223 protein-coding genes and 2 tRNA genes (2 of these 225 only partly in view) are annotated in these 224914 nt (G+C 67.0%); 108 read left to right on the forward strand and 117 right to left on the reverse strand.

The annotated features are described in order from the left end of the window. The 6 genes in view from HD841_RS02500 to HD841_RS02525 are tightly spaced (at most 11 nt apart) and all read right to left on the reverse strand, a layout consistent with a single transcriptional unit that may run on beyond the window. Nucleotides 1-68, reverse strand: the 5' portion of a protein-coding gene (locus HD841_RS02500) for a hypothetical protein (protein WP_179507295.1). 175 nt of this gene lie to the left of the window's left edge; 68 of the gene's 243 nt are visible here — the first part of the coding sequence; its start codon is at nucleotides 66-68; the stop codon falls past the left edge of the window. Continuing rightward, the gene (locus HD841_RS02505; RefSeq protein ID WP_179507296.1) at nucleotides 65-427 is read right to left on the reverse strand and encodes a hypothetical protein; all 363 of its coding nucleotides are present in this window, start codon (nucleotides 425-427) and stop codon (nucleotides 65-67) included. The genes HD841_RS02500 and HD841_RS02505 overlap by 4 nt, the downstream gene beginning before the upstream one ends. Beyond that, nucleotides 424-711 carry a hypothetical protein gene (locus HD841_RS02510; RefSeq protein ID WP_179507297.1) on the reverse strand — a complete coding sequence of 96 codons (288 nt, stop codon included), beginning with the start codon at nucleotides 709-711 and terminating at the stop codon, nucleotides 424-426. Before HD841_RS02510 ends, HD841_RS02505 begins: the two co-directional genes overlap by 4 nt. Before the next feature lie 11 nt (nucleotides 712-722). Continuing rightward, on the reverse strand, nucleotides 723-1172 hold the full coding sequence (locus HD841_RS02515) for a lysozyme (RefSeq protein ID WP_179507298.1): 450 nt from the start codon (nucleotides 1170-1172) through the stop codon (nucleotides 723-725). Next, nucleotides 1169-1681 (reverse strand): hypothetical protein, encoded by a 513-nt coding sequence (locus HD841_RS02520; RefSeq protein WP_179507299.1) that lies wholly within the window; start codon nucleotides 1679-1681, stop codon nucleotides 1169-1171. The genes HD841_RS02515 and HD841_RS02520 overlap by 4 nt, the downstream gene beginning before the upstream one ends. Beyond that, the gene (locus HD841_RS02525) at nucleotides 1678-3714 is read right to left on the reverse strand and encodes a hypothetical protein (protein ID WP_179507300.1); all 2037 of its coding nucleotides are present in this window, start codon (nucleotides 3712-3714) and stop codon (nucleotides 1678-1680) included. Before HD841_RS02525 ends, HD841_RS02520 begins: the two co-directional genes overlap by 4 nt. Before the next feature lie 107 nt (nucleotides 3715-3821). Here HD841_RS02525 and HD841_RS02530 point away from each other — a divergent pair, with 107 nt between their 5' ends. Beyond that, nucleotides 3822-4025 (forward strand): hypothetical protein, encoded by a 204-nt coding sequence (locus HD841_RS02530; protein WP_179507301.1) that lies wholly within the window; start codon nucleotides 3822-3824, stop codon nucleotides 4023-4025. Nucleotides 4026-4030: 5 nt separating this feature from the next. On the opposite strand, the gene HD841_RS02535 is transcribed toward HD841_RS02530, so the two are convergent. The 35 genes from HD841_RS02535 to HD841_RS02705 form a co-directional block, all read right to left on the reverse strand. Next, nucleotides 4031-6646: a hypothetical protein gene (locus HD841_RS02535; RefSeq protein ID WP_179507302.1), complete on the reverse strand. Its 2616-nt coding sequence runs from the start codon at nucleotides 6644-6646 to the stop codon at nucleotides 4031-4033. After that, entirely contained in the window at nucleotides 6646-7968 is a 1323-nt protein-coding gene (locus HD841_RS02540) for a hypothetical protein (RefSeq protein ID WP_179507303.1), read from the reverse strand. Before HD841_RS02540 ends, HD841_RS02535 begins: the two co-directional genes overlap by 1 nt. Next, a complete protein-coding gene (locus tag HD841_RS02545; protein WP_179507304.1) occupies nucleotides 7952-8089 on the reverse strand; it encodes a hypothetical protein in 138 nt (45 codons plus the stop codon). Before HD841_RS02545 ends, HD841_RS02540 begins: the two co-directional genes overlap by 17 nt. Further along, nucleotides 8086-8823: a hypothetical protein gene (locus tag HD841_RS02550; RefSeq protein WP_179507305.1), complete on the reverse strand. Its 738-nt coding sequence runs from the start codon at nucleotides 8821-8823 to the stop codon at nucleotides 8086-8088. Before HD841_RS02550 ends, HD841_RS02545 begins: the two co-directional genes overlap by 4 nt. Continuing rightward, nucleotides 8780-9247 (reverse strand): hypothetical protein, encoded by a 468-nt coding sequence (locus HD841_RS02555; RefSeq protein ID WP_179507306.1) that lies wholly within the window; start codon nucleotides 9245-9247, stop codon nucleotides 8780-8782. The genes HD841_RS02550 and HD841_RS02555 overlap by 44 nt, the downstream gene beginning before the upstream one ends. Further along, nucleotides 9244-9852, reverse strand: coding sequence for a hypothetical protein (locus tag HD841_RS02560; RefSeq protein WP_179507307.1), 609 nt, complete (start codon nucleotides 9850-9852; stop codon nucleotides 9244-9246). Before HD841_RS02560 ends, HD841_RS02555 begins: the two co-directional genes overlap by 4 nt. Next, the gene (locus tag HD841_RS02565) at nucleotides 9852-11228 is read right to left on the reverse strand and encodes a packaged DNA stabilization protein (RefSeq protein WP_179507308.1); all 1377 of its coding nucleotides are present in this window, start codon (nucleotides 11226-11228) and stop codon (nucleotides 9852-9854) included. Before HD841_RS02565 ends, HD841_RS02560 begins: the two co-directional genes overlap by 1 nt. After that, nucleotides 11225-11899: a hypothetical protein gene (locus HD841_RS02570; RefSeq protein WP_179507309.1), complete on the reverse strand. Its 675-nt coding sequence runs from the start codon at nucleotides 11897-11899 to the stop codon at nucleotides 11225-11227. Before HD841_RS02570 ends, HD841_RS02565 begins: the two co-directional genes overlap by 4 nt. Next, on the reverse strand, nucleotides 11899-12123 hold the full coding sequence (locus HD841_RS02575; protein WP_179507310.1) for a hypothetical protein: 225 nt from the start codon (nucleotides 12121-12123) through the stop codon (nucleotides 11899-11901). The genes HD841_RS02570 and HD841_RS02575 overlap by 1 nt, the downstream gene beginning before the upstream one ends. Nucleotides 12124-12180: 57 nt before the next feature. Beyond that, the gene (locus tag HD841_RS02580) at nucleotides 12181-13080 is read right to left on the reverse strand and encodes a phage major capsid protein (RefSeq protein ID WP_179507311.1); all 900 of its coding nucleotides are present in this window, start codon (nucleotides 13078-13080) and stop codon (nucleotides 12181-12183) included. A 13-nt stretch (nucleotides 13081-13093) separates the two neighbouring features. Beyond that, nucleotides 13094-13663 carry a hypothetical protein gene (locus HD841_RS02585; protein WP_179507312.1) on the reverse strand — a complete coding sequence of 190 codons (570 nt, stop codon included), beginning with the start codon at nucleotides 13661-13663 and terminating at the stop codon, nucleotides 13094-13096. 12 nt (nucleotides 13664-13675) lie between these two features. After that, nucleotides 13676-14131: a hypothetical protein gene (locus HD841_RS02590; RefSeq protein WP_179507313.1), complete on the reverse strand. Its 456-nt coding sequence runs from the start codon at nucleotides 14129-14131 to the stop codon at nucleotides 13676-13678. Next, nucleotides 14128-14937 (reverse strand): hypothetical protein, encoded by an 810-nt coding sequence (locus HD841_RS02595; protein ID WP_179507314.1) that lies wholly within the window; start codon nucleotides 14935-14937, stop codon nucleotides 14128-14130. The genes HD841_RS02590 and HD841_RS02595 overlap by 4 nt, the downstream gene beginning before the upstream one ends. Before the next feature lie 242 nt (nucleotides 14938-15179). Then, nucleotides 15180-17219, reverse strand: a complete 2040-nt coding sequence (locus tag HD841_RS02600) for a sialate O-acetylesterase (RefSeq protein ID WP_179507315.1) — start codon at nucleotides 17217-17219, stop codon at nucleotides 15180-15182. A 9-nt stretch (nucleotides 17220-17228) separates the two neighbouring features. Beyond that, a complete protein-coding gene (locus HD841_RS02605) occupies nucleotides 17229-17801 on the reverse strand; it encodes a hypothetical protein (protein WP_179507316.1) in 573 nt (190 codons plus the stop codon). Nucleotides 17802-17806: 5 nt separating this feature from the next. Next, nucleotides 17807-18187, reverse strand: coding sequence for a hypothetical protein (locus HD841_RS02610; RefSeq protein WP_179507317.1), 381 nt, complete (start codon nucleotides 18185-18187; stop codon nucleotides 17807-17809). After that, nucleotides 18184-18528 (reverse strand): co-chaperone GroES, encoded by a 345-nt coding sequence (locus tag HD841_RS02615; RefSeq protein WP_179507318.1) that lies wholly within the window; start codon nucleotides 18526-18528, stop codon nucleotides 18184-18186. The genes HD841_RS02610 and HD841_RS02615 overlap by 4 nt, the downstream gene beginning before the upstream one ends. Beyond that, the gene (locus HD841_RS02620; RefSeq protein WP_179507319.1) at nucleotides 18503-18694 is read right to left on the reverse strand and encodes a hypothetical protein; all 192 of its coding nucleotides are present in this window, start codon (nucleotides 18692-18694) and stop codon (nucleotides 18503-18505) included. The genes HD841_RS02615 and HD841_RS02620 overlap by 26 nt, the downstream gene beginning before the upstream one ends. Beyond that, on the reverse strand, nucleotides 18657-20756 hold the full coding sequence (locus HD841_RS02625; RefSeq protein WP_179507320.1) for a hypothetical protein: 2100 nt from the start codon (nucleotides 20754-20756) through the stop codon (nucleotides 18657-18659). The genes HD841_RS02620 and HD841_RS02625 overlap by 38 nt, the downstream gene beginning before the upstream one ends. Continuing rightward, nucleotides 20757-20900, reverse strand: coding sequence for a hypothetical protein (locus tag HD841_RS02630; RefSeq protein WP_179507321.1), 144 nt, complete (start codon nucleotides 20898-20900; stop codon nucleotides 20757-20759). A 106-nt stretch (nucleotides 20901-21006) separates the two neighbouring features. Beyond that, nucleotides 21007-21741: a hypothetical protein gene (locus HD841_RS02635; protein ID WP_179507322.1), complete on the reverse strand. Its 735-nt coding sequence runs from the start codon at nucleotides 21739-21741 to the stop codon at nucleotides 21007-21009. After that, nucleotides 21738-22430, reverse strand: coding sequence for a terminase large subunit domain-containing protein (locus tag HD841_RS02640; RefSeq protein WP_179507323.1), 693 nt, complete (start codon nucleotides 22428-22430; stop codon nucleotides 21738-21740). Before HD841_RS02640 ends, HD841_RS02635 begins: the two co-directional genes overlap by 4 nt. Beyond that, nucleotides 22420-22824, reverse strand: a complete 405-nt coding sequence (locus HD841_RS02645; protein WP_179507324.1) for a terminase small subunit-like protein — start codon at nucleotides 22822-22824, stop codon at nucleotides 22420-22422. Before HD841_RS02645 ends, HD841_RS02640 begins: the two co-directional genes overlap by 11 nt. After that, complete coding sequence (locus HD841_RS02650; RefSeq protein ID WP_179507325.1) at nucleotides 22824-23135, reverse strand: hypothetical protein; 312 nt, start codon at nucleotides 23133-23135, stop codon at nucleotides 22824-22826. The genes HD841_RS02645 and HD841_RS02650 overlap by 1 nt, the downstream gene beginning before the upstream one ends. A 169-nt stretch (nucleotides 23136-23304) precedes the next feature. Continuing rightward, on the reverse strand, nucleotides 23305-23847 hold the full coding sequence (locus tag HD841_RS02655; protein ID WP_179507326.1) for a hypothetical protein: 543 nt from the start codon (nucleotides 23845-23847) through the stop codon (nucleotides 23305-23307). Nucleotides 23848-24352: 505 nt separating this feature from the next. Further along, the gene (locus HD841_RS02660; protein WP_179507327.1) at nucleotides 24353-24523 is read right to left on the reverse strand and encodes a hypothetical protein; all 171 of its coding nucleotides are present in this window, start codon (nucleotides 24521-24523) and stop codon (nucleotides 24353-24355) included. A gap of 1 nt (nucleotide 24524) precedes the next feature. Continuing rightward, nucleotides 24525-25013, reverse strand: a complete 489-nt coding sequence (locus HD841_RS02665) for an HNH endonuclease (protein WP_179507328.1) — start codon at nucleotides 25011-25013, stop codon at nucleotides 24525-24527. Next, on the reverse strand, nucleotides 25003-26280 hold the full coding sequence (locus tag HD841_RS02670) for a DNA cytosine methyltransferase (RefSeq protein ID WP_179507329.1): 1278 nt from the start codon (nucleotides 26278-26280) through the stop codon (nucleotides 25003-25005). Before HD841_RS02670 ends, HD841_RS02665 begins: the two co-directional genes overlap by 11 nt. Further along, nucleotides 26277-26546, reverse strand: a complete 270-nt coding sequence (locus tag HD841_RS02675; protein WP_179507330.1) for a hypothetical protein — start codon at nucleotides 26544-26546, stop codon at nucleotides 26277-26279. Before HD841_RS02675 ends, HD841_RS02670 begins: the two co-directional genes overlap by 4 nt. Next, nucleotides 26521-27252 (reverse strand): hypothetical protein, encoded by a 732-nt coding sequence (locus HD841_RS02680; protein ID WP_179507331.1) that lies wholly within the window; start codon nucleotides 27250-27252, stop codon nucleotides 26521-26523. Before HD841_RS02680 ends, HD841_RS02675 begins: the two co-directional genes overlap by 26 nt. Continuing rightward, nucleotides 27249-27587, reverse strand: a complete 339-nt coding sequence (locus tag HD841_RS02685; protein ID WP_179507332.1) for a hypothetical protein — start codon at nucleotides 27585-27587, stop codon at nucleotides 27249-27251. The genes HD841_RS02680 and HD841_RS02685 overlap by 4 nt, the downstream gene beginning before the upstream one ends. 3 nt (nucleotides 27588-27590) lie before the next feature. Then, on the reverse strand, nucleotides 27591-27845 hold the full coding sequence (locus HD841_RS02690) for a DUF2312 domain-containing protein (protein ID WP_179507333.1): 255 nt from the start codon (nucleotides 27843-27845) through the stop codon (nucleotides 27591-27593). Continuing rightward, nucleotides 27842-27985: a hypothetical protein gene (locus HD841_RS02695; RefSeq protein WP_179507334.1), complete on the reverse strand. Its 144-nt coding sequence runs from the start codon at nucleotides 27983-27985 to the stop codon at nucleotides 27842-27844. The genes HD841_RS02690 and HD841_RS02695 overlap by 4 nt, the downstream gene beginning before the upstream one ends. Beyond that, nucleotides 27982-28734, reverse strand: a complete 753-nt coding sequence (locus HD841_RS02700) for a hypothetical protein (protein ID WP_179507335.1) — start codon at nucleotides 28732-28734, stop codon at nucleotides 27982-27984. Before HD841_RS02700 ends, HD841_RS02695 begins: the two co-directional genes overlap by 4 nt. Before the next feature lie 178 nt (nucleotides 28735-28912). Next, nucleotides 28913-29326 (reverse strand): hypothetical protein, encoded by a 414-nt coding sequence (locus tag HD841_RS02705; RefSeq protein ID WP_179507336.1) that lies wholly within the window; start codon nucleotides 29324-29326, stop codon nucleotides 28913-28915. Between the two features lie 95 nt (nucleotides 29327-29421). Here HD841_RS02705 and HD841_RS02710 point away from each other — a divergent pair, with 95 nt between their 5' ends. After that, on the forward strand, nucleotides 29422-29673 hold the full coding sequence (locus HD841_RS02710) for a hypothetical protein (protein WP_179507337.1): 252 nt from the start codon (nucleotides 29422-29424) through the stop codon (nucleotides 29671-29673). A gap of 100 nt (nucleotides 29674-29773) precedes the next feature. Here HD841_RS02710 and HD841_RS02715 read toward each other — a convergent pair whose 3' ends face one another. Continuing rightward, nucleotides 29774-29998, reverse strand: coding sequence for a hypothetical protein (locus HD841_RS02715; protein ID WP_179507338.1), 225 nt, complete (start codon nucleotides 29996-29998; stop codon nucleotides 29774-29776). 72 nt (nucleotides 29999-30070) lie between these two features. On the opposite strand from HD841_RS02715, the gene HD841_RS02720 reads away from it, so the two are divergent. From HD841_RS02720 to HD841_RS02820, 21 genes are all read left to right on the forward strand, one after another. Next, nucleotides 30071-30526, forward strand: coding sequence for a helix-turn-helix domain-containing protein (locus HD841_RS02720; protein ID WP_179507339.1), 456 nt, complete (start codon nucleotides 30071-30073; stop codon nucleotides 30524-30526). Between the two features lie 272 nt (nucleotides 30527-30798). After that, the gene (locus HD841_RS02725; protein ID WP_179507340.1) at nucleotides 30799-31140 is read left to right on the forward strand and encodes a DUF7296 family protein; all 342 of its coding nucleotides are present in this window, start codon (nucleotides 30799-30801) and stop codon (nucleotides 31138-31140) included. After that, nucleotides 31137-31454, forward strand: a complete 318-nt coding sequence (locus tag HD841_RS02730) for a hypothetical protein (RefSeq protein WP_179507341.1) — start codon at nucleotides 31137-31139, stop codon at nucleotides 31452-31454. The genes HD841_RS02725 and HD841_RS02730 overlap by 4 nt, the downstream gene beginning before the upstream one ends. Before the next feature lies 1 nt (nucleotide 31455). Continuing rightward, nucleotides 31456-31692 (forward strand): hypothetical protein, encoded by a 237-nt coding sequence (locus tag HD841_RS02735; protein WP_179507342.1) that lies wholly within the window; start codon nucleotides 31456-31458, stop codon nucleotides 31690-31692. Then, on the forward strand, nucleotides 31689-31952 hold the full coding sequence (locus HD841_RS02740) for a hypothetical protein (RefSeq protein ID WP_179507343.1): 264 nt from the start codon (nucleotides 31689-31691) through the stop codon (nucleotides 31950-31952). The genes HD841_RS02735 and HD841_RS02740 overlap by 4 nt, the downstream gene beginning before the upstream one ends. Further along, on the forward strand, nucleotides 31949-32095 hold the full coding sequence (locus tag HD841_RS02745; protein ID WP_179507344.1) for a hypothetical protein: 147 nt from the start codon (nucleotides 31949-31951) through the stop codon (nucleotides 32093-32095). Before HD841_RS02740 ends, HD841_RS02745 begins: the two co-directional genes overlap by 4 nt. Beyond that, nucleotides 32095-32721, forward strand: a complete 627-nt coding sequence (locus tag HD841_RS02750) for a hypothetical protein (protein ID WP_179507345.1) — start codon at nucleotides 32095-32097, stop codon at nucleotides 32719-32721. The genes HD841_RS02745 and HD841_RS02750 overlap by 1 nt, the downstream gene beginning before the upstream one ends. Next, nucleotides 32721-33341, forward strand: coding sequence for a lambda exonuclease family protein (locus HD841_RS02755; RefSeq protein ID WP_179507346.1), 621 nt, complete (start codon nucleotides 32721-32723; stop codon nucleotides 33339-33341). Before HD841_RS02750 ends, HD841_RS02755 begins: the two co-directional genes overlap by 1 nt. Next, a complete protein-coding gene (locus HD841_RS02760) occupies nucleotides 33341-33760 on the forward strand; it encodes a single-stranded DNA-binding protein (RefSeq protein ID WP_179507347.1) in 420 nt (139 codons plus the stop codon). The genes HD841_RS02755 and HD841_RS02760 overlap by 1 nt, the downstream gene beginning before the upstream one ends. Beyond that, a complete protein-coding gene (locus HD841_RS20920) occupies nucleotides 33760-34242 on the forward strand; it encodes an HNH endonuclease signature motif containing protein (RefSeq protein WP_179507348.1) in 483 nt (160 codons plus the stop codon). The genes HD841_RS02760 and HD841_RS20920 overlap by 1 nt, the downstream gene beginning before the upstream one ends. Further along, nucleotides 34229-34576 (forward strand): DUF1364 domain-containing protein, encoded by a 348-nt coding sequence (locus HD841_RS20635; protein ID WP_257015178.1) that lies wholly within the window; start codon nucleotides 34229-34231, stop codon nucleotides 34574-34576. Before HD841_RS20920 ends, HD841_RS20635 begins: the two co-directional genes overlap by 14 nt. Next, entirely contained in the window at nucleotides 34563-34889 is a 327-nt protein-coding gene (locus HD841_RS02775; RefSeq protein WP_179507349.1) for a hypothetical protein, read from the forward strand. Before HD841_RS20635 ends, HD841_RS02775 begins: the two co-directional genes overlap by 14 nt. A 211-nt stretch (nucleotides 34890-35100) precedes the next feature. Continuing rightward, the gene (locus HD841_RS02780) at nucleotides 35101-35385 is read left to right on the forward strand and encodes a hypothetical protein (protein ID WP_179507350.1); all 285 of its coding nucleotides are present in this window, start codon (nucleotides 35101-35103) and stop codon (nucleotides 35383-35385) included. Between the two features lie 208 nt (nucleotides 35386-35593). Further along, on the forward strand, nucleotides 35594-35824 hold the full coding sequence (locus HD841_RS20925) for an HNH endonuclease (RefSeq protein ID WP_218845347.1): 231 nt from the start codon (nucleotides 35594-35596) through the stop codon (nucleotides 35822-35824). A 112-nt stretch (nucleotides 35825-35936) separates the two neighbouring features. Then, nucleotides 35937-36719: a hypothetical protein gene (locus HD841_RS02790; RefSeq protein WP_179507352.1), complete on the forward strand. Its 783-nt coding sequence runs from the start codon at nucleotides 35937-35939 to the stop codon at nucleotides 36717-36719. Then, nucleotides 36716-37009, forward strand: a complete 294-nt coding sequence (locus tag HD841_RS02795; RefSeq protein ID WP_179507353.1) for a hypothetical protein — start codon at nucleotides 36716-36718, stop codon at nucleotides 37007-37009. Before HD841_RS02790 ends, HD841_RS02795 begins: the two co-directional genes overlap by 4 nt. Next, nucleotides 37002-37622 carry a hypothetical protein gene (locus tag HD841_RS02800; protein ID WP_179507354.1) on the forward strand — a complete coding sequence of 207 codons (621 nt, stop codon included), beginning with the start codon at nucleotides 37002-37004 and terminating at the stop codon, nucleotides 37620-37622. The genes HD841_RS02795 and HD841_RS02800 overlap by 8 nt, the downstream gene beginning before the upstream one ends. Then, nucleotides 37619-37828: a hypothetical protein gene (locus HD841_RS02805; protein WP_179507355.1), complete on the forward strand. Its 210-nt coding sequence runs from the start codon at nucleotides 37619-37621 to the stop codon at nucleotides 37826-37828. Before HD841_RS02800 ends, HD841_RS02805 begins: the two co-directional genes overlap by 4 nt. Beyond that, the gene (locus tag HD841_RS02810) at nucleotides 37825-38211 is read left to right on the forward strand and encodes a hypothetical protein (RefSeq protein ID WP_179507356.1); all 387 of its coding nucleotides are present in this window, start codon (nucleotides 37825-37827) and stop codon (nucleotides 38209-38211) included. The genes HD841_RS02805 and HD841_RS02810 overlap by 4 nt, the downstream gene beginning before the upstream one ends. Before the next feature lie 145 nt (nucleotides 38212-38356). Further along, entirely contained in the window at nucleotides 38357-39580 is a 1224-nt protein-coding gene (locus HD841_RS02815; RefSeq protein WP_179507357.1) for a tyrosine-type recombinase/integrase, read from the forward strand. A 10-nt stretch (nucleotides 39581-39590) separates the two neighbouring features. After that, nucleotides 39591-39666 (forward strand) — tRNA-Val (locus HD841_RS02820). Here the strand turns inward: HD841_RS02820 and HD841_RS02825 are convergent. Then, nucleotides 39667-40398, reverse strand: coding sequence for a hypothetical protein (locus tag HD841_RS02825; RefSeq protein ID WP_179507358.1), 732 nt, complete (start codon nucleotides 40396-40398; stop codon nucleotides 39667-39669). A 4-nt stretch (nucleotides 40399-40402) separates the two neighbouring features. Next, nucleotides 40403-41611, reverse strand: a complete 1209-nt coding sequence (locus HD841_RS02830; protein WP_179507359.1) for a toxic anion resistance protein — start codon at nucleotides 41609-41611, stop codon at nucleotides 40403-40405. A gap of 95 nt (nucleotides 41612-41706) precedes the next feature. On the opposite strand from HD841_RS02830, the gene HD841_RS02835 reads away from it, so the two are divergent. Both HD841_RS02835 and typA read left to right on the forward strand, forming a co-directional pair. Next, complete coding sequence (locus HD841_RS02835) at nucleotides 41707-41952, forward strand: YfbK domain-containing protein (RefSeq protein WP_179507360.1); 246 nt, start codon at nucleotides 41707-41709, stop codon at nucleotides 41950-41952. 100 nt (nucleotides 41953-42052) lie between these two features. After that, nucleotides 42053-43897: a translational GTPase TypA gene (gene typA / locus HD841_RS02840; protein WP_179507361.1), complete on the forward strand. Its 1845-nt coding sequence runs from the start codon at nucleotides 42053-42055 to the stop codon at nucleotides 43895-43897. Nucleotides 43898-43956: 59 nt separating this feature from the next. On the opposite strand, the gene HD841_RS02845 is transcribed toward typA, so the two are convergent. Further along, nucleotides 43957-44763 (reverse strand): SDR family NAD(P)-dependent oxidoreductase, encoded by an 807-nt coding sequence (locus HD841_RS02845; protein ID WP_179507362.1) that lies wholly within the window; start codon nucleotides 44761-44763, stop codon nucleotides 43957-43959. Nucleotides 44764-44834: 71 nt separating this feature from the next. Between HD841_RS02845 and HD841_RS02850 the strand changes: the two genes are divergently transcribed. Next, the gene (locus HD841_RS02850; RefSeq protein WP_179507363.1) at nucleotides 44835-45272 is read left to right on the forward strand and encodes a winged helix-turn-helix transcriptional regulator; all 438 of its coding nucleotides are present in this window, start codon (nucleotides 44835-44837) and stop codon (nucleotides 45270-45272) included. Nucleotides 45273-45299: 27 nt separating this feature from the next. Here the strand turns inward: HD841_RS02850 and HD841_RS02855 are convergent, their stop codons facing one another. The 5 genes from HD841_RS02855 to HD841_RS02875 form a co-directional block, all read right to left on the reverse strand. Beyond that, nucleotides 45300-47618, reverse strand: coding sequence for a TonB-dependent receptor (locus HD841_RS02855; protein WP_179508068.1), 2319 nt, complete (start codon nucleotides 47616-47618; stop codon nucleotides 45300-45302). A gap of 259 nt (nucleotides 47619-47877) precedes the next feature. Further along, nucleotides 47878-50118, reverse strand: coding sequence for a glycoside hydrolase family 31 protein (locus tag HD841_RS02860; protein ID WP_373562946.1), 2241 nt, complete (start codon nucleotides 50116-50118; stop codon nucleotides 47878-47880). A gap of 254 nt (nucleotides 50119-50372) precedes the next feature. Beyond that, nucleotides 50373-51887: a tryptophan halogenase family protein gene (locus HD841_RS02865; protein WP_179507365.1), complete on the reverse strand. Its 1515-nt coding sequence runs from the start codon at nucleotides 51885-51887 to the stop codon at nucleotides 50373-50375. Continuing rightward, nucleotides 51884-52633: a DUF6445 family protein gene (locus tag HD841_RS02870; RefSeq protein WP_179507366.1), complete on the reverse strand. Its 750-nt coding sequence runs from the start codon at nucleotides 52631-52633 to the stop codon at nucleotides 51884-51886. Before HD841_RS02870 ends, HD841_RS02865 begins: the two co-directional genes overlap by 4 nt. 5 nt (nucleotides 52634-52638) lie before the next feature. Then, nucleotides 52639-53217, reverse strand: a complete 579-nt coding sequence (locus HD841_RS02875; RefSeq protein WP_179507367.1) for a hypothetical protein — start codon at nucleotides 53215-53217, stop codon at nucleotides 52639-52641. 190 nt (nucleotides 53218-53407) lie between these two features. Between HD841_RS02875 and HD841_RS02880 the strand changes: the two genes are divergently transcribed. Beyond that, a complete protein-coding gene (locus HD841_RS02880) occupies nucleotides 53408-54808 on the forward strand; it encodes a family 43 glycosylhydrolase (RefSeq protein ID WP_218845348.1) in 1401 nt (466 codons plus the stop codon). Between the two features lie 127 nt (nucleotides 54809-54935). Here HD841_RS02880 and HD841_RS02885 read toward each other — a convergent pair whose 3' ends face one another. Further along, on the reverse strand, nucleotides 54936-57737 hold the full coding sequence (locus HD841_RS02885; RefSeq protein WP_179507369.1) for a TonB-dependent receptor: 2802 nt from the start codon (nucleotides 57735-57737) through the stop codon (nucleotides 54936-54938). A 190-nt stretch (nucleotides 57738-57927) separates the two neighbouring features. On the opposite strand from HD841_RS02885, the gene HD841_RS02890 reads away from it, so the two are divergent. The 4 genes from HD841_RS02890 to HD841_RS02905 all read left to right on the forward strand — a co-directional run bounded on the left by HD841_RS02890 (nucleotide 57928) and on the right by HD841_RS02905 (nucleotide 62678). Further along, on the forward strand, nucleotides 57928-58605 hold the full coding sequence (locus HD841_RS02890) for a FadR/GntR family transcriptional regulator (protein WP_373562913.1): 678 nt from the start codon (nucleotides 57928-57930) through the stop codon (nucleotides 58603-58605). Between the two features lie 71 nt (nucleotides 58606-58676). Continuing rightward, nucleotides 58677-60290, forward strand: coding sequence for a DUF5597 domain-containing protein (locus HD841_RS02895; RefSeq protein WP_218845349.1), 1614 nt, complete (start codon nucleotides 58677-58679; stop codon nucleotides 60288-60290). Beyond that, complete coding sequence (locus HD841_RS02900) at nucleotides 60287-61309, forward strand: glycoside hydrolase family 43 protein (protein ID WP_218845350.1); 1023 nt, start codon at nucleotides 60287-60289, stop codon at nucleotides 61307-61309. The genes HD841_RS02895 and HD841_RS02900 overlap by 4 nt, the downstream gene beginning before the upstream one ends. Before the next feature lie 4 nt (nucleotides 61310-61313). Next, nucleotides 61314-62678 carry a family 43 glycosylhydrolase gene (locus HD841_RS02905; protein ID WP_179507371.1) on the forward strand — a complete coding sequence of 455 codons (1365 nt, stop codon included), beginning with the start codon at nucleotides 61314-61316 and terminating at the stop codon, nucleotides 62676-62678. Nucleotides 62679-62836: 158 nt separating this feature from the next. On the opposite strand, the gene HD841_RS02910 is transcribed toward HD841_RS02905, so the two are convergent. From HD841_RS02910 to HD841_RS02920, 4 genes are all read right to left on the reverse strand, one after another. Then, a complete protein-coding gene (locus HD841_RS02910) occupies nucleotides 62837-64072 on the reverse strand; it encodes an aspartyl protease family protein (RefSeq protein WP_257015290.1) in 1236 nt (411 codons plus the stop codon). A gap of 203 nt (nucleotides 64073-64275) precedes the next feature. Beyond that, nucleotides 64276-65376 (reverse strand): glycoside hydrolase, encoded by a 1101-nt coding sequence (locus HD841_RS02915; RefSeq protein ID WP_257015179.1) that lies wholly within the window; start codon nucleotides 65374-65376, stop codon nucleotides 64276-64278. Next, on the reverse strand, nucleotides 65265-65759 hold the full coding sequence (locus HD841_RS20645; RefSeq protein ID WP_257015180.1) for a hypothetical protein: 495 nt from the start codon (nucleotides 65757-65759) through the stop codon (nucleotides 65265-65267). Before HD841_RS20645 ends, HD841_RS02915 begins: the two co-directional genes overlap by 112 nt. A 6-nt stretch (nucleotides 65760-65765) precedes the next feature. Next, the gene (locus HD841_RS02920; protein ID WP_179507373.1) at nucleotides 65766-68174 is read right to left on the reverse strand and encodes a glycoside hydrolase family 127 protein; all 2409 of its coding nucleotides are present in this window, start codon (nucleotides 68172-68174) and stop codon (nucleotides 65766-65768) included. A gap of 182 nt (nucleotides 68175-68356) precedes the next feature. Between HD841_RS02920 and HD841_RS02925 the strand changes: the two genes are divergently transcribed. Next, nucleotides 68357-71593 carry a glycoside hydrolase family 2 TIM barrel-domain containing protein gene (locus tag HD841_RS02925; RefSeq protein WP_179507374.1) on the forward strand — a complete coding sequence of 1079 codons (3237 nt, stop codon included), beginning with the start codon at nucleotides 68357-68359 and terminating at the stop codon, nucleotides 71591-71593. A 394-nt stretch (nucleotides 71594-71987) separates the two neighbouring features. Here the strand turns inward: HD841_RS02925 and HD841_RS02930 are convergent, their stop codons facing one another. From HD841_RS02930 to HD841_RS02940, 3 genes are all read right to left on the reverse strand, one after another. After that, nucleotides 71988-74432: a TonB-dependent receptor gene (locus HD841_RS02930; RefSeq protein ID WP_257015181.1), complete on the reverse strand. Its 2445-nt coding sequence runs from the start codon at nucleotides 74430-74432 to the stop codon at nucleotides 71988-71990. A gap of 67 nt (nucleotides 74433-74499) precedes the next feature. After that, nucleotides 74500-76077: an alkaline phosphatase D family protein gene (locus HD841_RS02935; protein ID WP_179507375.1), complete on the reverse strand. Its 1578-nt coding sequence runs from the start codon at nucleotides 76075-76077 to the stop codon at nucleotides 74500-74502. 76 nt (nucleotides 76078-76153) lie between these two features. Beyond that, complete coding sequence (locus tag HD841_RS02940) at nucleotides 76154-76915, reverse strand: hypothetical protein (protein ID WP_179507376.1); 762 nt, start codon at nucleotides 76913-76915, stop codon at nucleotides 76154-76156. 164 nt (nucleotides 76916-77079) lie between these two features. Between HD841_RS02940 and HD841_RS02945 the strand changes: the two genes are divergently transcribed. From HD841_RS02945 to HD841_RS02975, 7 genes are all read left to right on the forward strand, one after another. Beyond that, the gene (locus tag HD841_RS02945; protein ID WP_179507377.1) at nucleotides 77080-77829 is read left to right on the forward strand and encodes an AcvB/VirJ family lysyl-phosphatidylglycerol hydrolase; all 750 of its coding nucleotides are present in this window, start codon (nucleotides 77080-77082) and stop codon (nucleotides 77827-77829) included. 69 nt (nucleotides 77830-77898) lie between these two features. Continuing rightward, entirely contained in the window at nucleotides 77899-78330 is a 432-nt protein-coding gene (locus HD841_RS02950) for a DUF2147 domain-containing protein (protein ID WP_179507378.1), read from the forward strand. Then, nucleotides 78327-80885: a bifunctional lysylphosphatidylglycerol flippase/synthetase MprF gene (mprF, locus tag HD841_RS02955; protein ID WP_373562914.1), complete on the forward strand. Its 2559-nt coding sequence runs from the start codon at nucleotides 78327-78329 to the stop codon at nucleotides 80883-80885. The genes HD841_RS02950 and mprF overlap by 4 nt, the downstream gene beginning before the upstream one ends. Nucleotides 80886-80907: 22 nt before the next feature. Next, nucleotides 80908-81753, forward strand: coding sequence for an HpcH/HpaI aldolase/citrate lyase family protein (locus tag HD841_RS02960; protein ID WP_179507379.1), 846 nt, complete (start codon nucleotides 80908-80910; stop codon nucleotides 81751-81753). Between the two features lie 39 nt (nucleotides 81754-81792). Continuing rightward, entirely contained in the window at nucleotides 81793-82107 is a 315-nt protein-coding gene (locus tag HD841_RS02965; RefSeq protein WP_218845351.1) for an ArsR/SmtB family transcription factor, read from the forward strand. Continuing rightward, nucleotides 82104-82415, forward strand: a complete 312-nt coding sequence (locus tag HD841_RS02970; RefSeq protein ID WP_179507381.1) for an SRPBCC family protein — start codon at nucleotides 82104-82106, stop codon at nucleotides 82413-82415. Before HD841_RS02965 ends, HD841_RS02970 begins: the two co-directional genes overlap by 4 nt. Nucleotides 82416-82437: 22 nt before the next feature. Further along, nucleotides 82438-83037, forward strand: coding sequence for an ATP-dependent Clp protease proteolytic subunit (locus HD841_RS02975; protein ID WP_179507382.1), 600 nt, complete (start codon nucleotides 82438-82440; stop codon nucleotides 83035-83037). Here the strand turns inward: HD841_RS02975 and HD841_RS02980 are convergent, their stop codons facing one another. The 16 genes from HD841_RS02980 to HD841_RS03055 form a co-directional block, all read right to left on the reverse strand. Then, entirely contained in the window at nucleotides 83038-85131 is a 2094-nt protein-coding gene (locus HD841_RS02980; RefSeq protein WP_179507383.1) for an ATP-binding protein, read from the reverse strand. Nucleotides 85132-85226: 95 nt separating this feature from the next. Continuing rightward, the gene (locus tag HD841_RS02985) at nucleotides 85227-86645 is read right to left on the reverse strand and encodes an efflux transporter outer membrane subunit (protein WP_373562915.1); all 1419 of its coding nucleotides are present in this window, start codon (nucleotides 86643-86645) and stop codon (nucleotides 85227-85229) included. A gap of 344 nt (nucleotides 86646-86989) precedes the next feature. Further along, on the reverse strand, nucleotides 86990-88153 hold the full coding sequence (locus HD841_RS02990; protein ID WP_179507384.1) for an HlyD family secretion protein: 1164 nt from the start codon (nucleotides 88151-88153) through the stop codon (nucleotides 86990-86992). Then, nucleotides 88150-89808 carry an MFS transporter gene (locus HD841_RS02995; protein WP_179507385.1) on the reverse strand — a complete coding sequence of 553 codons (1659 nt, stop codon included), beginning with the start codon at nucleotides 89806-89808 and terminating at the stop codon, nucleotides 88150-88152. The genes HD841_RS02990 and HD841_RS02995 overlap by 4 nt, the downstream gene beginning before the upstream one ends. 853 nt (nucleotides 89809-90661) lie before the next feature. After that, on the reverse strand, nucleotides 90662-91669 hold the full coding sequence (locus tag HD841_RS03000) for a glycosyltransferase family 4 protein (protein WP_179507386.1): 1008 nt from the start codon (nucleotides 91667-91669) through the stop codon (nucleotides 90662-90664). Between the two features lie 9 nt (nucleotides 91670-91678). Beyond that, a complete protein-coding gene (locus tag HD841_RS03005) occupies nucleotides 91679-93241 on the reverse strand; it encodes an alpha-amylase family glycosyl hydrolase (protein WP_179507387.1) in 1563 nt (520 codons plus the stop codon). Beyond that, a complete protein-coding gene (locus tag HD841_RS03010; protein WP_179507388.1) occupies nucleotides 93238-94350 on the reverse strand; it encodes a glycoside hydrolase family 130 protein in 1113 nt (370 codons plus the stop codon). The genes HD841_RS03005 and HD841_RS03010 overlap by 4 nt, the downstream gene beginning before the upstream one ends. 200 nt (nucleotides 94351-94550) lie before the next feature. Beyond that, nucleotides 94551-95396, reverse strand: a complete 846-nt coding sequence (locus tag HD841_RS03015; RefSeq protein ID WP_179507389.1) for a TorF family putative porin — start codon at nucleotides 95394-95396, stop codon at nucleotides 94551-94553. 163 nt (nucleotides 95397-95559) lie between these two features. Then, on the reverse strand, nucleotides 95560-97077 hold the full coding sequence (locus tag HD841_RS03020; protein WP_179507390.1) for a SulP family inorganic anion transporter: 1518 nt from the start codon (nucleotides 97075-97077) through the stop codon (nucleotides 95560-95562). Continuing rightward, nucleotides 97074-97769, reverse strand: coding sequence for a carbonic anhydrase (locus tag HD841_RS03025; RefSeq protein WP_179507391.1), 696 nt, complete (start codon nucleotides 97767-97769; stop codon nucleotides 97074-97076). The genes HD841_RS03020 and HD841_RS03025 overlap by 4 nt, the downstream gene beginning before the upstream one ends. Nucleotides 97770-97926: 157 nt before the next feature. Then, a complete protein-coding gene (locus HD841_RS03030) occupies nucleotides 97927-99237 on the reverse strand; it encodes an ATP-binding protein (protein WP_179507392.1) in 1311 nt (436 codons plus the stop codon). Between the two features lie 178 nt (nucleotides 99238-99415). Next, nucleotides 99416-100126: a response regulator gene (locus tag HD841_RS03035; RefSeq protein WP_179507393.1), complete on the reverse strand. Its 711-nt coding sequence runs from the start codon at nucleotides 100124-100126 to the stop codon at nucleotides 99416-99418. A gap of 60 nt (nucleotides 100127-100186) precedes the next feature. Then, entirely contained in the window at nucleotides 100187-101734 is a 1548-nt protein-coding gene (locus HD841_RS03040) for a DHA2 family efflux MFS transporter permease subunit (RefSeq protein WP_179507394.1), read from the reverse strand. A gap of 121 nt (nucleotides 101735-101855) precedes the next feature. Further along, nucleotides 101856-103028, reverse strand: coding sequence for an efflux RND transporter periplasmic adaptor subunit (locus tag HD841_RS03045; RefSeq protein ID WP_179507395.1), 1173 nt, complete (start codon nucleotides 103026-103028; stop codon nucleotides 101856-101858). Continuing rightward, nucleotides 103025-104425: an efflux transporter outer membrane subunit gene (locus HD841_RS03050; RefSeq protein WP_179508074.1), complete on the reverse strand. Its 1401-nt coding sequence runs from the start codon at nucleotides 104423-104425 to the stop codon at nucleotides 103025-103027. Before HD841_RS03050 ends, HD841_RS03045 begins: the two co-directional genes overlap by 4 nt. Nucleotides 104426-104427: 2 nt before the next feature. Continuing rightward, nucleotides 104428-104901: a MarR family winged helix-turn-helix transcriptional regulator gene (locus HD841_RS03055; protein WP_179507396.1), complete on the reverse strand. Its 474-nt coding sequence runs from the start codon at nucleotides 104899-104901 to the stop codon at nucleotides 104428-104430. 251 nt (nucleotides 104902-105152) lie between these two features. On the opposite strand from HD841_RS03055, the gene HD841_RS03060 reads away from it, so the two are divergent. Both HD841_RS03060 and HD841_RS03065 read left to right on the forward strand, forming a co-directional pair. Next, a complete protein-coding gene (locus tag HD841_RS03060) occupies nucleotides 105153-107645 on the forward strand; it encodes a DegT/DnrJ/EryC1/StrS family aminotransferase (RefSeq protein ID WP_179507397.1) in 2493 nt (830 codons plus the stop codon). Then, nucleotides 107642-108706: a glycosyltransferase family 2 protein gene (locus tag HD841_RS03065; RefSeq protein WP_179507398.1), complete on the forward strand. Its 1065-nt coding sequence runs from the start codon at nucleotides 107642-107644 to the stop codon at nucleotides 108704-108706. Before HD841_RS03060 ends, HD841_RS03065 begins: the two co-directional genes overlap by 4 nt. A 224-nt stretch (nucleotides 108707-108930) precedes the next feature. Here HD841_RS03065 and mmsB read toward each other — a convergent pair whose 3' ends face one another. The 10 genes from mmsB to plsY form a co-directional block, all read right to left on the reverse strand. Further along, nucleotides 108931-109803, reverse strand: coding sequence for a 3-hydroxyisobutyrate dehydrogenase (gene mmsB, locus HD841_RS03070; RefSeq protein ID WP_179507399.1), 873 nt, complete (start codon nucleotides 109801-109803; stop codon nucleotides 108931-108933). A gap of 119 nt (nucleotides 109804-109922) precedes the next feature. Next, nucleotides 109923-111068: an acyl-CoA dehydrogenase family protein gene (locus HD841_RS03075; RefSeq protein ID WP_179507400.1), complete on the reverse strand. Its 1146-nt coding sequence runs from the start codon at nucleotides 111066-111068 to the stop codon at nucleotides 109923-109925. A gap of 7 nt (nucleotides 111069-111075) precedes the next feature. Continuing rightward, nucleotides 111076-111567, reverse strand: a complete 492-nt coding sequence (locus tag HD841_RS03080) for a hypothetical protein (protein WP_179507401.1) — start codon at nucleotides 111565-111567, stop codon at nucleotides 111076-111078. 5 nt (nucleotides 111568-111572) lie between these two features. Continuing rightward, nucleotides 111573-113102, reverse strand: a complete 1530-nt coding sequence (locus tag HD841_RS03085; protein ID WP_179507402.1) for a CoA-acylating methylmalonate-semialdehyde dehydrogenase — start codon at nucleotides 113100-113102, stop codon at nucleotides 111573-111575. A 110-nt stretch (nucleotides 113103-113212) separates the two neighbouring features. Next, nucleotides 113213-113638: a type II toxin-antitoxin system VapC family toxin gene (locus HD841_RS03090; RefSeq protein ID WP_179507403.1), complete on the reverse strand. Its 426-nt coding sequence runs from the start codon at nucleotides 113636-113638 to the stop codon at nucleotides 113213-113215. Beyond that, the gene (locus tag HD841_RS03095) at nucleotides 113635-113889 is read right to left on the reverse strand and encodes a FitA-like ribbon-helix-helix domain-containing protein (RefSeq protein WP_179507404.1); all 255 of its coding nucleotides are present in this window, start codon (nucleotides 113887-113889) and stop codon (nucleotides 113635-113637) included. Before HD841_RS03095 ends, HD841_RS03090 begins: the two co-directional genes overlap by 4 nt. A gap of 210 nt (nucleotides 113890-114099) precedes the next feature. Continuing rightward, on the reverse strand, nucleotides 114100-115083 hold the full coding sequence (locus HD841_RS03100) for a hypothetical protein (protein ID WP_179507405.1): 984 nt from the start codon (nucleotides 115081-115083) through the stop codon (nucleotides 114100-114102). 550 nt (nucleotides 115084-115633) lie between these two features. Next, on the reverse strand, nucleotides 115634-118234 hold the full coding sequence (gene topA / locus HD841_RS03105; RefSeq protein WP_179507406.1) for a type I DNA topoisomerase: 2601 nt from the start codon (nucleotides 118232-118234) through the stop codon (nucleotides 115634-115636). Between the two features lie 129 nt (nucleotides 118235-118363). Further along, nucleotides 118364-119443 carry a DNA-processing protein DprA gene (gene dprA / locus HD841_RS03110; protein WP_179507407.1) on the reverse strand — a complete coding sequence of 360 codons (1080 nt, stop codon included), beginning with the start codon at nucleotides 119441-119443 and terminating at the stop codon, nucleotides 118364-118366. Beyond that, on the reverse strand, nucleotides 119436-120107 hold the full coding sequence (plsY, locus tag HD841_RS03115) for a glycerol-3-phosphate 1-O-acyltransferase PlsY (RefSeq protein WP_179507408.1): 672 nt from the start codon (nucleotides 120105-120107) through the stop codon (nucleotides 119436-119438). Before plsY ends, dprA begins: the two co-directional genes overlap by 8 nt. Nucleotides 120108-120185: 78 nt before the next feature. Here plsY and murI point away from each other — a divergent pair, with 78 nt between their 5' ends. Both murI and hemA read left to right on the forward strand, forming a co-directional pair. Then, complete coding sequence (gene murI, locus HD841_RS03120) at nucleotides 120186-120980, forward strand: glutamate racemase (RefSeq protein ID WP_179507409.1); 795 nt, start codon at nucleotides 120186-120188, stop codon at nucleotides 120978-120980. Nucleotides 120981-121584: 604 nt separating this feature from the next. Further along, on the forward strand, nucleotides 121585-122826 hold the full coding sequence (gene hemA, locus HD841_RS03125; protein WP_179507410.1) for a 5-aminolevulinate synthase: 1242 nt from the start codon (nucleotides 121585-121587) through the stop codon (nucleotides 122824-122826). Between the two features lie 286 nt (nucleotides 122827-123112). On the opposite strand, the gene HD841_RS03130 is transcribed toward hemA, so the two are convergent. Next, entirely contained in the window at nucleotides 123113-123634 is a 522-nt protein-coding gene (locus HD841_RS03130) for a DUF3429 domain-containing protein (protein ID WP_257015183.1), read from the reverse strand. A 130-nt stretch (nucleotides 123635-123764) separates the two neighbouring features. Here HD841_RS03130 and rpiB point away from each other — a divergent pair, with 130 nt between their 5' ends. From rpiB to HD841_RS03155, 5 genes are read left to right on the forward strand one after another with little or no spacing between them, the layout of a single operon-like run. Next, complete coding sequence (gene rpiB / locus HD841_RS03135) at nucleotides 123765-124199, forward strand: ribose 5-phosphate isomerase B (protein WP_179507411.1); 435 nt, start codon at nucleotides 123765-123767, stop codon at nucleotides 124197-124199. A 4-nt stretch (nucleotides 124200-124203) separates the two neighbouring features. Next, on the forward strand, nucleotides 124204-125514 hold the full coding sequence (gene glyA, locus HD841_RS03140; RefSeq protein ID WP_179507412.1) for a serine hydroxymethyltransferase: 1311 nt from the start codon (nucleotides 124204-124206) through the stop codon (nucleotides 125512-125514). A 4-nt stretch (nucleotides 125515-125518) separates the two neighbouring features. Next, nucleotides 125519-125692: a small multi-drug export protein gene (locus HD841_RS03145; RefSeq protein ID WP_166753199.1), complete on the forward strand. Its 174-nt coding sequence runs from the start codon at nucleotides 125519-125521 to the stop codon at nucleotides 125690-125692. Between the two features lie 8 nt (nucleotides 125693-125700). Then, on the forward strand, nucleotides 125701-126177 hold the full coding sequence (nrdR, locus tag HD841_RS03150) for a transcriptional regulator NrdR (protein ID WP_038663810.1): 477 nt from the start codon (nucleotides 125701-125703) through the stop codon (nucleotides 126175-126177). Further along, on the forward strand, nucleotides 126174-126923 hold the full coding sequence (locus HD841_RS03155; RefSeq protein ID WP_179507413.1) for an RNA methyltransferase: 750 nt from the start codon (nucleotides 126174-126176) through the stop codon (nucleotides 126921-126923). Before nrdR ends, HD841_RS03155 begins: the two co-directional genes overlap by 4 nt. On the opposite strand, the gene HD841_RS03160 is transcribed toward HD841_RS03155, so the two are convergent. After that, a complete protein-coding gene (locus HD841_RS03160) occupies nucleotides 126893-127207 on the reverse strand; it encodes a chorismate mutase (RefSeq protein WP_179507414.1) in 315 nt (104 codons plus the stop codon). The genes HD841_RS03155 and HD841_RS03160 overlap by 31 nt on opposite strands. Before the next feature lie 106 nt (nucleotides 127208-127313). Between HD841_RS03160 and HD841_RS03165 the strand changes: the two genes are divergently transcribed. The 5 genes from HD841_RS03165 to aguB all read left to right on the forward strand — a co-directional run bounded on the left by HD841_RS03165 (nucleotide 127314) and on the right by aguB (nucleotide 132549). Continuing rightward, a complete protein-coding gene (locus tag HD841_RS03165; RefSeq protein ID WP_179507415.1) occupies nucleotides 127314-127583 on the forward strand; it encodes a hypothetical protein in 270 nt (89 codons plus the stop codon). A 166-nt stretch (nucleotides 127584-127749) separates the two neighbouring features. Continuing rightward, on the forward strand, nucleotides 127750-128364 hold the full coding sequence (rpsD, locus tag HD841_RS03170) for a 30S ribosomal protein S4 (protein ID WP_179507416.1): 615 nt from the start codon (nucleotides 127750-127752) through the stop codon (nucleotides 128362-128364). A gap of 573 nt (nucleotides 128365-128937) precedes the next feature. After that, nucleotides 128938-130578 carry a M28 family metallopeptidase gene (locus HD841_RS03175; RefSeq protein WP_179507417.1) on the forward strand — a complete coding sequence of 547 codons (1641 nt, stop codon included), beginning with the start codon at nucleotides 128938-128940 and terminating at the stop codon, nucleotides 130576-130578. Then, nucleotides 130575-131549, forward strand: coding sequence for an agmatine deiminase family protein (locus HD841_RS03180; protein ID WP_179507418.1), 975 nt, complete (start codon nucleotides 130575-130577; stop codon nucleotides 131547-131549). The genes HD841_RS03175 and HD841_RS03180 overlap by 4 nt, the downstream gene beginning before the upstream one ends. Before the next feature lie 139 nt (nucleotides 131550-131688). Next, the gene (gene aguB / locus HD841_RS03185; protein ID WP_179507419.1) at nucleotides 131689-132549 is read left to right on the forward strand and encodes an N-carbamoylputrescine amidase; all 861 of its coding nucleotides are present in this window, start codon (nucleotides 131689-131691) and stop codon (nucleotides 132547-132549) included. Here the strand turns inward: aguB and HD841_RS03190 are convergent. Continuing rightward, entirely contained in the window at nucleotides 132537-133238 is a 702-nt protein-coding gene (locus HD841_RS03190; protein ID WP_179507420.1) for a uracil-DNA glycosylase, read from the reverse strand. The genes aguB and HD841_RS03190 overlap by 13 nt on opposite strands. A 22-nt stretch (nucleotides 133239-133260) precedes the next feature. Between HD841_RS03190 and folK the strand changes: the two genes are divergently transcribed. From folK to HD841_RS03215, 5 genes are all read left to right on the forward strand, one after another. Beyond that, nucleotides 133261-133737 (forward strand): 2-amino-4-hydroxy-6-hydroxymethyldihydropteridine diphosphokinase, encoded by a 477-nt coding sequence (gene folK, locus HD841_RS03195; RefSeq protein WP_179507421.1) that lies wholly within the window; start codon nucleotides 133261-133263, stop codon nucleotides 133735-133737. 20 nt (nucleotides 133738-133757) lie between these two features. After that, a tRNA-Lys gene (locus HD841_RS03200) sits at nucleotides 133758-133833 on the forward strand. A 156-nt stretch (nucleotides 133834-133989) separates the two neighbouring features. Further along, nucleotides 133990-135258 carry a tyrosine-type recombinase/integrase gene (locus HD841_RS03205; RefSeq protein WP_373562916.1) on the forward strand — a complete coding sequence of 423 codons (1269 nt, stop codon included), beginning with the start codon at nucleotides 133990-133992 and terminating at the stop codon, nucleotides 135256-135258. Nucleotides 135259-135642: 384 nt separating this feature from the next. After that, entirely contained in the window at nucleotides 135643-135864 is a 222-nt protein-coding gene (locus HD841_RS03210; protein WP_179507423.1) for a hypothetical protein, read from the forward strand. Between the two features lie 32 nt (nucleotides 135865-135896). Continuing rightward, nucleotides 135897-137189, forward strand: coding sequence for a deoxyguanosinetriphosphate triphosphohydrolase family protein (locus HD841_RS03215; RefSeq protein WP_179508076.1), 1293 nt, complete (start codon nucleotides 135897-135899; stop codon nucleotides 137187-137189). 99 nt (nucleotides 137190-137288) lie between these two features. Here the strand turns inward: HD841_RS03215 and HD841_RS03220 are convergent, their stop codons facing one another. The 5 genes from HD841_RS03220 to HD841_RS03240 form a co-directional block, all read right to left on the reverse strand. After that, nucleotides 137289-137492 (reverse strand): helix-turn-helix transcriptional regulator, encoded by a 204-nt coding sequence (locus HD841_RS03220; protein WP_179507424.1) that lies wholly within the window; start codon nucleotides 137490-137492, stop codon nucleotides 137289-137291. Beyond that, a complete protein-coding gene (locus HD841_RS03225; protein WP_179507425.1) occupies nucleotides 137489-137875 on the reverse strand; it encodes a thermonuclease family protein in 387 nt (128 codons plus the stop codon). The genes HD841_RS03220 and HD841_RS03225 overlap by 4 nt, the downstream gene beginning before the upstream one ends. Then, the gene (locus tag HD841_RS03230) at nucleotides 137872-138423 is read right to left on the reverse strand and encodes a hypothetical protein (RefSeq protein ID WP_179507426.1); all 552 of its coding nucleotides are present in this window, start codon (nucleotides 138421-138423) and stop codon (nucleotides 137872-137874) included. The genes HD841_RS03225 and HD841_RS03230 overlap by 4 nt, the downstream gene beginning before the upstream one ends. 271 nt (nucleotides 138424-138694) lie before the next feature. Continuing rightward, entirely contained in the window at nucleotides 138695-139708 is a 1014-nt protein-coding gene (locus HD841_RS03235) for a hypothetical protein (RefSeq protein ID WP_179507427.1), read from the reverse strand. A 68-nt stretch (nucleotides 139709-139776) separates the two neighbouring features. Further along, the gene (locus tag HD841_RS03240; RefSeq protein WP_179507428.1) at nucleotides 139777-140523 is read right to left on the reverse strand and encodes a helix-turn-helix domain-containing protein; all 747 of its coding nucleotides are present in this window, start codon (nucleotides 140521-140523) and stop codon (nucleotides 139777-139779) included. Between the two features lie 71 nt (nucleotides 140524-140594). Between HD841_RS03240 and HD841_RS03245 the strand changes: the two genes are divergently transcribed. From HD841_RS03245 to HD841_RS03270, 6 genes are read left to right on the forward strand one after another with little or no spacing between them, the layout of a single operon-like run. Continuing rightward, the gene (locus tag HD841_RS03245) at nucleotides 140595-140834 is read left to right on the forward strand and encodes a hypothetical protein (protein ID WP_179507429.1); all 240 of its coding nucleotides are present in this window, start codon (nucleotides 140595-140597) and stop codon (nucleotides 140832-140834) included. Beyond that, nucleotides 140831-141748 (forward strand): hypothetical protein, encoded by a 918-nt coding sequence (locus HD841_RS03250; protein ID WP_179507430.1) that lies wholly within the window; start codon nucleotides 140831-140833, stop codon nucleotides 141746-141748. The genes HD841_RS03245 and HD841_RS03250 overlap by 4 nt, the downstream gene beginning before the upstream one ends. After that, on the forward strand, nucleotides 141745-142215 hold the full coding sequence (locus tag HD841_RS03255; protein ID WP_179507431.1) for a hypothetical protein: 471 nt from the start codon (nucleotides 141745-141747) through the stop codon (nucleotides 142213-142215). The genes HD841_RS03250 and HD841_RS03255 overlap by 4 nt, the downstream gene beginning before the upstream one ends. After that, nucleotides 142212-143219, forward strand: a complete 1008-nt coding sequence (locus HD841_RS03260; protein ID WP_179507432.1) for a DUF7146 domain-containing protein — start codon at nucleotides 142212-142214, stop codon at nucleotides 143217-143219. The genes HD841_RS03255 and HD841_RS03260 overlap by 4 nt, the downstream gene beginning before the upstream one ends. Then, the gene (locus tag HD841_RS03265) at nucleotides 143216-144661 is read left to right on the forward strand and encodes a replicative DNA helicase (RefSeq protein WP_179507433.1); all 1446 of its coding nucleotides are present in this window, start codon (nucleotides 143216-143218) and stop codon (nucleotides 144659-144661) included. The genes HD841_RS03260 and HD841_RS03265 overlap by 4 nt, the downstream gene beginning before the upstream one ends. After that, a complete protein-coding gene (locus tag HD841_RS03270) occupies nucleotides 144658-145611 on the forward strand; it encodes a DUF1376 domain-containing protein (protein WP_179507434.1) in 954 nt (317 codons plus the stop codon). The genes HD841_RS03265 and HD841_RS03270 overlap by 4 nt, the downstream gene beginning before the upstream one ends. Nucleotides 145612-145669: 58 nt before the next feature. On the opposite strand, the gene HD841_RS03275 is transcribed toward HD841_RS03270, so the two are convergent. Both HD841_RS03275 and HD841_RS03280 read right to left on the reverse strand, forming a co-directional pair. Next, complete coding sequence (locus HD841_RS03275) at nucleotides 145670-145810, reverse strand: hypothetical protein (protein WP_179507435.1); 141 nt, start codon at nucleotides 145808-145810, stop codon at nucleotides 145670-145672. A 74-nt stretch (nucleotides 145811-145884) separates the two neighbouring features. Continuing rightward, entirely contained in the window at nucleotides 145885-146262 is a 378-nt protein-coding gene (locus HD841_RS03280) for a PilZ domain-containing protein (RefSeq protein ID WP_179507436.1), read from the reverse strand. 34 nt (nucleotides 146263-146296) lie between these two features. Between HD841_RS03280 and HD841_RS03285 the strand changes: the two genes are divergently transcribed. Together HD841_RS03285 and nusG are read left to right on the forward strand one after the other, a co-directional pair. After that, complete coding sequence (locus HD841_RS03285; protein ID WP_179507437.1) at nucleotides 146297-146875, forward strand: hypothetical protein; 579 nt, start codon at nucleotides 146297-146299, stop codon at nucleotides 146873-146875. A gap of 72 nt (nucleotides 146876-146947) precedes the next feature. Continuing rightward, nucleotides 146948-147517 (forward strand): transcription termination/antitermination protein NusG, encoded by a 570-nt coding sequence (gene nusG / locus HD841_RS03290; protein ID WP_179507438.1) that lies wholly within the window; start codon nucleotides 146948-146950, stop codon nucleotides 147515-147517. A gap of 93 nt (nucleotides 147518-147610) precedes the next feature. Here nusG and HD841_RS03295 read toward each other — a convergent pair whose 3' ends face one another. Then, nucleotides 147611-148147 (reverse strand): hypothetical protein, encoded by a 537-nt coding sequence (locus HD841_RS03295; protein WP_179507439.1) that lies wholly within the window; start codon nucleotides 148145-148147, stop codon nucleotides 147611-147613. A gap of 712 nt (nucleotides 148148-148859) precedes the next feature. On the opposite strand from HD841_RS03295, the gene HD841_RS03300 reads away from it, so the two are divergent. The 23 genes from HD841_RS03300 (at nucleotide 148860) to HD841_RS03410 (ending at nucleotide 170276) form a co-directional block, all read left to right on the forward strand. Further along, complete coding sequence (locus tag HD841_RS03300; protein ID WP_179507440.1) at nucleotides 148860-149357, forward strand: terminase; 498 nt, start codon at nucleotides 148860-148862, stop codon at nucleotides 149355-149357. Next, nucleotides 149326-151332 carry a phage terminase large subunit family protein gene (locus HD841_RS03305; protein ID WP_179507441.1) on the forward strand — a complete coding sequence of 669 codons (2007 nt, stop codon included), beginning with the start codon at nucleotides 149326-149328 and terminating at the stop codon, nucleotides 151330-151332. The genes HD841_RS03300 and HD841_RS03305 overlap by 32 nt, the downstream gene beginning before the upstream one ends. Beyond that, complete coding sequence (locus tag HD841_RS03310; protein ID WP_179507442.1) at nucleotides 151332-151538, forward strand: phage head-tail joining protein; 207 nt, start codon at nucleotides 151332-151334, stop codon at nucleotides 151536-151538. Before HD841_RS03305 ends, HD841_RS03310 begins: the two co-directional genes overlap by 1 nt. Nucleotides 151539-151543: 5 nt before the next feature. Further along, nucleotides 151544-152989, forward strand: a complete 1446-nt coding sequence (locus HD841_RS03315; RefSeq protein ID WP_179507443.1) for a phage portal protein — start codon at nucleotides 151544-151546, stop codon at nucleotides 152987-152989. A gap of 11 nt (nucleotides 152990-153000) precedes the next feature. Continuing rightward, nucleotides 153001-155202, forward strand: a complete 2202-nt coding sequence (locus HD841_RS03320; RefSeq protein ID WP_179507444.1) for a prohead protease/major capsid protein fusion protein — start codon at nucleotides 153001-153003, stop codon at nucleotides 155200-155202. Between the two features lie 56 nt (nucleotides 155203-155258). Next, entirely contained in the window at nucleotides 155259-155561 is a 303-nt protein-coding gene (locus HD841_RS03325; RefSeq protein ID WP_179507445.1) for a hypothetical protein, read from the forward strand. A 12-nt stretch (nucleotides 155562-155573) separates the two neighbouring features. Then, nucleotides 155574-155900, forward strand: a complete 327-nt coding sequence (locus tag HD841_RS03330; RefSeq protein WP_179507446.1) for a DUF2190 family protein — start codon at nucleotides 155574-155576, stop codon at nucleotides 155898-155900. Between the two features lies 1 nt (nucleotide 155901). Further along, on the forward strand, nucleotides 155902-156216 hold the full coding sequence (locus HD841_RS03335) for a head-tail joining protein (protein ID WP_179507447.1): 315 nt from the start codon (nucleotides 155902-155904) through the stop codon (nucleotides 156214-156216). Next, nucleotides 156206-156871, forward strand: coding sequence for a DUF6441 family protein (locus HD841_RS03340; protein WP_179507448.1), 666 nt, complete (start codon nucleotides 156206-156208; stop codon nucleotides 156869-156871). Before HD841_RS03335 ends, HD841_RS03340 begins: the two co-directional genes overlap by 11 nt. Next, nucleotides 156868-157308: a hypothetical protein gene (locus HD841_RS03345; protein ID WP_179507449.1), complete on the forward strand. Its 441-nt coding sequence runs from the start codon at nucleotides 156868-156870 to the stop codon at nucleotides 157306-157308. Before HD841_RS03340 ends, HD841_RS03345 begins: the two co-directional genes overlap by 4 nt. A 13-nt stretch (nucleotides 157309-157321) precedes the next feature. Next, the gene (locus HD841_RS03350; protein ID WP_179507450.1) at nucleotides 157322-158287 is read left to right on the forward strand and encodes a phage tail tube protein; all 966 of its coding nucleotides are present in this window, start codon (nucleotides 157322-157324) and stop codon (nucleotides 158285-158287) included. Beyond that, the gene (locus HD841_RS03355; RefSeq protein WP_179507451.1) at nucleotides 158287-158841 is read left to right on the forward strand and encodes a hypothetical protein; all 555 of its coding nucleotides are present in this window, start codon (nucleotides 158287-158289) and stop codon (nucleotides 158839-158841) included. The genes HD841_RS03350 and HD841_RS03355 overlap by 1 nt, the downstream gene beginning before the upstream one ends. A 32-nt stretch (nucleotides 158842-158873) precedes the next feature. Continuing rightward, a complete protein-coding gene (locus tag HD841_RS03360) occupies nucleotides 158874-159020 on the forward strand; it encodes a DUF7697 family protein (protein ID WP_179507452.1) in 147 nt (48 codons plus the stop codon). Nucleotides 159021-159030: 10 nt separating this feature from the next. Beyond that, entirely contained in the window at nucleotides 159031-161805 is a 2775-nt protein-coding gene (locus tag HD841_RS03365) for a hypothetical protein (protein WP_179507453.1), read from the forward strand. Beyond that, nucleotides 161802-162392 (forward strand): hypothetical protein, encoded by a 591-nt coding sequence (locus tag HD841_RS03370; protein ID WP_179507454.1) that lies wholly within the window; start codon nucleotides 161802-161804, stop codon nucleotides 162390-162392. The genes HD841_RS03365 and HD841_RS03370 overlap by 4 nt, the downstream gene beginning before the upstream one ends. Next, entirely contained in the window at nucleotides 162389-163033 is a 645-nt protein-coding gene (locus tag HD841_RS03375) for a hypothetical protein (RefSeq protein WP_179507455.1), read from the forward strand. Before HD841_RS03370 ends, HD841_RS03375 begins: the two co-directional genes overlap by 4 nt. After that, nucleotides 163030-163449 (forward strand): DUF6950 family protein, encoded by a 420-nt coding sequence (locus HD841_RS03380; RefSeq protein ID WP_179507456.1) that lies wholly within the window; start codon nucleotides 163030-163032, stop codon nucleotides 163447-163449. The genes HD841_RS03375 and HD841_RS03380 overlap by 4 nt, the downstream gene beginning before the upstream one ends. Before the next feature lie 166 nt (nucleotides 163450-163615). Further along, nucleotides 163616-165715 carry a Hint domain-containing protein gene (locus HD841_RS20930; protein ID WP_179507457.1) on the forward strand — a complete coding sequence of 700 codons (2100 nt, stop codon included), beginning with the start codon at nucleotides 163616-163618 and terminating at the stop codon, nucleotides 165713-165715. 60 nt (nucleotides 165716-165775) lie between these two features. Further along, on the forward strand, nucleotides 165776-167833 hold the full coding sequence (locus tag HD841_RS03390) for a hypothetical protein (RefSeq protein WP_179507458.1): 2058 nt from the start codon (nucleotides 165776-165778) through the stop codon (nucleotides 167831-167833). Between the two features lie 201 nt (nucleotides 167834-168034). Continuing rightward, nucleotides 168035-168568 (forward strand): hypothetical protein, encoded by a 534-nt coding sequence (locus HD841_RS03395; protein WP_179507459.1) that lies wholly within the window; start codon nucleotides 168035-168037, stop codon nucleotides 168566-168568. After that, on the forward strand, nucleotides 168565-168990 hold the full coding sequence (locus HD841_RS03400) for a hypothetical protein (RefSeq protein WP_179507460.1): 426 nt from the start codon (nucleotides 168565-168567) through the stop codon (nucleotides 168988-168990). Before HD841_RS03395 ends, HD841_RS03400 begins: the two co-directional genes overlap by 4 nt. A 152-nt stretch (nucleotides 168991-169142) precedes the next feature. Continuing rightward, complete coding sequence (locus HD841_RS03405; protein ID WP_179507461.1) at nucleotides 169143-169787, forward strand: hypothetical protein; 645 nt, start codon at nucleotides 169143-169145, stop codon at nucleotides 169785-169787. Between the two features lie 120 nt (nucleotides 169788-169907). Further along, nucleotides 169908-170276, forward strand: coding sequence for a hypothetical protein (locus HD841_RS03410; RefSeq protein WP_179507462.1), 369 nt, complete (start codon nucleotides 169908-169910; stop codon nucleotides 170274-170276). Nucleotides 170277-170741: 465 nt separating this feature from the next. On the opposite strand, the gene HD841_RS03415 is transcribed toward HD841_RS03410, so the two are convergent. Further along, nucleotides 170742-171077 (reverse strand): hypothetical protein, encoded by a 336-nt coding sequence (locus HD841_RS03415; RefSeq protein WP_179507463.1) that lies wholly within the window; start codon nucleotides 171075-171077, stop codon nucleotides 170742-170744. 567 nt (nucleotides 171078-171644) lie between these two features. Here HD841_RS03415 and HD841_RS03420 point away from each other — a divergent pair. Further along, nucleotides 171645-171920 carry a hypothetical protein gene (locus tag HD841_RS03420; protein WP_179507464.1) on the forward strand — a complete coding sequence of 92 codons (276 nt, stop codon included), beginning with the start codon at nucleotides 171645-171647 and terminating at the stop codon, nucleotides 171918-171920. Between the two features lie 520 nt (nucleotides 171921-172440). Here the strand turns inward: HD841_RS03420 and HD841_RS03425 are convergent. The 4 genes from HD841_RS03425 to HD841_RS03440 form a co-directional block, all read right to left on the reverse strand. Next, nucleotides 172441-172680, reverse strand: a complete 240-nt coding sequence (locus HD841_RS03425; protein ID WP_179507465.1) for a hypothetical protein — start codon at nucleotides 172678-172680, stop codon at nucleotides 172441-172443. Nucleotides 172681-172822: 142 nt separating this feature from the next. Then, entirely contained in the window at nucleotides 172823-173065 is a 243-nt protein-coding gene (locus HD841_RS03430; protein ID WP_179507466.1) for a hypothetical protein, read from the reverse strand. A gap of 13 nt (nucleotides 173066-173078) precedes the next feature. Then, a complete protein-coding gene (locus HD841_RS03435) occupies nucleotides 173079-173354 on the reverse strand; it encodes a hypothetical protein (protein WP_179507467.1) in 276 nt (91 codons plus the stop codon). A gap of 586 nt (nucleotides 173355-173940) precedes the next feature. Continuing rightward, entirely contained in the window at nucleotides 173941-174222 is a 282-nt protein-coding gene (locus HD841_RS03440) for an HU family DNA-binding protein (RefSeq protein WP_179507468.1), read from the reverse strand. Nucleotides 174223-174714: 492 nt separating this feature from the next. Here HD841_RS03440 and HD841_RS03445 point away from each other — a divergent pair, with 492 nt between their 5' ends. Next, entirely contained in the window at nucleotides 174715-175716 is a 1002-nt protein-coding gene (locus tag HD841_RS03445; RefSeq protein ID WP_179507469.1) for a M48 family metalloprotease, read from the forward strand. A gap of 785 nt (nucleotides 175717-176501) precedes the next feature. Further along, nucleotides 176502-177077: an opacity protein gene (locus HD841_RS03450; RefSeq protein ID WP_179507470.1), complete on the forward strand. Its 576-nt coding sequence runs from the start codon at nucleotides 176502-176504 to the stop codon at nucleotides 177075-177077. 64 nt (nucleotides 177078-177141) lie between these two features. Here HD841_RS03450 and HD841_RS03455 read toward each other — a convergent pair whose 3' ends face one another. From HD841_RS03455 to HD841_RS03485, 7 genes are all read right to left on the reverse strand, one after another. Then, nucleotides 177142-177513, reverse strand: coding sequence for a hypothetical protein (locus HD841_RS03455; protein WP_179507471.1), 372 nt, complete (start codon nucleotides 177511-177513; stop codon nucleotides 177142-177144). Nucleotides 177514-177613: 100 nt separating this feature from the next. Next, nucleotides 177614-178615 carry a glycosyltransferase family 2 protein gene (locus tag HD841_RS03460; protein WP_179507472.1) on the reverse strand — a complete coding sequence of 334 codons (1002 nt, stop codon included), beginning with the start codon at nucleotides 178613-178615 and terminating at the stop codon, nucleotides 177614-177616. 158 nt (nucleotides 178616-178773) lie between these two features. Beyond that, entirely contained in the window at nucleotides 178774-179727 is a 954-nt protein-coding gene (locus HD841_RS03465) for an alpha/beta hydrolase (protein WP_179507473.1), read from the reverse strand. A gap of 32 nt (nucleotides 179728-179759) precedes the next feature. Then, nucleotides 179760-180647: an alpha/beta hydrolase gene (locus HD841_RS03470; protein ID WP_179507474.1), complete on the reverse strand. Its 888-nt coding sequence runs from the start codon at nucleotides 180645-180647 to the stop codon at nucleotides 179760-179762. 236 nt (nucleotides 180648-180883) lie between these two features. Beyond that, nucleotides 180884-182194, reverse strand: a complete 1311-nt coding sequence (gene xylA, locus HD841_RS03475) for a xylose isomerase (RefSeq protein ID WP_179508077.1) — start codon at nucleotides 182192-182194, stop codon at nucleotides 180884-180886. After that, nucleotides 182191-183633 (reverse strand): xylulokinase, encoded by a 1443-nt coding sequence (gene xylB, locus HD841_RS03480; protein WP_179507475.1) that lies wholly within the window; start codon nucleotides 183631-183633, stop codon nucleotides 182191-182193. Before xylB ends, xylA begins: the two co-directional genes overlap by 4 nt. Before the next feature lie 8 nt (nucleotides 183634-183641). Then, nucleotides 183642-184751, reverse strand: coding sequence for a glycoside hydrolase family 43 protein (locus tag HD841_RS03485; RefSeq protein ID WP_179507476.1), 1110 nt, complete (start codon nucleotides 184749-184751; stop codon nucleotides 183642-183644). 259 nt (nucleotides 184752-185010) lie between these two features. On the opposite strand from HD841_RS03485, the gene HD841_RS03490 reads away from it, so the two are divergent. After that, entirely contained in the window at nucleotides 185011-186828 is a 1818-nt protein-coding gene (locus HD841_RS03490; RefSeq protein WP_218845354.1) for an IlvD/Edd family dehydratase, read from the forward strand. 44 nt (nucleotides 186829-186872) lie between these two features. Further along, nucleotides 186873-188297, forward strand: a complete 1425-nt coding sequence (locus HD841_RS03495; RefSeq protein WP_179507478.1) for a sugar porter family MFS transporter — start codon at nucleotides 186873-186875, stop codon at nucleotides 188295-188297. Between the two features lie 62 nt (nucleotides 188298-188359). On the opposite strand, the gene HD841_RS03500 is transcribed toward HD841_RS03495, so the two are convergent. Beyond that, a complete protein-coding gene (locus HD841_RS03500) occupies nucleotides 188360-190009 on the reverse strand; it encodes a glycoside hydrolase family 43 protein (protein ID WP_179507479.1) in 1650 nt (549 codons plus the stop codon). 251 nt (nucleotides 190010-190260) lie between these two features. Between HD841_RS03500 and HD841_RS03505 the strand changes: the two genes are divergently transcribed. From HD841_RS03505 to HD841_RS03525, 5 genes are read left to right on the forward strand one after another with little or no spacing between them, the layout of a single operon-like run. After that, on the forward strand, nucleotides 190261-190443 hold the full coding sequence (locus HD841_RS03505; RefSeq protein WP_179507480.1) for a hypothetical protein: 183 nt from the start codon (nucleotides 190261-190263) through the stop codon (nucleotides 190441-190443). 35 nt (nucleotides 190444-190478) lie between these two features. Continuing rightward, nucleotides 190479-192062 carry an alpha-N-arabinofuranosidase gene (locus HD841_RS03510; protein WP_179507481.1) on the forward strand — a complete coding sequence of 528 codons (1584 nt, stop codon included), beginning with the start codon at nucleotides 190479-190481 and terminating at the stop codon, nucleotides 192060-192062. 4 nt (nucleotides 192063-192066) lie between these two features. Further along, a complete protein-coding gene (locus HD841_RS03515; protein ID WP_373562917.1) occupies nucleotides 192067-193731 on the forward strand; it encodes a GH39 family glycosyl hydrolase in 1665 nt (554 codons plus the stop codon). Nucleotides 193732-193760: 29 nt separating this feature from the next. Continuing rightward, complete coding sequence (locus HD841_RS03520) at nucleotides 193761-194822, forward strand: alpha/beta hydrolase (RefSeq protein WP_218845355.1); 1062 nt, start codon at nucleotides 193761-193763, stop codon at nucleotides 194820-194822. Then, nucleotides 194819-196387: a glycoside hydrolase family 43 protein gene (locus HD841_RS03525; protein WP_179507483.1), complete on the forward strand. Its 1569-nt coding sequence runs from the start codon at nucleotides 194819-194821 to the stop codon at nucleotides 196385-196387. The genes HD841_RS03520 and HD841_RS03525 overlap by 4 nt, the downstream gene beginning before the upstream one ends. Before the next feature lie 445 nt (nucleotides 196388-196832). Here HD841_RS03525 and HD841_RS03530 read toward each other — a convergent pair whose 3' ends face one another. The 6 genes from HD841_RS03530 to HD841_RS03555 form a co-directional block, all read right to left on the reverse strand. Beyond that, complete coding sequence (locus HD841_RS03530; protein WP_179507484.1) at nucleotides 196833-197576, reverse strand: FadR/GntR family transcriptional regulator; 744 nt, start codon at nucleotides 197574-197576, stop codon at nucleotides 196833-196835. A gap of 90 nt (nucleotides 197577-197666) precedes the next feature. Beyond that, entirely contained in the window at nucleotides 197667-199562 is a 1896-nt protein-coding gene (locus HD841_RS03535) for an NPCBM/NEW2 domain-containing protein (protein WP_179507485.1), read from the reverse strand. Next, nucleotides 199559-202225, reverse strand: coding sequence for a glycoside hydrolase family 3 C-terminal domain-containing protein (locus HD841_RS03540; protein ID WP_179508079.1), 2667 nt, complete (start codon nucleotides 202223-202225; stop codon nucleotides 199559-199561). Before HD841_RS03540 ends, HD841_RS03535 begins: the two co-directional genes overlap by 4 nt. A gap of 30 nt (nucleotides 202226-202255) precedes the next feature. Further along, nucleotides 202256-204199: a sialate O-acetylesterase gene (locus HD841_RS03545; RefSeq protein WP_179507486.1), complete on the reverse strand. Its 1944-nt coding sequence runs from the start codon at nucleotides 204197-204199 to the stop codon at nucleotides 202256-202258. Nucleotides 204200-204216: 17 nt separating this feature from the next. Then, complete coding sequence (locus HD841_RS03550; protein ID WP_179507487.1) at nucleotides 204217-205758, reverse strand: tryptophan halogenase family protein; 1542 nt, start codon at nucleotides 205756-205758, stop codon at nucleotides 204217-204219. A gap of 61 nt (nucleotides 205759-205819) precedes the next feature. After that, nucleotides 205820-208888, reverse strand: coding sequence for a TonB-dependent receptor (locus tag HD841_RS03555; protein WP_257015188.1), 3069 nt, complete (start codon nucleotides 208886-208888; stop codon nucleotides 205820-205822). A 247-nt stretch (nucleotides 208889-209135) separates the two neighbouring features. Here HD841_RS03555 and HD841_RS03560 point away from each other — a divergent pair, with 247 nt between their 5' ends. Both HD841_RS03560 and HD841_RS03565 read left to right on the forward strand, forming a co-directional pair. Continuing rightward, complete coding sequence (locus HD841_RS03560) at nucleotides 209136-209807, forward strand: SapC family protein (RefSeq protein WP_257015189.1); 672 nt, start codon at nucleotides 209136-209138, stop codon at nucleotides 209805-209807. After that, entirely contained in the window at nucleotides 209804-210799 is a 996-nt protein-coding gene (locus HD841_RS03565; RefSeq protein ID WP_373562918.1) for a cupin-like domain-containing protein, read from the forward strand. Before HD841_RS03560 ends, HD841_RS03565 begins: the two co-directional genes overlap by 4 nt. 9 nt (nucleotides 210800-210808) lie before the next feature. On the opposite strand, the gene HD841_RS03570 is transcribed toward HD841_RS03565, so the two are convergent. Further along, the gene (locus HD841_RS03570; protein WP_179507489.1) at nucleotides 210809-213514 is read right to left on the reverse strand and encodes a DUF5695 domain-containing protein; all 2706 of its coding nucleotides are present in this window, start codon (nucleotides 213512-213514) and stop codon (nucleotides 210809-210811) included. 147 nt (nucleotides 213515-213661) lie between these two features. On the opposite strand from HD841_RS03570, the gene HD841_RS03575 reads away from it, so the two are divergent. The 3 genes from HD841_RS03575 to HD841_RS03585 are packed head-to-tail and all read left to right on the forward strand — an operon-like array spanning nucleotide 213662 to nucleotide 218810. Then, nucleotides 213662-216028 (forward strand): glycoside hydrolase family 127 protein, encoded by a 2367-nt coding sequence (locus HD841_RS03575; protein WP_179507490.1) that lies wholly within the window; start codon nucleotides 213662-213664, stop codon nucleotides 216026-216028. Next, entirely contained in the window at nucleotides 216025-217050 is a 1026-nt protein-coding gene (locus HD841_RS03580) for an Ldh family oxidoreductase (protein WP_179507491.1), read from the forward strand. The genes HD841_RS03575 and HD841_RS03580 overlap by 4 nt, the downstream gene beginning before the upstream one ends. Then, a complete protein-coding gene (locus HD841_RS03585; protein ID WP_373562919.1) occupies nucleotides 217047-218810 on the forward strand; it encodes a DUF885 domain-containing protein in 1764 nt (587 codons plus the stop codon). Before HD841_RS03580 ends, HD841_RS03585 begins: the two co-directional genes overlap by 4 nt. 254 nt (nucleotides 218811-219064) lie before the next feature. Here the strand turns inward: HD841_RS03585 and HD841_RS03590 are convergent, their stop codons facing one another. Together HD841_RS03590 and HD841_RS03595 are read right to left on the reverse strand one after the other, a co-directional pair. Next, the gene (locus HD841_RS03590) at nucleotides 219065-220261 is read right to left on the reverse strand and encodes a M24 family metallopeptidase (RefSeq protein WP_179507492.1); all 1197 of its coding nucleotides are present in this window, start codon (nucleotides 220259-220261) and stop codon (nucleotides 219065-219067) included. Beyond that, a complete protein-coding gene (locus tag HD841_RS03595) occupies nucleotides 220258-221490 on the reverse strand; it encodes an NAD(P)/FAD-dependent oxidoreductase (RefSeq protein ID WP_179507493.1) in 1233 nt (410 codons plus the stop codon). The genes HD841_RS03590 and HD841_RS03595 overlap by 4 nt, the downstream gene beginning before the upstream one ends. Nucleotides 221491-221560: 70 nt before the next feature. Here HD841_RS03595 and HD841_RS03600 point away from each other — a divergent pair, with 70 nt between their 5' ends. The 4 genes in view from HD841_RS03600 to HD841_RS03615 are tightly spaced (at most 34 nt apart) and all read left to right on the forward strand, a layout consistent with a single transcriptional unit that may run on beyond the window. Then, nucleotides 221561-222475 carry a dihydrodipicolinate synthase family protein gene (locus tag HD841_RS03600; RefSeq protein WP_179507494.1) on the forward strand — a complete coding sequence of 305 codons (915 nt, stop codon included), beginning with the start codon at nucleotides 221561-221563 and terminating at the stop codon, nucleotides 222473-222475. Nucleotides 222476-222482: 7 nt separating this feature from the next. Next, nucleotides 222483-223481, forward strand: coding sequence for a 4-hydroxyproline epimerase (locus HD841_RS03605; protein ID WP_179507495.1), 999 nt, complete (start codon nucleotides 222483-222485; stop codon nucleotides 223479-223481). Between the two features lie 28 nt (nucleotides 223482-223509). Continuing rightward, entirely contained in the window at nucleotides 223510-224157 is a 648-nt protein-coding gene (locus tag HD841_RS03610; protein ID WP_179507496.1) for a GntR family transcriptional regulator, read from the forward strand. 34 nt (nucleotides 224158-224191) lie between these two features. After that, nucleotides 224192-224914 carry the 5' portion of an amino acid permease gene (locus HD841_RS03615; RefSeq protein WP_179507497.1) on the forward strand. It continues 681 nt past the right edge of the window, so 723 of the gene's 1404 nt are visible here — the first part of the coding sequence; its start codon is at nucleotides 224192-224194; the stop codon falls past the right edge of the window.

The following is a 224914-nucleotide window of genomic DNA, read 5'->3' on the forward strand; positions in this document are numbered from 1 at the left end:
CGGGCGGGCCGGTTCGTGTTCGGGACCGACGCGAGGTCGACCGCGATGACCCGTCCGGTGCCGCTCACTTGAGGCCGAGCGACCTCAGGATGCTGAGCGCGATCGACAGCAGCGAGGTCTGCTTGAACTGCGCGACGACCTCCTCGACCACCATGCCGGCGAACTGCTCGACATCGTTGACGACCGCAGTGCCGCCCTTTCTCGCTTCAGCGATGATCACCGGCACGATTGCGGCAATGACGTGGGCCTTCTTCTCGCTGCCCGAAAGGGTCGTGTTCTCGATCGCCGCGACAGCCGAGTGCGCCGCATTGCCGATCGGATTACCGCGCTGAGCTGCGGCCGCGACGGCTTGGGTGAGGATGGTGGAGGCAACAGCGACCGCAGTCTTGCCGGTCACGGCCTTCCAGATGGTGTCGAGGATCTTCATGGCTTCTGCTCCGTGACGCTGAGTGGATCATTGGGGGTGCCGGCCGGGGTCTCAGCATGCCGCTCCACGATCGCGGCGTTGCGGTCAGCGATCTCGCCTCCGCCCTTGGTGGCGCTGTAGGCCCACGACACGACGCCATTGACGAAGCCGGTGCCGATGATCAGCGTGGCGATCGTCTTGAAGAATTCATCCTGTCGAAGGTCCGGAAACACGGCGAGCATCCACAGCACCATGACGGTCAGGACGAACACGCCGATGCCGATCCAGCCGCGGGCGTCGGGCATATGGAGGCGGCTCACGACGCCATCCCCCGGTACATCCGAGCCTCAGCCTCGCGACGACGGGTCAGGCCCGGCATGACGCGCCCCGCCGCCCGGTTCCAGGCGACGAACTGACGGGCAGCGCCATCATAGTCGCCGGCGTTGTGCTTCTTCACCAGCGTCGATCGCGCGAACGCAGACGCGCCGATGTTGAACGCGAGGCTGACCATGGCGTCGAACTGCGCCTGCGTGGTCACCGGCGCCGCGGCGTTCACGGCTGCCTCGAACTTGGCTAGATCCGCGATCAGGTAGGCAGCCGACTGCGCCTCGGTGATCGTCATGCCGCGCTTCACCTCGGGGCCAGTGTGGCCAACACCGATCGTCCACGGGTCGCCGCCTGTTGCCGGATCGGGGTACGCGGTGAGCCGGTCGCCCTCGAAACCGCGGATGGCCTTGCGCCCGGCCGGGCTGGTGGTGCGTTTCACTCTCCGGTCCCTCTAATGCTAGCGATCTTCCGCATCCCGCTGCCGATGCCGAGGTCATCCGAGGCAGCCTGAGCCAGCAGCCGCTTCACCAGGCCGATCTCCTTGGCCTCGGGCATCTCGCGCTCGACCAAGCCGAGCAGCACCTCACAGGCCGTCAGCGCGGTTTGCAGCTTGGCGTCTGACCGGGTGGCGTGCTCGCTGGCTGCGGTGGCATCCCTCCGCGCTGTCTCGACCAAGCCTTCCAGCTTCTCGATGCGGTTGTTTTGGGCGTCGCTAGCGGCCTTGTGGTCGACCTTGAGCACGGCGATCTCGTCGCGCAGCCGCTCGAAGTCGGCCGCCCGCCCGTCGCTTTCGTTCTTCTTCCATGGGCCCCATTGCTTGATGATGGCCAGTACGATGCCGCCGATCGTGGTAACGCATAGCGCCACCAGCGTCCAAATACCGGTGTTGATGCTTTCGCCGCTTGCCGTCTTCACAGCAGCTTGTGCGAGGGCGCCCGCAGCGGTCATACGTTCGTCACGCTGTTTACGCCCAGATACTGGATCGGAGACGCGTAGATCTTCGTCGCCCCGCCGCTGATCCAGATCAGCGTGCCGTTCACGACCGCGAGATTGGCGATCGGGGTCGTGCCCTTGCCGTCGTTTGATACGCAGGCGAACATCTCGACGCGCGCTGGACCAAATCCACCAGGCAGCGCCGCGATGACCTCGCCTTCCGTGGGCGTTGTCGTCTTGTTGATCAGGCCGGTGATCGCCACACGACCCATGCGATCGCGGTATGCCTTCAGCGGCAGGTTGTTCAGCGCCGTCCAGCCGTTCTGGAGCGTCAGGGCGAACAGGTCCCGCGGCTCGAACTCGGTCGGCGCGTCGAAATAGCCGGTCGCCCAGACCATCTTCGTGACGTTCCGACGGGTGCCGTCAGGTGCGATAGCCACGTCATAGGTAGCGCCAGCGCCGGCCATCTGACGATCGATGCCGGACACGAACGGCGTTGGGCCACCGCGGGCTGAGTAGATGTTATAGTTGCCGGGAGCCTCAACGTAATGCGCGGTGCTGCCGATAAGGTTGCCCTGAGCCAACAGCGTCGAGAGTTGCCCCTTCTGCGACTTGCCCTGAAGGAGGAACTTCGCTTCACCCGAGCCCGTCAGGTCGACGCCGTAGAAGTCCAGCGCCTGTTGGATCACGGCGCGATTGGCATCGGTGATGTTGACGAAGAAGCCGTGGCGCAGCGGCAAGCCGCCCTTGTCGACGGAGGTCGGGGTGGACCAGGGGCCTTCGAACGAGGGGGCGAACGTGTGGTACATCAACCCGCTGGCGTTCGCGTCCAAGAAGATGTGGCAGACGCCGTCCGCCGACTCGATTGGGTTCGGCCCCTCCACGTCATAGGGGATCGCGAGGAAGTCACCGTTGGTGATCTTCGTCCAGCCGGTCGGGTAGCTCGCCGACTTCCAGATCTCGACGTACTTGTACTGGCCAGACGGCTGCGTCTCTTCGTGCTTGGCAACGTGGTAGAAACTACCGCGGCTGTAGATGGTGGAGCCGTCGATGAAATTGATGCCCATGCCCATAGACACAGCCTGCTTCCACGTCGAGAAGTCAGGCGCGGTGAACTCGATCACGGCCATGTAGTGGGTGGCAGGGTTCGAACTCGGCCCAAGAGCCACCTCTGCATACCACTTGCCGGTGGTCGGATCCCGGAACGGTGACGGCGCCCAGGCAAGCTGAATGGTGCCGCCCGCAGAGCAGTCCACCGTTGCCCAATGCTGCCAGCCGCTGACGAGGTTCTTCTGCGTGGTGCGGCGGATTTCAAATGACGAGCTGTTGAACCCGATGGTTCGGAAGTAATAACCGTAGCCATCGTCGCCCATGATGATACCGGCCGGGTCGCGGACCTCGCCGGGGTTGTCGACAGCATCCGTGTTGAGGCGAAGAGCGGTCTGGCCGCCGGGCTTGATGTACCAATAGTCGAGGTACTGGAGATCATTATCGCCGCGGAAGGCAGTGCCGAAGAATCCGGTGACAGGGTCGGGTGTCTTTTCGGAGAAGACCCATGCGCCTTGCGTGACAGGGAAGAATACACTCGCGATGACGTCGTTGCGTCCCGAAAAGTCACCCTCCTGCCACGTGTATAGACCGGTGTCGTTTGGAGCTGCCAAGATGGCAGACTTGTTCGTTACGGGAGAAGCTGCCAGGTCTGCCCGACTCTCATACGTGTTAGCAGCAGCGCCAGGAATACCAGCCGCACCTCCAACATTGCCGGGAACGTACGGGTCGATCTCGTTTAATGAGCCACCCCGACCATCGCGCAATACGACGCGGTAGAGAAAATTGTTATCGATGTAGATCGATGGCCAAACACCAGCCGCGTTCGCGGTTACGGGATTGTCCAGAGGAATGGTCAGAGCCGCATCAGCATAGATGGTTTGGAGCGTGGAGGTGCCAGTCCGGTAAAACGTAAGGCTAGCCCCCGGCACCACGATCCCGTTGGCGTCCAACGCAGGACGAAAAGGGAGATAGAACAGGTCGAAGGGCTGATCAGCCATTTGGCGCATCCGGTTTCATGAGCGGAAGGCGCCATCCGGGCCGATCGTAGCGGGTGTGCCGCTAGGGGGCGGGTGGGAATAGTAGGCGGTTGAGGGTGGGGCGGCACGTGTGCTATACCATTGAGATGCTTGGCATTCCGTTCGTTATCGTCGCGGTCGCGATCTTGGCATTCCTTCTGCGCGAGCAGATGAAGGACGGCACCTTCCTAAATAAGGGATGGGGCGCCCCAATCGCAGGAGCCGTTGGCTTGTGCCTTCTCGTCGTGGCAGCAGGTGTGCTGATGAACTGGGGGATGCGGCTCGCGCTATGAGTCGCCTACCGCCCGAGGCCACTAGCGCCAGTGACCACCCCCCCGCTAAGACGCTGACCGACTTGCGTGGCCCCACCCATGGTTCGCTGGTCCTGAGCAACGCGGTTCGCAGCTTGAGCATTGGCCTCAGCCAAGATCCGCTGCAACTCCGACGGGTCCGTCTCCGTCAACAGCGTCGCGATGGACTGGCGCACGCTCTTTCCGGCCTCCCCGGCGCCGTAACGGCCGGTGTCGCGAACCTTCTGCAAGCCGGACATGATGAGGGACAGCCAGCCGTCCTTACCGGCGCGAATGCCCGTATCAAGAACGCCCTCGACTAGACCTGGGTCGGTCGTCTGAGCATCATAGGCTTGCCGAACGGCCGTATCGCTGCCCTGTGTCGCAGAGCGGAAAGTCTGATTGCCGGCCTGCTCGGCGGCCAGCGTCTCAGCGAAGCGATCAAGACCGTCGTTGGGGAAGACGCGCTCAAGCACGCTCCTGCGGTTGGGCGTGCCGATCAGAGCCCGAGCCTTGTCCGCGTCGTCAACCCGACGCCCGATCTGGTTGGCGAGTTGATTGCGCAAACCTTCGCCAAACAACGGGATTTGGTCATCAGCCAGCGTGGAGAGCGCGCGCCCGATCTCGTCAGGCGAACGACTAAGCGAGTTATAGCCCTGCTCAATGGCAGTAGAGCCTTCGCGCCCCGCAAGCTGCTCAGCGTTGGCTGCGGCAGTCAGCGTCGCTGCATGCCGGTTCACCGCTGCAAGGTCGTCAGCTAGGGCAGGAAACCGCTGCACGGCCTCAGCGTAACGTGTGTTCAGCGCGCGCGTGTTGGCCGGGGTAAGGTCGGCCATGGAGTCGAGATTGCGCCGCAGTTCCTGCCGCATGATAGCTTCCGCTTGGTCTGGCCCGACGGCCGCAATCAGGGAGTCTGCGGTATCGCCGCCTGGTGCACCTGGACGCACAAGCCGCTCGGGTACCGATGTATCCCCGACGATGGGGTTGCCGAAGCGGTCGTTAGCGAATGTGCGGGGTAGATCCCGCGTCTCGAACAGTCTGCCCTGCTCGGCGCGGACAGATTTCGCATTAGCGAGCGCAGCTCGATAGGGCTGGGGAGCAGCGCGATCTGCAAAATCACTGAGGATGCCCCGCAAACGCGTTGCGAAGGCCGCGTCCGACCGATTGCCCGACATCGTAGCCTCGCCACCAAAATCAGCGAGCCGCCGATCAATGTTGGTCAATGTACGCGTGGTGGCGTCAGGAGCCGCAGCGTCATCGATAATTGACCGTAAAGTGGCGGGCATCTCACCTCCGCCGTCACCATAGAAGTCGTCGGCAGCCGAGCGCATATCGCGCGAAAAAACTTCCGCCGGGATCTCGATCGGCTGGGGATTGACCAATTCCGGGGCATTGTAGGCCTCGCGACTACGCGAGCGAGCCGCATCATACGCCGTTCCGAAAGCCTCGCGAGCCTGTGAGCCGCTCGCAAGGCGATCTACGTTCGGACCGATGCCTTCCGCTGTCTGCGTGAGGTCAGTCAGCGCCCGTTCGCGCGCCTCTGCAGCCGTCGCGCGATCCTGAGCTCGGAACGCTGCAGCTCGATCCGGCTGGTTGCTGAGCGGGCCGAGATCGCGCTCAATCGCCCCGCGGATGCGGTCGGCCTGCCCGAGCTGCCGTTCCTGCACCGCGTTCAGTACAGTCGTCCGAGACGGACCAGGCTGACGGCCAACGCTCGCAACCAACGCACGGGCATTTTCGCCAGTATCTGCGAGCATGACCGGGACACCCAGTGAATGACCACGGTCCATGATCGCTCCAGCCTGCGCGCCGGTGTTTGCGTCGGCAGCAAGTGCATCACCAACAACGTCAAGGGCGACATTTGGGTCGCGGCCGAAAAAGCGTCGATAGCCGCGTGCAGTTCGAGCAACATTGGATGCGACAACGGGTGCCGCAGCGCCGAGCACGCCACCGAAGGCACCCCCGAGCACACCACCCGTTAAACTAGTCTCTGCGTCACGCCCACCGCCGAACCCAGCGACACCTCCTAAAATTGCGCCTCCCTTGGCGCCCGACCGGATTGCGGCGAGCGCGTTTGGTGCCGTGGCAATAGCGGCCGTGGGGTTAAGGCCGACAAATCCACCAGCGATCTCGGCTAATGTCCCAGAGATCGGCGACTTTTCGCGTGCCGCGTCCTGCTGAGCCCGCTCAGCGTCGCGACCGCCGTAATAGGCCTCTACAGGAGCAAAATGGCCAGTGAAAGGCGACGACAGGACGTTGTAGGCCGCATTACTGAGGCCGCTGATCTCATCGCCGAGCCCGAGCATGGCGCCGTTGTCCAGCAAATGCCGGATTCCGCCACCCCCAAGCACATCGTTGACCTTGCCGAGAATGCCGCTGGACAGAGCGTCTTGACCGCGCTGCAAGCGAGCGGTTTCCGGCGAAACGGGTGCCTGAGCTTCGGGTGCGATCGTCGGCTGGGCGACCGGGCGATCAACAACCGTCTGGCGTCCGGCGAACTTAGACCCCGACGTCTTGAGCTGCTCCTGGGCGAACGAGATCAGCTCGTCGTCGGTCGCATCCTCGGGCCCCTCGACCGTCATGGTCTGGCCGTCGGGGGTGAGGATCTTGTACTGCTTTGCCATCAGCGCATCACCTTGAAGCCGCGGGCTGCCGGGGCAGGGCTATCGCCAACCAAATCCGAGTACCCCGCCTTTGTCTGCGCAACGAGCGCACGGATATCGTCCAACGACTGCTTACGCCCCTCCACCGTCTGCGATCGGCTGGGGAGGCCGGCTTGAGCGAGACGGCTTTCGTAATCCGACATTGCGCCTTCGCCCGGGACACGGGTCAACTGGCGCACCAGCGGGGCAAGGTTAGCAATTGCAGCATCCGCAGCGCTGTCGGCACCGCTGATCCCGCCAGGCAGGCGCCCGGCGATCGGGCCGGTGTATTTGGCCTTGCGCAATGCCGCTTCTGCCCGGTTCAACTGCGTTTCAAGCGCCGTCAGCGAGGAAAGCTTGTTGCGAGCGAGCGCGACGGTGGCCTTTGGGGGCGCAGCACGGCCAGCGGCCGCCATATCCTGCCCGCGCATTGTGACGGCCTGACCTGCAGACGCTGTGGCTGCACTGATATCCTGTCCTCGGCGGGTCGTAGACGCTGAAATATCCTGCCCGCGACGTGCGGTAGCCGCGGACACGTCCTGCCCCCGAACGGTAACCTGCTGGCCCTTCTCCTGCCGAAGATCGGCGAGGTACTTGTCTGCGCCAACACCCACGGCAGCCATGCCATGCAGGTTGTCGTCAGTCGGATCGAAGTCCATCAGCTCTCGATCGGTCCACCCAGCCTGCTTCAGTAGGGGGGCGTGGTCGTCAAGAAACGCCTGACGTTGATCAGGTGCGACGTTGAGCGCCGCAAGCGATACAGCAGCCGCCACTCCGGTCTTCTGTCCGAAATTCTCCCGGTCCGCTTTCGACATGGCGGCCATATGATCGGTCAGGTTCTTGGCGAGTTCCGGATCTTTCTCGAACACGTCTGCAATGTCGATCCGAGGCGCCGCAGGGGCAGCCGGCTTGTTCCCCGTGACGATGATATCGCCGTTCGGATCGACCTGGGCCGCGTTTGACCCCGTCGCGGCTGGGGCACTATGCGCCACGCCGACAGGCTCGTTCTGCCGAAGATAGCCAGCGCCGAGCGTGCGAGCCTGCGTCTGCCGCAACGCGTCCGCAGTCTGCCGATCGGCAACCGCCTGCTGCCGGCTGTTCTGCGACAGCGCGGCATATGCCTGCGGATCGTAGATCGCGAGGGCGTTCGGCACCGGCCCCTTGGGGTTGGCGGCATAACCGGCGAGGATGTCCTGCGTCGCCTTTTTGCGCTGCTGAAGCTCACCAAGAGCTTGCCCCTGCGCGAACGACTCGGCGATGTTCGGCGCCTGGCGCAGCAGCCCCCAGTCAATCTGCGTCGCCATCGGCCGCCTCCAATTCTGCTATGCGCTGCTCGATCGCGCGGACGTTGTCGGCGAGGCCGACCCGACCGCGGCGCGCGTCCAACTTCTCGCGGAGCGCCTTCAGTTCCTCGTCTCGGGTCATACGCCGAACGGGCTCCCATACGTGAGACGACCGTTGATGATTTGGCCGCCGCCGTAACCTGGGATGGCGGTGCCGTTAATCAGGCCAGCCGGGAGGGCGTTTTGCGTTCGGCCGAAATACTGGCCTGCTGCGTTCGCGACGCCGGAAAGAGCGTTCTGCTGCGCCATTCCACTGAACAGCGCGGCGTTAGCAGCAGCGGAGGACGCAGAATTGCCGGCGCTGGTTGCCTGGTTGACGTAATTGGCTCCCGCCCCTGTCACAGCGCCAAGTGCATTCAAGCCAGCCCCCTGCTGGTTGCTGAGCTGACTCAGATAGTTGTTGAACTCGCCCGACGCTTGTTGCTGGCCGTAATTCAGCAAAGCCTTCTGTGCGGCACCGCTCTCAAGCGCGCCTTTTGCAGCGTAGCCGGTGTTGATGGCGCTGTAGCCCTCGTTGAGCCGCCCTTGGTAGCCGGTGGATGACTTGTAGGCGGCGAGGGCATCGTTGGCCGCCTGAGCGTTACCGCCAAGCCCCAGCAGCGCGTTGATCTGCGAGCCTGCCGCATTGCCGCGATCAACCGTCGGCTGGGCAAGGCCCATGTTCGTGTTGTAGATTTGCTGAGCGAGCGCGCGGTCCTTGTCCGCCTGCTGCGCAGCGATCTTGGCCGCTTTCTTCGCGCCTTTGCCGCCAGTGATGCCCGAGAAAAGGCTGCTAGATGCCGAAATGCCCGCTGCGGCAATCAATGGTGCGACCATCGGGGTTCCTCATGACGAAGCGCTCCACTTCGCCGCTCACATGATGGAAGCCGATCCCGGCGAGACTAAATCCAACTTGCCGGTTAAACCACCGGACGTGGCGATAAATAGTAGGCGTCTGACCCCAGATTATCTCCGCGCCATGTTCGAACATCCAAGCCATCATCGCCTTGCCTGTCTCGACAGCACGGCGCCCGCGGCATGACGGTAGGAACATCGTGTGCCCCTCCCACACGTTGGGCGCCGACCATTCAAACATCGCCGCGGCGTCTTTGCCGTTGCTGAGGACGATATAGTCGTCTGGCGCCATCAGGCAGGGGGTGAAGTCGAGCGCGCCCGTCCGACCGAGATCAAAGTGCGGCAAGATGGCCGAGTCATTGGCAATGCGGTTAATCAGCCCCGCGTCTGTTTCTCGACGGATCATTCGTCGGGCACCGTGTTGAACTTATTAGGCGAAACGTAGCCGGGGCGCCGAGGACCTTCGCCGCCATCCACTGTGCCAGTCGTGGGGATCGCAACCGCGCCAACGACATGGGTGTCTCCCGTTTGCGTTGGCGGTGTCGTGCTGACTTGGTAGGTCACGGTGCCGCCATCGCGTTCAGGATCGACATAGAAGACATAATCCGCATCGCCAGCCGCCGTTGCGTTTACTGTACCCCCGTTTACCGAGGCGCTGGTGCCATCCGCGTACATGCGGGAGTGTGCAGCGATAGTGATAGTAGTGGGACTAGCACTCAGGACTGTGTCAGGATCGATATAGCTATTTACCAGCGCTTGCTCGCGTTTCGTTGCGGCTGTCGCCGCTGCCGAAGCATCAGCGGCGTCTTTTGCCTCAGCAGCGGCTGCCTGCGCTCGCTTGATGGCCTTATCTAGATCGTCAGTGATGCCAAGGATCTCAGCAATAGCGTTGATGGCTCGCTCGATCTGCTCGGCGAAGGTCTGCCAATAGCGGACAAAGGTCAGGGTAGGCTTACCATCGCCATCGACGATCGGTGACGTTCCTACCAAGCGGGACAGTTTGAGCGCCATTACCTAGACCTGCCGCCTTGTGCTTCATTAGCTCTCACGGCTGAGACCCGAAAACGAACGGGGTCCGAGCATCTAATCTCAAAGATTCCGCCAGGAGCATCGAATGACCCAAAGCGGCGCCAGACCGCCCGTGCCCGATACTGACCTTGTCGCCCTAGCGACGACTGCCGCCAATCTGTCCATGTCCGTCCGCCATCACGCGACGTTCGCAACTCCGCGATTGGATCCGCACCTTGGCCCTGCAGGGTAGGTGTAGAACCGAAGTCGGCGTCGAGGTGAATGACATCGAGCGTATAGCTGCCGTCAGTCACCGGCTGGAACGCCGTAAACAGTTTCTGCATCGGCACGGCGTCATCGGCATAGGCGTTGACGTCGAAACGCCACAGCTGGCCGGCACTGTCGTCACCGAAGCGTACCACGCCATTGTACTGTACTGCGCAGCGCGCCCGCCAGTTAGGGCGCCCGAACGATGCGAACTCACACCACTCGCCAGTTGTGGCGTCGAACAATACCGTTTCGGTGTCGAGACGAACGGCAAGGAACTTGTGCCCCTCATATTCAAAGCTGAATACTGATACCGCCGACGCCGCGGCAATCCGCTCCTCAATGCCGGGGTCGGACAGTGGCTCGGGCATCGCGCCGCCCGATCTATAGACCCTGCGATCATCACCAACCCAATACAGCGCCCCGTCAAGCTCATCCGCGCAGCCAGTTGCCAACACTCCTCGTTGGAAAATGCGGCCTTCAACTCGCGAGAATGGAAGGATGCTGTCTCCAGTCAGCGTCCAAGGCTCAACGGTTTGGCCTCCTAGCAGCCACATGATATCGCCGGTTACCACCACGTCATACAGCGGGTCCGGTGAACTCTCCGCCGAGGCGTAATCAAGCCCGTCCCAGCTCGTCGCGTCACGCAGTTTCGACCAGTAGAATCGCTGGCTTTCATCTCGGACTGCAATGAAATAGCCGCCCAAATAGGCCACAGCGATTACGTCAGCACCATCCGGAAAAGATACATCTGCAACGGTCGCACCGTCGGTTCTGACGATTGCTGCTCCAGCGGCAATGATCGCCTCGGCGGCTGATGCGGCAAAACTCACCGCACCGGCGCCGCCAACCCTGCCCAGCAGCCCATCTCCATAGACTTCCGCACCAGATACGGACAATAGGACGTCATTAAGCGTACCCGCTTGATGAAACAGGCCGCGAATAGGTCCGTTGCCGCGTTGCTCAGCTTCTACCAACCCCGGCCGAGAAAACATTACGACGCCATCTTGCGATGTCGCTGCCGTCTCCACGAACATGTTGATGACGCGCAATTCAGGCAGGCCGGCCGCCAGCCGGCGGTAGGTGCCCTTGCCGTAAGCCAGCGCGGTCATGGGTAGCCGTCCAGATCGGTGCCGAGTTGATACGATGCCGGCCTATCGAAATCGAGCATATCGCGCTCAAGCTCTGCAGCCCGAGCTGCGACAAGCTGCACCGTCTGCGGATCAGTGCGGGCCTTGCCGAACGTCGGCGCCATGCGAACAGCCAGCATCAGCCAAACTGCTTCCTGGAACATCTGCGGCACGTCGACCGGGTCGCTGGGCTGGATCACGTCAGCGGTGATGCGGCCGAAGCTGTAGCGGATCGTCACGTCACGCGACGGCACCGGCCATAGCTGCATCGTTAGCCCGCCAACCTGGCTGATCATGGTGTAGGCGACCGGCACCCCGACGCTACCCTTGTTCGGCAGGACAGCGTACTGATCGGACTCCCACAGCGCCAATGGGCGTTCCGTGCCACCACTGAGCAACAGCCGCGCCTCACCGACCGTCAGCGCCTCCGGGATAGCTGCTGACGAGATGCCCGCAGCAAAATCGACCGTGCCCTGCGTGTTGCGCCATAGGTTCAGTCCCTTTGCCGCCCACGCCTTCAGCATGGAGTTCAGCCGCAAGATGCCGTCGGCCAGCTCGTCGGCGCTCGGGTTCTCGCCGGACGCAAGCACACCGATCTCGCGCATGGCCTGCGTCACCATGTCGCGCGCAGTCATCTTGAAGTTCGTGGCCATCAAAGGTCGTCCGCTGTGACAGGGGCATCAGGATCGACAAAGACCGGGTCCGGCTCGGGTCGCGCGTTCCGCAGCGGCAAGCCCTCGGCACGTAGCTTTGGAGGCGCCAGGTCGCGGGGCTTCGGATCGTAATCCGCATCACACACCATCAGGCCTGTCCACTCCTTGCGGAGGTCGCGCAGGTCGTATTCAAACCCGCAGCGGTCACAAATGGCCTTCGGCACCGGCGCCTCCTGAATGAGGTTGCCCCGCCTTTTGGGCGCGGGGCGCTCCCTCGGGCATTAGATGCCCTGCGAGCCGAAGATCGCGCGCGGGTCAGCCCAGCCGGCGCTATAGCGCTCGGTGGCCTTCGCCTTGACGTTCTCGGTGTCGAAGTCGTCCGCCTTCTGCAGCTCGATCGCACGACGCTTGAAGGTCATCAGACCATTCGGGGCGTTCGTGATCAGGAACCAGGCGTCGAGATCGCTCAGGTAGGGGTTGGCGACAACCTCCGGAGCCAGGCCCATCGCCCGGATCGCATTGGTGTCGTTGTTCGCCGTGCCGACGCGCATGGTCGACTTGAGAATGCGCGTCGCGTTGAACAACTCGCTGGGATGGATGACCAGCTTCGTCGCCCGCAGCACGATCGGAAGACCGCGTGCGTTCTTCGCGCCCCACATGAGCTTGAAGGCGTCTTCGATCGAGGACTCCGACAGATCGGCGTCCGCAACCTTGTTCGACTGCAAGCCGCCGCGGGTCGGGTGGCTGGTGTTGATGAGCGACACGCCGTCGGCGCCGGCATAGTTGTTGTCGAACGCCCGGTTGAGGATGTTGGCATGGACCGTCTCCTTCGTCGCCTGCATCGAGAAGGACAGGGCCTTCGCGCGGTTCTGGCTGACGTAGGTGTACTGGTCGTCCTCGATCTCTTCCCGGCTGACGATGTAGCCGAGGCCGTAGGTCACATTGGTGAAACGCGACTGCGGGCCTTCACCGTCCGTGTCGTATTCGATCGACTGACCTTCGGACTTCCGCTTAGCCATCCCGAAGCCAGTGGCCTCGCTGACGACCTCGTACGCCTTGTCCGACGTCTGTTCATCGAACATCTGCGTGTAAAGCGGCTCCCACTTCTCGTAGGTCAGGCCGAAGAACGACTTCACGCCGGGCCACAGGGTGGTCGGGTGAGCTGCGCGCGTGATGAGCATTGATCAGCCCTCCTTAAACGCCAGTGGAGCCGGCAGCCGGCGTCTCAGTGGTCTGGTTGATACGGACGAGGACGACGGCATTGGCGCCGAAGTCGTTGTCCGGGCGGCGAGCGAGGCCCATGATGCGGACCTGCAGGGTTGCGGTCGTGGTCATCGACGCCGTGTCGAGCTGCCAGCCCGAGCGGTTCATGACCGGGGGGCCGGCGATCAAGTTGGCGTTCGAGCCGATGTCAGTCGCCGCGACAGCACCGTTGGCCTGAACCTCGAACAGGAGGTCAGGGTCATGCTCCACAAAGGCGTGCATGGCCTGGCCCCCGACGCGGTAGCCATTGGCGACGAGCGAGGGCGACGGCTGGAAGCCGACGATTGCGCCGGTGATGCGGTTGCCCGCACCGGCAGTGGCGATCGTGGCGGACGGCGTACCATCGGTGTCGGCCGAGCCGGAAAGCACGATGGGGTCGCCGATATAGGCGGCAGTGTTGTCAGCGGCGAGCAGCGCGAAGGGGTCGGCCCCATCGTTGAACGGTGCGCTCGACGCCGACCGGACGGGCTTGAGCCCGAAAGGTGCATTGGCGTTAGGCATGTTGCCTGTTCCTTATGGCGAATAGGAGTGGCTGACCCGGTTGCCATCGACTGCGAAGCGCTTGTCAGCGTCCCGCGCATCGCGGCCCTCAGGGTCGGTCGGAGCGCCCGAAAGCGCCTGCTGCTCAACCTCGCGTCGCCGCACGTCCTTGCGCGCCTGGTCTTCGGCATCGAAGGCGAGTGGCTTCATCAGGAGGTGCGCCATGATCGGCTTGCCGTGCTCATCCGTGCCGACAGGCCGAGGATCGACATCGGGAACCCTGTCCCAGTCGTCGCGCTCGGTGGCGTTGTAGATGCGAGGGCCGACGTCGTTGAACCAGCGCAGACGATGCGACTGGCCGTGCTGCGCCTCGATTGCGGGCGGAACGGCAAGCTTCATGTCGAGCGACTGATCGAGCGTGCCGTCCATGCGACGACGACGCTGGGTCGTTTCCTCGGTAGCGCGATCTCGCGGGGCCGGAGCCATCATGCATTCTCCTCAAGATAGACCTTGGCGTAATCATCCAGGGTCTTGACCATGCCGCGCTTCAGGAAGTCCTGACCGGCTTTCTGCGCTTCGGCAGGAAGGTCGGAGAACCCCTTGGGGCGGGCGGTCGTCTGAGCAGCGCGGCTTGCGGGAGCGTTCACCGACGCAGGCGCCTTGGCCGGCTGACGGGCATTCCCGAATAGGTGAGGGAAGTCGGCTTTAACCGCCTCCTCGGCAGCCTTCAGCTGATCGGCCGGGCTGACATTCTGCGCGGCGAGTTGAGCGGTGATGCTCTGCGCCAAAGCAGTTGCGGCGCGATTGCTGCCGAACCAGGACGAATTGCGCGTCATGAAGTCACCGACCTCGGGAAGCGGGCCGGGATCCTGCGCCGGCATGTCGATCCGGGTCAGCTCTTCGCGAGCAGCGCGGGCGCCCTCGTGATCCTTGTTCTCGACGGCCGATGCAAAGCGCGCCTCGGCTTCACGGCGGGCCTCTTCGACAGCGCGACGCTGCAGCACCTCGGCAGTCTTGCCGATCTGCGAAACCGATTGCTTGAGGCCGCGAAGCTCATCGGCGCTCTCGCGGCTACGCTTCATGCCGTACTTGATGAACTCGCGGGGATCACGCCACTTGTCCGGGTCGCCTTTCCACTCTTCCTTCGGCGACCAGCCCGCATCGCGCGCCAATTCCTCGTACGGATCGGGCGCGGTCGCTTCGGTGGCCTGGTTGGTGTCGGCGTTCGGCTGGCCTTCAGCGCCCTCGATCGGGGCGGTCTGGCCTTCCTGCAATTCGGTGGTGGCTTCGGTCATCGGACCCCTCGCTATCAATGCGAGTGGTTATTCAGCGAGGCGATCACTCAGAATAGTAGGCGGTTGAGCCCATCGATACACCTTCCCGACCGCCCAGGCCGCGCTGACACCAGCGATGATCAGCAGCAAGACGGGCCAGGCGGCTGCGTCGTGCAGGCGGTCGCGGCGTGTGCCGGTAGGATCGCGGTCCATGCGGTAGGCTATCGGTGCTCCGGCAGCCCAGATGGCGAGGGCGGTCAAGATCACGGCGTGTACTCGATCAGGCGCCCGCCGCTGAAGTAGCCAAATCCGCTTAGGACGTTGTTGGCGCCACGCCCCGCCTTGAAGCTGAACGTAATCTCACCGCTTAAGTTGGGCGCCACCTTGGCGAAGGTCACGACCTGCGTTGTGTTGTTGCCCGCGTCGAGCTGCTTGGTCACACCATTGACGGTGAAGTCCGTGTAGCGATCGGTTGCCGTGCGCGAGCCGGTGAGTTCGAGGTCATAGACCTTCGTGGGATCAAGCCCGGCGATCTTGAGCGTGCTGCTCGCCTGGTTCTGGTTGAAATAATAGCTCTGGAGCACGGCGTCAGGATATACGCCGGTGTTGTTGCCGGTCGTGGCGCCCGTGTTCGTCGCACCGCCATCGCCGTTGACCGTCGTGGTTCCGGTCCATCCGGTTGCGCTGCCGTCGGGGTTGTTGAACGCGGTGCTGACAAGGCCGGTGCCCGCCGCATAGGTCCAGCGGTTCCAGCCACCTGGAGTCGCCGGAGAGCCGCTTTCGCCGGTGTCGAACTGCGCAACCTTTCCTGTCGCCGTCGGAGTGCCGGATGGAGTTGGAGTCGGCGTAGGGCTGGGGGTAGGGGTGGGCGCGGGAGTAGGCGTCGGGGTTGGGCTAGGTGTCGGAGTCGGTGCCGGGGTAGGCGTAACCACCGCGGCGAACGCCGGGATAGGCAAAGCAGCGGCCGTCACATCAAAGGGCAGACTCAACGCACTGTTATCGCGCAGCACCGTGGCATCGTCGGTGGCAAGCGCGTTTGGCATGTAGATGATGGACCCTGCGCCGCCAGCTTTGGCGGCATGCGTAACCCGGATCGTTCCAGCAGAAATGCGTTCTGCCGCTGTGACAGCGAGCGCTGCGCCAGAGGCATTGAATACGCGAAAGCCGGTGATGCCAGTAGCCGGTGTGAAGTCGGTCCCCGAGACATAGGCGATCGACACGTCAGTCTGGGTATCGGACACCGCAGCCGCGCTATAGAAAAACGGGGCACGCTTCTGCGGGGTGCTGTTGATATAGGCCAGCACCTGAGCAGCGAACCGTCCTGCGGTAATGACCTGAGAAGGCTCGGTTTGGTGCGTGTTGTCCCGCGTCGGCACGTCATAGGTGCTGAAGCCCAGGCGGACGTTGGCATCGTTGTTCGCGACCTGCATCTCAGCCTCACGCTGGAAGCGCAGCCCGTTGGGGTTGTCCGGTTCGTCCTGTGTCGTTCCGATGAAGAACATCAGATTAGGCAGGCCAGTGCCGACGCGGATCTTGGAGATCAGTGACCGGATCAACGCGGCCTGCGCTGCTGCCGAAGAGCTGTTGACGTTGCCGAAGTCGACGTCGTTGAAGCCGACCTGCAAGAGGACAGCCGTCATGGTCCGGCCGGTTGCGATGGCGTTCTTGATGCTGTTGATGGCGTTGGTCAGCAGGCTGCTGGCGTCGCTCTCCCAGCCCGCAAGCGTGGTGCCGCTGGCGCCGCTACGCAGATAGTGCACCGGCCGGCCCGTGGCGTTGTAGATCGCCGTGCCGGCTTCGATCCCCATCCGCCCCTGGTTGAGCTGACCGAAGTTGGTGCCGCCATCGGAGGCCAGAACGTTCGGGTTGGGCGTGCCACCGGTGTAGTTGTTGAGATATTCCGCCGGGCTGCTCGATCCGATGAAGGACATGACGATCGGCCCGGTCTGAATAGGCGAAGTCGATGGCGTCGGCGTGAAGGTAGGTGATGCTGCAGCGGGGCCCCCGGTGAAGCGGATGATCGGCCCCGATCGGTTGTTGCTCTCCGGTGTCGATGCCGTCCCGTACTTCACCACGTCGCCAAGGCTGATGCCGCTGAGCACATTGATGTTGTCGAAATTGGTGAACGCCATGCCTGGGGCGAACGTGCCCTGGATCACTGAGCCATTGAGGGCCAGCACGGCATCCGCATCCAACTGGTCGAACGTCGTAACAAGGCCCGACGGCGCGGCAGAGCCAGCGATAGGGACGCCGTTGATGCTGATCGTCTTGGCGTTGATCGCGAGGATATCAGTGCGGGCCATCGAACAATCCTACGACTGCGGGAGCGCCAGCACGTCAAAGGTGACGCCGGCCGCTGCGGTGGTGATCGGAGCGACGACAGCGCCGAGCAGTGAAACGGTGACCGACTGCGAGGTGAAGCATTTGATCGTCGCGCCAGTCGTCGTCACCGAGCCGGTGACCGGGAAGCACATGGGGGCCTGCGCAGCGCTCGACGCGACATAGGGGGTCACAGTCAGCTTCGGCACCGACGGCATGGCAGGCCACGACACCGTGCCCGTCCCGCCTGTTACGGTCGTACCGGTCACCGTGCGGCTGATCCTGGGCTGCACTGCATTGGCCAAGCGACATGCCATTCCCGATCCGGCGGCTCCGCCAACGGTCTCCATCGGCGGTACGGATGGGTCAGGCTGACAGGCATTAGCCGCCGCAAGAGCAGCAGCGTCGGCGGCAGCTTTGGCTTGGGCTGCAGTCTGCTGAGCCGCCGTCAGATCCGTCTTGGTTGCCAGCCCCGATGTGTCCACCGAAGAGCCGCCGATGTTTAACGGCGACACGACCTGAGCAGCGGCCGGCGTCGCGACGAACAGCGCGGCGAGGGCAGCCAACCGCGTCACTGGATGTCACCCGCGAGATAAGCGGTAGCGCTCGCCGTCTTGGAATAGCAGCCGGTGGTCGAGAAGACGACGACGGCGCCCACATCGAAGCGGAGCGGAGCAGCGCGAAAGTTCAGGTCGATCCCGGTGTTCGCAGCAACCGGCATGCAGCGCAGCGGCGTCACTGCCCCGTCAGCCGGCACGGTGGCGGCGTCGAACAGCATGACGTAACCAGCGCTGGCGCCGGTGACGACGTTGAGCCCCGCGAGGTTCGTCGTGCCGGTCTTCAGCACCACGCCACTCGACACGACGTTGCTGGCGCGGGTCTTGCTGACCGACTGCGCCGCAGCGGGGAGGGCGATGCATGCGGCGAGCGCCGCCAGCAGGAAGCGCTTCACGATGCGTTCTCCTCGTAGATTCCGGCCACGTCCTTGTCGCGGCAGAGGCGGTAGGTCTTGCCGTCGACCCCCTCGATCAACGATCCGGCATAGCGGCCGAACAGCACGACATCGCCAACCTTCCCCCGATGCGCGTCACCGTCGGCGAACCCCCAGGCCAGCGGGGACTGTGCGACGATCCGGCCACGCTGCGTTGCGATCTCGTCCGTCTCGCGCTTGGCCTGCGGAATGTAGATGCCGCCGGCCGTCCGCTCCTCGGTCGTCTCGGGAGCGATCAGCACGTAATATTCCACCGGCTTGATACCGGGGCGGCAGTCATTCAGGCTGGGGATCGTTCCCATGGGCTTTCATCCAATCGTCGTAGGTGCTGTCAGGGATCGCGCGATAAGCATCGGCGCGGGTGCGAAGCTCGATGAGCAGATCCGTGCTCGGATGCTTGCCCTCTTCCCAGGTGCGGCGGAGCCATTCGTCACGCTGCACCTTGGCGAAGGAGCCCATCGCTTCCATAAGCCATTGCGTCACCGGGTCCGCCCGCCACGCCAGGAAGTCCTCCCGCGTCGGGGTCATTGGCGCCTCCTGCCTTCATGCCTGTATCGAATGCCGTCGCGAGGGCGTCTGCCTGATGCTTGACCGCGCTGGCGTTGTTGCGCGCCGTCTCGGACGCCGTCTTCTCAATCGCACCCTGAGCGCCGGCCAGCGCCAGTGCCTGCTGCTGCGGATCAGGCTGCTGAGGGGCGGCGAACAGCTTGTCGAAGTCCTCGACGTCGGCAGCCTCGAACACACGCCGCAGCGCTTCCTTCTGGTCGATCAGCGGGTTTTGCGCGGCGATGCCCCACACGAACTGCGCCCGCGCCATCTTCTGCATGCGAGTGACCGACGCAGGATCAGAGACGGGCCGGATGTCCATGTCGGACTCATTGAAATCGGCGGTGAAGTCGGCGGCCTCGTCGTCCAGAACTTCTGCATAATCACGCGCCGCGCGCTCACCGCCGAACTTGGAAATGTTCTCGAACAGGAGGGCATATTCCTCCCGGAGCGCGCGATAGATGCGCTTGTAGATCGCCGTGAATACCTGCAATCCCTGCTCGATCAGCGCCAGCGTCGTCCCCACCTGGCCGTTATTCGACGCGTCACCGGTGATCACGTCCTTCACGCTGCTGATGTCGCGCGCCGCGGACAGCATCATATCGAGGATGGACACCATGACCTGCGAGGGGCCCGGGAAGGTGCGCTCGTAGATGCCGTTGCGAAGCTGGTCGCCGGTCACGCCGTTGACGGTCTTGTACTCGCCAGGCGCAAACCGCAGCGTCGAGGTGCGGCCATTACCCTGCAAGCGAATGCCGGACGCGATGAAGCCACCGCCCGCGACCTGAGCATGGCCCGCATCGATGAGCTGGTTGATCGCCGTGTTGACGACGTCGCCGATCTGCTCAAGCAGGTGGCCGAGCCCGATGTCGTAGAACTTGCCCTGCGGGTGCGGGAAGAAGCTGTACTTGATGTAGAATTTGCCGCGGGCGATCGACAGGGCGCGGCCGCTGTCGTCAACCGACACGTCAGCCGCAGAGAAGTTGGCTTCGACCCGCAGCACCTTCGATGTCGCATGGTCGACCGTCACGATGTACGGCTCAGGCAGGCCGTCGCCGTCAACGTCGATCAACCGGTGCTGTTCGAGCAGCAGCCGCGGCGCCTCGCTCGTCTCTCCTTCCGGGTTGAGCGTGATGTCCCGATAGAAGCCAGACCGCATCCGCTCGGCGATCTGGTACGGGTAGACATCTGGGATCTCTTCCGTCAGCCGCGGCGTCGTCTCGATCGAGCGAGCGCCCGACGGCACGACGATGCGCAGCGCCGAAACAAGCGCCGATCGCTGTTCCTGCTTCTCGGTGTCGTACCAGCGCTTGCGAAAGGCACAGCCGTCGATTGGAAGCTGCAGCAGGAGCGCGTCGGTGTCACTCTCCCAATCCTTTTCCCGGTAGAACAGGACGGTGTTGAGGTAATCGCGAACGCGGGCCGCTCGGGTCGCCTTGGCGCCAGGTGGAACGGCCCACTGGATTTGAGGCTGGCCATCAGGCCCCATGACCGGCTGACCATCGGGGCCGAGCGCCGGTATAGGCATGATACCCTGCGGCGTCTGCGCCATCTGCGGGCGGCCCTTGTCAGCGCCAACCACCTTGACCGCAACCGCTTCATCACCCTTGACGATCGCAGGATAGGCGCGGGCATTGAACTGCGTCGCCGCCACCGTCAGCAGCGGGTAGTGGACGTTGCTGGCCCGGTTCCAGGGATAGTCCTTCTGGCCGCGGGCTTCCTGCGCTGCCGACTTCTGCGCCTTCTCGACAATCCGCTTCCAGTCGGCGCGGTCCGCGTCGTCGGTGGTATAGTCCTGCACCACGTCAGCGCCGAGCTTGGTCAGAGCCTCAGGTAGCCAGTAGCCCGATATGTCGCCGGTGCTGCGAGCCAGCATCAGCAGCTTCATGATCTGGTCGGGCTCGTCCGCGATCACGGCTTCGGCCGGCTCGTCAGCTAAGACGTCCGGCTCATCGAGGTAGATATCAGTGGGGAGGGTGGCCACTTAGGCCAGCGCGGTTGCCGTCAGCGTCGGATCGCCGTGCGCCAGCGCCTTGACGATTTTCTTCAGGTCAGCCTTCAGCTTCTCGACTTCGCCTTCCAGCGCTTCGATCCGCTCACCCTGCGTCGGGGTCTTGTCCGTTGCCATGGCCGTCTCCTTTGACGGAACAGGGATTAGCCATGGCAGGGCAGGGGAATAGTAGGCGGTTCAGTCTCGCTGTGTCCGATAACGTTTCTCGGACAAACTTTCGGGGTCAATAGCCGGTGCTTTCGTAGCGATCGGCAGGGCGGGCGCGCTGCTCATCCCACTGCTCGACTGGCTGCGTGATGGCCCGAGCCATGCCCGACATCACAAGGTATCGCTCGGTGTCCATGAGGTGGTCCCGCTCTTTCACGATGCGGCCCTTTTCGTCGCGGCGGTACAGGCGGCGCTCCGATCGCAGGTTCTGCAGATTACTGAATGCCTTCAAGCGCGACGACTGAAGCCGGCGATAGACCGAGAACAAGCCCGCCTCCACCTCGTTGTTCGCCGGCAGCAGGTCGAGCCCCATGCTGCGATACTCATCGATCAGCGCGCGCCCGTCGACCTGCGAGCGTCCGCGAGATGCAGGATCGATCACGCCAGGTATCCATTGCCCCCGGCCGCGGATCGCGTCGCTGTGCACCTGCGGTGGCGCCTCAGAGACGTAATATTCGTCGTAGAGGTAGATCGTGTCGTTGTCCCGGTTCCAGGCTCCCCACAGCGCAGCGGTGCGGTTCCAGCCCACATCGAGTGCAAAGGCGCGAGGCCAGTGCCGTGGGATCTCGAACGGGTCTACGATCCAGTCATCTTCGCTCACCGGGTAAATGACCCCTGACCCGAGCGCCGGGACGCCCTTGGATCGTGCATCACGCTGGTGCGGCGGGATAGATGCGATCAACTCGGCCTTGTCGTTGTCCGACAGGTGAGGGACGTCGTCCCAGTCGATCTGGATAGCCCACTTGCTCATACGATTGGTGCCAGGTCAGGCAGGAACGATAGCGCCACATCCGTCAGGCCGGACAGCGGCGTGAACGTCGCCAACAGCATACCGCGCGTCGTCATGGTGCGGATCACCGCTTCCACGTAGATGTCCATCGGCGGCTCCTCATCAAGCCATATGCCGTCGCGCTCAGTGCCCTGCCATTTCGCCCGGCCCTGGTCGTAGCTGCGGAACTGCAGGATGCTCTGGCCTCCACTGACGTGAGCGATCGTCGCAACGTCGACCAGGCCGGGAATCCCCTGCGCCTGCGTCGTCTTCAGGATGGTATGCCGCGGGATCATCGCTGTGCCACGATCTTCCTGTGGGCCGAGCAGCTTTTTACACACGATGTCGCGGGTCGTCGTACCAGTGTCTCCGCCGCACAGCCAGTTGGTCGGACGGTCAAAGCGATAACCAGGCCACCAGTCCGGGTAGAGGCCGGTCAGATGCAACGTCACCTCGTAGGCGCCAATTCCCTCGCTCTTGCCGACACGGTTGGCGGCGATGGCAGCGCGCTCGCGATGCACCTTGCCAGCCGCGAAGAACTGCATGTGCTTGGCGTACAGGTCGCGCCGCAACGGGCCTTCCTCAGGGTAGTAGGTGAACAGCCGCCGGCCAGCCTGGCGGTATTCCTTCTCCTCAAGCAGGGCGAGCAGTTCGAGCTTGTCAGCGTGCATTGATCGCCTGCGCCTTGGCTGCAATCCGCTTGTCGAGATCCTCATCCGACAGCTGCCGTAGTGGTTCGTTGCCGCTCGTCAGGTCAAGCTTGTCGCCATACCGGCGCGGCGCGAGCTTCGACAGATACCAGCGCTCAGCATCGAATGCGAGGCGCCCTTTCTGCGGGTCACTAGCCGATTTGGCGGCATCAACAGCATTCTCAGCGCGCCGATCGTACCCTGCCTCGCGCGCGCGCGCGATAGCGGCGGCAAAGTCGGTGTCCTCATTCTGCCAACGCTCAACCGTCCTCCGGTCTGGCATGCGTGGATCATCGCAGATCGTGCGCATACTGTCGCCGCTTTCCAGCTTCTCGATGATCTCCTCGCGGACCTCGGGACCGAACCGGCTGTCCATCACAAATCCCTCCCCATCTTGATCTTGACCGTATCCGCTTCCTCAGGACGCCCGAGCCTGATCCGCTGGCCGCAGCGTGGACCGCGACCGCCGGTGTATTCGCCGAGCGTCAGCAGCCCCTTGGCTTCAGCCGCCCTCACAGCGCGCCGGATCGTGCCGTTGTCGTAGAACCCGAGCGCATCGCGGATCATGCTGTAGCTGGGCGTGTTGCCCGTCTCTGCAACCATGCGCCGGACATAGGCGACCAGCGCGTCGACACGGGGCGATGCCCGGAACATGTAACGGGTTGGCGCCTCTGCCCCCATCTTCACTGTCCTCCGCTGCGGTGGGTGGGGGTGGGAATGTACGTCCGCATCAAAGCGTAAAGCGCCACAGAGAACGTGAACGCAGGCTCCATCCGGACGGGGAAGCCGAGGTGCCGCATCAGCCACAACGTGGCGTACAGCACCGTAGTTGCCCCCATAGCTTTCAGCCACGCCATCACCGATCCCCCGCCTCGAGGGCCCGTCCGCGCTTGATGGCGGCGAGGGCAATCTGAACTGTTTTATCTTCGTCGCATTCCCCTTCCGCGATCCAAGGATTGCCCCCGTAGTGATCCGCCGCGATCCGCCGCGCCTCCACCAGATCCGCATCAACCGGCTCGGGCAGCAGGGCGGCGATGGCGCGGGCCTTGTCGATAAAGCTATCCCAAAACAGGCTGTCTCCCTTGATGCGGTCGGCGGCCTCCTTCACGAATGACAGGGCCATTGCCACCACCTCCGGCCCCACCTCACTCGGGATTGGCGCTGTGGGGTGGCTTAGCGTGGCGTAATGGGGGTGATCTGCGGGAAGGCGGATGGCCGTTATCGCCCCATGATTGGACGTCAGGTAATTACCCCAGTTCAGCTCCGACGAGTCTTGAAGCCAGACGCCGGGGTAGCGCTGATCGCAATTCATCCAACGGAGAGGCCCAATATAATCCCCCAACCACTTCGGCCGCTTGCCATCGACCGCGATCTCCGGTCCCCAGGTGATCCCGCTCACGACGCCGTCTCCGAGGTGGGGGCAACGGATAGATCAAGAGCAAATCGGACACGCTGAACGGCTTGGCTGACTTTGACGGACGCCTTTGCGTCACGCCCCCAAGCCAGCTCCACCGCCTCGGCCATCAGGCGCATAGCATCAGCTACGGCCTTTGCCTGTTCCTCACTCATCACAGCCCGCCCGATAAATTACCAAGGCTCGCCGTGCGGAGAGGACGTCGCCAACTGTAATCGAGCCTGCGCCATTACGGTACAGAACAAGGTCGGAATCTTCTGCCACCTCGTCCCCAATTGGGATTGATGCCAGAACCCGCGCGGCGTCAACCAACTCAGGCCCGACACGCACTAACGATGCTATAATCTCACTCATCTCTCACTCCTCGTGTGTGCCGGAGAAGACCGGCGGCAATACTGATGGGTGGGCGCGTCCTGCGGACCGGGCTGTCGCGGCTGCGCCGTCGAGCCGCTGCGCGTCTCGCCCGTCCCGGCTTCCATCCCTCGCGCGGTCACGGCTTGGCGATCTGCCAATCGGTGATGTCGTAGGCGTAGCCCGTGCCGAACCGCGGATCGTCCAGCGACCAGCGGTAGCCTTTCGGACTGACGCCACGGGCTGTCGTGCCGTTGCGGAAGCGCACGTCGACAAGCTCGAACCGCGGCGGGGTGCCATCGTTGCGCATGTCATGCCGCCACCCGCTGTTCGGCGGTCATGGCGTCAACCGCAGCAATCCGCTCGCCGATCCACCGCATCACCTCTCCACACAAGGCGGTGAATTCCGCATCAGTCATCGCACGCTTGGCGAGGTTAACCTCTTCGCACAGCCATTGAAGGTTGCCGGCCTGATCTCCGCCGCCCCGTGCGCGTGGAAGTTTGTGATCAAGCTGAGCAGACCGATCTAGCCGCCTACCAGTGAGCGCGCAGCGCCCTCGTTGAGCCTTCCAGATCATAGCTAGATCACGAGCGGTGGCGCGATCATCGCTCCGAAGCTTCATCGCCTTTGTCCAGAAGAAGCGCCGCCCAGAATAGGCGCGCATCTTGGCTGTCTGCTTTTCGCGGTTTGCGGCGTGATAGTTGCGACCGTAGGCTCGGGCAGCTTCAGGGTTGGCGGCCCGTTTGCGCGCCATGTGCTCGCGCTTCGCTTTGCGGATGGCTTCGATGTCACGCGGCAATGGTCTTCTCCGCTAAGAGGTCTTCGACCATCTGAATGCGCTGACCAATGAAGGCCATCACGGGAACCGCCATGCTGTTGCCGAGCGCCTTGTAGCGCGGGCCGTCAGCCATCGGCTTTCCACGGTGCGGGACCAGCGTATAGTCGTCGGGGAAGCCCTGGAGGCGTTCGCACTCGCGCGGGGTGAGACGGCGGACGGCGGTAGTAGCAACGTAGCATTGCTGCTTCATTCCGGGTTCGGCACCGAGCGCGCCCACCGTACCGCCGTCACCGCCGAACAGGCGAACCTCATCGCGACTGTTCTGAGCGAAGGCGACAGCAGCAACGTGCGAGGTGCTGACAGTCGGCGCCGGATCGCCCGGGTTGCCGATGCCAGTCCCGGGAGCGCCGCCCGAGCTACCTTCGGCCCGGTTGTTTGTCATGGTAGCGCCACGGGATGCTTGGCGCATGTCTATAGGAATGCAGACCGGCACCAGCGGGGTGCCGCGTCCAGTGCCATCTTCACTGGCGTCGAAGCCTTCACCGCGCAGCGCGTGTGCAACGTCGGCTACACCACCCGCTCGTTTGGCTCGCAGCGAATATGCGATCTCATGATCTACGCCGAGGCCACTGCGTTCAGCAGCGGTTCCCCCAGCGCCCTCTCCGCTTCTGTCGAAGCAGTCTGGGCTAATGCCGAATGCAGTGCGCTCGGCAAATCCTTCCCGCGCTTGGCGGCGCGGCGCAGGATGCCCCGACAGGCTGTGGCGCTCAGAAAGTACCGCTGCGGCACCTCGCCAGTCTCCAAGACATCCGACAACGAACACGCGTCTGCGGCGCTGTGGAACTCCGAAGAACTGAGCGTCCAGAACTCGGTAGGCGAACCCATACCCGAGTTCCCCCAGCCCCCCGAGGATGGCGCCAAATGCCCTTCCTCCGTCAATCGACAGGACGCCGGGGACGTTCTCCCAGACCACCCAGCGGGGCCGTGCGCGATCAGCAAGCCGGAGAAACTCAAGCGAGAGGTTGCCACGATCTCCATCCAGTCCCGCTCGGAGGCCGGCGACGGAGAAGTCCTGACAAGGGGTTCCGCCGACAAGAAGGTCAATTGCTCCATATTCGTCGCCTCGAATGGTGGTGAAGTCGCCATGCAGCGGCGTGTCGGGATAGTGGTGCGCGAGGACAGCGCGCGGCGCGGCCTCAATCTCGCTGTACGCCGCGGCCTCCCAGCCGAGCGGCTTCCACGCGACCGTGCTGGCGCTGATGCCGGCGCAGACGTCGAGATACCTCACGCCCGACGACCAATCGCCGGGATCAGACCCTGTTCGCGAAGCCAATCGTCCGTCGCGACCTCCTCCGACCAAACGACTGACTTGATGTCGTGCTCGTCCTTGACGACTTTCCAGATACCGCGGCGCCGCTCTTTCGAGTTCAACCAGCCGCAGTAATCATGGATTTCGGTCGGGACTTGCTCGCCGTTGACCTCCACGAAGGCGGGGCGGAACTTGGCAACGTTGCCGCGCATCAGCGGGTTAGTGGGCTTGTGCGGATCGGTCATAACTGCCCTCGATCAATTTGAGAAAGCTGCTCGGCTGGAGCAGGAAGTCGAAGTCGGCGCGCCATCCGCCGCGGCTGTCCCCGCGGAGGAACGGGGATCGCTCAATCGCGCCTATCGCCTCGGTCCAGTGCTCGACGGGATGCTCGCGAAGGCGGGCGTTCAGCCGCTTCCGCCGGTCGGCGGTCAGCTTTCGGACGGTCGGTAGCCCGATGCGGGAAGCCATCTCATTCCAGGCCTCGACCACGTGCTCAGGCCGCAAGGCCGGAGAGAGTTCGTTAGAACTCTCTTCTTCCTTCTTAATTTTTTCCCTTACTTGTTCTGTGTCTTGCGTCTGTCTCGCGTCTGTCTCACCGACTGTCTCGCGGGGTGTCTCGCGATTGTCGTTTCCGGCCTGAAATTTCTCGTAATTACAGATAGTTATGACCATCACGCCGGTCTCACTAACTGTCTCGACCATGGTCTCGGATTTGAGACGCTTCAGAAGCCGTTCGACCCATCCTTTATCGCGATCCATCGCCTCGGCGAGATCACGAACGGACATGGCGAGCTGCCCGCGGTTCAGGCTCAGCGCCTTGCCCTTGTACCGCACGCGTACGGGCTTCCACGATGCGCGCAGGACGAGGTAAGCGAAGGCCATAGCCTCCGCATCGTTGCGGAATGCCGGGTGCCCTACGAGGCTACGGTGGAAGCGGGCATAGCCGCTCATTGCCCGATCACCACGACGACTTTGCCGCCCTTCACCGGCTCTCCGAACACGAAGCTCGGCAGGAAACGGCTGTCATTGACGCCAAGGGCATCAGCTATGCCGTCGAAGTATGGCTTCATACGGTTCGGAAAGTTAACCCGATCACCGCGACGGTTCGGCGGATAGAAGGTGACGATCAGCCTGATGTCGCCCGTTGCAGGGATCGCGCACAGACGATCGGCCTTAACGGCGTTCTTCGCCCATTCGCGGTGCTTTGCCGTCACGGCAGCCTTCGTCCGCCAATGCCCCTTGGCATGGCCCGACAGGCTCGACGGTGGGAAGGGCAAGTCGATCACGGCTTAAAAGCCGAACTCAGTCTGCATGCCGAGAGCGACCATATAGGTCTGGAGGATGGCTTCCTCCTCGGCGTATTCCTCCTTCCGCTTCTTGCGGATGGAGAGGATCTTGCGGATCGCCTTGGGGTCGTAGCCGCGGCCCTTGGCCTCGGCCATCACGTCCTTGATGTCGTCGGCAATGCCCTTCTTCTCTTCCTCAAGGCGCTCGGCGCGTTCGATCAGGAGGCGCAGTTCATCGGCAGCTACAACAGCGGTCATGCAGATTTCCTCGGTTTGGAATAGCGGTAGACAGGCAGGCCACCGGTCACGGGCTCGCTGACGCGATGAAACGTGAAGCGAGTTCTGCCGTTATCGACGCGGGCGCAGGCGGGCTGCACAATGGCGGGCGACAGGATCATGCGACCATCGCCCACTGATCTGCTCGCCAGCCGTTAAACTCCGCACGCGCGATCACATCTGCGGCGGTCAGAACCGTCGAGCCGCGGCGCCAGTGCGTGCCATTCTCGTTGTACCGGCCACGCTCATCGCAGCGGACCACCGGTCCAAACCGGCGCAGATAATCAGCAGCTTGACCAGCCGGCGACATATCCCGGATAGCTCGCGTCATCGTGGCAGCCTGGTATGCATTCGGGCGCTGAGGTGGCGGACCGGAGCGCTCGCGGGCCGAACGGACAAAGTCGACGGTAACGCGCTTCTTGCGAGCCGGAACCGCGCGCGGCGCGGGCAAGCGCACCGGCCGGACCAACCCGAGCTCCTTCGACCAGCGAGCAATCGTATTCCAGCCGCGCCGGTAATGACCACACAAGGCGGCGTTGGTCTTTTCCGCCCACTTCTCCGCAAAATCGGAGGGCGGCGGGACGAGATTGAGGCCGCCCAATTCCTGACGCCAGCGGGTGAACGTACCGTCACCGACGCCGGGATACCGAACGTGAAGGAGACGGAGTGACTCGCGATAGTGCTGCGGAAAATCCGCAGGCATCGCCTTTGGGGCATTCCCGCCGCGGTGCGGTTGGCGGACGATCCCTTTGCTCTTCATCCAAATGCAGATCGTCTTCTTGGATGCACGATAGCGGCGCCGCATCTGATCCATCGTCTCGGTAGCGGCGTAGATCTCCAGATCGTCGGGAGCGGGGCGCATCGCGGTCATGCTTTCCACCCCAGCTTGGAGACACCGCCAGCAGCCACGAAGGCGCGCAGGGTGTCGGTGGCGGTGGACCGCTTCGCCCGTTGCTCAGCACCGTGAGCAGCAAGGACGCGAGCGGCGTCGGAAGGGGTGGCGACAGGGGCGCGGCGCGCCCTAATCTCGCGGAGGCGGAAGTTGATCATCACGCCACCTCACGCGGGCGGCGGATGGCGGCGCACTTCTCAAGCCACTGACCGCTGACGCTGTGCAAGTCGCGCATCAGCTTCTCGCCGGCGAGATATTCCTGCGGAACGACGGTGCGGCCGCCAGGGCCGTCGGGATGCTCAGCCTCGGCGATCATCACCAGCACGCGGCTGATGAGGAGCTGCATGTCATCAACGTCGCAGACGGCATTCTCGTCAACGACGCGCTTGCCGTGGCCGCGCATCCAGTCATCAAGGATCGTGTCCTCGACGGTCAGCATGCGGTCGAGGACTTCGACGCTCGGCATCGAGCCGGACAGCTGCTTGTCGAGCGCCTGCACCGACAGGTCGATAGCGTCGGCGAACCGGCCCTTGCCGCCCGCCTTATCGATCCCGCGGGCAATGCCCCGCATCAGTTTGGCGTGTAACCGCGCTTTCGTCAGCGGCGCGCGTGAACCAACGACAGTATGGTCGCTCATGCTGCATTGCACCCATTATGAGTTTGATGATGAGCCCGACCCCGACCGACGATGCGGAAGCGACGCGCGCGCTGCCGGAAGGCGAGGCGCGGGTTGAAGCGAGGGTGAAGGGCGGCGAGTGTGACGAGTGCGTCAATGATGCAGACGCAGACGACGATGAGGATGATGGAGCCGGTCATGCGGCCGTACTTTCGGCGCGCGCCCAAGCTGCATCGGTACAGCCGCAGATCGCCTCGCCGCACGTAGCGCAACGATCGGCGCAGATGGCGGCGATATGCTGAGGCGTCGTATCGAAGACACGGGCCAAAAGGCCAGCGGACGCGGCCTCCCAGCCGTGATGACGCTCCGCAATGACGCGGCGCTCTTTGTCGCTGAGCGGCCTCATGCGGCCACTCCGCTTGCCTGTTCGGCAGGGAAGCGATCGGCAGCTGCCGCACGAGCAAGCTCCTCATACGTAGCCCAACGACGTGACCGGAACCCGAGCCAGAACTCGGCCGGGATGCTGTTGCGACGCCCCCAGGAACGGGTCGTGCTCAGCGGCACACCAAAGACCGCCGCCAGTTTGTCCGGCCCGATCTGCTCCACGATCTGCTTGTGACTACGCATTCCACGTATGTGCATTATGCACAGCCTCTTGGCAAGTGCCTAATGCACATATTGCCGCGCTACGCGGCGGATATGGACACAGCAGCAGACAGGTTGAAACTTGCGCGCGAGCGGGCCGGCTTCTCATCGGCGCGCGAGGCGGCGCTGGCCATGGATCTATCCTACGACACGTATGCCCAGCATGAGAGCGGCATCAGAGGATACCCGGCGAGGAAGGCGGAAATTTACGCTAGACGCTTCCGCGTCTCCGCCGAATGGCTCCTTTTTGGGAAGGGTGATGAGCCGGCTGCGGAGGCTACTCCGTCGCTTGATGAGCTGGAGGCCATGGTGGCCAACATCGTCAATGACGAGGTGACGTTCCAGACGAAGCTCTCGGACTTGCCGCATATCGTCGCGTCAGGGCTTCATGAGCAGCTAAGGCACTTTCGATCTGGCCTCGCATCTCATGTGGGCGAGGGTGGAACGCCCTCTCCTGGTAAAGGCGCTCGATCTCCCTCTGCCAAAACATCAGCCGGGAAGGCAGGATAGCGCACGCCATATCGCAGGAGCTGCAGCCGACTTCGCAGGCGGGCTCCTGAAGCGTTAACGGTATGATTCGCCGGAACATTTAGGGAACATGTTCCTCGCGATCCAACAATGCAACGTAGGAAATAATCCTATGTGATAAATGCACCGCTTCGGCCCGTGCTGGCAGCGGTGATTGCAGATTTTTTTCTAGTCGTGTGCATTTTGCACTTGCACCATCGGTGTGCATAATGCACATAGGTCCTCACAGCGGCACCGAGCCGCAGGAGGATCACATGCCGACCATCAACCTGACCACGCGGTTTTGGACGCAGACCCAGAACAACAGCGGCGGTCGCTTTGACCACGATTCCGTGCGCGGGATCGGTTACGCCATCTGTGTTGAGGCTACCGACGCTAACGATGCTGCACGACGCCTTCAGGCAGTCGTTGACAGCTATCCGGCGACGGGATCGTGCCCGTGCTGTGGCGATCGCTGGTACATCTGGACCGACATGGAGGACGGCACGGAAGAGCCGACCTTGTACGGAGAACCGCTGGCCGGTGGCTGGGGCTTGCCTAGTTACGTCCACCACATCGACGGCCGCATTGAAGCGCGTCCCGAGGTGCAGGCATGAACGCCGTCACCACCATCGCAGCGAACGACCCGGCCACCACGCCGGTTGACGTTATCGCAGACCGCCTGCTCGCTGGCCTTGCGCTGGTCCCGTCGATCACCGACTACCCGACCGCGCTGTACGAGGCCAAGCGCCTCGCCAGCCGTGTCCGCGGCTACGCCAACCTGCCGAACACCGCGCCCGGCATGCTCGGCCGCAACGGCATCCAGCCTGCGATCGAGCGCTGCATCATCTCGGCAGGCCGTCACGGCTTCAACTGGCGCACCCCGGAAGCACTGACCGACGCGGTCTATGCCGCAGCCGGAGGTCGCTAACATGGCAACCGCAATCCGCAGCATCACCCGTGACGTGTCGGCTGTTGTGCTCGACCTCGCCACCACCCGCCAGCGCATCGCTTCGATCAGCGCCGACGTGAACGGCATGGACGATAGCAAGCTCGCCGCTTGGGACCAGCTTGATGACCGCAAGTTCGCGCTTGAGGGCGAACTGAAGGCCGCGATCTTCGCTCAGACCGGCGTGTCGTGGGACCTGCTGGAAGGGGTCATGGCATGACCGTCACTGTCGAACAGTTCGCCAGCGAATGGACGCTGGGCGCATGGAGCATCGGGCAATCGTCCGCGCAGTCGAAGCGGTGGTCCGCCTCGGTCCACGGCTATGGCACCTGCGCACTCGGCAACGGCAACACTGCCCGTGAGGCATTCGACGCCGCGGTTCTCAGCTTCCGCGTCAGCTATCCGGACAAGGAAACGGCAACCGCCAAGCGCAAAGAAGAGCTGCGCCGCGAGTTGGCCGAGCTGGAGAACGCAGCATGACCGCGGCGCTGATGCTGATTGCCCTCGGAATGCTGGCGCTGATCATCTGCCACGGCTGGTGGCGGAACCCTGACGACCTGATCCTGACCGGCCTTCGCAAGGCTGCGGCTGTCGTCTCCACTCTATTCGCGAAGGAAGCGTGATGAACGCCCAGACCGACACCATGCGCATCTGGAACGCAGTGGCGCAGACTGATCCGTCGCATACCAAGAAGGTCAACCAGCGCGGCGGCTTCACTGCCATCAGCGCCCACTACCAGATCATGCAGGCGACCAAGCAGTTCGGCCCCGTTGGGATCGGCTGGGGCTATACAAACGGCGAGCCGATGTTTGCCGATGGGCTGGTCATCGTTCCTGTCACGCTCTGGCATGGCGATCGGAGCAACACCTTTGGCCCGCTCTACGGCAGCGCCGAACTGCGCGACAGCAAGGGGCGCCTGGACAGTGATGCTCCCAAGAAAGCCAGCACCGACGGCCTGACCAAGGGCCTGTCGCAGCTCGGCTTCAATGCTGACGTGTTCCTCGGCAAGTTTGACGACAACAAGTACGTCGCCGCCATGGAAGCGCAGTTCGCCGAGAAGGTGGACACGATCAGCGACGACCAGCGGAACGTCCTGATCACGCTCGCCGAGCAGTCTGGCGCCGATATGCGGGGCTTCTGCAAGTTCTTCCGCATCGACGCCCTGCCGGCGCTCGCTGCCACCGAGTTCGAGCGGGCCAAGGTCATGCTCGAAAAGAAGCTGGCTGCGAAGACGGCGGAGGCCGCCTGATGGAGCAGCGCAGCACCGAGTGGTTCGCCGCCCGCGCCGGGCGCGTCACCGCTAGCCGGATCGCCGACGTGATGGCCAAGACTGCGAAGGGCTGGGGTGCCAGCCGAGCCGTCTATCACGATCAGCTCGTCACCGAGCGCCTGACCGGCATCTGCGAGCCCGGCTATTCGAACGCCGCCATGCAGTGGGGCACCGAGCAGGAGGCGAACGCGCGTGACTGCTACGCTTTCTCTGCCGGCGTCTCGGTGGTTGAAGAAGGTTTCGTGCCGCATCCGACGATCGCGATGGCCGGTGCGTCTCCGGACGGCTTGGTCGGCGACGAGGGCATGGTCGAGATAAAGTGCCCGAACAGCGGCACCCATGTCGCCACGCTCCGCGGCGGCCCGATCGCGGACAAGTACGTCAAGCAGATGCAGTTCCAGATGGCCTGCACCGGCCGGCGCTGGTGCGATTTCGCCAGCTACGATCCGCGGCTGCCCGTCGAGATGCAGCTGATCGTCCACCGCGTCGACCGTGACGACGAGATGATCGCTGAGATCGAGGCTGCCGTCACCGCTTTCCTCGCTGAGGTCGATGCGACCGTCGAGGATCTCAACAACCGTTTCCGAAAGGCCGCATAATGCAGTTCATCACCATCACCGGCAACGTCGGCAAGGAACCCGAGCAGCGGACCACGCAGGGCGGCGATGTTGTCACCTCGTTCTCTGTCGCCGTTCGTCAGGGCTTCAAGCAGGATGCCCCAACTGTGTGGTTCCGCTGCTCCGTCTGGGCCAAGCGTGGCGATACCATCAAGCAGCACCTTGCCAAGGGCGCGAAAGCCACCGTCATCGGCGAGCTGACGATCGGCGAGTATCAAGGCAAGCCGCAGTACGATCTCCGCGTTGCCGATGTCGACTGGAGCAAGGCCGCAGGGGGCGATCAGCGCCGGCAGGAGCCGCAGGGTGGCGGCGGAACACAGGGTGGCGGCTTCGGCGATGATCTTGAGGACGATGTTCCCTTTGTGACGGGGTCGTTCCTCGCGGGTCTGCGGGTTAGCTGATGCTGCCGCGTCGCACCTTTGAGGATCGGTTCTGGTCCAAAGTAACACCGCAAGACAGCGGGTGCTGGCTGTGGACGGCTGCGCGCGACAAAAACGGGTACGGGAGGGTGGGGGTAGGCTCCAAAACTGCCTTCGCCCATCGCATCTCCTGGGAGATAGCCAACGGTGAGATCCGGGGCGGACTTTCAGTCCTTCACTCGTGCGATGTCCCAGCCTGCGTAAATCCAGCCCACCTCTTCCTTGGTTCCCAAGCGGACAACATGCGGGACATGCACGCAAAGCGCAGAGGCGTTATTCCTGCATCTGTTCGGATGTTCGGGGAGCGTAACGGCGCCGCGAAACTTTCGGAATCGACCGTCTTGGAGATCAAAAGCCTCGCTGGGGTAATCTCGCAACGTGCGGTCGCAACTCGATACGGCATCAGCCCTGCGCACGTCTGCCGAATTCAGAGGGGCGAGAGGTGGCAACATGCTGCCTCGTAAAATTCCGAAGGCGACCAAGCGCGCCAGCCGCTGGCGGTCGCAGGCTCACGCCGCGTTCGTTCGCAGCCATGCGTGCAGCGTCTGCGGTTCGATTGCGGGTGTCGAGTTCGCTCACGTCCGCCTCGGGTCTGGCGCCGGCATGTCGCAGAAGCCTGACGACTGGAACGCCGTATCTCTCTGCCGCGACTGCCATGCTCGGCAGCACAAGGTGGGCGAGGCCACGTTCTGGCGGGGCAGGGACGTGGGCGCGCTGATCAGCGAGTTCATCGCCGCCAGCCCGCGCCGGGTTCAGATCCTTCAAGAGAAGCGGGAGCGTGATCATGCAGGATATTGATCGTGCCGTTGACGAAGCCGAGCGGCTGTTCGTCGAGGCCGGGCAGGCTCGGGTACGGGCAGAGGGCATGGACCTTCGCCGCAAGCGGACCCGCGCCGTGCTGTTCGTCAAATACAAGGGGCAGGGTCATGCCGCCGGCGCGAGCGAGCAGATGGCCGAGGCTGACCCGGTCTACGAACTGGCCTGCGCTGACTGGGAAACAGCGGCGATGGAAGCCGAAACCCTTCGTGCCCAGGCCGAGGCCAAGCGCCTGAAATTCGAAGCGTGGCGGACCCGCAAGGCGACCGAGCGCGCGCAGATGAACCTTCGATAGGAGTGATGACCATGAGGGCATTGATCCGTCACGAGACGCGACACGCTCACCTCAACTTGGTGCTGGCAGTCAAGAAGCGGTTGGGCCTGACCCCCGCGAGGGATGAGCGCCGGAACGGCCAAGACGCGCAGCGGCTTGGGGCGTCAGCCCGCCAGCCCGGTCCGTCAGGACGCGGCCAGAGCATGTTCGACTACAGCTATGAGGGAAAGCCATGACCCCCGATCCGAAAGGCCCAGCCATGACCGACCAGAGTGGGGGGCATACGCTGGGGCGCTGGGTTGTGAACCCGTTCACAGCGCGCATTGATGTTCCCGGACGGGATGCGCCGATCTGCGCGCTGTTGTGGCCTACCGATCTCCGGTCTGAGAACGAGACGTTCGCCAACGCCCGCCTGATCGCCGCTAGCCCAACGATGTTCTCGTACATCGAACGCAAGGCCGCCGCCGGAGACCACGAAGCTCGCAACATCATGGAGGAAATCCATGCCACGCGCTGAATTGGCCAGCACTGGCCTTACCGACACTTGGGGGCGCCGTAATAGGCAACTGGCCGACCGAGCATGTCGCGAGTGCGGCAGAAACTTTCGCCCATTGCGCTCGACTTCGTCTTACTGCTCGCGTCCGTGCGCTAGAAAAAAGAACGGCGGACAAAACGTTCAGCTCGAGTGCTGGTGGGTTAATGGTCGCGGTTACATCGAGGGTCGCGTGCTTACGGCGCAAGGACACCGCAACGTAAAGCAGCATCGCTTTGTGATGGAGTGCCATATCGGCCGGTTATTATCCGACGACGAGGACGTGCACCACATAGACGGGTGCAAGACAAACAACGTCATCGGAAATCTGCAACTGCTCACGCATTCCGAACATGCGCGCCTTCATAATCGCGTCAAGGCCGCCCGCGCCGCCATCACCCTCGCCACCGGAGCCGCATCATGACTTTCTCGGAGTTCATGCAGAACTACGGTGGCCCTGCTTCTGTGTTTTTAACTGTCATCCTGGTGCTGATCGGCATTGCAGGTGGTGATGAAACTGACGGGGACTTGCCGCTATGAGCCGCATCATGACGCAGGGTGTGGAGATGCTGCCGGTCGAGCAACCGGCGTGGCGCTGCTACCATTGCGGCGACGTGTTCACCGACGACCGGTGCGCCCGTCTGCATTTCGGTCGCGACGAAGACAGCCTGCCAGCGTGCCAGATCAAAGCCGGCGCAGAGCAGGGCTTGCTTGGTGCGCTTCGGGAGGCCGAATATGCGGCGGCCGACGCTCAACAGGCGATCGCGAACGAATGCACCGACGCGGCGAAGGCGTATTATGCGCAGGCCACTCGCCACGCGCAGGCACTCCGCAACGCCGAAGAGCTTGGCTATGAGCGCGGCCTTGCTGATGCTCGTGCAGAAGCGCTGAACACCCATCCCGCCGCCACTGGATCAGTGCGGGTCGTGCCGGTGAAGCCAACGCCGGAGATGGTCCGTGCCGGCGCTGCATCGCACCGGTTCAACGTCAACCATTCCGCTTGCGAGATTTGGTCCGCCATGCTCGCAGCGGCACCCACCCCCGACGCAGCGGCGAGCGAGGCGGGGGAGGTGGCTGCGCTCGCCGCCGAGTTGCGTCCGCTGATCGACGCGGCTGCGGGGCCGAACGGGTGGGACTGGATGTTTCCCCTGCGGGTCAAGCCGGTTGACGGCAAGCCGACGATTGTCTCGCACAAGGGCGGCAACCTGTTCCGGGGCTATATAGGCACATGGCAGGAAGCTGAGTTGCTGGTGGCGCTCGCAAACGCTGCGCCGCGCATCCTCGCCGCCCTCACCACGCAAGGAGGCGCGGAGGGATGAGCACCTGCAAACACTGTCGCAACGGCCACTTCTACCACAATGGGGGCGGTCATTATTTCGGGCAGGACGTGGAGTGCGTCAACGGCGTGCTGATTGATATCGACGAGTTCAATGAGGGGCACTCGCCGGACATAATCCGTCCGGTCGCCCCCTGCCATCCGATGTGGGAAGCGCAGCTGCGCGATCCTGACGGCGAGACGTGGGACAATGACAGCATTGACCGGCTCGACGCTATGCGCCTGCCCGACGAGCTCGCCACCCTCGCCCAAAAGGACACGCAAAATGGCTGATGAACAGGGGGCGATCCCCGAAGGTATGAAGGCGTGGGCGGGCGGTGAAAGCGCGCCGGCGGATTACGACGTAGGCGGCGACGTGCTGATGCGTGGCGGCGATCGATTCAACGAAGAAGACAACGGCTGCCCCTTTTATTGGACGCATGACGGCGGCCTCGGCGACATCATCGCCTACACCCCCGCCGCTGACAGGCTCACCGATACGGGGGAACCATGGCCTGGGTATACCACGGATCAGGACAGGCGGCGGGTCGTCACGCTGGCCAAGCTCGGGCTGATGCTGTCGGTTATGGCCGGTGGCGACGCTCCCGAGGTTATCGGGTTTGATGCGTCCGATCTGTACGCGGAAGTGCTGATGGCGCTGGCAATCGAGGACGCGGAAGACCCGGATATTGCCTTGGAGATCGCGCGCGATCATCCCGAGGGCAACCTTATCGCCACCCCCAAGCCCCCGGTGAATGCTGGGGCGATGCGGGAGGCTGCGGCAAGGATATGCGACGAGCAGCATAATCGGCTGCACCCTGAACATTCAAACGATGGACGCCGATCAATCTGTAAATCGCTAGCCGCCGCAATCCGCAACCTGCCCGACGCCGGAGAGCCGCTGTGAGCATTATCAGCGATGACATCGCACGTCGAAACCAAAGCCTTGCTGATATCGCTGCGGGGTTGAACGGGCCCGATGGCGATTACTGGCGGAACCGGGCGACCATTCGCCGTGACGCGCTCCTGGAAGATCAGCCGACCTTTGGCCTGATGCCTCATGAGGAGCAGGAATTGGCACGGCTCAACCGGCTATTGGAGAACCCCGCATGACCCATTCACCGGATCATGCCGAGCGGGCTTACCTGATGACGGGACCGTGGGAGCTCGACCCTGACGGCACCTCGCCTGGCATCTACGCCGACGATCCGTCCGGCGGTGACCCCGTGTGCCTCGCTACCATCAAGCGGTTGCATCATCCCGAGAAGCTTGCCGCCGCCCTGCGCGGTCGCGATCGGGTGGTGGAGGCGTTGGAGAAGATCGCGGCATTCAAGGCAAAGCCAATCCGCGGCACCGTTTCCGAGCAATCTGCGACGCTCGGTTGGAACCGAGCTGGAGAATGGGCTGCGCGTGTTGCCGCTTCCGGGCTGGCTGACCGCGCCGCGCTCCACGATGCCGCCCACCTTCAGCAGAACGGGGAAGGGGTGGCGGGATGAGCCTAGCCGACACCGCAAGGAAGTGCCGTAGAGCACTTCGCAACGAAACTGGCGTGCGCCTCGACCTTGAGGAATTGCGTGCGCTCATCGACATTGGTGCCTGGGACCTGATCGTCAGCGCCGAAACCGAGGAATTGAAACAAGCATGGGCCGGGACACCTCGCCTTACATCGTCGGCGACTACTGGCTCGACAAGCGCCGCGACGGCAAATCGCCCGACGTCTGGCAGATCGCCCGCTATGACGCCAAGGCTCGATCGGACGTCTATCGGAGCACTAAGCAGCGCGATCTAGCAGCAGCCAAGGCGGTCATCGACACGTTCTTTGAGGTGCAGCGCGCTAAGGGGCCGCAGACCGCGGAGGACGCTAAGGTCATTCCTCAGTTGCTGCTCTACTACCGGGAGCACGGGCAGGAGGCGCGCAAGCCGGCGCAGATCGCCAGTTCGTTGCGGGTGTGGATCGGGTTTCTGATGCAGGACATCGCGACCGCCGACGTGACATTCGCCCAAGTCGATAAGCCGCTGCTAGAGCGCTTCCGTCGCTGGCGGATGGGCGAGCACAGCTATTCGGTGCCATGGCGCGAGAAGGTCTATAACCATTCCTCCACCGGCGTGTCCGGTGAGACGGTGCAGCGCAACCTAGACGACTTCCGTGCGGCGCTGAACTATGCCGAGGACGCCAACCGGGTGCCGCATGCACCGAAGGTTGCAGGTGTGAAGCAAGAGTATCGCTCACCGCCCCGCGACGTGCATGTGACGCTGAAGCAGCTTGGCGCGATGGTGGCGTTCACCCGGTCGGACATCGGCACGCATCGCTGGATCCAACTTATGATCGCGTCGATGCATCGGCCCGATGCCTGTCTGGCGTTCGACCCTGCCAAGCAGGATCGTGGCGCACTGCTCGACATGCACCCGCCTGAGTGGCCGCGAACGAAGAAGCGCAACCAGGTCATCCCCTGCATCCCGCCGTTCCGACCGGTGCTCAACGAGTGGGCGAAGAAGCCGCATAAGGCAGCCCTTTCGAAGAAGCGCGCTTGGACGACGATGCGCCGGGCGCTCGGGCTTGTCGAAGAGGTGGTGCCAAAGACGATCCGTCACACGATCGCCAAGGAGCTACGCTCGCGCGGCGTACCGGGCGACGAGATCGAGATGATGCTTGGCCATCGCGTCATGAAGCGGGTGAGCGAGGTCTACGCGAAATACGACCCCGCCTATCTCGCAAACGCGCGTGACATGCTGACCACAATTTACCTAGAGGTGCAGGCTCATGCGGCGGCTTGGGATGCGGACCATCTGCGGACCACGCCGGTTCGAGGTAGGCCGATAACGGTTGACAATAGGAGCAGCGAAGCGCAGAGTTCCGAGGCTTAGAGTGATCTAAGGGCGATTAGCTCAGTTGGTAGAGCGTCTCGTTTACACCGAGAATGTCGGCGGTTCGAGCCCGTCATCGCCCACCATCACCGCGCGCTGCCGGACTCGTCGCGGTATTTGATCTCCAGAAAGCGCCCGCGGGTCGACAGGCTGTCGAGGTCGTTCTGCGCCAGCCGGGCGGTCATGTCGGCGATCTCCTGCTCGATCAGCCGCAGCCCGGCGACCAGCTCCGCGTCGGGGGTGCGGCCGTTGCGCTCGACCTGACGCAGCGGCTCGGGAACGCGGGCATAATCGGTGACGAAGGCGGGCAGTTGCTCGCCGATCAGCCGGCGCACCTCGAACGCCTCCTCCTCGCGCCCGTCGAGCCGGCCGAGCTGCGGCGACAGCGTGTCGAGCCGCACGCCGATCTGGTCGATCAGCCCGCGGGCCGGCGCCGGCAGGGCAGGGCGCTGCGCCTCCAGCCAGCGTTCGGTCTTGGCGGGCAGCGCCTTGATATCGACCTCGCGCAACACCTTCTCGCTCGGCGCGCGGGCGATCGGGGCGAGCGCGATACCGATCGTCACCGCCGCCATCAGCAACAGCACCGCGAGCGCGCCGAACAGGCCGAGCGGCATCATCATGCCGAGTACCGCAGCGGCGATCAGGATCAGCGCGTCGACCGCGCAGATGATCGCCAGCCGCGTGCCGACGCTCGTCGCCTTGCGCTTCAGCCGCTTGCCGTGCGCGCGATAGGTCGCGCCGACCTGGCCGCGATAGTCCTCGCTGATCCGCGCCATCGCGGCGCGGGCGCGTTCGATCTGCTGGTCGACCTCGGTCATGCGCTCACACCGATTCGAGGCGGTAGGAATCGCCCGCGCCCGGCCCCTTCAGCGCGGCCTGATTGGCGCCCTCGGCGCGGGCGATATAGCCCTTCGACTTCTCCACCTCGCTGCCCAGCGCGGTGACGGTGGTCTTCATTGAATCGAGCGCCTTGAGCTTGAACGTGTCGATCGCGTCCATCGTGTCGTAGATGTTCTGGAAGGCGCGCTGGAGCGTCTCCAGGGGAATCGTCGAGGCCGCGGCCTGTTCGTGGATCGACGCGGTGTTCGAGCGCAGCAGCTTGCCGGTCGAATCGATGATATTGGCCGTCGTCGTGTTGAGCTGGGTGATCGATTCGAGCACCAGCTTCTGGTTGGTCAGCGCCTGCGCCACGGTCACCGCAGTGCGCAGCGCCGAGACGGTGGTGGTCGAGGCGCGGTCGACGCCCTTCACCAGCTCGACATTGTTCTTCTTGACCAGATCGAGCGCCAGATAGCCCTGCACCGTCACCGCCATCTGGGTGAGCAGGTCCTGCGTGCGCTGGCGGGTGTAGAAGAGCGCGGTCTCGCGGATCGCCTTGGCCTTGGCGGGATCGGTATGGTCGAGCTCGTTGGCTTTGTCCTCCAGCTTGGCGTCCATCGCCTTGCTGAGGTGGATCATCTGTTCGAGCCTGCCCATCGCGCTCCACAGATTGGCGCGCTCGGTGTCGATCGCGGCATTGTCCATCAGCAGCTCGTCCTTGCCGGCGGCGAGGTTCTTGAGGATCGAGCTGATATGCGTCTGCGACGACTGGTAGCTGTCGAAATAGTCGCGCATCTTCGACCCGAACGGGATGATGCCGAAGATCTTCTTGGGGCCGGACAGCGCGCCCTTGCGGCCGGGATCGAGGTCCTCGATCACCCGGCGCAGCTGCGCGAGATCGGCGCCAACGCCGCTGTCCTTGTCCATCGCGCGGATCGGGCGGTCGAGGAAGCGGTTCGACTGGCCGGCGGCCTCGCGGATTTCCTTGGCGCCCATCGCGGTGATCGCGTCGACGCGCTTGCCGAATTCGGGGCTGTTGACGTCCTCGGCGACGAGATCGGCGACGAACGCGTCGACGCGCGCATCGAGCTGCGATTTCTTCGCCTCGTCGATCGGCACGAGGCCGGCGGCGCGCTCGGCCGTGACCGTCGGCACCGGGTCGGGCGGGGTGAGTACCAGATCGCGTTCGGGCGTATCCACGTTCGTCGCCATTCCATTCGTCTCCCAAGCCGTTGCCGACAAAATGGTCGTGTTCGTCCGCGACGGCAAGTGTGTTGGAGCTGTAATACGCAAGCGGTGGGGCTTCAATGCCCGGCGCCGGCTTGATCGCGCATGCGCAGCGTGAGAGCATGCAGGGCGACGTGGCCTTCGTCGCCGCGGTCGCGGCGTTCGGCCAGAAACTGCGCGGCGACCCGCTGCTCGGCGACTATCGCTACGACGCGATCCGGCAGCTTGCCGCCGGCCAGCGCGACTATTGGCGGCAGGGCTTTACCCGGCTGGTGACGCTGGCCGAGGCGGCGCAGCGGCCGGCAGGCAGCAGTCCGCCGCGCTGATCGGCCGGCGGGCGGCGGGGCGAAATGGCTCCCCTTCCCGCGGCGCAACATTTCGGCTATGGGAGTGCGCACTCCAAGCTCCATCTATTCAGGAATTCCCATGAGCCTCCGCAACGTGGCGATCATCGCGCACGTCGATCACGGCAAGACGACGCTGGTCGATCAGCTCTTCCGCCAGTCCGGCACCTTCCGCGACAACCAGCGCGTCGAAGAGCGTGCGATGGATTCGAACGACCTCGAAAAGGAGCGCGGGATCACGATTCTCGCCAAGCCGACCTCGGTCGACTGGGCCCCTCCGGGCGGCGGCGAGAGCATCCGCATCAACATCGTCGACACGCCCGGCCACGCCGACTTCGGCGGCGAGGTGGAGCGCATCCTGTCGATGGTCGACGGCGTCGTCCTGCTGGTCGATTCGTCGGAAGGCGCGATGCCGCAGACCAAGTTCGTCACCGGCAAGGCGCTGGCGCTCGGCCTGAAGCCGATCGTCGTCGTCAACAAGGTCGACCGTCCCGACGCGCGCATCCAGGAGGTGCTCGACGAGGTGTTCGACCTGTTCGTGTCGCTCGACGCCAATGACGAGCAGCTCGACTTCCCGGTGCTCTACGCCTCGGGCCGCAACGGCTATGCCTCGACCGACATGGACGCGCGCGAAGGCACGCTGATCCCGATGTTCGAGACGATCGTCAACCACGTCCCCGCGCCGAAGGTGGAAGTGGAGGACGTGCCGTTCACCTTCCTGGTCACGCTGCTCGATCGCGACAACTTCCTCGGCCGTATCCTCACCGGCCGCGTCAATTCGGGCACGGTGAAGCTTAACCAGCCGATCCACGCGCTCGATAACGACGGCAACATCATCGAGACCGGCCGCGCCTCGAAGATCCTCTCGTTCCGCGGCCTCGACCGCGTGCCGGTCGAGGAAGCCAAGGCGGGCGACATCATCAGCCTCGCCGGCCTTGCCGTCGCGACCGTCGCCAACACGATCGCCGACACCACCGTCACCGAGCCGCTGCACGCGCAGCCGATCGATCCGCCGACGCTGTCGATGCGCTTCGCGGTGAACGATTCGCCGATGGCCGGCCGCGAGGGCACCAAGGTGACGAGCCGCATGATCCGCGACCGTCTGTTCCGCGAAGCCGAATCGAACGTCGCGATCAAGGTGACCGAGGCCGCCGACCGCGACAGCTTCGAAGTCGCCGGCCGTGGCGAGCTCCAGCTCGGCGTGCTGATCGAGACGATGCGCCGCGAGGGCTTCGAACTCGGCATCAGCCGCCCGCGCGTGCTGTTCGGCGAGGATGAGAACGGCAAGAAGACCGAGCCGTACGAAACCGTCATCATCGACGTCGACGAGGAGCATTCGGGCACCGTCGTCGAGAAGATGAACCTGCGGAAGGCCGAGCTGACCGACATGCGTCCGTCGACCGGCGGCAAGACGCGCATCACCTTCTCGGCGCCGTCGCGCGGCATGATCGGCTATCACGGCGAGTTCCTCTCGGACACGCGCGGCACCGGCATCATGAACCGGCTGTTCGAGCGCTACGGCCCGCACAAGGGCCCGATCGAGGGCCGCAAGAACGGCGTGCTGATCTCGAACGGCGCCGGCGAGGCGCAGGGCTATGCGCTGGGGCCGCTCGAGGACCGCGGCGTGCTGTTCGTCGGCCATGGTGAGGCGCTGTATGAGGGCATGATCATCGGCGAGAACGCCAAGACGGATGACCTTGAGGTCAATCCGATGAAGGCGAAGCAGCTGACCAACTTCCGCGCGAGCGGCGGCAAGGACGATGCGATCCGCCTGACCCCGCCGAAGAAGATGACGCTGGAGCAGGCGATCGCGTACATCGACGACGACGAGATGGTCGAGGTGACGCCGAAGACGATCCGCCTGCGCAAGCGCTTCCTCGACCCGAACGAGCGCAAGCGCGCGAGCCGGGCGAAGCAGGCGGCGTAAGCCGGCCACGCCGAGAGCGACAAGGGGGGGCGTCCGAGCGATCGGGCGCCCCTTTTGCGTCAGGCGGCGACCGTGGCACGATAGCGGGCCGCGGGGCGGTCGCTGCCGAGCACCGGCACCATCGCCGCGCGGGCCTGATCCGCGGCGATCCACAGCGCCTCATCGGCGAGCGGCGGGATCGTCACTTCCTCACGCGCATCGAAGCCGACCAAGGCGGCATCGACGAGGTCCCCGACCTCCATGACGGATGCCGCCGGGAAAGCGTTGATGTCGATGCCGGACCGCTCCCAGATTTCGGTCCGCGTCGCGGCGGGCAGCACCGCCTGCACATAGACGCCGCGATCGGCAAGCTGGCGGTTGAGCCAGCGGCTGACGGTCAGCAGATGCGCCTTGGTGCCGTTATAGGCGCCGTCGAACGCCTCGACGACTTGCGACAGCGCGGACGACACGTTGATGATCGCGCCGCCGCCCCGCTCCGCGAAGGCGCGCCCTGCGGCTGCGGCAAGCCGCGTCGGAGCGGTGACGTTGAGCGCGATCAGCCGTGCGATCGCTTCGGGATCGGCGGTGAGGAGGTTGCCGGTAAGGGTCATCCCGGCATTGTTGACGAACAGGCCAATGCGGTCGTCGGACGCCAGCCGTGCCTCGATCCTGGCGACATCCGCGTTGTCGGTCAGGTCGGCGCGCAGCACGGTCACGCTGCGGCCGGTTTCCCCGCCGAGCCGTTCGGCAAGCGCAGTCATGCGCGCCCCGTCGCGCGCAACAAGGATCAGGTCATGCCCGCGACGGGCAAGCCGGTCGGCATAGGTCGCGCCGATACCGGCCGAGGCGCCGGTGATCAGGGCTGCGGGAAGGGTATTGTCGGTCATCTCTCATCTCCTCCACGCCGCACCCAGGCAGAGTGGCTTGCAGAAAAATAGTAAGTCACTATCTTTATGCAATGGACAATGATGCGTTATCGCGGGGGGTGTGCCCGGTCGGCCGCGGCCTTGCCCGGGTCGGAGATGGCTGGAGCATGCTGGTGCTGCGCGATGTCGCGCGGGGCGTGCAGCGGTTCGACGCTTTGCAGAAGGGCTTGGGCATTGCGCCCAACATCCTGACGCGGCGGCTGGCGGCGCTGGTCGAGGACGGCTTGCTGGAACGACGCCGATATTCCGAGCGGCCGCCGCGCCACGAATATGTGCTGACCGCAATGGGGCGGGATTATCTGCCCGTCTTGCATGCGCTCGGCGCATGGGGCGCCCGCCATTTTGGGGACGATTCCGTCGTGCGGCTGGTGGCGGCGGATGGCCATGTCGTCCAGCCTATGGTCATCGATGCGGTCACCGGAGCGCCGCTGGCCGATATGACGTTGACGGTAAAAACGGCGGCGCCCTGAAGCGCCGCCGCCGTACTGGCTAACAGATCAGCGGAACTTGCCGCTGACCGAGACGCCGATGATCCGCGGTTCGTTGAACACCGCGGCCATATAGTTCTCGATGACGCCCTTCAGGTTCTTCTCGTTGGTGATGTTGCGGGCAAAGGCGGCGATTTCGTAATTGTCGTCCGGCGTGGTGTAGCCGATCTTCAGGCCGCCTTCGAAATTGCCCTTCGCGTAGAATTCGCGCGTCTTGTAGAGCACGAAGTTGGTGTAGCCCTGGATGTTCCAGTCGGTCGCGATGAACAGCTTGCCGTCATTGGCGAGCGGCATGTCATAGCGCGCGGTGGCATCGAGGTTCCAGCGCGGGGCGTTGGGCAGCGGGTTGCCGTCGATCTGCGCGAAGACGTTGGTGCCCACGCTGACGGTGGGATCCTGCACGGTGCAGACCACGACGCCGTTGAGGATGCAGACCTGCGCATAGACGCGCTTGTCCTTGATCTTCGACGCCAACGCGCTCGCGCCGAGCGTGAAGGTGAGGTTCGGCACCGGGCGGAACTGCGTGTCGATCTCGACGCCATAGGCACGCGCCTTGTCGGCGTTGAACAGCACGCCGTTGCCGTTCACGTCGTTGCCGTTCAGCTGGATGTCGTTGACCGTATAGGTGAACAGCGACGAGTTGATGCGCAGCCGGCCGTCGAGGAAGACGCCCTTCGACCCGATCTCATAGGAGGTGATCGTCTCGCTGTTGGCGGTCGAGAAGGGCGAGTTGAACACCGCCGAACGCCCCTGGATCGTCGGGCCGCGGAAGCCGCGCGCGACGCGGGCGTAGACGCTGTTGCGCGGATCGAGCTGGTACAGTGCCGAGACGTCCCAGCTCGGCTCCTTGCCCTCGAGGCGCACCGACTTGGGTGCGGTCGCCGGGAACAGGCTGGCCGTGCCGGTGGCGTTGAGTACCGGCTTGACCAGCGTCGTGCGCTTGATGTCCTGCGTATAACGGCCACCGGCGGTGATCGTGAATTCCGGCGTGACCTTGAAGCTCGCCTGACCGAACGCCGCCCAGCTGGTGTTGATGTCGCGCAGGCGCACCCAGTTGTTCGGGTTGCGCGCCGCGGTGTTCAGGAAATAGCTGCGCTGGTAGAATTCAGTGGTGTCATTCTGGCGGAAGTAGAAACCGCCGACCTGCCAGGTGAACTGCTGGTCCGATTGCGAGGCGAGGCGCACCTCCTGCGTATACTGGCCGAGCGCACGGACGTTGCCCTGGCTCTCGCCAAAGCCGTTGGCGACACCGTTGACTGGGAAATTCGCCGCCGCGCCGCCGTCGGTATCGCCGCGGCTGTAGCCTGAGGTGGTCTCATAGGCGCTGATCGAGGTCAGCGTGACCGGCCCGAAGTCATAGGCCGCGTTCACCGAGCCGCCGTAGGTGTCGTAATCCTGCGGATTGTTGTTGCCCTCGTCGAGCGCGATGCTGTTGCGCGGCTCGGCCGACACCGCGTTCGAGCCCTTCTTGAGTGCGGCGCGGTGGAAGATCGTCGAGGTGCCGTGATAGCCGCGGGCATGGCCCGAGACATTGACCGAGAAGGCCTCGGTCGGGGTGAGCAGCACCTGCAGCCGCACGTCGCGCTCGTCGAAGCCGCCCATCGCATCCTTCTGCGGGGTGCGGGTGCCGTCGGCGCTGACGCCGGCGAAGCTGTTGTCGACCCAGTCGTTGCGATGCTGGATCAGGCCCGACAGGCGCACCGCGACCTTGTCCTGGATCAGCGGACCGCCGACGCCGGCGTCATAGGTGAAGGTGCCGAGGCTGCCCGCCGATGCCGACATCCGGCCCTGCCAGGTCTGGCTGGGGCGGATCGTGTCGAACTTGATGATGCCGGCGGTGGTGTTGCGGCCGAACAGCGAGCCCTGCGGGCCGCGCAGCACCTCGACCTGGTTGACGTCGTACACCGGGTTCGACTTCAGCACGACATGCTCGAGGACGACATCGTCCTGGATGATCGACACCGGCTGCGACGCGCCGAGGTAGAAATCGATGTTGCCGAGACCGCGGATGTAGAAGCGCGGGAAGATGCGGCCGGTGGTCGATTCAATGTACAGGCCGGGGACGCGGCCGGAGAGCGACAGGATGTCCTCGCCACCCGCCTGGAAGGCGCGCAGGTCGCTGCCGCCGACGACGGCGACCGACAGCGGCACGCGCTGGAGATTCTCCGAGCGGCGCTCGGCAGTGACGACGATGTCGCCGAGATCGCCCGACGCGTCCGGCGCGGCGTCCTGCGTGGCGGTCGTGTCGGTCGCGGCGGCGTCGGTCGCGGGCGTCGCGGTCTGCGCCATCACGGGCGCGGCGATGCCGGCGGCGCCGAGCAGCAACATGGTCTTGAGCAAGCGTGTGGTCACGATGGTCCCCTTGGTTGTTGCGGGGACGCGGTCGCTGGGCAGGAGGCGAGGGTATTCCCTTGCGCGACCCGCCGGCGATGATGACGACCGCCCCCCCGGCGGATCTTCCCGCTAGAGGTCGATTGTGTCGGCTTCGTGAAACTATGTGTCTCAGAAGCCACACCGGGCCGACTTTCGGCGGGCGGGCGGCGCCGGCCCGGCGGGACGCTACCCCGCGCGAGCCGGTCGCCGTCGCCTATTTGCCCTGGACCACGCGCACCAGGCCGCCGACCTCCTGTCCGGTCGGCAGTCGCCCCGACGCGGTCAGCCTGCCCGTCGTCTGGCTCCAGCGGAGCGTCGCGGTCTTACCCGCCTTGCGGCTGGCGTTGGTGACGCCATCGTCGTCGTACAGCGTGAAGCTCGCATCGCGGCCGGGGTAGACGCGGATGCTCTCCAGCGGCTGCGCGGTCGCGGTGCTCGGCACCTGCACGCCCATCGGCACGATCGATCCGGCGCGGACGAACAGCGGGATTTTGTCGATCGGCGCCGCCGCGTCGATCGTTTGGCCGCCGGTATAGCGCCGCTCGGTCCAATAATCGTACCAATCGGCGCCCGCGGGCAGATAGACCTTGCGGCTGGTCACGCCCTGATCGGTCACCGGCGCGACGAGGAAGGCGGGGCCGAACATATATTGGTCGCCGATCGTCGCCACCGCGGGATCGTTGGGGAAGTCCATGAACAGCGCGCGCATGAACGGCGCGCCGGTTTGCGCGGTCTGGTGACCCAGCGCGTAGAGATAGGGGATCAGCGCATAGCGCAGCCGCAGGAAGCCGGCGAGCACCGGCTCGGCGGCAGTGCCGTAATCCCATAAAGCCGTGCCGGCGCGCTGGCCGTGGATGCGCAGCGTCGGCGTGAAGCTGTTATAGGCGAACCAGCGCGTGAACAGCTCGGGATAATCGGCATAGCTCGGCGGCATCGCGGTCGCGCCGGCGGGATCGAGCAGCGGCGCGCGCTCGGCCTTGGGGCCGGCCGGATTCTGCCAGCCGCCGGTGTCGCTGCTCCAATAGGCCATGCCGGTGGCGGTGAAGCCGAGCCCGGCCGGCACCTGCCGGCGCAGCGCCTCCCAGGTCGATTGCACGTCCGACGACCAGAACAGCGCGCCGTTGCGCTGCGTGCCGAGATAGGCGGCGCGCGACAGGATCAGGTTGCGCATGTCGGGCCGGTCCCTGGCGGAGCCTTCGGCGACGCTGCTGGTGTGCACCAGCGGGTAGAGATTGTGGTAGCGGTCGCCCGAGCCGATCGAGAAGAAATGGCCGTCGGGGACGAGGTCGGGCTCGGTCTCGTCGAGCCAGAACCAGTCGAAGCCCTGGCTGGCGATATTGTCGCGGATCTTGGTCCAGAACCATTGCCGCGCATCGGGGTTGGTCGAATCGAGCAGCGCGCCAGCGCGGTCGGCGCGGATCGGCAGGCCGTCGACGACGCTGCCGTCCTTGTCGTGGAGCAGCCAGCCCTTGCTGCCGAGGAAGTCGTAATAGCGCGATTCCCGCTCGAACCGCGGCCAGACGCTGATGATCGAATGCATCCCCATATTGTGCAGCGTGTCGTTCATCCCCTTGGGATCGGGGAAGAAGGTCCGGTCGATGTCGAGCTGGCCCATCCGCGACCAGTAGAACCAGTCGAGCACCATCACGTCGAGCGGCAGGTTGCGCTGGCGATACCCCTGCGCGACGTCGAGCAATTCCTTCTGCGTCTCGTAGCGCGCCTTGGACTGGATCAGGCCGAACGCCGCCTTGGGCGGCAGCGGGGTGGCGCCGGTCAGCTTGGCATAGCCGGCATAGAGCTGGTCGGTGGTGTCGCCGGTGATGACGAAGAACGAGACGCGCTCGCCGACGTTCGACTGCCAGTGCGTCGCATTGTGCAGGCCGGGCGAGACGGTGGTCGCCGAGGCATTGTCCCAGACGATGCCATAGCCCTTGTTGGTGACCATGAACGGCACGCACACGCTCTCGCCGGTCGGCGCATCGTAATTGTGGCGGCAGTCGATCGTGCGGCCCTTGAGGTCGAGCACGCCCTCCTGGTTCTGGCCGAGCCCGTAATAATGTTCGCCCGGCTGCACCGCGAAGCTGGCGCCGACGCGGAACGTCTTCTCGTCGTTGACGGTGTGCGGCGCCATTTCCCAGCCGGTCATGTCGAGCAGGGTGCGGCCATCGGCGCCGCGCACCGAGATCGCCACCGGCGGCAGCGACGGCGCGAAATAGCGCTGCATCTGCGTCGGCGCCTTGGGCCAGGGCTGCGCCGCGACGGTCAGGGTCAGCGTCGGCGAGGCGAAGACGTCGCCGCTGGCGTCGGTGCGGTGGCTCCAGCCGGCGGCGTCGGGCTTGGCATTGGGGCCTTCGCCCGGCGGCGCGACCGCCAGCGCCTTGTCGAGCGCGATCGTCACGCGGACGATATTGGGCGCATAGGGTTCGATCGCGACGATGCCGCCGTTGCGATCCATGATCGCGAGCGGATCGGCCGTTGCGGGCAGCGCGGCGACGGCGGCGATCGCCGTTCCCGCGGTCAGCAGATGGCGTCGGAAAAACGGCTTGCGGATGGCACGCGTCGGCTCGGTCATCGAATCTCTCCCCCCGGACCAATCACTTGCCCGTTGCTGCTTTTACTTATGAGGGGATCATTCACCCGTGCAAGCGTGATCCGTGCCAAGTCCGACATTCGTCGATGATCGAGGGTCAGCGACGGGAGGGCGGGCGGCTAGCGCGCGGCGCGGCAGTGGCGGGTTATGAAATCCTGATGCAGCGGCATATGGGTCGCGGCGGCGGCGGTGACCTTGCCGATCCGGTCGAGTGCGGCCTGCGCCTCGGCAAGCGGCAGCGCCGCGCCGAGTGGATCGTAGCCCGATGCGACCAGTCCCTGGCCGTCCATCACCGCCAGCCAGCTCGTCTTGGTGAACAGCTCGTCGGTCTCGCGGAACACGCGGCCGGTGCGGCGATAGATCCCGATCCGTTCGGCCAGCGTCTCGGGGATCGGCATTTCGGCCAGCCGGCGCCAATAAGCGGTGTCGCGCCGCGCCGTGGCGTGGAAGTGGAGGATGATGAAGTCGCGGATGCTGTCGAACTCGGTCGCCATCAGCCGGTTGTAGCGGCGGATATCGGCAGGCTCGAAGGCGCGCGTCGGCAGCATCTCGAGCAGGCGCGCGATGCCCGACTGGATCAGATGGATGCTGGTCGATTCCAGCGGTTCGAGGAAGCCGCCGGACAGGCCGAGCGCGACGCAGTTGCGGACCCACAAGGTCGTGCGCCGCCCCGCGCGGAACCGCAGCGTGCGCGGCGCGGCGAGCGCCTCGCCCTCTAGGCTGGCGAGCAGCGTCGCGGTCGCCTCATCCTCCGAGAGATGATCCGCGGCAAAGACATAGCCGTTGCCGACGCGATGCTGCAGCGGGATGCGCCATTGCCAGCCGGCCGCGCGCGCGGTGGCACGGGTATAGGGCGGCGGCGGTCCGGTGACCGCGCTCGGCACCGCGACCGCGCGATCATTGGGCAGCCACGCCGACCAATCCTCGAACCCCGCGCCAAGCGCATCGCCGAGCAGCAGCGCGCGGAACCCCGAACAGTCGACGAACAGATCCGCCTCGATCCGCCCGCCATCGGCGAGCGTCACCGCCTCGATAAAGCCGTCCGTGCCGCGCAGCGCGACATCGACCACCCGGCCCTCGCGCCGCACCACGCCGGCGGCCTCCGCCCGGGTGCGCAGGAAGCGCGCATAGAGCGATGCGTCGAACTGGAAGGCATAGCCGATATGCGCGAGCGGCGTATTGCCGGGCTGCGGCCGCATGAACCGTCCCGCCGCCGCCGCCGCGGCGCAGATCGAATAGTCGGACAGTGGGCCGGCCGCGCCTTCGGCCTGGAGCCGCCGCCACATCGCCTCGAACGGCACCGCGCCCAGATCGATGCCGTAGACGCCAAACGGGTGGAAATAGCGGTGGCCGAGTGCGCGCCAGTCGACGAACTCGATACCCAGTTTGAACGTGCCGCGGGTCGCACGGACGAAGTCGTTCTCGTCGATGCCAAGCAGCGCATTGAACGCCTGGATCGGCGGGATCGTCGCCTCGCCGACGCCGACCGTGCCGATCTCCTCCGATTCGACCAGCGTGATCGCCGGGCCGTGCGGCCCGAGCACGCGGGCGAGCGCCGCCGCCGCCATCCAGCCCGCGGTGCCGCCGCCGATGATCGCGATGCGACGGATCGCGCCGTCGTCGGTCCGGGTCATGCGTGCGTCCGGCATTGGAGGAACAGATTGCCGGTCAGCCGCCCCTGCCGCGGATCGGCGGCGGCGGCAGGCAGGTGCGCGATCAGCCCCGAATGGAGCAGCGCCGCCCGATAGAGCACGAGCCGGTCGCATTGTGCATCGACGGCGCCGATCCGCTCGAACCGCGCATCCGAATCGATGCGATAGCCCGGCGGCGGCGGATCGGCGAGTTCGCGGTCGAGCGTGGCGCGATAGGCGGGAAGCCGCTGCGCATCGATCGTCTCGAAGCCGGTGGCGCGATGGCGGAAGAAACCGGTGCCGTCGCGATTGTTGGCGGACAGGAAGTGGACGGTGGCGAATTGCAGCCGGTCGGCGGTATCGACATGCGGCACGCGCTGGTCGGCGGTCAGCGCGGCGGGCGGCGTCGTGACCAGCGAGAAATTGCCGCGCGCGCGTGCCGGCACGACCGGGCCGGTGGCGAAATGCGCGGCGATCAGCGGCACGATGCAGCGCACCATCGCGTCGAGATAGGCGACCGGCGCCGGGGCGAGCAGGCCGGGATAGCCGCTGCCGGCGTGCGCCGCGTCGGTGAACGGCGCGCGCGCAGCGATCGCCACGAGCGCGGCGGGGTCGCCGCTCGCGCCGTCGATCACCACCACCGGCTCGCCTTCCTCGCCGACGCGCAGCACCTGCACGGCGCCGGGGGCGGCGAACCAGGCCGGGGTGGGCCCGTGCGGAACGGGGGCATGCGGTGCGGCGGGCGGCATCGGGCTCAGAACTCGTTGTTGATATAGAAGACGAAGCCGCGGCGGCCATCGCCCGCATCGGCGACGAGCACCGGTCCCGGCGTATAGCCGCGGGCGAGCAGCCCCTGTTCGAACTGCCTGTCGCGGAAGGCATTGACCATCGTCGCCTCCGTCTGCCCCGCCGGCAGCGGCCCGGCCACCTCGCAGGCGGTGCGGACGCAGGTGACATGCACCGGTTCGGCGGCACCGGCGAATACCGGCAGGCGCGCGACCGCCGCGGTCATCGCGGCTTCCACCGGTGCGGCCGTCGCGGCCGGCGCCGGTTGCGCGGTCATCACCGCCGCCATCATCCGCACGTCGCCGCCGCGGCGATCGTGTCTGGCGAGCGTGTCGACCAGCTGCCGCTCGGGCCGTTGCCGTACCGTCGCGGGATCGGGCGTCGCGCTCGGCGGGGCGGCGGGCCGCACCACCGCGACCGGCGCGCTCACCACCGCGACTGCCGCGGGATGCGCACGCGGCTGCCGCACGCCATGCTGCACGACATAGCCGCCGGCGAGCGTCAGCAATGCGGCTGCCGACAGGGCGGCCAGACGCGTCCTCTCCATATCTTCTCTCCGGGCCTCGATCGTGCCTGTGTTGTCCGACATGATAGAGCAAGGCTTGCCGCTGTAAAGCGGGCGAAAAGCACGCAATCGCGATGGTAGCGCTAGCGTCGGGGCCCGCCGCTATTCTCTTCCTGCAGGTCATATGTCATACATAAGTACCGACGGAGATCGGTTCATGAGGAGAGGAATGATGTTCAGGACACCCCTGGCGCTCGGCGCTGCGCTGGCGGCGCTGGCGCTGCCCGCCGCCGCCCTGGCAAGCGGACAAACCGTCAACAACGGCTCGCAATTCGTCACCACCACAGGCGGCCAAATCGACGCCCATGGCGGCGGCGTCATCAAGGTTGGCGGCTATTATTACTTCCTCGGCGAGAACCGGAACCCCGACTATTCTTTCCGCGCGGTCTCGATGTACCGCTCGACCGATCTCAAGACGTGGGAATTCCGCAACGACGTGCTGAAATCGTCGTCGGCCACCGAGCTCAACGGCGCCAATATCGAGCGGCCCAAGATCATCTACAATGCGACGACCGGCAAATACGTGCTGTGGGCGCATTGGGAAAACGGCAAGGATTATGGCGAGGCGCGGGTCGCGGTGGCGACGTCGGACACGGTCGACGGCAATTACACCTATCTCGGCAGCTTCCGCCCGCTCGGCTATGATTCGCGCGACATGACCGTGTATCAGGACAGCGACGGCACCGGCTATCTGATCTCGTCGTCGAACGTGAACTACGACCTCAACATCTACAAATTGAGCGCCGACTATACGAAGGTCGATTCGCTGCTCACCGTGATCAAGGGCTATCACCGCGAGGCGCCAGCGCTGGTCAAGCGCAACAACGTCTATTTCATGATCACATCGGGCGCGACCGGCTGGAACCCCAATCGCGCGGCCTATTTCACCGCGACCAACCTGGCCGGGCCATGGACGGGGCCGACCTATTTCGGCCACGACACCACCTACAATTCGCAATCGACCTTCATCCTGCCGGTGCAGGGATCGAGCGGCACGTCCTACCTGTACATGGGCGACCGCTGGGGGCCGGCGATCGGCCAGATCGTCAACGATTCCACCTATGTCTGGCTGCCGCTGACCTTCCCGTCCAACACCGCGCTCGATTTCGCCGGCACCGCGTCGCAGATCACCGTGGATGCGGCGGCGGGCACGATCGCGCTCGGCTCGCCCAATACGCAATTGGTCAAGATGCAGGTCGCGCACAGCGGCCTGTGCGCCAACATCAGCAACGATTCGCCTTACTATAACGGCACGGCGATCCAGTGGACCTGCACCAACACCAGCAACGAACTGGTCGAGCGCCGTCCGGTCGGCACGTACACGCAATATGTCGTGCAGCGCAGCGGCCTGTGTCTCGCCCAGGCGGACGACAACGCCAGCGGCGGCGGCGTCGTGCAGACCTCCTGCTCGATCGGCGCGAAGTCGCAATGGACCTATAACGGCACGACGATCGTCAATCGCGCCTCCGGCTCCTGCCTCGACGTCAACGAGGCCGCGACCGCGACCGGAACGAAGTTGATCGTCTGGCCTTGCCACGGCGGCGCCAACCAGCGCTGGACGATGGTCAACTAGAGCCGCCGTTCCAACATGAAGACCGGCCGCGGCAACCCTGCCGCGGCCGGTTTTTTCTGTCCCCCGCGCCGGGCGCAAAAAAGCCGGCGCGATCGTGCGATCGCGCCGGCAGTGGGGATGGGACGGCTTAGTAGGTGGCGCGCAGCGACAGGCCGAAACGACGGTCGTTGAGCTGATACTGCAGCGGCTGCCCTGCGGTGCCAATGTACGTGACGTTCATCCGATTGGTGAGGTTCACCGCATCGGCCGACACCGCGATATGGTCTGTAACGTTGACGCTGATCGACGCATCGAGCGACGCATAGGGCTTGGCATATTGTGGGATGCCGTTGGCGCCCGCGCCGGTCGTCTGGTCCAGGTAGCTCGAGCGCCAATTGTACGCGAGACGCGCGGTGAGCGGTCCCTTTTCGTACAGGCCGATCAGATTGTAATTGTGCTTCGACAGCTTTTCGAGCGGCACTTGCGTCGGGATGTTCGATCCCGCCGTAGCAAAGGGATTGCTGACGTTCGAGTCGACATAGGTATAGTTCGCCTGGATGCCGAAGCCGCTGAGCAGGCCGGGCAGGAAGTCGAAGAACTGCTGATAGCCGATCTCGGCACCCTTGACGGTGCCGTCGCCGGAATTGAGCACGGTGTTGACGTCATACGCGCGGCCCTGGAAGTTCTGGACCAGCACACCGTTGGCGAGGAACCCGTCGACCTTCTTGTAGAAAAGGCCGGCAGTGAGCGATCCGGTCGGGGCGAAATACCATTCCGCGGTCAGATCGTAATTGTCGGATTCGATCGGATTGAGCCGCGGATTGCCCGAATTGGCGCTCGGACGCCCGGTGATGACGCTCACCTGATTGGGGTTGTTGAGCGTGAGGTTCGTCGACAATTGGTCGAAATTAGGCCGCGCCAACCCCTTGGAATAGGCGAAGCGCATCTGAATTTCGTCGGTGAACCGCGCCCGCAGGTTGAAGCTTGGCAGCGCCCGCGTGTAGCTCTTGTCGACCGAGAGTGGGGCAGCATTGCCGTCGGAGTCGAAGAGCGTGCCCGACGAGACCAGCTTGGTCTTCACCAGCCGGATACCGACGCCGCCGTCGAAGCGAACGCCGCCAGCCTCGAAGGCGTAATCGGCAATGCCCCAGGCCGTATAGGTTTTCTCGTTTTGCGCGTTGAGGTCGCCTGGTGTGAACGCGTCCTTGGTCTTGGCGCCGAAGATCGCATACAGCGCCTTGGTCTGTGCCCATACGCCGCTGCCCTGCGGAAATGCCGGGTAGAGCAGCCCGCCGGTGACGCTGTTGCCATCAAAGAAGTTCTTTGACGGACCGGGCATCGCGAGCTGCGGATTCTGGCTGAGCGGGATGAACGGAGTGCCCGTGGGCGCATTACAAGCCGGGTTCGGGCCAGTCTGATACAGGCATACGCCGTTCCAAGTGCCGCGCAGGTCGATCGAGTTGTCCGAATAGCGCGCGCCGCCGCGCAGCTTCTTGAGGAAGCTGCCTTCGAGGTCATATTCTAGGTCATAGGACAAGGCGAGCTGATCGGCGTCGTTGCGCTGAAGCGAGTCAGCGATGTACGTCGTCGCATACTTTGTCGGGTCGGCCAGCAAGGCCTTGTTGCGGACGTCCCAACGTGGCCGTTTGCCGCGCAAGTCGAAATCGACGATCTCTTGATTAGGCGCGTTCGCTTCGGTCTGCCCCGCTGCGGTGAACAGCGACAGAACGTTGCCGTTCCGGTCCGCGTTATAATAGCTTTTGAGATACTGCGCGTCGAAGTGGACTTTTGCGCGGTCGGTTGGGCTCCAGTCCGCGCCGAAGGTGAAGTTCTGGCTCTGGCTCCACAGCTCTTGGTCGAAGCGCCCGGTTTCGAACAGCTGGTTCTGCAGCGATCCCGAGGTGGCGTAACCTTCGTCGTTGAAGGTGAAGGGGGCGTCGGGCAGCGGTCGTGACTGGGTACCACCGTTGACCGAGTAATAATATGCGCCCCGGCGGTTGAACCAGTATTTGGTGTATTGATACTGGCCGGTAAGGAGCAGGTTGTCGCTCGCCTGCCATTGCAGCGCAGTCGCAACGCCGAGGCGGCGACGGTCGCCGAGATCGTCATACACCTGGAAGCCAAGCGGCGCCTTGGCATTGGCTGGCGCGCCCGCGACCGAGCCGGCGGGAATCGGTTGCTGCTGGTTGGCGAGGATGCCGTCCTGCCGATACTGGCTCTTCGAATAAACCGCGTTCACCAGAAAGCCGATCTCGCCAATGCCGGTGTCGAAGCGGTTGCTGTAGAGGCCGGACACGGAATAGCCGGGCTTGTCGACGCGGTCGTAATAATTGCCCCGCGCCGTGAAGCTGACAACCTGCTTGTCCGAATCGAAGGGCCGGCGGGTGCGCAGATTGACTGCCCCGCCAACGCCGCCCTCGATGATGTTGGCGGGCGCGTTCTTGTAGACGTCGACGCCCGACAGCAGTTCGGGCGGAATGGCTTCGAGATCGAAGGCACGGCCGCCGGACGCCGAATAGACCGCACGGCCATCGAGGAAGTTCTGCACCTGCGTAAGGCCGCGCACCGTGATCGCGGGGGAGGTACGATGATCGAAGTCGGTCGCGCCTTCGCCGTAGCGGCGTTGGATCTGCACGCCGGTGACGCGCTGCAGCGCCTCGGTCGTGTTCACGTCGGGCAGCTTGCCGATGTCCTGCGCGCTGATCGAATCGACGATCTGGTTGGCGTTGCGCTTGATCGCCTGCGCGGATCGGAGGCTCTCGCGCACGCCGGTGACGATGATGTCCTGATCGCTGGCCGGATCGGTCGCTGCCTGATCGCTGGTCTGTGCGACGGTGCCGGTTTCGGCCTGCGTCGGCGCCGGTGCCGGTACGGCCGTCTGAGCCTGCGCTGCGCCGCCCAGTGCGACGAGCGATGCGCCCGCGAGCAGCCGCACGTAAGTGCCCTTCATGGTCCCTCTCCCCAAATTTACCGACATGAGTGCCGTGTAATGTCCTACATATAACGTGTTGGAATATGCCGGACAAATGAAATTTGCAGGCCGATCGGTTGCGGCCTATCGATGGCGCGGCGATCCCTCGTCATCCCATTGGTAAGGCTAAGAAAAATTGGCGAAACGCGAGCGGATCAGACCAGCGCACGTGACCATCGCACGGACGCTCGGCGTCGCGATCGTCACCGGCGACTATGCGCCGGGCGAGACGATCCCCGGCGAATTCGACCTCGCCGATCGCTTCGGGGTGGCGCGCAACGTCATCCGCGAGGCGCTGCGCATGCTGACCGCCAAGGGCTTGATCGAGAGCCGGCGCAAGACGGGGACGCGGGTGCGCGAGCGGACCGACTGGAACCTGCTCGACACCGAGATGCTCGGCTGGATGTTCGAGGGCGAACCGCCGGTCAGCTTCGTCAAAAGCCTGTTCGAACTGCGGCTGATCGTCGAGCCGGCCGCCGCCAGCCTTGCCGCGACGCATCGCACCGCGCGGCAGTTGTCGCGGCTCGGCCATGCGCTGGAGCTGATGACGCACCACGGGCTGGAGAGCGTCGCGGGTCAGGCGGCCGACGAACAATTCCACGCCGTCCTGCTTGAGGCGACCGCCAACGAACTGCTCGGCAGCCTGTCGAGCAGCATCTCCTCGGCGGTACGCTGGACGACCTTCTTCAAATATCGCGTCGTCGCCGACTATATCGATTCGATCCCGCAGCATCAGGCGCTGTTCGACACGATCGCCCGCGCCGACCCCGCGGCGGCGCATGCCGCGGCCACTCTATTGATCGAACAGGCGCGCCGCGACACCGAACAGGCGATGCGGATCGCCTGATCCACGTTGCACCTTGACCGCTCTTATGGCTGCAGTCATGTCCTACATATAAAACAGGGCAGGAGCGGGTGATGGAGCGACGGTCGGTGACGCAGCGTGTCTGTCGGCCCTGCACGCGCATGATGGCCGCGGCGCTGCTGCTCGCGGGCGCGGCGACGCCGCTGGCGGCACAGGACAGTCGCTTCGTCGCCACCGCCGCCGGCAAACCGGCGCTGCACGTCGACGGCCAGCCGTTCCTGCTGCTCGGCATCCAGCTCAACAATTCGAGCGGCTTCCCCGCCGAACTGCGCCGCCTCGCCCCGGCAATCGCGCGCAGCCACGCCAACACGGTGATGGCGCCGGTCGGCTGGGAGTCGGTCGAGCCGGTCGAGGGGCGGTTCGACTGGTCGGTGGTCGACGGATTGATCGCGGAGGCGCGGAACCAGCAGTTGCGTCTCGTGCTGCTCTGGTTCGGCACCTGGAAGAACGCCAATATGAGTTACACGCCGGCCTGGGTGAAGCGCGACACCGCGCGCTTCCCGCGGGTGATCGGTGCCGACGGCCGGCCGATCGCGGTGCTCTCCCCGATCGCCGCGGCCAGTCGCGACGCCGACGCGCGGGCCTTTGCCGCGCTGATGGCGCATCTGAAGGCGGTCGACGGGCGGCAGAAGACCGTCGTCATGGTGCAGGTGGAGAATGAGGCGGGGACGCTCGGCGCCGACCGCGACCATGCACCCGCCGCCGATGCCTTGTTCCGCGCCGCGGTGCCCGCCGACATGCCGGGCGCCAAGCCGGGCGACTGGACCGCCAATTACGCCGAGCACGCGCCCGAGGCGTTCATGGCCTATCATACCGCGCGCTATATCGGCGCGGTCGCCGCGGCAGGGAAACGGGCCTACGACCTGCCGCTCTACGTCAACGTCTGGCCACGCGAGCAGCCCGGCCTGCTGCGGCCGGGGGACAGTTCGCCCTCGGGCGGCGCGGTGTCGTGGCTGCTGCCGCAATGGCGCGCGCTGGCGCCGGCGGTCGATGTCGTCGGCGTCGACAATTACGACACCAATGTCGCGCCTTATACCGAGATCGCCCGTGCCTATGACGTGCCGGGCAATCCGCTCTTCGTGCCCGAGACGGGCGGCAGCATGGCGCACGCGCGTCACGCCTTCTGGACGCTCGCGCAGCCGCACGCCGTCGGGATCGGCAAGTTCGGCATCGGCGAGGGCTTCGGCCTCAAGGGCGGGCAGCCGGCGGAGGAGCCGATCGCGCTCGACTATCGGCTGTTGCGCGACACGGCGCCGTTCCTGCTGCCGCTGCGCGACGCGGGACAGGTGCGCGTCGCGGTCGAGGAAGACGGCATGGCGAACGTGCCGCTCGTCTTCGGCGATATCGATCTCGTCGCGCGCTTCGGCGAGGTGCGTGACGGATATGGCGGGCCGCGCGGGCAGGGCAATGCCGATCTGTCTGGCCGGGTGATCGTCGCGCGTGCCGCACCCGATCGGTTCCTGCTAACCGGGGCGAGCGCGAACCTGACGTTCGCGCCAAGGCTTGGCACGCCGGGCAGCATCCAGCTCGTCACCGTCGAGGAAGGCCATTTCGAGCGCGGGCGCTGGGTGCGCGAGCGCCTGCTCAATGGCGACGAGACCGCGTTCGGGCTGATCCTGCCGGCGGAAGGAAAGTCGCTGATGGTCACGGTGCAGGAGAATCGATGATGTGGCGCGCCGCTTTCGCGCTGATGCTCGCGCTGCCCATCGCCGCCGCGCCGGCGCCGGCACCGACGTCCGCACCGCTGACGATGCCGGCGATGCCGCTGCACGATCCGTGGATCGTCGCCGATGCCGCGACGCGCACCTATTGGCTGTTCACCACCAATCAGGCCGGGATGACCGGCGACACGCGGCTCGGCATCATGGCCTATACCAGCCGCGACCTGAAGCACTGGACGCGCCCGACCGTCGTCTTCACCCTGCCCGAAGGGACCTGGGCGAACGACGGCGCCTGGGCGCCCGAGGTGCATCGCTGGCGCGGCCGCTGGTATCTGTTCACCACCTTCCACAACGAAAGCGCCAAGCTCGCCAAGCCCGGGACGCACCGCCGCGGCACCGTGCTGGCGGTGGCGGACCGGCTCGGCGGGCCGTTCACGCTGCTGCGCGACGGCGACCCGATCGTGCCGAAGGAGCTGATGACGCTCGACGGCACGCTGCATGTCGATCGCGCCGGCCGGCCGTGGCTGGTCTACGCGCACGAATGGGTGCAGGCGCGCGACGGCACGATCGAGGCGCTGCCGCTCGATGCGACGCTCAAGGCGGCGGGCGAGCCCCGGCTGCTCTTCCGCGCCTCCGACGCGCCCTGGGCATCGGGCCGGCCGCAGCAGGACGGCGCCACGATCTACGTCACCGACGGACCGGAACTGTTCCGCACCCGCACCGGGCGACTGCTGATGCTCTGGTCGAGCTATGACGATCGCGGCGCCTATGTGCAGGGCGTTGCCCGCTCGCGCAGCGGCGATCTCGCCGGCCCGTGGGAGCAATTGCCGCCGCTGGTGCGCGCCGACAGCGGGCACGGCATGCTGTTCCGCCGCTTCGACGGCGGGCTGATGATGGTGCTGCACCGCCCGTTCAATAACGCGCGCGGCAAATTGTACGAGATGCGCGACACCGGCGACAGCGTCGCGGTGGTGCGCGAGGCGAGCGAGCTCGATGGCGAGACGCACCCCACCCATGGAGGCTGACCCGATGACGATCCGATCCCTTGTCGCCAAGGCGATGCTGCCGGCCGCGGCGCTGCTGGTCATTGCGGCGGATGCGCCGGCGCGCTGGGACGCCTCCGGCGCGGGCAATCCGCTGCTGCCCGGCTATTTCGCCGACCCGTCGATCGTCCACGACGGCGGCCGCTGGTACGTGTTCGCGACGATCGACCCATGGGGCGGCGATACGCTCGGGCTATGGACCTCGGACAATGGCCGCGACTGGACCTTCTCGCAGCCGAACTGGCCGACCAAACAGGCGGCGACCAGCCCGACCTCGGGCGATTCAAAAGTCTGGGCGCCGTCGGTGGTCAAGGCGGCGAACGGCCGCTGGTATATGTACGTCTCGGTCGGCAGCGAGATCTGGGTCGGCAGCGCGCCTTCGCCGGCCGGGCCATGGGCCGACGCCAATGGCGGCAAGCCGCTGGTCGCCAAGGACTTCGCCCCCGCCTATCATATGATCGACGCCGAGGCATTCATCGACAGCGACGGCCAGGCCTATCTCTATTGGGGATCGGGGCTCAACTGGACCAACGGCCATTGCTTCGTCGTCAAGCTGAAGCCCGACATGGTGACCTTCGACGGCACCCCGCGCGACGTGACGCCCGCCAACTATTTCGAGGGGCCGTTCATGGTGAAGGCGGGCAAGCGCTATGCCCTCACCTATAGCGACGGCAACACCACCAAGGACACGTACAAGGTCCGCTACGCGATCGGCGACACGCCGTTCGGGCCGTTCAGGGAGGCGGCGGACAGCCCGATCCTCAGCACCGACGCCCGCCGCAACATCGTCAGCCCCGGCCATCACGCGGTGTTCCGCAGCGGCGGGCAGGCGTACATCCTCTACCACCGTCAGGCGCTGCCATGGCCGCGCGGCGGCGAAGAAGTGCTGCGGCAGGTGGCGGTCGACCCGCTGCGGATCGGCGCGGACGGCACGCTGGCGCGCGTCGCGCCGTCGCACGGCGGCGCGGTGACCGGCTTCGCCCCGGCGCGCACACGCGGCCTGCGCTGGCAGGCGTCGGGAAGCGGCGAGGGTGCCTATGGCCCCGCGCGTGCGGCGGACGACAATTACGCGACTTTGTGGCGCGGCGGCGGCGAGGGCGCGGCGACGCTGGTCGCCGATCTCGGCGCGGTGCGCGCGGTGACGGGCAGCCGCTTGCGCCCGGAATATCCGACGCGCACCTATACGGTGGGGATCGAGGCGTCGGACGACGGCCGGACCTGGCGCACGGTGGTGCCGGCGGCGGCACGGTCGGGCTCCCCGATCGCGCTGCCGCACGTGGTGCGCACGCGCTACCTGCGGCTGACGACCGGCAGCGGCAAGGACGGCTATTGGGAATGGACGATCGAGTGAGCCCGCGCGCCGGCGATCTCCAAGCGATCCGGCAAGCTGCCTAAGCCGTTCCTTCCATTCACGCGTTCATTTGCGGGAAAGCCAAGGTGCACGAGCGCAGAGCCGTCCATTGACGCATCCAGTTAGGATAGCCTCGTGCGCCGTTAGTTGTGCCAGCATCAATAGAAGGAACGAAGCGCAATGGTCCGGGAGGTACCATCACATAGTTTGAGTACGTGGCGCGTTCCGGATGCCGCCCGCTTCCAATAGCCGCTGACCAATTCCTCAGACACCGGCTTGTCGTCGATCGCACATACCACCATCCCTGGCTTGAGCCCCGCCGTCATCGCTGGCGAGTTTCGCATGACATGAGCGACATTCCATCGGTCGTTCACAACGAACCCCTGAATACCAGACAGGCTTCTATAAATCGGAGGGACGGACGGAACTCGGGGTTCCAGTGCCATCCGCCCCACCGTGAGGTCGACCGTCATGTTATAGGCACGTAGGACGCCCATCCCGATCAAGGCTTGGATCTCCTTTGCGCCCCACCAGTTGCCATCCTCAACCGTAGCATAAGCATTGGTCACTTCATGCTTGCCGATCATGAACTTCTTTAGTCGGCCAAAGGGCTGGATCACGGTGCCGCCTACGCCGATCGACGCAAAGTCCGTCTGTGACGCAAATCCCGTCAGGTCGGCCGCATGGGACGATAGGGAGACTTCGCTGTCGCTGCCGGTATCGATCATGACAAAGGATACGGATTTGCCGTTGACCGATCCGTTGGTGACCATTCGTGAATTTCCGGGCCCGACCCTGATCGGAATACCGTCGACCACAGGGAACGAACCGGACTTCATCAAGCGGAAGCGATGATGATCTTGATCGACCTGCCATTCGAACGGACCGAGTAACGGTAAGCCAATCACGACATCGACACCCTCCAGCCTCGAGACGGCGACTCGACCGAGATCAACGACAGTGACTGCGCCGGGCTTTGTTGTGCGAAAGGCGCCGATATCCAGCGCGACGGATGGCGTGGTGTAATATTGGGCTGCTCCACCAAAGCCAACCGCTTCACCCCACGGCGTTAAGGGGAGGCGATGGGCATCGGCATAGGATTTACTGAGAAGGAGCTGGTCAACTCCTGTATCTATCAATGCCTTGGAAGGCTGTCCGTTCAACATTATCGGTATCACGATATGGTCCCCGCCGGGATCGAAGCTGATCCACCCCGATCCGAGATCTGGCATCCAGAACAACGGTGGGTTCGTGAAAGTGGCCGGCAGAGAGGATGTGACCTCCTGTGCTTTGACAAGCGGAGTAGCGCCGAAAGTCGCTGCGCAGATGACGAAAAGCTTGCAATAAAAAGCTAATTTTTGCCCACGCATCCAGGTGGTGCGGCTAACAAGCATTGCCAAGCCTCCGCCATTATCTACCAGATTAGCATGGTGCCATTTCTCACACCTTGCCTGCAAGTGAGTGCCTCGAGTCTTACAGAAAGGCCTTTTTCCTCAACGCCATCTGATAAGGGAAGAGTGATCGCCTTCGCCACGATTGACTCGGTTCGCGTGGTGACGGCGAGTCGGATCATTCCAGACCCGCCGCCCCGCTCGCGTCACCCCGCCGGACACGCCGCCGTCGCCCGCCCGCGCGTCAGCATCAGCGTCACCACCGATTGTGCCGGCGCGGTCATCCCCGCCACGCAGCGCGCATCGTGCGTCGCGTCGGTCAGCACCGCCTGCGCGCGCCAGCCCTGTGGCGCCACCAGCCGCCGCGGCGTCACCCCGCCGTTGACATGGACCAGCACCAAGGTCGCGCCATCCGGCGACAGCGCCCCCGCCGTGTCGGGATCGTCGACCGGCACCAGCCGATAACCGGGGCGGATATAGCGGCTGAACTGCGCCATCGCCCAATATTTGCGGGTGACGTGGATCGCATGCGGCCCGGCCGCCGGTGCCGCCAGATCGGCCTTGATCAGCCCCCAGTTCGACGTCGGCTTGCCGTTGCCGCCTGACAGGTTTTCGACCGCCTGCCAGAACACCCACGCCGCCGGCTCGAGCTTTTTCAAATCGGCGACGACGTGATCGGCGAAGGCGAGCGCCGAGGCCATGCCGTCGAAATTCTCGGGATCGCCGTCGAGCGGCGTATCGTTCTCGCTCATCCACAGCCGGATGCCCGCGGCGCGGGCGGCGTCGCGCACCCCCGTCTGATAGAGCGTGCCATAGCTATGCACGTTGAGCTGCCCGACCCGCGCCAGCGTCGCCGGCGGATAGGCGGCGACATCGGCGAGGAACAGCCGCGCATTGGTCTCGTCCGGCGCGGACACGACCGTCGCCAGCCCGCGCGCCTTCAGCGCGGCGTCGCTCGCGTCGATCATCGCCGCCTGCCGGGCCGGGCTCCAATGCGCGCCCTCCTGCGTGTTGGCGGCATGCCAGTAATCGGTGTTGGGCTCGTTGACCGGCGACAGCGTGCGGAAGGTGATATGATGCCGCCGCTGCAATTCTTCGACGCTGCGCGCGAGATAGTCGGCGAAGGCGCGTTCCTGGCCCGGCCGCAGATTGTCGTCGGTCCCCTTCTCCGCGCCGGAGACCTTGCCCGAGACGGTCATGAACCACGGCGGCGAGTTGGAGAAAGCCTCGAAGATCGCGCCCGGCACGCGCGCGTGGATCGCGTCGAGCCACCAGCGCTGATTGGCGTCCTGCGACCAGTCCCACATGCTGGATCATCGGCGCGCCAGTCCTTCGCGGGCGTGCCGGGCGGCAGCCGCCAGAAACCCGGCACCGCTGCGCCGGTGCGCAGATAGGGCTTGGCGCCCGCCGCATTGCCGCCGCCGATATTATAGCGTGCGATCGTCCAGCCGAGCCCGCGGTCGGTGTAGAACAGGTCGGCGAGCCGGCTGCGCTCCGCCTCCGGCCAGCCGCCGGTGACGTTGGCGAACCAGGCGAGCGCGGTGCCCCAGCCCTCGAACGGCGTTGGCGGGCGATCGACCGCCGGTCGCAGCACCAATGTCACCGGTCGGCCGGCGAGCGGCGCGGGCGACGGCGTGGACGGCGGCGGCGGCGCGGCGGCGGTGCCGAGCAGCATCGCCGCGAGCAGCACGCCGCGTCACGCGACCGGGCTCTGCGGCGCGGCGGTCGGCGCCGACAGCATCCGCACCTCGTAGATGTCGACCTCACCGCGCTTGCCGGTGAAGACCACCTTCGCCGCGCCCTTGCCCTGTTCGCCGGCGGAGCGCAGCGGATAGTCGATCGCGACGAACGCCTCCTGCGGCTGGGCGTCGCGCGTATCGGTGGCGAGCGGCGTACCGTCGACGCTGATCGCCAGCTCGCGATTGCCGACGTCGCGGCCCCAATAGACGACGCGCAGCACCGCCGGCCCCGGCCGCCGTTGCAGCGTAAGCGCGATCGTCTCGCCGGCGCGCAGCTTGCGCGCGGCGCGGCCGTGCAGCTGCACCGTTTCGGGCTTGCTGGCGGCGAAGCCGTGATCGCGCTCGGGCTGCATCTCGCCGAGATAGGCGACGTCGGCGGTCCGCCGGGCGAGCGCCTGCCGTTCCTGTTGCGCGCGGAGATAGTCGGGCTTGGCGGTCGCCCACGATGACGAGGTGAAGGTCGGGAAATAGACCGCGGTGCGCCGGTCGTATTGCGCGTAGAACGGGCTGAGCTGGAGCGGTTCGCCTAGCGCCGAGCGGGCGGCGAAGCGGTGCGGGCCGTCCGCGGTGCGCAGCGCGGCGGTGGCCGGGCCGTCGACGGTGAGCGCGGGGCCGAGCCCGTCGAATGCCTCCGCCGCGGCGCCCATGTCGGCGGCGAGCACGAGCGGGCCGTGCGTGAAGGCAACCATCGTCGGATCGTCCGGCGTCGGCTCGGCGCGGAGCTGCATCGGCAGCACGACGTGGATACGGTCGCCCGCCCGCCAGCGCCGGTCGAGCACCGCATAGCCGTCGCGCATCGCGACGGGCGCGGGCGTGCCGTTGAGTTCGACGGTCGCGCCCTGCGCCCAGCCGGGGATGCGCAGCGCGATCGGCTGCGCCGAACGCCCGGCGCGGCGGATCGTCAGCGTCGCCTCGCCCTCGGTCGGCATGCGCGTGTCGAGATCGAGCGCCAGCCCCTGCCAGTCGAGGCTGCTCGGGATGTAGAGGTTGACGTAGAGCGTCCCCGCCTTGCCCGCGTCATGCCAGTAGATCGAGTCGGCATGCTTGGCGTGGCTCTCCATCCCCGACCCGACGCAGCACCAGAAGCTTTCCTCCGCGGTCGAATAGCTGCGCCGCGCGCCTGCCGACAGCGGCATGAAATAGACGAACTGGCCGGTGTCGGGCCGCTGGTGCGCGAGGATATGGTTGAGCTGGACGCGTTCGTAGAAGTCGAACCACTGTGCCTTCGGCTCCCAGGCATAGAGATGCCGGGTGAGCTTCAGCATGTTGTAGCTGTTGCACGCCTCGCACGTCGCCTCGGTGACGCGCTTCGACAATTGGTCGGGCTGGCCGAAATGCTCGCGCTCCGAATTGCCGCCGATGACATAGCTGTGATGATGCGTGACGCGGTCGTGGAAGAAGCGCGCGGCGTCGGCATGCGCGGGATCGCCGGTCAGTTCGTACAGGCGGGCGAGGCCGATCAGCTTGGGGATCTGCGTATTGGCATGCAGCCCGGCGAGCTGGTCGCGCCCGGCGGTGAGCGGGTCGAGCACCGCCTTGTGGCGGATCTTCTGCGCCATCCGCAGCCAGCGCGCGTCGCCGGTCAGCGCATAGGTCTCGGCATAGGTTTCGTTCAGCCCGCCATGTTCGGCGCGCAGCACCTGCTGCATCTGCGCATCGCTGAGCGGCTCGAACACCCCCGCCAGATAGCCGGCGAGGCCGATCGCGATCGGCAGCGCGCGCGGATTGCCGGCGAGCATATGCGCGTCGAGCAGCCCGGCATGGACCTTGTGCCACGTGTACAGCGGCACCCAGCCGCCGTTGAGATCGAAGCCGCCGGTGCGGATGTCGCCGCGGCGCACCTCCTCGAACACGACCTTGCCGTCGACCGTCTTGCCGTCGCGCTCGACGGTGGTGCCGCCGCAATAGCCGTCGCCATGCGCCGCCTGGATGCGCGCCATCTCGGCCAGCGCATGGTCGAGCGTCGCGGCGACATCGCGATCACCGGTATTGGCGACGACCAGCGCGCAGGCGGACAGCCAGTGGCCAAGCGAATGCCCCGCGATCCCCTGCGCCTCCCAGCCGGCATAGACCGGCTTGGGCGCGGGCAGCCTGGCGGAGACGTAGAAATTGTGGAGCAGCCGCTCGGGATCGAGCGACAGCAGGTAGCGGCGGTTGGCGGCAAAGGCGTCGGCGAAATGCGACGGCTTGAGGTGGACGTGGCGCATCGGCACCGGCTCGACCCGGGTCATCCGGTCGGTCGGCAGCGCCGCGGCGAACGCCGGCCCGGCAAAGACGAGTGCGCTGGCACCGGCGAGCAGGGTACGGCGGGTGACGCCGCAATGGCCGGTGCTGCCCAGCCGGCCCGTCACGTTGTTTCGACCCATAATCCCCTCGCTTATCAAGCTTGTGGCGCCGGAATCCGGTGCTGTTTATGTTGGAGTATATCGCCCGAGGGGGTGCGGTCAACGCGCTGGGGACGCGATAGGTCAGGATCGGGAAGCCCTTGCGCGATCCCGTACAACCGATATGTCTGACAAGAACGGGAACAACACCGGGGAGTGGAACTGTGCGGCATTCGTGGCTTTGGGCAGGGATCATCGGCAGCGTCGTGGCGAGCGCCGCGCTGGCGCAGGACGATTGGGCACCGCGGGTGCAGCCGGTCCAGATCGATCCGGCACGCCCCGACTGGGAGAATCCGGCGGTCTTCGCGCGCGGCAAGCTGCCGGCGAGCGCCACCGGCTTCCCCTTCGAAACCCGCGCCAAGGCGCTGGCCGGCGACGAGGCGGCCTCCGCCCGCCACGTCTCGCTCGACGGCACGTGGAGCTTCGCCTTCTCGCCCGACGCCGACCGCCTGCCGACCGGCTTCGAGCGGCCGGAGTACGACGTTTCGGCGTGGAAGCAGATCAAGGTGCCGGCCGACTGGCAGACGCAGGGCTTCGACCAGCCGCGCTACAACAACATCACCTATCCGTTCCCGGCGAACCGCCCGCTGATCCCGCATGCGACCAATCCGGTCGGCTCCTATCGCCGCGACGTGACGGTGCCGGCGGACTGGAGCGGGCAGGACGTCATCCTCCACATCGGCGCGGCGGGCTCGGCCTATTACGTCTGGGTCAATGGCGAGAAGGTCGGCTATTCCGAGGACAGCAAGCTGCCCAGCGAGTTCGACGTCACCCGCTGGATCAAGCCGGGCAAGAACGTCGTCGCCATCCAGATCTTCCGCTGGTCGGACGGCAGCTATCTGGAGGACCAGGATTTCTGGCGCGTGTCGGGGATCGAGCGCTCGGTCTATCTGATGGCCGCGCCCAAGGTGCGGGTGCGCGACGTGTTCGTCCACGCCGGGCTCGACGACACCTATCGCGACGGCAGGCTGTCGGTCGATGTCGCGGTGACGCCGGGCAATGCGGCGAGCGTGCGGATGGTGCTGCTCGACGGCGACCGCCAGGTGCTCGCCCGGACGCAGCCGGTCGCCGCCGCGAGCGCCGAGCGCCGGCTGACGCTGGCCGCAGACGTGCCGGCGGTGAAGCCGTGGACCGCGGAGACGCCCAACCTCTACACGCTCGTCACCGAGCTGGTCGATGCGCGCGGCACGCTGCTGCAATCGACCGCGCGCGCGATCGGCTTCCGCACCGTCGCGATCCGTAACGGCCAGGTCACCGTCAACGGCAAACCGATCACGATCCGCGGCGTCAACCGCCACGAACACGATCCCGAGACCTTCCACGTCGTCAGCCGCGCCTCGATGGAGCGCGACGTCCAGCTGATGAAGCAGAACAACATCAACGCGATCCGCACGTCGCATTACCCCAACGACCCGTATCTCTACGATCTCGCCGACCGTTATGGCCTGTACGTCATGGACGAGGCGAATATCGAGAGCCACGCGTACATGGACTATGCCAACCGCCGGCCGCGCGAGCGCGCCAAATATCAGGTCGGCTTCGATCCGGCGTGGAAGGACGCGCACGTCAGCCGCGTCGCCAACATGGTCGAGCGCGACAAGAACCACGCCTCGGTGATCTTCTGGTCGCTCGGCAACGAGGCGGGCATCGGCCCGAATTTCGAGGCCGCCGCGGCCGCGGCCAAGGCGCGCGATCCCGGCCGGCTGATCAGCTATCTCGGCTGGGGCACGTGGGACGGGATCAGCGATCATCGCCCCAATTATTATGCCGACATCTATGCGCCGATGTACGATCCGGCGGTCAAGATGGCCGACTTCGCCACCAACTGGAACTTCAAACAGCCGATGATCCAGTGCGAATATGCGCATATGATGGGCAATTCGGGTGGCAATCTGAAGGAATATTGGGACACGATCTACGCCCATCCCGACAAGCTGCAGGGCGGCTTCGCCTGGGACTGGGTCGACCAGTCGATGTACCGCTATACCAAGGACGGGCGGCGCTATTGGGGCGACGGCGGCGAATATGGCCCCAACCCGGGCGGCGATATCGAGTTCGGCGATGGCCTGCTACAGTCTGACCGCACCCCCAACCCGCAATTGTTCGAGCTGCGCAAGGTCTATGCGCCGGTGCAGTTCGACGGCTTCGACCCGGCGAGCGGGCGCGTCACGGTGCGCAACCGGCATGACTTCCGCGATCTGTCCGGCTTCGACTTCGACTGGGAGCTGGCGGAGAATGGCGTCGTCGTCGCACAGGGCGCGCTGCCGCCGCAGGATGTCGGCCCGCGCGCCGCGGGGACGCTCACGCTGCCGGTGGCGAGCTGGACGCGCAAGCCGGACGCCGAATATTTCGTGACGGTGCGGGTGCGCGCCAAGGCGGGCGCGATCCCCGCGGTGGCGGGCGGCGCGACGGTCGGCTTCGAACAGTTCGCGCTCGGCGGCGCGCCCGCCCTGGCGGTGGCGGCGGCACCGGCCGCGGGCAAGGTCGATGTCCGCCAGTCGGGCAGCACGATCACGCTGGCGGCGGGGCCGGCGACCCTCGAGATCGATCGCGGCACCGGCCTAGTGCGCCGCTATGTCGCGGACGGTCGCGCGCTCGCCTCGGGCGGCGCGCCGCACTTCTGGCGCGCGGTCACCGACAACGACCTCGGCATCGGCACCGCCGAACAGCTCAAGGTGTGGAAGACGATGAGTGACACGCGCCGCGTCACCGCGGTGCGTAGCGCGAAGAGCGATGCCGGTGCGAGCGTCACCGTCGACTATGCGCTCGGCGACGGCGCGGCGACCTTCACCACCGTCTATACGATGGCGGGCGACGGCTCGGTCGACGTGTCGGGCGCGCTGACCCCGGTGAAGACCGACCTGCCGCCGCCGTTCCGCGTCGGCCTCGCCTTCGCGATGCCGACCGACATCACCACGGTCGAATGGTATGGCCGCGGGCCGCACGAAAGCTATGTCGACCGCAAGACGTCGGCGCCGATCGGGCTGTGGCGGGGCGCGATCGCCGAGCAGAACCACGACTATATCCGGCCGCAGGAAACCGGCAACAAGGTCGACGTGCGGTGGATGGAGCTGTCCGGCGCCGGGCGCGGGCTGCGCGTGCAGGGCGCGACGCCGCTGATGATGAATGCGCTCGCCTTCCCCTATGCCGATCTCGACCGGCATGAACCGGGCACGTGGAAGTCGACCGATGTCGTGCCGCACGGCCACGTGACGCTGCTGATCGACTCGGCGCAATGGGGCGTCGGCGGCGACACGCAGTGGAGCGAATTCGGCAAGCCGCTGCCGCAATATCGCGTGCCGCTCGCCCCGGCGCGCGTCGCCTTCCGCTTCGCGCCGTTCACCGGCGAGGGCACCACGCCCGACAAGGCCCGCAAGGCGACCGCGACCGGCAACGACTAGGCCGGATCGACATTCAAGCTTCGGAGATAACGCGGGCCCCGACAGGGCAAGGCTATCGTGTGGACGTTCGCTTGAGTCCGTCGCCTCCCAATCCCACCCCGTCACCCCGGACTCGTTCCGGGGTCCACCGGGCCACGAGGGAATGGTAGCCCATCATGCCTTTCTCCTCGCCGCAGAGTGGACCCCGGAACGAGTCCGGGGTGACGGGTACCAGGAGGACGCCGACACGAGCCTCATCACCGGAGCCATAGGCGATAGCCCTCCCCCTAGAGGGGAGGAATTGGGCTGAATGTCGATCCGGCCTAAGACGGCCCGGTCGCCCGACGGGCGGCGGGGGCAGGGCGCTCCCGCCGCCTGCCGCCTGCCGCCCGCCGCTTGCCGCCTGCGGTGGGCGTCAGAAGCGCACGCGCACCGTGCCGCCATAGGTGCGCGGATTGCCGGGATAGCCCTGGATGATGCCGGTCGACTTCGTGTAGCCGAGCAGGTTGATGTAATAGGCCTTGTCGAACAGGTTCTCGACCCAGAGCTGCATCTCGAGCCGCTCGTTGTCGAGCAGTACGCCGGCCCGCGCGCTGGCGAGCGCATAGGCGGGGATCTCCGCCGAGGGATCGAGCGTGATCGTCGTATTCTGCTTCGAGCGCCAGTTGACGTCGATCAGGCCATAGGCCTTGGTCGTGGCGTCGAGCCGCTGCGTATAGTCGACGGTCAGGTCGCTGGTCCATGCCGGCGCCCATGCCACCTGCCGCCCGGTCAGGTCGCAGGTCACCCGGTCGGTCACCTGTCCCGGACAGACCGAATTGGGGAAGGAGGAATAGGTCGCCTTGTCATAGGCGATGAACCCCTTGGTGTGCAGGCCCGGCACCAGCCACGTCTCATTCTCCAGCTCGATGCCGCGCGAGGTCAGCGAGCCGACGTTGGCGAGGAACTTCAGCGCGGTATTGCCGACGCCGACCGACTGGTTCGCCTGATAATTGCGCACCTTGGTATGGAAGGCGGTGAGGTTGAGCAGGATGCGGTGGTCGAGGAAGGTCGACTTGATCCCCGCCTCGAAATTGTCGGCGGTCTCGCCCTTCACCGTCTGGCCGGTGCCGGGCGGCAGGTCGGGGCCGGCGTTGAACGGCAACAGATTGAACCCGGCCGATTTGTTGCCGCGCGCATATTTGCCGTAGACGAACACGTCCGGCGTCACGCGGTAATTGGCGCCGATCTCGCCCGACAGTGCGCTGTCCTTCAGGCTGGTGTCGACATGGCCGAGCTGCGCATTCGCACCGGCGCCGGACAGCGCGGTGATCTGTGCGGCAGTGAGCTTGCCGGGATTGGCCGCGACGACGCCGTCGTAGAGCTGGCTGCGGCGTTCCCACGTCTGGCGCAGCCCGATGTCGATGGCCAGCCGGCGCGCCTCGTCCGGATGCCAGGTCACGTTGCCGAACAGCGCGTCGGTGTCGGTGTGGAAGATCGCCTGGCTGCGGATGCCGAAGCCGGTGACCGCGGCGGCATAGCCGCCCTTGCCCCAGGCGCGCGTGCCGACGATCGGAAAGGCGGTCGTCGACGGATTGCCCGCCCACAGGTGATATTGCGTGCCGAAGCGGATGCGCGAATCCACCTGCAGGCGCTGGCGGCTGAGGAAGCCGCCGAAGGTCGCCTCGATCGGCTGCTCGCGCGGCGTCGCCCAGCGCAATTCCTGCGAGAACTGCTTTTCGACATTGCACGAGCCATAGTCGCTGATCGCGTCGAGCTGCGTGTAGTCATTGTCGTTGTTGGTGAAGCAGCTCCAGCGCTGCCAGCCGGTGATCGACGTGAACGTGCCGAGGTCGGCGGGCGACCAGTCGATCTGGCCGCTGGCGCTGTCGAGGCTGGTGCGCGCGTCGAGCCGGCCGTCGATGTTGATATAGCGGTCGCGCGCGTTGCTGGTCAGCAGGGTATAGCCGGCATCGGCCATCCGCTTCTGCAACGCCGCCGGATTGTAGACCGACAGGATCACCGGCGAGATGGTCGGGAAGAACTGGCGCGCATGCGTGCCGATCAGCCGGATCGCGAGATTCTCGGTCGGCGTCGCGAGCAACTGGCCGCGCACGCCGATGCCCTGCCGCGCATTCTGATACTGGTTGTTGTACAGGTTCTTATACGTGCCGTCGCGGTCGCTGTAGAAGCTCGACAGGCGGATCGCGAGCTTATCGGCGATCAGCGGGCCGGTGACGCTGCCCTTCACCTCGGTGAAGCCGAAATTGCCGGTGCTCGCCTCGGCCGAGCCGCCGAGCGTGAAGCTGGGCTTGAGCGTGTTGATCAGCACCGCGCCGGCGGTGGTGTTCTTGCCGAACAGCGTCCCCTGCGGGCCGCGCAGCACTTCCACATCGGCGAGGTCGTTGAAATCGTTCGACACCATGCCCTGGCGGCCGGTGTAGACGCCATCGACGAACACGCCGACCGAACCGTCGATGCCGTCGGTGTTGAAGCCGTTGTTGCCGATGCCGCGGATGCCGAGGTTGAGCTGCTTCGGATTGGTCAGATAGACCGAGAAGGCGGGCAGCTTGAACTGGAAATTGGTGAAATTGGTGAGGTTCTGACGGGTCAGGGTCGAGGCGCCGATGACGGTGATCGGGATCGGCACGCGCTGCGCATTTTCGCTGGTCTTGCGCGCGACGACGGTGATCTCGCGATCCTCGCCCTCCTCCGCCGGAGCAGGCGCGGCGGCTGTGGCGGCGGTGGCGTCGGGCGTGCCGGGGTTGTCTGGTGTCGCGGTCTGCGCCAGCGCCGGCGTCGCGGCGAGCAGGGCCGAGCTTGCCAGCCAGGCAAGCGTCATCCGGCGACGGAGCGTCGCCTCGCGGTCGATCGTCATCATTGTTCCCCCTGAACGTATCCGGCGGGGGCTAGCCACGCTTCGTTACGCGGCTGTTACATTTGCGACATCAACTGCGCTGTTCGCGGATGCCGGGGCGGCCGGGTTCGAGCGTGAAGCGGACGAGGTCGCGGATGCCCGATTGCGGATCGCGCGCGTCGTGCAGCCCGCGGAAGGTGACGCGGCCTTCCTTGGCGGTGAGCTCGACCAGTCCGTAGCCGCGCACCTCGTTCTCGGCGAAGACGAGGCCGTTCGCCGCCGCCTGCTGCTTGAAGCTGGCGTCGTGGAACAGGGAGGTGATCGATCCGCCGACGAATTCCGCCGCGATCGGCGCGGCATCGGGCTGCGCGGGGTCGTGCACGTCGGCGGCGGCGAAGGCGTGGATGTCGCCGCCGAGCGCCACCGGGTTGGACGTGCGCGCCTCGACCCAGCGGCGGTAGATGCGGTCGCGCGCGGCGGGGAAGCCCGACCAATTGTCGGCGGAGAATTGCACCCCGCGCTCGGGATGTTCGGCGTCGATCCGCCCCTGCTGGTGCATCAGCGTCTGCTGCGCGAGCAGATTCCATTGCGCGCGGCTGTCGCCCAGCGCCTGCATCAGCCAGGCCTCCTGCGCGTCGCCGAGCATCGTCCGGGCCGGGGAGTAGAGATCGGGGCAGGGCTCGATCAGCGTGCGATAGCGCGCGTGCGCCGCGACCAGTCCCGGCGGCTGGCAGGCGCGCGCGCCGCGATACTGGCGGTCGTCGACGATCTGGAATTGCGCGAGCCGGCCCCAGTCGAGCGTATGATAGATGCGCATCGCCGGCCCCAGCGGCGGCGCGGCGCGCACCGGCTGATGCTCATACCATGCCTGATAGGCGGCGGCGCGGCGCAGCAGGAAGACGGCGGGGTCGGTGTTGTTCTGGTCGAGCGCGTTGGCGTAATCGTTGGCGACCTCGTGATCGTCCCAGGTCAGCACCCAGGGCGCGGCATGGTGCGCCGCCTGCAACAGCGGATCGCTCTTGTAGGTGGCGTAGCGGACGCGATAGCCGCCGAGGTCCTTGGGCTCCGGATTCTGGTGCAGGCGCACGGCGTCCTTGGCGGTCGGCGCGCCCTCGTAGATATAGTCGCCCAGGAACAGGACGAAATCGGGGTCTTCGGCGACGAGATGCCGATAGGCGGCGTAGAAGCCCGATTCGTATTTCTGGCACGAGCCATAGGCCAGCCGCAGCCGGTCGACCGGCGCGCCGGTCGCCGGCGCGGTGCGGGTGCGGCCGACCGGGCTGGTCTCGCCGGCGACGAGGAAGCGGTAGATATAGCGCGCGGCGGGGCGCAGCCCGCGCACGTCGACATGGACGCTATGCCCCCAGCGCGGCTCGGCGCGTGCCTCGCCCTCGCGCACGACATGCGCGAAGCGTTCGTCGGTGGCGACCTGCCAGCGCACCGGCACCGCGACCGGCGGCATGCCGCCGGCGGCGTCGAGCGGCTGCGGCGCGAGCCGCGTCCACAGGATCACCGAGTCCGGCAGCGGATCGCCCGAGGCGACGCCGAGCGTGAACAGCCCGGCCGGCAGCCGCTCGACGCCGCGCGCCGCCACCGACAGCAGCGCGGCGGACCCGCCGATCAGCGCGCGCCGGGTCAGCACCGGCGCGGCAAGGGTCTTCTCAACCATGATAACGTCCCGCATGACCGCGATATCGGTCAGCGGTGCGCGGGTAAGATGACAGTGTGATGACCGCCGGGGCGGCTCAGCCCGCCGGCTTGAGCTGCGCGGAGTCGATATGCCAGCGCAACTGGCCGGCGCTGGCGCCGTCGACGGCGTTGACGCGGCGGACGACATAGCGACCGCGGAAACGCTGATGGCGGCCGTCGTCGAGCGTCGCGTCGACGGTGACCGGCACCGGCTGGTAGGACGATCCCGCACCGGCGTCGCCCGGCGGCAGCGCGCCGATCGTCACCCGCGTCGTGCGGGTATGCGCGAACCCCTGTTCGAAGGCGGCGCGGGTCTGGCCGGGGCGGCCGTCGTCGCCCCATTGCCGCCAGGCGGTGTCATAGTCGCGCGCGTCGAGCGCGGCATAATAGCGCTGCACCACCGCGGCGGCGGCCGCCGCGCTCTTGGGCGAGGGCGTGCAGCCGGCCATCGGGGCGCCCTTGCCGTCGAACAGCGCGCAGCTGCGCGCGATCTCGTCCTCGATCATCGCGCAACTGTTGGCGACGTTGCACGGCGGATGCGTCGCCGGCGAGACGTCGCGGCAGATCGCAACGCGGCGGGCCGCCGCCGCGGCGCCGATGTCGGCGGCGCACGACCGCGGCCCGGTGGCACGCGGCGTGTCGGTCGCGACCGGGCGGTCGGCGGCGGGCGTCGCCACCGGCGTGGCTGGCGCGGGCGCAGGCTCGGTGACGGTGCCGGCCGTATTGGCCGCGACGGGCTCGGCACGCCTATCCGCTCCGCCGCACGCCGCGAGCAGCAGCGGCGCGCACCAAAGTAGCCCGTTCCGTATCGTCGTCATGCGCCGTCTGCCTCCACAGCCATCGGTCGGTCCCGCGCCGCCGGCCTCTTACGTCACTGCCGCCGCGCGTTTTCGGCCCGTCTACAGCCTCTTGGCCCGACGCGTGACGAAAAGTTCATGGGCACGCCATCACCGGGACAGCGATCCGCGTGCATGAAGGCAGCATGGCATCGCAACGCTCCCGATCGCTGCGGTGGCGGCTCGCCTGGATCACCGGGATCGCCGGTGGCGTGCTGCTGGTGCTCGTCGGCATCGCCGCAAGTGCCGGCTTCTTCGACCGCGATGCCGCGCATCTGTTCGAACCGCAGGGCGCGCGGCGGACGCTCGGGGTGCTCTACGTCTCCGGCGACATGGGGATGCATTATGGCCCCAACCCGCATACCGTGCGCGCGCTCACCGGGCAGGGCTTCCCGGTCCTCGCGCTGAGTTCGCCGGTGCTGTTCGGCCTGCGCCGCACCCGCGCGGAGGTCGACCGGATCATCGCCGACGGCGTACGCCGCGCGCTCGCCGACACGGGCGCGGCGCGGCTGATGCTGATCGGCCAATCCTATGGCGCCGACGTGTTGCAGACCGGCCTCGCCGATTTGCCGATCGCGCTGCGTGGCCATGTCGCAGGGGTGGTGCTGGTCGTGCCGGGCGAGACGGTGTTCTTCCGCGCCGATCCCTCGGGCCTCGTCTATCGCGGCACGCCGGACAGCGAGAGCCGCGACACCGTCGGCCGGCTCGGCTGGACGCGGCTCACCTGCATCTATGGCGCGGCGGAGACGGACAGCGCCTGCCCGACCTTGCGCGGCGGGCGCGCGACGGTGGTGGCGATGCCGGGCGGCCATTATCTCAACGACGATCGCGCCGGCCTGTTCGGCCATATCCTGGCGGCGATTCGCCACGCCGCGCCAGAGGCTTTTACACGATGATTCGTCACCTTGCTGCGGCTCCGGGACGTGCGCGCCGTCTATGATCGTAAGATGGTGGGGATTACAATCATGACGATGACGCGATTCACGGCGGTACTGGCCGGGATGCTGGCGGTCGCGGCGGGGACGTCGGCGGCGCAGGCCACGGCGCGTCCCGGCGCGCCGGCGGTGATCGGCCGTTGGGCCAATCCGCGTGGCACGCTGGCGGTGCAGACCGGCCGCTGCGCCGATGGCGCCTTGTGTGGCCAGATCGTCTGGGCCAGCCCGCAGGCGCGTGCCGAGGCGCGCAGCGCCGGCCTGCCCGATCTGGTCGGCACGCAATTGCTGCGCGGCTATCGCCGCAACAAGGCCGGCGCGTGGGAGGGCAAGATGTTCGTCCCCGACATGGGCCGCACCTTCTCCTCGCGCATCCATCAGACCTCGCCGCATACGCTCACCATCACCGGCTGCGTCGTCGGCAGCTTCCTGTGCAAATCGCAGGTCTGGCACCGGGTGGCGTGACCACCGGTCGTCTGGATGCGGTGATGGCGCTCGCGCAGCAGCACCGCCGCAGCCTGACGGTCGCCGCGGTGCTGCTCGTCGCGGGGATCGGCTTCGCCGCGCTCCGGCTGGTGCTGCGCGAGGTGCATCTTAGCGACGTGCGCCGGGCGCTCGCCGCGATCCCCGACGCGCGGATCGCCGCCAGCCTCGCGCTGACCACCGTCAGCTACCTGCTGCTCACTGGGCTCGACTGGGTCGCCTTGCGCGCGATCGGTCGGCCGCTGCCATGGCGGATCGCGGCGGCGGGGTCGTTCACTTCCTATACGCTCAGTCACAATCTCGGCCTGTCGCTGATCACCGGCGGATCCGCCCGGCTGCGGCTCTATGGCGCGGCGGGGCTGGCATTCGGTGAGATCGCGCAGGTCGCCGGCATCTGCGCGATCGCCTTCTGGGCGGGCGTGGCGGGCGCGGCGGGGATCGGGCTGGTCGTCGGCCATGGCATCGCGCTGGGGCCGGTCACGCTGTCGCCCGGCCCGGCGCGCGCGCTCGGGCTGGCGCTGCTCGCGCTGCTCGCCGTGCTGCCGGTGCTGCGGGTGCGCGGCGCGACGACCCTGGGTCCGGCGCGGTTCGGGATCGCGCTGCCCAGCCTGCGCCAGATGGGCGCGCTCGCCGGCCTGTCGCTCGCCGACCTGACCATGGCGTCCGCCGCGCTGTTCGTGCTGGTGCCGGGCGCCGCGCCGGGGGCATTTCCCGGCTTCGTCGTCGCTTATGCGGTTGCGGTCGTCGTCGCGCTGCTGCTGCACGTGCCCGGCGGGCTCGGCGTGTTCGAGACGGTGGTGCTGGCGACCGTGCCGGGCGACCGGCCGACGCTGTTCGCCGCGCTGCTCCTCTATCGGTTGATCTATTATCTGCTGCCGCTGCTCGTCGCCGCGATCGGCATCGCGGCGAGCGAAGGCTGGCGGCTGCGCCATCCGATCCGCCGTGGCCTGTCCTATGTCGATCAGGTCGGCCAGCTGCTCGCGCCGAGTGCGGTGACGGCGCTGGTCTTCGTCGCCGGCTTCGTGCTGCTCGTCTCGGGCGCATTGCCGGGGGTGAAGGGGCGGCTGACCGAACTCACCGACCTCGTGCCGCTGCCGTTCATCGAGGGGTCGCACATGGCAGGCAGCCTGATCGGCACCGCGATGCTGCTCGTCGCGCCGGCGCTGACCGCGCGGCTGCGTTCGGGCTGGGCGGCGGCGCGCATCCTGCTCGTCGGCGGGGCGATCTTCTCGCTGCTCAAGGGCCTCGATTACGAGGAGGCGCTGCTCCAGCTCATCGTCGCGGGCGTGCTGCAATATTGCAAGGCGAGCTTCTATCGCGAGGGCGGTATCCTCACCGACCGGCCGCGCTGGCCGTGGCTGGTCGCCGCCGCCGCGGCGCTGGGCCTGAGCGTCTGGGCCGGCTTCTTCGCCTACAAGCGCACGCCGTACAGCGATACCTTGTGGTGGCGGTTCGCGCTCGACGGCAATGCGCCGCGCTTCCTGCGCGCCAGTTTCGCTGCCGGCGTGATGCTGACCGCAGTATCGGCCTGGCAATTGCTCACCGCCAGCCGCACGCGCACCGTCCCCGACGCGCTGCCGCCCGAGCCGGTGCTGAAGGCGGCGATCGCACATTGCCCGCGCACCGATGCCGCGCTCGCCTTTACCGGCGACAAGAGCTTCATCGTCTCCGCCGCGGGCGACGCCTTCCTGATGTACCGCGTACAGGGGCGCAGCTGGGTGGTGATGGGCGATCCGGTCGGCCCGGCGGCGGCCTGGAGCGAACTCGTCTGGAGCATCCGCCGCGCCTGCGATGCGCGCGCCGGACGGCTGTGCTTCTATCAGGCGAGCGAGCGGATGCTGCCCCTGTTCGTCGAACTCGGGTTGCAGGCGATCAAATATGGCGAGGAGGCGCATGTCATGCTCGCCGACTTCACCACCGCCGGTCCGCGCGGCAAGTCGCTGCGCCATGCGGTGCGGCGTACCGAGGCGGCGGGCGCGGTCTTCTCGGTCGAGCCGGCGAGCGCGGTGCCGGATCTGATGGCCGAGCTGGGCGAGGTGTCGGCGGCCTGGCTCGCCGCCAAGGCGGGACGCGAGAAGCGGTTCAGCCTCGGCGCGTTCGACGCGGCCTATCTTGCCCGCTTTCCGATCGCGCTGGTGCGCGTCGAGGGGCGGATCGTCGCCTTCGCCAATATCTGGGTGTCGGGCAACGGCGAGGAGGCCTCGGTCGACCTGATGCGCCACCATCCCGACGCGCCCTACGGCACGATGGAGATGATGCTGGTGCGGCTGATCGAATGGGCGCGCGCCGAGGGCTATGACCGGTTCAACCTCGGCATGGCGCCGCTGTCGGGCATGCCGAGCGGGCGGCTGGCGCCGGTCTGGGCGCGGCTCGGCCATGCGCTCTTCGCCAATGGCGAGCGGCTCTACGGGTTCGCCGGGCTGCGCGCGTTCAAGGCGAAGTTCGGCCCGGTCTGGGTCTCCCGCTATATCGCGACGCCGTCGGGGCCGGCGATGCCGCGCGCGCTGATCGACCTTGCGCGGCTGGTGAGCGCCTGACCGCTGGTTTAGGGTCGATCGCATGAGCGACGATCATCCCACCAGCCGCCGGCGCAGCGTGCTGTTCATGCCGGCCTCCAACCCCCGCGCGATCGCCAAGGCGCGCGGACTCGCCTGCGACGCGGTGATCCTCGACCTCGAAGATGCGGTCGCGCCGGAGGCCAAGGCGGAGGCGCGGTCGGCGGCGGTGGCCGCCGCGGTCGAGGGGTTCGGCCCACGCGCCTGCGCGGTGCGGATCAACGCGCTCGACACGCTGTGGGGGCAGGACGATGCCGCCGCGGTCCGGGGGCTGGCGGCGGCGGCGGTGGTGGTGCCGAAGGTCGCCAGCGCCGCCGATCTGGTTGCGGTGCGCAGCGCGCTCGGCACGGACGGGCCGCCGATCTGGGCGATGATCGAGACGTGCGGTGCGATCCTGCGCCTGCCCGAGATCGTCGACGCCGCGGCGGCGACGCGTACCGAGCTGCTGATCGCGGGCACCAACGATCTCGCCAAGGAGATGCGCTGCCGTCCCGGTGCGGATCGCGGGCCGTTGCTGCCGGCGCTGACGCAGCTGGTCATCGCGGCACGCGCCGCCGGATTGGTGGTGCTCGACGGCGTATGCAACGCGATCGGCGACGCCGGGCGGCTGGCGGCGGAATGCGGGCAGGGGGCGATGCTCGGCTTCGACGGCAAGACGCTGATCCATCCCGGCCAGATCGACGCTGCCAACACCGCCTTCGCCCCCAGTGCGGACCACGTGGCGTGGGCGCAGGCCGTCGTCGCCGCCTTCGCCGCGCCCGAGGCTGCGGGCCGCGGCGCGATCCAGCTCGACGGCACGATGGTCGAACGGCTCCACCTTGCCGAGGCGCAGCGGATCCTCGCCAGCTAGGCGCTTGCGAATCACATAAGCGTGCGCTTATGTGTCGGCATGACCGAGGCCCACGTCTTCAAGGCTCTTGCCGACCCGACCCGCTGCGCGATCTTTGCGAAGTTAGCGGCGGGCGGCGCGAACGCCAGCGCATTGCGCGCCGGCCTGTCGATCAGCCAGCCCGCCATGTCGCAGCACCTGGCGGTCCTGCGCGAGGCCCGGCTCGTGCGCGAGCAGCGGCAGGGCCGCTTCGTCCATTACGAAGTCGATCCCGACGGCCTTGCGGTCGTCGCCGGCTGGCTCGCCCGATACCGCGCCTATTGGCCCGAACGGATCGCCGCCCTCAACACGCTGCTGAAGGACATGGATCAATGAGCGACGCCGACGCCCTCGTCCTCGAATACGATCTCGACGCACCACCGCCCAAGGTATGGCGAGCGATCAGCATCCCGGCCTTCCGCGAGCAATGGCTCCCTGCCGCGGCGCTGATCGACCCGGAGGGCACGACGATCACGCCGGGGCAAGAGGTCCGCTACCGCATGCGCGACGCCGGGCCGCCGTTCCGCGAAAGCCACGTCACCTTCCGCATCGCTCCGAATGGCAGCGGCACCCGGCTGCGTATTGTCCACCAGCTTGCCGGCGTCGCGAACGACAACGACCACACCCTCATGCGGGCCGCCTGACGCGGCAGACCGGAGCGCTCCGATGCAACTCGTCCCCATGGTCATCGAACAGTCGAGCCGCGGCGAGCGCTCGTTCGATATCTATTCGCGGCTGCTGCGCGAACGCGTCATCTTCCTGAACGGCGAGGTCAACGACAGCGTCTCGGCGCTGGTCTGCGCGCAACTGCTGTTCCTGGAGGCGGAAAACCCGCGCAAGCCGATCAACCTCTACATCAATTCGCCCGGCGGCGTGGTGACCAGCGGCCTCGCGATGTACGACACGATGCGCTACATCCGCGCGCCGGTGCATACGCTGTGCATGGGGACGGCGCGGTCGATGGGGTCGTTGCTGCTGATGGCGGGCGAGCCGGGCGAGCGCGCCGCACTGCCCAACGCCAGCATCCTTATCCACCAGCCCTCCGGCGGCTATCAGGGCCAGGCATCCGACGTGCTGATCCACGCCGAGGAAACGCAGCGGGTCAAGCAGCGCATGCTTCGCCTCTACGCCGACCATTGCGGGCGCAGCTACGAGGCGTTCGAACGTGCGATGGACCGCGACCGCTTCCTCACCGCCGAGGAGGCGCTGGAATGGGGCCTGATCGACCGCATCCTGACGCCGCGCGACCTCGATATCGCGGCGTGACTAGCCCTCCAGCATGGCGCGGATGCGATCGGCGATGGCGTCCATCGCGAAGGGCTTGGTGAGGAGCGCCATATTGGGCGCGAGCGGGCCGTTGCCGATCACCGCATTCTCGGCATAGCCGGTGATGAACAGCACCTTCAGCGCCGGCAGCAGCGCGAGCGCGGCGTCCGCGACCTGGCGGCCGTTCATCTGGCCGGGCAGGCCGACGTCGGTGATCAGCAGGTCGACCTGCGCGCCGGTCACGAGCAGGCGCAGCGCCGCGGCGCCGTCGCCGGCTTCGAGCACCGTGTGCCCCATCTCGGTCAGGATCTCGACGACGAGCATGCGGATCGTCGGCTCGTCGTCGACCACCAGCACCGTGTGGCGCCCTTCGCTCGCCGCCGGGATCGCCGCCCGCGTCATCGGGTCGTCGTCGGCATCCGCGTCACCGTAGTGGCGCGGCAGGTAGATGCACATCGTCGTGCCCTGGCCGAGTTCCGAATAGATGCGCACCTGCCCGCCCGACTGGCGCGCGAAGCCATAGATCATCGAGAGGCCGAGGCCGGTGCCCTCGCCCATCGGCTTTGTCGTATAGAAGGGGTCGAAGGCGCGCGCCTGCACCTCGGGAGTCATGCCCGTGCCGGTGTCGGTGACGCAGAGCGACAGATATTGCCCCGGCGGCAGGTCGCGTTCCCGCGCGGCGCGTTCGTCGAGCCAGCGGTTGGCGGTCTCGATCGTGATGCGGCCGCCGTCGGGCATCGCGTCGCGCGCGTTGATGCACAGGTTGAGCAGCGCATTTTCAAGCTGGTTGGGATCGACCATCGCCGGCCACAGCCCGCCGGCACCGACTACCTCGATCGATACGCCCGGCCCGACGGTGCGCTGGATCAGGTCGCGCAGGCCATCGATCAGTCGGTTGATGTCGGTCGGCTTGGGATCGAGCGTCTGGCGTCGTGAGAAGGCGAGCAGACGATGGGTCAGCGCCGCCGCCCGCCGCGCCGCGCTCTGTGCCGCATTGGCATAACGATCGAGCTCGTCGACGCGGCCCTGGCGGATGCGGACCTGCATCATCTCGATCGCGCCGCTGATCCCGGTGAGCATGTTGTTGAAGTCATGCGCCAGCCCGCCGGTGAGCTGGCCGACCGCCTCCATCTTCTGCGCCTGGCGCAGATGCGCTTCGGCGGTCATCAGTTCGCGCGTGCGCTCCTCGACCTGTTGTTCGAGCGAGGCGGTGAGGGCGGCGAGTTCATGCTCGACGCGGCGGCGCTCGACCGCATCGCGGGTCCGCTCGGCGACATCGCGGACGAAGGCGACCTCTTCGGGCAGCCAATGCCGCGGCTGCGCATTGTTGAGGTAGAGCAAGGCGACGAATCCGCCCTGTTCGGTCACCGGCATGTTGATGAAGGACAGCGCGGCAAGGCTCCTCAGCCCCTCCGCGGTGCCGGCGGTGCGCGGGTCGTCATAGACGTTGCCGATCGCCACCGTCTCGCCGCGCTTGAGGTCCTCGATATAGGAGCCATAGTCGCGGAAATGGAGGATGCCGGGCAGCGGTTCGATGCCGGGGGCGCACCATGGGCGGCTCGACACGATCGTCTCTGCCTCGCGGTCGATCGTGCCATAGCCGCAGCGGCTGACGTCGAACAGTCGGCCCAGGATCTCGACCGCGGCATAAGCGAGGTCTTCGGGATCGCCGGGATCGCGCAGCCGGTCGTTGAGCCGGACCAGCGCCTTGAGCCGCAACTCGGCGGATTTGCGCGCGTCGATGTCGAAGCTGATGCCGGGGAAGCGGACCGGGCGGCCGTCGGCATCGAAGGTGACGCGCCCGCGTGCCGCGACCCAGCGGGCGCGGCCGTCGGGCTGTTGCAGGCGATAGTCGCTTTCGAAGGGCTCGCCGGTGGCGAGCGCCGCGCCGATCTCCGCCTCGACGCGCGGCAGATCTTCGGGATGGATCGCGGTGAAAAAACGGGTCAGCCGCGCGCCGACCCGCGCCTCGTCGGGATCGACACCGTACAGGCGCGCGAATTCCACGTCGGCGGTGACGCGGTCGGCGACCACGTCCCAGTCCCAGCTGCCGACGCTGATCGGCCCGGCGGTCTTCAGGTCGTCGTCGGCCATCGGCGGCGAAAGGCTCTCATCTGTGACATGGGCTGCCGAAACGCGCTGCGATCCGGAGCGATCCGGCGTATAATATATTGAGACGCAGTTACACTTCAGCGTTGCGTTGCGGCCACATCGTCGCGCGACCAGCCACCGCCCATCGCCTGATACAACGCGACATAGGCGGTGATCCGGTCCGCACGCGCCTGGACCAGCGCAAGCTCCGCGGTGAGCAGGCCGCGCTGCGCATCGAGCTGTTCGATATAGGAGGTGTAACCGGCGCGATAGCGGTTGCTGGCGTTGCGCAGCGCCGCGGCTAGCGCATCGACCTGAAGCCCCAGCGCGACCGCCTGTTCGCCCGAGCGCTGTACCCCGGCGAGCGCATTGTCGACCTCCTGGAAGGCGATCAGCGCGGTACGGCGATAGGCGAAGGCGGCCTGATCGCGGCGCGCGGCGGCGACGTCGCTCTGCGCGCGCAGGCGGCCGCCGTCGAAGATCGGTGACAGGATGCTGGCGCCGATGGAGAAGACGCCGATGGGATTGGCGAGCGCGGTCGACAGGACGACGCCCGCCGAGCCGGTGAGCGCGAGATTGGGCAGCATCGCCGCGCGCGCGCTGTCGAGCGTGCGGTCGGCGGCGACCAGCGTCTGCTCCGCCTGGAACAGATCGGGGCGGCGGCGCAACAGATCGGCGGGCAGGCCGTCGGGGATCGCGGGCGCGAGCAGCCGGTCGAGCGGCAAGCCGCGCGGGATCGCGCCGGGGCTGGTGCCGAGCAGCAGGCTGAGCGCATTCTCCTGTCGGCTGATCGCCAGTTGCGCGGCGGGGACGAGCTGTTGCGTCGCGCGATATTCGGCCTCGGCCTGGCGCAGTTCGAGGTTGGAGGTATAGCCCGCCTCGGCGCGGCGGCGGGCGATGCGCAGCGCCTCGGTGCGCGCGGCGAGCGTCTGCTGCGCGACGGCGAGGCGCAGATCGAGCGCGCGCAGCGTGACGTAATTGGTCGCTACGCCGCTGGCGATGGCGAGACGGACGGTGTCGCGTGCGCCCTCGCTGGCGAGCAATTGCGCCTGCGCGGCGCGGCTCGCCTGCCGGAGGCGGCCGAACAGGTCGAGATCGTAGCTGGCGGTGACCGCAGGCTGCGCGCCGATCGCGTCGCTGGGGGTGCCGAACGGGCTGACCGTCTGGCCGGTGGTGCTCGGCAGGTTGCCGCCGAGCGTCGGCGTCTGCTGCGCGCGGGCGAGACGGGCGGCGGCACGCGCCTCGTCGATCCGCGACGCGGCGGCGGCGAGGTCGACGTTGTTGGCGAGTGCCTGACCGACCAGTTGCGTAAGCACGGGGTCCCCGAACGTGTTCCACCAGTCGGCGCGGATCGGCTCGCCGTTGCCGAGCGCGGTGCGCCATGCGGGCGGCGGGACGATCACGCTGGCGGCGGGCGCTTGTGGGCGAGGGCCGATACAGGCGGCCAGGGTGAGGCAGAGCAGGGTGGTGCGCGCGAAGACGTCAAGACGCGAGCGGGGCGCGCTCGGGGCGGACACGGTCCTTTTACCACTATGGATGATGGAAGGTGCGGCGGGTGTCGGTAGCGCGACATCTTCGCGTCTTCGCGTCTTCGCGCGATCATCATCGGCGCTTGCGGGAAGAGGCTGGATATTAGTTCGGGCGGAGGCGCGGAGACGCGGAGGTGTTGCGCTTGAAGTGGACGCCCGACCCAAATCCTCCCCCGCCAGGGGGAGGTGGCACGGCAAAGCCGTGACGGAGGGGGAGGATACGGCGAACTGCGTCGTATGCGGAGACGCCCCCTCCGCCACGGCCTGCGGCCGCGGTCCCCCTCCCCCGCTAAAGCGAGGGAGGACTTCGTCGTTGCACCCGGCGACCCCCATCACTTCACCACCGGGCCGCTGGAGGTGTCGACGCGCGCCTGCACCGACATGCCCGGCCGCAGCCGTGCCGCGAGCGGCTGGCCGGGATCGATGCGGATGCGGACTGCGATACGCTGCGGCACCTTGGTGAAATTGCCCGTCGCATTGTCCGCCTTGAGCACCGCAAATTCCGATCCCGCGGCGGGGGAGATGCGCTCGATATGGCCGGTCAGCCGCGCATTGGCGAGGCCGTCGACGGTGAAGCTCGCCGGCTGACCGACCGTCATCCGCGCAGTCTGCGCCTCCTTGAAATTGGCGATCACCCAGGTCTCGGGCGGCACCAGGAACATCAGCTGCGAGCCGGCGGTGACATATTGGCCGACGCGGACGCCGACCTCGCTCAGCCGGCCGCGTTCGGGGGCGCGGATGACGGTGTTGGCGAGGTCGATCTGGGCGAGCCGCAGCGCCGCCTCGGCACCGGAAACGCCCGCCTGCTGGCCGCCGCGGCCGACCTGGACGGTGCGGATGTCCTGCCGCGCGATCTCGCGGGCGGCACGCGCCTGCTGCACCGCCGCCTGCGCCTGACGCAGCGCGGCGAGCGTCTGGTCGCGCTCGCGCAACGAGACCGAGCCGTCGGTGACGAGATCGTTGACGCGGTTCATATCGGCCTGCGCGCGCATCAATTGCGCCTCGGCATTGGCGACCGCGGCGGTCTGCGCGGCGAGGCTGGCAGTGCGGCTGCGCTCGGTCTGGCGCGCGTTGGCGAGCGTCGCCGCCTGCGCATCGACCTGCGCCTGCGCCTGATCGACGCGCTGGCGATAGATGCGGTCGTCGATCTGCACCAGCGGCTGGCCGGGCTGCACGTCCATGAAGTCGCGGACGAACACCTGTGTGACATAGCCCGACACCTGCGGCGCGATCACGGTGGTGCGGCCGCGCACATAGGCATTGTCGGTCGACTGGTTGGCATTGGCGAAGGGCGGCAGCCGCCAGGCCGCGAGCACCGCAAGGATGCCGCCGATCGCCAGCGCGGCGATGACGATCAGCGCCGTGCGGCTGGGCGGCTGCGGCCGCCAGCCCGAGCCGACCGGCGCGGCGGCGGGCGCGGGCGGCGCGGCCGCCGCCGCGGCCTGCGCCTCTTCGGTCGCAGGGGTGGGATCGACGGGGCTGCGGCTATCGGTCATGCGGAACTCTGCTTGAGCGCGGCACGGCGTTCGCGACGCGCCCGGCGGATCATGAGGAACAGGAGATAACAGAAGGTGAGCGCGGCGAGCACCGCGATCAGCCGGAAGACGTCGTCGAACGCCAGCACATTCGCCTCGCGCGTCGTGGTCTGCGACAGGATCGCGCCACCCTCGGCGCTGCGCAGCGCGGGATCGCCGACGACGCGCGACACCGCCGCGCCGCCCGCCTGCAGCCGCTGCGCGACGATCGGGTCGGTGGGATCGATCGCCTGCACCAGCGCGGCGCTGTTCGCCTTCTCGCGAATCTGCTGATAGCTGCCGAGCAGCGCGGTGCCGGCAAGGCCGCCGATCGAGTTGATCATCCCGAACAGCGCGATGAAGCTGATGATATGGCCGGTGCCCTGCTGCAGCGCGCGGGTCATGCCGAACAGCAAGGCGGGGCCGAGGAAATAGGTGGCGGCGAAGGCGATCAGCGCCTGGCTGGCATACATCTGCGGCGCGCGGGTGAGGCTGGTCGCGTGGCTGTCGGCAAAGGCGGCGATCGCGACGAGGCCGATGGCCAGCATGATCGGGTGCGCCGGGCGGCTGACATCGAGCGTCACCGCGCTCAGCACCACGCCGGCGACCGAGGCGAGGAAGATGATCGAGAAGAAGGGGACGAGCTGATCGTTGTTCTGGCCGAGCACGGTGAGCAGCCCGACCGAGGCATAGGTCTGTTCGGACAGGACGATGCGCGCCATGATGGTGACGACGGTGAAACGGAGAATGTCGGCGCTGCCCAGCCACCGGGTGTTGAGCAGCGGATTGGCGCGGTGATGCTCGATCGCGAGCGCCGCGGCCAGCATCGGGATCGCGGCGAGCAGCGCCCAGCCGATCCACGGCGCATTGGTCCACCAGACGATCCGCCCCAGGCCGAGCACCGCGGCGAACAGCGCCATCGCGCCGGCGAACAGCACGAAGGTGACGAAGTCGAGCCGCTCGAACGCCTTAGACCGGGTGGTCGGCGGCAGGCGGAGGCAGGCGACGGCGGCGAGGCTGAGCAGCGCCAGCCCGAGTTCGAAGAGGTAAAGCGTGCGCCATTGCGACATCGCCAGCAGGTCGGGCGAGAACAGGCGCGCCAGCGGCGTCGCGCATTGCGGGATGCCGATGCCGATCACCAGAGCCTTCAGCCGCCATTTGGTCGGCAGCGCCTGCATCATGTAATAGAGGCACAGGCTCGACACTGCGGCGCCGGCCATGCCGCTCGCCGCACGAACGAGGATCGCGGTGTCGAAGCCGCGCACGAACAGATGCGCGAAGGTGAGCGCGGCATAGATGCTGAGGAAGATCATCGCGAACGGGCGCAGCCCGAATTGCGCGCGGAATTTGATCAGCAGCAGGTTGATGCTGACGTTGGTCATCACATAGACCGTCGGCAGCCAGGCGATCTCCGCCGGATCGAGGCCCAGCGCGCCCTGCAGCGTATAGGTATTGGCCGAGATCAGCGCATTGCCGAAGCCGCCGGTCAGTCCGAGCAGCACCGAGATGACGCCATAGGCGATGCGATGGCGCGTGCGATGCTCGACCGTGCCCGGCGAGCCGGGGAGCACGGGCAGCTCGTGCGGCGCGAAGGTCCAGTCTTCCTCGGACAGGAAGCGGCGCAAGCGGGCGATCATGACGTGGCTATACGCGCGATCGGGGCGGGCGGTTCATTGCTACGCCAACGCTGTTCAGGCGGGGCGGTTTTCTCACCCCTTCCGTCGCCCCGGACGTGGCCCGGGGTCCGCCGGGCGGCGAGGGAATGGTCGCCCCTCAAGCCCCGCTCCTCGCCGCGGAGTGGACCCCGGACCAGGTCCGGGGTGACGGGTCTTTTGGGGCGATGTGTCGACAGGTGGCGACGTTCGGCCATCCCGAATGGCGCGGTAGAGCGCGATATGGGCGTCCGCCGTCCGCGCGACGGTGACGCGCTCCGCCACCGCGGCGCGGGAGGCGGGTGGCTCTATGCGCGATCTGGGCGGGTGGTTCATTGCTATCCACACGCTGTTTAGGCGGGACGGCTTCCCCACCCATTCCGTCACCCCGGACTTGTTCCGGGGTCCACCGGGCCGCAAGCGAATGGTTGCCCCTCAAACCCCGCTCCTCACCGCGGAGTGGACCCCGGAACAAGTCCGGGGTGACGGGTCTTTTGGGGCGATGTGTCGACAGGTGGGGACGTTCAGCCATCCGCATGGCGCAGTAGAGCGCGATATGGGCGTCCGCCGTCCGCTCCCACGGTGATGCGCTCCGCCACCGCGGCGCGGGAGGCGGGTGGCTATATGCGCGATTGGGGCGGGTGGTTCACTGCTATGCCCAGGCTGTTCAGGCGGGACGGCTTTCTCACCCATTCCGTCGCCCCGGACGTGGTCCGGGGTCCACCGGGCCGCGGGGGAGTGGTCGCCCCTCAAGCCCCGCTCCTCGCCGCGGAGTGGACCCCGGACCAAGTCCGGAGTGACGGGTCTTTCGGGGCGGTGTGTCGACCGGCAGCGACGTTCAGCCACCCAGTATGTCGCGGTAGAGCGCGATATAGGCGTCCGCCATCCGCTCGACGGTGAAGCGCTCCGCCACCGCGGCGCGGCAGGCGGCGCGGTCGATCTCGGGCAGGCGGGCGACCGCGGCGATCGCCTCGTCGACGCTGTTCACCAGGAAGCCGGTGACGCCATGGTCGATCAGCTCGGGCATCGAGCCGCGGTTGATCGCGATCACCGGCGTGCCGCAGGCCATCGCCTCGATCACCGACAGGCCGAACGGCTCGTCGAAGTTGATGAGGTGGAGCAAGGCCGCCGCCTTGCCGAGCGCGGCGGTGCGCTCGGAGCCGCCGACCGCGCCGGGGTGGCGGATGTGCTCGCCGAGGTGGGGCACGACAGCGCGCTCGTAATAGCCCTGATCCTGCACGATGCCGTACATGGCGAGGTCGCGACCGGTCGCCTGCGCGACCGCGATCGCCTCGGCGGCGCCCTTGTCGGGATGCATGCGGCCGAAGAACAGCAGGTCGTCGCTGCCCGCGGCATCGAAGGGGAAATCGTCGAGGACGATGCCGTGGTGGACCGTCGCAGCATAGCGGAGCTGCGGCGATCGGTCGGCGTCGCTGATCGCGACATAATGCACGCGGTCCTGATAGGGCTGGTACATCGGCAGGATACGGTCCGACGAAAAGCCGTGGATCGTCGTGACCATCGGCGTCGCCACCAGATGCGAGAAGGCGTGGGCGGGAAAATCGGCCTGGTTGTGGATCAGGTCGAACTCGCCGGCGCGTTCGAACAGATGCGCGAGGTGGCGGAATTCCCAGACCTTGGCATCGATGCTCGGGTCTTCCGAATAGGGTGCCGGCACCACCGCGGCGAGCGTGCCGGCGGTGAGGCTGTCCTGCGTCGCGAACAGGGTCACGTCGACGCCGCGCGCGACAAGCGCCTCGGTGAGCAGGCTGGTGACCAATTCCCACGGGCCATAGTGGCGCGGCGGAGTGCGCCACGAAATGGGGGCGAGCATCGCGATCTTCATGATGCGGACTTAGCGGGTTACGCGCAGGATGATAGCTTCGTCGGGGCGCAGCAGACCGGCGTCGCCGCGACCCGGCAAGGTGCTGAGCAGCACGTCGCCGGCAGGCAATGTCACCGGCTGCGGCGTCGCGCCGAGGTTGAGCGCGACGACGATCCGCTCGTCGCCATGACGGCGCTCGTAGGCGAGCACGTCGCCCGCCGCCTCGATCAGCGCGAAGTCGCCGATCGCGAGCGCGTCATGCTTGCGGCGCAGGTTGAGCAGGTCGCGGTGCAGCGTCAGCATCGATTGCGGGTCGCTGCTCTGCGCCGCGACGTTGCGCGTCGGCCAGTCGGAGTTAAGCGGCAGCCACGGTTCGGCGGTCGAGAAGCCGGCGTGGGCGCTGGCGTTCCACGGCATTGGCGTGCGCACCGGATCGCGGCCGAGGCCGAGGCCGGGTTCGCGCAGCTCGCGCGGGTCCTGCACGCGGTCCGCGGGAATGGCGACGTCGGAAAGGCCGATCTCGTCGCCGTAATAGAGCGTGGGCGTGCCGCGCAGCGTCAGCAGCAGCACCGCCGCGACGCGCGCCTGCGCGGCCCCGACGCGGGTGGCGATGCGCGGGCGATCGTGGTTGCCGAGCACCCAGTTCGGCCAGCCGCCCGCCGGCAACGCCGCTTCATAGTCGGCGATCAGTCCGGCGAGATGACGCGCATCCCATTTCGCGTCGATGAGCTGGAAGTTGAAGGGCAGATGTACTTCGGGTGCGTCGAGCCCGTAATACTGCATCAGCCGCTCGACCGGCAGATAGATCTCGCCGATCAGCACGCGGTCGCCGGGATAGGAGTCCGCGATCGCGCGCATCTCGGCGGCGATGGCATGGACCTCGGGCTGGTCGGTCGAGTGGAGCTGGAGCACGGCGTGCATCTCGCCCATCTCGACGCGATAGTCGGGGTTGGCGGGATTGTCGGGGAAGCCGGCGTGCTTGACCATGTGCCAGAGCACGTCGATGCGGAAGCCGTCGACGCCGCGGTCGAACCAGAAGCGCAGCGCGTCCATCATCGCACGGCGAAGATCGGGGTTGCGCCAGTTGAGGTCGGCCTGTTCCTTGAGGAAGGCGTGGTAATAATATTGGCCGGTGGCGGCGTCATATTCCCACGCGGAGCCGCCGAAATCGCTGATCCAATTGTTCGGCGGGCCGCCATCGGGGGCGGGATCGCGCCAGATATACCAGTCGCGCTTGGGATTGTCGCGCGACGACCGGCTCTCCTGGAACCAGGGATGATCGGTCGAACTGTGATTGGGGACGAAGTCGAGCAGCAGCTTCAGCCCGCGCGCATGCGCGGCGGCGAGCAGGCTGTCGAAATCGGCGAGCGTGCCGAAGCGCGGGTCGATCCCGCAATAATCGGCGACGTCATAGCCGAAGTCGCGCATCGGCGAGGGGAAGATCGGCGAGATCCAGATTGCATCGACGCCGAGTGCGACGAGATGGTCGAGCCGCGCCTCGATCCCCTTGAGGTCGCCGATGCCGTCGCCGTCGCTGTCCTGGAACGAGCGCGGGTAGATCTGGTAGATCGTCCCCGAGCGCCACCACGTCATGCGAACAGCTCCTTGGGCAGCCGGGTCATGCGGCAGGCGAGGTCGGCCTCGCCGCTGGCGACCAGATAATCGTCGCCGGTATCGACCAGGCCGGTCGAGAACACCACCGGGGTCGGCAGATACATCTGGTGGGCGATCGGCGCGGTGAGCGCGGGGTTCGCTTCGAGCAGCGGCGTCTCGTCCTCGATGCGCAGGATGTGCGCGGGATCGTCGCGGTCGAGCAGCGCCCAGAAGCTGCGGTAGATGCCGACGCTCTCGCGCGCCTCGACGCCGTGATAGATCATCAGCCAGCCGTCGCGGGTCAGCACCGGCTGGGTGCCGCCGCCGATCTTCATCGCCGATGGCGAGCCCTTGCGCGCGCGCAGCCCCGGCGCGTCGAGCGGCTTCCAGTGCAGCGCATCGGGGCTCTGGGCGAAGTTGATCGACGGGCCGCCGACATAAGGGCTGTCGGGCGGATAGGCGAAATAGACCTCGCCGAGCGGGCGGGTGAGCGCCATGAACTTGTCCGCGACCAGCCCTTCGAACAGGATCATGTCCTTGTTCTGGTGATCGAGGACGATCCCTTCGAGCGTGTAGTGCAGCCCGTCGCGCGAGGTGTGAAGCGTGGTGCAATGCCGCTCGGCGCCGACCGAACAGGTGGTCATGTACCAGATGTCGCCGATGCGGGTGATGCGGGCGTCCTCGACCCCATAGCATTGGTAGCCGGCGGCGGGTTCGATCGCCGCGTCGTAATGGACCGTGACGATCCGCTCGCCCGCCGCGTCCAGCTCGACCGGCAGCAGCCACGACAGCGAGGTGAGCGCGAGGATGCGGTGGCGGCTGCCCTTGAGCTCGAACTGGCGCGGGTCGGTCATGTCGACCTGGGTCATCGGCCAGGCGTCGAGGACATAGCCTTGCGGCGTCCAGCGGATCGCATGGGCGTGGCCGTCGCGCACCGGCTCTGACAGCGCCTCGGCGATGCGGACCATCAGCAGCAGATTGCCGTTGGGCAGGCGGGTGAAGCCCGGGTTGAACGCGCCGAGCACATAGGTCGGCACGGCTATCCCGCGACGCAGCGGCGAGCGGGTGAGATCGACATGGTCGGGGGTGAAGATCAGCGCGTCGTGCATGGGGGTTTTAGCGCGGGGAGCGGGGAGTGGTTCCATTACAAGAATCCTCCCCCGCCAGGGGGAGGGGGACCGCCACGCGTCAGCGTGGTGGTGGAGGGGGAGGACACGGGACGTCTTGAGAACGAGGCTCCCGCCGTATCCTCCCCCTCCGTCAGCGCTTCGCGCTGCCACCTCCCCCTGGCGGGGGAGGATTTGGCGGATCAGAACGCCGCGGTCACCGCGAATACGACCTGGCTCGCCGCGATGCTGCTGCCGTTCTTGGTCGAGGAGAAGTTCGGCTGGAGATACGCCGCCTGCCGCTTGGTGATGTCGGTATCGACATAGGCGACGCCGAGCGTCAGCGGCGTGCCCTTGATCGCGTAATCGGCACCGAGCAGCCAGTCCCAATATTCGCCGGTCGGCGCGGCCGAGGTGCCGTTGGGGCCAAGCCCCGAATTGCCCTTCGAATAGCCGATATGCGCCTTGGCGGTCAGCGGCGTGGTCGGGATCGCGCTGGCGAAATCGCCCCACAGGTAGAGGTTGTCGTTCTTCTTGCCGGGATTGTCGTAGATGCCGGTCTGCGCCGAGGCGCCGCTGTTGTACCATTTGCCGAGCGCCTGCTGCTTGGGCGCATAGGCCACGCCGGCGAGCAGGTTGACCGGGCCGATCGTGCCCGACAGCTTGGCATAGGGTTCGGCGAAGTCGGTCTTCGACGCGCCGCCTGGATACATGTACCAGGTCAGCCCGACGTCGAGCGCGCCGCCGCCGATCGCATGCTTGTAGCCGCCGATCAGGTCGAGCTCCATGTTGGAGCCGCCGAACGTGCCCCAGCCGGCAAGGTTCGACGCCCAGACGCCGCCGTAGACGCCGCTTTCATGCGCGACGGTGATGCCACCCTGCACCGCCATTTCCTTGTCGGTCTGGGAGACGCCGCGCAGGCGATAGTCGGACGCGAGCGCCACGCTGCCGGTGACGGTGACCGGCTTGGGCGGTGCGGTATCCTGCGCCATGGCAGGGAGCGCGGTAACGGCGGCGAGCGTCGCCGCTGCGAGCAGACAATATTTCATGGGACCCCTTTCGACTGGCTGGAGGTCCCTCCTGCGTCCGGGCCGCCGGCGCGCTCGCTCCGCGGCAGCGGACGGGCGCCAGTCTTTCCCTGACACCCATTCGCTACCGCAGCATTATGGCCAAAAAGTTGCCTTTCTGTAACGAAACATTGCTACGCGTGGATCAGTGGGCGAGTGCGGCGGTCTTGCCACGCGCGCCGAGCAGCTCGACGACATCGCCTGCGGCGCGGCGTCGCTGGAACCAATCCTTGATCAGCTCGGCGCAGGTGTGATCCACCGTCGACAGGTCGGTCACGTCGAGCCGCACCGGCGTGCCCGCAGGCGCACGTTCCAGTGTGTCCGACAGCTTCGGGAGCGACACGAAGGTCGCCGCGCCCGACAGGTTGATCGCATGCGCGCCGCCCTGCGGCCCCTCCGACACCTTGAGGCCGAGCCGCTTGAGGTGCGGCACCAGCTCCAGGATCGACAGACCGATGCCGACGAGCACGCCGGTCAGCAGATCCTCGACCACCACGGTGACGAGCGTCGCCAGCCAGATGAAGGCAGGCAGCGGGCCGTAATGCGAGAAGAGGTGGCGGGCATGGGCAAGGCTGACGAGGCGCCAGCCGGTGATGACGAGGATCGCACCGAGCGCCGCCATCGGAATCTCGCGCAGCACCCAGGGCAGCAGCGCGACGAAGCCGAGGATCCAGATGCCGTGGAAGATGGTCGACAGGCGCGTGGTCGCGCCGGCCTGGACGTTGGCCGAGGAGCGGACGATGACGCCGGTCATCGGCAGCGCGCCGGCGAGGCCGCAGAGCAGGTTGCCGACGCCCTGTGCGCGCAGTTCCTTGTTGTAGTTGGTGCGGGCGCCATCGTGCATGCGGTCGACCGCGGCGGCGGACAGCAAGGTCTCGGCGCTGGCGATGAAGGCGATGGCGAGCGATGCGGCGATGATCGAGGGGTCGGCCCATTTGGCGACCATGCCGACGCCGGGGAAGCTGACCGCACCGGCGATCGATTCGGGGACGTTGACGCGCGCGACGTCGAGGCCAAAGGCGAGCGCGACGAACGTGCCGGTGAGCACGCCGACGAGCGCGCCCGGCACCAGCCGCAGCGAGGCAGGGCGGAACTTCTCCCAGCCGAGCATCGCGGCGATGGTCAGCATGCCGATGCCGAACGCGATCTCGGTCGCGGCGATGTTGCTCGGCGACAGGCCGAACAGCCGACCCGGCGCGGCGGCGAGGTTCTGAAGGCCGCTCGGCAGCGGCTTGGCGTCGAACAGCACGTGGAACTGGCCGACGACGATCAGCACGCCGATGCCGGCGAGCATGCCGTGGACGACGGCGGGGGAGATCGCGCGGAACCAGCCGCCCAGCTTGGCGATGCCGGCGACGACCTGGATCAGCCCGGCAAGGACGAGGATCGGCCCCAACGCGGACAGGCCCTGGTCGCGGACCAGCTCGAAGACGACGACGGCGAGGCCCGCGGCGGGGCCGCTGACCTGCAACGGCGATCCCGCCAGCGCACCGACGACGATGCCGCCGATGATCCCGGTGATGAGTCCTTTTTCGGCGGGCACGCCGGAGGCGACCGCGATCCCCATGCACAGCGGCATGGCGACGAGGAAGACGACGATCGAGGCGGTGAGGTCACGCGTGATGACCGGGCCGCTCGGCAGCAGGGCGCGCAGGTTGCTCATTCCGCGGCCGCCATGAATTCGACGTCGGAGGCCTGGCGCGGCGCGGCCGGCTGGGCGACGGGGAAGTCGCCACCCTCGTCGAGCGGGCGGAAGCGTCCGGTCGTGCCGTCGAGCGCCAGCACGGTGCCGTCGTGGATGTCGACGAACCAGCCGTGCAGCGCGATCTTGCCCTGCGCGATGCCGGCAGCGACCGAGGGGTGGGTGCGCAGATGCGCAAGCTGGGCGACGACATTCTCGAGGCTGAGCGCGCGGATACGCTCGGCATCGGTGAGATCGGGATAGGTCTGGTCGACGATCTGCCGCGCGGCGGCGCCGTGCTTGAGCCAGTTGGCGACCGTCGGGATGGCGGCGAGCGCGGCGGGATCGCCGGCGAGGCCCTTCATCGCGCCGCAGTCGGAATGACCGCAGACGATGATGTCGTTCACGCCGAGGACCGCGACCGCATATTCGACCGTGGCGGAGACTCCGCCGGTCTGCAGCGCGAACGGGGGCACGATGTTGCCGGCGTTGCGGCAGACGAACAGGTCGCCCGGCTGCGCCTGCATGATATGCTCCGGCACGATCCGGGAATCGGCGCAGGAGATCATCAGCGCCTTGGGACTCTGCCCCTGCGACAGCGTCGAATAGAGCGCGTGCTGGCCGTGGAAGACCGTCTTACCGAAACTGACTACGCGTCCGAGCAACTCGTTCACGGGCTATCCTCCCGGTCTCGGCGGGAGCCGGACCATCGGAAACACTAGCGTAACGAACTTGCCCGAACGCGACGCGGGTGTTTTAAAGTGTTGCCGGGGAACGTTTTTCTGAACCTTCGTCACTCTGGCTTTCGCCGGGATAACGAAGGACGTGCGATCATCGCGGCAGGGAGATCGCCGCGCGCAGGCCGCCTTCGGGGCGGTTGGACAGAGTCAGCACGCCGCCCTCCTGCTCGACGATCCGGCCGACGATCGGCAGCCCCAGCCCGAACCCGACCGTATCGCGCGGCCGCGACGTGTCGAGCCGGACGAAGGGTTCGAGCACGCTGCGCAACTGGTCCTCGGGAATGCCGGCGCCATCGTCCTCGACGATCATCGTGACGCCCGCGGTGTCGCTTTCCAGCCGCAGGACGACGTTGCCGGCATAATGGAGCGCATTCTCGATCAGATTGCCGAGCGCGCGCTTGAGCGCAACCGGGCGCACGGTCACCTCGCAATGCGCCGGCCCGTCATAGATGCCGGACAGGCCGCGATCCTCGACATCGTCGATCAACGTCGCGCAGAGCACCGCGACATCGGTCAGCACCGGCGTTTCGGGGTCGCTGCCGCCGCCGAGGAAGGCGAGCAGCGAATTCACCATCGCCTCCATCTCGCCGATGTCGCGCTGGATCGCGGCGCGCGTCGTCTCGTCCTCCACCGCATCGGCGCGCAGCCGCAGCCGGTGCAACGGCGTGCGCAGATCGTGACCGACCGCGGCGAGCGCCTGCGTGCGGTCGACGATTAGCCGCTGGATGCGTGCGGCCATGCGGTTGAAGGCGGCGACGACGCGGCGCACCTCGCCGGGGCCGGCTTCCGGAATCGGGTCGTGCTCGGCGTCGCCCAGCGTTTCGGCGGCGATGGCGAGCTGCCGCATCGGGCGCAGCGCACGGCGGATCAGAAGCCCGCCGATCACCATCAACGCCAGCGCCGGGATCAGCGCGAGCAGGATGCGTTCGGTGGCGAGTTCGAGATTGTGCAGCGGTTCGAGGGTACGGAAATAGAGCCAGCTGTTGTCGGGCAGCCGCAGCCCGCCGGTGACCACCGAACTGCGCCCCGGCGAGGTGAGCTTGAGCCGCAGGTCGCTGGCGGCGAGCGACGGCTCCCATTCGATCACCTGATGGCGCATCCCGTCGAGCGCGGGGGCGATCGGCGGCGGCGGCGGCAGGTCGCGCTGCCAGTGGAGCGCATAGCGTTCGGTGGTGAGGTCCTCCGCCATCGCATCGCGCCGCTCGGGCGGCTGTTCGGCGATGAGCCGGCGGGCGATGACGAGATGCTCCGCCAGCCGCCGTGCCTCGTCGTCGCGGACCGCGAACTGGCTGGCGCGCTCGTAGAGGATCGTGCTGACGCCGAATTCGATGACCATCGTCAGCAGCAGGATGGCGACGATCTGGCCGATCAGGCCGATCGAGGGGCGGACGAAGCGTTTCATGGGCGGGTGCGCAAGGATCGGGCTGCCTGCCCCGATCGACCCGTCACCCCGGACTTGGTCCGGCGTCCACTGTTCCACACACTCAGCGGCTTGACGGTATGCGGAACGGTGGACCCCGGAACGAGTCCGGGGTGACGGCGTGGGTGGGGCAGGGGCGCGCGCGCCACCACGCCAGCCGTCACCGGCGCGTCACCTCGGTGTTGAGCATATAGCCGACGCCGCGGACGGTGATGATCGGTGCGTCCTTGCCGGCGCTCGACAATTTGCGGCGCAGGCGGCTGATCAGCACGTCGATGCTGCGGTCCGAACTGTCACCCAGTCGCGTGCGCGACAATTCGATCAGCCGTTCGCGCGCGATGACGCGGCCGGCATGTTCGGCGAGGCTGACGAGCAGGTCGAATTCCGCGCCGGTCAGGTCGACCACCGCACCGGTCGGCGAGGTCAGCTCGCGGCGCGGCAGCGTCACCTGCCAGCCGTCGAAGGTCAGCACCCCCTCCTCGCGCTCGCCGGGGCGGCGTTCGAGCTGGCCGCGGCGGAGCACGGCGCGGATGCGCGCGATCAGCTCGCGGCTGCCGAACGGCTTGGCGATATAGTCGTCGGCGCCGAGCTCGAGGCCGACGACGCGGTCGGTCTCGCTGCCCTTGGCGCTGATGAAGATGATCGGAACTTCGCTCTTCTGGCGCAGCGCACGGCACAGGTCGATGCCGCTGGTGCCGGGGAGCATGATGTCGAGCAGGATCAGGTCGACCGGCCCGGACTCCAGCGCGAGCCACATCTCGGGCGCGGCGGAGGCGGGACGGACGAGATAACCGTTTTCCTGCAAGGCTCTGGTGGTCAGGGTGCGGAGGGCGGGATCGTCCTCTACCAGGAGGATGGTGGGGGCGGTCATGGCGCGAGAGGTAGGCAAGCGGGCCGGAGCGGTCAACCGCGCGCCCGCCGCACCCGCCGATCAGTCCGCCGCGACCGGACCATGCCCGCCCTTCGGCCGCCGCGTGAACCAGACGATCACCACCATCGCCGCGCACAGCCACGCCGAGACGCGGAACAGGTCGGTCGAGGCGAGCAGATAGGCCTGGCCGACCATCTGGCGGGTGATCGCCGCGGCGGCCTGCGTCGAGGTGGCGCCCATCTTCTGCAAGGTCTCGGTCGCCATCTGCAACGGCATGCCCTGGCCGATCGCTTCGGCGAGGCGGCTCTGGTGGATCGCCTCGCGCCGGTCCCAGGCGGTGGTGATGATCGAGGCGGCGAACGATCCTGCGACGATCCGCGCGAAATTCGAGATGCCGGTCGCCGAGGGGATGCGCGGCGGCGCGATGCCGTCGAGCAGGATGGTGACCATCGCGAGGAAGAAGATGCTCATCGCGATCCCCTGCACCAGCAGCGGCAGCATGAAGTCGAACACCGTCGCGCCGGTGACGAGATTGGAGCGCATCCAATATGACACGGCGAAGGCCAGGAAGGAGATGGTCGCGAGGATGCGCGCGTCGACCTTGCCCGACAGGCGCGCGGCAAGCGGCGAGATGAGCACCGCGACCACGCCGCTCGGCGCGGCGATCAGGCCCGCCCAGGTCGCGGTATAGCCGAGCTGCGTCTGCAGCCAGAGCGGCAGGATCAGCGTGTTGGCGAAGAACACCGCATAGCCGAGGCAGAAGGCGAGCGTGCCGATCGCGAAATTGCGGTTGGCGAACAGCGACAGGTCGACCGCGGGATTGGCGTCGGTCAGTTCCCAGATGATCCACGCGACGAACCCGACCGCCGCGACGACGGCGAGCACGCAGATTGCCGGATCGTTGAACCAGTCGGCATTCTTGCCGAGGTCGAGCATGATCTGGAGCGAGCCGACCCAGAGGACGAGCAGCATCAGCCCGACGGTGTCGATCGGCAGCTTGCGCGTCGGCGTCTCGCGGCTCTTGAGGCCGTTCCAGCAGACCAGCGTCGTGAAGATGCCGAACGGGATGTTGATCAGGAAGATCCAGCTCCAATGGTAATTGTCGCTGATATAGCCGCCGAGGATCGGCCCCATCACCGGCCCGACCAAGGTCGTCATCGACCAGACGCCGAGCGCGGTCGAGCGTTTGTCGGGCGGGAAGATCGAGATGAGCAGCGCCTGGCTGCCCGGCATCATCGGCCCCGAACAGGCGCCTTGCAGGATGCGGAAGACGATCAGCGAGGGCAGGTCCCAGGCGATGCCGCACAGGAACGAGGCGACGGTGAACGCCGCCACCGCGGTGCAGAAGGTGCGCACGACGCCGAACCGGCCCATCAGCCAGCCGGTCAACGGCACCGCGACGCCGTTGGCGACCGCAAAGGCGGTGATCACCCAGGTCGAATTGTCGGACGAGACGCCGAGATTGCCCGCGATCGTCGGCAGCGACACGTTGGCGATCGTGCTGTCGAGCACCATCATGAACGTGCCGAGCGCGAGCGCGAAGGCGATCAGCGCACGCTTGCCGCCGACGAGCGGGGCGGGGCCTTGGGCTTGGGTGGGGACGGCCATCAGATGGTGTTCCGGGGTGGCGGTGCGCCCTCACCCTTCCGCGGCTGCGCCGCTCCCTCCCTCTCCCGGCGGGGGAGGGAAGAGACGCCGCAGGCGGCAAAGGGTGAGGACGACGCGGGCGTCAACGATTGGCGGCGATGATCTGGCGGATGCGCGCCTCGACCGCGGGGTCGCTGCCGTCGCCGGGGCGGCCGGCATAGGCCTGCGCCGCGGGCTTGCCGAGCAGCGCACCGGAGCGGTTGGCGGTATCGACCGTCGTGTTGACCGACAGGCCGACGCGCAGCGGATGCTGGTTCAGCTCGCGCGGGTCGAGGCCGATGCGCACCGGGACGCGCTGGACGATCTTGATCCAGTTGCCGCTGGCGTTCTGCGGCGGCAGCAGCGCGAAGGCATTGCCCGACCCGGCACCGACGCCGATGACATGGCCGTGGAAGACCACGTCGTCGCCGTACATGTCGGCGGTCACCGTTGCCGGCTGGCCGATGCGCAGGTCCTTGAGCTGCGTCTCGCGGAAATTGGCGTCGACCCACACCTTGGCCAGCGGCACCACCGCCATCAGCGGCGTGCCGGCGGCGACCTGCTGGCCGATCTGCACGGTGCGCTGCGCGACGACGCCGTCGATCGGGGCGACGATATGCATGTGGCTGCGCGTGATCGCGGCGCGGCGATAGGCGGCGACCGCGGCGAGCACCGCCGGGTTGGTGCTGGTATCGGTGCCCTGCACGGTCGAGCGCGACTGCGCCTGCTGGCTGCGGGCGAGGTTGAGGTTGGCGCGCGCGACCTTCACCGCGTCGGCGGCGTGCGCGAGTTCCTCACCCGAGATCGCACCTTGTGCGGCGGCGCCCTGGCGGCGCGCGTAATCGGCGGTGGCGGCGGAGAGCTGCGCCTGCGCCTGGACGACGGCGGCGCCGCTTTCGCTGACCTTGCTGATGTCGGCGCGGGTGGCGCGGACGGCGCGGGCGAGGTCGGCTTCGGCCGAGGCGAGCGCGACGTCGGCGGTGGCGGGATCGAGGTCGAGCAGCGGCGCGCCGGCCTTCACCGTCTGCGTATTGTCGGCGTAGATCGCGGTGATCTGGCCGGGATCGCGCGCGGTGATCGCGACGACGTCGCCGGCGACATAGGCGTCGTCGGTTTCCTGTTCGGGCTTCGCGAGCAGGAAGTGGAAGACCGCCCAGACGATCAGCGCGACCACGACGATCACGGCGAGGATCAGGAAGCCGCGGCGGCGGGCGCGCGGCTTGCCGCCCTCGGCAGCTGGCTGGGGCGTGGGGGCGGACGCTTGCGTGTCGGTCATCGGCGGGGTTCCTGGGAGGAGGAGAAGCCGCCGCCGAGCGCCAGCACCAGCGCGACGCGCTGGCGGGCCGCATCGGCGGCGAGATTGGCTTGCGTCAGTTCGGCGTCGAGCAGGCGGACGTCGTTGTCGACGAGGTCGAGCTTGCTATCGAGGCCGCTGGCGACGCGGATCGCATTGAGGCGGTTGGTTTCGCCAAAGCCGCGCACGACCTCGGCGGTGCGGGCGCGCTGCTCGGCGAGGTTGGCGACGAGCGCGATCCCATCGGCCGCGTCGCGCACCGCGCCGAGCACGCGGTCGTTATAGTCGGCGGTGGCGAGGTCGAGCGCGGCGGTGGCGCCGGCGAGGTCCGCCTTCAACCGGCCATTGTCGAACAGCGGCAGGTGGATGGCGGGACCGGCGCCGGCGGTGCCGGCGTCGAGGCTGACCAGATTGCCGAGGCCGATCGCCTGGAAACCGGCGAGCGCGGTCAGGTTGACGTTGGGATAGAAGGCGCGGCGCGCGACCTGGCGGCCGGCGGCGGCAGCCTCGATCCGCGCCTGCGCCGCGGCGATGTCGGGGCGGCGGGCGAGCAGGTCGGCGGGCACCTGCGCAGGCAGCGGCAGCGCCGCGTCGAGGCGCAGCGTCGCCGGCTGGATCGCCGCGGCATAGTCCGGACCGCGGCCGGCGAGCGCGGCGAGCGCGTTGGTCGCCACCGCGCGCGCGCCGTTGGCGCGGAGCAGGGCGGTCTGTGCCTGCGCCAGCAGCGTCTGCGCCGCGGTCGCCTGCAGATTGCTGGCGAGGCGGTTGCGGATGCGGATATTGACGAGGCGCAGCGAGTCCTGTCGCGTCGCGATCGTGCGGCGGGCGATCGTCGCCTCCGCCTCGGCGCGGGCAAGGTCGATATAGGTCTGCGCGACCGCACCGGCGATGGCGAGCCGCGCGGCGGCGAGATCGAGCGCGGCGGCGCGGGCCGAGGCGCGCGCGCCGGTGATCGCCGCCTTCTGCCGGCCGAACAGGTCGAGGTTCCAGGTGAGATTGGCCTGCGCCTGACCGACGAAGCGCACCGACCCGCCATAGGGCGGCGGGATGATGTAGCGGCCGGACAGGCGCTGGAGCTGCTCGTTGGCGTCGAGCGTCACGTCGGGGCCGGTGTCGGCGCGGCGGCTGGAGAGGACCGCCTGCGCCTGGGCGATGCGGGCGAGCGCGGCGTCGAGCGTCGGATTGCCGGCGGTGGCGTCGGCGACGATCCGGTCGAGCTGCGGGTCACCGAAGCCCGTCCACCAATCGTCGGCGATCGCCGGCGCGGCGCTGGCGGCGAGGCCGAGCGACGCCGGCGCCACCGGGGCGACCGCAGGGGGCGTGTTGGGGACGGCGCAGGCGCTCGCGAGGAGCAGCGCGAGAGGGGAGAAGTTCGCTATCTTCACGCAAAGACGCCTTCGTCGGGGGTCTGTTGGACGGTGTCGCGGAGCCGTTGGAGGAGGCGGATCAAGTCCGTAATATCCTTTTCATCCCAATCACTTAACCAATGATTCCAGACGCGGATCACGGCCGCGTTGACCTGTTCGGCGATGCGCGTGCCGGTCGCCGTCACGGCGAGGCGGACGACGCGGCGATCCTCGTCGCCGTCGCGGTCGCGCACCACCCAGCCGCGCTCTTCGAGCGTGTCGACCAGCCGGGTCGTCGCGCCCTTGTCGTGGCCGATGTCGCGCGCGATCTCGGCGCAGGTGCCGGCGCGCTGGAAGTGGAGCGCGAGCAGCGCGCTCCATTGCGTCTTGGTGATGCCGGCGGCGGCGAAGATCGGTTCCAGCGACGCAGAGCCGAGCTGCTCCGACCGGCGCAGCAGATAGCCGATCGACTGTTCGGGAACGAAATTCGACTCGGAGTAATATCCCATGTCGCTGCTTTGGCAATGGTTGCCGTGGCAGTCAATCGAATGTTGCGAAATGTTTCTTCGGGGGCGGTTTTGCACGGGGCAGGGCTTGCCGCGCGCGAACGGGCGGCGCGTGGAGGCGCCGGTGGGGCAGGCGGCACCGTAGCGGATGCAATTCCGTCGCCCGACAGGGGAGGCATTATGGTTTTCAGGTGCTAACCGGTTCTTAGGGGCGGGGGATTAGGGTTCCGGCTCGACAGGCAGGACGGCATTCCATGGACTATCCGTTGATCGCGCCGCGGCCGCCGCGGTTGAGCGAGCGTATCGAGGATCTGCGCCGGATCGAGGCGTCGGGCGTGTTCAGCAACAACGGGCCGGAGGTGCGCGCGTTCGAGGCGGAGGCGACCGAGCGTCTGTTCGGCGGCCGCGGCGCGTGCCTGGCGGTCGGCAATGCGACGCTCGGGCTGATGGTCGCGCTGCGTCAGGCGGCGGGCCAAGGGACGGGACTGCACGTGCAGCCGGGGACGCTGGCGCTGATGCCGGCGCTGACCTTCGCCGCGACCGCGCAGGCGGCATTGTGGAGCGGGCTGACGCCGCTGATCTGCGATATCGAACCCGACGGCTGGACCGCCGACCCGCAGCAGGAAGAGGCGCTGCTTGCGCAATATGGCGAGCGGATCGGCGTCATCGTGCCCTATGCGACGTTCGGCACCGCGATCGACCTCGACCGTTACGCCTGGCTCGCCGCGCGCCATGGCGTCGGGGTGGTGATCGACGCGGCGGCGTCGCTCGGCACGCTCGACCCCGCCGGGCGCGGCTTCGGCAGCGGCGCGCCGTTCAGCATCGTCTATTCGATGCACGCGACCAAGACCTTCTCGGTCGCGGAGGGCGGGCTGATCCACAGCGGCGACGTCGCCAGGATCGACCAGTTGCGCGGCATGATCAACTTCGGCTTCGAACAGGGGCGCAGCGCGACGCTGCCGGGCCTCAACGCCAAATTGCCCGAGGTGATCGCGCTGATGGCGCGCGCCAAGCTCGCCGAGATCGATGCGGTGTGCGATCATCGCGCCGCCATCGATGCCGCCTATCGCACGGCGTTGCCCGGCTTTACGCTGCAACGCTCGACCGGACGGCGGCAGGCGACGCAGTTCATGCCGGTGCTGCTGCCCCCCGACCTCGCGGCGCAGCGCAGCGCCGTCATCGCCGCGCTGGCCGACGAGGGCGTCGGGGCGGGGCAATATTTCAGCCCGCACCTCGGCGAGCAGCCGCTGTTCCGCGAGGTCGCGACGATCGCGCCGACGCCGGTCGCCGACGCGATCGGCGGCCGGATGTTGAGCCTGCCGATCACCGATGCGATGACCCCCGCCGACGCGGCGGTGATCGCCGGACGGCTGGCGCGGGCGGTCACCCGCTGTGCCGCCACCGGCGCGGGTGAGGACGCGACGCCGCAGCGCGACCTGACGACGGTGGTGATCGGTGGCGGCCCGGCGGGCACCGCGATGCTGATCGCGGCGAGCAAACAGGGCACGCTGGCGCCGCTGGTCGAGGCGGGCTTCGCGATCGTCGAAAAGCGCGCGCGGATGGGCGCGGGCGAACTCGGCTCCTATGCGATCCGCTCCGATACCACCGCCGAAACCTTCCTGTCCGCGGTGAAGAACAATCCCTATCCCGAACTGGCGGCGCTGGAGCAGCATCCCGCCGGGCGGCTGATGGGGCGCTACGTCGCCGAACTCGGCGCGCCGCTGGTCGATACCGCACCGTTGCTCGCGACGACGGCGGACCGGCTGCGCGACATCGTCGTGCGCCACGGCGGCGCGGTCCTGACCGGCCATGAGGCGCAGCGCGTGCAGCGCACCGCCGACGGGCGCTGGCAGACGACGGTCGACGACGCGACCGGGGCGACGCGCACGCTCGTGTCGCGCCACGTCGTGGTCGCGACCGGCGGCGTGCAGACGGAGGATCAGGTCGCGGCCAAGCGCGTCGCGGGCGCGCGGCTCGGCGACCTTGCGGGCGAGCGGCTGATCGGGTCGGACGCGGTGCTGCGGCTCGGCGGCGTCGGGCAGGTGCACGCGCGGTTGCGCGGCATCCCGGCGCCGCGCGTGGCGATCATCGGCGCTTCGACCAGCGCGATCGCCGCGGCGGTGCTGCTGCTCAAGAGCCAGCCGGGCTTCGCCTTCGGCGCCGGCGCGGTGACGCTGCTCCACCGCCAGCCGCTCAAGCCCTTCTATCCCACGATCGCCGCGGCGCATGCCGACGGCTTCCACGATTTCGACGAGACCGACATCTGCCCGGTCAGCGGCTTCGTATTGCGGCTCGCCGGGCTGCGGCTCGAATCGCGCGAGCTGGTGCTGCGCATGCTGTCGCTCGGCGGGCGCACGCCCGATCCGCGCGTCGCGTCGCACCGGATCACCGGCGACGACGATGCGGCCGCGCGCGCGTTCATCGCCGGGGCCGATCTGGTGATCGGCGCGCTCGGCTATCGGCCGCGCGCGGTGCCGTTGCTCGGTGTCGACGGCGAGCCGCTGGCGCTGGCGCATCACGCCGGGCGGCCGATGGTCGACCGCCATTGCCGCATCCTCGACGCCGACGACCGGCCGGTGCCCGGCGCCTATGGCATCGGCCTGTCGGCGGGCTTCGTCCCCTGGGGGCGGCTGGGCGGCGAGGCGAGCTTCCGCGGCCAGGCCAACGGCCTGTGGCTGTGGCAGAACGACGTCGGCCAGATGATCGTCGACCAGCTGCTCGAACGCGAGGCGCAGGAAGCCGCATGAGCACGCCGATCGTCTCGGTCATCATCCCCAGCTACAACGGCGCGCATTTCATCGGCGAGACGCTGGAGTCGCTCGCCGCGCAGACGCTGGCCGATTGGGAAGCGATCGTCGTCGACGATTGTTCGAGCGACACCACCCGCGCGCTGGTGCGCGAGTGGCGCGATCCGCGCGTCCGGCTGATCGAGAACGAGGTCAACGGCGGGCCGGTGCGCACCCGCAACCGCGGCGTCGCGGCGGCGCGCGGGCGGTTCGTCGCCGGGCTCGACCAGGACGACCTCTGCCTGCCCGAACGGCTGGCGCGGCAGGTCGCCTATCTCGACGCGCATCCCGACGTGGTGCTGGTCGGCACGCAGGCGGAGCAATTGCGCGACGGCAAGGTCTCGGCGATGCATTATGCCGCGCACACCACGCCCGAGCTGATCGCCTGGCTGAGCTGGATCGAGAATCCGCTGGTCTGGTCGACGGTGATGCTGCGCACCGCGGTGGCGCGGACGCTCGATCCGTTCACCCGGCCCGAGATGGTCTATGCCGAGGACTTCGACCTCTATCATCGCGTCGGCGCGTTCGGGCGGATCGCGCGGCTCGACACGCCGCTGGTCCGCTATCGCCAGCATGCCGGCGGCGTGTCGAAGCGGTTCATCGACACGATGCGCGACGCGTCGATGCACGTGCTCGCCGAGCGGCATGCCGGGGTGCTCGGCGTCGAGGATGCGGCGGTGCTGGCGCGGCTGCTGGTGCTGCACAATATGGGCGGCGTGCCGGTGCCCGACCGGGCGACCTTGCAGCGGCTGGGGGCGGGGATCGCGACGCTGCAGGCGGCGTTCCTCGCGCAGGAGCGGCCCGACACGGAGAGCCGCAAGCTGATCCGCTGGGAGACGGCGCGGCGCTGGGCGCGGATCGGGCGGACGGGATTGCGCTCGGGCTCCGTGGGACTGGCCGATGTGCTCGCGGCGCGGCCGGCGCATCTCGGGCTGGGCTATGCCGGGGTGGAGACGCTGGCGTGGTCGGCGGCGGTCGGCGCGGTGCGGCGGTTGCGGCGGCGGTGGCGTCGGGCGGGTTGAGGATTGGGGGTTGAGGGTTGAGGGGGTGGCGCCCTATCGTCATCCCGGCGAACGCCGGGACCCATGGACACAGCGACGCGAATGGCGCGCACGCCCTCAAAGCTTACCGCAACCATGGGTCCCGGCGTTCGCCGGGATGACGAAGGGGGCGGCTCATTCCCCTCCACCGTCATCCCCCGCTTGGCCGGGGGTGACCGCAAGGGGGAAGGTCTCGCCTTCCCGACTTACAGCGTGCGGATGATCCCCGAGAAATCGGTGCCGCCGTTGCCCGCCGCGACGAATGCCTCGTACAATGCGGTCGCATGGGCGCCGAGAGGCGTCGTCGCGCCCGCGCCCTCGGCGGCCTGCATTGCGAGGCGCAGGTCCTTGAGCATCAGCGCCGCGGCGAACCCGCCCTGATAGTCATGGTCGGCGGGCGTTTCGGGCCCGACGCCGGGGACGGGGCAATAGCTGGTCATCGACCAGCTCTGCCCCGAACTGACCGACGAAATGTCGTAGAAGGTCTGCGCGTCGAGCCCCAGCCGTTCGGCGAGCCGGAACGCCTCGCAGGTCGCGATCATCGTCGCGCCGAGCAGCATGTTGTTGGCCATCTTGGCGGCCTGGCCTGCGCCGCTCGCGCCGGCGTGGATCACCGCCTTGCCCATGTCGGCGAGGAAGGGGCGGGCCCGCTCGAACGCATCCTCCGCGCCGCCGACCATGAAGGTGAGCGTGCCGGCATTGGCCGCGCCGATCCCGCCCGAGACCGGCGCGTCGACCGCGGCGAGGCCCTTGGCCGCCGCGGTCTCGGCGACGCGGCGCGCGGTGGCGACGTCGATCGTCGAACAGTCGATCAGGATCGCCGATGGTTCGGCATGGCCGAACACCGCCTCGGCATAGACGCTTTCGACGTGGCTGCCGGCGGGGAGCATGGTGACGATCGCCTCGGCGCCCGCGACGGCCTCCGCGGCGGAGGCGACCGGGAGGCAGCCCGCCGCCTGCGCCTTGTCGAGCGCGGCGGCGCTGAGGTCGAAGGCGCGCACGTCATGGCCGTGCTTCGCGAGGTTGGCGGCCATCCCGCCGCCCATGTTGCCGAGGCCGATGAAGGCGACGCGTGCCATGTCTTCTCTCCTGTTGCGCGGGACTTACCCGACGTCCGTTCGCCCTGAGCCTGTCGAAGGGCAGGCGAGCCGGTGCTTCGACAGGCCCGGCACGAACGGACGGCGGAATCGTCCCATTCCTATTGCCGGATCAGGTCGCGGCCGACGATCATCCGCATCACCTGGTTGGTGCCCTCCAGGATCGAATGGACGCGCAGGTCGCGCCAGAAGCGCTCGATCGGATAGTCCATCAGATAGCCGTAGCCGCCGTGCAATTGCAGCGCGCGGTCGACGACGCTGCTGCCGGTATCGGTGGCGAGCCGCTTGGCCATCGCCGCGAAGCGCGTCTTGTCGGGGGCGTTGGCGGTGACCTTCGCCGCCGCCATGTAGAGCAAGGCGCGCGCCGCCTCCAATTCGGTCGCCATGTCGGCGAGGGTGAATTGCGTGTTCTGGAAGTCGGCGATCGGCTTGCCGAACTGGTTGCGATCCTTGGTATAGCGGATCGCCTCATCGAGGCAGCGCTGCGCGCCGCCGAGGCTGCACGCGCCGATGTTGAGCCGGCCGCCGTCGAGCCCCATCATCGCGATGCGGAAGCCCTCGCCCTCGGCGCCGACCAGATTCTCCGCCGGCACGCGGACGTTGTCGAACATGACCTGCCGCGTCGGCTGCGAATGCCAGCCGAGCTTGCGCTCGTTGGCGCCGAACGACACGCCGGCCATGTCCTTCTCGATCACCAGCGCCGAGATGCCCTTGGGCCCCTCCTCGCCGGTGCGGACCATGGTGACATAGACCTCGTTCTCGCCCGCGCCGGAGATGAACTGCTTCGAGCCGGTGACGACATAATGGTCGCCGTCGCGCACCGCCTTGGTCTTCAGCGCGGCGGCGTCGCTGCCCGAGCCGGGTTCGGTGAGGCAATAGCTCGCCAGCCGGTCCATCGTGACGAGGCCGGGGAGATATTTGGCCTTCACCGTCGGCGAGCCGAAGCGGTCGATCATCCAGCTCGCCATATTGTGGATCGAGATGAACGCGCTGGTCGACGGGCAGCCATAGGCCATCGCCTCCATGATCAGCGCCGCCTCGAGCCGGCCGAGCGCGATGCCGCCGCTCTCCTCGGAGACGTAGATCGCGGCGAAGCCGAGTTCGGCCGCCGCCTTGATCGTGTCGCGCGGGAAGAGGTGCTTTTCGTCCCATTCCGCGGCGTGGGGCGTGATGCGATCGGCGGTGAAGCGGCGCGCGAGCTCCTGGATCTCGCGCTGGTCGTCGGTAAGATCGAACTGGTTGTCCATGAAATCCTCAGGCCGGGCAGCGGCTGTAGCGGAACGAGCCGGCGCGATCGGGCGAACCCGTCACCTCACGCACCAGCGTCTTGCCGTCGTCGAGCAGGGTGAGCGTGGTCGGTTCGCGCCAGGTCATGCCCTCGCCGCTCATCGGCAGGTCGAAGGCGATCTGGCTCGGCCGGGTCTGGTGCAAGCCCTCGGCGGTGCCACGCGATTCGAAGAAGGACAGGCGGTTGCCGGCGATGGTCAGCGCCCCCTTGTCGGCACCGCTCGCCGCGTCGCAATCGCCCGCGACCATGCCCCAACGGCCCTGGAAGCCGGCGGGGATCGCCGCGATCGGCGAGGGGCTGGTGGCGGGGATCGGCACGACGCTGTTCTGCGGATCGTCGGTCAGGTTGGTCGGCGTCGGCTCGACCGCCGCACTGCCGCCGCTCGATTCATTGTTCGCCGTCTCGCCGCCCGAACAGGCGGCGAGACAAAGGACGGCGGCGGTGAGGAGAATGCGCATGCCGATCAGCCCATCGTCGGGATGACGAAGGCGTCCTGGATGCGGCTGGGGCCGCCGTCCTCGCTGCCGCCGGGCAGCGCCGAGCCGTCGGGCCAGCGTTGCGTCACCGTCTTGACCTTGGTCCAGAATTTGACGCCTTCCATGCCGTGCTGGTTGGTGTCGCCGAACGCGCTGCGCTTCCAGCCGCCGAAGCTGTGATAGGCGACCGGCACCGGGATCGGCACGTTGATGCCGACCATGCCGACATTCACCCGCGCCGCGAACTCGCGCGCGGCATGGCCGTTGCGGGTGAAGATCGCGACGCCATTGCCATATTGATGCTCCGAGGGCAGCCGCACCGCCGTCTCGAAATCGGGCGCGCGGACGATCTGGAGGACGGGGCCGAAAATCTCCTCCTTATACGCCGACATGTCGGGCGTGACGCGGTCGAACAAGGTCGGGCCGACGAAGAAGCCGTTCTCATGCCCCTGAAGCGTGAAGCCGCGGCCGTCGACGACCAGCTCGGCGCCCTCGTCGACGCCGGTCTGGATCCAGTTTTCCACGCGCTGCTTGTGCGCGGCATTGACCACCGGGCCGTAATGCGCCTGCGCATCGGTCGACACGCCGACGCGCAACGCGGCGATGGCGGGGATCAGTTTCTCGCGCAGCGCGTCGGCGGTCTTGTCGCCGACCGGCACCACCACCGGCAGCGCCATGCAGCGCTCGCCCGCCGAACCGAAGGCCGCGCCCGACAGATCGGCGACGACCTGGTCGAGATCGGCGTCGGGCATGACGATGCCGTGGTTCTTGGCGCCGCCCATCGCCTGCACGCGCTTGCCCGCCTCGACACCGCGACGATAGACGTACTGCGCGATGTCGCTCGACCCGACGAAGCTGACCGCCGCGATTGCGGGGTGATCGAGGATCGCGTCGACCATCGCCTTGTCGCCATGGACGACCTGCAGGATGCCCTCGGGCGCGCCCGCCTCCAGCATCAGCTCGGCGAGCCGCACCGGCACCGACGGATCGCGCTCGGACGGCTTGAGGATAAAGGCGTTGCCGGTGGCGATGGCGACGCCGAACATCCACATCGGGATCATCGCCGGAAAGTTGAACGGGGTGATCCCCGCGCCGATCCCTACGGGCAAGCGCATCGCATAGACGTCGATGCCCGGGCCGGCGCCTTGCGTATATTCGCCCTTGAGAATGTGCGGGATGCCGCAGCAGAATTCGATCACCTCCAGCCCGCGCTGGATGTCGCCCTTCGAATCGGCGATCACCTTGCCGTGTTCGGAGGAGAGCAGATGGGCGAGCGCGTCCATGTTCGCCTCGACCAGCTCCTTGAAGCGGAACATGACGCGGGCGCGACGCTGCGGATTGGTGGCGGCCCAGCCGGGCTGCGCGGCCTGCGCCGCCGTGACGGCGCGATCGAGATCGGCCGCGGTGCCGAGCGGCACGCGCGCCTGGATCTCGCCGCTGTTGGGATCGAACACGTCGCCGTAGCGCGTGGCATCACCGCCGGCCGATCCGACGATGAGATGATCGATATTACGCATCCTCGCTCCTTCGTGCCGCTTTGGTCGGCTTTGGCGCTTCCGTCGCAGGGTCAGACGCGCGGTGCAAGAGGGGGCGGATAATTGGTGGGGAAGGCTGACGTTTTTGGGGGTCAGGGCGTCGCCTGCCAGGGATCGACGACCGCCAGTCCCGCGGCCGCGAACGGGCGGGTATCGCGGCTAGCGACGACCAGGCCATGGGTCGCCGCGATCGCGGCGATATAGCCGTCCGCGAGCCCGATCGGCGCACCGCCGCGGCGGGCGGCGGCCATGCCGTCGGCATAGGCGCGTGACGCATCGAGGTCGAACGCGAGGACGCGGCCGGCGAACAGCGGCAGCACGTCGTGTTCGAGTCGATGATCGAGCGTGTCGCGTCGTTTGCCCGGTGGCATAACGGCGATGCCGAAGCGCAATTCGGCGACGGTGACGGCCGACAGATACAGCGTGTCGATCGCCTGCGCGTCGAGCCATGCCGCGACGCGCGGGTCGGGGGCGGGCTTCCACGGCTCGGACACGACGTTGGTGTCGAGCAGGATCATTCGAAGCGAAGCGGTTCGGCCGGCGCCGTATCGCGGAGGCGGGCAAACTGCTCGGCTTCCGCCTCGGTCAGGCCCGCGTCACGGCCGATCGCGGCGAGCAACGAACCGAGCCTGACGCGCGCCGGCGGGTGCACCGCGGTTTCGAGGATGGCGCGCATTTCGGCCTCGGTGCTGCGGCCGTGCTGCGCGGCGCGCGCCTCGAGTGCGCGATGCGTTTCGTCGGAGAGGTTGCGGATCGTGACGGCGGGCATGACGGCGTCTCCTGAGGTGATGGCAGTATCGGGATAGTGTCATCGGGACTCAAGAGGCGGGGCGCGCGTCAAGATAGGTACGGGTTGGAGCCTATGGCCGACCGTCGCGGTACGGCTTTGACCAGACTGTGGTGCCCAGAAGAGGGTTTTGCAGGTGGCACCAAACGGCAGAAATCGGCGGTTTCGTAATCGATTATCGGGGCGCTTATATTAGTCCCTTGTACTAGCTGGAGCAAGCTTACCGGCCGCGTCAGCCTCCTTGGTGAATACGAATGCGAAAATGGCATCCTCGACATAGCGCCGCTGAAATTTGAAGTATGAGAACAAACAAAAGAGATAGAGGGCGCATATGGCAGCATAGCTAGCTAAGTGGGCGATTCGTCCCTCATGGCCAAACATAAGTAATCCTGACGGAGGATTGCCCGCCAACATAATCGATATAGTGTAGGCTAGTTCGAACCATGATGCCGTTAACAGGATAAAGCAAATCGATCTAAACAAGCCAGATATTATAAGGTAGTTGTACATTCTAGTCGTTGCTAAAGGATTGTTGTTAGCTACAATGGCTTCTAGCGCCTTGAACCACTCATGACCCATGTCGAGCTTAATATCTGCCATGTTGTCGACGGCGAATTTATTTTGCGCTGCAATCATGACCTTCTCAGATACGCGGGTACGATGGTATCCGAACACTTCATAACGATAGACGAGGTAGTACGCCAAAAATACAGGAAAGTGGTAGCTAATCCTAACTACGCTACTAAGCCAGCTAGGCCCCCGGTAATGCTCATAAGCGCCGGCGTTGATGCGTTCTACAATCTTTTCCTTAAATTGCCCTCGCCTGTCCGTGCTGCCTCTAAGTACAGTTGAGCTAGCCTTTCCAAACAAGCTATCCATTAGTTTTTCGATAAATTCGCTGCCAAGGTATGCAATGATCTGGCCGAGAATGTAGACAGATACGAGCACCGTTAACGATGCAATCAGTGAGACAACAAATTGATCCGAAAATGCTGGGTCTATCTTGCTAAGTTTTGTAATTAAAGAGCTTTTGGTGTTATGATGCTCGGTAAGGAAAATCTCACCGTAATGCAGCATGAATGGTAGGGCAAAAAGGCCGCAGCCAAAATAAACTACAATGTCGTAGTTAGCAAATGGTGGCTTGACCAAGTCCTTGACCGATTCAATGCCTGCCATGCTGACCCCCCGTAAAGCTGCCGAGTTGATCGGCTTATTCCTCAGTGCAAATGCTAGGTGTTGCTGAGGCGTGTGCTATTCAATACCGAGGTGGCCGCGGTCTGAAAATGGGACAGATATGCGAGAGAGTAGCTGCGATAAGGTGAGGACGTTTTACCCAGTATACCCGGTCAAGCCTGCCCTCACACGGATATGAAATGCCTGCCCTACCTGCATCATCGCGCGTAGTTCCCCATTCCTGCATGACGTGTCACAGTAGCTGGATCATGGCTGGATAACGCTGTCCAGAATAACCAAGCGAGCGCAAGGCCACCGCAGACGTCGGCAAAGGCTAGTATTCGCCAGAACCGCCCGTGCCGAGCTTCTCGAAGCACGGTGGCGCCTGCCCTTCGACAGGCTCAGGGCGAACGGGTGAGGGGTGGTTCGACCGGCCGATGACGGGGATCGTCATCGACGCAGCCGTCCCGACCGGATCATGCGGGTCGCAGCGGCTGCGGCTGGAGGGCGCATGCTCGGCGGTAAGGGGGGGAGGCGAACCTCCCCCCGTGCGTCACTCCGCCGCGGCTTTCTTCGCGGCCGGCTTCTTCGCCGGCGCCTTCTTGGCCGCCGCGGGCTTTGCCGCCGCGGTCTTCGTCGCCGCCTTGGCCGCGGGCTTCTTCGCCGCCGCCTTCTTGGCGGGCGCCTTCTTCTTCTTCGGCGGGGCGGCGGCGGCGCGGTCGTCGATCAGTTGCACCGCCTCCTCCAGCGTCAGCGCCTCGGGCGTGATCGACTTGGGCAGGGTCGCGTTGGTCTCTCCGTCGGTGACATAGGGGCCGTAGCGCCCCTCCATCAGCTTGATCTCCGCCTCGGTGCGCGGATGCTTGCCGAGCTCCTTGAGCGGCGCGCGCGCGGCGCCGCGCGCCGGACGGCCACCGCCCGCCGCCGCCTCGGCGAGCTTGACCACCGCGGCGTTCATCCCCGTCTCGAACACGTCGGCGGTCGATTGCAGCCGCGCATATTTGCCCGCATGCGCCAGATACGGCCCGTAGCGGCCGATCGACGCGGTGATCGGTTCGCCCGTCTCCGGGTGGTTGCCGATCGTGCGCGGCAGGCTGAGCAGCTTCAACGCCCATTCGAGGTCGAGCTCGCCGGGCAGATCCTTGGGGATCGAGGCGCGCTTGGCCTCCTTGCCCTCGCCGAGCTGGATATAGGGGCCGAACCGCCCCGACTTGCGCTCGACTTCCAGGCCCGTCGCCGGGTCCTTGCCGAGCCCCTCGGGGCCGCTGTCGCCCTCCTCGCCGCCGGGCTGCGCGAAGCGGCGGGTGTATTTGCACTCGGGATAGTTGGAGCAGGCGATGAACGCGCCGAACTTGCCGCCGCGCAGCGCCAGCTTGCCCTGTTCGCACTTGGGGCAGAGCCGCGGGTCCGATCCGTCCGCCTTGTCGGGGAACAGATAGGGCGCGAGGAACTGGTCGAGCTCGGCGGTGATCGCGCTGGGCTGCTGCTCCATCACCTCGTTGGTGCGCGGCTTGAAGTCGCGCCAGAAGGCTTCGAGCACCGCCTGCCATTGCGCGCGGCCGCCCGAGACGTCGTCGAGCTCCTCCTCCAGCTCGGCGGTATAGTCGAAGCCGACATATTTCTCGAAGAAGCGTTCGAGGAAGGCGGTGACGAGACGGCCGCTTTCCTCGGCGAAGAAGCGGTTCTTCTCGACGCGCACATAGGCGCGGTCCTTCAGCGTCTTGATGATCGAGGCATAGGTCGACGGACGGCCGATGCCGAGCTCCTCCATCCGCTTGACGAGGCTCGCCTCGGAGAAGCGCGGCGGCGGCTGGGTGAAATGCTGTTCGGCGTCGACCGCCTTCTTGGCGGGGGCATCGCCCTCGCGCAGGCGGGGCAGGCGGCGCGCCTCCTCGTCCTGCGTATCGTCGCTGCCTTCCTCGTAGAGCGCGAGGAAGCCGGGGAAGAGCACGACCTGGCCGGTCGCGCGCAGCACGTTGCGGCCGGTGCCGTCGGCCATCTCGACGGTGGTGCGCTCCATCCGCGCCGACGCCATCTGGCTGGCGAGCGCGCGCTTCCAGATCAGCTCGTACAGCCGCGCATGATCGCCCGAGCCGACGCGGTCCTTGGCGAAATCGGTCGGGCGGATCGCCTCGTGCGCTTCCTGCGCGTTCTTCGCCTTGGTCTGGTACTGGCGCGGCGAATCGGGGACGTAGCTCGCGTCATAGCGGTTGGCGACGGCGAGGCGCGCGGCGGAGATGGCGCTGCCGTCCATCTGCACGCCGTCGGTCCGCATATAGGTGATCGCGCCGTCCTCGTAGAGCCCCTGCGCGATGCGCATCGTGTGATCGGCGGAGAAGCCGAGCTTGCGCGCCGCCTCCTGCTGCAGCGTCGAGGTGGTGAAGGGCGGCGGCGGGTTGCGCGTCGCCGGCTTGGTCTCGACGGTCTGGACCGAGAAGCGGCCGTCCTCGACCGCGGCCTTGGCCTTCAGCGCGTCGCCCTCAGTGCCGATCGACAGGCGGTCGAGCTTCTTGCCGTCCCATTGCACGAGGCGCGCGACGAAGGGCGTGCCGTCCTGCTCCATCTGCGCGGTGACCGACCAATATTCCTGCGCCCGGAACGCCTCGATCTCGCGCTCGCGGCCGACGATCAGGCGCAGCGCGACCGACTGGACGCGGCCGGCCGACTTGGCGCCGGGCAGCTTGCGCCACAGCACCGGCGAGAGCGTGAAGCCGACGAGATAGTCGAGCGCGCGGCGGGCGCGATAGGCGTCGATGAGGTCGGTATCGAGCTCGCGCGGCGCCTTCATCGCGGCGAGGATCGCGGGCTTGGTGATCGCGTTGAAGGTGACGCGCTGGACGTCCTTGGGCAGCGCCTTGCGGCCGCGCAGCACCTCCTGCACGTGCCAGCTGATCGCCTCGCCCTCGCGATCGGGGTCGGTGGCGAGGATCAGGCGGTCGGCGGTCTTCGACAGGTCGGCGATCGCTTTGAGCTGCTTGGACTTATCCGCGTAATTCTCCCACTCCATCGCAAAATTCTCGTCCGGGTTCACCGAGCCGTCGCGCGCCGGCAGATCGCGGACATGGCCGTAGGAGGCGAGGACGCGGAAGTCCGAGCCGAGATACTTTTCGATGGTTTTCGCCTTGGCGGGCGATTCGACGATGACGAGCTGCATGGCGGTTCAATAGCGTCCTTACGTGTACGCGCGAGGGTGGCGAGCGGTCGGGGCAGCCGTCAAGTCGGGGCCGCGGGGCAAAAGGTCAACGGGGCCGGGGCCGGAGGCAGTGGCGCCCATGCCGCGGGGTCAGGCGGTCAGGCTGACCCGGCCGCCGGCATGCCGCTCGATCCGGCCGGCGAGTTCGAGTTCGAGCAGCACCGTCTGCACGATCGCGGGGGCGAGATCGCTCTGGCGGACCAGTTCGTCGACTGGCACCGGCACCGGCCCGAGCAGGCCGGCGAGGCGGGCGCGCTCGCCATCGGTCGCGTCGGCGGGCGGCGCGGCGGCATAGGGCGACGGCGGCGTGCGGACGGCGCGCGGATCGATCGGGCGGAGCTGTTCGAGCACGTCGGCGGCGGTCTGGATCAGCGTCGCGCCGTCGCGGATCAGCTGGTTGCAACCCTGCGCGCGCGGGTCGAGCGGGCTGCCGGGCACGGCCATGACCTCGCGCCCCATCTCGCCGGCGAGCCGCGCGGTGATCAGCGAGCCGGAGCGCGGCGCCGCCTCGACCACCACGGTGCCGAGCGCGAGGCCGGCGATGATCCGGTTGCGCGCCGGAAAGTGGCGGGCGAGCGGCTGCGTCCCCGGCGGCTGTTCGGCGACGAGCAGCGCGGTGTCGGCGATGTCCTCCTGCAAGGCGGCATTCTCGGGCGGGAAGGCGATGTCGAGGCCGCTGGCGATCACGCCGATCGTGCGCGGCAGCGCGCCGACATGCGCCGCGGTGTCGATACCGCGGGCGAGCCCGGAGACGATCGTCGCGCCCTCCGCCGCGAGATCGTGCGCAAGGCTGCGGGCGAAGCGGCATGCGGCGGCCGAGGCGTTGCGCGCGCCGACGATCGCGATCGTGCATGCGTTCGCCAGCGCCAGGTCGCCGCGCACGATCAGCGCGGGCGGGGCGGTGTCGATCCGGGCGAGCAGCGGCGGATAAGCGGCGTCGTCGAGGAAGAGATAGCGCCCGCTGAGCCGCGCGGTCGCCGCCATCTCGCGCTCGACCGCGGCGGTCTCGGCGATGCGCGGCGGGGCGCCGCCGCCGCGACGGGCGAGCGTCGGCAGCATGGCGAGCGCCGCCTCGGCGGTGCCGAAGCGGGCGAGGAGCTGGCGATAGGTGACCGGGCCGATCCCGGCGGTACGAAGCAGACGGAGACGCGCGACATCGCGCTCAGCCATCGCGGAGCGCATCCGGTTCCGCCGCGTCGCGCTTGCCGCCGATGCGCGGCTCGGTGCCGGCGAGCAGCCGTTCGACATTGTCGCGATGCTTCCACAGCACGATCGCGGCCAGCGCGAGCAGCAGCATGACGAGGTCGAACCGGCCGAACAGCGCACCGCTGACCGGCGCGCTCGCCGCCGCGGCGATGCCCGCGACCGACGAGATGCGCAGCGTGGCGAGCAGGCCGAGCCACACGACGGCATAGACCAGCCCCATCGGCCAGTGCAGCGCGAGGACGATGCCCATCAGCGTCGCGACGCCCTTGCCGCCCTTGAAGCGCAGCCAGACCGGATAGCAATGGCCGATGAACGCCGCCGCCGCCGCGATCATGCCGTCGCCGGGGAACAGCCATTCGGCCAGCCACACCGCCGCGGCGCCCTTGGCGAGATCGAGCAGCAGCGTCGCCGCCGCCAGCCCCTTGCGCCCGGTGCGCAGCACGTTGGTCGCGCCGATATTGCCCGAGCCGATGCTGCGCAGGTCGCCGGCACCGGCGAGGCTGGTAAGGATGACGCCGAACGGGATCGAACCCAGCACATAGCCGAGCAGCAGCGCGCACGTCGGCGCGATCCAGAGTATGTGCGTGTGCAAGACTGCCCCGTCCTCCCCGGCCGACCATAGCGCCATCACCGGGGCTTCGCCAATGGCCCCTTCATAACTTCGATCAAGGTTGGCGTGCGGCGCGGCGACGGCTTATGGGCGCGGATGATGGATGACGCGCCGATCCTGTTCTTCGATTCGGGTGTGGGCGGCCTGTCGGTGGTCGCGCCGACGCGGGCGCTGCTGCCGCGCGCGCCGATCGTCTATACCGCCGATTCCGCTGGCTTTCCCTATGGCATCAAAAGCGAGGCGGAGATCGCCGCGCGGGTGCCGGCGCTGCTCGGCCGGCTGGTGGAGCGGTATCGGCCGCGGCTGGTGGTGATCGCGTGCAACACCGCCTCGACGATCGCACTGCCGGTGGTACGCGCGGCGCTCGACGTGCCGGTGGTCGGCACGGTGCCGGCGATCAAGCCCGCCGCGGCGCTCAGCCGAAGCCGGGTGATCGGCGTGCTCGGCACCGATGCGACGGTCCGCCAGGCCTATGTCGACGATCTCGCGGCGCGGTTCGCGGGCGATTGCGTCGTGCTGCGCCACGGCTCGGCGGAACTGGTGCGGCTGGCCGAGGCGAAGCTGGCGGGGGAGGCGACCGATCCGGCACGCTATCGCGCGGTCCTCGCCGGACTGTTCGACCAGCCCGAGGGCGCTGGGATCGACGTGATCGTCAACGCCTGCACGCATTTCCCGCTGGTCCAGGCGGAGCTGGCGGCAGCGGCGCCGGGGGTGCGGTTCGTCGACGGCGGGCCGGGGATCGCGCGACGGATCGCCTTCCTGACCGAGGGGCAGGGGTGGCCGGCGGGCGAGTCGGTGCATCGCGCGGTGTTCACGCGGCTGGGCGAGGCGGAGCGGGCGCTGGCGCCGGCGCTGGCGGAGTACGGGATCGGGGCGATCGAGGGGCTGTGAGCCGTACCGGCCGGCAGGCGGGGCGTCGGCTTTGTTGTCTTAGGCGGGATCGACATTCAAGCTTCGGAGATAACGCCGCCCCGGCAGGGCAAGGCTATCGTGTGGACGTTCGCTTGAGTCCGCCGTCTCCCAATCCCACCCCGTCACCCCGGACGTGTTCCGGGGTCCACTCTGCGGCGAGGGGAAAGGCTTGATGGGGCACCGTTCTCCTGTGGCTCGGTGGACCCCGGAACGAGTCCGGGGTGACGGGTACCAGGAGGACGCCGACACGAACCTCATCACCGGAGCCATAGGCGATAGCCCTCCCCGGCGAGAGAGGAATTGGGCTGAATGTCGATCCGGCCTAGCGTTCGCCCTGAGCCTGTCGAAGGGCGGTGCCATGGACGGAACGATCGCCTGTGACACGGGCGCTTCCACAGGCTCCGCGCGAACCGTGGCGCGTGGGGCGGGCGTTCCGCTTCCGCCAGCAGCCAGCCCTGCGCCGGTCGAGGGGGCGTGCCGCGCCCACCCCGCGAGGGTGGGACAAAATGTCCAGCCCCCCCGATCACGCTGAGCGCTTTTATCCACTGGCAAGGCTGTCGCCGCATCGGTACATGGCTAACCCATGAGCAGCGACGGTACCGACGTACGCGTGGATTATTCGCGCGTCTTCACCCAGGCGATCGATCGCCTGCATAGCGAGGGCCGGTATCGGGTCTTCATCGACATCCTCCGCAACAAGGGGGCCTTCCCCAACGCGCGCTGCTTCGCCGGGCACAATGGCCCCAAGCCGATCACCGTCTGGTGCTCGAACGACTATCTCGCGATGGGCCAGCATCCCAAGGTCATCGGCGCAATGGAAGAGGCGCTGCACGACGTCGGCGCCGGTTCGGGCGGCACGCGCAACATCGGCGGCAACACGCATTATCACGTCGACCTGGAGCATGAGCTCGCCGACCTGCACGGCAAGGAAGGCGCATTGCTGTTCACCAGCGGCTATGTCTCGAACGAGGCGACGCTGTCGACGCTCGCCAAGATCCTGCCGGGCTGCATCATCTTCTCGGACGAGCTCAATCACGCGTCGATGATCGCGGGCATCCGCAATGCCGGCTGCGAGAAGCGCATCTTCCGCCATAACGATCTCGCGCATCTCGAGGAGCTGCTCGCCGCCGAGGACCCGGCGGTGCCCAAGCTGATCGCGTTCGAGAGCGTCTATTCGATGGAGGCCGATGTCGCGCCGATCGCCGCGATCTGCGACCTCGCCGACAAATATAACGCGCTGACCTATCTCGACGAGGTCCATGCGGTCGGCATGTACGGCGCGCGGGGCGGCGGCATTTCCGAGCAGGAGGGCGTCGCCGACCGGCTGACGATCATCGAGGGCACGCTGGGCAAGGCGTTCGGCGTGATGGGCGGTTATATCGCCGCGGACCAGACGATCATCGACGTCATCCGCAGCTATGCGCCCGGCTTCATCTTCACCACGTCGCTGTCGCCGGTGCTGGTCGCCGGCGTGCTCGCCAGCGTCCGCCACCTCAAGGCGTCGAGCGTCGAGCGCGAGGGGCAGCAGGCGTCGGCGACGCTGCTCAAGACGATGCTCAGCGAGGCCGGGCTGCCGGTGATGCTCGGGAGCACGCATATCGTGCCGATCCTCGTCGGCGATCCGGTCAAGGCCAAGCGGATCAGCGACATCCTGCTCGCCGAATATGGCGTGTACGTGCAGCCGATCAATTATCCCACCGTGCCGCGCGGCACCGAGCGGCTGCGCTTCACGCCGGGGCCGAGCCACACGCCGGCGATGATGCGCGAGCTGACCGATGCGCTGGTCGAGATCTGGGGTCGGCTCGAACTGCGCAAGGCGGCCTGACGCGGCGTCCGATTGCTGGCGTGAAGCTCATGACGTCCCCCCTCGCCGGGTTCGGGATCGTCACATATCGGGGCGGCAGCGCGGTTCGATCTTTTTCCGCATGAGACCCGTCACCCCGGACGCATTGCGGGGTCCACTCCGCGGCGGGGGGAACGGCTCGAAACGACACCTCTCCCTTGCGGCCGGGTGGACCCCGGAACGAGGACGGGGTGAGTCGGGAAAGCGTCCGGCCTGCGTGATGGGTCCTCGGCGGCGGTTCTGTTTCAATCCGTAGCCGCTCGCGCGATCAGCTTCCTGACAGGCTGCAGATGATCCCGCACAGGATCGTCAGGCCGCCAAGTCCGATCGACAGCGGCACGCGCAGCGCCATCCAGCCGGCCGGGGCGATGTCACCATCGACCAGCCGCCGGTCGATCAGCAGCGTCATGATCACCGCCGACCCCATCAGCACCAGCGCCAGGCCCATCGGCAGCACGCGCGCGATCGACAACAGGATCAGCAGCGCGCCGAACAGCGACGGCAGCACCGCCAACGTCGCGATCCGCCCCTGCTGCTGGCCGCTGCGCATCGCGAAGCCCCACCAGATACCGCCGAGGAAGCTGAGGATCAGCGCCGCATAGGCGAAGGCGAACATCGGCCCGACATCGCTGTCCTTGCCGAACACGCAGGTGGCGACCGCGGCAATCTGCGGAAACAAGCCGGCATAGCCGAGGATCAGCGGCGATTCGCCGACGCTGCCGCGGGCGGGTGCGGGATCGGCCATGCCGGCCGGCGCGGGGGCCGGCGCGGAAGTGGGGACTTGCGGCATGTTCTTATCCTGCATTGCGTGGAGCGCTTAGCGCGCGAACGACGCCCGGCGTTCCGCAACAGGTGTGGCATTTGGCCGTATCCCTCGCTAAGGCGCCCTGACCGCCCATCATCGTCACGGGACGTCACCCTTGCGCATCGCCTTCGCCTCCGATCACGCCGCCGTCGCGCTGAAGGCGCTGCTGGTCGATCATGCCGGCACGCTCGGCCATGAGGCGGTCGATCTCGGGCCGGACAGCGACGCGCGCGTCGATTATCCCGATTACGGCTACAAACTTGCGCGCGCCGTCGCCGCGGGCGAGGCGGATTGCGGCGTCGCCCTGTGCGGGTCGGGGATCGGCATCTCGATCGCGGTCAACCGCGAACCGGCGTGCCGCTGCGCGCTGGTCTCCGAACCGCTGTCGGCGGCGCTGGCCCGCCAGCATAACGACGCCAACGTCATCGCGATGGGCGCACGGCTGATCGGTCCCGATCTCGCCAAGGCCTGTCTCGAAGCCTTCCTCGCCGCCCCGTTCGAGGGCGGTCGTCACCAGAACCGCGTCGACAAACTGTCGCGAAAGGACTGATCCCATGAGCACCCAGCCCACCGACTTCAGCGATATCCGCCACACCGGCTTCTTCAGCCAAGCGCTCGCCGACGCCGATCCGGCGGTGTTCGCCGGCATCGCGCACGAACTGGAGCGCGAGCAGACGCAGATCGAGCTGATCGCGTCGGAGAATATCGTCTCCAAGGCGGTGCTCGAGGCGCAGGGGTCGGTCTTCACCAACAAATATGCCGAGGGCTATCCCGGCAAGCGCTATTATCAGGGCTGCGCCCCGTCCGACGAGGTCGAGAGCCTGGCGATCGAGCGTGCCAAGCAGATCTTCGGCTGCGGCTTCGTCAACGTCCAGCCGCATTCGGGCGCGCAGGCGAACGGCGCGGTGATGCTGGCGCTGGTCAAGCCGGGCGAGACGATCCTCGGCATGAGCCTCGACGCCGGCGGTCACCTGACCCATGGCGCGCGCGCGGCCATGTCGGGCAAGTGGTTCAACGCGGTGCAGTACGGCGTCGATCCGGTGACGCATCTGATCGATTACGATCAGGTCGAGGCGCTTGCGGTCGAGCATAGCCCCAAGCTCATCATCGCCGGCGGCAGCGCCTATCCGCGCGTCATCGACTTCGCCCGCTTCCGCGAGATCGCCGACAAGGTCGGTGCGTACTTCATGGTCGACATGGCGCATTTCGCCGGCATCGTCGCCGCCGGCCTGCATCCGACGCCGTTCGGCCATGCGCATGTCGTCACCACGACGACGCACAAGACGCTGCGTGGCCCGCGCGGCGGCATGATCATGACCGACGATGAGGCGCTGGCCAAGAAGATCAACTCGGCGGTGTTCCCGGGCCTGCAGGGCGGGCCGCTGATGCACGTCATCGCCGCCAAGGCGGTCGCGTTCGGCGAGGCGCTGCAGCCGGGCTACAAGAGCTATATCGCCGCGGTGGTCGAGAACGCCAAGGTGCTCGCCGCGACGCTGAAGGAGCGCGGCTCGGATGTCGTCTCGGGCGGCACCGACACGCATCTCGCGCTGATCGACCTCACGCCGCTCGGCATCACCGGCAAGGACGCCGACGAGGCGCTGGAGCGCGCCGGCATCACCTGCAACAAGAACGGCATCCCCAACGATCCGCTGCCGCCGGTCAAGACCAGCGGCATCCGCGTCGGCTCGCCCGCCGGCACGACGCGCGGGTTCGGCCCCGCCGAGTTCCGCGAGATCGGCCATATGGTCGCCGACGTCCTCGACGGTTTGGCCAAGAAGGGCGAGCATGGGGACCCCGAGGTCGAGGCGAACGTTCGGCAGCGTGTACGCACGCTGTGCGCACGCTTCCCCATCTACGAAGGATAACGACATGTCGAAGATCGAAGAGGTCCAGGCGACCGTCAAGAACACCCCCGGCCTCGGCAAGAAGATGGCCAAGTACGGCGCGATCGGCGCGGTCGTGGCGATTCCGATCCCATTCGTCGGTCCGGTGCTGGGTGCGCTGGTCGGCGCGGGCGTCGCCTACGCCAAGCGCAAGGATTGATCGCCTGAATGCGTTGCCCGTTCTGCGGCCATGAAGACAGCCAGGTAAAGGACAGCCGCCCCACGGAAGACGGGGCGGCGATCCGGCGCCGGCGCCAGTGCGAAGGCTGCGCGGCGCGCTTCACCACCTTCGAGCGGATCCAGCTCCGCGACCTGTGGGTGATCAAGAGCACCGGCAGCGGCGGGGTGCGGCGCGAGCCGTTCGATCGCGAGAAGCTGCTGCGCTCGGTGTCGATCGCGACGCGCAAGCGGCCGATCGAACCGGTACGGATCGAGAAACTGGTCAGCGGCATCCAGCGCCAGCTCGAAACGCAGGGCGAGAGCGAAGTGTCGTCGAAGCGGATCGGCGAGATGGTGATGGACGGGCTCAAGGGGCTCGATTCGGTCGCCTATATCCGCTTCGCCAGCGTCTATCGCGACTTCAGCGAGGCGCGCGACTTCGAGGAATTCGCCGGCACGGTCGAGCAGGCGGGGCGCGCCGAATGAAGCCGGTCATCGTGCTCGTCCGCCCGCAACTGGGCGAGAATATCGGCAAGGCGGCGCGCGCCATGCTCAATTTCGGCCTCACCGACATGCGGCTGGTGTCGCCGCGCGACGGCTGGCCCAATCCGCAGGCGGGGCCGGCGGCGAGCGGCGCCGACAGCGTGCTCGCCGACGCACAGGTGTTCGACAGCGTCGCCGAGGCGGTGGCGGATTGCGCGCACGTCTATGCGACGACGGTGCGAAAGCGCGGCGTCACCAAGCCGGTGGTGACGCCAGAGGTCGCCGCGCGCGACATCCATGCGGCACCGGAACGATCGGCGATCCTGTTCGGGCCGGAGCGTTCGGGGCTGGAGACCGACGACGTCGCGCTGGCGCGGACGATCGTCACCGTGCCGATCAACCCCGAATTCGGCAGCCTCAACCTGGCGCAGGCGGTGATCCTCGTCGCCTATGAATGGTCGAAGGGCGAGGCGCTGGTGCAGCCGTCGATCAACCCGATCGAGCAGCCCGCGCCGCATGAGGAACTGGAGGGCATGATCCTCCAGCTCGACGACATGCTGGAGCGCGCCAATTTCTTCTTCCCGCCCGAGCGCGTGTTCCAGACGCGGCGGACGCTGCGCACCTTGCTGACCAAGCCGGGCTGGTCGTCGCAGGAGGTGCGGACGGTGCGCGGCGTGCTGTCGGCGCTTGACGGCGCCAAGGAGCGCCGGGTCGAGGCTCAGCGCCGGTCGAACGACGCCAGTTCGTAGGCGATCGACGCCTCGACGAGCTGTTCCCACAGATCGGCGATGACCGCGCCGGGCAGGCCGAGCGCCTCGGCCTCGGCGCGGGCGTTGGCGATGACCTGCGCCTTGCGCGCCTCGTCGCGGACATGGCCGCGCTCCGGCTTGATGCGTGCGGCGGCGTCCATATAGGCGAAGCGGCGCGCGAGCAGCGCAACCAGTTCGCGGTCCAGCGCGTCGACGCCGGCGCGGACCTCGGTCATCGTCGTGCAGTCGGGGCCGGCCAGTAGCGGAGCAGGGGGCGTGGTCATCGCGCTTCCTTATCGCCGCCGCCACGGATGTCGAGTTTGTGAGGCCGGCATCTTCCCTTGCCGGGGCGATCGTGTCACCTTTGCTGCCTTATCTGGGAGGATCGCCATGTTCGCACTTGCCATTGCCGCAATGTTGCTGCCCGCCGTCGCGCAGGAGCCAGCGCCGTCGGCGACGCCATCGCCCGCGCCTACCGCGAAGGCGGTCAAGCGGATCTGTCGTCGCGAAGCGCCGATCGGATCGATCATGCCGCACCAGACCTGCTACACGCGTGCCCAATGGGCAGCCATCGACGCCAAGAACGGCGACAATTGGGATGCGGCGCGTCGCGCGAACGCCGCGCGCACTACGACGATCCCACAGCAGCTCCGCCCTTGACTTGATCCGCACCAGCATCTAGGCGGCCGCCTTCGCAACAGCCCCCGCATCCCGGTGAAGCGGACGGCCTGCCCCGCAAGGATCAGCAGAGCGATACCGGGACAAACCCTGCCGCATGGTTCGCCATGGGGTGGGACCACGTTGTTACAGTTGCCAAGGAATTATCATGTCGAAGCGCCATAGCGCCAAGCACAAGCTCGATCGTCGTCTCGGCGAGAACATCTGGGGCCGGCCGAAGAGCCCGGTCAACAAGCGCGAATACGGTCCGGGCCAGCACGGCCAGCGCCGCAAGGGCAAGGTGTCGGACTTCGGCATCCAGCTGCGCGCCAAGCAGAAGCTCAAGGGCTATTACGGCGACGTCACCGAGAAGCAGTTCAAGGCCTGCTACACGGAAGCGGCCCGCATGAAGGGCGACACCAGCCAGAACCTGATCGGCCTGCTCGAGCAGCGCCTCGACATGATCGTCTATCGCGCCAAGTTCGCGCCGACGATCTTCGCTGCGCGCCAGATCGTCAATCACGGTCACATCCGCGTCAACGGCGTGAAGTGCAACATCGCGTCGCGCCGCTGCTTCGTCGGCGACGAGATCACGCTGGGCACCAAGGCCAAGGAAATGGCGCTCGTCCTCGAGGCGCAGAACCTCGCCGAGCGTGAGATCCCCGATTACGTCGCACCGGACGGCAATGCCAAGGTCACCTTCGTTCGCGTTCCGACGCTCGACGAAGTGCCCTATCCGGTGAAGATGGAACCGAACCTGGTTGTCGAGTTCTACTCGCGTTAATTCGGGTTCTTCCGGTTTCGGATTTGAAGGGGCGGTCCTTGCGGGCCGCCCTTTTTGATTCGCGCGAAGGCGCGAAGACGCGAAGGTGTTCCGCTTGGGGCGGGGTATAGCTCATGGCAGCCGTGATGAGGCTCGGTGCATTGCCTCGTCAGAGCCGTCACCCCGGACTCGTTCCGGGGTCCACTCCGCGGCGAGGAGAGGGGCCTGAGGCGTGAGCGCGCGCTTGCGGCACGGTGGACCCCGGAACGAGTCCGGGGTGACGGGGTGGGCGTGGCGAACCTATGGGCTACGCGACGGGCCGCGCATGGTTCTTCTCCCTATTCCTTCGCGCCTTCGCGTGATTCATTTTGCGCGCAGAGGCGCAGAGAGCGCGGAGGATGATGCGCTCAGGTCGGGCTGGGCGGCTTCCAGATGCGTTATGAAGACGCCTTCGGCGGCATTGGCGTAATCCCTCTGCGTCCTCTGCGCCTCTGCGCGCAAAAGCCTTCATCCCCGCGCGCCGTGCACCCGCCCGTGGACAAGCCCGCGGCCCGGCGGCAAAAGGCCGGTCACGCCCTTCATGCGGAGTAATCGATGCGTCGTCTCGTTCTTGCGGCCCTGCTCGCCACGCCGGGCATGGCGCTCGCCCAATCCGCGCCGCCGATCTCCGTCGAGACGATGAAGGCGGTTACCAAGACCCTGTCGTCCGATGCCTTCGAGGGCCGCGCGCCGGGCAGCGCGGGCGAGGAGAAGACGCTCGCCTACCTCCAGCAGCAATTCGCCAAGGCGGGGCTCAAGCCGGGCAACAAGGGCAAGTGGCTGCAGGACGTGCCGCTGGTCGAGATCACCGCGCAGAACGTCACCCCGCTGACGATCACCGGCGGCAAGACGCCGCTCGCCCTCGCCTACGGCAAGGACATGGTGATCGGCACCTATCGCGGCACGCCGCATATCGACGTCAAGGACAGCGCCATCGTCTTCGCGGGGTACGGCATCAATGCCCCCGAGAAGGGCTGGAACGATTATGCCGGGCTCGACGTCAAGGGCAAGACGGTGATCGTCCTGATCAACGACCCCGACTGGCAGACTGCGGGGCTGACCGGCCCGTTCAACGGCCGGGCGATGACCTATTACGGCCGCTGGACGTACAAATATGAGGAAGCCGCGCGGCAGGGCGCGGCGGCGGTGATCATCGTCCACCAGACCGAACCCGCCGCTTATGGCTGGAACGTCGTCCAGTCGAGCAACACCGGCGCGGCGCATGTCGCCGATGCCGCCAACGGCCATATGGACGACACCGCCGCGCACGGCTGGATGCAGCTCGACCAGGCGCGCGCGCTGTTCGCCAGCGCCGGCAAGGACTTCGACAGCCTTGCCGCCGCCGCCAAGATCAAGGGCTTCAAGCCGGTGCCGCTGGGGCTGAAGGCCTCGGTGAGCTTCGACAACCAGATCAAGAAGCAGATCTCGCACAATGTCGTCGGCATCCTGCCGGGGCGCGAGGCGCCGGACGAATACGTGCTGCTGTCGGCGCATTGGGATCACCTCGGCCGCTGCACGCCGGTCAACGGCGACGATATCTGCAACGGCGCGGTCGACAATGCCGATGGTACCGCAGCGCTGGTCGCGCTGGCGGAAGCGAATGCCAAGGCCGGCCCGGCGCGCCGCTCGATGGTGTTCGTCGCGCTGACCGCTGAGGAGTCCGGGCTGCTCGGCTCGGCCTATTACGGCGAGAATCCGGTCTACCCGCTCGCCAAGACCGTCGGCGGCGCCAACATGGATGCGCTCGCCATGTACGGGCCGGCGAAGGACGTGATCGTGATCGGGCCCGGCAAGTCGCAGCTCGACGCGTATCTGACCACCGCGCTCAAGCGCCAGGGTCGCACCGCGACCCCGGAGCCGACGCCGGAGAAGGGCTTCTATTACCGCTCCGACCATTTCAGCCTCGCCAAGCACGGCGTGCCGATGGTCTATTTCGAGACCGGCCAGAATCTGGTGAAGGGCGGGCTCGCCGCGGGTCAGGCGGCGGCGAAGGATTATGAGGAGAACCGCTATCACGCGCCCTCCGACGAATACGATCCCAATTGGGACTGGAGCGGCGTGCAGCAGGACGTCGGCCTCTATTATATGATCGCGCGCGATCTTGCCGAAAGCCGCGAGTGGCCCAATTGGACGCCCGGAGACGAATTCCGCGCGATCCGTGACAAGAGCCGCGCCAGCCTGGGAGCCGCCAAGTGACCGTATTGCCGCCGCCCGCCGAATGGGCCCCGCATGACGCCGTGTGGATCGGCTTTCCCAGCCATCCCGAATTGTGGGAGGAGGATCTCGATCCCGCGCGTGAGGAAGTGGTCGCCTTCGCGCGCGCCGTCCATGCCGATGGCCGCGGCGAGCGGGTGATCCTGGTCGCTGCCGATGCCGAGGCGGGCACCGCCGCCGGGCGGATGGCGCCGTTCGCCGAGGTGGTGGTCGAGCCGTTCGGTGACATCTGGCTGCGCGACACGGGGCCGATCCTGCTCGGCACCGGCGAGGCGTGCGACTTCGGCTTCAACGGCTGGGGCGGAAAATACGACCTGCCCGGCGACGACACGATCGGCCTGCGCCTTGCCCAGCAGCGCGGCCTGCGCGTCGGATATTGCAACTGGGTGCTCGAGGGCGGGGCGATCGACGGCGACGGCACCGGCACGGTGGTGACGACCGAGCAATGCCTGCTCAACCCCAATCGCAACCCGACGCTCGACAAGGCGCAGATCGAGGCGCGCCTGCGCAGCGATTTGGGCCTGACGCGGGTGGTGTGGCTGGGCGACGGGCTGCTCAACGACCATACCGACGGCCATGTCGACAATCTCGCCCGGTTCGTCGGCGAGGGGAAGCTGGCGCTGCCGGAGGCGGCCGAGAACGACCCCAATTGGCAGGTCTATCAATTCGCGCTGCGCGATGCGCGCGCCGCCGGGCTGGAGGTGGTGACGATCCCGTCGCCGGGCCGCGTGCTGCGCGACGAAGAGGTCGTGCCGGCGAGCTATATGAACTTCTACATCGGCAATGCCGCGGTGGTGGTGCCGCTCTATGGCGCGGAGAACGACGAAGCCGCGGTGCGCGCGGTACAGGCCCTGTTCCCGGATCGCGAGGCCGTCGGGCTGCGCGCCGACCATATCCTGACCGGCGGCGGCAGCTTCCACTGCATCAGCCAGCAGATCCCGTCGCGAGGGTGATTACCGATCGGAGTGGGTGATCTTCGATTTCACCCACTCCGTCACCCCGGAACGAGTCAAGGGTGACGGGTGGAGCGCACGAGCACCCGCGCCACACGCAAGGGGTGACGACTCGCCTCCGCCCCCTTATGTGGCGCGCATGACCCAGATCACCGTCGCCGCGCTGCAGCTCGCCTTCTCCGACGATATCGATACGAACATCGCCAACGTCTCGCGCCTGGTGCGCGAGGCGGCGGGACGCGGTGCGCAGGTGATCCTGCCGCCCGAATTGTTCGAGGGCGAATATTTCTGCCGCGTCGAGGACGAAGGGCTGTTCGCCAATGCCGCGCCGGTGCGCGAGCACAAGGCGGTACTGGCGATGCAGGCGCTCGCCGAGGCGCTGAAGGTGACGATCCCGACCAGCTTCTTCGAGGCGGACGGCCCGCATTATTACAACAGCCTCGCGATGATCGGCCCCGACGGCGAGGTGCAGGGCGTCTATCGCAAGAGCCATATCCCCGATGGCCCGGGCTATGAGGAGAAATTCTACTTCCGCCCCGGCAACACCGGGTTCAAGGTCTGGCCGGCGCCGCCCGCCGCGCCGGGCTGGACGCTCGGCGTCGGCGTATGCTGGGACCAATGGTATCCCGAAACCGCGCGCGCGCTGATGCTGATGGGCGCGCAGGTGCTGTTCTACCCGACCGCGATCGGCAGCGAGCCGCATGACACCAGCCTCGACACCGCGCGGCTGTGGCGGCGCGCGATGGTCGGCCATGCCGTGTCCAACGTCGTGCCGGTCGTCGCCGCCAACCGGATCGGCGTCGAACACGGCCAGACCTTCTACGGCACCAGCTTCATCACCGACGAGCGTGGCGACATCCTTGCCGAACTCGGCCGCGACGAGGAAGGCGTGATCGTCGCAGACCTGGACCTCGACCGGGTCAAGCGGCACCGCGCCGCCTTCGGCTTCTTCCGCGATCGCCGGCCCGAATTGTACGGGCGGCTCGTTCAGGACGTCTGACGCAGCGCGATCGCGCGGGCGAAGACGGTCTCGAACATCGCCTCGTCGAGCCGGCCGGTGTTCTGGTTGTAGCGCGACGGGTGGTAACTATCGATGAGGATGCGGCCGTCGGGCATGCGATGCTCGGCGCCGTGGCCGAAATTCGCCTTGGGCAGGCGGCCGCCCATCACCTTGACCGCGGACTGATGCGCGACCTGCCCCAGCGCCACGACGATGCGGACGTTGGGCAGGCTGGCGATCTCGCCGTCGAGGAACGGCCGGCAGGTGCGGATCTCCTCCGGCGTCGGCTTGTTGGCGGGCGGCAGGCATTTGACCGCATTGACGATGATCGCGCCGGTCAGCGCGAGATCGTCGGTGACGCGGTTGGCGAACGTCCCGGTGGCGAGGCCGAGCTTGCCGAGCGTCGCGAACAGCAAGGTGCCCGAATGATCGCCGGTGAACGGCCGCCCGGTGCGGTTGGCGCCGTGCAGGCCGGGCGCGAGCCCGACGATCGCCAGCCATGCCGCGGGGTCGCCGAAGGCGGGCACCGGCGCGTTCCACCAGGTCGGATTGTCCAGCCGCAGTGCCTCGCGCGCCGCGACGAGCCGCGGGCAGCGCGGGCAGTCGCGCGGCGGCTCGACCGCGGCGAGCGGATCGGGGGCGGGCAGGTCGGTGGTCGCCGGATCGGGCGCGAGCGTATCGAAGGTCATCGCTTTCGCCTAAAGGCCCGGGATGGCGACGGCAATCTATGCGATCGGGATCGGATCGAACCGGCGCGGGCGGCATGGCGGCCCGGCGGACGAGGTGCGGGCGGCGATCGCGGCAATCGGCGGGCTGGTGGCAGCGTCCCCGGTGATCGGCTCGGCACCGCTGGGACCGTCGATCCGCCGCTTCGCCAATGCCGCGATCCTGATCGCCAGCGACGAGCCGCCGCCGGTGCTGCTCGCCCGGCTCAAGCGTATCGAGGCCGCCTTCGGGCGGCGGCGCGGGCGGCGCTGGGGCGCGCGGGTGGTCGACCTCGATATCCTGCTGTGGTCGGGCGGCATCTGGCGCGAGCGGCGGCTGATGGTGCCGCATGCGGCGCTCGCCGAGCGGCCGTTCGTGCTCGCTCCGCTCGCCCGGATCGCGCCCGGCTGGCGCCACCCGGTCGATGGGCGATCGATCCGCCAATTGGCACATGCAGTTGACCGACCGCGCGCTCGCCCCTAGGTGCCGCGGATCGATGGCGGGGGTCCGTAGCTCAGTCGGTAGAGCAAGCGACTTTTAATCGAGAGGTCCCGGGTTCGAGCCCCGGCGGACCCACCATCGACGCTTTCCGGGGGCATCCATCCGGTCCCAAATCATCCCAAAAACCGCAGAAAACCCTCGATTCCTTGTCGCGCGGTGTCCCGTCGGGTATCATGCATGCGAGCACCATCCGGGGGCATCCTGGGGGTACCTGAACCGGAAGGTGGGGGCATCGTGGCACTAACCGACATGCAGGCGCGCAAAGCCGCAGCCGCTGAGAAGGACTACAAACTGGCTGACGGAGGCGGTTTGTACCTCTTCGTCACCACCAAAGGCTTCAAATCCTGGCGCTTCAAATACCGATTCGGCGCCAAGGAGAAGGTGTTGACGTTCGGCGGGTACCCTGAGGTGTCGCTGAAGGAGGCGCGCGAGCGGCGGGATGAAGCTCGCGCCGAGCTCCGCAACAACCAGGATCCCTCGATCGAGAAGCGGAAGCGCGCCATGCGGGCGCATGCATCGGCTGGCGCGACCTTCGAGGTCGTGGCGAGGCGCTGGTACGAGGCTCAATGCCCCCGCTGGTCGCCTGTGCAGCGCAAGAAGGTCATCCAGGCCCTCGAGCGCGATATCTTCCCTGAGATCGGCTCTCTGCCGCTCCTGGACGTAGATGGGCCGATGATCCTGCGGATGCTCCGCAAGGTCGAGGCTCGTGGCGCGATCGACACCGCCAAGCGCCTCCGCCAGCACGTGTCAGGGGTGTTTGGCTACGGGATGGCCGAAGGGCTCGTCACCGGCGATCCGTCCGTCGGGATCAAGAAGGCGTTGAAGCCGACACCGACGGGCGGCAAGCAGCCGGCGCTGAAGGACCTCGCCGCAGCTCGCCAGCTGCTCGCCGACATTGAGGCGTCCACCTCGGGTCCGATGACCAAGCTCGCGTCGAAGCTGCTGGCCCTGACGGCTGTCCGGCCTGGCATCCTGCGTGCGGTGCCCTGGAAGGAATTCGAGGGAATCGACTGGTCAGACCCGGATGCGCCGGCACCAGAGGCCCTTTGGCGCATCCCTGCGGCGCGGATGAAGCTGGCGATGGAGAACAAGGCGGATGAGGCGTTCGAGCACGTCGTGCCGCTATCCTGGCAGGCTGTCGAGGTGCTGCACGAGGCCCGACGGCTGACGGGGCGCTTCCCCTATGTCTTTCACAGCGTCCGCTCGACGCGTCAGCCGATGAGCGAGAACACACTGGGATATATGTACTCGCGAAACGGCTACAGCGGCCGGCACGTACCGCACGGCTGGCGGTCGACCTTCTCCACCATCATGAATGAGCGCGCGGTCGAGCAGCGCCGACCGGATGATCGTGCCATCATCGACGCTATGTTAGCGCACCGGCCTAAGGGGGAGTCGGGTTCGGAGATGGCGTATAACCGGGCTGCCTATATGCCGAGGCGGCGGGAGATCGCGCAGGAGTGGGCGGATCTGCTTTCTACGAGAAGGCACTCGGTGGCCTAGGGCTGAGGCGTTGCAATCATTCTCGCTTCATCCGTACCCCGCACTGTTCTATGTGTAACCGCTGAGCGCTGGTGTTAGGAGACCGCCCGCCCCGCGCCCATGGATCTGTTTCATTACAGCTCGATTGCGTAAGGGCTCGGTCCAGAGCCCATCCCCATGGCCTTGAGAGCAGCGTTTCGAAGTCAGAAACGCAAAATTTGTTGACGGCGGGGTCAACACGCATCATCACGTTTTTGGAAGTTATTTCCGGTCAAAGCGGAAAAAGGCTCCCACTGAAGCGTTGTCCAAACCGGTAACACGGCATTTACGTCCAGCGTGTATAGCACGTTTCTGGGCGTAAAATCACGTTGTACCGATGCTGTAACAGAATGGAGGGTATGTAACATGACCCATATGCACGAAATCCCAACCGACGACGAGGTGCTCGCCGTTCTTGCGGATTTAGGAGCAGTGTCAGCGCGTGATTTGGTTGACGCGCTTGTAAAACAGCAGCACCCTAGTAGAGACGCACAACGCGCCATCCAGCGATGTCTTGATCGAGGGAAGATCGAACTCGGCCGCGGCATGTTGTTGAGCGTGAGGGCTAAGCAGCTGCAGGCTGCCTAACATCAGGCGACGGGGGCACTTTGGGCTGGGATTTGAAGGCACGTAGAGAGCGTAGCCACAATGCCGCAGGGGCAGACCAAAGGGCCTCGTTTGGACGCGATAGGGATCGTGTACTTTACTCATCTGCCTTCCATCGCTTAGCTGGCATAACTCAGGTTGTGCGCGCTGGGGAGGCAGAGTACTTTCATACACGGCAGCAGCATACGCTTAAGGTTGCGCAGGTCGGCCGTCGTCTTGCTGAGTTTGTTGGCAAGCAAACGCCGCGTCTTGCTCGTAATTGGGGAATTCATCCAGAGGTAGTTGAAGCGGCTTGTCTTGCTCACGATCTAGGACACCCTCCTTTTGGGCACATCGGCGAGCATACGCTCAACCGGCTGGTCGAAGCCGCGGGCGACTTTGATGGTTTCGAGGGCAATGCGCAGTCTTTTAGGATTGCCACACGGATAGGTGTTCGGTTTGACCAGGATCCCGGCTTTGACCTGACGCGCGCAACCCTTGCGGCGATTCTAAAGTACCCTTGGCTTCGTGACCTTGACGACCCCAAGCGGTCAAAAAAGTGGTCGTGCTATGAGAGCGATAAAGACGCTTTCCTATTCGCGCGCAAGTATCACGAGCATGATGATCGACAGACGGCGGAAGCTGCGCTCATGGATTGGGCTGACGATATAGCCTATTCCGTTCATGACCTTGAGGATTTCCATCGCGCCGGGGTGATACCATGGCATCTGATATTTCATACAACTCATTCGTCGGAACTCGTCCGAAAGGCCCAAAAAGCGTGGTTTGGCGCGCCAAGCGATGCGAAGCAAAGACTTGAGGATGCAGTAGCGCGGCTTGCCGGCTATTTCGCAGGCTGGGAAGTTATCATCGAAGAGCCGTATGACGGATCTCGCTACCATCGGGTTGCGTTGCGCGCTCTTACATCCACGCTGATCGGGCGATATGTGCAGGCTACCAGGCTCAATCCAGATATGGCAGGTCAGCCCGTAATACGGGGTGAAGAAGAAGAAGCTGAAATTTATATTCTAAAGCAAATTACCAGAGATTATGTAATCACAAGCCCTACACTTCTTGCTCAGCAGCATGGGCAACAACGAATCATTCAAGGTCTCTACAGCGCTATTTCTGAAGGAGCTGTGCGAGAAAAAGGACGCCCGGGCTTCTTGCCTGTGAGGCTCTCGTATCTATGGGACGAGGCAAAATTTTCAATACCGCGTTTCGCGGCTGACTGCATCGCCAGTTTAACAGAAGGTCAAGCGACCGCACTGTATGGTCGGTTGTACGGAACGGCTGCTGGATCCGTATTAGACCCCATAGTGCGCTAGCTGCTAGCGCCACAAATTAGCGGCTTGAGCGCATGTAAAGACTGGCTGTTTGAACTACGTATATTTCACAGTTCGTCCTAGCAGCATGAGCGGCCTACACTACGCCGCATCTTGCCACTCCATCGGCGCTGCGATCCACCTCTCTAGTTCGGTCTCCCGCCAGGCCACTGCGTTGGTGCTGAGCTTAATCGCTAGCGGAAACTCGCCAGCTTCCATCTTCCGGTAGATCGACGTGCGCGACAGCCCGGTACGATCCTTCACCTCCGGCAGCCGGACAAGGCGGTTACGCTGCTCCCCGGTCATCGACACTCTCCCATCTTATAGCGGCGCCAGTAGCTGTCCCATCGAACGGCGGCGCCGGCCGCGATCGTGGCGCAGGAAAGACTGCGACCGTCGGGTAAGGTGCAGCGTGCAACCACCCGCTTGTAACTCGTCCCCATCGGCTGACAGACCAGCCGCTGGTTGAACGTCAGGCGGCTGACGATCTGCTGGCTGCGCCGGGCCGCCGCATCATCGCAGGTGTACGTTACGCGACGAGCGGCGGGACGACGGCAGGGCTCAGCGCTTTCAAAGTCCGGTGCCTGGATGCCGGCAACGCGTACCTTCTGGCCTGAGCGACACCACAGCGGGCCGTCGCCATCGTGTACCTTCACGACCTCGCAAACGAATGGCGGCAGGGGCGTCATGCTGCCACCTCGCTCGTTCGAGTTTTAGCCGAACAGACGGCTCCAGAAGGACGGCCGGGGCGCCCGCAGTTTGAGCCACTGAGCACGCGCATCGGCGGCACGCTGATGGAGCGCTCGAAGGCACTGGTCCCGCGGCAGATCCGAAAGACGAGCTGGAAGGTGAGAGCGGTCCATAACGGTCCAGATCTTTCAGCGACGAAGCGGTGTTTTTCAATGGCGATGCGGTGAAACGGCGACGCCGGCGCAGGGTATGCGCGGGCCTGTGACATGGCAGCAACAGCGTAGATCGGTGGCCCGAAAAGCCTATCAACAATAAGGCAACCCTGCTGGCTTGTTATCGCGATAAATCTGTTCGAGATAACGAGCAGCCGGCCGATCAATGAGCTGGTGAGAGAGAGGTTTGAATGTTCGTCATCGGTGTGCTGGGTGCATGGTTCGCTACGTCCCTCGTTGCGGGGGCTGGGTTCGCCGCGATGGCGAGCGTGCGCGATCGAAGCACGCCCGGTTACTAAGTCAGCTGGCTCGCGGCTGATGGCTAAGCTCATCATGCCGCCAGCCTTGCCGTCGTAGGGAACGGTACAACCGTCTCTCCATCGTCCGGACCGCCGTCGTCTTCCTCGGTCCAATCGCCGCAGTGCCGATCTGCATGCGTTTCGGGGAAGACGCTAACGATGATGCCCGCCAGACTGACGACCGTGGGTCCTGACAGGAGGCAGGTGCCGATTTCCTCGTTGGCACCGCGCGGGCGCCTGATACCGGTCGACATAGACGGCTCGGTATTGGACCAATGGGCGCAGTTAGCGCAGACGCGTTCGCAGGTCATGCACCCAGCTCCGGCTGGCGGCTGACTAATGAAGCCTTGGGCTGCTTGGTCGCCAACCGCTTAACATCCGCAATGATCCCCCGAGCGTGATCGGCAAACAGCTCGTCTACAGATCCACCGGCGCGCTCCAGCGCAAGATCGATCTTGGTGACGACGTCCCCCAGGTTGCGCGCCGGGACCCGATCAATCAGATGATCCATGGCCATGCAGTATGTGTCGCAGAGGGCATCGACCTGGGGGTGTTCGATTGGACATTGGTCGGATATCGCGCGGGCTGCCTTGTATGCTGCGAGGGCTTCGCTCCACTGGTCTCCGGTGCCCGCAGCCTGCAGCGCATTATATGTTGCACTGACCTTCTCAGCGGCGAAGGCGTCGGCGATCACGTTTGCGAGGAGAGCAGGCCAGCTCGCAGTTGTCGTTGCGGGCTCAGCCTTGCGAGCGATCGCATCAAGACCGCATGTGACGGCCGACGCTGTTTGCAGATCGGGGATCAGTCCAGCGATAGTGGTGTGGATCAGCGTTCGACGAGCCCTATTGATAGCCAGCGGCCCCATGACGCGGCTGTCCGATGCCTCGATTGCCGCAATCCAAACCTTGAGCAACAGGTCATCCATCGAACACGCCGGCGTCTCCGTAACCGCATCGATACTGCCCGTGTGAGCGTCACAAAGACGGTAGCCTAGCTCGTCGTCATCCTCGCGCTCGCCTGCAAACCGCGCAGTAGCCTCGCCCCAGGCTACGAACGCTTTGAACATCGCTGGCGAGAGGGCATGACGCGCAGTTGCGATCAGCGCTTTGGTATCGGCGCCAACCTCACGTGCTAGGCCGGCGAGCCGCTCCGCAGCGGCGACCTCGTCCAACGTCGCGTCGCGGACGGCTGCCGGCATCTCCGCAAGCCTGCGCTGGACCGCGATCGCCGCGGCACTATTAGAGAAGGCGACGCGGATGTTGGGAAGCGCGGCGGCAGGGGCCGGCGGGCTATAGGGTTGGTAGAGCGGCTGCGATGCCATGATGCTTCTCCATCATACGGCAGGCCGGGAAGCAGCCTGCTGAGAAGTATCGATACTATATGTACTGCCTACTTGGCAATACCAAATGTACCGGACGGCCCTCCCATCCAGACCACCCGACCCCATACCTCCAGCGCTGCCTTGGACGCACGGTGAACCGTCTCCTTATCCGCATTGAGGATGAGGATGTCTTCGCCTTCGGCATCAATAGGGCATACAGACATGCCGCTGTCGAAGCCGACCAGCCAAAGATGGTCGCTCATTGGATCCGGTGAATACCGGCGATCAATAATTATGGTCGATCCTTTTTTGAGGGTGCTCCACTCTAGATCCGAGTCTATCTCGACCGCCTGAAGGCGGAGGTTGATCTTACGTAAGTCCGGAACCAACGACTTTATAAGAGACTTGTCCATTATTAATGGTTCGTATGGGTCCTGAGCCACAGCCTTAAAACCCGACAATCTCGACGTGGTTAACTTTGGTATAAGCGCAATGTTGAACTTGTCTAGTATTGCCTCATCTATATCCTTTATGCTTAAAATCTCATCCAGAGTTAGTAGAGATGCTTGAAGCTTTTCGCGGGTGGACAATCCTTGCTCTGTTTTAAAGCCGACTATCCATGCAGGTGACACCTTATAGGCTCGACCGTACGCTTCGGCATGTTTGAGGGGAATGCCACGCGTTCCATTCTCATGATGACGGTACCTGCTTTCCGGCCATCCAAATGCTCGCGCCGCTTCGGCGGCGGATTCAAAGCCAGCGCGTTCGCGTGCGGAGCGGAGGCGATCGTGGGGATGGTCGTCAGGTGAAGTCATGGAGGCACTCTATCATCAGGAACGGTACAAAAGGGATTGCCGCGCAGCGATACTTTTAGTACTGATAGCGGATGTCAAACCTCGACCCCATCTTCGCCGTGTGGCCCTCCGCAAAAGCGATGGCTGACGATATCGGACTTTCGGATGTGACCGTCCGTCAGTGGCGAAACCGCTCGGGTACAATCCCGCCGAAATATTGGCGCCAGATTCAGGGTGCGGCAGCGGTGCGCGGGGTCGAGCTCTCGATTGAACTTTTTGTCCCCCGCGAAACTGATGCTGTTGCCGATGCTCCCGCACGGCGCGCCGCGTGATTTCGGTTTTCACCCCAGCACAATCCATCGAGATTGATGATCGCATCGTTGCGATGGTCGTCGCTGCTTTGGTGAAGGCGATGGCGCCCGTCGCTGCCGCGCTATCGCCAACGAGCGCTATCTGGATAGCGCGCCACAGCCTGTCGAGATCGCGCTTTTGTTCATTCGCCCCCAAGCCGGATCGGTCGCGGCTCATGACTAGTACCTTCCGCCCGGTGGCCGACGGCTTCCATGCATTCGCGAAAGACAGCGATAGCGTCGTCCTTCGCTGCGACGGACTGCGGGTCCCGTTCGGCGATATGCTGGAACAGAGCGAACGCAACGGCGGTGTCGCTGCCGGCGGCGGTGCGCAGGGGCATGTCGGGGTCGAGCATAGAAAGCCTCTCGATGATCTGCTTGCGGCGTGGATGGCTGTCTGGCGATCCGTTCGCAAGGCATGTTCGCAGAACCACAGCCCAGGGCAGCAGGTTAATCGCTTCCGCCAATCTGAGTGTGCATTCTTCTCCGTTGGCTCGTGCAGTCTGAAGCAGGCAATGGCGAACCAGCATCCGCCGGCTCGCATTGTCTCCCCGGTGCCGGGTCTTCGCCGCTCGCCCCTCTGCGGGACGGATGCAGGGGTGATCGCGACTTCTCCCGAAACGCGCGCGGTCACCCCGACCTTAGTCATTGTCCGGCACCGTCGTACGCACGATTTGCACGATCTCGCTGAGGATCGTCGCGGGCGCGCCGTCCAGCACAATGTCGTTCAGCCGATCGAACGCGTTGAGGAAAGTGTGAACCACATGGTTCGGCACCTCCGCGTCGCGCATCGCATCGACGATCGCCGCCGTCATGTTTGCGAGCGCCATCACGGTGATCCGTACCTCGGCTCGAGCTTTTCTGTCTTTCACCATGCCGCGGGGATTGCCGCATGACCGCACCGAACATCCACGGACGCCGTCGCACGTTCTCCGCGTCAGCCGCGGTCGACGCACAGAATGCGATCCTTACCAGCATCAAGACCGATGACGCTGCGACCTGGGCGGATATGGGTCGGGTACTCGGCAAGTCCGACGATCGCGCGGCCGCCTATGCCAACACGTCCTCGCCGATCGATCTGCCGACGTTCCTGGCGGGTTGCCACGAGTGGGGCGGACGGTTCGCGGATCCGCTTCTCGCGCTGGTCGGTGGCCGCTGGGCGGATGCCGGCGCGATCTGCACCGGTGACGAGAGTGCGGCGCTGACGCTCGCTAACCTGCTGCCGGCCGTGATCGCCATCGAAGCCGACCAGCTGACCGAGACGCACGAACTGCTGCCGCACGAGGCACTGATACGCCGCGTCAACGCGCTCACCTGCGTATGGCTGGAGATGATCGCGGCTGAGAAGGGCAGGGGACAATGAGCCGCCGTCCTATTGATCGTGTCGCACGTGCCGAGCGCGAGGCTGCCTTCCGTCGTGCTGTCGACGAGGCGAAGCAGCGATACAACATCAGCGACGTGGTGGCGCGCACCCGCAAGGTGACCCGCGCTGGCAAGAACGAGAAGCGGGCGCTGTGCGCCTTTCACAGCGAGAAGACACCGTCGATGCAGCTCAACGATGCCAAGGGCACGTATCACTGCTTCGGCTGCAACGCGTCCGGCGACATCGTCAGCTACGTCATGAAGACCGAGAACATCGGCTTCATGGATGCAATGCGATGGCTCGGTGCCGCCAGTCTGCCGGGCGTCGATCCTGCCCAGCGCGCCAGGGCGGCACAGGAAGACGAGGCGGACCGTCAACGCGCCATCGATCGGGCCCGCGATGTCTGGGATCGTGCGGTGCCGGCGCCGGGTACGCCCGCCGAGGTCTATCTGCGCAGCCGCGGCATCATCATGCCGATCCCGCATACCATCCGCTTCGCCACGACACCGGCCTGGTACGACGACGATACCGGTCAGTGCGGTCCCGATCTTCCGGCGCTCATAGGTGCGGTCATCGATGGCGATGACCAGCTGATCGGCCTGCAGCGCGTGTTCCTCGCTGACGGCGGCAAGCGCAAGGCGCGCATGGAGAAGCCGAAGCGCAGTCTTGGCCGAGTGAAGGGCGGGGCACTGCGGATCAACTCCGACGCCGACAGCTACGGCCATGAACTGATCCTCACCGAGGGGCCGGAGGACGGCCTGAGCCTCGCGCAGGAGCTGGGCGCAGAGGTGTGGGTGACGCTTGGCACTGCAATGATGCCGTTCATCGACTATCCGCCACGCATCGTGTCGATCGTCATCGCCGGTCAGAACGATGCCGCTGGCCGCGCTGCGGTTGAGCAGGCCGAGGAAGACCTGTTAGAGCGTGGCTTTGCGACGCGCACGATGTGGCCGGCAGATGGCTACAAGGACTGGAACGATCAGCTCCGCGGCATCCGCGCATGAGCGGCTCATTTCAGGAGCAGTTCGCCGCTGCTGAGCAGGGTATCGCGCTCGCCAACGTCGAGGCGGAGATCGGCCTGCTTGGCGACCTCATCAACGACAATCGCCTGATTGACTTAATCGCCGATCGCCTGCGCGGCCGCGACTTCTCAGTGCCGCTGTACGGGCGCGTCTTCGACCAGATGCTCGACCAGTCGTCGACGGGCGCGAACGTCGATGCCGTGACGCTGGCGCCGCACTTTGGCGAAGATCCCGACTGGCCGCGCGCCTTTGCCGTGCTGTCCGCGGCTTCTCTCAATTCTGGTCCGCGGGCGCGGACCAAGGCGTACTTCGAACAGATTACGATGCTGTCGAGCCGGCGGCGGATGGTGGCCGGGCTGCAGGACGTCGTGCACTCAGCGCGTGATCTCAGCGTTATCCGGGAAGAGCTGCTCGCCAATGCAGACGAGGCTGTCGCCGAACTCGCTGAGCAGGTCGTTACCACCCAGGCGCCAGTCGGCACCTACGCGCAGGCGGTGATCGACAGCTTCGGGCAGCCGATCGTCGGCGTCCGCTGCGGCATGATCGGCTCGCTCGACGATGCGATCGGCGTGCTGCGGCCGGCAAACCTCGTCGTCGTCGGCGGCCGGCCTGGCATGGGCAAGACCAGCCTCGTCACCTCCTATTCGATTGGCGCAGCGTCGCGCGGTCACGGGGTGCTCATTTTCTCGCTGGAAATGAGTGCCGACGAGCTCACCCGCCGCATGCTGGCGGACATGACCTTCACCACGAGGGGAGGGGTGCCTTACGAGGATGTTCGCGATGGCACAGTGCGCGGGCATGATCTGGCGGCGGTGCTGGATGCCAAGCAGCGCTTCGACGCGCTGCCGCTCGAGATCAACGAGACGTCCGGCCTGACGCTGTCCAAGCTGACTCGCCAGGCGCGCACCCATAAGCGCCGCCTCGCCGCTAAGGGCGAGAAGCTTGAGCTCGTCGTCGTCGATTACCTCCAGCTGATGGCGCACAGCCGCAAGGGCATGTCGCCCTACGAGCATGCCAGCGAGGTCAGCATTGGCCTCAAGACTTTCGCCAAAGCGGAAGGCCTGACCGTGATGGCGGTAGCCCAGCTTAGCCGGGAGGTGGAGAAGCGTCCCGACAAGCGGCCTATGCCGTCGGACCTGCGCGACAGCGGCCAGATCGAGCAGGACGCCGACGTCATCCTCTTCGTCTACCGCGAGGAGGAGTATCTCCGCCGCAGCGAGCCCGAGGATCACTTCGGGAGCAAATACGAGGCGTGGCGCACCGACATGGAAGCGGTGCGCAACAAGATCGAGTTCCTGGTCCCGAAGCGTCGCAGCGGCCCCACGGGCAAGGCTGTCGGCTGGTTCTTCGGCGCCAACTCTGCCGTCCGCGGCAGCGAGTTCTACCAGCAATCCAACCCTCAAGACGGCGGAGCAATTCGGTGACGCTACCTGATCCCATGACACCGCCCGACTGCGATCTGCGGGGCCTCGAGTATATGCCGCTGCTTGGACAGCGCCTGTTCGGCAGCGACTTCAACGGCACCGCCAGCGACAGTGAGTGGCGCGCCGCGCTGACGCTCTGGTGGGCGGCGTGGACGCAATGCCCCGCCGGCTCGTTGCCCGACGACGACGCGGCCCTATGTCGCCTTGCCGACCTCGGCCGGGACGTGAAGACGTGGCTGAAGCTGAGGGACAAGGCACTGCACGGTTTTGTGAGGTGCAGCGATGGCCGCCTCTATCACCCCACGCTTGCCGAGCAGGCGGTGATCGCTTGGGGCAAGCGCCAGCAGGATCGCGTTGCGCGGACTGCCGATACGCAGCGCAAGGCGAAAGAGCGGGCTGCCAGGTCCGAGCTGTTCAAACAGCTGGAGGCGGTTGGCGTCACGCCCGACTGGAACACGAAGACCAAGGATCTACGCGAACTCGTCACGCAGTATTCCGCCGGACACTCCGGCTCCGGTCACGCACCTGTCACGCCACCTGTCACACGGACAGTCACGGCTAAGACGGGACGGGACGGGACAGAAGAAGAAAGAAGAAGTTCCGTAGCTAACGCTACGGGCGCTTCGCCGCCGATTTTGGAAGATCCGAGCAAGGTCCTGTTCGACGCTGGCGTCGCCCTGCTGGTCAAGGCGGGGGTGTCGGAGCGGCAGGCGAGGGGGCTGATCGCCAAATGGCGGAAGTCGAAGGGCGAGCCATGGGTCCGGGAGGCGCTGGTCAGCGCTGAGGGCAAGGCTGAGCCTGTGTCGTGGATCGAGGCCCGGATGGCGTCGGCGAGCAACGTCGAGGACGAGGCTCGGGCTGTCAGCCACGCTACGGCCGAGCGCTACCGGCGGATGGCGATCCCTGGGCCGCCGGTCAGTGCCAGACAGGCGGAGGCGATCGGTGGTTGAGGGGCCACGCTCGTCAACCAACGTCGCGGGAAGGTCGGTGGCGCAGCGGTTGCTGTGGTCAGTCCCGCGGCTTGCTTCGACGTTCACCGACGCGGTTGAGCGCACGCAGCTCGCTCATGCCACGCTGGTTCAGCAACACCCCTGCGATTACGGCGAGGTTGGCAGCGATGAAGGTGCTCAGCACGACGTAGCAGGTCATCGGTCGTCTCCTTGGGATGTCGTGATTGGTGGGTGTCCTCGCCGTCGACGGGCGCGTGGCACCGGCGGACGCTCCTACGCGGCGAACGCTTCGTTGCCGGGACGCCAGCCGCTGAGCATCCGATGCTGCCGCTCATCGCTCGCTTCGAAGAAGTGCTTGATGACCGCACCTCGCTCGTCGGCTGTCAGGGGCACCACGAACGAGCAGCCAAATCGGACGCCGTCCTGGCGGACGATGTCGGCCTCGTGCTCACCGATGCCGGGCAAATTGACGCGGATCACGTCGCCGACGTTCAGCCGTACTGCCGCAAGCATCAGGAAGCCGGTTGTCGAGAGTTCCTCGACCAGGACTGAAGCTGATTGGGCTGCATCGTTGCTCACCATGCCATCCAGTGCGAGCTCACTGCGGCGAGCGGCACGACGTTCGGTTTGTAGGCCTACGACTAATTTCATCGGTCTTCTCCGGGGGCGCAGGCAGCCTGTAGCGTTGCGTTCCTTTCGCTTCGGTAAAGCCGATTACCAGTCGTGCGCATTGAGCGTGCCGGCGGCGCTCAGCCTGCTCCGTATCGCGGGATCGGCAAAGCTTGTGCTTCCCTCCGGCTGGCGCGATGCTCCGTCTCCGGAGCTGCGGCAGCAGAACGCCGTCGTCTTATTTCCGCACTCCGCTGATCAGCCATTCCTCGGCCTCAGCGATTGTTTCGAAGTATTCGGCATTACGACCCTGGGCTGCGCGCTGGATCTGCCCCCTGGCCAACGAGCGTGGAACGACGAATGCGATCCGCTTGGAAGCCGTCTTTGGGTTGGACAAAATCCGCTGAAATTCGGCGACCGCGTCCTGCTTTTGGATGCTCATCTGGGTGATGTCGACAAGCGTCAGATGTTGATTTGGCCCGCACTTGAGTTCCGTGTGGGCGGCATCTCTCGCAACGGCAAATGCCTCAATGTCAGCGATCTCAAAAAAGCCAGACATGGTGATGAGCAAGAGGCCGTCATCCGGGTAGTGATTGATATCAAACTTCGCCGTCATTGTGCCTTGCAGCCCCTTCATGTGCCCGAGGAGCCTTAGGCATTGCCGGCCATTCGGCGCAACGCGTGAAATCATTTTTTACTGGCAATATTGGCAAGGCGAGCGGGGAAGATGGCGAGGATCAAGCAGCAGGATCATGACGGTGCCAGCATGCGCTGGTGCATTCTTCGCACCAGCGGCGGGCGTACCTTACCTTTGGCTAAGTCTCTCGCTGCCGCGGGCCTCGACGTCTGGACGCCCGTGCAAACGCTTACCAAGCGTCGCGGCCGGACCCGGGAACGGATCGCCTATGACGCGCCAATTATGCCGACTTTCGTGTTCGCCCGGGCTCATCAGCTCGCCAATCTCGCTCGGATTGCAGCTCAGCCCTTCAGTTCTCATCCAGACTTTTCGATCTTCCGTCATCTTGGGCGTGTTCCGCTGATCTTGGATAGCGAAGTGGCTGAAGCTCGGAGAGTGGAGGAGCGGGGGCGTCGCGCAGCTCTGGTTGGCACACGCAAGTCGTTCGTGGTGGGGCAACCGGTGCGAGTATCGGAGGGACCTGGCGCGGGACTTTCCGGCGAAGTGGTGGCGAACGGTGACGGTAAGTTCGTGCTTGTCGCGTTCGGCACCATCAACATGAAAATCGGGGCTTGGCTACTCGGAACGGATGAAGTACAAACAACGGAATTAGCCGCCTAAGCGGCCTGCGACGATTGCAGTGGCTGGCCACCGTCGTCCCTACTCACCGAGGCAGGCGCTTCTGGTGTTGTCCTACGGCATGGCTCAGCCACTTTAGATATAATCGATCTCTTCCTCTTCTTCAGGCTCTGTCTGATGCTGAGGCTCGTGAAAAAGCGGCTCGTCGATAGCCAGCTCCTCAACAGGCAAGTCTTTCGATCGCAAACCAAGCAGCTTTCGGATTGCCACGCGTTCGCTGACCAAGTGCTCGTGCAGCTCAATCGCCATTGCTAGCGCCTCGTATCGATATGACGACCAATCGTGGATGCGCTGGCCGCTGTCAGGTGACCGGATGAAGGCGCGATATCGCTCGCCCATTTCGATGCAGGCAGCCTTGAGACGCATGCCCTCGACTGCCTGGTCACCACCCATCGCGATGGCAGGCGCAAACACGTCGCGGTGTTTGAAGAGGGCGTAGTCGACGAGGAGGCGGGTTAGCTCCATGCGCTTTGCTGTGAGTTCGCTCGTCAGCGACGCAGTTGAGGTTTCCCGGTGCATCTGCCGAATGCCCCACGAGACGATCGGCAATACCGCCGACTGATGTGCATCGAGCTTCGCGGCCAAATCGCGCTTGTTCATGATCGATGACACGATGATCCCCTTGGCGGCTCAACCTGCCGTACGAAGATCGGCTCCCTCGTACGAGACCCTTTGATGGTTAACGACAAAAGCCATCGACAAGATCGTCATACAAGGTTCGGTTGGATTCCTCCGGCTGCTCTGAGCAGTGGGAGCAAAGGCGCACGCGTCGAGCGTTCGGCCTGCGGTATGGTGGAAGCGACTGCCGTCCTGCCCGCTAGCTTAACGTTTCAGCACTCATCCAAGATCGCGGACCGTGGTCGAATAGATCCGCAGCTTTGATCAGTTCGGCTGCGCGGTCTTTTAGAAGCGCTGCGTCACTGGCGTGATCGCTATGTGTGGCACGATGAAGGCAGACGAGGGCCTCGTTCCATAGATCGTCGACGGTCATGGACCGAAGATCGCAGCCGAACCTTACAAGACCCGCAAAGTTCGCCATTAACGCATCGGTATGCATGCATACCTGCCACTCTGATTAGCGTATCTCCGAGTATCGCAGGATCCAGTCCAACTCGGTCACTCAAGACAAACTCGGACTGGGGCGGTGTGACTTGAGCCGATCCGGACCGATAAAAGGCCGAACCCGACGGGTCCTTCCGGGCCATCTGAGCAGTACGGGGGGCGAAGGCGCAGAAGATCGCTAGGCACGACATGGCCTATGGTTCTTCCTCCCCGGTAGGGAAACCGACGCTTTTCTGCGGCTTTGACCAGATGGAGCAGGGAAGTGGCGCAGATCGACCTCGAAGAGCCGACCCGGCCGCAGCTTGCCGCGCTGTTTGGCTGCTCCAGCCGATGGATCGGGGAACTCCGCTCCAAAGGCGACCTGCCGGCGGATGGTGCGTCGCTCCTCGAGAACATCGAAGCGTGGGCGCAGAATAAGTATGGCGTCGAGGCGGCTGATCCTGACGCGCTCGACAAGGAACAGCAGCAGGCGCGCCTCGCCAAAGAGCAGGCTGACGCCAAAGCGATGGATAACGCGGAGCGGCGGCGCGAGTTGGCCTCGCTGCCCGACATGGTCGCCGCCGGCGCCGGGGTGATCGTCATGATTGTCGCCCAGCTGCAGCAGGTCGGCGCGCGCGTCGCCAAGGGTGACACCAAGTTGCGAGCTCGCATCGACAGCGAGATCAACAACGTCCTCACCGACCTGAGCATGACGCGGATTGAAGAGGCGCGCGGCGGGGGCTTTGACGATGGCGAGCCCGAAGACGAAGGGGGCGCCTGAGCCTTACCGCGCACCCGGCGCGCACGGCGTTGCCCTCGCTGCGGGGTGGCTCGCCGCCTGCCAGCCGCGCGAGCGCCCGCCCTTGTCGAAGTTCATGGTCGAGCACGCCCGGTCGGATGACGGCGCGCGTATCCGGCCATTCCCGTTTCAAGCGGACATCGCCGACGCGTTCACCGATCCCGAGACCGCGCAGCTGTCCGTCCGGAAGAGCAGCCGCATCGGCTACTCGACGATCCTGCAATGCTTCGTCGCCTGGCGCATCAAATTCGACCCGGCGCGCACGCTCATCTACCAGCCGACGATCGACGACGCGGAGAAGTTCAGCCGCGACGATCTCGATCCCGTGCTGCAATGGCCGGTCGTCCGATCGGTCGCCACGTTCAAGCCGCGGCACGCCGACAACCAGATCAGGGCGAAGCGCTACAAGGGCGGCTGGATCCAAATCAAGGGCGCGAACAGCCCGAAGGAGTTCCGGCGCGTCACCGCCGACGACGTGTTCCTCGAGGAGTGCGACGGCTACCCTTGGGCATCAAAGGAAGAGGGCGACCCGGCCCGCCTCGCGTTCAAGCGCAACCTGACATCCCCGCGCCGCTTCAGCGCTGCCGGCTCAACGCCAAAGGTGAAGGGCTTCAGCCGGATCGATCAGCTGTTTGAGCAGGGCAGCCAGGAATACCGGTATGTCCCCTGCCCCAAGTGCGGGCACATGCAGACGCTGGTGTTCGGCGACGGCACCGGCCCCGGCATCCACTGGGCACCGAAGGAGATCCCAACCCGCGCTTGGTATCAGTGCGAGCAGGGATGCGAGATCGACGAGGCTGAGAAGCCTTGGATGGACGAGAATGGCGAGTGGCGTGCCCATAATCCGGCACAGTTTCCGCGCCATCGCTCTTTCCACGTCTGGGCAGCGTACAGCCAGCACCCCGGCGCCGCATGGCTAGAGATCGCGCGCGAGTTCATGGAGGTCCGCAAGGACCCCAACCTCTTGCGGACGTTCGTGAATCAGGTCCTCGGCGAGGCATGGGCAGAGCGCGGCGAAGCGCCGGAATGGCAGCGCCTCTATGATCGCCGGGAGAAGGCGATGCGGCTCGGCACCCCATCTGCCAAGGCAGGCTTGCTGATCGGCGCAGCCGATGTTCAGCGCGGCGGCGGCGGCCGCATCGATCTCGATATCTGGGCCTTTGGACAGGACCGGCGGCGCGAGTTCATCGAACGCATCGAGGTGTTCGGGCCGATCGCTGACAAGAAGACTTGGCAGAAACTCGACGAGCAGGTTGCTCGGACTTGGACCAGCGAAGACGGCCGGCCGATGAAACTCGCCCGCGTGGCTGTCGATTCCGGCGACGGCGAGAACACCATGGAGGTGTACGGGTGGGCCCGGCGTCACCCAGGCTTCGCCATGGCGGTGAAGGGACGGCACGCGATCGCAGCCAACCAGCCGATCGGTGCGCCCAGCTGGCAGGATGTAACGGTCGGCGGCCGCAAGCTGAAAAAGGGCGTCCGGCTTTGGAATGTCGGCACCTCGATGCTGAAGCTCGAGCTGTTCGGAGACCTTGAGAAGGAGAAGCCGGTCGACGGCGAGGCTTACCCTGAGGGGTATGTCTATCTGCCGGACGGAACGACCGACGAGTGGATCAAGCAGCTGGTCGCCGAAGAACTGCGGATGATCCGGTTGCGGAATGGCGGTTTCCGGCGCGAATGGCACAAGGTTCGCGATCGCAACGAGGCCTTGGATAACGCCGTTTATGCGCGTGCCGTGGCCTTCTCCCTTGGCGCTGATCGCTGGACGGCCACACAGTGGCAGGTGCTGCTCGAGAAAGAGCCGGAGCCTGATCCGCCCAAGCCGGCTGAGAAGAAGCCGGCTGCGAAGAAGTCTGCGCCGCCTCCGAAGCCAGCGCCGAAGGTCATCAGGACTAACAAACCGACACCACCGGCGCCCAAGCCGCCCAGCAACTGGCTGAACCGCAGGAGGCGCTGATGGCGTACACCCAGAGTGATCTCGAAGCGCTCAGCAAATCGATCACTGCCGGCATCCGGAGCGTTACCTACGCCGATGGGCGCAAGGTCGAATATCAGACGCTCGCCGACATGCGCGCACTGCGCAACGACATGAAGGAAGAGGTGGCTGCCGCTGCGCGTGCAGGTCGCCTCCGGACCACCGTCGGACGGATTATTCGTCGATGAATGTCATGGACCGCGCCATTGCCGCCGTCTCACCGGTATGGGGTGCCAAGCGTGCCGCAGCCCGGCGCGCGATCGGCCATCTCAACAAGCAATCGCAGAGGTATGTCGGCAAGCCAGGTGACTGGGACCGTAACACCGGGAATCCTGACGATGCCCGCCCGGCCCGGGCGACGGATCGCAAGCGCGTCATCGACTTGGTTTCGTCTGACCCCTTCGCGCGCAAGGCGCTGTCGGCCTTGGTGAATAACACCGTCGGTTGGGGCATCACTGGCGCCCCGAAGAAGGCGCCGACCACCTTCCGCAAGCTGTGGAACGACTGGCTCAAGACGTGCGACTGGTACGGTCGTCTGGGTTTTAACGGCCTGCAAGAGCTCGCGGTTCGCACCATGTTCCGCGAGGGCGAGGTGTTCGTCGTTTTCCAGACGTTGTCGCTCGCCGAGGCCGCTGGTTCGGTCCCACTCCGTCTTCAGCTGCTCGACGCTGGCATGCTGGCCACGTCGGTCTACAGTCACGGCGGCAATGACGTATCCGACGGCGTCGAGTGCGACGCCCGCGGACGGATCGTCGCCTACCACTTCTATGAGGGCCGCCCGAGCCAGCGGTGGGCATCGTATCGCACGGTCCGGGTACCCGCGGCGGACGTCATTCACCTGTTCGTTCAGGAATATGTGGGGCAGCGCCGCGGTCACAGCGTCTTCAACACCATCGTCAAGCGGCTCGGGGACATAGACGAGAGCGTCGAGGCCGAACTGGTCCGCAAGAACATCGAGGCCTGCTTCGCCGCTTTCATCACCCAGGGCGTCGACGATGATGGCGTGGTGTTCGGGCAGCTGCAGGGGGACGCGGAAGCGAGTCCACTCGGCATCCAGAGCGAGGGACTGACTCCGGGCATGGTCAGCCGCCTCGCGCCAGGCGAGAGCGTGAAGTTCGGCGATCCGAAAGCTTCCGGCGGCCTAAACGACATCCTACGGCTAGCGCTTCTGTCTGCGGCAGCCGGTGCCGGCATCACCTACGAGCATTTCGGCGACCTCTCCAACGTCAACTATTCGAGCTATCGCGCCGGAAACCTCGAGTTCCAGCGGTCTACGGGGCGCATCCAGTACAATACGCTGATCCCCGTGTTCCTCGACCGCGTGGCAGCTCGTTTTCAGGAAGCAGCCTTCACTGCGGGTCTGATGCCGAACCGGGTCTACGAGATGGGCTGGTCGCCTCCGCCGTTCGAAAGCATCGATCGCGCCAAGGAAGCCACGGCTGACATTCTGGAGATGGCGGCAGGTCTGGAAAGCCGCCCGAACTTGGTCGTCGCGCGCGGGTACGACCCCGAGCAACTGCGCACCGAAATCGCCGAGGATCGCGCCGCCAATCGCGATGCGAACCTGGTGTTCGCCGGCGATGCACCCCCGAGCCAGTACGCGCCGGCGGAAGCCGCACCCGCGACGGCTGCCGAATAGGAGCCAACCTTATGACGAAGCCCACCACGGTGCGCCCGCGCGCCGACGATGCGCCGCGCCAGATCGGTGAGACGGTCGACGCTCAGCTGCCGCCCGCGCGCGGGGGCCGCAAGGCCGCCATCGTGGCGGGTGCGCTGCTCGGCTCGGCGATGGCCGGCATGCTGACGCGCGACGCCCCCGGTCAGCGCCCAGGGGCAGACCCCGAAGAGCGCCGACAGCCCCAGGCCGGCGGTCGCGGCACGCGCAGCCTGACGCTGGCACCGGACAGCTATGACGCCGAGGCTCATACAGTTGAGGCGGTGCTGTCCACCGGCGCGGCAGTAGCGCGCTACTATTTCACCGAAGAGCTGGAGATCAGCGCCGAAGCGATCGACCTCGACCGCGTCGCCGGCGGGGTGTGCCCGCTGCTCGATACGCATAACCAATATGAGGTCGGCGCCCAGATCGGCCGGGTCACCTCGGTGCGCTTCGAAGGCGCCCAGTTGATCGGCACCTTGCAATTCGACCAGACCACGACCGGCCAAGAGATTGAGGCGCGAGTCGCCCGCGGAGAGCTCCGCGCGATCTCGATCGGCTACCGCGTCACCCGCTGGCAGATCACCGCCACCGACGACAACGATAACGAGACGTGGCGCGCTGTCGCCTGGGAGCTCCTCGAAGCCAGTCTCGTCCCAGTTCCCGCCGATCCGAACGCCGTGGTTCGATCCGCACCAGGGACCACCAGCGCTCACGGATCACAAGAGGAAGAAGATATGCACCGCAACCTGCCGGGCGGCGGCGTCGCCCACCCGAATGCCAACCGTGGCGCCGCTGCTCCCGCGCAGCCTGCCGCTGACACCACCGTGGTCGTCGAGCCGAACGGCGCGACCCGTACCGAGCCGAACCAGCCCGCCAATACGGCCCCGGCTGCCGAGCAGCGCGCCGCGGGCGTTTCGGCATCGCGCATCCTCGATCTCTGCGGCCGTTCGGCATCGCTCGGCAACGAGTTCGCCGCCGAGCTGATCCGCGCCAACGAGACCACGCCGCTCAGCGAGGCCGACCTGCTCGGCCGGGTCAACGAGCGCCTGATCAGCGATCGCCCGACGATTGACGCGCGCGCCGGCGCCAGCGGCACCGAGACCGAAGGCTATCGGCAGGCGGTCGAAGACGCAGTGATGCTTCGGGCCAATCCCGACGCGCAACTGCCGGACGAACCGGGCCGCACCCGGGCGCAGCGCATGGAGGCGGCCCGCGAGTTCCGCGGTCTCACCATGATGGAGCTGGCGCGGGACTATCTCGGCCGCACCGGCATCAACACCCGCGGTATGGGCCGGCTCGACGTTGCCGGCGCCGCGCTCGGCATGCGCTATGGCGCGCTGACCACCAGCGACTTCGCCAACGCGCTCGGCGCGGTCACCAGCCGTCGCGTCCGCGCCGCGTTCGTGGCCGCCCCCCAGACGTTCCGCCCGCTCGTTTCGATCGGCACCCTGCCCGACTTCAAGCCGGCGCAGATCATCGGCCTGGGCGATGCTCCGGCGCTGCTGAACGTGCCCGAGAACGGCGAGTTCAAGCGGGGCGCGATCACCGACACCGGGATGACCTACCGGCTGTACACCTATGGCCGCATCATCGCGATCACCCGCCAGGCGATAGTCAACGACGACCAGAACCTGTTCGGCCGTCTGCCGACGATGTTCGGCCGCAAGGCGGCGGACCTCGAAAGCGATCTCGTCTGGGGCATCCTGCTGTCCAACCCGAACATGTCGGACGGCATCCCGCTCTTCCACGCCAGCCACGGCAACCTTGCGCCGGCCGGGGGCGAAATCAACGTCGTCAACGTCGGCAAGGGCCGCCAGGCGATGCGCCAGCAGAAGAGCAATGAGGGCGGCTTCCTCAACATCGGCGCGACTTACCTGATCGTCGGCCCGGCACAGGAAACCGCAGCCGACCAGTTCGTGACCGCGATCACTGCGAATACGAACAGCGCGGTCAATCCCTTCGCCGGTCGCCTGCAGGTGATCGTCGAGCCGCGCATCACCGACAACAGCTGGATGCTGTCGGCAGACCCGAACGCGTTCGACACGATCGAGCTCGACCACCTGCTCGGTCAGGAAGAGCTGTTCACCGATACCCGGGTCGGGTTCGACGTCGACGGCGTCGAGAACAAGGCCCGCCTCGACGTCGGCGCGGCCGCGCTCGACTACCGCGGCTTCTACAAGTCGCCGGCCTACTAAGCCGCCCGTCCAGCACATAGGCGACGGGGCAGCGCTCCGTCGCCGGGAGACAGCACATGAAGACCATCAGCTTGCGGCAGCCGCTCCCGATCGGCGGCCCCGTCCATCACCCTTCGGAGGGGCCGGTCACGGTCGACAGCGAACTTGCCGATCACTTGATCGAAACTGGCCTTGCAGACGAGGTCGAAGACGATGGCGAGGAAGGCGACGACGAGGGAGAGGTCGAAGACGGCCTCGACGACCTGACGCTCGTCGACCTGGGCCTGCTCGTCACCAAGGAGGGCGTGCCCACTCATGGCGCGACCAAGAAGGCCGACATCATCGCCGCGATCCGCGCTCACCGCGCGCCGGCGGAATAAGGAGCACCGACGATGAAGAACTTCGTTCAGCCCGGCGATAATCTCGATCTCGCCGCCCCCCGCGCTCTCACCTCCGGCGCCGGCTTCCTCGTCGGCTCGATCTTCGCGGTAGCGTCGGTCGATGCTGCTCAGGGTGCCACGCTTGCGGGCGTGACGCGCGGTGTGTTCGACCTTCCGAAGGCAGTCGGGGCCGTCACCCAGGGTCAGAAGATCTACTGGGACAACACCGCGTTCGTGGTCACGACCACCGTGGGGTCCAACACGCAAATTGGCGTCGCGACGGCGGCCGCAGCTTCGGGCGACGCGACCGCGCGCGTGAAGCTGGGCTACGTCGCCTGATATGGACCCGTTCGCCGCGGCGCTGGACGCGCTCTTCTACGCGCCCGGCTCCGCGGCGGCGGTCTATATCCCCGAGCATGGTTTTCCGCGCGAAATCCGCGTGATCCGAAGCCAGCCGGATGCCGATGTTCAGTTCAGCGATTCCCAGATCATCCAGGCGACCAACCTGTTCGAGATCCGCAAGTCGGAGGTCGACCGGCCGGCGCACGGCGCGCGGCTGATGATCGGCGACGACGTCTATTCTATTCAGGGCGACGGACGGCTCGACGTCGAGGGGCTGACGTGGACCGTCGGCGCGGAGCCCGATGCGCGTTGATGTCGGCTTCGGCGATCTGCGGCTGCAACTGGACGGCATCGAAGGCGATATCGCCAAGCTGGCCAGCGCCGCGATGCGCGAGACGACGCCGATCGCCAAGCAGGAGCTTCGCGCGCAGGTCACCAGCGCCGGCCTCGGCACGCGGCTGGCGAACACTTGGCGCAGCGAGGTTTATCCGCGGTCGAGCGTCAGCCTGAACCCCGGCGGCTATATCTGGTCGAACGCGCCAGATATTGTCGACAGCTTCAACCGTGGCGCGACAGTCCGCCCGATCGGCAGCGCTAAATACCTCTGGATCCCGACCAAGAACGTGCCTCGGGCGCGTGGTCGCGTGAACCGGCGAGGCCAGACCATCAAAGGCGGTGCGATGTCGCCCGAAGAGGTCGAGAACGCCTTCAACAACGATTTCCAGATCAGGCGCGGCAAAAATGGCACGCTGCTCGCCTTCATTGAGGTCATTCGCGCGCGAAACGGCCGCGGCATCCGCGGCGCCACCAAGGGGCGCGTCGCCCAGGGGCGCAAGGTCGCGCCTGTGCTGATGTTCGTCCTACGCCGCACCGTTCGCCTGCCGAAGCTGCTCGACATCGAGGCGGTCGCCGACCGCTGGGCCGACAGCTTTAGCGCGTCCTTCAGCCGGAGATTGGGTGAGCTATGAGCCATCGTCTCGACGTGCTGAAAGCGCTCAAGAACGTGATCGCCAACGCCCTCCCTGGCGCGCAGGTCATGGGTCTGGACGGCGACGAGGTCGCGCCGCAGCGCGTCCCGGACGGCGGGCGCGTCATCGTGCGCACCGGCGATCCCGGTCAGCCCGAGGTCGACCTGTCGCCCGCCCGCTACAACTACGATCACAGCATCCCGATCGAGATCGCAGCCTACAAGAGCGCGGGCCGCACCGCTGAGGAAGCGCTCGACGACATGCTGATGGCGATCGACGCGGCGGTCCTCGCCGACCGCTTCCTCGGCGGTCTCTGCACCTACCTCGACGCCATGGCGCCGGCGACCGACGACATTTTTACAGAGGGCGCCACCCCGCTTCGCGGCGCCGACCTCATGCTGGTCGCCAGCTACACCACCACCTCACCTCTCACCTGATCGGAGATAGCCAATGGCTCTCACGCCTACCAAGCGGGCGCGCGGTTCGAATGCCAAGGTCATTGGCGCCTTCGAGACGACGCCGGGCAGCGTACCTGCGACCAATGGCAGCTGGTTCAGCCTGCCGATCGTCAGCCACAGCCTCGGCGAAGAGCGCCCGCTGATCGCGAGCGACCTGCTCGGGCAGGGCCGCGAGATGCAAGACCCGACGCCGGACGTGGCGACGAACGACGGCGACATCGTCGTGCCCGTCGACGCGCGCAACTTCGGCCGCTGGCTCAAGCTGTTCTTCGGCGATGCGGCCGTCACCGGCAACGCCACCGACGGCTATACCCACACCTTCACCTCGGGCGCGCAGGTGCTGCCGTCGATGTCGATCGAAGTCGGCTCGCCGGAGGTGCCCGCCTATACCGTCAACCGCGGCGCACGCGGCAACCAGCTGCGCATCGGCATGTCGCGCTCGGGCCTGCTCAACGCCACCTGCAGCCTCATTTGCATCGGCGAGACCGACCCGATCGCCACCAGCGCCGGCCCGGCCAGCCCGGCGGCGCTCGACACGGTCCGCTTCCCGCAAGCGACCGGCTACGTGAACAAGGGCGGTCAGGCGCTGGGCAGCGTCGTCGGCGCCGATTTCACCTTCTCGAACAACCTCGAGAAGGTCGAGACCATCCAGGGAGATGGCCGCATCGAGGACAGCGACGCCGGCATGGCGCAGTCGACCGGATCGATCACCGTCCGCTTCGCCGACCTGACGCTTCTCGCCGCGGCGACCAGCGGGGCGCCCGTCGACCTCGCCTTCGGCTGGTCGTTCGGCGCCTTCAGCCTCGTCTTCCTCGTCCCCCGCGTCTTCCTGCCGAAGCCGAAGCGTCCGATCACCGGCCCGAACGGCATCCAGGCCCAGTTCAACTGGCAGGCGTCGCGCGGCACCGGCGGGTTCAGCACTCGCGCCGTGCTCAAGACCGACGTCGCGAGCTACTGATGCTCGTCGCTCGGCGGCCGGCGGGGCCGGAATGGAAGACCGTCATGGGCGCGCAGGTGCAGTTCGCGCCGATCGACCGCGCCAGCCTGCGCCGCGCGCGCCGCGCCGCGCTGGCGGTGCTCGGCCGTGACGAGCATGAAGGCTCGGAAGCCGCGTCGGCCGAGGAGCAGATGGCCGAACTCGGCGACGCGCTCAGCCACGCCTTGCTGATGCAGGGCATCACCGATTGGAAGGACGTCTGCCTGATGGCGGACGGTGACGACGCCGGTCCTGGCGAGGTGCTGGAATGCACCGACGAGAACAAGGCGCTGGTCCTGTCCGACCCGCTGACCTTCGAGGCGTTCGATGCCGCCTACGTCATCCCCTTCGTCGTTCGCGAGCGGGCAAAAAACGCTTACGCCGCCTCTCCGAATGGCACTGGGGCGGCGGCGACCGAGGCGAGCGTTACTGCCAACTCTCCTGCCAGGCCGACACCAAAGGCCGGTGCGAAGGATGCACCTACCGGGCGGAAGCCCCGCAGGACGAAGACGCCGAAGTCGTCTGGGACGTCCTGAACGCCTGCGACCGGCAGATCCGCACGGTCGGCATGGGGCAGCCCTTTGCCCTCGATTTCAACGCCGTGATGGCGATGGGCACCGCGCTCGGTGCCGACATGGAACTGCTCGCCGACGTCCTGCCGGCGGCTGAGATCGCAATCATCGGCAACCTGGTGCCCGACGAGGCACCTGATTGAGGAGGATGGAATGCCGCGTTCCGTAGCAATCCGCCTCGGCACCGAGGGCAAGGCGCAGGTCAAAGCCGACTTCGTCGAGATCGGCGACACCGGCGATGCGCAGGCGAAGCGCTGGTCGCGCTCGTTCGATTCCGCCACCAAGGACGTCGAAGCGGCGTTGCAGCGGCAATCGAACGCCGCAGCCAAGCTCTCGATGATCACGCCTCAGTCTGCAACGCAGATGCGGATCAACGACACGAACAGCACGGGCTATGGCCAGCATGAGGGGTCGGCTCGCCAGTCGGCTATGGCCTTCCGCGAGCTCATTGCCGCGCAGGAGCAGATGGAGAACCGCGCGAACGCGTTGCGCGCGGCCATCGATCCGGCTTTCGCCGCGCAGCAGCGCTTCGACCGCGAGATCGCAGAAGCTCGCACGCTCATTTCGACAGGCGCGATCACGCTCGACGAATATTCCAAGCGGCACGTGCAGCTACAGCAGCAGATGAACGTGTCAGCCAAGGGGCTGCACAACCAAGCCGAGGCGAGTGGCGCGGCGAAGGCCGGCTATCAGCAGCTGAATTTCCAGCTGAGCGACATCGCCACGCAGTTTTCGTCGGGTACGCCCCCGATGCAGATCTTCGCGCAGCAGTCTGGTCAGCTGTTCCAGGCCCTCGGGCTGATCGCATCCGGCGGTGCCGCGGCGGGCAAGGGTGTAGAGGCGGCGGCAAGCGCGTCCGAGGACTCCGCGCCCGACATCGCCGGCTTCGGTGAGCAAGTTACGGGCGTCGCCGAGAAGGCGGAGGGCATGACCGGCAAGCTGGGCGCCGTTGCGGGGTTCATGACGGGCCCGTGGGGGGCTGCCCTACTGGTCGGGATATCGCTCCTCACCCCCTTCATCGCCAAGCTGTTCGAGAGCAACAACGCGCTCGATGATGCCGTCGACAAGCTGAAAAAGGATGCGGAGGCTACCGAGGTCAACCGCCAGGCACAGCTTGCGTTTGCCAAGTCGGCGGAGGGTGTCGCCGCAGCGATCCGCGAGAACACCGCGGCGGTGCAAACCTCGCTGGCAACACAGCGCACGGCTGCCGAGCAGAATAATATCAACGCTCGCGCCAATCTGGCCGAAGAGCTGTCCATCCGAGCGAAGACCCGCGCACGGCTCGAAGATGCCCGTGCGATGCTACAGGCCGAAATTCGGGCCTCACGCATGGGCGGAGAGCGCGGCGATGTCGCGACGATGGGGATTGCGAGCAAGCAGGCCGAGGTCGACGCGATTGACCAGGCGCTCACCGCGCAGAGCGCGGCCGTCGCCAAGGCCGAGGCCGCGCTCGGCCAGTCCCGCATCGCACTCGCTGCGGAGCAGGGCAAAGAAGCGGCGCGGCTGGCAACTGATCCAATCGCCCGCATCAACAGACTATACGGCGACCAAATCGAGAAGCTGAAGGCGAGTAAGGCCGCAGCAGTCGCGAGGGGCGAAGCCGTTGGAGCGGCCTCAAAGGCTGAGTTCGACGCGATTGAACGCAACAGGCAGGCCGCCATCAAAGCCGAGCAGGATCGGCAGAAAGCTGCCAACTCCACGAAGCGTGATCAGGAAACGCTGACGGCCAACTCGGTGGCCAGCATGTTGCGCGGCGCGCTGCCCGGCGTTCACGTCACCAGTACCACCGGCGGCAAGCACGTCGCGAACAGCTACCACTATCGCAACCAGGCGGTCGATTTCGTCCCGTCCGGCGGCATGCAGTCGATGACTAAGGCCGATGTCCGCAAGATCTTCGAATCGCGCGGCATCGACATCGTCGAACTCCTCGGCCCTGGCGACAAGGGCCACAGCGACCATTTCCACGTCGCGTGGACGAAGGGCAAAATGGCCCTCGACGAGTTCAAGGACGCCGCCAAGCGCGCGAAGGAAGCGGCGCACGACGCGGAGGAGGCCAACGACAAGCTCAACGCCGACCTGCGCGAGGTGGTCGGGGCCTTTGATCCCGCGCGCGCAGCGGCTGATGCCTATGCCGAATCACTGGCCAAGATCGATACGCTGGTCGGCGAGGGCAAGCTGACGGTCGACCAGGGCAACGGCCTGCGCATGGCGGCGTATCACGCTGAGGCCAAGCGCATGGCCGACGAGAGCTACGAGACCTTCAAGAAGCTGTTTGGCACCGACGATCCCATGGCTGACGCGGTCGAGGGTGCCCGGCGCAACATCGGCAATCGGGTCGATCAGATGGCCGAGCAGGATGAAGCGAAGGTCAAGGTCGTCACGACGGCGCTCGACGAACTCCGCGGGTATGGCTCCGACTTCGTCAGCACCGTGCTCAGCGAGGATACGTGGTCCAGCTGGGGGAACGCCGGCAAGACGATCCTGAGCAGCCTCAAGAACGAGTTCATCACCCTCGCCCTGCTCAACCCGCTGAAGAACCTCATCAACGGCGACAAGGCGCTGCCGACGTTGTCCTCGGCAATCGGCAACATCGGGAAGCTGTTCAAGCCAGGCACGAACGCAGCCGGCACCGAATATTGGCCAGGCGGCATGTCGCTGGTCGGCGAGAACGGGCCCGAGATCGTCAGCATGCCTCGCGGGTCGCGCGTAACCACGGCGCAGGAGACGCGGCAGCTGTTCGCCAACGACAATCCCTCGCCCTCAGTTACGCACAACCACTTCTCAGGGAATCTCATGACGCCTGAGTTCTGGGAGCGGATCAACGCCGGCGATGCGGGCGCAGCGATGCAGGGCGCGGCAGGCGGCGCAGCAATGAGCCAGGCGGAGGGCACGCGCAGCGCGGCGCGGCGTCTCGGGCGCTTCCGTTGAGCGTGTTCATCCCCTGGACTCGGATCGCAGACCTGACGATCCGGCCCCGGCTGTTCTCGTCCAATCAGGAGGGGGTGCTCGGCGGCGAGGATCTGCAAATCTCGCGGATGGGCGATCGCTTTGCCGTCGACGTCAGCACGACGCAGCTGCGGCAGGACGCCGAAAGCCGGGACCTGATCGGCTTGCTGATGGAGGCGACGACTGCGGATGCGCGCATGCAACTTCGGCTGCCCAACGCACCGCGGCCGATCGGCAGCGGGATCGTCGCAGATGGCGCCGGGCAGACGGGATCGACCATCAACCTTCGCGGTGCCTATCGGCAGACTGAGTTCGTGCGCCGCTTCTTCAGCATCGTTCACGGGGGCGTCCACTACGTCCACATGGTCCGCGGTCGTGCGATGGCCGATGCGAACGGCAAGGTGGCGCTGCCGATCTGGCCCATGCTTCGCTTCGTCACCACCGATGGCGACGTCTGCCACTTTGATGATCCGATGATCGAGGGGCAGCTGGTCGGCTTCGACAAGGGCGCCGGGTTCGAGCGCAACCGCACCAAGCCGCTGTCCTTCTCCATCCAGGAGCGAAAGTGACCTTCCGCCTCACCCCTCAGGCGTCGGCTGCGCTACGGTCGGGACAGCACCCGCTTGCCCCGCTCGTCGAGGTGGTCCTCTCCGGTTATACCATGCGCCACTTGGTTGGCGCCGGCGAGGTGCCGTGGGGCGACAAGCTATTCACCGGCAGCGACGATATGTTCGGCTCGCTGGTCGCCGCGGGCACGCTGAAGGACGGCGTCGGCGATGAAGCCCCGGACTGGGATCTGACCTTCGTACCGCCCAGCAGCATTGCCGCGGCGGCCTTGGCATCGGCGACGGCCCAGGGCGGCAAGGTGCGGGGCTGGCTGGCGGTCGTCGACCGGGCGACCGGGCAGATCATCCCGGATCCGCTGCAGCTATTCGCCGGCGAGCTCGACGTCCCGCGGCTGCGGGTCGGCAAGGGCACTAGGTCGGTCGAATGGCGCTGCACCTCCGCGCTCGAGCCGTTCCACGATCAGGAGATCGGCGCGCGCCTGTCTGACGCCTGGCACAAGCTGGTGTGGCCGGGCGAAGCCGGGCTGGCCAACATGACCGGCATCGAGCGCACCAGCTATTGGGGCGTGGAAAAGCCGCCATCGGCGGTGTCTGTGATCAGCGGCAGCACGCGCGCGAGCTTCCTGGGAGCGATGGGGCTATGATCGAGATGATCCGGCGCCAGCAGGCGGCGCAGGCGGCGGTCGACCGGTTCAAGGGTCAGCCGTGGCAGCTGGGCAAGAACGACTGCGTCCGCATGGCCGCGTTCGTCCTCCGCAAGATGGGACATCGCCCGCAACTCGGGAAGGCTGGCAGCTATACCACGGCCGCCGGTGCCATGCTGGCGCTTAAGCGAGTAGGGCATGACAGCTTGGCCGGCGCCTTGGATTCGCTGGGGCTGGAGCGGATCGCCCCCGCCGCGGCGCGCGTCGCCGACATTGTGATGATCCCTGGCGAGGCGCCCCTTGACGGTGCGCTGACGATCGCCGTCGGAAACGGTCGGGTGCTCGGCTTTCATGAGGATGTCAGCTCGGCCGAAATCCTTCAGCCAGTCCAATTTATCGCTGCGTGGAGAGTGTAAGGGCGGCATGGCGAAAACTCTCCGCACCGCAGCTTTTGTTGTAGGCGCCGTCGCGCTTGCCGCGACAGGCGTTGGTTTGGCCATTGGAGCGACGGCGGCAGCGTACGTCGGCGTCGCGGGGGTATCGATCAGCACCATTGCCACCGCGGCTTCTACAGCCGCCGCTGTGCTTTCGTTTGCTGCATCGGCAGCGACCCCAAAGGGTACGGTCGGCGGCAACGCCACGCAGTTCAAGATCGACAAGGACGCCGGCATGCCGGTCGCGATTGGGCGAACGTACAGCGGCGGCAACGTCGTGCATCGTCAGTATTACGGCTCCAAGAACAGCCTCGAATCCTGGGTGACCGTCCACAGCATCGGCCCGGTCCGCGGCCTTGGCCCGTTGCTGATCAACAAGGTGGCGACCAGCCTCAACGGCACGGCGATCGGTGGCAGCTACGCCGGGTACATGTGGCTCGACCAGCAGCTGGGCGCTTGCCCGGAGACGCGCGCAATGGCGGGGCCGCAGGGCGCGTTCGCCGGCTGGGGGTCGACAAGCCTCCTATCGGGGCTGGCCGCCGACCTGTGGACGCTGAAGTTCGACGACAAGGGCAAGATCTATCCGAACGGCGTGCCGCAGCGCGGCCGCATCGTTGAAGGCGTCTATGTCTACGATCCCCGCCTCGACAGCACCTACAGCGGTGGCGGCTCGGGCGCGTGCCGCCTTGGACAGGAGTCGACCTACGTCTGGTCGGAAAACCCGGCCCTGCATGCGATCACCTGGGCGTTCGGCCGCTATCAGAACGGCGTGCTGATCGCCGGCGGCGGGATCGGAGCCGACGGCATCGACATGGCTCCGTTCGTCGACTGGGCGAACGTCTGCGACGCGAACAACTGGAAGGTGGGCGGCATCGTCTACACCACCAGCGACAACAGCTGGGACATTCTTAAGATGATTGCCCAAGCTGGCGGCGGCGAGGTGTTCCCGGTGGGGGCGCAGCTGTCGTGCAGCTTCAACGCGCCGCGGGTGTCGATCGGCACGATCACATCGAATGACATCACCGGCGACGTGGACGTGCCGGGCACCGCCTCACGCCGCCAGCGCCGCAACACCGTCATCGCCCGCGTGCATCTCGAAAGCCACGGCTGGGAAGAGGTGCCCTTGGATGCGATCGCCATCCCCGACTATGTCGCGGCCGATGGCGGCAGCCGACCGAGCGAGATCACCTTCCCGCTGGTGCAGCAGGTCGACCAGGGCGCGCAACTGGGGCTGTACGAAATCTGGAACGGTCGCGAGCTCGACGGCATCGTCCTGCGGAGCAAGGTCTATGCGATCGGCTACCGCCCCGGCGACTGCCTGACCGTCAACATTCCAGACGCGGCCCTCGCGCGCGATGTCGTTGTCCGCAATCGCGAGATCGAGGGCAGCAACATGACGGTCACCCTGACCTGTCGCTCCGAGACCTTCGCCAAGCACGCTTTCTGCCTCGGCAAGGCTGGCGCCGCCCCGCCAACGCCTGATCTATCCGTGCCGCCCAGTTACCCGATCGAAAACACGTCGTCGCTGCAGCTGGCAATCGCCACGTCGTTCCCGATCGGCCTGTCGATCACCGCCGCAGCGGATGGGGCGATCACGATCAGCAACCATGTCCGCCGCTACACGGACGGGCACGCGGACGTGAACGTCACCGGCACGACCATCGCAAGCGGCCTTGCTGCCGGCGACTTCCGCGCGATCGGGTACGACGATTCCGACCGGGTCGGGGGCGCAGTCGCCTATGTGCTGGACCCCGACGACATCAACGCCCGCGCGTCGCCGGATCACCCCGGCCGCCATTACATCGGCTATGCGATCATCCCGACCGCTGGCTCGCCGCCCTCGGGCGGCGGCGGGGCGACGCCGCCAGGCGGACGCTGCCCGACGACCGACACGCCGATCCTGATGGCCGACATGACTGAGAAGCCAGCCGGAGAGATCGTGGTGGGTGACCGCGTCCGGACGCGTCACGAGGAGACCCTGCGCTGGGGCTTCTACCCCGTCGAGGCGGTCGAGATCGCCGACAGCGACGACGTCTGGAAGGCGACGGTCGACGGCAAGGATCTACGCGCAACCGGCGATCACCGGGTTTACGTCGGCCAGTGGGTGATGATCCGCGACCTGCCCGGCGCGGCGAAGGTCGCGGGTACGCTGGCGATAGTCAAGATTACCGTCACCGGCGCTCACACCTACGTCACGAACGGCATCCTGAGCCACAACATCAAGATGGATCAGCCGAACCTCGAATGATCGTTCGCTGGGTTAGCCGCAAGCTGCTGCCCCTCAACACCTGACCCCTCGGAGACATCGATGGACACTACCGCCCGTCTGGACCTGTCGGTCTGGCGCAATGATGACGTATGCGAAGTCCCGCTTCGCATACGCGGGCTCGACGCCAGCGTCATCGACATGCTGATGGAGGTGCGGCTCATCGAGGACACACCCGGCGCACCGCTGATGAGCCTGGGCAAGGTCGTCAACGGCAACGCTGAAGGACTGCGCGTGGCGGGGGTCAGCTATGATGGGGGCGTGACGGTCAGCGACGTCCGCATGCGGTTCAACAAGTCCAGCCGTCAGGCGCTGCCGTATGCGGGCGAGATGGGTGACTCCACCACCTTGCGATACGCCTTGTCGATTGCCGGCAAGACCCGGCTCGTGGGCGCGTTCACCGTCCTCGCTCACGCTATTGGCAGCGATAATGCTCCAGTCAGCCGTTCCATGGCTTGTGGCGCGGCAGCAGCCGGTGGCGGGACGTCGGGAGGAGCGACGCTTACCATCGCCGCGGACAGCGTCGCAGAGATCACGATCGATGGCGCCGACATCGTGGCGACGATCGCCAACGATGCGCAGCTTGCTGCGGGGCAAGCTGCGCAAAGCATGGCACTGGCGAACAGCGAAGCCAACCGGTCGCAGGCTGCGGCCGACGTGTCCGGTGCAGCTGCCACCAAGTTCTTCGACACGAAGGCAGCGCTTGTCGCGGCAAACCTCCCGAACGGCACGGTCGCCCGTGTCTGGATCGATGAGAGCAACAAGGGCCGCTACACCGAGTACCGCATCGAGGCGGGCGCGCCAGTGCTGAAGCTCGACATTCCGCGCAGCAGCGACGCGTCGACGTTCGGAAGCCAGGGTTTCCTCGCTGCATCGTTCCGCGGCGACAACGACCTGGCATTCCTCGACCTCTTCTACACCTCCGACGGCAAGAACATGTACCGTCTCAATGGCGGAGCGATCTACTCGCCTGGCGAGATGCGCGACCCGTCGATCATCCTCAACGACGACGGCAAATGGCACCTTGCTGCAACCTTCGGGTACAACTCGACCAAGATCATCCGCGCAGTCGCGCCGTCGCCTGCGGGTCCGTGGAGCGCGCTGCCGAGCATCGAGTGCGGCGCGGTTGCTTGGGCACCCAGCTGGTTCCGCCACCCCGTCACTGGCGTCCTCTATCTTGAAGTCGCACTCGCCGACTACGCGCAGGACACTGCGCCGCGTCACATGGCTTTCGTCGAATTCACCAATGCTGAGTTAAGCGCGTCGAAAGCGCCGGTCTCGTTCGGCATCACCGGTAACTACATCGATGCTCAGACGGCCTTCGATGGGGCGACGGGGAAATACAGCTTCTTCGTCAAGAAGGAGGATGCGGGCGCGAAGTATATCGAGCGCTTCACAAGCATGTCCTATCCCGACCCTGGCGGTTGGACGAACGCGAACAGCGGCGACTATCTGGGGCTGAAGGCGGCTGCCGCAGCGCTGGGCGGAGACAGTGTCGAGGGTCCGACGCATGGTTGGCTCAATGGCCTGTTCTACCTGATGGTCGATGCCAACTCGATCAGCCGGGTCTTCATGACGACGGCGCCGTCACCGGACGGCCCATTCTCTGCTCCGCAACTCGTGGATACCCATGGCGCGACCATGCGCCACTTCTTCTTGGTTCCACTGTCCGACGCGAACCATCGGGCTGCCGCTGTCGAGAGTGTGGCCATGCTCTCGACGCAGCGGATTGCCGAACTGGCTCCCGCAGCGCGCGCTGCGGTGCCCCTGGACGCCGCGCTGATGAACGGCTGGACGAAGGACGTGCAGTTCGCCGTCGATCGTAACGCCCCAGCTGGATACGTGAAGCTCGTCGGAGAAGTTAGCCGAGCCACCGCCCCCGCAACAGACGCTGAACGGACGATCGCGCAGCTGCCTCCCGCCTTCGCCAATGCCACCTATGAGCGGTTTCACTGCGTCAGCGTAGGCGACGCCGCAGGCGCTGACCTGCTGATCTACAAGGGGTTCCTGATCTGGGAACGCGGCGCCTTCAAGCGGATAAACCTCGGGGCGGTCATGTACATTCTGGATGGCGCCGTCACGGGTTTGAACGGCGGTTAATCGTCTCGGCCGGAGATCCTTTTCAGATCAATCCGGTCGCGGCCGCCAAGCTTAACCACACCGGGGTGAGCACCACCGCCAGTGTCGCAAAGTGCGAGACACGCGAATGACGCGACCCCGAGGCTTTCGAGAGGTGGCTCTGCATTCTCATGCTCCTGAACGACAGCCGCCCAAACCGTAACTCCCAAGAAGGGTTCCTTGATGAGCAACAGCAGCTTCGCGGCTCAGTCGGTCGCGCGCGGCCCAATGACGGTCGCGCCACCGTCGTTTGACGGACATGGGTGGCTTGTCGTCCTCAACCTCGCGGGCTTCACAGCGGGGTTCGGCATTTCGCTGATGCTCGCCCTCAAGATGGCGCGCGACATCTGGCGGCACCGAGACGAGGACAAGCTCTGGCACCCGGTGACCGTCTGGCGGGGGTTCGGCGGAGCCGTCGCCCTTGCCATGGCGATCCGGTTTGGTCCGGCCGCCATGGTGCTGTGGGGCTGGGACCCGCAGCAAGCGCATGCGACCGGCTGGCTCCTCACCTTCCAGCGTTTCACAGATCCGATTGCCTTTACGCTCGGCCTGCTCGCCCTTGGCCTATTCGAGATTTCCGGCCGCACCATGGCGGAGCACCTCAAGAGGGAGCCGCTCCCGACGCGCCTCTGGGCGTCCCGGCACCAGCTGAAGCGCCCGAGCTGCATCTTCCTCCTCAGCCTGATCGCGGCGATAGGCGTGGTTTCCACGCGATGATGTGGCGGTCGATCGCGACGGTCGGCGCCGTCCTCCCCGCGGCCGCGGCTGCTCTCGCAAAGGACAAGGCTGCTACCGTGACCGAGTCCATTCCCGTCGTCTGGCACTTCGTCGGCTACCCGTTCGAGGCGGGCAGCATGATCGCGGGCCTGTGCGCCTGCCTCGCTGTGCGGTTCTACGTCAGCCAGGAGGCCCGGAAGGATCACCGCTGGAACGTCGACCTTCCGGTGTCGGTGCTCACCCTGCTGTTCACCGCCGGCATGATCATCCGGCTGCGGCCCGAGCCGTTCTGGGCATTGGTCTACGGGACCGGGCTCGGATCGGCCGGCGTGCTGATCATCAGCGCGTGCCTCGCGTGGGTGAAGCGCGGGAGCGACCTGTTCCAGCCGCCCAAGGCGCCACCGAGCAAGCCGGAGGCGTAGCGCGCCCCGCCCTGCCGACTGGGGGGAGGACAGAGCGGAGCACGCGGCACCAGGGGAGATGCCACCGTAGCGGGAGTACGGTCGCGCTCTTCTGCGCTTCGCGTGCGCCGCGGTCCAACCGGCATCCCGACTATCTGTGAGAGGATTATCCGATGACGACGGCACCTGCGCCGGCGATCGCGGCGCCGCGCGCGCTGGCGCGCCCGAAGGCTTTCTTCGACCGCGTTCGGCCCCAATTCGCGAATGGCACGATCAGCGCGGCGCAGTTGGCTGGCATCCAGTGCAAGCTCAACGCATTCGGCGCGGCTGGCTGCCCGATCGCATATGTCGCCTACGGGTTGGCGACGTCATTCTGGGAGACGGCGCAGACGATGCTCCCGGTCCGCGAGATGGGCCGCGGCAAGGGCAGGCCATACGGCGTGCCCGGCAGGCACGGAGGCCAGATCCCTTACGGTCGCGGCGACGTCCAGCTGTCCTGGGCGGACAATTACGATAAGGCAGACGTGGAGCTCGGCCTCAAAGGCGCGCTGATCGGCAATTACGACCTCGCCCTCGACCCCGCCATCTCGGCGCGGATCATGGTCGAGGGGATGCTTGAGGGCTGGTTCACCGGCAAGCGCCTGGCCAGCTACCTGCCCCCGTCGGGGCCCGCCACGCCCGCGCAGTTCACCGCGGCGCGCCGGATCATCAACGGGACCGACCGCGCCGCCCAGATCTCGGCGATCGCCGCGGTTTTCCAGGACGGGCTTTCGCTGGGCGGATGGGGGCCTGTTCTTCCTCCCGCGCCGCGCGCCTGAAGCGCCGCCACAGCGCCACCATCCATTTCGCCAGCCGTACCATGCCGCCCTTCTACCCCGGGGCGGCGCGCTGCCGGCTGAACCATCCCGTCACCACAGGTTCACGCAAGGAGGCACCCCGTGTCCATCAAGTCGTTCTTCAAGAAGCTCTTCCGATCGCCCGCCGCCCAGGAGGTGGTCGAGATCATGCTCACCGAGACGCTGGAGGCCGTCGCCCTCCTCATGACGCTGCCGATCGCCAAGACGGTCCGCGACAACATCCTGACCATCTCCAACGACAGCCTGTCCGGTCAGCAAAAACTCGACGTCGTGCTCGGCCGCACCATCCCCGCGCTCATCGCACTGATGAAGGGGAAGGGGCTGGAGACTGCGGCCGGCGACATCGAGGACATCGCGCGCGGACTCGTCCAAGCGATCTATAACGACGTGGCCTCAGCGCGCGCCGGCACAGTTGCCCGGAAGATCCTCACGCTCTTCGGCGTCCGGTGAGCGGCACCGGCCGGGTCGTCCATATCGGCGCCGGCACCGTCCCCAACACCAACCGGGCGGCGCGGCGCGTGCTGGTCGACCGCCCGAGCGGTGAGCGCCTCCTGTTCTACGTCCTAGGCACCAGCGCTTATGTAAGCTTTGCGAATGGCGACCGAAAACTTCGGGAGACCCGTCTGCCTTGGCTCACCCGCTGCGAAGCCGGCGCCCCGCTGCTGTGCCGGTACGGAACGCGCCAGATGCGAAGAGCTATCTAGCCACTTCTTTGCGGGTAAAAGTGCAGCTTGCGAGACTCAGATATACGATTACTACGGACGAATGAATCAGCCGATTTCTGCCGCTTGTGACATGGTCCGGCTTCGCGCCCTCCTCGTCGAGGCCTTGGCCGAAGCTGATAAATGCGATGTTCCGGCAGCGGCGTATATTGCAGCCGCCCTCGACCGCCTCGATGATGTCATTTCTACTGCATCAATCTAGCAGTCGCTGTGCGTTGAACATCGCTTCAAGAACCCTTACCACTGCATTGAAGCCTTGGTCTGTAAGAGCTACCGCTTCATTGTTTTTTTCGATAAGTCCTTCGTGAAGCAACGCAATCAACCAGCGATCAACTAGGCGCGGGCTCATCCCGTCATGTCTGCCAAGATCGGCTGCGCCAGGATACAGAGCGTTTTCTTCCGCGATGAACAGCTCCAACAAAAGGTTCATCGGCGTCGGCGGTGAAAAGCCCGCTGGCAAGTGTGACGATACGACACGGGACGCTGCAAGCATTTTTTCGGCCAACTTGAGCGTAGTGGTTGTGCTCACGACGCGCACTTTCCCGTCGGGAACCGATAGTATCCGCGGCAACGTCGACCTCCCCTTAGAAGCCATGGCTAATCTATTTTAGCGAGGATTTGCAAGGACTTGCGGTTTTTGAGCAAGCGCATAGCGCACTGGGATATCGAGAGGGCAACGCCTGGTTGACGAGCTCGCGTCCGCAACGTCGACTTCGATATGCCAATGTTGAAAAAGGAGCCCACCCGCACAGGGGGCTGATGGGCGGGCTCCAAGGTTGCATGTCCGATGAGGGTTCTGACCCGTCGAGCATGGCGCGGTGTGCGCCCGATTCGGCACGCCGTCGCGCACATGGGCTATTGATCTAGGCCTGTTGCAGTGCCTGCCGAGCGGCAACGGCAAGCTCGCGGAACGCGGCCTGCCACGTCGCGCCTGCCTCACTCCAGGGGATCGGACCTTCGAGGTTCCCGATCCGGCTATCCCAAAGCTTCTCCGCGAGGTGCTCGTTGACGGCGTTGATGTCGTTGCTGGTGCATAGGCGGCAGCGGGGCATGGTGAATCGCTTGCGTTGTTGTTCCTGTTACGTTCCATAGCCGAATGCGTCGCCAGCAGCGAATCACGGTCGAGCTATCGGTGCAGATCCTGCGCGCGGCGATGGCGTCGGGTGACCGGATTGATCCTGCCGCGGCACCGGTCCGCCTCGCGCTGCGATGCCTCTGGCCGCACTGCCCCGAGCGCTGGCCGCTGGTCCAGTTCTGGGAGGGCGGACAAGGTACGCACGATATCGGCCGGGCGCAGTCCATGACGGCTTCGTTCCACGGGATCATCCGTCAGCTGCGTCGGTCGGGTGCTTGGTCCGACACTACGGACTAGTTCTCGTCGTACCCGCGAAATACCCAGCCGAGGAGTAATACGGAAAGCACGAACGCCGCGGCAAACGCGAGAAAGACTCTAAGCTCTACATGCACGCGGACGCGCTAGCCGCCATATAGCCCAGCCGCAAATCATCGGCTTAGCTTATGCTCCCGTGCGTGGGCTGATAGCCGACGGGCACGCCGGCCGGGTTAGGCGTGAACCACGCCTGCCCTTGGCGGACGAGAATGGTTTCGTTGCGGACGCCGTTCGCGTCATCAATTTTCGTGACCACGCGCACCCCTTCAGGCGCCGTGTAGATGGGGTGCCACTTCCTCACGGGCCACGCATAGCGGCAGTCCATCGCGCGGAGCATTAACCAAAGATGCTGTCGAGCAATGGCATTCGCCAGCTGCGCCGGTCAGGCGCCTCGTCGGAAGAGACGCAGACATAACAAAGGGGGCCGAAGCCCCCTTTGCGAGCACCGGAGTGCTCCATTTGACCTGGCGGACGATGAGAGGGGTACGTCAGGCCAACGGTATTAGTTGCTGTCGCTGTCGTCGTCGTCAGCAACGATGACGATGCCGGCGACGACCGCCGCGGCGGCAACGAGAGCGATAATGATGCCACCACCGGCAAGCTCGCTCTTCTTCGCCGAAGCCGAACCAGCGCGAACGGACTTGGCGACCGACAGGCTGGCTGCCGGGTTGACCGGAGCGGCGGCGACAGGCGCCGCAACGAGCGCGGTGGCGGCAACGGCGGCGAGGTACTTCCGAACCATGATCATTCTCCCGGCTATCTATTACGGCAATTGTGCATTGCAGCATCAATCGTAAAGAAATGGTTACCGGGGTCAACCCGCTGATCTTTTGAAGGAATTATCCGTTTGCCGGGAGGATCAGCTGCCTAGACGGATGAACGCCCTAGTGCGTCGGCATCCACGGATCGCGCGCGCCTAGCTCCCGCTCGTCGATCATCAGCAGCTGGGCCAGGCAGAGCCGATCGTCTTCATGCAGCATCTCCGGGCTGCCGTGTTCGACGTATTGCCGTAGGTAGCCCGCGTGACGGCTGAGCATCGCAGACAATTCGGCGAGGCAAATCCCGCGCTCGTTGGCACGGCGGCCGAGATTGGCGCGCGCCTCCTCTGGCGTAGTTGGTTCAATCATCGCTTAGGCGCGCTCATATACGCAGGTTCCGGTGTCGCAGCTCGGCGCGAAGGGCGTCAACTCCGTAGTTGCTGGCTTCCCTTGAGGCGCGCGCATAGGCCGCGATTAAACGGTCGTCTGGCCAGGCACCTTGCAGGCCCTCGACCTTCTGCTTGAATACCGCGATGACACTGGAGGTGGATTGTTGATCGTTAATCCCGGTCACACCGACGCCACCATGCTCTAGTTCATGAATGCGGGCACGCAAGCCGGCGAGGCGTGCGAGATCGTGATGGGACTCGTCGGTCATATTCAAACGTTACGCGGCCTCTCGCGATTCGCGCAAGACGCGCTCAGCGCAGCGACGATCAGCGCCGCGCCGAAAGCAAGGAAGGTCAGGGACAGGCTGCTCATCTGTGCGCCCTAACCCTATGCACCTCCCGATGTAAGGCGCCAACGCGGTCGCAGGAATCGCCGCTTCTGTAACTCGACGCGCCGCTGGCTCGGCCCCGATCTACTGTCAAGCGAAGTGGTCGTGGCCGATTACTTCGCCTGTCTGTCTAACCTGGCAGCGACCTGCTGCCAGCCAGATCGAGACCGGCATTCGACCCGCCTCGATGCTTTGTTCGCTAAGCATATCTTTGGATCGCGGAGCGCAGGGGGGCTGGTCCTCCAGCCCTGCTCGCCAAATAGAGACATTGGCGCCGGCGCTCCAAACCGCGAGGGGGTCCATTGCGCTTCCGCGGCAGCAGGAGTCAGCAGCAACGCGAGAGCAGGAATCGCGTGATATTTCACAAGCGGGCCTCCGTAGAAACGTCAGAGGCTATGCCTCAACCAAGCAAGGTGCAAGCCCCGGACCCATGAGTTGCAGCGCGCCCTGATGTGCTAGCTAGAAGTCAGCGCGGCGCGATTGCCTCGACCAATGCCGATGAAGGGCGAAATTTGATGCGGGGCCGGGTTGAGGCATCCACCGGCTCACGGTTGCGTGGGTTATGCTTGCGCCCCTGGCTAGGCGGCGCGACGGAAAAGGCTGCAAAGCCACGAAGCTCTATTCGTCCGTGCTGAACGAGTTGGTCCGACATAGCTTCGAAGAAAGCGTTCACCAGCGCTTGGCACGTGGCGCCAGACAGATCCGGGTTCGAAGCGGCTATGCGTTCGATAAGTTCGGCTTTGACCATCCGTCTCTATACCTCGGGCTACTATCAAGAGATCATCTCATGATATGCCAGCTGCGTCAGCCATCGCGGCTACATAGCGCCTACCCTTTACCAGCCGTCGGGCGTCCACTAAGCTTGCGGCAAGCCTCGCCCAGCCAGTGGGTCGCTTCATCCTCTGTCATCCGCCAAACCTATGCTGCCGCACGGCGTCTCTTGAGCAGACAAAAAAAGGGCCGCCGAAGCAGCCCGAAGGATTAGGAGAGGATGCCTGAAAGGCACTCTCTGTGTGCGGAGGGCGCTTGTCGCTGGCGAATGCAAAGACGGTTAACGTACTTGCGCGAATTGCAATCGAGCAGCCGGCGGGGCCCTCCATCCCTGATGGGTGAAGCGCTTCGATACGAGTGCAAGGCAGAACGCGTATGATCTCGCTTAGTAGGGACCAGATGGATTCGATGCGCATCCGGAACAATGGCCCGTGGATCGCTTTTATGATCCCGTCACCGGGAGAGCTTCATGATCCGCCGCCACATCGCCGCTTTGTCGGCCAGCGCAATCCTCCTCGCGCCTGTTGCGCCTCTCGCCGCGCAGAAAACAGTTCGCTCAATTTCGGCGACCGACAAGGCGCAGGGTGGCCAGGCGCATCCGCAACTACTCGCGGAATTCGGCGGGGCCTATAAGGGGCCTCAAGCTACCTTCGTAGAACGCGTCGGCAAGCGCGTCGCCGTCCAGTCCGGGCTGTCGAATGCGGGCGGCGACTTCACCGTCACTCTGCTCGACTCGCCGGTAGAGAACGCGTTCGCCATTCCGGGGGGATATATCTACGTCACCCGCCAGCTGCTCGCGCTGATGACATCAGAGGCCGAACTCGCATCGGTGATGGGGCACGAAGTGGGCCATGTCGCCGCTCGCCACGCGGCTTCCCGAAACACGCGTGCGACGATCGGCGGCCTGCTCGCCCGCGGCGTCGGACTTGCCACCGGCAGTGATATCGCCACGCGCGTCGCGGGTGCGGGCGCGCAACTCTACACGCTGAAATACGGCCGTGATCAGGAGTATCAAGCCGATGCGCTTGGCGTCCGCTACATCGCCGCGGCGGGCTATTCTCCCTATGCCTCGGCAGATATCCTCGCCGCCCTGGATGAATCAACCGGGCTGTCGGCGCAGGCGAGCGGCACCGCCCGTTCCGCACCGACCTGGGCGTCGACGCACCCGAACGGAGCCGATCGCGTGCAGCGCGCGGCGGCGCTTGCGAAAGCCACAGGCAAGCCGGAGACCGCGATGGTACAGGACACGGCATTCCTGCGCATGCTTGACGGCCTGCCCTATGGTGATGCCAAGCAGGGCCGCAGGGTTGTCCGGATCGTCACCGTGGGCCCAAGGGACACGATCGACACTCTCAGCCAGCGGATGGCAGTAGCGGATAGCAAGCGCGACCGTTTCCTCGTCATGAACGGCCTACCCGATGACGAGCCGCTGAAGCCCGGAACGCTCGTCAAGCTGGTCGTCGCGGCGTGATCCGAGTCGTGAATCGGTGCCCCGCGATTGCCGGCGGATATTCGAGCCATGGCGGCGAGGTAGTACCCTGCACTTCACGCTGAACGAGCGATTGTGCCGCGGCGCTCATGGCACCTCACGTGCAGGGGTACCAGTGGGGGTATTTAGCTAATGCTTCGTTCCAGAACGTCGCATTCACCTAACAAATTCGCTAAGAGTGGTGGGCGGCGGACCCACCATCGACGCTTTCCGGGGCATCTGCGGCCGCAGCGACCGGCCGGTGCCGGCACCATGCCCTTGGCGGCCTGGTTGTCGCGGCGCCAAGCTGAGCATCGCGCCCTGCCGATAGTCCGCTGCGGCGATCTGCCGCTTCGGAAAGGAGGAGCTCGCCGGCAGCAGCAACGGCCGGCCCGCGAGCTCCAGTGTGCATGCCCGAGCGAGGTTCCGTCTCGGGCATGGCCGAGTGTACGCGGCTAATCCGGCACCGTCGCACACATGGGCTATCAACCTGTTTTGTAAGCAGAATTACTGCTCAGGCGCGCATCGCTGATGCTGCGGTGACGTGGCCGATGGAGCGGCCGAGCTGGCCAGATGGAATCGACGGTACGGACATGGGCGACCCGACCGCCGCAGGAGCAATCCTCGCGACGAGGCTTGCTTGGCACGCCCAGCGGCGGTTTCAAGAGCCTGTTGCGGCATTGCAACACGATGACGGTGGCGTTCGCAGAGCCGGGATATCGATCCCAAAATGGGTGTTTAACCCTTCGACAGGCCGTGTTTCGCCTGCCGCTTACAAGGTGATTGATATGAAGAAGCTGCTTCTCGCAGCGGCCGGTGCCGCATTCCTCATCCCCGCTGCAGCCTCCGCTCAGGACACGACGTCCGACGGTTCGCGCGCGTTCGGGATCGACCCGTATGTCGGCGTGACCGGAGTCTATGAAGGCTTTGAGAGCAATCCCGGCCACGGCATCCCGTTCTCGGCGCCCGGCGATCGTCTGAAGGGCGGTCTCGTCGAGGGCGTCGCGGGTGTGAACGTGCCGCTCGGATCGTTCTTCGTCGGCGTCGAGGGCAATGCCGCCAAGGGGTTCAGCGGTGACATCGATTGGGAATATGGCGTCCATGGCCGCGCCGGCGTGCGCGCTGGTGAGACCGGGCTGCTGTACGGCAAGGTCGGCTATCGGTGGGTGAACTTCGATCGCTACGGCAGCAACAGCCCGGATTTCGGCCGTATTTCCTACGGCGTAGGCGGTGAGTTTGGGCCGAAGGCGGTGGGGCTTGATGGGTTGGTGAAAAAGGAAGGCGTGCGATTCCGCGCCGAGGTGGCGACAACCGGCAATTTCGAGACGGTTCGTCCGTCGCTGGGGATCATCGGTCACTTCTGAGACGTTCCCACACCGTTGCCTCAGGGAGCCCCGGACCATGCGTCCGGGGCTCTTTGCGTTTTAGCTAGAGGCGGCTCCTCGGCCGGGCCGGCCTGACCGCGGCCACCACCACGATGACGCCGACGATGATCGCGGTGTCCGCCACCCAGTCCATGATGTCGCAGTCGCGGTGCAGCGCCGGGATCGACTGGACCAGTTCGATGATCGCGCCGAGGAAGCTCAGCCGCTCGGCGATGCGCAGCAGGTCGGCGCGCGGCCAGCCCGCGCAGGCGAGGATCGTCAGCGTGCCGAACGCGGCCATATGCTGCCATTTGTCGACGACCTCGACGGTGATCGGCGGGCGTGGCGACAGCGCCATGACCAGCGCGAAGACGAGGGCGGCCCAGAAGAGCAGCCGTGCGATCGGCGCGACGCGCGCCCGTCCGGTTCGAAACATGCCTGCGCCCTACGTCCGCCCCGGCGATGCGTCCACCGGCGTTCGGTAAGCCGTTGTGCTGGCTGCGTCGCGCTGGCGACGCCGTGGACACGCTCCCGCGCTAGCGCGCAATCACCGCGGCGATTGCGTCCTGTATGATAAGTGATGCACCGCCGCGGCCCCAACCACGACGATAGTGGCGCTGGCGATAGGCCGCGTAGAGCCGCCGCAGCCGGACGACGACGTTCGGATGGGCGAAAACCGCCTGACGCGCCGCATAAAAGGCCGCCACGCCCGACCAGCGATCCACGGCGGTGTGGAAGGCGGCGGAGTCAATGTCGCCGCGCAGGCGCGCCAGCAGGCGGGCCGTCTCCGCGGCGATGCGCTCCCGCTGCTCGATATAGGTGGGATATTTGCGCACCGCCTTACGCACCCGGCCGACGATCGAGGTTCGGCCACTGCCGAAGACGTTGCCGCCATGCTGGCGATACAGAGCGAGCGGCTCGTCGATATAGCATGCGTTGCCGAACAGCCCGGCAACCAGATAGAACCAGCGGTCGTGCGACATCGGCCGATCATATTCGATCAGGTCGTGCGGCCGCGTCGCCGGATCGATCAGGTGCAGCAATTGGCGGTCGATCGTGCAGGTGAAGCCGAGGAAGACGCCCCATGGTTCGAAGCTCTGCCCGGACAGGATCGCGTGCCGGGAGAGGTTGAACGACCTGCCGATCCGCGTGCCGGCCTCGTCAATCAGATCGACGCGGTGCGAGCAGAGCAGCGATCCGGTCGTGGCCATCGCGTCGAGCGACCGCGCGATCTTCGACGGATGCCAGATGTCGTCCTGATCGCAGAAGGCGATGTAGCGGCTCTCGCACAGGCGGATCGCCTTCATGAAGTTCTCGGAGAAGCGCAGCCGCGCCTCGTTACGATAGAGGCGGACGGGGAAGGGAGCGGTGCGTGCGAATGCTTCGACGATCGCGACGGTGCGGTCGGTCGACAGATCGTCGCAGATGACGAGTTCGGCCGGACGATGCTCCTGCTCAGCCAGTGAGCGGAGTTGCTCGGAAAGGAACCGCTCACCATTGTATGCCGCCATGGCGACAGAGACTTTGCTGGCCTGCATGACGAGTTCCTCCCCTGCTTTTCTTTGACCCTGTACCGGGGAAAGCGGTGGAAGCAATGCCATGCACACGGATAATCGCGCCAAGTCGGTATCGAATCAGGATTCTGCGCGACCGAAGACTTGCCCGCTCCGCCGGCGGGCGGAGCGGGTGGGGCGGGTCAGCCGCGGCGCTTGAGCAGGCCGTGCATGTCGAGCCAGCGGCTGAATTCCTCGAACCAGCCGGTGCTCGTCGTCGGCTTCTGGTACATGCCGAAGCCGTGGCCGCCCTGTTCGAACAGGTGGAATTCGACCGGGCGCTTGGCGGTGCGCCAGCTTTCGATCAGCCCGAAGCCGCCGTTGGCGAAGAACGGATCGTCGGCGGCGAGCGCGACGAACATCGGCGGCGCGTCGGCGGGGACGGTGACCGCCATCAGCGGGCCATAGATGTTGCCGATGAAGGCGGGCCTGGCATCGCCGCCGGTCAGCGTCGTCGCCATCGTCAGCATCGCGCCGGCGGAAAAGCCGATCATGCCGATCCGGTCGGCGTCGACATGCCATTCGGCCGCGCGCTTGCGGACCAGGGCGAAGGCGGCGCGGGCGTCGGCGATCTGCGGGGCGAGGCCGGCGGCCATCGCGTCGGGCCGGGGACGCGGCGGCCGCGCGCCGGGCGCGAAGATCTCGGCCATCGACCGTTCGAAGCCGGGCATGTCGGCCGGCGTCGGGTTGAGCCGGTATTTGAGGACGAAGGCGGCGACGCCCTTGGCGGCGAGCGCGCGCGCGACGTCCCAGCCCTCATTCTCCATCGACAGCGTGCGGAAGCCGCCGCCCGGCGCGACGATGACCGCCGCGCCCGTCGCCCTGGCGGGATCGGGCAGGAAGGGGGTCAGCGTCGCGACGGTGACGTTGCGGGTGAAGACGCTGCCATATTGGCTGTGCCACGCCTCCGGTGCGGTCGCGCCGGGCAGCTTGCCGGTGTCGAGCGTGATCGCGCCCGGCTGCGCCGGGGTGGGGATCGGCACCATCTTGTCGCTCTGCGCCTGCACCGGCGCGCTCAGCGCCGCGGTGGCGAGGATGCCGATGCCGATCGGTCGCAACAGATATGCAATGGCCGCGGCGTAAATCCGGTGTCTCATGCTTCGCTCTCCCTGATGATCGTCATTGTGTGTCATTGCCCGGCGGCACGCGGCCGGGGCGACAGCCAGCCGCTGTCCGCCAGCCAGTCGTTGAGCCGGTCGGGCCAGTGCAGGATCGAGATCCGGTTCGATTCGTCGAGGTTGAAGGCGTGATCGCTGTCCGCATACATATGCAGTTCCGCCGACACGCCGGCCTTGCGCAATTGTTCGTAGAGCGCGACCGAGGGCGGCGCGCAGCAGGCGTCGCGGCTGCCGGCAACGATGAAGGCGGGTGGCGCCTTGGCGATCGCCTTGGCGGGGATGCCGCGCGGTCCGGGGAACACGAGCACCTGGAAATCGGGGCGCGCCGAGAGGCGGTCGATCGCATCCACCGCAGGGCGGCCGGCGGGTTCGGGATTGTCGGCGATCTGCGAGACCAGTTCGCCGCCGGCGGAAAAGCCCATCGCGCCGACGCGGGCGGGGTCGATGCCGTAATCGGCGGCATGGGCGCGCACCCAGCGCATCGCGCGGCGCGCATCGTCGGCGGCGTCGCCCTCGACCGAATAGGTCGAGCCGGGCTCGTTCGCGAGCCGGTATTTGAGGACGAAGGCGGTGATGCCCATGCGGTTGAGCGCAGTGGCGACCTTGGTGCCCTCGTTGGTCCAGACGAGCAATTTGTGGCCGCCGCCGGGCATGATGACGACCGCGGCGCCGTTGCGGTGCGCCGGATCGGCGGGGAAGGCGATCAGCGAGGGATCATGGATGTTGCGCACCCAGTAATCGCGGGCGACCTCGGCCTCCTGCCGGCGCGCGCGTGAGCCGGGCGCACCGTCGGGCCACAGCGTGATCGTGGTGTAGGTGGGCGGTTGTTGCGGGGCCGGATCCTGCGCGGGCAACGGCGCCGCGGCCAGCAGGATCGCCAAGGCAAAGGCTCGGCGCATCATCACTCTCCCAATGTGTCCGGTCGCCGTGTTCGACGTTCCGGGGTCCCGGCCGATGCCGGGGCGATTGCCTGTGAGCAGCGAGCATTGTCGTGCCCCATGCTCGTTGAACTGGCCCCGAGTCCGGGGTGACGGTGCTGGCGCGGATACCGACCGCGGTGCCGCCGCGACGGGCGATGGCGCTGTGGCCGGGCCGGGGAGGCGTCCGGCCCCGTGCGGGGCCGGACACGCAAGCGTTAGAGGAAACGGTTGATGAGGTTCTCGAGCCGCTCCTGACCGCCCGAGCGCGGCTGCGGATCGATGTTCTGCTCGACCGCGAGATCGGCGATGCCGGCGAGATCGAGATTGGCGATCTTGCCGCCGAACTCGCCCGTCCAGCCCGCGTAACGCTCGGTCTTGGCGGCGTCGAGACGACCGTCCTCGATCAGCGCGGCGGCGTTGAGCAGGCCCTTGGCGACGACGTCGATGCCGCCGACATGGCCGTGGAACAGGTCGATCGCGTCGATCGACTGACGGCGTACCTTGGCGTCGAAGTTGAAGCCGCCGGTGGTGAAGCCGCCCGCGCGCAGGATCTCGACCATCGCCAGCGTCAGTTCCTCGACCGAATTGGGGAATTGGTCGGTGTCCCAGCCGTTCTGCGGATCGCCGCGGTTGGCGTCGATCGAACCGAAGATGCCGAGCGCGCCGGCGGTGGCGATCTCATGCTCGAAGGTGTGGCCCGACAGCGTGGCGTGGTTCGCCTCGATGTTGACGCGCACCTCGTTCTCGAGGCCGTAGCGCTTGAGGAAGCCGTACACGGTCGCGGTGTCGAAATCATACTGGTGCTTGGTCGGCTCGTGCGGCTTCGGTTCGATCAGGATCGTGCCGGTGAAGCCGATCTTGTGCTTGTGCTCGACGACCAGGCTGAGGAAGCGGCCGAAATTGTCGAGCTCGCGCTTCATGTCGGTGTTGAGCAGCGTCTCATAGCCCTCGCGACCGCCCCACAGGACGTAGTTCTGGCCGCCGAGGCGATGCGTCGCCTCGAGCGCGTCGCGCACCTGCATCGCGCCGAAGGCATAGACCTCGGGATCGGGGTTGGTCGCGCCGCCGGCGGCGAAGCGCGGGTGGCTGAACAAATTGGCGGTGCCCCACAGCAGCTTGCGGCCCGACGAGGCCTGCAGCTTTTCGAGGTGGTCGACGGCTTCCGCGAAATAGCGGCGATGTTCGGTGACGTTGGCGGCATCGGCCATCACGTCGACGTCGTGGAAGCAATAGAAGGGCACGTCGAGCTTCTGGAAGAAGTCGAACGCGACCTCGCGCTTCTCGGCCGCGGCGGCGCTGTCATTGGGGCCGCGGTGCCACGGGCGGTTGAAGGTGCCGCCGCCGAACACGTCGGAGCCGGGCCAGCAGAAGGTGTGCCAGAAGCAGGCGGCGAAGCGCAGATGCTCTTCCATCGTCTTGCCGAGCACGACGCGGTTCTTGTCGTAGAAACGGTAGGCGAGTTCGTTCTCGCTGTCCGGTCCTTCGTAGCGGATTTGTGGGATGTCGGCGAAAAAGTCAGCCATCAGAGGGTCCTTATGCGGGGATAGGCGTCGCGGAAGGCGGCGCCCTTGGGAGCGAGGCGCTCGACGAGCGCCGGATCGGGGGTGATCACGTGGGACACGGGGGGTGCCTGGCAGACGTCGGTGGGACTGCCGCCGTCGACCGCGAGCTGGGCGAGGCGCGCGGCGCCGAGCGCCGGCCCGACCTCGCCGCCCTGGAGGTAGACCAGCTCGACGTCCATCGTCGCGGCGAGCGTCTCGCCCCAGTAGCGCGAGCGCGCGCCGCCGCCGATGACCGAGAGGCGCTCGATCGTCGTGCCGGCATCGCGCAGCACGCGGACGCCGTCGGCGAGCGCGAAGCCGACGCCTTCCAGCACCGCCTGCGCCAGCCGGTCGGGACCGGTGTCGTTGTCGAGCCGGAGGAAGGCGCCGCGGACCTGCGCGTCGTTATGGGGGGTGCGTTCGCCGGAGAGATAGGGGAGGAACAGCTCCGGCCCGGCACCCGGCCCGGCGCGCTCGGCGCGCGCGAACAGGTCCGCGGCACCCGCCGCGCCGGTGATCCTGGCGACCCAGTCGATGCACGAGGCGGCGGACAGGTGAACCGCCATCTGGTGCCACATGTCGGGCAGGCAGTGGCAGAAGGCATGGACCGCACCCGCGACATTGGGGCGGAAGCGGTCGGTGGCGACGAAGATCACGCCCGAGGTGCCGAGCGACAGCAACGCATCGCCGTCGCGCACCGCGCCGACGCCCGCCGCGCCGGCGGCATTGTCGCCGCCGCCGCCCGCCACCGGCACGCTGCCCATGCCCCAGAGCTCGGCGATATCGGGGCGCAGGCGGCCGGTGGTGGCGCTGCCCTCGACCAGCGCGGGCATCTGCGCCTCGGTGAGGCCGGTGGCGGCGAGCAAGGTGTCGCTCCAGCGCCGGCCGGCGACGTCGAGCCACAGCGTGCCCGCCGAATCGGACAGGTCGGACACCTTCTCGCCGGTCATCTGCAGCCGGACATAATCCTTGGGCAGCAGCACGGTGGCGATCCGGGCGAACACCTCCGGCTCGTGATGGCGGACCCATTGCAGCTTGGGCGCGGTGAAGCCCGGCATCGCGAGATTGCCGGCGATGTCGTGCAATGCCGGCACCGCGGCTTCCAGCTCGACGCATTCGGCGTGCGAGCGGCCGTCGTTCCACAGGATCGCCGGGCGCAGCGGCCGGTCGTCGGCGCCGAGCAGCGTCGCGCCGTGCATCTGGCCGGCGAGGCCGATACCGCGCACCGCGCGGCGCACCTCGGGATCGATCGCCTGTACCGCGGCGGTCGTCGCCTGCCACCAGGCGTCCGGATCCTGTTCCGACCACAAGGGCTGCGGCCGCTGCACGGTCAGCGCGGCGGTGCCCTGTCCGACGACGCTGCCGTGGGTGTCGAGGACGACCGCCTTGACGCCGGACGTGCCGATATCGATGCCGAGAAACATGCTGCCGCTCAGTTCTTGAAGGGATCGAGCTGCACGATCGTGCCGTCGGGATTGAAGGTCAGTTCGGCGACCTTGGCCGAGCGCAGGTAGTTCTTATTCGACAATTGCGTGTCGTGATAGAACAGCCACCACTTGCCCTTGAACTCGACGATCGAGTGATGCGAGGTCCAGCCCTGCACCGGCGACAGGATATGACCGGTATAGCGGAACGGGCCGTAGGGCGTGCTGCCGATCGCGTAATTGAGGAAATGGGTGTCGCCGGTCGAATAGGTGAAATAATATTTGCCGCCGCGCTTGAACACCCACGACGCCTCGAAGAAGCGGCGGTCGTGGTCGCCGCCGAGCACCGGCTTGCCGGCCTCGTCGGTGATGACGACGTCGCGCGGCGGCTCGGCGAACTGCTTCATGTCGGCCGACAGGCGCGCCATCTTGGGCGACAGCGCGGGCTTGTCGTCCTGCTTCAGGTCGGTGTCGCCGGCGTTGGGGTCGAAGCGGCCGCTGGCCCAGCGCTGGAGCTGGCCGCCCCAGATGCCGCCGAAATACATGTAGCTCTGGCCGTCGGTGTCGGTGAACACGGCGGGATCGATCGAGAAGCTGCCCTTGATCGGTGCCGGCTCGGCCTTGAACGGGCCGGTCGGCGACTTGGACGTGGCGACGCCGATGCGGAACACGCCCTGTTTGTCGCGCGCGGGCATGTAGAGATAATAAGTGCCGTTCTTGTAGGCGGCATCAGGCGCCCAGGTCTGCTTGGAAGCCCAGGGGATGTCCTTCACGTCGATCGCCACCGGGTGCACCGTCACCGGGCCGCCGACGCGGTCCATGCTGAGCACGCGATAGTCGTGCATCGCATATTGCGTGCCGAGATCGTCGTCGGGGATGCCGGCGTCGACGTCGTGGCTGGGATAGACGTAGAGCTTGCCGTTGAAGACGTGCGCGGAGGGGTCGGCGAAATAGAGGTTCTTGACCAACGGCTGGCTGAGGTAGCGCTTGCCCTCGGGGCTGCGCGGTTCGGCGGCGGCGGTCGCCGACTTGGCGGGCCTGGCGACCTGCGCGATCGCGAGCGTGGCGGTGGCGCCGAGCGTGGCGGCGGTCAGGCAGAGGGCGAGACGAAGCCTCATGGCCGATGGTCCTTCCTAGTGGCGGCCTTCTGACGAGGCCTGCGGGATGTGCCGCATGTGCGGGATAGCGCTACCATATGAGGGGCTTCGGCGGGGCGCAAGCCGTTCCGGGACGGGCCGGAAGCCCGGAAATGCGCCGATGCCGATCGCGATCGATCGCGATCGTACCGAATCGGGATCGGGGCTGGCGGGCGGTCGCAACCGCGCCGCGTGAAGCCTTGACGTGCGCCCTTGGCCTGATAGCGATACCACCCAAGGGATGGGCCGGGCCCGGCATCATCCAAGTGGAGAGTCCAGCGTGTCACGCCAACCGGTTCGTCCCTTCCGCTCGCGCGACTGGTTCGCCGACCCGGCCCGCGCGGACATGACCGCGCTCTATCTCGAGCGCTTCATGAACTACGGCCTGACCCCGGCGGAGCTGCGCTCGGGCCGGCCGATCATCGGCATCGCCCAGACCGGCAGCGACCTGTCGCCGTGCAACCGCATCCACCTCGATCTGGCGCGGCGGGTGCGCGACGGCATCCGCGACGCGGGCGGCATCCCGCTCGAATTCCCGGTCCATCCGATCTTCGAGAATTGCCGCCGGCCGACCGCGGCGCTCGACCGCAACCTCGCCTATCTCGGGCTGGTCGAGACGCTGTACGGCTATCCGATCGACGCGGTGGTGCTGACCACCGGCTGCGACAAGACGACGCCGTCGGGGATCATGGCCGCCGCCACCGTCGACATTCCGGCGATCGTGCTGTCGGGCGGGCCGATGCTCGACGGCTGGCACGAGGGCGAGCTGGTCGGATCGGGCACCGTCATCTGGCGCTCGCGGCGCAAGCTGGCGGCGGGCGAGATCGACGAGGAGGAATTCCTGCAGCGCGCCACCGACAGCGCGCCCTCGGCCGGCCATTGCAATACGATGGGTACCGCCTCGACGATGAACGCGGTCGCCGAGGCGCTCGGCCTGTCGCTGCCCGGCTGCGCGGCGATCCCCGCACCGTACCGCGAGCGCGGCCAGTTCGCCTATGAGACCGGCCGCCGCATCGTCGACATGGCGTATGAAGACCTGCGCCCGTCGCGCATCCTGACGCGCGAAAGCTTCCTCAACGCGCTGCGCGTCGTCACCGCGATCGGCGGATCGTCGAACGCGCAGCCGCATATCCAGGCGATGGCGGCGCATGCCGGGGTCGAGGTGCGGCCGAGCGACTGGATGGAGCATGGCTACGACCTGCCGCTGCTCGTCGACGTCCAGCCCGCCGGGCGGTTCCTCGGCGAGCGCTTCCACCGGGCCGGCGGCGTGCCGGCGGTGATGAGCGAGCTGCTCGGCGCGGGCAAGCTCGACGGCGACTGCCTGACCGTCACCGGGCGCAGCATCGCCGAGAACCTCGCCGGCCGCACCGCCACCGACCGCGAGGTCATCCGGCCCTATGACCAGCCGCTCAAGGAGCAGGCGGGGTTCCTGGTGCTCACCGGCAATCTGTTCGACTTCGCGATCATGAAGACGAGCGTGATCTCGCCCGCCTTCCGCGAACGCTATCTGACCGTGCCGGGCCGCGAGAACGTGTTCGAGGCGCGCGCCGTGGTGTTCGAGGGATCGGACGATTACCATCACCGCATCAACGATCCCGCGCTCGGCATCGACGAAGGCTCGATCCTGGTGATCCGCGGCGCCGGCCCGATCGGCTGGCCGGGATCGGCGGAAGTGGTCAACATGCAGCCGCCCGACCATCTGATCCAGCGCGGCATCCTGACGCTGCCGACGCTCGGCGACGGGCGCCAGTCGGGTACGTCGGACAGCCCCTCGATCCTCAACGCCAGCCCGGAAAGCGCGGTCGGCGGCGGCCTGTCGTGGTTGCAGACCGGCGACGTGATCCGCATCGACCTCGCCGCGGGCCGCTGCGACGCGCTGGTCGACGCTGCGGAGATCGCCCGCCGGCGCGGCGAGGCAGCGCCCCCCATTGCCGAGAGCCACACGCCGTGGGAAGAACTGTACCGGGAAAAGACCGGACAGCTCGGTGAGGGCGGCGTGCTCGACTTCGCGCTTAAATATCGGGGTATCGCCGCGCGCACGCCGCGGCATAACCACTAGTATTTTAACCCATTTCGCCGGCGGTGACCGGCACAGGAGAGACGATGACGGATACGATAGGGAGGGCAGGGGGGACTGCCACGAATCACGGCTTCATTGCCGCGATCGTCGCGGTGGCGACGATCGGCGGCTTCATGTTCGGCTATGATTCGGGCGTCATCAACGGCACCCAGAAGGGGCTGGAGGCGGCATTCGCCCTCGGCCGGCTCGGTATCGGCGTCAACGTCGGCGCGATCCTGGTGGGTTCGGCGATCGGTGCGTTCGGCGCCGGCCGGATGGCCGACGCGATCGGCCGCCGCAACGTGATGATGCTCGCCGCGGTCCTCTTCCTCGCCAGCGCGCTGCTCGCCGGTGCGGCGAGCGGTTCGGAAGTCTTCATCTTCGCGCGCATCATCGGCGGCCTCGGCGTCGGCGCTGCGAGCGTGATCTCGCCGGTCTACATCTCCGAAGTCACCCCCGCGTCGATCCGTGGCCGGCTGACCAGCGTGCAGCAGGTGATGATCATCACCGGCCTGACCGGCGCGTTCGTCGCCAATTTCGTGCTCGCCCGCTATGCCGGCGGCTCGACGGCGCCGTTCTGGCTCGGCTTCCCGGCATGGCGCTGGATGTTCTGGCTGCAGGCGATCCCGGCGGCGATCTATCTCGTCGCGCTGTTCGTCATCCCGGAAAGCCCGCGCTTCCTGATGGCCAAGGGCCGCGAGGCCGATGCGCATCGCGTGCTCGTCCGCCTGTTCGGCACCGTCGAGGCCGATCGCAAGGTCGTCGAGATCCGCAACTCGCTCGCCGCCGATCACCACAAGCCCAAGCTGTCGGACCTGCGCGACAAGACCACCGGCAAGATCCGCCCGATCCTGTGGGCGGGCATCGGCCTTGCCATCTTCCAGCAGCTCGTCGGCATCAACGTCGTCTTCTATTATGGCGCGGTACTGTGGGAAGCGGTCGGCTTCACCGAGGACAATGCGCTGCAGATCAACATCCTGTCGGGCGTGCTGTCGATCGCGGCCTGCCTGTTCACGATCGCGACCGTCGACAAGATCGGCCGCAAGCCGCTGCTGCTCGTCGGTTCGGCCGGCATGGCGGTGACGCTGGCGGTGGTCGCCTGGGCCTTCTCGACGGCGGTCACCGATGCGGCGGGCGCCGTGTCGCTGCCCGGCCATAACGGCATGATCGCGCTGATCGCGGCCAACCTCTACGTGATCTTCTTCAACGGCAGCTGGGGCCCGGTGATGTGGGTCATGCTCGGCGAGATGTTCCCCAACCAGATCCGCGGTTCGGGTCTGGCGGTGTCGGGCTTCGCGCAGTGGATCGCCAATGCCGCGATCTCGGTCAGCTTCCCGGCGCTGGCGGTGTCGCCGGGCCTGGCGGTGACCTATTTCGGCTATGCCTTCTTCGCGGCGGCGTCGTTCTTCTTCGTGCGCAAGATGGTCCACGAGACCGCGGGCCGCGAACTGGAAGACATGGCGGGCTGATCCGCCGGTCATCGTCGTGTTCGCAAAGAGGGGCGGTCCTGCGGGACCGCCCCTTTTTCGTGTCAGCGCCGCCAGGCGTAGGGGCCGACCAGGGTGCCGACGAAGCCGGTCGCCGCCTGGGTGCTGAGGAAGCGCGCATCGACATCGGCGGCGAGCGTCCGGCGCGCTGTGCCGGCCTGATAGTCGAACGCCATCGTGCCGCCATTGGCGCGGATGGTCAGCGTCACCGGCGCGGTGGTGACGACCGGCGCCGAGGCGACGAGCCGCTCGGCCCCCTTGTCGCTGGTGTAGAGCGCGACCATCGGCTTGCCCGCGATGCGGGTGATGCCGAAGAACAGAAAGTTGCGGTCGCTCTGCATCGCGGCGAGCCCGGCGCGTTCGCCGTCGCTGTCGGGCGTGAAGCGCACCGTCGTGCTCATCGTCGCGATATGATGGTGCTGGCGGCGGGCGACGAAGGCGGGAACGCCGTTGAGGTCGCCCATCGGTGCGCCGCGTTCGAGCACCAGCTCGTGACGGTCGATCCGATAGACCGGCTGTTTCGGCGTGCGCACGCCGATCCACTGCATCGCCAGCTTGGGGCCGGCGAACGTGTCGGTATAGCCGAAGTCGCCGCTGGTCGGCAGCGCCGGCGGCCGCTGCTGCGGCAGTTTGGGCGCGGGCGCGGTGAACGGGATCGGCTTCCCGTGCGGCAGGATCATCGGCCAGCCCTGTTGCCAGGTCACCGGTAGCAGGAAGGTCTCGCGGCCGATATTGTAGTAATTGTCGGCATAGGGGCGCACCGCGAGGAAGGTCGCCCACCAGTCGCCGTTCTGCGTCTGCACCAGTTCGGCATGGCCCGCCGAGGTGATCGGATGGGGACGCGCCGGATCGAGATCGCGCTGCGTCAGGATCGGATTGCCGGCGAACGGCACATACGGCCCGCGCATGTCGCGCGAGCGGAACACGACCTGCGAATGGTTGACGCTGGTGCCGCCCTCGGCGGCGGTGAGGTAGTAATAGCCGTCCTTCTTGAGGATGTGCGGCCCCTCGATCCACACCGGTTTCTTGCTGATGTCGACGCCGCCGTTGATCAGCTGCGTGCTCTCGCCGACCATCTTGCCGGCGCGCCAGTCATATTCCTGCACCCAGATGGCGCGATGGCCCTCGTAGCGCGGCGGCTCGGCGGGGGCGCGGTTGTTGACGATGAAGGCGCGGTCGCCCTCCCAGTAGATCGACGGGTCGATCCCCTCGAACGGCAGCCAGATCGGGTCGGACCAGGGGCCGGCCGGATTCTTCGCGGTGATGACAAAATTGCCTTTGCAGGAGACGCAGGTGTTGACGATGTAGAAGGTGCCGGCGTGATAGGAGATGTCGGGCGCGAACACCGCTTCGGAGGTGCGGCGGCCGGTGAAGTCGAGCTGGCCGGGGCGGTCGATCGCATTGCCGATCTGCGTCCAGTGGACGAGGTCCTTCGAGTGGAAGACCGGCAGGCCGGGGAAATGCGCGAAGGACGAATTGACCAGATAATAATCGTCGCCGACCCGCGTCACCGACGGATCGGGATAATAGCCGGCGAGGATCGGGTTGCGATAGTCGCCCGGCGCGGGCGTGACCTTCTCCTGCGACTGCCCCTGATAGGCGAAGCGGCTGAAGCGGGGCGCCTCGCTCGCCATCGCCGCCGAGCCGCCGGCCAATGCCAGCGCCACAATCATGGCACGTTCCGCCATCCTCATCTCTCCTACAATTGCCGATGCTGGATGCGCCGGCCGTTGCGGTAACTATAGCGCTACCGAGGCGCTGTGCCAGCCGGTGCGTGACTTTCGGCCTGAAATTGCCCGACAAATAAGCGCGGGCTGAGATGGACACGGTAGCGTTACCAGTTTACGCTTCGTCCTAGCGCGCAAGAACAGAAGCGGCGCGATCCCGTCAGCAGGCCGACGACGATCGCAGACCGGTTCGTCGCGCGCGACGAAAGGAGGAGGGGATGACCGGGCTATCCGCGGATCACCATGAGGCAACGGGCGCGTCGATGACGGGCGTCACGGGGCTCGCGCGCGTCATGTGCGGCGACGGGTCGCTGCCGACCGGCGCCGACGGGCGCGCACCCATTCCTGCCGCTTTCGGCCTGAGCCGCCCGCCGGCGCGCCGGCCGTTGCGCCGATCCTGACTCCCGCGCCCGCCGCCATCACGAGAGGAAGACCCATGACCCCGTTCCGCCCCCGCGCCGTGCGCGCGCTGCTGCCGCTGCTGCTTGCCGGGCTCGCGCCGCCCGCGCCGGGGCTGGCGCAGGAGCGCGACACCGGGACGGTCAGCGCCACCCTGCGCGCCGACACGCCCGGGCCGCAGGTGCATCGCGACGTGTTCGGACAGTTTGCCGAGCATCTCGGCCACGGCATCTATGGCGGGATCTGGGTCGGGCCGAAGTCGCGCATCCCCAATGACGCGGGCTATCGCCGCGACGTGCTCGCCGCGCTGAAGGCGATCAACGTGCCGATGGTGCGCTGGCCCGGCGGCTGTTTCGCCGACGAATATCACTGGCGCGACGGCATCGGCCCGGCGAAGGACCGGCCCGGCAAGGTCAACACCAACTGGGGCGGGGTCAACGAGGACAACAGCTTCGGCACGCACGAATATTTCGGGCTGATGGAGCGGCTGGGCGCGAGCAGCTACGTCGGCGCCAACCTCGGCAGCGCGCCGCCCGCCGAGACCGCGCAATGGGTGGAATATATGACCGCCGCCAAGGGCAGCAGCGTGCTCGCCAAGGAGCGCGCGAAGAACGGCCATGCCGAGCCGTGGAAGGTGCGCTATCTCGGCATCGGCAACGAATTGTGGGGCTGCGGCGGCAATATGCGCGCCGAGTATGCCGCCGACGAGACCAACCGCTATGCGCAATTCGCCAAGTCGGCGAACGGCCCGATGCTCAAGATCGCCAGCGGCCCGAGCGATTCCAACTACGAATGGACCGAGGCGATGATGCGCATCGCCGGCAAGACCATCGACGGGCTGGCGCTGCATTATTACACCCGGCCACGCGACAAGGACTGGAAGGACAAGGGGCCGGCGATCGGCTTTTCCGAGCATGAATGGGCGACGACGATGCAGCACACGCTGCAGATGGACGAGTTCCTGACCAAGCACGCCGCGATCATGGACAAATACGATCCCGCCAAGCGCGTGATGCTGGCGGTGGACGAATGGGGCACGTGGTACGACCCGACGCCGGGCAGCAACCCCGGCTTCCTCGAACAGCAGAATTCGATCCGCGACGCGGTGGTCGCCGGGCTCAACCTCAACATCTTCGTCGCGCATGCCGACCGGGTGCGGATGGCGGCGATCGCGCAGATGGTGAACGTGCTGCAGGCGATGCTGCTCACCGACGGGCCGCGGATGGTGAAGACGCCGACCTATTGGGTGTTCGACCTGTACAAGCCGTGGCAGGGGGCGACCGCGCTGCCGATCACGCTGACCTCGCCCTGGTATCACAAGGACGAGGTGGCGGTTCCGGCGGTCAGCGCCTCCGCGGTGCGCGACGCCGCCGGGCAGGTGCACGTCGCGCTGGTCAACCTCGATCCGCACCGCGCGCTGCCGGTGTCGGTGGCGCTGACCGGCGTGCAGGCCGGGCAGGCGAGCGGCCGGATCGTCACCGGCGCGGCGATGGACACGCACAACAGCTTCGATGCGCCCGATACGGTGACGCCGCAGCCGTTCACCGGCGCGCAGGTGGCGGGCGGCACGCTGACGCTGACGCTGCCGGCCAAGTCGGTCGTCGTGCTCGACCTGCGCTGAGCCGGTGCGCGGCGACCTCCCCTCGTGGTGCCGGTCGGCGGCGGCGGCGGCGCTCGCGCTGCTGACCGCGGCGGCGCCGGCACCGGCGCCGTCCCCGCGCGCGGTGCACGTCAGCGTCGATGCGGCGCGCGTCACCGCGCCGCTGCCGCCGATCTGGCGCTTCTTCGGCGCCGACGAACCCAATTACGCGACGATGGCGGAGGGCAAGCGGCTGCTCGTCGAACTCGGCCGGCTGCGACCGGGCGAGGTGTATTTCCGCGCGCACAACCTGCTGACCAGCGGCGACGGCACCGCCGATTTCAAATGGGGCAGCACCAACATCTACACCGAGCGCGACGGCAGGCCGGTGTACGACTGGCGGATCGTCGACGGCATCATCGACAGCTATCGCGCCGCCGGCATCCACCCCTATCTCGAGATCGGGTTCATGCCCGCGGCACTCAGCGCCGCGCCGCCGGGCACGCCCTATCGCCTGCCCTGGGCGCCGGGCGTCGATGCCAAGGGGACCGCCGGCTGGACCTATCCGCCGCGCGACGAGGCACGCTGGGCCGACCTCGTCTACCAATGGACGCGCCACAATGTCGCGCGCTACGGCCGCGCCGAGGTGGAGCGCTGGTATTTCCAGACGTGGAACGAGCCCAATCTGCGCTTCTACTGGAGCGCCAGTCCCGACGCCTTCTACCGGCTGCACGACATCACCGTCGATGCGATCCGCCGTGCACTGCAGAGCGCGCGGGTCGGCGGGCCCGATCTCGCCGGTGCGGGCGGCACGTTCATGCAGGGCTTCCTGCGCCACGTCACCACCGGCACCAACCATGCGACCGGCAAGACCGGCACGCCGACCGACTTCCTGTCCTTCCACGCCAAGGGCCAGCCGACGGTGGTCGACGGCCATGTCCGCATGGGGATCGCCAACCAGTTGCGCACCGCGGACGAGGCGTTCGCCGCCTTCGCCGCGGTGCCGCAGCTTGCCGGCAAGCCGGTGGTGATCGGCGAGAACGATCCCGAAGGCTGCGCCGCCTGCCCGGGACCGGCCAACGCCTATCGCAACGGCCCGCTCTACGCGAGCTACACCGCGGCGAGCTATGCGCGGCTGTGGGAGCTGGCGCAGCGGCGCGGGACGCGGCTGGAGGGTGCGCTCGCCTGGTCCTATACGTTCGTCGGCCAGCCGTGGTTCGCCGGCTATCGCCAGCTTGCCACCAACGGCGTCGATCTGGCCGTGCTCAACGTCTTCCGGCTGTTCGCGAAACTGGGGGCGGAGCGGCTCGACGCGCGCAGCGACGGACAGGTGCCGCTCGACACGATGCTGCGCGACGGGGTGCGCGGGGCGCCGGATGTCGGCGTGCTCGCGACGCGAACCGCGCCGGGGCGCGTCGCGCTGCTGCTGTGGCATTACCATGATGACGACGTCGCGGGCGCGGAAGCACGCATCGCGCTCGACGTCGCGCATGTCGCGCCGGCCGCGGCCGGGCGGCTCTGGCGGGTCGATGCGCGCCACGCCAATGCGTTCGGCGCATGGCAGGCGATGGGCGCGCCGGCGCGGCCGACCGCGACGCAGGTCGCGGCACTGAAACGCGCCGCGCGACTGGCGCCCGAAGCCGTGCGCCTGACCGGCGGCCGGCTGGCGCTGACCGTGCCGCGGCAGGGCGTGGTGCTCGTCGAATTATGATCCCCGTTTCCAGCAGAGGATTGACCGCGATGACTTCCTTCCGTGTCGGCGCGCTTGCCATCGCACTGGCGCTCACCGTCGGCGGCGCATCGGCGCAGGTGGCGACGCCAGCCCCCGCGCCGGTGCCGGGCGCCAAGCCGGTGACGATCGAGCGCGTCACCGTCCACGCCCCCAGCATCGAGGGCAATCTGGAGGGCGAGAGCCCCGATCGCGCGGTGCTGGTCGTGCTGCCGCCGAGCTATCGCAGCAGTCCGACGCGGCGCTATCCGGTGGTCTATGCGCTGCACGGCTATTCGATCGGCGCCGAGCAATGGATCGGCGAGATCCACGTGCCGCAGACGGTGGAGGGCGCCTTCGCCAAGGGCGCGCGCGAGATGATCGTCGTGCTGCCCGACAGCAAGACGGTGCACAACGGCTCCTTCTATTCCAGCTCGGTGACGGTCGGCGACTTCGAGACGTTCATCGCGAGGGACCTCGTCGCCTATGTCGATGGCCATTACCGGACGATCGCCGACCGGCGCAGCCGCGGCCTCGCCGGCCATTCGATGGGCGGCTACGGCACCGCGCGGATCGGGATGAAACATCCCGAGACGTTCGGCGCGCTGTACATGATGAGCCCGTGCTGCCTGTCGACGCGCGCGCTCGGCACGCCCGATGCCGCCAACGAGGCGGCGCTGCGCAGCCTGCGCGCGCCCGCCGACAGCGCCAGATTGTCCTGGGGCCTGCGCGCGCAGCTCGCCACCGCGGCGGCCTGGTCGCCCAACCCCAAGGCGCCGCCGCTGTTCCTCGACCTGCCGATCAAGGACGGCGTGCCGCAGCCCGACGTTCTGGCGCGCTGGTCGGCGAATGCGCCGCTCGCGATGCTTGACCAATATGCCGGCAACCTCAGGCGCTATGCGGCGATCGGCATCGATGTCGGCGACCGCGACGGGCTGAAGGACGACGCCGAGAGGCTCCACGCCGGGCTCGACCGCTACGGCATCGCCAACAGCTTCCAGATCTATCCGGGCGACCATACCAGCGGCGTCGCCGGCCGGGTGCAGGACGCCATGCTGCCCTTCTTCTCGCGCGCGCTGGTGTTCGGTCGATGACGCGCGGCTGGGGATTCGCGGCGGCGGCGGCGCTGCTGGCCACGACCGCGTCGGCGCAGGTGTGGCGGTCGGACCAGGGCGACGGCACGTTCCGCAACCCGGTGCTCTACGCCGATTATCCCGATCCCGACGTCATCCGCGTCGGCCGCGACTTCTACATGGCGAGCACCACCTTCGCCAACGTGCCGGGGATCACCATCCTGCACAGCCGCGACCTGGTCAACTGGACGATCGTCTCGCACCTCGTCGACCGGCTGGAGGGGCTGCCGCACTACGACCTCAAGGGCGGCAATGCCTATCGCAAGGGGCTGTTCGCCTCCAGCCTGCGCTACCATGCCGGCACCTATTATCTCGCCAATACGCCGGTCGGGCAGAAGACGCGCATCTGGTACGCCAAGGACGTGCGCGGGCCGTGGCGCTATCACGAGCTGGAGCGTGAGGCGTTCGATCCCGGCCTGTTCATCGAGGCGGACGGCCGCGCCTATCTCGCCACGGCGAGCACGGCCAACGGCACGGTGACGCTGCTGACGCTGGATGCGCAGCTGGCGCACGTCACCGACGCGCGGCGCATCCATTACATCAAGGGTGCGGAGGGATCGAAGATCATCCGCCGCGGTGACTATTATTATCTGTTCAATTCGCTGCCGCCGCGGCTGGCGCTGACCGTGTCGCGCGCGCGCAGCCTGTTCGGGCCGTGGGAGACGCGCGACCAGATCGACGACAAGACCGGCGGCCACCAGGGCGCGCTGGTCGACCTGCCCGACGGCCGCTGGTTCGGCTTCGTGATGGAGGACAGCGGCGCGATCGGCCGGATGACCAATATGAGCCCGGTATTCTGGCAGGACGACTGGCCGGTATGGGGCACGCCGGCCGCGCCCGGCGCCGTGCCGCGCCGTGCCGCCAAGCCGATCGCCGGTGCGCCGTTCGCCGAGCCGGCGACCTCCGACGATTTCAGCGCGCCGCGGCTGGGGCTGCAATGGCAGTGGAACCACAATCCCGATCCCGCACGCTGGTCGCTGCGCCAGCGGCCGGGCTGGCTGCGGCTGCGGCCGACGGTGGCGGAGCGGTTCTGGACCGCGCGCAACACGCTGACCCAGAAGGGGCAGGGGCCGGCGAGCCGCGGCGAGGTGAAGCTCGACATCCGCCATCTCGCGCCCGGCGACCGCTGCGGCTTCGGCACGCTCGGCCAGTATAGCGCCAATCTGACCGTCACCCGCGGTGCCGACGGCACGGCCGCGATCAGTGCTGAGGTGACGGAGGACAGGGTCGGCGGGGCGGTGACCACGACGCGCGCGACGGCACAGCTGCCGCGCGGCGACACTTTGTGGCTGCGCACCGACATGGACTTCACCACCGACCGCAGCCGGTTCGCCTATAGTGTCGACGGGCGGCGCTGGACGGCGCTCGGCGGTGACGCGCCGCTGGCGTTCGCGTGGCGCACCGGCACCTTCCAGGGCGAGCAATTCGCGCTGTTCTGCTATGCGGACAAGGCGAGTGCCGGGTGGATCGACATCGATCGCTTCACATTGTCGCCGCTGGCGCCGGCGGGGACGGTGCGGCCGTAACGCTCGTGCTGGGGCGGGGCGATATCCCGAGCGTTCGCCCTGAGCCTGTCGAAGGGCCGGTGGGACCCAGGGTGCTTCGACAGGCTTGGGCCGGATCGACATCCAGGCCAATTCCTCTCCCGTCGGGTTAAGGGCTATCGCCTATGGCTTCCGGTGATGAGGTTCGTGTCGGCGTCCTCCTCCTATCCGTCACCCCGGACTCGTTCCGGGGTCCACCGGGCCACGGGGGAATGGTGGCCCATCGAGCCTTCCCCCTCGCCGCAGAGTGGACCCCGGAACAGGTCCGGGGTGACGGGGTGGGATTGGGAGGCGGCGGACTCAAGCGAACGTCCACACGATAGCCTTGCCCTGCCGGTGCCGGCGTTATCTCCAAAGCTTGGATGCCGATCCCGTCTAGCACCAACGGGGGTGGATAAACCGCGCGTATGAGGCGCGTAAGGCGCCCTCAGACCCGCGTTTCGGCGGGCATCGCGTTGCGCGTGTCGCTGAGCGCGAGATCGACCAGCACCTGCATCGCCGCGGTCGCGGCGGTGGCGTCGCGCGCGGCGATCGCGTCATAGACGCGCGCGTGGTCGGGGATGGGATCGCGGGGCAGCGCGCGGGTGCGCTGCTTGAACTGCGTCGTCCAGGCGACCGCGGCGCCGATCGACGCGCCGAGCACGACCATTGCGTCGTTGCCGGTCGCGTGCAGCAGCGCGTCGTGGAAGTCGCGGTCGGCGGCGCGCCCTTCGGCGGTGGCGAGCGTGTGGCGGCGCATGCCCTTGAGCGCGTCGCCCATCCGCGTCAGGTCGGCGCGCGTGCGGCGCTCGGCAGCGAGCGCGGCGGCGGCGGGTTCGATCACCAGCCGCAGTTCGAACAGGCTGCGGATCAGCCGCGGGTCGGGCTCGCCGGCGAAGGCCCAGGCGAGCACGTCGGGATCGAGCAGGTTCCAGCGTTCGCGCGGCAGCACGTGCGTGCCGGTCTTGGGGCGGCTTTCGACCAGCCCCTTGGCGGTGAGCACCTGCACCGCCTCGCGATAGGCGCCGCGCGAGACGTCGAGCGCCTCGGCCGCGGCGACCTCGCCGGTCAGTACGTCGCCGGGGCGGTATTCGCCCGACAGGATGGCGATGCCGAGCTTGTTGGCGACGGCGCCGCGCAGCCGGCGCCCGGGTTTGCGGGTGCTCGGCACCGGTTCGGGCAGCGCTGCCATGCTGGTTTCTTCATCGGTCGGCACCAACAGACAAGGCCTTTATCAATGGGATAAGTCAATGAGCGACCAAGGTCGCGGTTCCCTGCTCGGTCAGCGGATCAGCGCGGCCTCACCCCAACTGGCGGGCTGCGCCACCTGCCCGTTGCCGGCGCGGGCGACGAGTTCGATGATCGTGACGCCGTCGACGTTCGCCTGCAACGGTGCGGCGGCCATGCCGAACGCCATCGGCGGCGACTTGCCCAGCAGGCGGCCGTCGCCCCACACTTCGAAGGTGATCGTGCCCGCCTGGCGCTGGCCCGAATCGTTGACCCCGACCTGCGCGGTGAAACGCGTGAAGCCCGCGTTGCGCACCTCGAGCCGCGAATTGGCGAGCACGCCGATGCCGGTGTCGAAGTCCTTGCCGGCGACGCGCATCAGCTTGCCATAAGGGGCGCGGTCGGCCTCGGCGCCGCCCCAGCCGCCATATTGCGGGTGATCGCCGGGGCCGCGGGTGCCGGTCCATGGCGTCAGCGAATGGTGAATGGTGGGATCGGGCTGCGGCGTCACCACGCCGTCGGCGGCGGGATTCACCCGGCCGGTCTGTTCGGAGAGGTAGAGGCCGTTGGCCAGCCGCCGCGTGCCGCTGGCGCGGAACACGCGCGTCTCGTGCGGCGCGAGCGTCAGCGCCAGCTCGCCCCGGAACCGGCTGTCCTGCTTGCTCCACAGGTCGCGCAGCCGCACGTCGGCGGTCTTCGCCAGCTTGAGATGGTCGGCGGTGAGGATCGCCTTGGCGGGCAGGGCGGTGCGGTTGAAGATCGCCACGCCCTTGCTGCCGTCGGCAAGCGTCTTGGCGAAGATCTGCACCTCGTCGGAATCATAGGCGAGCACCGCCTGATTGCCCGCCGGGTCCTGGTTGAGTGCGACGAGATCGGCGTTGCCGAAGATCGCGAGCTGTTCGGGGGTGAGCTTGCGCAGGTCGTAGCCGATGATCAGCGGCGCGTTGACCATCGCCCACAAGGCGAAATGCGAGCGCGCCTCGACCGCATGCGCGGCGTCGAAATCGCCGGTGCCGACGAACAGCATGTCGGGGTCGTTCCACGATCCCGGATGCGCGTAGAGCGGGCGGTGCGTCACCGTATCAAAGTTGGTGAGCATGCGCGACCAGACCGGCTGGATATCGTCGCTGGTGCGCGAGCTGTTGCCGACATCCTTGCCCCAGGCGCGCACGTCGCCCGCGCCCCACAGGCACAAGGAGAAGACATAGGGCCGGTCGCCGGCATGGGTGCGGATCGCGGTACCGACCTGTTCGTACAGGCGGCGCACCCCGGCGACGTCGGAGCCGCCCAGCGACTGCATGTCGACCAGCGGCGGCAGCGCGCGGTACAGCCCCGAGCGAACCCGCGGCGCATCGGCGGGCAGGCCGCGGATGCCGCAGGCGTCGACCTTGATGAAGTCGAAATTCCAGTCGCCGAAGTAGAGCTTCATGTCCTGATCGACATGGCCGTACAGGCCGACCTCGCGCTCGGCGACGCTGCCCTCGGGCTGGTTCTTGAAGTCGGGCGTGTAGATCTGGCCGCAGCTGTTGCGGCCGATGTCGGAATAGATCCCCGCCTTCAGCCCCATCGCGTGGAGCTTGTCGGTGAACGGGCGGAAGCTCGGGTCGCCGCCGGTCGCGGCGGACGGGAAATGATCGGTGCGGATCAGCATCCGCCCGTCCGGCTGGCGCCGCTTGAGCCACCAGCCGTCGTCGATATTGACGTAGCGATAGCCGAGATCGGCGAGCTTCGTGTCGAGCAGCGCCTGCGCGGAGGCGAGCACCTTTTCCTCGTCGACGTCGCTGTTGAAGGCGTTCCACGAATTCCAGCCCATCGGCGGGGTCGGCGCGTGGCCATTGGCATTGGCGCTCCAGCGGCCGGTGGCGGCGAGCGGATCGCGGTCCGCCGCCTGCGCACCGCTGGCGAGCGCGAGGAGCGACAGGCCGGCAAGGATGGTCGAACGGACGATCATTTGGGCAACTCCTGCGACTGGCGCGCGGCGAAGGTGGCGGTGCTGCCGGGCGCGGTGCCGGGCTGGCCGCCGCCGACGGTGACGCGGTACGTGCCTGCCGCGACCGCGCGCGTGCCGTCAACGGCGACCGAGCTGAGATCGCGCGGCGACAGGTCGAAGGTGACGGTGCGCGCCTCGCCCGGGCGCAGCGTGACGCGCTGGAAGCCGCGCAGCGCGACGCGCGGCATGCCGGGCTGATCGGGGAAGCCGAGATAGAGCTGCGCCACCTCTTCGCCCGGCCGGTCGCCGGTGTTGGTCAGCCGCGTGGTGACGCGCAGCCCGGTCTCCGCGCCGCCGCGCGCTGGCGTGACGGTGAGCGGGCCGTAGGCGAAGCGGGTGTAGCTGAGCCCGTGGCCGAACGGATAGACCGGCGTGCCGGTGAAATAGCGATAGGTGCGGCCCGTCATCGCATAATCGCCGAACGGCGGCAGATCGGCGACGCTGCGGTAGAAGGTCAGCGGCAGGCGGCCCGAGGGGTTGGTGCGGCCGGTGAGGATGTTGGCGGCGGCGAGGCCGCCGGTCTCGCCGGGATACCAGGCCTCGAGCACGGCGGCGGCATTGGCCTTGGCCCAGGCGAGGTTGATCGGGCTGCCGTTCATCGCGACGAGGATGATCGGCTTGCCGGTGGCGCGCGCCTGATCGAGCATCGCGAGTTGGTCGGCGGGGAGGTCGAGCGTCGTCTTGTCGCCGCCGGCGAAGCCGGGAACGGTGACGCCGGTCTCCTCCGCCTCCAGGTCGGAGGTGAGGCCGACGACCGCGACCAGCACGTCGGCGGTCGCGGCGGCGCGCTTCAGCTCGGCAGCGGGGGCGTCGGACACGCGCTTCCAGACGAGGTCGATGCCGCTGCCCTCGACCGTGATCGGATAGCGGCGGCCGGCGGTCAGCCTGACCGTGGTCATGCCGGGCAGGTCGTTCCAGCGCGCCTTGCGCCGGTCGGACAGGGTGCGGCCGTCGAGTTCCAGCGTGCCGCCCGCCCCCGACAGGCCGACGCGATAGGTGCCGGTCTCGGGCGGGACGAGGAAGCCGGTCCAGATCGTGCGATGCACGTCGGTGACGCGGGCGAGGTCGAGATTGCGGTCGCCGACATCGGGTTCGATCCGCGTCGCGACCGGCTCGGCCTGATATCTGACCGCGGCGATCGTCTTCTCGCGCGTGCCCGGGGCGTAGCGCGCGGGCAGCGGCGTCGCCGGGTTGAAATAGCGCGCGAGCAGGCCGGGCTTGCCGTCCGGCGTCTGCAAGGCGCTGGTCGGGATACGGTCGCCATCGGTCATCGATTCACCGAACGGCACCAACGTCACCTGGCTCGCGCCCAGCGTGGTGCGCAGGCCGTCGAGCAGCGACACCGGCGGCCCCGACAGCGGCGAAGAGTAATTGCCGCGCAGCACGCGGGTCGCGTCACCGAGCGGGCCGATCACCGCCACCTTCGTCCCGGCGCGCAGCGGCAGCGCGCCGTCGTTCTTGAGCAGCACCATCGAGCGTTCCGCGGCGGCGAGCGCCAGCGCGCGATGCGCCGGACTGGCGATCGCGCTGACCGGCACCGCCGCGGGCGCGCCGGCGAGGCCGGGCAGGTCGCCGTTGCGATAGCGCGCGGCGAACAGGCGGATCAGCGTGCGGTCGATGTCGCCTGCGGTGATCAGGTTGCGGCGCAGCGCCTCGCGATAGCGGTCCTCCAGCCCGGCGGTGTCGCCGATCGTCGCATTGTTGCACTCGCTGTCGACGCCGGCGCGCATCGCCGCGGCGACCGCGGTGGCGCCGTCGGGGGCATATTTGTGGTTGTCGGCGATGTCCTTCACCGCGTCGCAGTCGGAGACGACATAGCCGGTGAAGCCCCAGGCGCCGCGCAGATGCTCCTTGAGCAGCAGGTCGCTGGCGCAGGCGGGCTGGCCGTCGATGCGGTTGTAGGCGCACATCACCGATCCCGCGCGCCCCTCGACGATCGCGGCACGGAAGGCGGGGAGATAGGTGTCCTCGAGATCGTGCGCCGAGACGAAGACGTTCGCCTCGTGGCGGGTGCCTTCGGGACCGCTGTGGACCGCGAAATGCTTCGGCGTGGCGATCACCTGCGGCCGGTCGGGGTTAGGGCCCTGCATGCCGCGGACGAAGGCGACGCCCATCGTTGCGGTGAGGAACGGATCCTCGCCATAGGTCTCCTGCCCGCGGCCCCAGCGCGGATCGCGGAAGATGTTGATGTTGGGCGACCAGGTGTCGAGACCGGTGCCGATATGGCCAACCCGCCCGGTCTGGCGCGCGAGCGTGTGCAGCGCGCGCACCTCGGTGCCGATCGCGCCGGCGACGTCATGGACGAGCGGCGCGTCGAAGCTGGCGGCGAGGCCGATCGGCTCGGGGAAGTTGGTGGTGTTGCGCGCGCCCAGCGCGCCGTGCAGCGATTCCGTCCACCAATTGTAGGCCGGGACATTCAGCCGCGGAATCGCCGGCGCGACGTTGAGCAATTGCGGCAGCTTCTCCTCGATCGTCATCTTCGCGACCAGCGCCGACGCCATGCGGAGCGCGGGGTCGGTCGCCGCCTGCCGCGACGGCGCGGCGGGCTCGCGCGCCAGCACCGGGGTGAGCGCGAGCGCGAGGCCCGCCGTGGCCAGGCCTGCGGCCCGCATCGTGATCGCCATCATCGTCTCCCCTTGCGGCCTGGTTGCCGCTTATCGTGTCACCGGCATTTCGAACGTGCCGACCGGCAGTTGCGCGTCGTCGGCAAGGTTGATCGCGGGCGACTCCGCCCAGGCGTAGCGGACGCGCGTCACCGGCTTGCCGTCGCCGGGCAGCGTCACCGTCGTGCCGGCGACGCTGCCGCTGGCATAGCGGCAGGTGCCGGGCGCGGCGTCGCACAGTTCGAAGCCGATCGCGCGGTCCGACCCGCGCGCGTGCAGCGCGCCGGTGACGCCGTCGAAGCGCAAGCTGACGCCGCCGCCCGCCGCCCGGCTCGCGCCGGCGATCGCGGGGCCGGACGGGGCGATACGCTCGCCATAGACAATGGCGCGCATGACGCGGGCCAGCCGCTGGCCGACCTCGTGCTTCTCGCCGGGATGGATGTCGAGCACGTCGCCGATGTCCATCGCCACTGCGAGGCCCGCGCGCGGATCGGCGGCGGCGACGCGGCGCTGCGCATCGCGGACGCTGCCCCAGCCGCTGTCGGTGGGCGCGGTGGCCGGGATGCCGTAGGAGGAGAGCTGGACGACGCCGAACGCCGCCTGCGGACTGGCGAAGCGGCTGCGCCAGTCGGCGATCAGCGCGGCGAGGCGGCGGTCGTAGCCGGGGATGCCGGTGTCGGATTCGCCCTGGTACCAGGCGATGCCGGCGAGCCGCATCGTGCCGAGCGGCGCGATCATCGCATTGTAGAGCGTGCCGGCGCCGTTGATATCGTCCCACGGCACGCGCGGCGCCGCGCCGGCGAGGCGCCTGGCGACGGCGTAGCGCCAGTCGCGCCCGAGCGGCTGGCTGCTGCCGTCGGCGAAGGTGATGCGCATCGTCTCGGCCGGGCCGAGCATGCCGCCATAAGCGTAGACGTCGTCGTCGTTGACGGTGATGACGTTACGCCCCGCCTTCAGCGTGCCCGCGGGCAAGGCATAGACGCGCGACTGCGAGGCGAGGCTGCTGCCGCCGACGCCGATACCGTTGACCCAGGTGCGATCGGCGTCGTCGACCATGCCGAGCACCAATGTCGCGGGACCGCGCGCCTGCTCCGCCGTCACCTCGATCGTGCGTTGATACCAGATCATGCCGTTGTAATCGGCGAGGTCGGGTACGCCCCAGGTTTCGAACGCGGTCATCGCCGGCACCGGCTTCCAGTCGAGCGCGGCATCGGCCTGCCACGGTTCGCCGCCACGCGCGTCGCCCGAGCCGGCGCGCCACCAATCCTCCCAGATCGCCGAGGCGCGGCGGTTGGCGGCGGCAGGATCGCGGGCGTAGAGCGCGAGCAGGTCGGCGGCATCGCCCATGTTGGACGCGCGCAGCGCCGGTGCGCTCATCCAGGCGCTGATCCGCGATCCGCCCCAGCTCGAATGGATGGCGCCGATCGGCACCTTGGCGGTGCGGCGCAGCGCCTGCACCATGTAGAAACAGGCCGCCGAGAAGGTCTGCGCGGTGTTGCCGTCGGCGGCGACCCAGTGCGGCGCCTGATCGAAGCGGGCGAGCGGCGCGGGGGCGGCGACCTTGGCGATGGTGAGCAGCCGCAACTGGTCGTCGAGCGGCGGATGCGCGTCGGGGAAGAGCGTCTGCGCGTCGGCGACCGCCAGTTCCATGTTGCTCTGGCCGGAACAGAGATAGACGTCGCCGATCAGGATGTCGCGCATCACCGCCGCGCCGCTCGCCGCCGCGATCGTCAGGTCATAGGGGCCACCGGCGGGCAGCGCCGGCAGCCGCGCCGCGAACCGGCCGTCGCGCCCCGCTTTGGCGGTGACGGTGCGGCCCGCGAGGGTGATCATCACCGTCTCGCCCGCCGCCGCCTCGCCGGCGAGATCGATCGGCTGGTCGCGTTGGATCACCGCATGATCGGACAGCACGCCGTCGAGCCGCGGCGCCGCGCTGGCCGGGGTGGCGCAGGCGAGCGCGACGAGGGCGCAGGAGGCGAGGGCAAGCGTCCGCATGGGCTGGTCTTTCCGGGTCAAATGGGTTGCAGGCCGTGACGGACGATCCGTTCGATCAGGTCGCGGTGGCGCGGCAGGCTGGCGACCATGCGCTGCGTCTGCACCGCAGTCTCGCGGCGCGCGCGGCGGGCGAGTTCGGCGTCCGCGTCGGTCGTGCCGGGCAGCACCGCGCTGCGGGCGCCCATGCCGTACAGGACATATTGGTAACTGGCGGAGGGGAAGACCTCCTCGGCGCGATCGAATTCGTCGTGCAGCCAGGGCGATTGATGCTGCCACAGCTCCATCAGACCGCGGAGGCGGTCGGGAATCGTCTCCGGCCGCGCATTGTCGCGCCAGAAGTCGGTGTCGGTCCGCTGCGTCAGCGCATAATGGAGCTTGAGGAAGTCGATGATCCGGCCCCAGCGATAATCGGTCGTGTCGTTGAAGCGGCGCGCGACGACGTCCATCACCTCGCGGCACGGCGGCAATTGCTCGGCGATCATCTTGGCGGACAGTTCGATCAGCACGATCGCCGAGGCTTCGAGCGGTTCGAGGAAGCCCGCCGCCAGCCCGACCGCGACGCAATTGCGCTCCCAGAAGCGCGTGCGGTGGCCGGCGCGGATCGCGAGCTTGCGCACCGGGAGGTCGTCGCCGGCGGGGCCGATATAGGCGCGCAGTTCGCGTTCGGCGACGTCGACGTCGATATGGCTGCTCGAGAAGACATGACCGACGCCGCGCCGCGTCGGCAGGCCGATGTCCCAGATCCAGCCCGCCGATTGCGCGGTGGAGATGGTGTGGCTGGCGATCGGATCGTCGGGCTGCGCATAAGGCACCTGGATCGCCAGCGCGGTGTCGCAGAACAACGTGTCGGTGCAGCTGCGGAACGGCACCCCCATCGCCTTGCCGATCAGCAGCGCGGCGAAGCCGGTACAGTCGACGAACAGGTCGCCGTCGATCGCGATCCCCTGTTCGGTGTCGAGGCGGACGATGTCGCCGCCCGCGTCCTTATGCACCTCGGTCACGTCGGCGAGGATGTGGCGCACGCCGAGCGTCTCGCAGCAATGCCGCTGGAGGAACTGCGAGAATTTGCCGGCGTCGAGGTGATAGGCGTAATTCGCCTGCCCCTCATATTCGGGGGTCGCCATCGTCTTGGGGGCGAGGCCCGCGTCGCAAATCCGGCCCTGCGGCGTCACCGTGTCGCAGAAGCTCGCGCCGCCATCCTCCGATAGCCAATGGGGTGCGAGGTTCACGCTGCCGAACTGCTGCGGCAGCATCAGCGGGTGGTAATAACCGTCGTCGGCTGCGCCGGTCGTCCAGCGGTTGAAGCGTGCGCCCTGTTTGAACGAGGCGTCGCACTGGCGGAAGAATTCGGTTTCCGACACGCCCATCCGCTTGAGCGTGCTGCGCAGCGTCGGCCACGTGCCCTCGCCGACGCCGATGATCGGCACGTTGGGGGATTCGACGAGGGTGACGGTGAAGCCGTGCGGGCGCTGGCCCTGATGGCGGGCGGCGATCACCCCCGCGGTCAGCCACCCTGCGGTGCCGCCGCCGACGATGACGATGTTCCTGATCTGGTGCATGGCTTTGCGTGTTCGCAAACATGGCGGAGCGCAACCGACGTCGCGCTCCGCCGGGGGAGGATCAGAAGCGGTAGCGGGCGCCGACCGTGTACCGGCGACCGTAATCGAACACGTCGAGCAGCTGGTTGGAATAGCGGCCGTGGGTGCTCTGCTGGTTGTTGTTGACGTTGAGCGCCTCGCCGAAGACGCTGAAGTTCTTCGTCACGTCGTAGCTCGTCGTCAGATCGATCTGGAAGCTCTGGTTGACGAAGGTCGGCTCCGATCCATAGGAGCCGGTGTTCTGGTTCTGCCCAAATTGGAGCAGATACTTGTCGCGCCAGTTCACCGCCGCACGGAACTGGAACCCAGACTTGTCGTAGAAGCCGACGAAATTGGCCGAATTGGCAAGCCCCGTCACCGCAAAGCCGGTCTGCGACACGTTCTTGTCGTCATAGGGCCGGTTGGTGTTGACGAATGTCGCGTTGGCCTGGAAGCCGAAGCCGGTTTCGCCAAATACCTGCTGCCACGCCAATTCGACGCCGCGCACCGTCGCGTCAGGTCCGTTGACCTGCTGCGACACGGCGAAGCTCGCCAGCACGCCCGTCGTCGGATCGATCACGCCGTTGATCGCCTGACGGGTCACGCCGCCGACGATGAAGTTGCTGACGTTTTTCAGGAAGAAATTGACCGACAGATACGAGTTGCGGCGATAATACCATTCCGCACCAAGATCGAAATTGTCCGAGAGATATGGCTTCAACGTGGCATTGCCGCCGCTCGCTGACAGGGCGCCGATACGCTGTCCGCTGCCCACGTTGAGCACTGGGTTAAGCAGATTCAGCGTCGGCCGGGTCAACGTGCGCGACGCATCGACGCGCACGATCAGATTGTCGGTCAGCTCCAGCTTCGCGTCCAAGCTCGGCAGCAGATACGAGTAGGAGTTCTTGACCGTATTCGGCTGCACCGGCGTGTAGCCATCGGGCACCCCCGGCGCCGGCGAGGGGATCGTCAGCAGCGTTCTGTCGGCGGTGCTCGTCTGGAAGTAGATCGGCAGTCGGCCCTGACCTGTCGAGACGAGGCTGGTCACTTCGTTGCGGATGCCCGCATTGAAGGTGAAGGGCAGGCTGCCGATCTCGGTCTTGAAATTGGCGCTGAAGTACAGCGACCACGTCCGCTCGCGTACGCGCTGGATGCTGCCCGGATCGACCGCCTCATCGAACGTTCCGGTAAAGCCGTTGACGTTGCCGTAGTTGAAGCCGGGGACAGTCTGCGCCGACGGATTGCCAAGGCTGGTAAGGTAGTTCTGGTAGGCCACCGGGCTGAACACGAAGACCGACGGGGGCAGGCTGCCCTTGAAGCCGGGGATGAAGTCGTTGAGGCCGATTGAGCCCTGATACAGGCTCGCGGGGATCGGGGCGATGCCGGCCGTGCCCCCGGACGGTGCACCGTAGCCGGCGTAAGCCTGCCAGAAGTTGTTGACGAAGGTGCTCTGGTTGCGGAAGTTGAACGTGTCCTGATAATATTGGCCACCGGCCTTCAGAGTCACATTGTCCTGCTTCCAGGTGGCGTTGCCACGGAACTGTACCAGTTCGTCGGTATTGTGCTGCGTCTGGTTGACTGCAACGTGGCTGCCGATCAGCGACTGGTCCGCCCAGGCGGCGCTGTTGCCGGCAGGGCCGAAGTTGCTGATCGTCGGGAAAGAGTTCTTGCTGTCTCCGGTGACGTTGAAGCGCAGGTTGTTACCCAGCGCGCTACCGTAGCCAATGTCGCCATTGCGGCTACCGATCACGTCGCCTGGATTGAGCCAGCTCTTCGCGTAGGACACGTCGCCTTCCAGCGTCAGATTGTCGGTCGCATCATATTTGACGTTGAGACCGGTCTGGTTGGTCTGCAGAACCTGCTTGTTCAGCGCCGAGGTGAAGTCGGTCGGCGTGCCGGCCTGAGTGAAGTCGGTCGCCGTGCCGTTCTTGTCGAGCGTCACGTTGCGCAGGTCGCCCTGGTTGAACCAGACGCCGAACGCGTAATTTTCCTGGGTGATCGTCTGACGCGAGAAATTGTTGTCGATCGTCAGCATCAGGTCGTCGGACGGATGGTATTGCAGGGCGATGCGCGCATCGACGCGCTCATCCTGCACGCGCTGCTGCTCGGCGCCATATTGCTGCGGGAACCAACCGGTCAATGATTTGCGATTGGCCGGATTGGCGTACGCCGGGGACGTCGTATCGCTGGTCGGCGCACAGGCGCCGGTGCTGCCGGCAAGCTGGCAGGGCGCGTAATTACCGCCGGGCCAACCCGACACATAGACGCGGTTGGTATCGGTATCACGCTTGGTATAGATCACGTCGGCAAGAACGCCGAAGGTTTCGTCGGCGTTGGTGCTGCTGACCAGCAAGCCACCGGTCGGCACGATCTTGCCCGAACGATCCTGGATCGAGCCCGAGCCTGTGGCCGCCACGCGGAAGCCGGGATGGTCGAACGGCTTCGGAAACTGGATGTCGACAGTAGCGCCGATCGAGTTGGCTGACAGCGACACGTCCGGCGTCTTGAGGACGCTGAGCTGGCCGATGAAATCGACGCCGACGGTGCTGAAGTCGATCTGGCGACCGCCGGTCGCGGTCGAGATGCGGCGGCCGTCGTACAGCGTCGTGTTGAAGTCGCCGCCGAAGCCGCGGACGGTGATGCCGGTCGGCTCGCCGCGCGAACCCGAGCGCTGGATCGAGACGCCGGGCAGGCGCTGGAGCGACGCGGCGACGTTCGAATCCGGGAACTTGCCGATATCCTCGGCGGAGATGACATCGACCACGCCCGAGGAGGTGCGCTTGAGGTCGAGGTTGCGCTGCAACGAGCCGCGCAGACCGACGACGACGATATCGTCACCGGGGCCTTCGGCGCTGTTGCCCTGCGACACGTCCTGCGCGGTCGCCGCATCCTGCGGCTGGCCGGCTTCCGAGGCGGTCGTGGTGTTGGTGGTGGCGGGCACCGCCGGCTGCGGCGCGGCGGGCTGGCTGGTCGTGCTGTTCTGCAGATTGCCCTGGTCCTGGGCGAGCGCGGGAGCGGCCCAGGCGAAGGTCGCCAGGCTGGTCGCGCAGGCGAGGACATGGATTCGGCGGAAGGTGCGGGCTCCGGCACGAGCGCGCATGGTCGTAGGCATTCAGCATCCCCTCTATGATGTCGCGCTACCCCTTCTTGCGGGGGTGCGAGCGACTGCTCTGTTTCTCTGCCGATTCGGGTGCATCGCACCCTCACCGATCCGGAACGGTAGCGCTCACAATACGCAAACAGCGGGTGTTTGCAAGCATTTGTAAGAGTGATCACCCGCTATGCAGCGCCGGTCGGCTGTGCGATCTCTAGCGCTAACACGGCGCAAACGATCGGAGGGGTGGATGCCGGATTGGCAGATGTTGAATAGCGCGGATCATGCCGCGTTGCGGCTGTCACGCAGCGGCGACGGTGAGCGTCATTTCGCCCAGATCGTCGCCGACGAATTCCTGAAGGCTGCGCCTTATTATCCGATCCTCTTCACCAAACATCCCGATACCGGCGCCTTCTACGCTGGGGTCGTCATGGGGCTGGAGCCGGGGCGCAACCTGATGACCGCAACCGGGCGGCTGTCCGACTATCGGCCCGCCGATCTGGAGCGGCAGGGCTTCTTCATCGCCGACGGACAGGTGGTGATCGATCGCGACCACGCCGTCTTCGCCGCGGGCGAGGGGCAGGCGCTGTTCGAGCCAACCGGCGAGGCGGCACCGGCGCTCAGGCGCGTGCAGCAGGCGCTGCACGTGCTCGATCAGGGTATTCCTGCCACCGATGCGGTCATCCGCCGCTTCCTCGACCATGGATTGCTCGAGCCGATCGACGTTTCGATGCAGTTCGACGACGGCCGGCATCTGCGGCTCGACGGCCTCTACACGGTCAGCCTCGACGCGCTGCATGCGCTGTCCGATGCGGCGGCGCTGGCGCTGTTCCGCAACGGCGACCTGCAACTCGCTTATGCGCAGACCGGGTCGGTCCGCCATCTGCGCACGCTCGGCCGGATCCACAACGACCGGCTCGCGGCGGCGGCGCTGTGATCGAAGCGGCGGCGGCGTGCGCGCTGGCCGATCCCGAGGCGTTCCGCGCGACCGTGATGACCGCGGGCGCGCCGGTCGTCCTGCGCGGCGCAGCGCGGCACTGGCCGATGCTCGCGGGCGGGCAGGACACGGTGGTCGCGGCGCTGCTCGCCTTCGATGCGGGGCGATCGGCGGAGATGTTCGTCGGGCCGCCGGCGATCGGCGCGCGCTATCATTATGACGAGGGGCTTGCCGGGTTCAACTTCACCCGCAGCACGCTGCCGTTCCGCGAGGCGCTGGCGCGCATCCTCGATACCGCCGGCCAGCCCGACGCGCCGAGCCTGTACATGGGGTCGCTGACTGCGGAGACCTGTTTTCCGGGCATCGAGCAGGTCGTGCGGCTGCCGTTCGTGCCGCCGGCGGTGCGCCCGCGCCTCTGGATCGGCCATGGCTCGACCGTCGCATGCCATTACGACACGATGGACAATGTCGCCTGCGTCGCGGCGGGGCGGCGGCGGTTCACGCTTTTCCCGCCCGACGCGATCGCCGATCTGTACGTCGGGCCGATCGATCATACGATGGCGGGGCAGCCGGTCGCCCTGGCGGTCGGCAGCGCGCCCGGCGATCCGCGGTTCCCGCGTTTCGAGCGCGTCCGCGACCGCGCCTTGGTGGTCGAGCTGGAGCCGGGCGACGCGCTCTACGTCCCCAAATTATGGTGGCATCAGGTCGAGGCGATCGGCGCGGTCAACGTGCTGGTCAATTTCTGGTGGGACGGCTTCGCCGACGGCCCGGACCAGCCCTATACCGCGATGATGCTGGCGCTGATCGCGATCGCCGAGCGGCCCGCCGCCGAGCGCGCCGCGTGGCGTTCATGGTTCGATCATTATGTCTTCCGGCCGGAGAGGCATCCGCTCGCCTTCCTGCCGCCGGCCAGGCACGGCATCCTCGACGGCCAGCCGGAAAGCCGTGGCCGGCTGCGCGCGCTGGTGATGCGGCTGCTGCGCGGCGGCTGAGCCGCGCCGTCAGCCGAGCGGGCGCAGCACCACCTCGGTCGGCGCGGACGTCAGTCCTATCGTGACGCCGCCGCGCTCCGCCACGCCGGTCGACGGCGCATAGTCGCGGCCGCGCGCGGTGGTGCGGGTGACGAACAGCCGGGCGAGGGGCGTGTGCGCGTCGGCGGGATCGAGCGTCAGCGCGATCGTGCCGGTGGCCGGCGTGTAACGCGCTGCGGCGATCCGCCCCGCCTCCAGCGTGATCCACTGGCCGGCGGGCGCGACGAACAGCCGCGTGCGCGCGCCGTCGCGCGGCCGGATCGTCACGCTGCCACGCGCACGCGTCACCGCGCCGCCGAAGCCGAGCCAGCCGAAGGTCGGATCGTCGACCAGATAGCTCGCCACCGCATAGGCATGCGCGAAATAGCCCATGCCATAATCGCCGCTATATGGGTCCCAGCGCATCCGGTCGGGCCAGGCGTGGAAGGCGGCGGAGGCGAAGCCGTCGGTATCGATATTGGTGATGCCACCCATCAGCCCGCCATAGGCAACGCGCAGCAGGTGCAGGTCGGCGGGATCGCGGCGGAAGGACTCGAACAGCGGCAGCGCGTTGTTGGTCGATCCGTAATGATGGATCTGGCGCTCGATGCGCGGATCTTTGCCGCCGTACAGGAAGTCCCAATAGCGCCGGGCGTTGCCGTTATAGCCCCAGCTCGGCATCGTGGGATCGTAGCCCAGGATCACCTCGCGCGTCTGCACCGCCTGCCGGTCGTAGCCGAAATGGCGCAGCCAGTCGTACACCTCCGGCTGGCCGGTCGAATCCCATGCCATCTCGCTGCCGAAGGGATAGCGCAGCCCCGCCCAATGATCGGCGCGGCGGCGCATCAGCGCCTCGACGGTGTCCGCCTCGGCGGTCATCCCCTCGCGGCGCAGGTCGGCCAGGATGTCGAGGAAGACGTTGCCCTCCATCTGGCCGAACTGCGTGTAATGTGGCGCGTCGCGCATCATCGCGACGATCGTCCGTTGCGCCCAGCCGAGATACCAACGCCAGTCGTGCCGCCGCACCAGCCCGTCATGGTTGCGCGCCAGCCGGTAGAGCACCCAATGGCCGATCGCGACATGCGGGTAATTGTACGACCGGCCGAGGTCGGCGGCCTGCCGGGCGGTCCACGCCGTCCAGCTCTTCCATTGCGCCGGATCGCGATAGAGCGTCGGAAAGCGGGCCGGATCGTAATAGAACAGGCTCTTGCGCACGCCGCCGGCATGCGGCCCGTCGGCGACCTGCAGCCGGCCGACCACCGTTTCGTCGACCAGCCGTTCCAGCTTGGCGACCTCGCCCGGCTCGGGATGGTCGAGCTGCTTCATCATCGCCGCGACCCAGCTGCCCGCGCCGCCCTCGTCGCTCATCCCGGCGATCCACACGCGCGGCTCGATGTCGACGATGCGCTGCGCCGCATGGTCGTAGGTGAGGATCGCCGGCGAGCGGCCGAACGGATCGCCCTTGCCCTCATACCATTGCCGCGTCGTCGCGAAGCGGCCAAGCGCCGCCATCGTCGCGTCGAGCGGGCGGGTGACGTAATAGCTCACCGTCTGCCGCTGGCCGTCGGCGTAGCGCAGCGTCAGCCGCGCCGGGCCGAAGCCGTGGCTGGTGACCGCAAGCCGCGTCCAGCCGTGGACCGCGCCGTCGCGGCGCACCGCCAGCGCGCCCGCGGGGCTGCTCTCGATCGCGGTGATCGCGGCGGGCGCGCGGAGGAACAGCGTCGCGGGCTGGTCGGTCGGCACGACATAGCCAGGGATGCCGACCGCGACCGGGCGATGCTGCGCGATCAGCGTCGGCTCGATCGCGCGGATCGACCGCGCGCTGACGAGGCGCAGGCCGATCTCGACGCTGGCGCCCGGCGGGAGGGTGCGGCTGGTCGGCACGTTCCATTGTTCGCCGGCGTCGCGCCATTCGCGCTCGACGAAGCCGCGCGAATGAACCAGCCAGTCGTAGAAGCCCTCGAACGTCTGCTCGCGCGGCGTCCTTTCGGTGAAGACGCTGCCGGCGGGCGCGTCGGCGGCATCGGCGAGCGGCGCATAGGCCTCGAACGGCGTGCCGCGGCCGGGGAGGACGAGCAGCGCCGGCCCCTGGCCGTTGAGCCGCGTCACCTGAAGATAGCCGGCGTCGCGGCCGATATAGGGGTCGGCGAAGCTCGCCTGCGCATGCGCCTGGTCGAGGTCGCGGCCGGTGATGATATTGTCGAACGCCATCGGCATGCCGAGCCCGCCGATCTCGACCGGCGCCGCCGAGCGGTTGGTCAGCCGGAAGCGCAGGCCGAGCGCGCCGCCGTCGGTCAGCCAGCGCCGCTCGACGGACAGCGGGATGCCGTCGCCCATGCTGGCGGTGATGTCGGCGGCGGCGATCGTGCCCCGCCCGGCGGGCAGCGGCCGGATCGGGCGACGGCGATGCGCCGAGCCGAAATCGCGCCACGGCCCGCCCGCGCTGCGCAGGCGGATGTCGATGTCGCCGACATGATTGTAGCCGTCCCCCGCCCGCTCCGCCTCGCGGGCCGTCGGGACGAAGCTGAACCCCGGCTCCGCCACCGGCGACAGCCGCGCCAGCGTTTGCGTATCGGAGCGCAGCTCGCCCCGCAGCGCTCCCACCGCGAACGGCGTCCGTTCCGCAACCGGCGCTGCACCCAGGAGCAGGACGAGCAGACCGGGCGCGACGAGCGGGGACAGGCGGGAGCGAAGCATGCAGGCCTCTTCGATCAAGGCGCCGCCAATGGAGATGGCGACACGGCACAGGATCGGTACCCGGCGATCACTTCGTATACAATATCGGCGCAAGCGATTGACACACTTGCCGACGCCATGATCGTATACCGCAAAGGGGTAAGGGTGATGGTATCGCGGCGTGAGATGATGGTGGGGGCGGCGGCGCTGGCGGTCGGGGGGCGGGCCGGGGCTGCGGTCGGGGCGGGCGACGCGGTGGTGCGGGCGCGGCCGTTGCCGCTCGGCGCGGTGCGGTTGCGGCCGTCCGACCAGGCGACGGCGGTGGCGGTCAACCGGCGCTATCTGTTGCGGCTCGAACCCGACCGGCTGCTGCACAACGTCCGCCTCTATGCCGGGCTGACGCCGAAGGCGCCGATCTATGGCGGGTGGGAGAGCGATACGATCGCCGGCCATACGCTGGGCCATTATCTCAGCGCGCTGGTCCTGGCCTGGCAGCAGGGCGGCGATGCCGAGATGCGGCGGCGCGCCGACTATATCGTCGACGAGATCGCCGCCGCGCAGGCGAAGCGCGGCACCGGCTATGTCGGCGCGCTCGGGCGCAAGACCAAGGACGGCGCGATCGTCGACGGCGAGGCGATCTTCACCGAGATCGCGCGCGGGGAGATCACCTCGGGCGGGTTCGATCTCAACGGCTCATGGTCGCCGCTGTACACCGTTCACAAATGGCTCGCCGGATTGCTCGACGTGCATGAGGCCTGGGGCAATGCCCGCGCGCTCGCGGTGGCGGAGGGGCTGGCGGGCTATATCGAACGCGTGTTCGCGGCGCTGAGCCCGGCGCAGGTGCAGACGGTGCTCGGCTGCGAATATGGCGGGCTCAACGAAAGCTATGCCGAGCTGTACGCCCGCACCGGCGCGCCGCGCTGGCTGCGGATGGCGCGGCTGATCCACGACGACAAGGTGCTCGATCCGCTCGCGCGCGGCGAGGACCGGCTCGCCAACCTCCATGCCAATACGCAGGTGCCCAAGCTGATCGGCCTCGCCCGGCTGCACGAGGTGAGCGGCGGCGATCCCGCGGCGGCGCGCGCCGCGCGCACCTTCTGGGACGCGGTGGTCGCGCATCACAGCTATGTCATCGGCGGCAATGCCGACCGCGAATATTTCACCGCGCCCGACACGATCGCGGAGCATATCACCGAGCAGACCTGCGAGCATTGCAACACCTACAATATGCTCAAGCTCACGCGGCATCTGTGGGCGTGGCAGCCGGACGGCGCCCTGTTCGACTATTACGAGCGCGCGCACCTCAACCATGTGATGGCGCAGCAGGACCCGGCGACCGGCGGCTTCACCTATATGACGCCGCTGATGAGCGGCGCGGCGCGCGAGTTCTCGACGAGCGCCGACGATGCCTTCTGGTGCTGCGTCGGATCGGGGATGGAGAGCCATGCCAAACATGGCGATTCGATCTTCTGGGAGGGGGGCGACGGCACCTTCTACGTCAATCTCTACACGCCGGCCGATGCGGACTGGGCGACGCGGGGCGCGCAGGTGACGCTGGACACGCGCTATCCGTTCGAGCCGGAGGCGACGCTGACCTTCACCCGGCTGCGCCGCGGCCGTTTCGCGGTGGCATTGCGCGTACCCGGCTGGGCGGGCGGGGACGCGCGCGTCACGGTCAACGGCGAGCCGGTGACGCCCGTTGTCGCGCACGGCTATGCCGTGGTCACGCGCGCGTGGCGGGCGGGGGACCGGATCGCGATCACGCTGCCGCTCGCGCTGCGGCTGGAGCCGGCACCGGGCGATGCGCGCACCGTGGCGGTGCTGCGCGGGCCGCTGGTGCTCGCCGCAGACCTGGGTGCGGCGGAGACGCCGTGGGACGATCCCGACCCCGCGCTGGTCGGCGGCGATCTGCTCGCCGGCTTCGTCGCCACCGATGCTGCCGCGGCACGCTATGCGACGCGCGGCGTGCTGCGGCCCGGCGACCGCGCCATCGTGCCCTTCTATCGCCAGTATCGCCGGCGGAGCGCGGTCTATTTCCGCCGCTTCGATGCGGCCGAATGGGCGCGCGAGGAGGCGAACTTCACCGCCGAACAGGCGCGCCTGCGCGACGTCGCCGCGCGATCGGTCGACGTCATGCACCTCGGCGAGATGCAGCCCGAGCGCGACCATGGCCTGACCAGCGCGTCGTCCTATCCGGTGACCTATCGCGGGCGTACCGGGCGCGATGCGCGATCGGGCGGCTGGTTCGAATGCACGATGGCGGTGAAGCCGGGACCGCTGCTGTTGCAGGCGAGCTATTGGGGCGGCGAGCGGCCGCGCGAGTTCGATGTGCTCGTCGATTCCGTCAAGGTCGCGACCCAGCATCTGAACAACGACGCGCCGGGGCGCTTCTTCGACGTCGCCTATCCGCTGCCCGAGGCGCTGACCCGCGGCAAGGCCAAGGTGCGCATCCGCATCGTGCCGCATGACGGCAGCACCGCCGGGCCGGTATTCGGCCTGCGCATCTATACCGCCAGACCGGGAGAGACCGTATGACCGAACGCGCCGGCGTGCCGATGACGCTTGCCGCATTGCGCGCGCTCGCCCGCGCCAAGCTGCGCGCGGTCGGGCTGGCCGAGGATCATGCCGAGGCGGTGGCGGAGACGATGGTCGCCGGCGAGCGCGACGGCTGCGCCAGCCACGGCATCTACCGGCTGCTGGTCGCCGCGGCGAGCGTGAAGGCGGGCGTGGTGGTGCCCGATGCGGTGCCGGTGGTCAGCCGGCCGGGCAAGGCGCTGGTCCGCGTCGACGGCGGCGGCGGCTTCGCCCAGCTCGCCTTCGCGCGCGGCCTGCCGGCGCTGGTCGAGGCGGCGCGCGCGCATGGCATCGCGGCGCTGGCGCTCAACCATGTCGTCCATTTCGCGGCCCTGTGGCCGGAGGTGGAGACGCTGGCGCGCGAAGGGCTGGTCGCGCTCGCCTGTACGCCGTCGCATGCCTGGGTGGCGCCGGCGGGGGGCACGCAGCCGGTGTTCGGGACCAATCCGATCGCCTTCGGCTGGCCACGACCGGGCCGCGATCCGTTCGTCTTCGACTTCGCGACCAGCGCGGTGGCGCGCGGCGAGATCGAACTGCATCGCCGCGCCGGCCTGCCGGTGCCAGACGACTGGGGCTATGACGCCGATGGCGCGCCGACCACCGATGCCGAAGCGGTGCTCGACGGGGCGATGCGCACCTTCGGCGGCCACAAGGGCTCCGCGCTCGCCGCGATGGTCGAGCTGCTCGCCGGGCCGCTGATCGGCGATCTGACCAGTCGCGAATCGCTGGCGGTCGATGGCGGGCGCGGCGGCTCGCCGGTGGGCGGCGAGCTGATCGTCGCGATCGATCCCGCGGGCTTCCTCGGGGCGGAGACCGCCGGGCATCTCGCGCGCGCCGAGGCGATGTTCGCGGCGATCGAGGCGCAGGGGGCACGGCTGCCCTCGGCGCGGCGCTATGCGGCGCGGGCGCACAGCCTGTCGGAGGGCGTGGTCGTGCCGGCTGCGCTGCATGCCGAGATCATGGCGATCGGGGCGGAGGCGTGAGGCCGGCATGGATCGTCGCGCTCGCGCTGCTCGCGGCGCCGGCTGCCGCAGCGTCCGGCACCGACGCCGGCGTCGGTGCTGCCGATGCGCGGCTGCGCGCGCTCTACACCGCGGAATATGCGTGGCGGAAGCAGCAGCTGCCGCCGAGCGAGGACGACGACAAGGGCAGCGCGCGCAGCCTGCCCGATGTCGGCCCCGCCGCGCAGGCGGCCAAGCTGGCGCGCTGGACGCAGACCGCCGCGGCGCTCGCCGCGATCCGCCCGGCGGCGCTGTCGCCGGCGGCGCGGGTCGATTACGGCGTCTATGCCGAGCAGATCCGCGCCCTGCTCGCCGCGCAACGGTTCCGCGATTATGAGATGCCGCTCACCTCGGATTCGAGCTTCTGGAGCGACCTTGCCGATCAGGCGCGCGAGCCCTTCGCGCGGGCGGAGGATTATGCGCGCTATCTGAACATGCTGCGCACCGTCCCGGGCTATTTCGACCAGAATATCGCCAATATGCGCGCCGGACTGGCGCGCGGCTTCACGCCGCCCAAGGTGACGCTGACCGGACGCGACATCGGCGTGGCGCAGGTGGTCGCGGCGGGGGCGGGGGAGGCGTCGCCCTTCTACGCCCCGTTCCGCACGATGCCCGCGACGATGCCCGCCGCGACCCAGGCCAAGCTGCGCGCCGAGGCGCTGGCGGCGCTCCGCGACGCGGTGGTGCCGGCGCATCGCCGCCTGCTCGCCTTCCTGCGCGACGAGTATATCCCCGGCGCCCGCACCTCGCTCGCCGCCTATGACCTTCCCGATGGCCGCGCCTATTATCAGTCCAAGGTCGCCGAATATACGACGCGCGACCAGACGCCGGAGCAGGTGCATGCGATCGGCGTCGCCGAAGTGGCGCGCATCCGGGCGCGGATGCAGCAGGTGATGACGACGGTCGGCTTCACGGGCGACCTGCCCGCCTTTCTCGCGATGCTGCGGCGCGATCCGCGCTTCTACGCGAAGACGTCGCAGGCGTTGCTCGACCGCGCCGCGTGGATCGCCAAGAGCTTCGACGGCAAGGCGGCGCGCTATTTCGGGCGGCTGCCGCGCGCCCGCTTCGCGATCAAGCCGGTGCCCGCCGATCTTGCGCCCTTCTACACCAGCGGCCGGGGTGGCCCCGGCGTCTATCTGGTCAACACCTACGACCTGCCGTCGCGCGCGCTGTATGCGCTGCCGGCGCTGACTCTGCACGAAAGCGCGCCGGGCCATGCCTTCCAGATGCCGCTCGCAGCCGAGAACCGCGACCTGCCCGCGTTTCGCCGCGAGACCTATCTGTCGGTCTATGGCGAGGGCTGGGCGCTCTATTGCGAGGCGCTGGGCGAGGAAATGGGGATGTACGAGACGCCCTACGACCTGTTCGGCATGCTGAGCTACCAATCGTGGCGCGCGTCGCGGCTGGTGGTCGATACCGGCATCCACGCGATGGGCTGGAGCCGCGCGCGGGCGCAGGCCTATCTGCGTGAGAACACCGCGCTCGCCGATCACGAGATCGAGACCGAGGTCGACCGCTACATCGCCTGGCCGGGGCAGGCGCTGAGCTATTATACCGGCGAACTGGCGATCGTCGCCGCGCGCCGCCGCGCCGAGGCCGCGCTCGGCCCGCGCTTCGACATCCGCGCCTTCCACGACACGGTGCTGGCGCTGGGATCGGTGCCGATGCCCGAGCTCGACCGCCGGATCGATGCGTTCATCGCCGAGGGGGGCAAGGGGCCGTATCCCGCGGAGGACCGCTGAGGGCGGTCAGCGACGGGCCTTTCGAGTATCCCGGGCGATTGCATAGGGGCATTGCTTTTGCCCCGCGCGCGCCAAACTCCCCCCGTCACCCCGGACTTGTTCCGGGCCCCACCCCGCGGCGAGGAGAAGGGCCTGAGGCGACACCATTCCCTTGCGGCCCGGTGGACCCCGGAACGAGTCCGGGGTGACGGGTATGGCAGGGAACCGATCGAACCTCGCCGCCGCCATTTGCGGTCGGCTCCCAGCCCGAGGCGTCAGACCGTCGGACCATCCAGGTCGAAGGGCCGGTCGATCGACGGTTGCGGTTCGGTGAACCAGGCGGCGCCGTCCGCGGTGACGTGGAAATGATCCTCGAGCCGGATGCCGTAGCGGTCGGGGACGACGACCATCGGCTCGTTCGAGAAGCACATGCCCGGCGCGAGCGGCGTCGTGTCGCCGCGGACGAGATAGGCGGGCTCGTGGATCGACAGGCCGATGCCATGACCGGTGCGATGCGGCAGGCCGGGCAGGCGGTAGTCGGGGCCGAGCCCGGCGCGCTCCAGCACCGCGCGTGCCGCCGCGTCGACCGCCTCGCACGGCACGCCGGGGCGCACCGCGGCGAAGGCGGCGGTCTGCGCCTCCTTCTCCAGATCCCAGGTCGCGCGGATGTCGTCGTCGACGCGGCCGAAGGCATAGGTGCGGGTGATGTCCGACTGGTAGCCGTGGATCGCGCAGCCGGTGTCGACCAGCACGAGCTGGTCCTCCGCCAGTATCTGATCGCCGGGCAGGCCGTGCGGAAAGGCGGTCGCGGTGTCGAACTGCACCGCGCAGAAGGTATAGCCCGGCGCGCCGAGCGCGCGATGCGCGTCGTCGATGAAGCGCTTGACCTCGCTGGCGCGGATGCCCGGCGCGAGGATGCGCGCGGTGCGGCGGTGGACCTCGAGCGTCATCGCCTTCGCCTGCGCCATCAGCGCGAGCTCGGCCGGCGATTTGATCATCCGCAGCCCGTCGATGATCGCAGCGCCGTCGGTGACCGTCAGCGTCGCGCCGAGCCGCCGCGCGACGGCGAACGGCAGCAGCGGGTCGAGTGCCAGCGTCGCGCCGGCGGGCAGCGCGTCGACGACCAGGGCGACCGGGTCCTCATCCTCTTCCCACAGGCGGATGTCGGCGGCGATCTCCAGCTCGGCGATCAGCGAGCCGCGCTCGAACGCCGGGCAGATCACGATCGGCTCGCCCGTGACCGGCAGCAGCAGCGCGACGAGCCGTTCGGTCGGCGACCAACCGACGCCGGTGAAATAGCGCAGCGACGCGCCGGCGGTGACGAGCAGTGCGGCGGCGCCGCTCGCCGCGGTGGCGGCACGCGCGCGGGCAAGCCGGTCGCTGCGCTCGACCGCGCCGATCACCGGCGCGGGGTCCGGCCAGGGGGCGAGGGTGGCGAGTTCCGCCGCTGCGTTCGATCCGCCGATGGTCATCGTGTTGCTCCGAAACGGTCGAGGGAAAAGGGGGTGAGGTCGATCGGCGCGGCCTGGTCCGCGACGAGCGCGGCGACGATCTCGCCCGTCGTCGCCGCCAGCGTCAAGCCGAGATGCTGGTGGCCGAAGGCGTAGAGCAGGTTGGGCGTGCGGCGCGAGCGACCGATCGCGGGGAGGTAATCGGGCAAAGTCGGCCGCGCCCCCATCCAGCGCGTGAACGGCGGCCGCATCGCCAGTCCGAGCGCCTGCACCTGCGCCTCGAGTCGCTGCCATTTGCGCGGGTCGGGCGGCGTGGCGGCATTGCCGAACTCGACGAAGCCCGACGCCTGCACGCACTCGGCATAGCGGGTGACGATCATCGACCGGTCCTCGAACACCAGCGGCGGGCAGTCGGCGGGCCAGGCGTCGGCGGCGGCGCGGATGTGATAGCCGCGCTCGGCGATCAGCGGCGCCACATGGCCCGTGCCGGTCATCAACGCGGCGCTGCCGACGCCGGCGGCGACCACCACCAGATCGGCGGGGTGCCCGGTGACCGCAGCGCGGCCTAGGTCGACGGTCAGCGTCGCCGCGGTGCGGACGAGCCGGCCGCCGGCGGCGATCAGCGCGGCTTCCAGCGCGGCGGCGAGTGCGCCGAGGTCGGCGATCTGGCCGCTGCCGGTGAAGCGGATCGCGCCGGCAACCGGCACCGCCGACACCGCCGCGATCCGCGCGCGATCCTCGGGCCCCGCGTCGCGGATCGTCGCGACGCCGGTATCCGCCGCGCGCCAGGCGGCGGCGCCCCGTTCGGCACTGGCCGCATCGTGCCAGGCGACGAGATGGCCGTCCTCGCGCAGCAATGCGGGGGCGTCGATCGCGGTCACCAGCCGCCGCCATGCCGGCATCGCGGTGGCGAGCAGCCCGCCGAGCGCAAGGCTGCCGTGGCGGAAGCGCGACGGCCGGCTGGCGGCGAGATAGCGCGGCACGAACGGCAGCCAGTCGCGCGCCATCGCGAGCGGCAGGTCGAGCGCGCCGCCCGCGGCAAAGCGCCGCCGCCACGCGCTTGCCACCGAAGCGGGCGAGGCGAGCGGCGCGACCTGTTCGACCGCGATATGGCCGGCGTTGTTCCACGACGGCGCCTGCCGCCCGGCATCGCGGTCGAAGACGGTGACGGCATGACCGGCACGGGCGAGCGTCACCGCGCTGGCCAACCCCACCACACCCCCGCCCAGAATCGCGACCTTGCGTTGCATCATCTTGTCCTTGCCGCGCTTCTATGCTTTGGTATACGATATTCCACAGATGGTAGAGGACGCAAGCAGCATGACGATCGGGTGGAGGGGCGTTTTCCCTGCGGTGACGACTCAGGTGCGCGAGGACCTTTCGATCGATCTGCCCGATACGCAACGCGTCGTCGATGATCTGGTGCGCGACGGCGTCACCGGCGTGATCGCACTGGGCACCGTCGGCGAGAACAATTCGCTCGATTTCGACGAGAAGGTGACGACGCTGACCGCGATCGTCGAGGCGGTGGCGGGGCGCGTCCCGGTCGTTACCGGCGTATCGGAATACGACACGCGTCGCGCGGTGCGCTATGCGCAGGCGGCGGAGAAGGCCGGGGCGGACGGGCTGATGCTGTTGCCGCCGATGGTCTATGTGCCCAAGCCGCACGAACTGGTGAACCATTTCCGCGGCGTCGCCGAGCAGACCGGCCTGCCGATCATGCTCTACAACAATCCGCCCGCCTATCGCACCGTGATCGACCAGCAGGTGCTTGCCGCCCTGGTCGAGGTGCCGAATATCGTCGCGGTCAAGGAATCCGCGCCGGATACGCGCCGCTTCACCGACTTCCGCAACGCGTTCGGCGACCGCTACGTGCTGTTCGCCGGGCTCGACGACGTCGCGCTGGAGGGGCTCTATCTCGGCGCGCAGGGCTGGGTATCCGGCCTCACCAACGCCTTCCCCAGGGAATCGGTCGAGCTGGTGCGCGCGTTCGAGCGCGGCGATCATGCCAAGGCGATGGAAATCTATCGCTGGTTCATGCCGCTGCTTCACCTCGACGCCGAGCATGACCTCGTCCAGTCGATCAAGCTCGCCGAGCAGGTGATGGGCCGCGGTTCGGAGCGCGTGCTGCCGCCGCGCTACGTGCTGGAGGGCGCGCGCCGCGCCGAGGTGATCGCGATGGTCGAGACGGCGGCGGCGACGCGGCCGGTGCTGACGACCGCCGCAGCGGCCTGAACGCCCGGTGCGCCACACCTTCTTCTGCATCGACGGTCATACCGCGGGCAATCCGGTCCGCCTCGTCGCCGGCGGGGCGCCGCTGCTGCGCGGCGGATCGATGTCGGAGCGGCGTCAGGATTTCCTGGCGCGCTTCGACTGGATCCGCACCGGCCTGTGCTTCGAGCCGCGCGGCCACGACATGATGTCGGGCGGCTTCCTCTATCCGCCGACCACCGCCGACGCCGATATCGGCATCCTGTTCATCGAGACCAGCGGCTGCCTGCCGATGTGCGGCCATGGCACGATCGGCATCGTCACCTTCGGGCTGGAGCACGGGCTGATCCAGCCGGCGAAGCCGGGGCGGCTGCGCGTCGAGGTGCCCGCCGGGGTGATCGACATCGCCTATGAGACGGCGGGCGACAAGGTGACCGCGGTGCGCATCACCAACGTCCCGTCCTATGTCGCGGCGACCGGTATCGCGGTCGATGTCGAGGGGATCGGGCCGCTGTCGATCGATGTCGCCTACGGCGGCAATTATTATGCGATCGTCGAGCCGCAGGGCAATTACGCCGGGCTTGACCAGCTCGGCGCCGACCGGATCATCGCGCTCAGCCGCGGCGTCCGCGCCGCGGTGCAGGCGGCGTTCGAGCCGGTCCATCCGCTCGACCCGACGATCCGCGGCGTCAGCCACGTGCTGTGGGCCGACCGGCCGAGGGGCGAAGGCGCCGACGGCCGCAACGCGGTGTTCTACGGCGACAAGGCGATCGACCGCTCGCCCTGCGGCACCGGCACATCGGCGCGGCTCGCGCACCTCGCCGCCAAGGGCGCGCTCGCGGTCGGCGACCGCTTCGTCCACGAAAGCTATATCGGCAGCCGCTTCATCGGCCGGGTCGAGGCCGCGACGATGCTTGGCGACATGCCGGCGATCGTGCCGTCGATCGAGGGATCGGCGATCGCCACCGGCTTCAACACGATCTGGATCGATCGCGCCGACCCGTTCTGGGAGGGTTTCCAGGTCACATGACGGTGTCGCTTCCGATCGGCGCCACACGATGAGCATCGTCATCCGCACCCTGTCCGAACGCGTGTTCGAGATCGTGCGCGAGCGGATCGTCACCGGCCAGCTGCCGACCGACACGCCGCTGCGCCAGGACGCGCTTGCCGCCGAACTGGGGGTGAGCAAGATCCCGCTGCGTGAGGCGCTCGGCCGCCTGCAGCAGGAGGGGCTGCTGACCAGCCAGGCCAATCGCGGCTATATGGTGCGCGCGCTCTCCACCGATCAGGCGGAGGAGATCTATGCGTTGCGCCTGGCGATCGAGCCCGCCGCCGCCGCTTATGCCGCATCGCGCGCCGATTCGCCGGCGCGCGATGCGGTGGTGCAGGCGTTCGAGCGGCTCGACCGCGCCGCCGGCAGCAACCTTGCCGAGGTGGCGATCTCCAATCGCGAATTCCATGTCGCGCTGGTGCGTCCCGGTGGCCGGCTGCTGACCACGCAGCTGATCGAGCGCTTGTCGATCCTCGCCGAACGCTATGTCGTGGCGCATCTCGCCCCCGCGGGGCGGGAGACGCGCGCGCATCAGGAGCATCGCGGCCTGCTCGACGCCTTCCTCGCGCGCGACGGTGCGGCGCTGGAGACGTTGCTCGCCGCGCATATCGCCGCGACGCTCGCCGACCTGCGGGAGCAATTCGCCGCCGGCTGAGGCGCGACCATGTCATAAGGAGGGGGATCGGATCATGCTGGGGCCGCGCAAATCGCTCGACGCCGTATTGCGCCCGGACGCGGGGCAGGCGCTCGCCAAGACCTTGTCCTGGCCGCATCTGATCGCGCTGGGGGTGGGCGCGATCGTCGGCACCGGCATCTATACGCTGACCGGGGTCGGCGCCGAGCGCGCCGGGCCGGCGGTGATCCTCGCCTTCGCGATCGCCGGTGCGGTCTGCGCCTGCGCCGCGCTCGCTTATGCCGAGCTGGCGACGATGATCCCGGCGGCGGGCAGCGCCTATACGTTCAGCTATGCCGCTTTGGGCGAGACCGCCGCCTGGGTGGTCGGCTGGAGCCTGATCCTCGAATATTCGCTTGCCTGTTCGACCGTGGTGGTCGGCTGGGCGGGCTATCTGGTCGGCTGGATCGAATCGGCGGGGGTGCACCTGCCGGCGCTGCTGCTCGCCGGGCCGCATGGCGGCGGGCTGATCAACCTGCCCGCGGTGCTGGTCGCGCTCGGCGTGATGGGCCTGCTGCTGCTCGGCACGCGCGAGAGCGCGACGCTCAACATCGTGCTGGTGATCGTCAAGCTGACCGCGCTCGGCCTGTTCCTCGCCTTCGCGCTGCCGGCGTTCGACGGGGACAACCTCCACCCGTTCATGCCTTACGGCTTCGGATCGGTGGAGAGCGGCGGCACCAAGCGCGGCGTGATGGCGGCGGCGGCGATCGTCTTCTTCGCCTTCTACGGCTTCGACGCG

Source organism: Sphingomonas melonis, assembly GCF_013409985.1.
In the GTDB taxonomy this organism is placed as follows: Bacteria; Pseudomonadota; Alphaproteobacteria; order Sphingomonadales; family Sphingomonadaceae; genus Sphingomonas; species Sphingomonas melonis_A.

Bases quoted from the DNA above. Each gene is read 5' to 3' on its own strand.
- HD841_RS03085 (WP_179507402.1), bottom strand. From the start codon at position 113,102: ATGCGTAATATCGATCATCTCATCGTCGGATCGGCCGGCGGTGATGCC.
- HD841_RS03610 (WP_179507496.1), top strand. From the start codon at position 223,510: ATGAGCATCGTCATCCGCACCCTGTCCGAACGCGTGTTCGAGATCGTG.
- topA (WP_179507406.1), bottom strand. From the start codon at position 118,234: ATGCAGCTCGTCATCGTCGAATCGCCCGCCAAGGCGAAAACCATCGAA.
- HD841_RS03260 (WP_179507432.1), top strand. From the start codon at position 142,212: ATGAGCCGCCGTCCTATTGATCGTGTCGCACGTGCCGAGCGCGAGGCT.
- HD841_RS03155 (WP_179507413.1), top strand. From the start codon at position 126,174: ATGAAGCCGGTCATCGTGCTCGTCCGCCCGCAACTGGGCGAGAATATC.
- HD841_RS02695 (WP_179507334.1), bottom strand. From the start codon at position 27,985: ATGATCCTGTCGCCCGCCATTGTGCAGCCCGCCTGCGCCCGCGTCGAT.
- HD841_RS02595 (WP_179507314.1), bottom strand. From the start codon at position 14,937: ATGACCGAAGCCACCACCGAATTGCAGGAAGGCCAGACCGCCCCGATC.
- HD841_RS02975 (WP_179507382.1), top strand. From the start codon at position 82,438: ATGCAACTCGTCCCCATGGTCATCGAACAGTCGAGCCGCGGCGAGCGC.
- HD841_RS02675 (WP_179507330.1), bottom strand. From the start codon at position 26,546: ATGACCGATCCGCACAAGCCCACTAACCCGCTGATGCGCGGCAACGTT.
- HD841_RS02865 (WP_179507365.1), bottom strand. From the start codon at position 51,887: ATGACCCGGACCGACGACGGCGCGATCCGTCGCATCGCGATCATCGGC.
- HD841_RS02995 (WP_179507385.1), bottom strand. From the start codon at position 89,808: ATGATCGCCCGCTTGCGCCGCTTCCTGTCCGAGGAAGACTGGACCTTC.
- HD841_RS02845 (WP_179507362.1), bottom strand. From the start codon at position 44,763: ATGACCGACAATACCCTTCCCGCAGCCCTGATCACCGGCGCCTCGGCC.
- HD841_RS02835 (WP_179507360.1), top strand. From the start codon at position 41,707: ATGCCCGGCGCCGGCTTGATCGCGCATGCGCAGCGTGAGAGCATGCAG.
- HD841_RS02585 (WP_179507312.1), bottom strand. From the start codon at position 13,663: ATGCCTAACGCCAATGCACCTTTCGGGCTCAAGCCCGTCCGGTCGGCG.
- HD841_RS02760 (WP_179507347.1), top strand. From the start codon at position 33,341: ATGCAGTTCATCACCATCACCGGCAACGTCGGCAAGGAACCCGAGCAG.
- HD841_RS03535 (WP_179507485.1), bottom strand. From the start codon at position 199,562: ATGATCGTCCGTTCGACCATCCTTGCCGGCCTGTCGCTCCTCGCGCTC.
- HD841_RS02535 (WP_179507302.1), bottom strand. From the start codon at position 6,646: ATGGCAAAGCAGTACAAGATCCTCACCCCCGACGGCCAGACCATGACG.
- HD841_RS02815 (WP_179507357.1), top strand. From the start codon at position 38,357: ATGGGCCGGGACACCTCGCCTTACATCGTCGGCGACTACTGGCTCGAC.
- HD841_RS03365 (WP_179507453.1), top strand. From the start codon at position 159,031: ATGCCGCGTTCCGTAGCAATCCGCCTCGGCACCGAGGGCAAGGCGCAG.
- HD841_RS03555 (WP_257015188.1), bottom strand. From the start codon at position 208,888: ATGCCTACGACCATGCGCGCTCGTGCCGGAGCCCGCACCTTCCGCCGA.
- HD841_RS02960 (WP_179507379.1), top strand. From the start codon at position 80,908: ATGAGCGACGATCATCCCACCAGCCGCCGGCGCAGCGTGCTGTTCATG.
- HD841_RS03345 (WP_179507449.1), top strand. From the start codon at position 156,868: ATGAGCCATCGTCTCGACGTGCTGAAAGCGCTCAAGAACGTGATCGCC.
- typA (WP_179507361.1), top strand. From the start codon at position 42,053: ATGAGCCTCCGCAACGTGGCGATCATCGCGCACGTCGATCACGGCAAG.
- HD841_RS02940 (WP_179507376.1), bottom strand. From the start codon at position 76,915: ATGACGACGATACGGAACGGGCTACTTTGGTGCGCGCCGCTGCTGCTC.
- HD841_RS03015 (WP_179507389.1), bottom strand. From the start codon at position 95,396: ATGAAATATTGTCTGCTCGCAGCGGCGACGCTCGCCGCCGTTACCGCG.
- HD841_RS02725 (WP_179507340.1), top strand. From the start codon at position 30,799: ATGCCGACCATCAACCTGACCACGCGGTTTTGGACGCAGACCCAGAAC.
- HD841_RS03000 (WP_179507386.1), bottom strand. From the start codon at position 91,669: ATGAAGATCGCGATGCTCGCCCCCATTTCGTGGCGCACTCCGCCGCGC.
- HD841_RS02715 (WP_179507338.1), bottom strand. From the start codon at position 29,998: ATGCGTAGTCACAAGCAGATCGTGGAGCAGATCGGGCCGGACAAACTG.
- HD841_RS03335 (WP_179507447.1), top strand. From the start codon at position 155,902: ATGGACCCGTTCGCCGCGGCGCTGGACGCGCTCTTCTACGCGCCCGGC.
- HD841_RS03310 (WP_179507442.1), top strand. From the start codon at position 151,332: ATGGCGTACACCCAGAGTGATCTCGAAGCGCTCAGCAAATCGATCACT.
- HD841_RS02790 (WP_179507352.1), top strand. From the start codon at position 35,937: ATGAGCCGCATCATGACGCAGGGTGTGGAGATGCTGCCGGTCGAGCAA.
- HD841_RS03030 (WP_179507392.1), bottom strand. From the start codon at position 99,237: ATGAAACGCTTCGTCCGCCCCTCGATCGGCCTGATCGGCCAGATCGTC.
- HD841_RS03130 (WP_257015183.1), bottom strand. From the start codon at position 123,634: ATGCCGCAAGTCCCCACTTCCGCGCCGGCCCCCGCGCCGGCCGGCATG.
- HD841_RS03040 (WP_179507394.1), bottom strand. From the start codon at position 101,734: ATGGCCGTCCCCACCCAAGCCCAAGGCCCCGCCCCGCTCGTCGGCGGC.
- HD841_RS03010 (WP_179507388.1), bottom strand. From the start codon at position 94,350: ATGCACGACGCGCTGATCTTCACCCCCGACCATGTCGATCTCACCCGC.
- HD841_RS03600 (WP_179507494.1), top strand. From the start codon at position 221,561: ATGACGATCGGGTGGAGGGGCGTTTTCCCTGCGGTGACGACTCAGGTG.
- HD841_RS03280 (WP_179507436.1), bottom strand. From the start codon at position 146,262: ATGAAATTAGTCGTAGGCCTACAAACCGAACGTCGTGCCGCTCGCCGC.
- HD841_RS02680 (WP_179507331.1), bottom strand. From the start codon at position 27,252: ATGAGCGGCTATGCCCGCTTCCACCGTAGCCTCGTAGGGCACCCGGCA.
- HD841_RS03315 (WP_179507443.1), top strand. From the start codon at position 151,544: ATGGACCGCGCCATTGCCGCCGTCTCACCGGTATGGGGTGCCAAGCGT.
- HD841_RS02720 (WP_179507339.1), top strand. From the start codon at position 30,071: ATGGACACAGCAGCAGACAGGTTGAAACTTGCGCGCGAGCGGGCCGGC.
- HD841_RS03450 (WP_179507470.1), top strand. From the start codon at position 176,502: ATGAAGAAGCTGCTTCTCGCAGCGGCCGGTGCCGCATTCCTCATCCCC.
- mmsB (WP_179507399.1), bottom strand. From the start codon at position 109,803: ATGGCACGCGTCGCCTTCATCGGCCTCGGCAACATGGGCGGCGGGATG.
- HD841_RS02935 (WP_179507375.1), bottom strand. From the start codon at position 76,077: ATGGTTGAGAAGACCCTTGCCGCGCCGGTGCTGACCCGGCGCGCGCTG.
- glyA (WP_179507412.1), top strand. From the start codon at position 124,204: ATGAGCACCCAGCCCACCGACTTCAGCGATATCCGCCACACCGGCTTC.
- HD841_RS03340 (WP_179507448.1), top strand. From the start codon at position 156,206: ATGCGCGTTGATGTCGGCTTCGGCGATCTGCGGCTGCAACTGGACGGC.
- HD841_RS03435 (WP_179507467.1), bottom strand. From the start codon at position 173,354: ATGACCGACGAGTCCCATCACGATCTCGCACGCCTCGCCGGCTTGCGT.
- HD841_RS03405 (WP_179507461.1), top strand. From the start codon at position 169,143: ATGACGACGGCACCTGCGCCGGCGATCGCGGCGCCGCGCGCGCTGGCG.
- HD841_RS03060 (WP_179507397.1), top strand. From the start codon at position 105,153: ATGGACTATCCGTTGATCGCGCCGCGGCCGCCGCGGTTGAGCGAGCGT.
- HD841_RS02875 (WP_179507367.1), bottom strand. From the start codon at position 53,217: ATGGAGAGGACGCGTCTGGCCGCCCTGTCGGCAGCCGCATTGCTGACG.
- HD841_RS02550 (WP_179507305.1), bottom strand. From the start codon at position 8,823: ATGGTCGCACCATTGATTGCCGCAGCGGGCATTTCGGCATCTAGCAGC.
- HD841_RS03235 (WP_179507427.1), bottom strand. From the start codon at position 139,708: ATGGCATCGCAGCCGCTCTACCAACCCTATAGCCCGCCGGCCCCTGCC.
- HD841_RS02645 (WP_179507324.1), bottom strand. From the start codon at position 22,824: ATGGACAGCCGGTTCGGTCCCGAGGTCCGCGAGGAGATCATCGAGAAG.
- HD841_RS03390 (WP_179507458.1), top strand. From the start codon at position 165,776: ATGGACACTACCGCCCGTCTGGACCTGTCGGTCTGGCGCAATGATGAC.
- nusG (WP_179507438.1), top strand. From the start codon at position 146,948: ATGGCGAGGATCAAGCAGCAGGATCATGACGGTGCCAGCATGCGCTGG.
- hemA (WP_179507410.1), top strand. From the start codon at position 121,585: ATGAGCAGCGACGGTACCGACGTACGCGTGGATTATTCGCGCGTCTTC.
- HD841_RS20635 (WP_257015178.1), top strand. From the start codon at position 34,229: ATGCTGCCTCGTAAAATTCCGAAGGCGACCAAGCGCGCCAGCCGCTGG.
- HD841_RS03350 (WP_179507450.1), top strand. From the start codon at position 157,322: ATGGCTCTCACGCCTACCAAGCGGGCGCGCGGTTCGAATGCCAAGGTC.
- xylB (WP_179507475.1), bottom strand. From the start codon at position 183,633: ATGTTTCTCGGCATCGATATCGGCACGTCCGGCGTCAAGGCGGTCGTC.
- HD841_RS03045 (WP_179507395.1), bottom strand. From the start codon at position 103,028: ATGACCGACACGCAAGCGTCCGCCCCCACGCCCCAGCCAGCTGCCGAG.
- HD841_RS02795 (WP_179507353.1), top strand. From the start codon at position 36,716: ATGAGCACCTGCAAACACTGTCGCAACGGCCACTTCTACCACAATGGG.
- rpsD (WP_179507416.1), top strand. From the start codon at position 127,750: ATGTCGAAGCGCCATAGCGCCAAGCACAAGCTCGATCGTCGTCTCGGC.
- HD841_RS02740 (WP_179507343.1), top strand. From the start codon at position 31,689: ATGACCGTCACTGTCGAACAGTTCGCCAGCGAATGGACGCTGGGCGCA.
- HD841_RS02905 (WP_179507371.1), top strand. From the start codon at position 61,314: ATGACGATCCGATCCCTTGTCGCCAAGGCGATGCTGCCGGCCGCGGCG.
- HD841_RS02900 (WP_218845350.1), top strand. From the start codon at position 60,287: ATGATGTGGCGCGCCGCTTTCGCGCTGATGCTCGCGCTGCCCATCGCC.
- HD841_RS03500 (WP_179507479.1), bottom strand. From the start codon at position 190,009: ATGAGGATGGCGGAACGTGCCATGATTGTGGCGCTGGCATTGGCCGGC.
- HD841_RS03165 (WP_179507415.1), top strand. From the start codon at position 127,314: ATGTTCGCACTTGCCATTGCCGCAATGTTGCTGCCCGCCGTCGCGCAG.
- HD841_RS03560 (WP_257015189.1), top strand. From the start codon at position 209,136: ATGTTGAATAGCGCGGATCATGCCGCGTTGCGGCTGTCACGCAGCGGC.
- HD841_RS03305 (WP_179507441.1), top strand. From the start codon at position 149,326: ATGGCGAGCCCGAAGACGAAGGGGGCGCCTGAGCCTTACCGCGCACCC.
- HD841_RS03325 (WP_179507445.1), top strand. From the start codon at position 155,259: ATGAAGACCATCAGCTTGCGGCAGCCGCTCCCGATCGGCGGCCCCGTC.
- HD841_RS02860 (WP_373562946.1), bottom strand. From the start codon at position 50,118: ATGGATCGCAACGGCGGCATCGTCGCGATCGAACCCTATGCGCCCAAT.
- folK (WP_179507421.1), top strand. From the start codon at position 133,261: ATGGCGACGGCAATCTATGCGATCGGGATCGGATCGAACCGGCGCGGG.
- HD841_RS02690 (WP_179507333.1), bottom strand. From the start codon at position 27,845: ATGACCGCTGTTGTAGCTGCCGATGAACTGCGCCTCCTGATCGAACGC.
- HD841_RS03380 (WP_179507456.1), top strand. From the start codon at position 163,030: ATGATCGAGATGATCCGGCGCCAGCAGGCGGCGCAGGCGGCGGTCGAC.
- HD841_RS03430 (WP_179507466.1), bottom strand. From the start codon at position 173,065: ATGATTGAACCAACTACGCCAGAGGAGGCGCGCGCCAATCTCGGCCGC.
- HD841_RS03230 (WP_179507426.1), bottom strand. From the start codon at position 138,423: ATGATGAGCTTAGCCATCAGCCGCGAGCCAGCTGACTTAGTAACCGGG.
- HD841_RS02555 (WP_179507306.1), bottom strand. From the start codon at position 9,247: ATGATCCGTCGAGAAACAGACGCGGGGCTGATTAACCGCATTGCCAAT.
- HD841_RS03590 (WP_179507492.1), bottom strand. From the start codon at position 220,261: ATGACCATCGGCGGATCGAACGCAGCGGCGGAACTCGCCACCCTCGCC.
- HD841_RS03160 (WP_179507414.1), bottom strand. From the start codon at position 127,207: ATGACCACGCCCCCTGCTCCGCTACTGGCCGGCCCCGACTGCACGACG.
- HD841_RS03055 (WP_179507396.1), bottom strand. From the start codon at position 104,901: ATGGGATATTACTCCGAGTCGAATTTCGTTCCCGAACAGTCGATCGGC.
- HD841_RS02580 (WP_179507311.1), bottom strand. From the start codon at position 13,080: ATGCTCATCACGCGCGCAGCTCACCCGACCACCCTGTGGCCCGGCGTG.
- HD841_RS02615 (WP_179507318.1), bottom strand. From the start codon at position 18,528: ATGGGAACGATCCCCAGCCTGAATGACTGCCGCCCCGGTATCAAGCCG.
- HD841_RS03175 (WP_179507417.1), top strand. From the start codon at position 128,938: ATGCGTCGTCTCGTTCTTGCGGCCCTGCTCGCCACGCCGGGCATGGCG.
- HD841_RS03525 (WP_179507483.1), top strand. From the start codon at position 194,819: ATGACGCGCGGCTGGGGATTCGCGGCGGCGGCGGCGCTGCTGGCCACG.
- HD841_RS03035 (WP_179507393.1), bottom strand. From the start codon at position 100,126: ATGACCGCCCCCACCATCCTCCTGGTAGAGGACGATCCCGCCCTCCGC.
- HD841_RS02910 (WP_257015290.1), bottom strand. From the start codon at position 64,072: ATGCTTGTTAGCCGCACCACCTGGATGCGTGGGCAAAAATTAGCTTTT.
- HD841_RS03485 (WP_179507476.1), bottom strand. From the start codon at position 184,751: ATGAGGCTTCGTCTCGCCCTCTGCCTGACCGCCGCCACGCTCGGCGCC.
- HD841_RS03580 (WP_179507491.1), top strand. From the start codon at position 216,025: ATGACCGAACGCGCCGGCGTGCCGATGACGCTTGCCGCATTGCGCGCG.
- HD841_RS03005 (WP_179507387.1), bottom strand. From the start codon at position 93,241: ATGACGTGGTGGCGCTCGGGGACGATCTACCAGATCTACCCGCGCTCG.
- HD841_RS02540 (WP_179507303.1), bottom strand. From the start codon at position 7,968: ATGGCGACGCAGATTGACTGGGGGCTGCTGCGCCAGGCGCCGAACATC.
- HD841_RS02780 (WP_179507350.1), top strand. From the start codon at position 35,101: ATGACCCCCGATCCGAAAGGCCCAGCCATGACCGACCAGAGTGGGGGG.
- HD841_RS02870 (WP_179507366.1), bottom strand. From the start codon at position 52,633: ATGCCGCCCGCCGCACCGCATGCCCCCGTTCCGCACGGGCCCACCCCG.
- HD841_RS02880 (WP_218845348.1), top strand. From the start codon at position 53,408: ATGTTCAGGACACCCCTGGCGCTCGGCGCTGCGCTGGCGGCGCTGGCG.
- HD841_RS03020 (WP_179507390.1), bottom strand. From the start codon at position 97,077: ATGAGCAACCTGCGCGCCCTGCTGCCGAGCGGCCCGGTCATCACGCGT.
- HD841_RS02930 (WP_257015181.1), bottom strand. From the start codon at position 74,432: ATGATGACGATCGACCGCGAGGCGACGCTCCGTCGCCGGATGACGCTT.
- HD841_RS02855 (WP_179508068.1), bottom strand. From the start codon at position 47,618: ATGTTGCTGCTCGGCGCCGCCGGCATCGCCGCGCCCGTGATGGCGCAG.
- HD841_RS02730 (WP_179507341.1), top strand. From the start codon at position 31,137: ATGAACGCCGTCACCACCATCGCAGCGAACGACCCGGCCACCACGCCG.
- HD841_RS02590 (WP_179507313.1), bottom strand. From the start codon at position 14,131: ATGATGGCTCCGGCCCCGCGAGATCGCGCTACCGAGGAAACGACCCAG.
- HD841_RS03455 (WP_179507471.1), bottom strand. From the start codon at position 177,513: ATGTTTCGAACCGGACGGGCGCGCGTCGCGCCGATCGCACGGCTGCTC.
- HD841_RS03470 (WP_179507474.1), bottom strand. From the start codon at position 180,647: ATGCGCCGAGCCTTTGCCTTGGCGATCCTGCTGGCCGCGGCGCCGTTG.
- HD841_RS03425 (WP_179507465.1), bottom strand. From the start codon at position 172,680: ATGGTTCGGAAGTACCTCGCCGCCGTTGCCGCCACCGCGCTCGTTGCG.
- HD841_RS02560 (WP_179507307.1), bottom strand. From the start codon at position 9,852: ATGGCGCTCAAACTGTCCCGCTTGGTAGGAACGTCACCGATCGTCGAT.
- HD841_RS03220 (WP_179507424.1), bottom strand. From the start codon at position 137,492: ATGACCGGGGAGCAGCGTAACCGCCTTGTCCGGCTGCCGGAGGTGAAG.
- HD841_RS03545 (WP_179507486.1), bottom strand. From the start codon at position 204,199: ATGCGGACGCTTGCCCTCGCCTCCTGCGCCCTCGTCGCGCTCGCCTGC.
- HD841_RS02885 (WP_179507369.1), bottom strand. From the start codon at position 57,737: ATGAAGGGCACTTACGTGCGGCTGCTCGCGGGCGCATCGCTCGTCGCA.
- dprA (WP_179507407.1), bottom strand. From the start codon at position 119,443: ATGGCTGAGCGCGATGTCGCGCGTCTCCGTCTGCTTCGTACCGCCGGG.
- HD841_RS02750 (WP_179507345.1), top strand. From the start codon at position 32,095: ATGAACGCCCAGACCGACACCATGCGCATCTGGAACGCAGTGGCGCAG.
- HD841_RS02810 (WP_179507356.1), top strand. From the start codon at position 37,825: ATGACCCATTCACCGGATCATGCCGAGCGGGCTTACCTGATGACGGGA.
- HD841_RS03395 (WP_179507459.1), top strand. From the start codon at position 168,035: ATGAGCAACAGCAGCTTCGCGGCTCAGTCGGTCGCGCGCGGCCCAATG.
- HD841_RS02510 (WP_179507297.1), bottom strand. From the start codon at position 711: ATGCCCGACGCCCGCGGCTGGATCGGCATCGGCGTGTTCGTCCTGACC.
- HD841_RS03465 (WP_179507473.1), bottom strand. From the start codon at position 179,727: ATGAGACACCGGATTTACGCCGCGGCCATTGCATATCTGTTGCGACCG.
- HD841_RS02600 (WP_179507315.1), bottom strand. From the start codon at position 17,219: ATGGCCCGCACTGATATCCTCGCGATCAACGCCAAGACGATCAGCATC.
- HD841_RS02640 (WP_179507323.1), bottom strand. From the start codon at position 22,430: ATGCACGCTGACAAGCTCGAACTGCTCGCCCTGCTTGAGGAGAAGGAA.
- HD841_RS03575 (WP_179507490.1), top strand. From the start codon at position 213,662: ATGGTATCGCGGCGTGAGATGATGGTGGGGGCGGCGGCGCTGGCGGTC.
- HD841_RS02745 (WP_179507344.1), top strand. From the start codon at position 31,949: ATGACCGCGGCGCTGATGCTGATTGCCCTCGGAATGCTGGCGCTGATC.
- HD841_RS02775 (WP_179507349.1), top strand. From the start codon at position 34,563: ATGCAGGATATTGATCGTGCCGTTGACGAAGCCGAGCGGCTGTTCGTC.
- HD841_RS02980 (WP_179507383.1), bottom strand. From the start codon at position 85,131: ATGGCCGACGACGACCTGAAGACCGCCGGGCCGATCAGCGTCGGCAGC.
- murI (WP_179507409.1), top strand. From the start codon at position 120,186: ATGATGGATGACGCGCCGATCCTGTTCTTCGATTCGGGTGTGGGCGGC.
- HD841_RS02920 (WP_179507373.1), bottom strand. From the start codon at position 68,174: ATGGGTCGAAACAACGTGACGGGCCGGCTGGGCAGCACCGGCCATTGC.
- HD841_RS03240 (WP_179507428.1), bottom strand. From the start codon at position 140,523: ATGACTTCACCTGACGACCATCCCCACGATCGCCTCCGCTCCGCACGC.
- HD841_RS03460 (WP_179507472.1), bottom strand. From the start codon at position 178,615: ATGCAGGCCAGCAAAGTCTCTGTCGCCATGGCGGCATACAATGGTGAG.
- HD841_RS03360 (WP_179507452.1), top strand. From the start codon at position 158,874: ATGGGGCAGCCCTTTGCCCTCGATTTCAACGCCGTGATGGCGATGGGC.
- HD841_RS03595 (WP_179507493.1), bottom strand. From the start codon at position 221,490: ATGCAACGCAAGGTCGCGATTCTGGGCGGGGGTGTGGTGGGGTTGGCC.
- HD841_RS02800 (WP_179507354.1), top strand. From the start codon at position 37,002: ATGGCTGATGAACAGGGGGCGATCCCCGAAGGTATGAAGGCGTGGGCG.
- HD841_RS03320 (WP_179507444.1), top strand. From the start codon at position 153,001: ATGACGAAGCCCACCACGGTGCGCCCGCGCGCCGACGATGCGCCGCGC.
- HD841_RS03550 (WP_179507487.1), bottom strand. From the start codon at position 205,758: ATGCACCAGATCAGGAACATCGTCATCGTCGGCGGCGGCACCGCAGGG.
- HD841_RS03570 (WP_179507489.1), bottom strand. From the start codon at position 213,514: ATGCTTCGCTCCCGCCTGTCCCCGCTCGTCGCGCCCGGTCTGCTCGTC.
- HD841_RS03075 (WP_179507400.1), bottom strand. From the start codon at position 111,068: ATGGACAACCAGTTCGATCTTACCGACGACCAGCGCGAGATCCAGGAG.
- HD841_RS03490 (WP_218845354.1), top strand. From the start codon at position 185,011: ATGGGCCGGGCCCGGCATCATCCAAGTGGAGAGTCCAGCGTGTCACGC.
- HD841_RS02825 (WP_179507358.1), bottom strand. From the start codon at position 40,398: ATGACCGAGGTCGACCAGCAGATCGAACGCGCCCGCGCCGCGATGGCG.
- HD841_RS02660 (WP_179507327.1), bottom strand. From the start codon at position 24,523: ATGCGCAACGATGGCACCCCGCCGCGGTTCGAGCTTGTCGACGTGCGC.
- HD841_RS02830 (WP_179507359.1), bottom strand. From the start codon at position 41,611: ATGGCGACGAACGTGGATACGCCCGAACGCGATCTGGTACTCACCCCG.
- HD841_RS02570 (WP_179507309.1), bottom strand. From the start codon at position 11,899: ATGGCCACGAACTTCAAGATGACTGCGCGCGACATGGTGACGCAGGCC.
- plsY (WP_179507408.1), bottom strand. From the start codon at position 120,107: ATGGCGCTATGGTCGGCCGGGGAGGACGGGGCAGTCTTGCACACGCAC.
- HD841_RS02705 (WP_179507336.1), bottom strand. From the start codon at position 29,326: ATGCGGGGCATTGCCCGCGGGATCGATAAGGCGGGCGGCAAGGGCCGG.
- HD841_RS03090 (WP_179507403.1), bottom strand. From the start codon at position 113,638: ATGATCCTGCTCGACACCAACGTCGTGTCCGAGCCGTGGAAGCCCGCC.
- HD841_RS03100 (WP_179507405.1), bottom strand. From the start codon at position 115,083: ATGGCAGGCATTGAATCGGTCAAGGACTTGGTCAAGCCACCATTTGCT.
- HD841_RS03255 (WP_179507431.1), top strand. From the start codon at position 141,745: ATGACCGCACCGAACATCCACGGACGCCGTCGCACGTTCTCCGCGTCA.
- HD841_RS03505 (WP_179507480.1), top strand. From the start codon at position 190,261: ATGACCGGGCTATCCGCGGATCACCATGAGGCAACGGGCGCGTCGATG.
- HD841_RS03145 (WP_166753199.1), top strand. From the start codon at position 125,519: ATGTCGAAGATCGAAGAGGTCCAGGCGACCGTCAAGAACACCCCCGGC.
- HD841_RS02950 (WP_179507378.1), top strand. From the start codon at position 77,899: ATGACGATGACGCGATTCACGGCGGTACTGGCCGGGATGCTGGCGGTC.
- HD841_RS02755 (WP_179507346.1), top strand. From the start codon at position 32,721: ATGGAGCAGCGCAGCACCGAGTGGTTCGCCGCCCGCGCCGGGCGCGTC.
- HD841_RS03540 (WP_179508079.1), bottom strand. From the start codon at position 202,225: ATGGCGATCACGATGCGGGCCGCAGGCCTGGCCACGGCGGGCCTCGCG.
- HD841_RS02565 (WP_179507308.1), bottom strand. From the start codon at position 11,228: ATGACCGCGCTGGCTTACGGCAAGGGCACCTACCGCCGGCTGGCGGCC.
- HD841_RS02525 (WP_179507300.1), bottom strand. From the start codon at position 3,714: ATGGCTGATCAGCCCTTCGACCTGTTCTATCTCCCTTTTCGTCCTGCG.
- HD841_RS03065 (WP_179507398.1), top strand. From the start codon at position 107,642: ATGAGCACGCCGATCGTCTCGGTCATCATCCCCAGCTACAACGGCGCG.
- HD841_RS03265 (WP_179507433.1), top strand. From the start codon at position 143,216: ATGAGCGGCTCATTTCAGGAGCAGTTCGCCGCTGCTGAGCAGGGTATC.
- HD841_RS02520 (WP_179507299.1), bottom strand. From the start codon at position 1,681: ATGACCGCTGCGGGCGCCCTCGCACAAGCTGCTGTGAAGACGGCAAGC.
- HD841_RS03245 (WP_179507429.1), top strand. From the start codon at position 140,595: ATGTCAAACCTCGACCCCATCTTCGCCGTGTGGCCCTCCGCAAAAGCG.
- HD841_RS03510 (WP_179507481.1), top strand. From the start codon at position 190,479: ATGACCCCGTTCCGCCCCCGCGCCGTGCGCGCGCTGCTGCCGCTGCTG.
- HD841_RS03275 (WP_179507435.1), bottom strand. From the start codon at position 145,810: ATGACCTGCTACGTCGTGCTGAGCACCTTCATCGCTGCCAACCTCGCC.
- HD841_RS02970 (WP_179507381.1), top strand. From the start codon at position 82,104: ATGAGCGACGCCGACGCCCTCGTCCTCGAATACGATCTCGACGCACCA.
- aguB (WP_179507419.1), top strand. From the start codon at position 131,689: ATGACCCAGATCACCGTCGCCGCGCTGCAGCTCGCCTTCTCCGACGAT.
- HD841_RS03095 (WP_179507404.1), bottom strand. From the start codon at position 113,889: ATGCCCGCCGTCACGATCCGCAACCTCTCCGACGAAACGCATCGCGCA.
- HD841_RS03400 (WP_179507460.1), top strand. From the start codon at position 168,565: ATGATGTGGCGGTCGATCGCGACGGTCGGCGCCGTCCTCCCCGCGGCC.
- HD841_RS03520 (WP_218845355.1), top strand. From the start codon at position 193,761: ATGACTTCCTTCCGTGTCGGCGCGCTTGCCATCGCACTGGCGCTCACC.
- HD841_RS03225 (WP_179507425.1), bottom strand. From the start codon at position 137,875: ATGACGCCCCTGCCGCCATTCGTTTGCGAGGTCGTGAAGGTACACGAT.
- HD841_RS03420 (WP_179507464.1), top strand. From the start codon at position 171,645: ATGCGTCGCCAGCAGCGAATCACGGTCGAGCTATCGGTGCAGATCCTG.
- HD841_RS20920 (WP_179507348.1), top strand. From the start codon at position 33,760: ATGCTGCCGCGTCGCACCTTTGAGGATCGGTTCTGGTCCAAAGTAACA.
- HD841_RS03530 (WP_179507484.1), bottom strand. From the start codon at position 197,576: ATGGCAGCGCTGCCCGAACCGGTGCCGAGCACCCGCAAACCCGGGCGC.
- HD841_RS02990 (WP_179507384.1), bottom strand. From the start codon at position 88,153: ATGACCGATAGCCGCAGCCCCGTCGATCCCACCCCTGCGACCGAAGAG.
- HD841_RS02895 (WP_218845349.1), top strand. From the start codon at position 58,677: ATGGAGCGACGGTCGGTGACGCAGCGTGTCTGTCGGCCCTGCACGCGC.
- HD841_RS02710 (WP_179507337.1), top strand. From the start codon at position 29,422: ATGAGCCCGACCCCGACCGACGATGCGGAAGCGACGCGCGCGCTGCCG.
- HD841_RS02545 (WP_179507304.1), bottom strand. From the start codon at position 8,089: ATGACCCGAGACGAGGAACTGAAGGCGCTCCGCGAGAAGTTGGACGCG.
- HD841_RS02965 (WP_218845351.1), top strand. From the start codon at position 81,793: ATGACCGAGGCCCACGTCTTCAAGGCTCTTGCCGACCCGACCCGCTGC.
- HD841_RS03445 (WP_179507469.1), top strand. From the start codon at position 174,715: ATGATCCGCCGCCACATCGCCGCTTTGTCGGCCAGCGCAATCCTCCTC.
- HD841_RS02850 (WP_179507363.1), top strand. From the start codon at position 44,835: ATGGACAATGATGCGTTATCGCGGGGGGTGTGCCCGGTCGGCCGCGGC.
- HD841_RS03210 (WP_179507423.1), top strand. From the start codon at position 135,643: ATGACCCATATGCACGAAATCCCAACCGACGACGAGGTGCTCGCCGTT.
- HD841_RS02505 (WP_179507296.1), bottom strand. From the start codon at position 427: ATGAAGATCCTCGACACCATCTGGAAGGCCGTGACCGGCAAGACTGCG.
- HD841_RS03330 (WP_179507446.1), top strand. From the start codon at position 155,574: ATGAAGAACTTCGTTCAGCCCGGCGATAATCTCGATCTCGCCGCCCCC.
- HD841_RS03190 (WP_179507420.1), bottom strand. From the start codon at position 133,238: ATGACCTTCGATACGCTCGCGCCCGATCCGGCGACCACCGACCTGCCC.
- HD841_RS03080 (WP_179507401.1), bottom strand. From the start codon at position 111,567: ATGCGCATTCTCCTCACCGCCGCCGTCCTTTGTCTCGCCGCCTGTTCG.
- HD841_RS02735 (WP_179507342.1), top strand. From the start codon at position 31,456: ATGGCAACCGCAATCCGCAGCATCACCCGTGACGTGTCGGCTGTTGTG.
- HD841_RS02630 (WP_179507321.1), bottom strand. From the start codon at position 20,900: ATGGCAACGGACAAGACCCCGACGCAGGGTGAGCGGATCGAAGCGCTG.
- HD841_RS03495 (WP_179507478.1), top strand. From the start codon at position 186,873: ATGACGGATACGATAGGGAGGGCAGGGGGGACTGCCACGAATCACGGC.
- HD841_RS03355 (WP_179507451.1), top strand. From the start codon at position 158,287: ATGCTCGTCGCTCGGCGGCCGGCGGGGCCGGAATGGAAGACCGTCATG.
- HD841_RS03440 (WP_179507468.1), bottom strand. From the start codon at position 174,222: ATGGTCAAAGCCGAACTTATCGAACGCATAGCCGCTTCGAACCCGGAT.
- HD841_RS02620 (WP_179507319.1), bottom strand. From the start codon at position 18,694: ATGGAAGCGATGGGCTCCTTCGCCAAGGTGCAGCGTGACGAATGGCTC.
- nrdR (WP_038663810.1), top strand. From the start codon at position 125,701: ATGCGTTGCCCGTTCTGCGGCCATGAAGACAGCCAGGTAAAGGACAGC.
- HD841_RS02635 (WP_179507322.1), bottom strand. From the start codon at position 21,741: ATGAGCAAGTGGGCTATCCAGATCGACTGGGACGACGTCCCTCACCTG.
- HD841_RS02915 (WP_257015179.1), bottom strand. From the start codon at position 65,376: ATGTGGGACTGGTCGCAGGACGCCAATCAGCGCTGGTGGCTCGACGCG.
- HD841_RS02700 (WP_179507335.1), bottom strand. From the start codon at position 28,734: ATGACCGCGATGCGCCCCGCTCCCGACGATCTGGAGATCTACGCCGCT.
- HD841_RS02945 (WP_179507377.1), top strand. From the start codon at position 77,080: ATGGCATCGCAACGCTCCCGATCGCTGCGGTGGCGGCTCGCCTGGATC.